The organism is Jannaschia seohaensis (assembly GCF_900116765.1).
GTDB lineage: Bacteria > Pseudomonadota > Alphaproteobacteria > Rhodobacterales > Rhodobacteraceae > Jannaschia > Jannaschia seohaensis.
Map to the genome: position 1 here is coordinate 671797 of NZ_UETC01000001.1, position 224148 is coordinate 895944.

Here is a 224148-nt window from a genome sequence, read left to right on the forward strand (position 1 = left end):
TCAACGGCGTGCGCGACCGCCTGCGCGTGCTGCTGGTCAGCGGGGAGCCGCATCCGGGTCAGCGCACCTGGCGCAACCTGCTCAAGGCGGACAGCTCGGTCGATCTCGTCCACTTCACCATCCTGCGCCCGCCCGGCAAGCAGGACGGCGTGCCGGTGACGGAACTGTCGCTGATCGCCTTCCCCACGCGGGAGCTGTTCTTCGACAAGATCGACGAATTCGACCTCATCATCTTCGATCGCTACCAGCGGCGCGGCATCCTGCCCTCGATCTATCTGGAGAACGTGCGCAGCTATGTGGAACGCGGGGGGGCCCTTCTGGTCGCCGCCGGGCCCGATTTCGCGACGGCCGACTCGATTTTCCGCTCGCCGTTGGCGCCCATCCTGCCCGGTTCGCCGACGGCGATCGTGCTGGAGGATGGATTCACGCCGGCCATCTCCGAGATCGGAGAGAAGCATCCGGTCACGACCGGTCTGCCGGACGATTACGGCCTGGACGGCGCGCCCTGGGGGCGTTGGTTCCGTCAGGTGCAGCTGGCCGCGCTGCCCGAGACTGAGGTGGTGATGACCGGGCTAGAGGATGAGCCGCTCCTGCTGCTCGACCGGGTCAAGGCGGGGCGCGTGGCGCTGCTCGGCTCGGACCATGTCTGGCTGTGGGATCGCGGCTACGAGGGGGGCGGACCGCAGGCCGAGCTGCTGCGCCGTCTGGCCCACTGGCTGATGGGAGAGCCGGAGCTGGAGGAAGAGGCACTGACCGCCTCCGCCGTCGGCCAGGAAGTGACGGTCACGCGCCGGACCTTGGGCGACGCGCCCGAAGAGGTCACGGTGACCGCGCCCGACGGCACGATTCAGGTTCTGCCTCTGGAGGAAGAGGCCCCGGGCCGCTTCACCGCGCGCTTCGTGGGTGAGATGCAGGGACTTTACCGCCTGGAGCAGGGGGAGCAGACCGCCGTCATCGGGCTGGGCCCCGCCGCGCCCCGCGAGTTCGTGGAGACCATCGCGACCGGCGCGCCTTTGGCGGAGGCCGTGGCGGCCCGGCGCGGCGGATCTCTGGCGCTGGAGGACGGGATGCCCGACCTGCGCGCCGTGAGCGAGGGGCGCGCGGCCTCGGGACGCGGCTGGATCGGCTGGACCCCGCGCGAGGCTTATCTGACGGCGGATGTGCGGGTGCAGTCGCTGGTCCCGGCCTGGCTGTTCCTGCTCCTGGCAGCGGGGCTCGCGACTTGGGCCTGGCTGCGCGAGGGGCGGACCTGACCCCGACGGGACCGCTCATCATAGACAAAGCCGACCGCGCGGACGGCTAATTCCCTTTGCATCGTCTGTCCGGTTGTGCTTCGCTTCCCCTGGAGGAGGGGGCGCGAGACCCCGCCCGTCATTCAGGGAGGATGACCACATGACGACCCGCAGAACCTTCGCGGCCCTTCTGGGCGCGACGGCCCTTGCCGTGACCGCGCTGCCCGCCGCGGCGCAGGAGGTCACGCTCAAGCTGCACCAATTCCTGCCCGCGCAGGCGAATGTGCCGAAGCTGATCCTCGACGTCTGGGCGGACAATGTGGAGGAAAGCTCCGGCGGCCGCATCGAGGTGGAGCGGTATCCGTCCATGCAGCTTGGCGGCTCCCCGCCGCAGCTGATCGACCAAGCCATCGATGGCGTCGCGGATGTGGTCTGGACGGTGGTCGGCTACACGCCCGGCCGTTTCCCCTCGACCGAAGTGTTCGAACTGCCCTTCATGGTGACCGATGCCCGCGCTGGCTCCGCCGCCTATTGGCAGATGTTCGAAGAGCATATGCAGGACGAGTTCGCGGACGTGAAGATCCTGGGCACCTGGATCCACGGGCCGGGTATGATCCATTCCGACGTGCCGGTCTCGACCCCCGACGACATGAAGGGCCTCAAGATCCGCGGCGCGACCCGGCAGGTGAACGCGCTGCTCCAGGCGCTGGGCGCGGAGCCCGTGGGCATGCCCGTCCCCGCGATCCCCGAGGCGCTTAGCAAGGGCGTGATCGACGGCACGACCATCCCCTGGGAGGTGACGCCGGCGCTAAAGCTTACGGAGCTGGTCGAGAACCATACCGAGTTCGAGGGCGCACATCTCTATAACGTGACCTTCGTGCTGGCGATGAACAAGGACCGCTACGAGAGCCTGCCCGACGACCTGAAGGCGGCCATCGACGAGAATTCCGGTCTGGAGTTCAGCATCTTCGCCGGCGGCACGCAGTCCGATGCGGACGGTCCCTCGCGCGAGGTGGCGCTGGATGCGGGCAACACCATCATCACCGTCAGTGAGGAAGAGGCCGAAGCCTGGCGCGAAGCCGCGCAGCCGGTCTACGACACCTGGCTCGCCGAGATGGAGGAGCGCGGGATCGACGGCCAGGCCCTCATCGACCAGGCGCGCCAGCTGATGGCGGATTACGAAGGCGGAAGCTGAGGCTCGGCCTTCGGGGAAGCACGAACGGGGCCGATCTCGACCCGAGGTCGGCCCCGATTGCGTCCGGTGGGACATGAGTATTTGTGAACCCGTGATGGAGGCAGGGGCGTCCATCCGGATGGGGCGGCCCCGATCCGCCCCCGAGCAGGGGAGCCCGGCATGCTGGGACGGATCGTCGAGGCGCTCGCACGGTTGATGGCGGTGCTGGGGGGGCTGGTGCTGACCGGCCTGATCCTGATGACATGCCTGTCGATCCTGGGGCGGTCGGCGAGCGGCGTGCTGAACGCCGACTGGATGCCGGAGGGGCTCGGCGCGGCCTTGCTGGGGCTGGGGATCGGGCCGATCCGCGGAGATTTCGAACTGGTCGAGGCGGGCATGGCCTTTGTCATCTTCGCTTTCCTGCCGATCACCCAGTTGAAGGGCGGCCATGCCTCGGTCGATATTTTCACCAATATGCTGGGGCTTCGGGCCAACCGCGTGCTGACCTTGCTCTGGGCGCTGCTTTTCGCGGCCGCGATGGTGCTGATCGCGTGGCAGCTTTGGCAGGGCACCCAGGACAAGATGCGCAACGGGGAGACGTCGTTCCTGATCCAATTCCCGATCTGGTGGGCCTATGCGGCCTCGCTGGTGGGGGCGGTGGCGGCGGCGGCGACCTCCGTCTACATCGCGCTGGTGCGGCTGGCGGAGTTGGCCACCGGCGACGCGATCCTGACCGGTGAGGGGGCGGAGCATTGAGCGATCTGGCCATCGGGCTCGTCTCCTTCCCGGCGCTGCTGGTCCTGATCTTTCTGCGCGTGCCCATCGGGCTGGCGATGTTCACGACCGGCTTCGTCGGGCTCTGGCTGGTGACCGACGGGACGCTGGTGGGGCTGAGCCGGCTCAAGAACGAGACCTATTCGACCTTTTCCTCCTACTCGCTATCCATCGTGCCGATGTTCCTTCTGATGGGGCATTGCGCGACGCTGGGGGGCATGAGCCAGGCGCTGTTCCGGGCGTCCGAAGGGTTTCTGGGGCACCGCAAGGGCGGCGTGGCCATGGCCGCGATCGGCGCCTGCGCGGGGTTCGGGGCGATCTGCGGCTCGTCGCTGGCCACGGCGGCCACGATGGGGCGCGTCGCCCTGCCGGAGCTGCGCCGCTATGGCTACGATGGCGGGTTCTCGACGGCGACGCTGGCCGCCGGGGGGACGCTGGGCATCCTGATCCCGCCCTCGGTCGTCCTGGTGATCTATGCGATCCTGACCGAGCAGAACATCGCCAAGCTGTTCCTGGCGGCCTTCATTCCGGGCGTGCTGGCGGCGCTGGGCTATATCATAGCCGTGCGCATCTATGTCTGGCGGAACCCCGATCTGGCCGGCACGCGGGAGGCGATCCCGATGGGGCAGCGGTTCCGGCAACTCGGGGCGGTCTGGCCGGTGCTGGTCGTGTTCCTGGCCGTGGTCGGTGGGATCTATGGCGGCATCTTCACGCCCACCGAGGCGGCGGCGGTGGGGGCGCTGGGCACGGGACTGATCGCGCTGGTGAATGGCGGGCTGACCGGAAAGACCCTGATCGAGAGCTTTCTGGTCACCGCGAAATCCTCGGCGATGATCTTCTTCATCGTGCTGGGCGCGGCCTTCTATAACGGGTTTCTGGCGCTGACCCAGGTGCCGCAGGAGATGGCGGACTGGGTCGTGACCCAAGGCTTCGCGCCGATCACGGTGCTGATCGTGATCCTGGCCTTCTATCTGATCTTCGGCTGCCTGATGGATTCGCTGTCGATGATCCTCCTGACGATCCCGATCTTCTTTCCGGTGATCTCGGCGCTCGATTTCGGGCTGGTCGACCTGATCGCGATGCAGCACGAGGCGGCGCTGGCCGCTTTGGCCTCGGGCGCGGAGATCGCGGCGGAGGTGCGCGCGGAGGTCGAGGCGCTGATCGCCGCCGGGCTGGAGATCCCACGGGAGTTGCAGCGCGAGATCGACATCCGGGTGACTCAGGGGATGGCGGACCGCATCGCGGCGGAGCGCACGGCGATCTGGTTCGGCATTCTGGTGCTGATCGTGGTCGAGGTCGGGCTGATCACGCCGCCGGTGGGGATGAACCTGTTCGTGCTGAACGCGATGGACAGGGCGACGCCGATCCTGCGGACCTATCGGGCGGTGGTCTATTTCGTGGGGACCGATCTGGTGCGCGTGGCGATCCTGGTGGCATTCCCTGCGATTACGTTGTTCCTGATCTGAGGGCGCCGGGGGGCCAGCCCCCCGGACCCCCCGGGATATTTATGCAGGGAAGAAGGAGGGGCCCGATGTTTTCATCCGACGAGTTGGAAGCCGCCGCCGCGCTGGTCCACAACCAGGTACCGCCGTCGCCGCAGCTGCGTTGGCCGCTGCTGGACGAGGCGACGGGGGCGCGGGTGGTGGTCAAGCACGAGAACCACAACCCCACCGGCGCGTTCAAGGTGCGGGGCGGGGTGACCTTCGTCGACTGGTTGCGGCGGACGCAGCCCGAGTCGCGTGGGATCATCACCGCAACGCGGGGCAATCACGGGCAGAGCCAGGCGCGCGCCGCCGTGGCCGCGGGGCTGCGCGCAGTTGTCTATGTGCCCGAGGGGAACTCGCCCGAGAAGAACGACGCCATGCGCGCCTGGGGGGCGGAGTTGCGCGTCCATGGGCAGGATTTCGACACCGCCCGGGAGGAGGCCTTTCGCGTGGCCGAGGCCGAGGGCTTGACCATCGTTCCGCCCTTCCACCGGGAACTGGTGCGCGGCGTTGCGACCTATGCCTGGGAGCTATTGAGCGCAGAGCCGGGGATCGAGACGCTTTACGTCCCGATCGGCTGCGGCTCGGGCATCTGCGGCTGCATCGCGGCGCGGGACGCGCTGGGCCACCGGGCGGAGATCGTGGGCGTCGTGTCCGAGAACGCCCGCTGTGCCCAACTCTCGGTCGAGGCGGGGCGGCTGGTCGAGACGAACTCCGCGGCGACCTTCGCCGATGGGATGGCGGTGCGGGTGCCGGTGCAGGCGGCGCTCGACATCTATGGGCCCGGGGCCGCGCGGATCATCGATGTTTCCGACGATCTGATCGCCGAGGCGATTCGTCTGTTCTGGACCGCGACTCATAATGCCGCGGAGGGGGCCGGGGCCGCGCCGCTGGCGGGGCTCCTGAAGGAAAAGGAGCGGATGGCCGGGCGCGAGGTGGCCGTGATCCTGTGCGGTGGAAACATTGACGCGGGCAGGATGGTCACTGTGCTCAAGGGCGGGACGCCCCGGCCCTGATCCCGCGCATTCTCGTCGAATGCTCCGCGAGCGCCCGGCCTTCGGTCCGGTGCGGGCCGGGATTTCGCCATCATCCTTCGAACCTGTGCCTGGAACTATCCTGACCGCTCCGCACTCTCGCCCCGTTCCCTTGATCAGAAGGAGGGGCGGCGCCGAGGCCGCGAGACGGGACGGGAATCGCCGATGGAGCCTTCGAGCAAACATCTTCCTTTGCTGGGTCTGGCTCTGGTGGCTGCGTGGACGACAATTGGCGCGGGCGTCGAAGCGAACCAGCCGCAGGTCGATCGCGGCTTCCTGCCCCAGCGCGCGGTGGATGCCTTTGCCGATTACAGCCTGACTGCGGTCTTCGGTGCCATCCTGACGCTCACCGCGGTCACCCTGATCGTGCTGCGCCTGACCCGGGCGCAGCGGCGGGAATTGCGGCGCGAGGTGTTGGGCCTGCCCGAGGGGCCGCGGTTCAACGTGGTGGACGCGATGGTGCACTGCGTCTGGCGTGGCAACGAGATCGATGAAAAGCGGTTGGAGCGGGCGCTGCAAATCGCCCGGGCGACCACCGAGATGGACTATAGCGAGGCCCATATCCGCGAGGCGGCGCTGCGCGCCGACCGGCTGATCGGCCCGGGATCGTTCTGGCATCTGCGGGACGGCATGACCCGGGGCGAGCGGATGGTCGTGTTCAACGCCGCGCTGTCGGTGTTGCTGGAGGACGGGCCGCTCACGCCGGGCGACCGGTCCATGCTGAAGTCGCTGTCGCGCGGATTGCGGCTGGGCCGGGAAGACCTGCGCTATCTTGGAAAGTTGATCCCGCAATGATGCAGACGAACCCGTTTGCCGCGATGGCCGCGGCTCTGCTGCTGCTTCCGACCTCGCCCGCGCCGACGCTCCTGTCCGACCGGGTCACGACCGAGCTGCGCGAGGTGGTGCATCTATCGGAGGTGCCTGACCTGTCGCTGTGCCGGGTCGTCGAGACGCGGCGGATCGGCCTGGTGCCCTACCGCAGGGCGGCGCTTGGCTATGCTCTGTCGGATACGCGCTGCGAAGGCGGGCAGAGCTGGGCCCTGACCGTGCCCGTGGCAACTCTGCGAGCCGAGGGGCATGTGGAGGCCTGGGTGCCCGATGCGCCCCGGCTCTCGCTCGGCGAGACGGTTCGGGGTCATCTGGGCCTGTTGGCCCTGTTGGCCGTCTGTCTCGCCTCGGTGGGGCTCGCCGTGATGCGCTGGCGAATCCGGCTGGTGCGGATGGAGATCCTGGGGCTGCGCGACGGCCCGGTCTTTCGGATGATCGACGCGATGTGCCATGCCGCGGCCGCGAGCGACAGGTCCGGCCCCGATGCCGTGGAGCATATCCGCGACCTCGCGTGCGAGTTGACGGGGATGGACTATACGACGGCTCATATCGAGGCCGTGATCGCGCGCGCGGACCGGCTGCAAAAGGCGGGGGATCACCACCGATTCGGCGTCGGGCTCTCGGCGCGGCAGAAGACGATGCTGCTGGAGGGCGTCTTGAGCGTCGTGATGGCCGACGGGCGGCTCAGCATGGCGGAGAGCCGGTTTTGTGCCGATCTGGCGCGGGGGCTCGGTCTGGCGCGGGCCGAGGCCTGGGCCGCGCGGTCCCGTGTGCTCAGGCGGCGAGCAGGCGTAGCCCCTGCGTGACATCCGCGCGCAGCGCGACCCGCAGCCCCGGCTCGTCCCCGGCCCGCAGCGCGGCGACGATCAAGCGATGGTTGCGGGGGACGCCGGTGCGCCCCAGCCGGCCGTAGAGGCTGCGCATGGTGGGACCGAGTTGAAGCCAGACCGTCTCGGCCATCGCCAGCATCGCCGGAGCCTGGGCGCGCAGGTAGAGCGTGCGGTGGAACTCCAGATTGGTGCGGATGTAGCCGGAGGCGTCCTGCTTGGCGACCTGCTCGGCGATGGCGATGTTGATCTTCTCCATCCGTTCGATCAGCGCGAAATGGGCGCGGGGCAGGGCACGCACGGCAAGTTCCGGCTCCAGCAGGGAGCGGAGCGCGGCCAGTTCCTCGATGCGCTCATTGGAGAGCAGCGGCGTGGTGATGCGCCCCGACGCCGAGAGGGAGAGCGCGCCTTCGGCGACCAGCCGCCGCAGCGCCTCGCGCACGGGCGTGACCGAGACGCCGTAGTCGCGGCCGATGCCGCGGAGGGTCAGCGGCGTGCCGGGCGGCAGCTCCCCGTGCATGATGCGGGTCCGGAGCGAGCGGTAGAGCCGGTCATGGGCGGCGCCGGCGCCGTCAGGGAGGGGGTTGAGCAACATGGACGCAGTTTGGCCGGCGCGGAGGCGGGGTCAAGCGGGGGCGTCGTCGGCCCGACTCGGGCCTGCTCCGCCCGGCCCCGCATCGAAGCGAATCGCGTGCAGCGCCGCCCCCTCGCGCCGTAGCCAGTCGCGCCGCGGCTTCCAGTCGGGGAAGAGGATAGAGACCTGCGCCCAGAAGCGCGGCGAGTGGTCCATATGCGCGAGATGCGCGACCTCATGGGCGGCGACGTAATCAAGCACATCCGGTGGCGCCATGATCAGCCGCCAGGAAAACATCAGATCCCCGCGCGACGTGCAGGAGCCCCAGCGGGAGCGGGTGTCGCGCAGCGTAATACGGCCCGGCGCCCGGCCTAGGGCGGAGGCATGGCGATCGACCGCCTCGGTCAGGTGGGTGCGCGCCATCTCGCGCAGCAGGGCCTGGATCCGGATGCCGGCGCGCGCATCGTCGGGCACTCGGACCCCTGCCCCGGTCCAGCGCGCGGCGCGGCCCGGCCCCGCCTCGACTGGAACCTCGCGCCCCATCACCGGCAGCGTCGCGCCCACGCGCGCCCGGCGCGCCGTGGGGGCGGCGGCGACCTGGCGGGCGATCCAGCCGGCTTGGGTCTCGGCGAAGGCCCGCCCCTCCGCCATCGGCGTGCGCGCGGGCAGGGTCAATGTCACCGCCCCATCCGTGCGTCCGACCTTCAGCGACAGCCGCCGCGCCCGGGCCGAACGGCGCACGGCGATGGCGGGCAGACCGGGCAGGTCGATGGAGTGGGTCATGGACGGGTCTCCGCCGTGGCTGCACGCGCCGGGGTTGCCAGGGCCAGGGGGCTGTGGCATGGCAGCCTATTCCCCCGACCGGCGTAGTCCGCCGGACCGATACGAAGGATGCGACATGCCCAAGGAAGAATGGGGCGTCAAGCGGGTCTGTCCGACGACCGGCAAGCGCTTCTACGACCTCAACCGAGATCCCATCATCAGCCCCTATACCGGGGAGGTCGTCACCGTCGACACGGGTGCCAAGACCCGCGTTCTGGTGGCCGATAAGGACGACGTGGACGCTAAGAAGGCCGATGCCGACGAGGACGATCTGCTGCTCGACGACGACGACATCGATGACGATGACGCCGCCGATACCGATGACGACGTGCTCGACGATGACGAGGACGACACCGTCTCGCTGGAAGACATCGCCGATGTCGATGGCGAGAAAGACGACGACTGATTTCCAGGGCGCGCGGGCGGGTTTTTCCGCTTGCGCCCCCTCGGTTGCCGGATTAGGAGGCAGCCCACGGAAGGGGCCTTAGCTCAGTTGGTAGAGCGCTTGCATGGCATGCAAGAGGTCAGGGGTTCGACTCCCCTAGGCTCCACCAAATTTCCCTCATTTCGATTAGTGAACGCGAGTCGCGGGTCGTAACGCGAAGGGCAGTGGCTGTTGTCCCAAGGCGTCGCGCGGGTGCCCGATAGCCGTCCCAGGTAACTGACGCCGGAGCCGGCCGACGCGATCAACACACGCAAAATCCCGTAGTTTTTCGTAAAACCGAGGGGGAGGGGAGCCACCTACGCTCCGGAGAACGCGCTGGCCATGACCGAGATCCGGTCCTGGTGTCGTGAAAAAAGATCGGCCGTCGTGCGACCTTCGACCGGAGCCTCGTCGAGGACAAAGGCCAGCAAACGCGCCTGAAATGGGGAGGCAAGTCAGGCCCGCTCAACCTCTCTGAGCCAGCGAAGATGCGCCGCGGGAAAGGATCGACTGGAGCTGCCCTCCATCGGTCCGGCGCGGGCCGCGAATCGTCTCGGCCCAGGAGGCAGGGGTCCGGGCCGCCCCTTGGAACGGCCCGGACGGTTCTCATGGCGTCGGGTCAGACGAAGTCGAAGCTGTCCGCGTCGGTCGCCCAGGTGGTCGTGATCCCGTTGCAGGTCAGCCCACCCGTGTTGTTGTACTCGTCGAGCCAGTCATGAAGCTGCGCGGCGGCATGCTCGATTCCGGGCTGAGGCGCCTGCCACTCATCCGAGGACATCGCGACCGGCGCGTGCATGAGGGCCTTGGCATCCTGCTTGCTGACAATGCCGTCCCCGTCGAACGCGCCCACGGCATCCAGATTGTTGAAGAGCCAAGTGACTGCCTCGTCGAGGATGTCGACCGGCTCGTCGTCACAGGGATCGTTCGGATCGTCGTCGTTCGTCAGCGACCCGCCTGGGTTTCCAGCCAGGAAGTTGAGCGTAGTGGCGACCGCGTCCCGGCCGAGCAGCCAGTTGCCGTCCTGAACCTGCTTGTTGTTCGCGTCGATCAGCAGCTTGGCGAGCTCCAGTTCGAGTGCGATCTGGGTGCCGCCCGGTACGCCGAGCACGAGGATCTCTTCGCTGAGAAGCTCGCCATCGGGGGTGTTTTCCTTGTCGGCATGCCGCTCGTTGTCCTGGATAGCGTCCCAGAACTGCGAGCCCCATTTCGATCCCCAGTAGCCCGGTGTGCGAACGCCCGGCGCATCGCCGTCCCAGTTGCCGAAGTTCAGCACCTCGGTCTGCTCGAAGCGGCCCTCGAAGCTTGCCCCGCTCTCGCCGACGACGGTCGTGCTGCCGTCATAGGTGTTGGTCCAGCCCTCCCGCTGCACCTCCTCGATGGTATAGGTGCCCGGCATCAGGTCGGTGAAGCTGTAGGAGCCGTCAGCGCCGGTCTGCTGCGAAACGGTGTTGCCGTCCTCGTCGGTGAGCGTGATCGTCCAGCCCAGGATCCCCGGTTCACCGCCGTTCCAGACCCCGTCTCCGTTGAGATCGTTCCACTTATGGCCCGAGATGTCGAAGAGCTCAAAATTGGCGAAGTCGAGGTTGGCATTGTCGTTGCCGGAGGTCGGATCGATCACGTAGCCGTCCAGACCGCCGGTCTGGAGCCAGCCTCCCTCTGACACTTCCTGGACATAGTACTTCTCGCCCGCATCCAGCGGACCGACCGCGGCCGACCAGTTTCCGTTGGCCGGGTCGGTGGACGCCTCGGCAACCGCGGTCAACTCGCCCGCGTCCACCAAGCCGTCCCCGTTGCCGGACGCGTCGTCCCAAGCATAGATCCCGATGGAGAAGCTCTGGCTCGATCCGGCCGTCCAGTCGGCCATGTCGCCATTGCCGTAGCGGTCGGTGAACTTGATGCCCGACAGGTTGAGGAGCCGGAAGTTGGCGAAGTCGTTGTTGGTATCCTCGCCGCCGGAGCCGGGGTTGTCGACGGTGTTGACGGTTCCGGTTGTCTCGGTGGTGCCGTCGGGTAGGATTTCCAGAATGTCGGCGTCCACGGCGTCGAGGCCGACCCCGGAGATCGACCAGCTGCCGTCATTGCCGACCGTGGTCGAGTAACCGTCGTCATTATCGCCGTTGCCGTTGACGTCGATGAAGATAGTGACCGCGCCGAGCGCGGAGGCGTCCCAGGCCACATCGTCGCCGCCGCCGAGGCCGTCGCCGTTCACGTCGTCATACTTGGTGCCCGAGATCGAGAAGTCGCGGAAGTTGGCGAAGTCGTTGCCGCTGTCGGTGCCGCCGGAGCCGGGGTTGTCGACGGTGTTGACGAGGCCGGTGGTCTCGGTGGTGCCGTCGGGCAAGATCTCGAAGATCTCGGCGCCCACGGCGTCGAGGCCGAGGCCGGAGATGGACCAGGTGCCGTCATTGCCCACATCGGCGCTGACGTCGCCCGCGGTGAGCCCCTCCACGTCGTCGAGTTCGACGTAGATAGTGACCGCGCCGAGCGCGGAGGCGTCCCAGGCCACATCGTCGCCGCCGAGGCCGTCGCCGTCGATGTCCTCGTACTTGGTGCCGGAGATCGAGAACTCCTGGAAGTTCTCGAAATCGTTGCCCGTGCTGGACCCGCCGCTGGTGGCGGCGATGGGTCCGGAGACCGGGCCGGTCACGACCTCCCAGCCGTCCTTGTCCTCTTCGGTCACGAAATAGGTGCCCGGCCCGAGGTTCTCGAAGCTGTAGGCGCCGCCGGCGACCGTCAGGGTCGAGCCCTCGTTCGAGTCCTCGTTGGCCTCGAAGACGCCGTCGCCGTCATCCTTCCACAGCGTCATGCTCCAGCCCGCGACGCCGTCGGTATAGTTGCCGTCCCCGTCCAGATCCGTGAACTTCGCCCCCGAGATCGAGAAGTCGCGGAAGTTGGCGAAGTCGTTGCCGCTGTCGGTGCCGCCGGAGCCGGGGTTGTCGACGGTGTTGACGAGGCCGGTGGTCTCGGTGGTGCCGTCGGGCAAGATCTCGAAGATCTCGGCGCCCACGGCGTCGAGGCCGAGGCCGGAGATGGACCAGGTGCCGTCATTGCCCACATCGGCGCTGACGTCGCCCGCGGTGAGCCCCTCCACGTCGTCGAGTTCGACGTAGATAGTGACCGCGCCGAGCGCGGAGGCGTCCCAGGCCACATCGTCGCCGCCGAGGCCGTCGCCGTCGATGTCCTCGTACTTGGTGCCGGAGATCGAGAACTCCTGGAAGTTCTCGAAATCGTTGCCCGTGCTGGACCCGCCGCTGGTGGCGGCGATGGGTCCGGAGACCGGGCCGGTCACGACCTCCCAGCCGTCCTTGTCCTCTTCGGTCACGAAATAGGTGCCCGGCCCGAGGTTCTCGAAGCTGTAGGCGCCGCCGGCGACCGTCAGGGTCGAGCCCTCGTTCGAGTCCTCGTTGGCCTCGAAGACGCCGTCGCCGTCATCCTTCCACAGCGTCATGCTCCAGCCCGCGACGCCGTCGGTATAGTTGCCGTCCCCGTCCAGATCCGTGAACTTCGCCCCCGAGATCGAGAAGAACGCGAAATTGGCGAAGTTAAGTCCGCTCTGGTCAGTGCCGTCCAGGTCGTAGCCGGCTCCGCCTACGGTCTGGGTGTAGCCGCTCGGCAGCATCTCGAAGACCCGCACGTTCGGATCGGAGAAGTCGTAATCCTCATCGGTGAGGGTGAAGGACCAGTCTCCGTTTGCGTCGGTCACGGTGGAGCGTTCGCCGGCGTCCAGGGTGCCGTCGCCATCCTCGTCGATGAAGATCGTGACACCGTCGAGCGTGCCATCGTTCCCGTCGATGCCGTCGCCGGTGATGTCCTCGTACTTGGTGCCGGAGATGGTGATGATATCGGGCGAGACCCCGATCTGCTTGAAGGATCCGCCGCCGTCACCGTCGCCATCGCCGTCCGTGTCGGGGCCGACCGACCGAATGCGGACGCCGAAATAGGAATCCGCAAAATCCTCGAGTGTCAGGGCGCGGTCGCTGCTGCTGATGACGAAGCTGAGCGTGCCATAGTCGTCTTCGCCCTCACTGTCGGGCGGGGCGGAGGTGACGAGAAAGCCGTAGTCGAAGCCGTCATCGTCGCCATAGCCGACACCGCTCAGGTTGGCCGAGATGTTGCCGTCGGTGAGGTCCGTGACGCTGTCATCGCCATACTCGGGAACGGAGATGTCCGGGGTGAAACCGGCGCTGGTTGCCTCCGGCGTGATGGTGAGCGATCCGATGAGTGACTCGTCCGCCACGTCAAACCAGAAGGCCTGATAGTCGCCGAGGTCTGTGCCGTTCGTTGCGAATTGCTTGAACGTTATCAGGATCTCGCCGTTGGCGAGTTCCGTGAGCGTAATTTCCGTTCCGACGGGGTTGCCGGTGGAGGCCCCATCGAGCGTGAAAGTGATGGTATCCAAGGTTCGCCCTCCTGCAACGGGACCGGCTCGGTCCCGATTGAAATCAAGTGAGCTCGTCTGGATTCCTTAACCGTTGCGGGGATCCCGGGTACTCGTTCAAACGCAAGACTCTTGGGGAGACCCTCTGACCTGCCAAACCAAAATGTGTCAAAACTTTAACACATCGTTAACCTTCATGTTTTTGTGGCGGATGTCCACTTCTTTGTACAATTTTCGTGCAAGAGAATGTTGCGGTCAAAAAAACCTTTCTATGCATAGTTTTAAAGGTGGTGGCCCGAAGGTGGCCTGCGCCATGCTGGCTTTGGGGGCTGATTCGCCTCGCTCTGGATTATAGTATTGTATGCAAGGGCGAAACAATCGGAGGCCGGAACCACCCGATCGGTTGGAAACGCGAGGCGCTCGCGTCCGCTGACGGTGCGCGCTGCGGGACAGGCAAAGGTTAACGAAGGGACCCCTTTCGAGCGCAGTTGACGACCGACGCGCCGTGGCGCGAGGCGGTGCGCCTACTCGGCTCGGCTTGGCCTCGAGCGCGGCGGTGGCACCGGTGGCCGCAGTTCCGGGAAGAGGGCCGGAAGCGGGGAATGATCGGGCGCCATCCGTCTGACCTGTGCAAGATTTTCCGCCGTTTCGAGAGGGATCCGCCAGAGGGCCGTCGTAATGAGGCGGGCCAATCCGAATCCGTGGATCGATCTCGGAAGGGGTGGTCGTTGCTTACCCGTCCCGGGCGGGAGACGCCGGCGTCTTTGCCTTCCGGCGCTCGCAGGCCCGCTCCATGCCCGGACAAGATCGTGCGGCACGGAAGCGGCCCGTTGGCCCGCGCCGTCAGGGAGATCGGTTCGACCTCGGCGGCGGGGAATGCGGTGCGCGATGACGCCGCGTCTGGTCCTGCGGGCGCGTGGGTAGACCGTCCGCGCGCCCCACGGCTCTTAGCGGAGCGGCATCCCGTTGGCGGTGATCGCGCCGGAGGGCGTGAATTCGATCACGCTGCGGAGCTGGTCTTCGCCCACGGTCTCGGCCACCATGCCGGCCATGCCCTTGGCCATGGCGGCCTGCTGCGGCGGCACAAAGCCCAAGGCCACGAGACGGTCGACCAAAGCCAGCCCGCCATTGAGCGCCAGGGTGACTGTGCCCACGGGCTGCGGGATCGGGCCCGGATTGGGGAATTCCAGGGCCCCCGCTCCGGTCAATTCGGCCCCGGCGAGCGAGACCAGGAGCTCCGCAAGCTCCATCGACTTTAGCTCGCCCGGAGGGCCGGACAGGCCCGCCATCGCCTCGGGGTCGCCGAAGATATCGGTGCTCATCACCGCCGTCCCTTCGAGGTCCAACGCCACCGTGGCCGGCTCGCGCGGCAGTTGCCCGGTCGGATCGAAGAGGCCCCAGATGGCATCGTCCACCACCAGATCGCGCAGCGTCAGCGCGAGGCCGAACGGCTTCGGTGTCTCCGACACGCCGACCGGCAAGCGGAAGCCCGTGGACAATTCAGCTAGGCTGCCCTGGATCGGGACAGGAAAGGCCGCGGGCTGGACGCTCACCGTCGCCTCGGTCGAGGAGATCTCGTATCCGATACTGTCCGCGCCTAGGCTAAAGCCGAACCGCCCGGCAGCGGAGGTTCCGGTCAAGGCGAACGGTCCGGTGTCGCTCGATTCGACGTCCAGGGACAGCGTGCTGCCCGAGTGGGTCGCGGCGCCGGTGAAATCGAGTCCCATCTCCGAAAGCGATGTGGATTGCGGCGCGGCGCTCAGGTCGATCGTCCCGGTCACGTCCATCGCCAGCCCGGTCAGCGCATAGGACATGTCGAATACGTCGCCGGTTCCTTCGGCGCCGCTGACGGCGAGCGTCATCTCGGAGGCGGAGACATCCTGGTCGAGGTTCAACAGATCGCCGACCGTGGTGCTCGTATAGAGGCTCTCGGTTCCGGTCATCGTCACGACGGCGGTAACGGGCATTTCGCCGCTGTCGTCGGAAAAGCTGTAGACGAGCCGCGCGGCGTCGATGTCGTAGACGCGCGCCGGGCCGTCCTCGCGGATGAAAGCGTCGAGCCCCTCGCTCTCCATCACGACGGTCTGGATCTGGGGGGCGCCCAATCCGGTCGTTTCGGTCACGATCTCCAGTCGCGCCGGAATATCGAGCCGCAGCGTGCCGTCCGACTGCTCGATCAGCGTGATCGTGCCGTAGCTGCTAATGGTCTCGAACCCGCCGACCGTTCCGGTGGTGGTGACGCCGGTCAGGGTCAGGCGGCCATCGGCATAGTCCTCGCTCTCGGCCGAGAGGGTGCTGCCCATCGCGTTGTAGACGCGCTGCCAGTCGTTCCAGACGCCCTGGGCCGTCAACTCGGCGGCGGCGGGGCCCGCGCAGAGCGCCAATGCCGCTCCGGCCGCAATCGCATGTTTCGGCATGGTGCACCTTTCTGTATCGAATGCTCGATCGCACCATCCCCGCCCCTGGAGGCGGGGTCAACCGGAGGGACTCATGACCGACATGACCGCCAAGACCGTGCTCATCACCGGGGCTTCCCGCGGGATCGGCGCGGCCGCCGCCCGGACGTTTGCCGCCGCGGGGGCGAATGTGGTGCTGGTGGCGCGCTCTACGCTGGAGATCGCCGATATCGCGGGCGAGATCGGGGATCGGGCCCTGGCCATCCCCTGCGACGTGGCCGGTTGGTCCGAGATGGCGCGCGCGGTGCAAGCGACGCTGGACACGTTCGGCCGCCTCGACGTGCTGATCGGCAACGCGGGCATCATCGAGCCGATCGGCGATATCGCCGAGACCGATCCGGCAGGCTGGACCCGCGTGATCGATGTGAACCTCAAAGGCGTCTACCACGGGATGCGCGCCGCGATCCCGGTGATGGAGGCGCAGGGCGGCGGCACCATCATCACGATCTCCTCGGGCGCCGCCCATCGCCCCCTGCCGGGATGGTCGGCCTATTGCACCTCCAAGGCCGCAGCCAAGATGCTGACCGACTCCGCCCATGCGGAGCATGGCGAGACCTTGCGCATCATGGGCCTGTCGCCGGGGACCGTCGCCACGCAGATGCAGCGCGACATCAAGGCGTCCGGCGTGGGCCCGGTGGCGCAACTCGACTGGGAGGATCACATCCCGCCCGAATGGCCTGCCAAGGCGCTCCTCTGGATGTGCTCCCCCGAGGCGGACGACCTGCGCGGCTCCGAACTCAGCCTGCGCGACGAGGGGTTGCGCGCCCGGATCGGCCTGACGGCATGATCCGCGCCGACCGCGACGGGGCGGTGACCGTCCTCACCATCGATCGGCCCGACAAGGCCAACTCGCTGACCGGCGAGATGCTGGAGACCTTGGGCGACCACGTGCTGGGCCTCGGCCCCGAAACCGGCCTGCTGATCCTGACCGGAGCGGGGGACAAGGTCTTCAGCGCCGGCGCCGACCTGGAAGAGGCCCGCGCCGGTCTCGCCACCTCCCCGCTCTGGGAGCGGCTCTCGGGTGCCATCGCCGCGACGCCGTGCCTGACGGTGGCGGCGCTGAACGGAACGCTGGCCGGGGGCGCCTTCGGGATGGCGCTGGCCTGCGATATCCGCCTGGCCGTGCCGCAGGCCAGCTTCTTCTACCCGGTGGCTAAGCTGGGCTTCCTGCCGCAGCCTTCGGACCCTGCGCGCCTTGCCGCGCTGATCGGCCCGGCCCGCGCCAAGCTGATCCTGGCGGCGGGCGCCCGGCTCGATGCATCCGAGGCGCTGGCCTACGGCCTAATCGAGCGCATTGTGCCCGACCCGCTGGCCGCTGCCCGCGCCCTGGCCGTCGGCGCCCCGGAGCACGTCGCGGCCATCAAGGCCATGGTGCCCTGACCGAGAAAGGCCGGTCCTTCTTCTGGCCGGAAATACTCCGGGGGGAGTCGGCCTCCGGCCGACGGGGGGCAGCGCCCCCCGCCCCCTCACCGCCGGGCGCAGGTCACTCCGACAGGCCGCGCCGCTGCATCTCCAGCGGGATGTTGAACAGGCCCGAGGCCAGCGACGCGTCCGCCTCCATATCGCCCAGGATCACGGTCGTCTGCGTGCCGGTGTCATCGGTGATGACCCATTGCCGCAGCGTCGTGGGCGAGGGCGTGAAGATCAGTTGAATGTTGCCGTATTGCGGGTTCTCCGGGTCCTGGAGCGTGATCGCCGTCTGGGTCGCGTCGCCTCCGTGGCGGACCACCATGTCGGAGTTCAGGTCCACCTGCTCCGCCAGGATCAGCGACAGCGGCGTCTGGGACAGGGGATATTGTTCGGGCGGGGTATTGGAGACCGGATCGAACACGGCGACCTGCCCGCCGCCGGCGATGACCAGCGACTTGTTGGGCGCGTCGTAGTCGAACCGCGCCCGCCCGGGCCGGCGCAGCGAGAGGTCGCCGGTCGAGATCGTGCCGTCCGAATTGACCTGGGTGAAGGCGGCCTGCGCGGTGCGGAAGCTGTTGAGATAGCGGGCGATCTCGCTGATCGGGATCTCTGCCTGCACGGGCGAGGCCAGGGTCGCGAGGGCGAGGAAAAGAGAGGCGAGGATGCGCATGGGGGCTCCTGTCTGGTGTGGCGTCCATATAGGGGTGGCATGGCCCGATGTCCCGTCGTCATGCGATGACGGCCGCGTGACGGCCGATGGCGTGGGGCGGCGCTGCTCGGTCAGCGGTCCGTTCCGAAGCCAAGACGCCGCGAGAGAACGTAAGGAACCCCCCATGATATCGCCCGCCCCGTTCCCCGATGCGGCGCCCCTAGCCTTTGGCACGATGCGTTTGGCCGGCGCCCCCCCGGCGCAAGTGCGTGCGCTGCTGGAGGCCACGTTGGAGGCGGGGCTGACCTTGGTCGATACAGCGCCGATCTATGGCGCGTGCGGTCCGGGCTTTGGCGATGTCGAGTCGCGCTTGGGCGCGGCCTTCGCCGAGGCGCCCGGCATGCGCGACCGGATCGTGCTTGTGACCAAGGCGGGGATCGAGCCGGGGATGCCCTACGACTCGTCGGCCGGAGCCCTGCGCGCCTCCTGCGAGGCGTCGCTGCGGCGGATGGGCACGGACCGGATCGACTTGTTCCTGATCCATCGCCCCGACGTTTTGACCGGCCCGGCCGAAGTGGCCGAGGCACTGGACCGGCTGGTCGCGGACGGCCTGGTGGGGGCGGTCGGGGTTTCGAACCACACGCCCGCCCAGGTCTCGGCCCTCGCGCACCACATGGAAGCGCCCCTTGTCGCCAATCAGGTGGAGGTCTCGCCCCTTGCGATTGGCGCCCTGTTCGATGGCACGCTCGATCAGTGCCAGGAGCGGGAGATCGTGCCGATGGCCTAGTCGCCTTTGGGCGGCGGGGCGCTGTTGACGCCGACGGAGGCGCGGGGCGCCGCGGTGGCGACCGCTTTGGATGCGATCGGGGCCGAGGCCGGTCTGCCCCGCGAGGTGGCCGCACTGGCCTGGCTGCGGGCGCATCCGGCGGGGATCGTCCCGATGCTCGGCACCGGCAGGGTGGAGCGGGTCGCGGCGGCGGCGCGCGCGCTGGACCTCACGGTGCCCCGCCCGCTCTGGTATGCGGTGCTGGAGGCCGCGCGCGGCGCGCCCATGCCCTGAACGGCTGGCCCCGCGCGGCCCGGTCTGGCAAAAGCGGGCGACCCCGACCCGGAGCCGCCATGCCCTTCACTCTCGCCACCTGGAACATCAACTCCGTCCGCCTGCGCGAGGCGCTGGTGCGGCGCCTGCTGGAGGAGGCGGCCCCCGACATCCTGTGCCTTCAGGAATGCAAGGCGCCGGTCGACCTGATCCCGCGGGAGGGGTTCGACGCGCTCGGCTACCGCCACATGGTAGCGCGCGGGCAGAAGGGCTATAACGGCGTCGCCATCCTGTCGAAGCTCCCGCTGGAGGAGGCGGGGTCCGACGACCATGCCGGGCTGGGCCATGCCCGCCACGTCGCCGCGCGGCTGGAGGATGGAACGGTAATCCATAACTTCTACGTGCCGGCCGGCGGCGATGTGCCCGACCGGGAGGTGAACGAGAAGTTCGGGCAGAAGCTCGATTACCTCGCCTCCATGCGCGACGCCTTCCACGCCGACCCGCCCAAGCGGTCGATCCTGGTCGGCGATCTCAACATCGCGCCCAGGGAGGACGACGTCTGGTCGCACAAGCAACTGCTCAAGGTCGTCTCCCATACGCCGGTCGAGGTCGCGGCCCTGGGCGAGACGCAGGAGGCGGGCGGCTGGGTGGATGTCACCCGCAAGGACATCCCCGAGGGGCAGCTCTATTCCTGGTGGTCCTACCGGGCGAAGGACTGGTCGGCTGCCGACAAGGGCCGCCGCCTGGACCATGTCTGGGCCACGCCGGATATCGCCAACGCGGCCCATTCCAGCCGCGTGCTGCGCGATGTGCGCGGCTGGGAGAAGCCCTCGGACCACGCGCCGGTGATGGCGACCTTCGACCTGTGAGCCGGGCTGGCGCGCCTTTCGCAGACGGCCCGATCCGGGCGGGCACGCCCTGCGGAGAGGGGCGGTGCCGTCCCTAAACGTTGACTCAGGGTCAGTCACCGCCGCATAGTTCAGTCGGCGCCGACCGGCCCACCCCCGCTCCCCGCGACGCGCCTGCGAGACAGGGACGTCACCATGCCTTATGAGCCCGCTGAAATCGTCACCAGCGAAGCACAACTCCGGTCGATCGTGCCGAAGCCGCCGAGCGGCACGCAGGACGTAAAGATCATCGACCATATCGACCGGCATTGCCGGGTCTGGATCGAGCGCTCTCCGTTTCTTGTCATGACCACCTCCGATGCGGACGGGCGGCTGGACTGTTCGCCCAAGGGCGATCCGGCCGGGTTCGTGAAGGTGATCGACGAGAAGACGCTCGCGATCCCGGACCGGCCCGGCAACCGCCGGTTCGACGGCTTTCTCAACATCATGCAGACGGGCCGGATCGGGCTGTTGTTCTTCGTGCCCAATCGCAACGAGACGGTGCGGGTGAACGGCACCGCGCGCGTCGTTCGGGATCTCGCCCTGCGCGAGCGGATGGCGATCAAGGGCCGGGTTCCGGAACTGGCCGTCCTCGTCGGCGTGGAAGAGGCCTTCTACCATTGCGGCAAGGCGATCATCCGCTCGGGGCTCTGGGCGCCCGAAAAGGCCGTCTCGACCGATGGTCTGCCGACCTATGCCGAGGCGAATGTCGACCATACCGGGCGGGACTACTCGCTCGAACAGGTCACGAAATGGTTCGAGGACAACGAGAAGTATCGGCTCTACGACGATTGACCGCCGGGCGCGTTGCGACACGGGCCAGGGACGGAAAGAGCGGAGCCGTCGCCGGGGCCGGTCTTGCTGCCGGGGCTCCGCCGCCTACCATTCGAGAATGCGCTGGATCGCCGCCCTTCTTCTGATCCCCGGACCGGCCCTCGCCTGGGAGTTCTCGCCTTTGCCGGTCTGCACGCTCCGCCATGCGGGCGAGGCGGCGGAGGTCGTCGTGACCTACGATCCCAGCCTGCCCGAATACGCGATCTCGGTGACCCTGGCGGAGGGGACCTGGCCGGCCGCGCCACTCTTCGCCATCGCCTTTCAGGGCGGGGCGGCCTTGACGATCACCACCGACCGCCATGTGCGCTCGCCCGATGGCCGCACGCTCACGGTGACGGATCGGGGCTTCGGCAACGTGCTGAACGGCCTCGAATTCAACGGCGTGGCGCAGGCCATGTCCGGGGGGCGGACCGTGCCCGTCGCGCTGGACGGCGCGGCCGCGCCCGTTCGGGCGTTCCGCGGCTGCCCATCGCTCGCAACATCGTAGTCGGGGCGGGGGCGCCTGACCGCTCGGCACGGAAGGAGGGGCGGAACCCGCCGCGCGCTCTCAGTCCAGCCGTCGGGCTTCGTCGATCAGCATGATCGGGATGCCGCCCCGGATGGGATAGGCCAGGCCCGCCGATTTCGAGACCAGTTCGTGCCGCTCCGCGTCCCAGGTCAGAGGGCCGTGGGTCTGGGGGCAGACCAGCGCCTCCAGCATTCGGCGGTCATGCTCGCGCTCGGGTGTCTGGGTCATTGCAGCTTGTCCTCGCCCGCGCCGCCGCGCAGCGCGATCTCCATCAGGGTCACGACGGTCTCGCGCCGGGTCGCGAGGCTGGGCGCTTCGAGCAGGGCCTGCTTTTCCTCCTGCTCGAAGGGGCAGAGCATCGACAGCGAGTTGAGCAACAGCTCTTCGTCGGCGTCGCGCAGGCTGTCCCAGTCGGTGGAGAGATGCTGGCTCTCGAAATAGCGGCTGAGCAGGTCGAGGAAGGCGGGCCGGTCGAAGCCCTCGTCCACCTCGGGTTTGCCCAGATCCCGTTCGAACCCGTCCCAGGACACGTCGGCCTTGAGATAGGGGGTGAAGCCCGAGATTTCGCGCGTGATCCGGTAGCGCGACACGCCCGCGAGCGTGATCATGTAGCGCCCGTCCTCGGTCTCCGAGAGCTGCGTGAGCCGCCCGGCGCAGCCGATGGTCTGAAGCGTTCGCCCATCCTTCCCGGCCTGAGCGCGAGGCTGCACCATGCCGATCAGCCGATGCTCGGTCTTGAGGCAATCGTCGATCATCTGCAGGTAGCGCGGCTCGAAGATGTGGAGCGGCAACCGGGCGCGTGGCAGCAGCAACGCGCCCGGCAACGGAAAGACGGGGATCGTCGCGGGGAGGTCGGTCGGTCGCATCATAAGGTGCACCTAGGGCGCGACGCCCACGCGCAAAGGTTGATTCGCGCGATCGGTCATCCGCGCCTCAGGCGAAGATCATGGAGGACAGGCGCCGCCGGCCCGTCAGCACCGCCGGGTCCTTGGGACCGGCCGCGTCGAAGATGGTGAACAGCTGCGCGCGGGCCGCGCCGTCGTTCCACTCCCGGTCGCGGCGGAACAGCTCCAGCAGGTGATCGATGGCGCCCGCGGTGTCCCCGGTGGCGTGCAGCGCCTGCGCCAGGTCGAACCGCGCCTGATGGTCGTCCGGGTTGGCCTCGACGGCGGCGGTCAGATCGGCGACGGGCCCCGCATCGGCGGCTTGGCGGGCCAGGGCCAGCTTGGCCCGGGCGGCCTCGATCTCGGGGGCGTCCGCCATCGCGCCGGAGACGCCGTCGAGCAAAGCCTGCGCCTGATCCAGCTCCTCCAGGACGATATGGGCCCGGACGAGGCCGCCCAGCGCGGCGGCGTTGTCGGGCGCTTCGCCCAGGATGGCGGCGAAGGTCTGGGCCGCGTCCACGGCCGCACCCTGCTCCAGCATCTCGTCGGCGGCGGCCACCGCCTCGGCCAGCGCATCCGCCTCGGAGGTGTTGAGCGCGGCGATGCGGTTCACGAAGTCCTGCACCTCGCCCTGGCTGATCGCGCCCTGGAAGCCGTCGACGGGCTGGCCCTGCCAGAAGGCGTAGACGGTCGGGATCGACTGGATGCGCAGCTGCGCCGCGATCTGCTGGTTCCGGTCGACATCCATCTTGGCCATCTTGACCTTGCCGCCCTGCGCCTGGACGGCGGCTTCCAGCTGCGGACCCAGCGTCTTGCAGGGGCCGCACCAGGGCGCCCAGAAGTCGACGATGACCGGCGTGGTCTTGGACGTCTCGACGACGTCCTGCATGAAGGTCGCCTCCTCGACGTCGAAGACGTGGCTGTCGGCGGGGGCGGCTTGGGTCTGTCCGAATTCGAGCATGGCGGAGGCTCCGGGATGGGCGGGAAATGATGCGCGTTGAGCGCGATCTAAGGGCCCCGCCCGCCCATCGCAAGCAACCGGGCTCAGACGAAGAGCGCGTCCCGAGGCGTGAGGTCCGATTGCGCGACGCCCCACAGCGTCAGGCTGTCGCCTTCGCCGAAGTCGATCAGGACGTCCTCGCCGACCTGTCGGATCTCGGCCGTCCGGATGAGCTGCCGCACGCCGCCGATGCCGTCGAAGTCGAACTCGACACGGTCGCTGCCGGGGGTGAAGTCGACGATCACGTCGGCACCACGGCCTCGCGCGAAGACGAAGACGTCGTCGCCCGCGTCCCCCCTCAGCGTGTCGTCGCCCCGTCCGCCATCGATCCGGTCGTCCCCGCCGAGCCCTGCGATCCGCCCGCCGCCCGCGCCGGCGACGAGGATGTCGTCGCCTTCGGTCGGACCGGTGATGCCGCGGACGGGGTCGGAGGCGATCCGCTCCAGATCGCCATAGGCGTCAAAGAAGCTGACCTCGACGAAGATGTCCGAGCCTACATCCTCCGCGGTCACGCGATAGTCGGGCGTGAAGGCGCCCTCGATGACCGCGCCGTCGCGATACCACTGGTAGGTGAAGGCGCCCTCGGGGATGCCGTCGGTGTCCGTGATCTCGGGGAGGGCCCGCAGTACCCGTCCCTCCCAGGGCGTGCCCGCGATGGGGATCGTCCCCTCGGCCGGATCGGGGACGTTCTCGATCGTGCCGCGTCTGAAACGGGACGTTTCGAACCATTCTTCAACGACGATGCTCTGGTTCTCGCCGGCCTCTACCGCGGCGCGCACAAAAATGTACTTGTCCACCTCCTCGGGCCCGGTGACGAACCGGAGCCCCGTCGCGCCTTCGATCGCCTCGGCACCTTCGCGATGCGCATCGCTACGGAACCATTGCAAGTCCACGGACTCGATCGGACGGTTCGTATCGACGCGACCTTGCAGGCGGAGCGTCGATCCCTCGGCCGGATTTCCGATAATCTCGCCATAGGCCCGCAGGTAGGGACGCTCGATCAGGGAGAACGCGCCCTCCGCCAATGTGGGGACGGGGACGGTGCGCGCCATGACTTCGGTGTCGCCCTCTACCCTATCCTGCCAAGTGAATAGTATCTCGTCATTCGAGACCGCAGCGACGGAGGGGCTGGGCGCGACCGCTTCGGTCCGGGCAACCACGAAGTTGTCGCCGCGATGACCGCCTGCGCCGTCGAACAACTGCGCGCGGACGACGCCGTCGATCGACCAGGTGACGACGAACCCGCCATCGGGCAGCATGCCGAGATCGTAGCCGTCGATGCCCGACACGCGCACGTCCTCGACGATGGAGATTGGTGTGTCGTCACCCAGCAAGCTCACATGGAGTGGCGAATAACTGGGAGACGGCGGCCTGTCGTACTCGAAGAGCACGGTTTCGATCCCGCGCCCGTTCTCGAGCCGCGTTGTCTGACGGTCCCAACCGAGGCTGAGGTCGATGTCATATTCCGCCCCGTAATATATAGCCGGAAGGTTGGCTCCGTCGTAGCGGAGATCGTAGGTCCCCCGATCGTTGCCTCCCGGCACGAGGACATCGTTTGCCTCGAACTCGGTCCATTTCACGTTCCCCGACTCGGTCAGGGCCGCGACACCGAACCCGCCTTCCGGATCCACCTCGACGCGATAGTCCTCGAACTGACGCGCCTCGCGTACGAGACGGGAGTCGAGCGCGATCACCGGCGACAGCGGCACGCCGGACTCGCTCAACAGTTGGCCCAGGACGTTGCTTTTTGGGCCGGGGTCGCTCTCTGTGCGCCCCAGCCACGTCAGCAGCAGCGTCCCGTCGCTCAGGGTCGCGACCTCGGCGTTGCGGGCGCGGGTCCAGTCGCCCGCGGGGCGATACTCCGGCCCGAGCGTCCCGTCCGCCTCGCGCAGGCGCAGGACGATGTCAAAGACGTCGCCCTCGGCGGGGCGGGACTGGTAGGCGAAGACCGCACGGCCCCCCGAAAGCGTGGTTACTGCGGGGTTTCCATCCACCCCGGGATTGGGGGCGTTGACGATTGTGCGGGTCATTGCAGGACTCTGTCTTGAGCTTCGATGCCCAAGTTATGAGCAAGCGGAAAAGGGCCGCAATCCCAGGTACCCCGAGGTCAACCTATTAATTAGAAAAGACTTCTCTGCCTTTGGCTGACCTCTCGCGCCCTCACCCCTGCATCAGCCGCGGAACGTCGCCTGCAAGCCCCGCGGCCTGCCGGATGAAGGCGCGGCGGGCCATCGGCGTGGCCGAGATCAGGCCCATCCCGAGGTCGCGACCCAGCCGCAGCACCGGGTTGTCGTTGGAGAAGAGCCGGTTCACCGCATCCGTCGCCACCCCCATCGACACCGTGTCGAAGCGGCGCCAGCGCTGATAGCGGGCCAGGACATCGGGCGCGGCGATGTCCTCGCCGCGGCGGCGGGCCTCCCGCAGGACATCCGCCAGGGCGGCGATGTCCTTGAAGCCCAGATTGAGCCCCTGGCCCGCGATGGGGTGGATGCCGTGGGCGGCGTCGCCGACCAGCGCCACGCGGGGGGCCACGAAGTCCTGCGCCAGGGTCAGCGACAAGGGATAGCTGTAGCGCGCTCCGGCCAGGGCGATCTCGCCCAGGAAATCGCCCACGCGCCGTTGCAGGATCTCCAGATAGGCGGCGTCGGGCAGGGCGTTGATCTCCGCCGCGGTCTCGGTGGTCTCGGTCCAGACGATGCTGGAGCGGTTGCCGCGCAGCGGCAGCATGGCGAGCGGCCCCGCCGGCATGAAGAACTGATGCGCCACCCCGTGATGCGGCCGCGTATGCGAGATCGCGCAGACCAGCGCCGTCTGGTCGTAGCTGGCGCCGACCCGCCCGATGCCCGCGCGCCGCGCCACCTCCGAGCCGCGCCCGTCGCAGCCCAGCAGAAGGCGTCCCGAGAGGGAGGTGCCATCCTCCAGCGTGATCGTGACGGCGCTCGCCGTCGCTTCCTGTGCCGTGACGCGGGCGCTATAGCGCATCTCGATGCGCGGCTCGGCGGCGCAGGCGTCCAGCAGGGCCGGGCGCAGATGCCGGTCCTCGACCATCTGGCCCATATAGGGCGCGCCGATCTCCGCGGCGTCGAAGGCGAGATGCAGCGGCGAGGCGCCCTCGCCCGCGCGCCCGTCCGAGGCGCGGATGCCGGTGATCGGCTGCGCCTCCGCCTCCAGCGCGTCCCACAGGCCCAGGGCCTGCACCATCCGAACCGAGCCCAGCGCCACCGCATAGCTGCGGCCGTCGAAGCTGCCGTCGAAATCGCTGCGCGGGCGCGCGTCCACGATCAGGCAGCGCAACCCCTCGCGGGCGAGCGCCAGCGCCGCGAGGGGGCCGTTCAGCCCGCCGCCGACGATCAAAACATCCGTATCCATGGCGCAGATATGCCCACCGACGCGGCATTGTCCAACCGCCCCGCGCGGCCTAGCCTGCGGGCAAAAGTCACGGAGGCGAAGATGGACGACTGGCTGACCGCAAGCGGTGCCGATCTGGGGCGCGGAATCGCGCGGGGCGAGATCGATCCGGAGGCGCTCTGCGAAGCGCATCTGGCGGCCATCGCCGCCCATCCCCATCGCGACAGCATCTTCACGGTCGTCACCGAGGATCGTGCGCGCGCCGAGGCGGCTGCCGCGGCGGAGCGCGCCCGGCTGGGCCTCCGGCGCGGGCCGCTGGACGGCGTGCCGGTCAGTTGGAAGGATCTGTTCGACAGCGCCGGCGTGGCGACCGAAGCGGGCAGCAAGCTGCTGGCCGGGCGGGTGCCGCAAACGGATGCCGCGGTGCTCGCCAACGCGACCCATGGCGGCAGCGTCTGCCTGGGCAAGACCCATATGTCCGAACTGGCCTTCAGCGGCCTCGGGCTGAATCCGTCCACGGCGACGCCGCCCAACGTGAACGACGCGGGTCTGGTGCCCGGGGGGTCGTCCTCGGGGGCGGCGGCTTCGGTCGCTTTCGGGCTGGCGCCGATCGCCATCGGCTCGGATACCGGCGGCTCGGTGCGCAACCCGGCCGCCTGGAACGATCTGGTGGGGCTCAAGACGACGCTGCACCGGGTGGACGTGACCGGCACCGTGCCCCTGGTCGAGAGCATGGACACGATCGGCCCGCTCTGCCGCACGGTGGAGGATGCGGCCCTGGCGCTGGCCCTGCTGGAAGGCGGCACCCCCGCCGACCTGCGCGGCGCCAATTTGGAGCGCCGCCGCCTTCTGGTGCTGGAGGATTACACGGAGACCAGCCGCGACGCCCCGCGCGCCGCCTTCGAGGCCGCGGTGACGCGGCTGGCCGAGGCGGGGGCGCGGATCGAGCGCGCCGTCTCCGCGCCGGCGAATCGGGCGATGGCGCTGACGCCGCATCTGTTCTCGCCCGAAGCCTACGCGATCTGGCGCGACACCATCGAGGCGGCCCCGGACAAGATGTATCCCCGCATCCTGGATCGCTTTCGGACCGGTAAGGATGCCGACGCCGCCGACGTCCTGGCCGCTTATCGCGCGCGGGCGGCGGCGGAGGCCGACTTCCTGGCCGAGACCGCCGGATTCGACGCGGTCCTGCTGCCCAGCTCGGCGATTCTCCCGCCCGAGACGCAACGCCTGCTCGATGACGACGAGTATTACGTCACCGAGAATCTCATGGCGCTGCGCAACACCCGGGTCGGGAACGTTTTGGGGCTCTGCGGGCTGACGCTGCCGACGGGGGTGCCCTCCTGCGGGCTGATGGCGCTGGCCCCGCCCATGGCGGAGGAGCGTCTGCTGCGGCTGGGCGCGGCGATGGAGGCGGCGCTCGCCTGAAGGGGCCAGGGCGGAGTTTTCACGAAAACTCCAGACAAAGTCTTCACGAAGACTTTGATCCCGACCGGAAAGCCACACACGCCGTTCGGTCGTGTCGGTAGGATTGGACCAAGCGGGCCCGTTCCGTCTATCCTGGCGACCGGACGGGGCCGGCAGAGCATCCGCATGAGGCATCAGGCATGAAATCACCGAAGCGGTTCTCGGAACTGCCCGAATACGCGTTTCCCAGGCTGCGCCGCCTGCTGGGCGACCGCGCGCCGGGATCGAACGCGCCCGTCGAGATGACCATCGGAGACCCGCGCCACGACCCGCCCGCCTTCGTGGCCGAGGTCATCGCGGAGCATGCCGAGGGCTTCCGTGGCTACCCGCCCAATGATGGCGCGCCCGAACTGCTGACGGCCTGCGCCGACTGGCTGCACCGGCGCTATGGCTATGCCGCCGATCCGGCGACGGACATCCTGGTGCTGAACGGCACGCGCGAAGGGCTCTACAACACCACCATGGCGCTCTGCCCCGAGCAGAAGAACGGCCAGACCCCCGCGATCCTGACGCCGAACCCGTTCTATCAGGTCTATGCCGTGGCCGCGCTCTCGGTCGGGGCCGAGCCGGTCTATGTGAACGCGACCGCCGCGACGGGCCACCTCCCGGATTTCGGGGCGCTCGATCCGGGGCTGCTGGACCGCACCGCCGAGGTCTATATCTGCTCGCCCGCCAACCCGCAGGGCGCGGTGGCGTCGATGGGCTATTGGTCGGACCTGCTGGCCCTGGCCGAGAAGCACGATTTCAAGATCCTCGCCGACGAGTGCTACGCCGAGATCTATCGCGACACGCCGCCCACCGGCATCCTGGAGGCCGTCCGCGCCACCGGCGCCGATCCGGAGCGGGTCGTGGCCTTCCATTCCCTCTCGAAGCGGTCGAACCTGGCCGGTCTGCGCTCGGGCTTCGCCGTCTCCGGGCCGGGCAATATCGCCCTCATGAAGCAGCTTCGGAACTATTCCGGCGCCCCGCTGCCTCTGCCGCTCCAGATGGCCGCCGCCGCCGTCTGGGCCGACGAGGCCCATGTCGAGGAGAACCGCGCCCTCTACCGTGCCAAGTTCGACGCGGCCGAGCGGATCCTGGGCGACCTGCCCGGCGTGGAAATCCCCGAGGCGGGCTTTTTCCTTTGGCTGCCGGTTCCCGGTGGCGACGGAGAAGCCGCCGCCCTGCGCCTCTGGGAGGAGGCGGGGGTCAAGGTGCTGCCCGGCGCCTATCTCGCCCGCGACACGGCGGACGGAAATCCCGGCACCCCCTTCGTGCGCGCCGCTCTCGTGGCGCCGCTCGATCAGGTGGAGGCCGGGCTGACCCGCCTGCGCGCCCATCTCACCCCCTGACGGAGTCCCCATGGCCTACCAGACGCGACAGCGCGACCCGCTCCTGGACACGACGCTTCAGATCACCCTCGCCCGCCGTGGGCGCGAGGGGCTTGGCGTGGTCATGGCGCTGGCTGGGATCGTGCTGGCGCTGATGCTCTGGACCTCCCATCCGGAGGATCCGAACTGGTTGGCGGCGACCGATGCGACGCCACAGAACTGGTTCGGGCTGCTCGGGGCGTCGGTGGCGGCGACGCTCTATTTCGGTTTGGGCTACGGCGCTTACGCGCTCGCCGCCGGGCTGATCGTCTGGGGCGTGCGCTTCGCCTGCCATTGGGGGGCGGAGCGGGCCCTGCCGCGCGCGCTCTTCGTGGCGGGCTGGGCGCTGGTCGTGTCGCTGTTCTGCACCTCGATGACGCCGATCCCGGGCTGGAGCTACGATTTCGGCATGGGCGGCCTGTTCGGCGAGACGCTGACCGGGGCGCTGCTGACCATCCTGCCGATCCATGCGGCGGTCGGCCTGAAGCTGTTCACGCTGATGCTGTCGGCGGCGGTCGTCGGCGTCGGGGCCTGGGTGCTGGGCTTTACGCGCGAGGATCTGGGGCGGGCGGTCGTCTTTCTGCTCAACGGCTTCGGCTCGGCCTGGTATCTCCTTCGCATCCTGACCGGGGCCGCGGCGCGGGGGGCGGCGACGCAGACCGTGCGCACCGCCGGGAGCCTGCGCGACCGACGTGCCGCGCGGGCCGCCGAAGCCGATCCCGCGCCGGACCCCGCGCCGCGCCGCGGCCTGTCCTCTTGGCTGCCGCGCCGCGCGCCTGCGCCGAAGGGCGAGATCGACGCGGGCGAGCCGGAAACCGATGACGACCGTGTGCGCGCGCGCATCGCCTCGGCCGTGCGCAGCCGCGTCCGCCACGCGGCGCCCGAGACGGCGGAAGATGCGACGCCCGCCCGCGCCGAGCCGGTCCTGACCGCGCTCAGCGCGGCCGCCGAGCGGCGTGTGGAGCCGGTGCTGCACGCGCCCGACGCGCCGTCCAGCTTCGTCCCGCCCGTCCCGGAGGAGCCCGCCCTGACCGCGCCCCGCGCGCGGCCGGAGGGAGAGGAGGACGCGCTGTTCGAGGCCCCGGACCCCGTGCCAGCGCCCAAGGCGACCCGCGCCCCGATCTCGCGCAAGGTGGTGCAGCCCGCCGCCAAGCCGCCCGCGCCGTCCCGGCAGGCCAAGGCCGAGGCGCAGCCCGGTCTGCCCTTCGATGGCCCGTCGGACGACTACGAGATGCCGCCGCTGAGCCTGCTGGCCGATCCCGCCACGGTGGAGCGTCACGTCCTCTCGGACGAGGCGCTGGAAGAAAACGCGCGGATGCTGGAGACCGTGCTCGACGACTATGGCGTCAAGGGCGAGATCACCCAGGTCCGGCCCGGCCCGGTCGTCACCATGTACGAGCTGGAGCCCGCTCCGGGTCTCAAGGCCAGCCGCGTGATCGGCCTCGCCGACGACATCGCGCGCTCCATGTCGGCCCTCTCGGCCCGCGTCTCGACCGTGCCCGGACGCTCTGTCATCGGCATCGAACTGCCCAATGAGCGGCGCGAGAAGGTCGTCCTGCGCGAGATCCTCTCGGCCCGCGACTATGGCGACAGCACCCAGGCGCTGCCGCTGGCCTTGGGCAAGGATATCGGCGGCGCGCCCATCGTCGCCAACCTCGCCAAGATGCCCCACCTGCTGATCGCGGGCACCACCGGCTCGGGCAAGTCGGTCGCGATCAACACCATGATCCTGAGCCTGCTCTACAAGCTGCGCCCCGAAGAGTGCCGGATGATCATGATCGACCCGAAGATGCTGGAACTCAGCGTCTATGACGGCATCCCGCACCTGCTGTCGCCGGTCGTCACCGACCCGAAGAAGGCCGTCGTCGCGCTCAAATGGGTCGTGGGCGAGATGGAGGAGCGCTACCGCAAGATGAGCCGCATGGGCGTGCGCAACATCGACGGCTATAACGGGCGCGTCGCGGACCTGCTGGCCAAGGGCGAGATGATCACGCGCACGATCCAGACCGGCTTCGACGAGGAGACGGGCGACCCGGTCTTCGAGACCGAGGAAGAGACGCCCGAGAAGATGCCCTATATCGTCGTCATCGTCGACGAGATGGCCGACCTGATGATGGTCGCGGGCAAGGAAATCGAGGCCTGCATCCAGCGTCTCGCGCAGATGGCGCGGGCCTCCGGCATCCACCTCGTGATGGCGACGCAGCGCCCCTCGGTCGATGTCATCACCGGCACGATCAAGGCGAACTTCCCGACCCGGATCAGCTTCCACGTCACCTCCAAGATCGACTCGCGGACGATCCTGGGCGAGATGGGGGCCGAGCAGCTGCTGGGCATGGGCGACATGCTCTATATGGCGGGCGGGTCGAAGATCACCCGCATCCACGGCCCGTTCTGCTCCGACGAGGAGGTGGAGGAGATCGTCAATCACCTCAAGAGCTTCGGGCCGCCGGACTACGCGGCCTCCGTGCTGGACGGCCCGGACGAGGACAAGTCCTCCGATATCGACGCGGTGCTGGGGCTCGGCGGCAATACCGGCAGCGAGGACGCGCTCTACGATCAGGCCGTGGCGATCGTTGCGAAGGACCGCAAGTGCTCGACCTCCTACATCCAGCGCAAGCTGGGCATCGGCTACAACAAGGCCGCGCGCTTGGTGGAGCAGATGGAGGACAATGGCGTCGTCGGGGCCTCCAACCAGGTCGGCAAGCGCGAGATCCTGGTGCCGGAGATCGGTGGGTGATCTAGCGTCGGCCGGTCACCACGTTCACGGCATCGGGATAGCGGAGCCGCCCGTTCCGAATCCGGTCGGCCAACCTTGACGTCACCTCGTCGGCGATGGCTGCGCGTGCGGCGTAGGGAAGGGCCGCGACCGCCCCGGCGATGGGCATCGAGGCGATGTGAAGAGGGACGAATTCAGCCGGCTCGGGGACGTCGATCTCCAATTCCTGACGATGGACGGCGATCTCGCGGAACCCCGCGGCATCTAGCAGCGCGCTCAGGACGTCCGGTGCAGGTGTCTCCCGTTGGCTGCGCTGCTTGGCGACGGTCTCGGGGGAGAGGTGCGGTTCCAGCGCGCGACAGAGCGCCTCAGTATAAGGGCTGTGCCCGACCCAGATCGAGTGTGCGGTTCGCCCCCCGGGGACCAGCAGGCGCCGGATCTCCCCCAGTGCGGCAGCCGGCTCGGGGAAGTAATGCAGACCGTGCTGGGAGATGACAGCATCGAAGCTGGCGTCGGCCAGAGAAATCTCCGCCACGTCGCTCTCCAGCCAGTCGATATCGGAGCCGGGGGCGAGGGTGCGGGCCTGCGCCAGCATGCCGGCGTTGATGTCGAGCCCGGTGACACGGCCGGTCGGGCCGACGCGGTCCCGAAGCGAGCGCGTCGTGATCCCGGTTCCACAAGCCAAGTCGAGGATGCGCTCTCCCGGGGCCGGGGCCACCAGATCCAGCAAGGCTTCGGCCCAGCGTCCGAACCACAGGGGCACCATGACCGTCTCATAGATTTCCGGCCCGCGCCCGGTGAGTTGGAATGACATCGGTCCCCCTTTGCACGACGTTAGGAGGGCAAGAGCGGCCCCGTCAACGCATCGCCTGCCCCTACGGAAACTCTTGTTGACGAGGATCGCCCCGACCCTGCTACGCTGACGTCAGCTTCAGGGGGATGCGTGATGAACACGGGGTGGCAGCTTTCGGGTGGGGCGGCGGAGCGCTACGAGGCGTATCTTGTCCCCGTCATCTTCGCGCCCTGGGCGCAGGATCTCTTGGACCGGGCCGGGGTCGGCCGGGGCGACCGCGGTCTCGACCTCGCCTGCGGCACCGGCATCGTCGCGCGCCTGGCCGCAGCGCGGGGGGGCGAACCCACGGGGCTCGACGTCAACGAGGGCATGCTGGCCGCCGCGCGGGCCCATCCGCAGGGGCAGGGGCTGCGCTTCGTGGTAGGAGATGCCGGGGGCCTGCCGCTGGAGGACGCGGCCTTCGACCACGTCATCTGCCAGCAGGGCTTTCAGTTCTTTCCCGACCGGGACGCGGCGCTGCGCGAGTGCCACCGCGTTCTGAGGCCCGGAGGGCGCGCGATCTTCTGCACCGCGCGGGGGCTCGACGAAAACCCTCTGATGCAGGCGCAGGTCACCGCGCTGTCCGCCCAGTTCGGCCCCGAGGCCGCTGGCCCGATCCGTGCCGTCTGCGGCTTCCCGGACGCCGAGGCGACCGGCGCCGCCTTCGAAAATGCCGGGTTCGAGACCGATATCGAGACCGTCGTCCTGATGCTCGAAGCGCCCGACGGCCCGGCCTTCGTCGAGGGGCTTCTGAAATCCACTCCCGTGGCCGAGCGGATCGCCGCGCTGAACCCGCCCGCCCGCACCGCGCTGCGAGATGCGGTGCTCGACGCTTTTGGCGCCTGCTACGACGGCAGGTCCCTGCGCTTCCCGCATAGCGCCAACGTGGTCTCCGCCGCCCGGCCCTGATCCGGGAAAAATGCTTCCCCGAATGGTCGTCGCAGGTCTAGGCTGGCCACCTGTACGGGAGGACAGACATGCTAGACACCACGCTTGCCGATCAGACACAGGCGTTTCTCGACAGCTTCGGACGCGCCCTGGAGGAGGGCGATGTGGCCGCCGCGACCGAGATGTTCAATGAGGATTGCTATTGGCGCGACCTCGTCAGCTTTACGTGGAACATCAAGACAATGGAGGGGCGCGACCAAGTCCGCGACATGCTGGAGCACCAGCTTGCCACGGTCAAGCCGACGGGCTGGAGCCTGGCCGAGGGCGAGGTGCCGACGGAAGATGGCGGGATCGTCACCGCCTGGATCTCTTTCGAGACCGACGTCGCGCGCGGCTACGGCCTGATCCGCCTCAAGGAGGGCAAGATCTGGACCCTGCTGACCACCATGGTCGAGATCAAGGGCCATGAGGAGCCCCATGGCGAAAACCGGCCGCTCGGCGCCAAGCACGGGGCGGGCAAGCATCGGACCACCTGGCTGGAGGAGCGGGAGGCCGAGGCCAAGACCCTGGGTTACGAGACCCAGCCCTATTGCGTCATCATCGGCGGCGGCCAGGGCGGCATCGCGCTGGGCGCGCGGCTCAGGCAACTGGGCGTGCCCACGATCATCGTCGAGAAGAACGACCGCCCCGGGGACAGCTGGCGCAAGCGCTACAAGTCGCTCTGCCTGCATGACCCGGTCTGGTACGACCACCTGCCTTACATCAAGTTCCCGGACAACTGGCCCGTCTTCGCGCCCAAGGACAAGATCGGCGACTGGCTGGAGATGTACACCAAGGTCATGGAGCTGAACTACTGGTCCAAGACCACCGCCAAATCCGCCTCCTTCGACGAGGCCACTGGCGAATGGACCGTCGTCGTCGACCGCGACGGAGAAGAGGTCACGCTGCACCCCAAACAGCTGGTCATGGCGACCGGCATGTCCGGCAAGAAGCGAATGCCCGACTTCCCCGGCATGGAGAAGTTCAAGGGCGTCCAGCAGCACAGCTCGGAGCATGACGGGCCGGACAAGTGGGCGGGCAAGAAGGTGGTCGTGGTCGGCTCCAACAACTCTGCCCACGACATCTGCGCCGCGCTTTGGGAGAACGACGCGGATGTCACCATGGTGCAGCGCAGCTCAACCCATATCGTGCGCTCGGACACGCTGATGGAGATCGGGTTGGGCGATCTCTATTCCGAGCGGGCGGTCAAGTCGGGCGTCACCACCGAGAAGGCCGACCTGATCTTCGCCTCGCTGCCCTACGCCATCCTGCACGAGTTCCAGATCCCCGCCTATGCGGCGATGAAGGAGAAGGACGCGGCCTTCTACGAGGGGCTGGAGAAGGCCGGGTTCTGGCTGGATTGGGGGGACGACGACTCGGGCCTGTTCATGAAATATCTGCGCCGGGGCTCGGGCTATTACATCGATGTGGGCGCCTCGCAGCTCATCATCGACGGCAAGATCAAGCTCAAGCGCGGGCAGGTGGTCGAGGTCGACGAGACCGGCGTGATCCTCGATGACGGCACCCATCTCGACGCGGACCTGATCGTCTACGCGACCGGCTACAACTCCATGAACGGCTGGGTCGCCGACCTCATGGGGCAGGAGACGGCGGACCGTCTGGGCAAGGTCTGGGGCCTCGGCTCGGACACGACCAAGGATCCGGGGCCTTGGGAAGGCGAGCAGCGCAACATGTGGAAGCCGACCCAGGTGCCCAATCTCTGGATGCATGGCGGCAACCTGCATCAGTCGCGGCACTACTCGCAGTTCCTGGCGCTGCAACTGAAGGCCCGGATGGAGGGGGTCGATACGCCCGTCTACGGCCTTCAGGAGGTCTATCACACCTCCTGAGCCCTCCTTGGGCGCCGCGCTTCGGCGCGGTGCCCCGCGCGGCGGTACCTCCGCCGTCGTCAATCGGGCCGGAGCGCGGGGAGGTGGCGCGGCCCGTGGCCTCCGCTTGATCGGTATCAAGGTCTCTGGCCGGCCCTTCTGGCACAGAACCGTGGCACATCCAGCCCGGAGGCCACCATGAACGAACAGACCCCTGTGACCGGTGGCACGCCCGCCCGCGACGCGGCCCGGACCGAGAGCGCGCATTATCCCTACAGCCGTCGCCTGGGCCGTGCGCCCTATGAGCGCGAGAAAGCCGCGCTCCAGGTCGAGCTTTTGAAGGTGCAGCAGTGGTTCCAGGCGACGGGCCAGCGCTGCGTGATGCTGTTCGAGGGGCGGGACGCGGCCGGCAAGGGCGGCACGATCAAGCGCTTCACCGAGCATCTGAACCCCCGGGCGGCACGCGTCGTGGCGCTCAACAAGCCCACCGAGGAAGAGCGCGGGCAGTGGTTTTTCCAGCGTTATGTCAAGCACTTGCCGACGAGCGGCGAGATCGTTCTCTACGACCGCTCCTGGTACAATCGCGCGGGCGTCGAGCGGGTCATGCGCTTTTGCGAGCCGACCGAGTATCTGGAATTCATGCGCCAGACGCCGGAATTCGAGCGGATGCTGACCCGGTCGGGCATCCGTCTCTACAAATACTGGTTCTCGGTCACCCAACGCGAGCAGCGCCGCCGCTTCACCTCGCGGGAGACCGACCCGCTCAAGCAGTGGAAACTGTCGCCCATCGACCGGGCCTCCTTGGACAAATGGGACGCCTATACCGAGGCGAAGGAGGCGATGTTCTTCTACACCGACACCGCCGACGCGCCGTGGACGGTGATCCGTTCCGACGACAAGAAGCGGGCGCGGCTGGCCTGTATGAAGCATTTCCTCTCGACCCTCGACTACCCTGGGAAGAACCCGGAGGTGGCCACGCCGCCCGACCCGCTGCTGGTCAAGCGGCCGGGCCACGAAATCCACGGGGCGGAGCACGTGCTGTCGGCGCCGCTGGCCGATTAGGCGGCGGAGCGGCCACCGCCTCTATGCGCGCCGGAGGCCGGTGGCCGGATCTGTGGCCCGGGTTCGGGATTTGAGTATTTTTGGCCAGAAGAAGGAGGAGGGGGGCTCTCGAATTGGGGGAGGTCACGAATGCGTGGGGGCGGTTTCTTCCGCTAGGCCGGAGGGCTAGGTTTTCCCGCGACCGTGACCGCGCGCGCCCGGCGTGGCGCTTTGTAGGAGAGATTGCCATGATCTCCCTTCGCCGACGCACCGTTCTTGCCACGGGCGCGGCCGCTCTCGCGGCGCCCGCGCTGATCCTGCCGGCCCGGGCAGAGGGTCTGGCCCCGACGCCCACGATGCGGGGCGGGGCGAACAATTGCCGCCCCGGCGCCCCTCTCGTGGATCGGATCGGCGGGGGCGGCTTTCTGATGACCGGCTCGGTGCGGCGGGCGGGCGACGGCGCGCCGCTGCCCGGGCGTCGCATTCAGATCTGGGCCCATACCACCGAGGGGCATGAGCGCGACGCCCGCTCCCATGGGGCGACGCTGACGGATGCGGAGGGGCACTTCGCCCTGGACATGCCGCAGATCGTCCCCGCCTTCGGGCAGCCGCACGGGCATCTGGCCTATGACGCGGATTACGATGACGGCGGGTTCCGGACCGTGTTCCTGAGGCCGATCATGGGGTCGGCCCGTGACCGGACGCTGGACGTGGCCTTCGTGCTGGAGCCGGCCTGATCCGAGCGGTCCTTACCTGGGCCGCCTTGGGCCTGGCCCTCGGGGTGCCGCTGGCGGCGTCGTCGTCCAGCCCACTGCTGGCTTGGCGCGAGCCGGTCTATATCGTCGCGGGCTTTGCCGGGGTCGTGGCGCTTGGGTTGCTGCTGGTGCAGCCATTGCTGGTCGGAGGGCACCTGCCCGGTCCGCGCGGCCGTGTGGCGCATCGCTGGGTCGGCGCGGGGCTGGTCGCTGCGATCGTGGTCCATGTGGCGGGCCTCTGGATCACCAGCCCCCCGGACGTGATCGACGCGCTGACCTTCACCTCGCCGACGCCGTTCTCCGGCTGGGGCGTGGTGGCGATGTGGGCGGCCTTCGGCGCGGCCGGGCTGGCGGCGATCCGGCGGCGGATGCGCCCGCGCCTCTGGCGGCCCGCGCATTCGGCGCTGGTCGCGGTCGTCGTGATCGGCACGGTGGTCCATGCGCTGCTGATTCAGGGGACGATGGGGACCGTCTCCAAGGCGGTGCTCTGCGCCTGCGTGCTAGCGGCGGCGGGGGCGGTGATGTCGCGCCTGCGCGCCTGGGCGCCTTTGCTGCGCCGCTAGTCCAGTCGGAGCCGCCGCGCCGCGAGCGCAAGTGCGACCAGGGCGACGAGGCCCGCGATGGCATAGGCGCCCAGCACCGCGCGCAGATCGGCTTCGGGCATCTGGCCGATCTCCGTCGTCGAAGCCGCGGCGACCCAGAGCGTCGCCGCGAAGAGCAGCCGCGCGATCAGGCTCTGCATCGACAGCACCGTCGCGCGGGCGTCCTTGGGCAGGAGCGGCTGCACCCGCGCCAGAAGGAAGGGCCGCGCCAGCGCGTCGGGCACCATGCGCGTCAGCAGGAGCAGCACCGCCAGCGGCCCGGTCGCGAGGGCCAGCGCGCCGGGCAGGGCCACTTGCAGGGCGAAGGCGGCCAGCAGCATCGCTGTCAGCCCGACAGCGGCCCGCAACCGTGGCGCGAAGAGGGACACCGCCAGCGAGACTGTCATCATCGCCGCTGTGACCGCGCCGGAGACGACCGGCGCCTCTGCGGCCAGCGCCGTGTCCGCGAGGGTGGTCAGGATGAAGGGCTGGCCGAAGACGAACGGCACATGGCTGAAGCCATACATCAGGATCAGCAGCGCCAGCAGCCAGAGCAGCGCAGGCTGCCGCAGGGCCTTCGCGATCTGGGCGAGTGGGGGCGCCGCTTCCGGCAGGCGGGCCGCGCGCGGCGGCTCCCGCAGGAGAAGCGTGATCAGGGTCAGCCCCGCGAAGGCGAGCGCGGAGGCCCAATAGGCCCAGCTCAGATCCATCCGCGCCAGCGCCCCGCCCACCAGTGCCGATAGGGCGAGCCCGGCAAAGCCCGCGCGCCAGCCGATCAGTTCGTGACGCTCGATCTCGGCCTCCCGCCCTTCGGCAGCGAGCGACTCATAGAGCAGGGCGCTGTCGGTGCCCGAGGCGAAGGCCGCATGCGCCCCGAGCAGGAGTTGCGCCAGGGCGAACCACCAGAACGGCCCGCCCGCGCCCTGCATGACCGCCGCCGCAAGGGCCGCCGCACCCGACAGGATCAGGGTCGGCCGTCGGCCCCAGCGATCCGAGAGCCAGCCGGAGGGCACTTCTAGCAGCGTCGTGGTGATGTCGTAGATCGCATACATCGCGATGGCTTCGGCCGCCGAGAGCTCTGCCTGGATGTAGAGAAACCAGATGGCTTGCCAGAAGATCAGCTCGCGCAGGAAGCGATACCAGGGCCAGAGGCGGAGGTTGCGCGTCATGTGGGACGCGTCGTCGGCACCGGCGGTCACAGGCGCTCGGCCAGGAATCGGCGAAACGGCATCAGGAGTTCGAACCGCTCGGTCAACGCGGCGACGACGCCCTCGCCGCTTTCGCGCCATCCCTCTGCCAATGGCAGGCCGAGCGCCAGGGACTTTCGCCTGAGCAGGTCGCCATGGATGTGGTCCGGGTCGTAAGGCTTGGGCACGCGCTTGAGCGGCTCCGGCCCGATCTCGGCCAGATGCCCGCCCGAGGCGTCGATAATCTCGGTGAGCCGGTCGCCCCAGCGATCAACCATGGCCCGGTAGCGGGTGAGACCCTCCTTGTCGAAGCCGGGCGTGCCGCAGCCGACGAAGGTCCGGTCCGGCTCGATCCCGAAATAGAAGGCCGGCGCGAGTGAGTCGGCATCGCCGGACGACCAGAGCATCGCCAGCATCGTCTTGTAGGGCGACTTGTCCTTGGAGAACCGCACGTCGCGGTTGATGCGAAAGACCTTGCCGGTATGGGCATCGCCGGTCAGGCGCGACAGCTCTTCGGCCATGATTTCGGCCAACAGCTTGGCGGGCGCCTCGATGTCACGCTTCCACGCCTCTTTGCGCGGCTCGAACCAGTCCTTGGAGTTGTTGCGCGCCAGATCGCCATAGAACGCCTGCGCCCGGTCGAGCATCTCGGTAAAGCCATCCGACATCCTTGTCCCCTCGCCAGCCGCGCAGCGTAGGATGGCGGCGGAGACGCGCATTTCCAACTGAAATGGTGGACACGGCCGCGCGCTGCGCTTTGCCGCAGGCTCGGGCATTGGGGAGAGGCGTTCCCTTGCCCGCTGGCGTGTTGCTGCTTTGGGGCAGGTGCGGCGCGTCTGATCTGGCCGGTTCAGGTCAGCCCTTTGCCTCGGAAAAAAGAGGCCGGACGCGAAGTCCGGCCCAGTCCAACAGGGAGGTTGCGTCCGATAGACCGCGGACGCCGCGGTATCTTTCGAGTATAACTATAACGCCCGGGTTCCCCTAACGTCAATTTGCGCTAACTGGAGAATCCCCCGCCGATGTGTTTCCCTCGTCACGCCATCAGACGGTAACCGCCGCTCTCGGTGACCAACAAACGGGCGTTGGAGGGATCGGGTTCGATCTTCTGGCGGAGGCGGTAGATGTGGGTTTCCAGCGTGTGAGTCGTGACACCGGCATTATAGCCCCAGACCTCGTGCAGCAGCACGTCGCGGGCCACGGTGCCGTCCCCCGCGCGGTAGAGGAACTTGAGGATATTCGTCTCTTTCTCGGTCAGGCGAATCCTCTTGTCGTCCTCGGTGATGAGCGTCTTCATCGACGGCTTGAAAGTGTACGGCCCGAGCTGGAAAACGGCGTCCTCCGATTGCTCATGGGTGCGGAGCTGGGCGCGAATCCGGGCCAGAAGGACGGGGAATTTGAAGGGCTTGGCGATATAGTCGTTGGCGCCCGCATCCAGGCCGAGGATCGTGTCCGCATCGGTGTCGTGGCCGGTCAGCATGACGATCGGGCACTTCACGCCGGACTTGCGCATCAGACGGCACAGCTCCCGCCCATCCGTGTCGGGCAGGCCCACATCCAGCACCACGAGGTCGTAGATCTGCTCCTTGGCGCGGGACATGGCGCTGGCGCCCGAGTCGGCTTCGAACACGTCGAATTCTTCGGTCATCACCAGCTGCTCCGCCAAAGCGTCGCGCAGGTCGTCGTCGTCATCCACCAGAAGGATCTTCTTGAGGTTAGCCATCCCGGGTCTCCAGTCTTCGGTTGCCATAGTCGTGCCGCATGCGGAGGCCGTCGCCAAGCGCCGGGGCGCGGGTCTCACGGCTGCTTCACGGGCACGTGTCGCCAAGCCGGGATTTGTTTCATATGCAGGCCGGGGCGCGCCTAAGCTGCGTCCCATTGTTACAGGATCTGACATGCCAGGGGGTGCCATGCTGGGCCCGACCGCTACGGAACGCGCCGCGCGCGCCCGCACCGACCTGCGGCTCGGTCTGCCGATCGCGGTGGGGCCGCTCGTGCTGGCCGCGGCCGAGACGCTACGGGGCGAGCGGCTGGAGGCGCTGCGCGCGCTGGGGCCGCTCACGATCGCGCTGACGGGGCGGCGTGCGGCGACGCTGAAGGCGCGCGCCTATGACGGCGACATCGCGCGGGTGCGCGTGCCGGAGGGGGCGGATATGACCTGGCTGCGGGCGCTGGCGGATCCGGCCTTCGATCTGCGCGTCCCGATGAAGGGCCCGCTCACCACGCTGCGCGCGGGCGACCCGACCCCCTGGCGGACGGGGATCGCGCTGGCCAAGGCGGCCCAGGTTCTGCCCGCCGTGATCGGGGTCGAGGCGGAGGCGCCCGAAGGGCTCACGCGGCTGCCCGCGACGCTGCCCTATGCGGAGGTGCCCCCCACCGAAGTGGCCGCGGCCCGCCTGCCGATGCTGGCCGGCGCGGGCCGCCTGCACGTCTTCCGCGAGGGCCGGGGCGGGGAGGAACATTACGCCGTCGAGATCGGCGCCGTCGACCGTGCGGAGCCCGTGCTGGTGCGGCTCCATTCGGCCTGCTTCACCGGCGACGTGCTGGGGTCGCTCAAATGCGATTGCGGGCCGCAGCTGCACGGGGCGCTGGACGCCATGGGGGCCGCGTCGGGCGTGCTGCTTTATCTCAACCAGGAGGGGCGGGGGATCGGGCTGGCCAACAAGATGCGCGCCTACGATCTGCAGGACCAGGGCTTCGACACGGTGGAGGCGAACCATCGGCTGGGCTTCGAGGATGACGAGCGGGATTTCCGTCTGGGCGCGGCGCTGCTGCGGCGCATGGGGATCACGCGCATCCGGCTGATGACGAACAATCCGCGCAAGATCGCGATGATGGAAGGGCAGGGCATCGAGGTGGTGGAGCGAGTGCCTCTGCATGTCGGGCGGCGGGCGGAGAACGCGGCCTATCTGGACGTCAAGCGGACCAAGTCGGGGCATCTGGAATGACGCCCGAGGATATCGTCGTCACCCCCACCGGCGCGCGGTTCCGGGGGCGCCGCTTTCCCTGCACGGTTGGGCGTGGCGGCATCGTCGCGGAGAAGCGCGAGGGGGATGGCGGGACGCCAGTGGGGGTGCATCGGATCGTGGGGATGCTCTGGCGGCCCGACCGCATGGCGCGGCCCGCTGATTGGGCGGTGCCGATTCGGCCCGGCGACCTGTGGTGCGACGACCCCCGGCACGAGGACTACAACCTGATGGTCCGCGCGCCCTTCCCGGCCTCGGCAGAGGTGCTGCGCCGGGCCGATCCGCTCTACGATCTGGTGATCCTCACGGATTGGAACTGGCCGCAGGCCGAAGCGGGCCGGGGTTCGGCGATCTTTCTGCATCGCTGGCGCCGGCCGGGCTTTCCGACCGAGGGCTGCGTGGCCTTCGCCCCCGCGCATCTGCGCTGGATCGCCGGGCGGATCGGGTTCGAGACGCGGCTGGTGGTGCGGGCGGCGGGCTGAACCCCGCCCTACAGGGCGCCAGGTAGGGCGGGGGTTACCCCGCCGTCTCCCGCGCGCCGAAGATCGCGGAGCCCACGCGGATATGGGTCGCGCCCTTGGCGATCGCGGTCTCGAAATCGGCGCTCATGCCCATCGACAGGCCCGAGAGGCCGTTGCGCGCCGCCATGTCGGCGAGCATGTCGAAATGCGGGCCGGGATCGGCGTCGGCGGGCGGGATGCACATCAGTCCGGCGACCGGCAGGTCCAGGGCGCGCACGTCGCGCACGAAGGCATCGACCTCGTCCGGCGCGACGCCCGCCTTTTGCGGTTCGGCCCCGGTATTGACCTGGAGGAACAGATCCGGCGTGCGCCCGACCTCCTGACCGATATCGGCGATGCGTCGGGCGAGTTTGAGCCGGTCGACGGAGTGGATGGCGTGGAACAGCTCCACCGCGGGCCGGACCTTGTTGGATTGAAGCGGGCCGAGCAGGTGGAGTTCGACGCCCGCATAGGTCTCCATCCAGGCGGGCCATTTTCCCTGCGCCTCTTGGACGCGGTTCTCGCCGAAGATCCGGTGGCCTGCATCCAGGACGGCGGTGACCCGGTCGGCGGGCTGCACCTTGGAGACGGCGATCAGCGTGATCTCGGCCGGTGATCGGCCAGCGGCGGCGCAGGCGGCGTCGATGCGGGATTGGATGGCGGCGAGCGACATGGGGGCCTCCGGCGACAAGCGGGCCTCCTATGTCGGATACGAAAAGGGCGGGCACAAGGCCCGCCCTTCCGTGAACATGATCCTGGTGGATCAGAAGCTCATCGCAACACCCAGCGAGTAGGTGTCGAAGCTGTCGGCACCGTCCGGGTCGTTGTAGCCGTAGCCGAACTGGATGACGGCGCCGCCGCCCAGGTCGTAACCGGCGGTCAGGCCGAAGCCCTCGTCGTCGCCACCGCCATCGTAGTCGTACACGCCGTAGTTAGCGTGCAGCGAGATCGCGCCCGTGGTGTAGCCGACGCCGATGCCGACGTGATCGTAGTCACCGGCGCCGCCGCCGTCGACGTCGAAGTTCATGTAGGACAGGCCGGCGGTGAAGCCGCCACCGAAGGAGCCATTGGCCGACAGCGCGAGCACGTCAGCGATGTCCGAACCCTGGTAGCCGAGGCCGAGGTTGATGGACGAACCACCGAGGTCGAGGCCATAACGGAAGCCGATGCCGAAGGCGGTGTCGTCGCCGGCGTCAGCGCCAACGCCCGGGATCTGCTCGGCCGACACGGCGACGCCGAAGTCACCGAACGAGTAGTCGTAGCGCAGAACCTGGCCGTCGGAGTTGCCCAGCGAGCCATCGTGACCGGCGTTGCCGTTGTAGCCGATGTGCTCTTCGTTGTCGACGATCGAGCCGGAGTTGAACAGAACCTCGGTGACGGCCCAGTCCAGAGCGCCGTCGGTGTCGCCCATCGTGATGGTGCCGAAGTTGCCCGACAGGAAGATGGTCTCACCGCCCTGGGTGTCGCCGTCGAAGGCGGGCGACGGATCGCCGTCGGACTCGTCGAGGTCGATCGACGCGCCGAAGGTCAGGCCGTTGTCGGTCTCACCGGACATGGTGAACGTGACGTCGATGTCGGTGTGGAACTGGGTGTCCACATCGGTCGCGCCGAAGAAGCCCATTTCGGCGAAGCCGCTGACGGCCACGCCCTGCGCCGCGGCGGCGCCGGTGAAGGCAACCAGGGCGGTCGAGGCGAAGAGGATGGATTTCATTTTGATCCCTCAAGTGTTCGAAGTCGTCCCCATCACGTGAATCGCGCTGGGCGTGACGGTGGTTTGGACCCATCGCCCGGCGCCTTCAAGAAAGGCCCGCAAGCCCCCCCGGTTTCGCCGCCCCACCGGTGCAGTCTTGCCACAGTGCGGCCCCCGGCCCAGCGAGGATTGGGGCCCGCGACTGCCCAGACCCTATAAATAGGCGTGTTCCAGAGCCTTGTGAGCCCTGCCCGCCATAGGCTAGGCAGGACGCAAGAGAGCAGGGTTGCGAGGGCGGCATGGCGGCTATGACTGGCGCGGGACTGAGGCGCGGCGCGCGGGGAATCGCGGCGACCTGCGCCCTGCTGATTCTGGCCTCCTGCGGGGGCGGCACGTTCTTCGGTCAGACCCGGGAAGAGCGGATCGCCAATCAGGAGAACCCCGCCACCCTCGCCCGGGACGCGCGCCGCAACCGCACCCAGTCCTCGGTCTTCGACCTGTTCAGCAATTCCGACGATCCGAACACCACAATCGAGGTGAACAAGTATCTCTGGGCGGCTTCGCTCGACGTGCTGTCCTTCATGCCGGTGCAGAACGCCGATCCGTTCTCCGGGATCATCCAATTCGGCTTTGCCGCGCCGCCGGGCGGCGGGCGCGCCTATCAGGCGACGGTCTATGTGCGAGACCCCGCGCTCGATGCCCGGTCGCTCAACGTCGCGCTGCGGACCCGGAGCGGGGCCGCCCCGCGCGAGACGCAGCGGGCCATCGAGGACGCCATCCTGACCCGCGCGCGTCAGCTCCGTATCCAGGACAGCCGCCTGTAATTCAGATTTCGCCGTCCGGACCCCTGGGCGGCCCAGACGCCCGAGGACTCCGAAGAATGGACCGCTACGACGCCGCCGCCACCGAACCGAAGTGGCAAGCCGAATGGGACGGCGCGGACCTGTTCCGTGCCACCCGCGACGAACGCCCCAAGTATTATGTGTTGGAGATGTTCCCCTACCCGTCGGGGCGCATCCATATCGGCCATGTCCGCAACTACACCATGGGCGACGTAATCGCCCGTTATAAGATGTCCTGCGGGTTCAGCGTTCTGCACCCGATGGGCTGGGACGCGTTCGGGATGCCCGCCGAGAACGCGGCAATGGCGTCGGGGGGGCACCCCAAGGATTGGACCTACCAGAATATCGACGTGATGCGGGGGCAGATGAAGCCGCTGGGTCTCTCGATCGACTGGAGCCGGGAATTCGCGACTTGCGACCCCGAATATTACGGTCAGCAGCAGGCGCTGTTCCTCGACATGCTGGAGGCGGGGCTGGTTTATCGCAAGCCGGCGGTCGTGAACTGGGACCCGGTCGACATGACCGTGCTCGCCAACGAGCAGGTGATCGACGGGAAGGGCTGGCGTTCGGGCGCGGAGGTCGAGCGCAAGGAACTGGTGCAATGGGCCTTCGCGATCTCGTCGATGGCCGAAGATCTGCTCGAGTCGCTGGGCCGGCTGGACGACTGGCCCGAAAAGGTCCGGTTGATGCAGGAGAACTGGATCGGCAAGTCGCGCGGCCTGGAGATGACCTTCAAGCTGACCGAACCGGCCCATGGCCATGCCGGCATCGACATCTATACGACCCGGCCCGACACGCTGCGGGGCGCTTCCTTCATCGCCATCGCGCCCGAGCATCCGCTGGCCAAGGCCCTGGCCGCCGAGGATGCCGATCTGGCGGCCTTCTCGACCGAGGTCCGCAAGGGCGGAACCACCGAGGAAGCCTTGGAAAAGGCGGAGAAACGCGGCTACGATACCGGCCTGACCGTGGACAATCCGCTGGGCGGGACGCTGCCCGTCTGGGTCGCGAATTTCGTGCTGATGGATTACGGGACGGGTGCGATTTTCGGCTGCCCCGCGCATGACCAGCGCGACCTGGATTTCGCGCGCAAGTATGGACTGCCCGTCATCGACACCTTCGTCGCGATGGACGACGATTCCCGGGTCGAGACCGAGGCCTTCGTGCCGCCCAAGACCGAAAAGGTCCGCTGGATCGACCAGCCCGCCGGCGTGGAGGTCGCCACCGGGCAGGAAGCCATCGACGCGACCATCGACTGGGCCGAGCGCGAGGGGCTGGGCCGCGGCCGGACCCAATTCCGCCTGCGCGACTGGGGCCTCTCGCGGCAACGCTACTGGGGCTGCCCGATTCCGGTCGTGCATTGCGACGCCTGCGGGGTGGTGCCCGAGAAGAAAGAGAACCTGCCCGTCCGCCTGCCCGACGACGTGACCTTCGACGTGCCGGGCAACCCGCTGGACCGCCACCCGACCTGGCGTGACGTGGCGTGCCCCTCCTGCGGCAAGCCGGCCAAGCGCGAGACGGACACGATGGACACCTTCGTCGATTCGTCCTGGTATTTCGCCCGCTTCACTGCGCCGCATGCCAAGACGCCGACGAATCTCGACGACGCCGCCTATTGGATGAATGTCGACCAGTATATCGGCGGGGTGGAGCACGCGATCCTGCACCTGCTCTACTCGCGCTTCTTCGCCCGCGCGATGGTCCGCACCGGCCACCTGCCCAAGGGCACCGAGGAGCCGTTCGACGCGCTTTTCACCCAAGGGATGGTCACCCATCCGGCTTATGTGACCAAGGGCGACAAGGGGCAGCCGGTCTACCATCTGCCGGAAGAGGTCGATATCTCGGCCAAGACGGTCAAGGCGACCGGCGAGACCATCGAAATCGTGCCCGCGATCAAGATGTCCAAGTCCAAGAAGAACGTCGTCGATCCGATGGACATCATCGCTCAATACGGTGCCGACACCGCCCGCTGGTTCGTGATCTCCGATTCGCCGCCGGAGCGGGACTTCGAATGGACGCCCGAAGGGGCCGAGGCCGTGGCCAAGCATCTGGCGCGCGTCCACCGCCTGGCCTCGGACATCCTCCGCGCCGACCGGCCTGCGAATGATGCCGACAAGGAGTTGGAGAAGCAGACGGCGCGGGCCATCCACGAGGTCACCCAGGGCATCGAGGGCTTCGCCTTCAACAAGGCGGTGGCCAAGCTCTATGAATTCACCAACACCCTGCACCGTTCGGACGCGGGCGCCGAGGCGCGGCGGACCGCGATGAAGGTGCTGGCGCAGCTGATGGCGCCGATGGTTCCTCATCTGGCCGAGGAAATCTGGTCGATGCTGGGCGGTGAGGGCTTCGTCGTGACCGCGCCCTGGCCCGTGGCCGATCCGGCGCTGCTGGTGGACGACACGGTGACGCTGCCGATCCAGATCAACGGCAAGCGGCGCTCCGAGCTGGTCGTGGCCAAGGACGCGCCCAAATCCGAGGTCGAGGCGCTGGCGCTCGCCGATCCGGCGGTGGTGCGGGCGCTGGACGGGGCGCAGCCCAAGAAGCTGATCGTGGTGCCCGGACGGATCGTGAATGTCGTGGTCTAGGCGGACGCTCGTCGCCTCCGCCCTCTGGGCGTCGCTCCTCGCCGGGTGCGGCTTCGCTCCGGTCTACGGGCCCGGCGGCGGTGCGCGCGCCTTGCGGGGGGCGATTCGCGTGGCCGATCCGGAGACCGAGTTCGGCTTCGACTTCGTCACCCGCTTCGAGGAGCGGATCGGGCGGCCCGACGCGGCGCGCTTCGCGCTGGACTGGACCCTCTCGGTGAAGGAGCGGGAACTGGCCATCGACGATGAGAACACGATCACGCGCTTCAACCTGGAGGGGACGCTGGCCTGGCGGCTGACGCCGCTCGGGGCGGAAGACCCGGTGCTGACGGGGCGCGAATCGAGCTTTACGAGCTATTCGGCCACCGGCTCGACGATTTCGACGCTGGAATCGCAGCAGGATGCGGAGCAGCGGCTGGCCGTGATCCTGGCCGACGCCGTGGTGGCGCGGTTGCTGGCCTCGGATCTGACGTGAAGGCGGTGTCATGAACCTGCGCGGCGCGCAGGCCGCGCGCTTCTTCGCCAAGCCCGACCCGGGGACGGCGGGCGCGCTGATCTACGGCGCTGACGCCATGCGGGTCTCCCTGCGCCGTCAGGAGCTGATCGCCGCCCTGGCCGGGCCGGACGCCGAGGCCGAGATGCGCCTGACCCGGATGAGCGGCGCTGAGGCCAAATCCGACCCGGCCTCTGTCACCGATGCGGTCAAGGCGGTGGGCTTCTTCCCCGGACCGCGCGTGGTGCTGGTCGATGGGGTGACGGAGCTTCAGGCCCAGCCGGTGCTCGCGGCGCTGTCGGATTGGGCGGTGGGTGACGCGGCACTCGTGGTGACGGCGGGGGCGCTGAAGAAGACGTCGAAGCTGCGCAAGGCGTTCGAGTCCCATCCCTCCGCGGTCGCCGTCGGGCTTTATGACGACCCCATGAGCGCGGAGGAGGTCGCGGCGGCCATCGCCGCCGAGGGGATCGACGTCACGCCCGAGGGACGCAGGGGGATCGAGGCTCTCGCGGCCACGCTGGATCCGGGCGACTTCCGTCAGGTGCTCACCAAGATCGCGCTCTATGCGGGCGAGGAAGAGGTCGGACCCGAGGCGGTGCGACTGATGGCGCCGGCGACGCTGGAGGCGGGGGCCGATGAGGTCATCGCCGCCGCCGCCGATGGGCGCGCCGCGGCGATCGGCCCGCTGATGACCCGGCTCGCGGGGCAGGGGGTGACGCCGGTGACGCTGGTGATCCAGGCGACGCGGCATTTCCAGCAGCTGCACATGGCGGCGGTCTCAGGCGGCGTCGGGGCGCTCCGCCCCCCGGTCTACGGCGCTCGTCGCGACGCGATGGAGCGGCAGGTCCGCGACTGGGGCGCGCGGCGCCTGGAGGCGGCCTTGGCGCTGCTGATGGAGACGGATCTGACACTGCGGTCCTCTTCGCGCGCCCCCGCGATGGCGGTGATGGAGCGCGCCTTGATCAAGCTGTCGATGATGGGGCGGGGCTAGAGGCGCGCCGTCCCACACCGCCGCGCCTGGGGGCGCGGGCGGGATTTGAGTATTTCTGGCCAGAAGAAGGAGCGCGGGGCGCGCGATCAGGCCAGGGCCTCGCTGCGATCGACGAGATGGAGCAGCGGCTCGCCCGCCTCGCCGCGGCGGATGTTCTCGGCCAGGGTGCGGGCCGCGCTGGCGGGCCGCGTGGTCGAGGCGATATGCGGCGTGACCGTCACCTTAGGGTGCGACCAATAGGGGGCGTCCTCGGGGAGGGGTTCGACCCGGAAGGCGTCGAGGGTCGCATGGCCCAGCCGCGGCAGGGCCGCCAGCAGCGCCGCATCGTCAATCAGCGCGCCGCGTCCGGGGTTCAAGAGAACCGCGCCGTCCCGCATCAAGGAGAGCCGTTCCGCGTTCATGAGGTTCTCGGTCGAGCGCGTATGCGGGGTCAGCAGCACGACGATATCGGCGCCCTCCAGTGCGACGCGCAGCCCGTCCTCGTCGGTCAGCGACCGCACGCCGGGCACATCCTTGACGCTGCGCGACCAGCCGGTGACCGGGAAGCCCAGATCCCGCAACGCCTTGGCGCAGGCAGTGCCGAGCACGCCCATGCCCAGCATCGCCACCGGCCGGTCGCGGGTGAGCGGCGGCGGCGTCGGATCCCACGGCGCCCCATGGATATGCGCGTCCATTCCCAGATGGTGGCGCAGCACATGGCCCGTGACCCATTCGACCATGCCTTGGGTCAGGTCCGGGTCGACCATGCGGGCGAGGGGGGCGGTCAGGGTCCGGTTGCCCTCCACGTTCTCGACGCCGGCCCAGAGGTTCAGGACGCCCTTGAGCCTGGTGTAGGGCGTGAAGTCCTGGAGCGGGGAGGAGGGCGCGTAGATCACCCAATCCACCGTCGCCGGGTCGGGGGCGTCGGAAAGCTGGAGGATCTCGTGGTCGACCCCGGCCGCCTCCAGGGCGGCGGGCAGAACCTGGGCGTAGTTTTCCCAGCTCTCGGAACTGGCGGCGAAGAGGATACGGGTGGTCATGCGCCCGGTTTAGGCGCTCCCGCGGGGGAGGGGAACCGGCTTGCGAACCGGCGGGGTGCTGTCACAGCAGGCGGGGCTGGCGCTGCGCCCCTTCGAGTTCGAGCAGCGCGCGCTTGATCTCGGGCGGGCCGGAGAAGCCGCCGAGTCTATCGGCGGCGACGACTCGGTGGCAGGGGATCAGGATTGGCAGCGGGTTGGCTCCATTGGCGCGGCCGACCGCGCGGGTCGCGCCCGGCTGGCCGATGGCGGTGGCGATGTCCTTGTAGGTCGCCGTCTCGCCCATCGGGATCGCTTGGAGCGCGGCCCAGACCCGGCGCTGGAACGGGGTGCCCTCGGGGGCGAGGGGCAGATCGAAGCGCGTGAGGTCTCCCGCGAAATAGGCGCGGAGCTGGGCGCGGGCCTCGGGGAAGGCATCGGAATCGCTCCGCCAGGTGGGATCGGGCGCGTCTCCGGGAAAGCGCAGGTGGGTCAGCGCCGCCTCGCCCGCCAAAAGCAAGGGGCCGAGGGGCGAAGCGACCGAGACGACGCGGGTCACACGGGGTTTGGTGGGGCGCGGCCCTCGGCTATGGCGATGGCGTTGTCGAGCGCCATGCGGCCCATGGCCTCCCGGACTTCCAGCGTCGCGGTGCCCAGGTGGGGCAGCAGCGTGACCGTATCGAGCCGGCGCAGCGCCTCGGGCACATGCGGCTCGTGCTCGTAGACGTCGAGCCCGGCCCCGCCGATCCGGCCCGCCTGGAGCGCGTCGATCAGGGCCGCCTCGTCGATGATGTCGCCGCGCGCGATGTTGACGAGAATCGCATGGGGCCGAATCGCCGCCAGCGCCTCGGCGGCGATCAGGTGGCGGGTCTCGGGGGTGGCGGCCAGCGCGATGCAGACGATGTCGGCGGTGGCACAGACCTCGGCCACGCTGCCGAGTTGCCGCGCGCCGGGGATCTCCTTTTCGGAGCGGTTGTAGAACACCACCTCCATCCCGAACCCCGCGTGGCAGCGATGGGCGATCGCCTGACCGATTCGGCCCATGCCGATGACACCGAGGGTCTTTCCGGTCACGTGCAGGCCCAGCATCTGGGTCGGGTGCCAGCCGGACCAGTCGCCCGCGCGAACGAGACGCTCGCCTTCGGCGGCACGGCGCGCCGTCATCAGGATCAGGGTCATCGCGATGTCGGCGGTGGCGTCGGTGACGGCGCCGGGCGTGTTGGTGACGACCAGGCCCGCAGCGCGGGCGGCGGCGACGTCGATATGGTTGTAGCCCACCCCGAAATTGGCGAGCCCCTTGGCGCGGATCTCGCCGCTGAAGGCCTCGGCGCCCAGCGCGTCGCCGAGCGTGGGCAGCAGCACGTCATGGGTGGCGAGTGCGGCGCGGATCTCGTCCAGATCCATCGGCTGCGTGCTGTCGCGGGTGGTGACGTCGAAATGGGCGCGGGCCGCGTCCATGACGCTGTCGGGCAAAATGCGGGAGACGTGGAGTTTCAATGCATCCGCCCTCCTTCGGGCACGGGCTGATCTGGGGAGAGGAGTACGACCTCGCCATCGGCATCGGGCAGGCCGAGCACGAGAACCTCGGACATGAAGGGACCGATCTGGCGGTGCGGGAAGTTGACCACGGCCAGGACTTGGCGGCCGACGAGCGACTCGGGGGTGTAGTGCCGGGTCACCTGGGCGGAGGTCTTGCGCTCGCCCAACTCGCCGAAATCGATCCACATCTTGATGGCGGGCTTGCGTGCCTCGGGGAAGGGTTCGGCCCGGGTGACGCGGCCGACGCGGATATCGACCTTGAGGAAGTCGTCGAAGGAGATCACCCGCGCAGCTCCCGGGAGCGCTCGGCGGCGGCGGCCACGGTGCGGGCCAGGAGGTCGGGCAGTTCCGGCATCAGCACTTCGAGCCCCGCCTGGGTGGTGCCGTTGGGCGAGGTGACGTTGCGGCGGAGCTCTTCCGGGCTCTCGCCCGTCATCGCCAGCTGGCCGGCGCCTGCGACCGTGGCGCGGGCCAGCCGGAGGGCGAGATCGGGTGCAAGGCCCTGGGCGATCCCGGCCTGGGTCATCGCTTCGATGAGGTGGAAGACGTAGGCCGGGCCGGACCCGGACAGGCCGGTGACGGCATCCATCTGGTCCTCGTGGTCGAGGCGCACGACCTCGCCCACCGCCGACAGGAAGGTCTCGGCCAAGTCGAGATCGGCGGGCGTGGCGGCGGCGTTTCCGACAATCGCCGTGATGCCCTGGCCGATGGCGGCGGGCGTGTTGGGCATGGCGCGGATCAGTCGGATCTGGCCCAGCGCCGCCTCATAGGCGGAGATCGGCGTGCCCGCGGCCACGGTAACGAAGAGCGTGTCGGAGAGGCCGCGCAGGGCGGGCAGGGCCTCCTGCATCATCTGCGGCTTGACCGCGACGACGGTGATCGCAGGGGCGGGGGGCAGCTCAGTGTTGAGGTGCACCCCGGTGCCGCGCAGCCAGTCCGAGGGCGCCGGATCGATCACCGTCACGGCGCCGGGAGACAGTCCCCGGTCGAGCCAGCCCGAGAGCATCGCCGATCCCATCTTGCCGCAGCCCAAAAGCACGACGCCGCGCGCGTTCGTCTCGGTGAAATCCATGGGTCCCTCCCTGTTGCGCCGGTTCTAGGCCGCGGGGCGCGCGGCGTGCAAGCGGGGGGCGCGCCATGCTGCGGCGGGGGGGCGGTGCTGGGAGGGGAGAGGGGGCTCTGCCCCCGCCTTCGGCTCCCCCGGGATATTTGGGCAGGGAAGAAGAGGGGGTTGGGGCTTGGGGCGGAGCGGGAGGGGCCTGGCGTGCTCGGCTAGAGGCGGGCGAAGGCCTTGGCCATGTGGTCGAGCACGGCATTGACGAGGCCGCCTTCCTTGCCCTCGGGGAAGAAGGCGCGGGCGATCTCAACATATTCCGTGATGATGACCTTGGGCGGCGTGTCGCTGATCAGGAGCTCGGCGCCGGCCGCGCGGAAGAGCGCGCGCAGCGTGGGGTCGATGCGTCCCAACGGCCAGCGGTCGACGAGGGCCGCATCGGTGGCGCGGTCGACGCGCACCTGCTCATCGACGGCACCCTCGAGCAGTTTGCGGAACAGGTCGACATCGCCTTCGGAGAGCTGCCCCATCTCCGTGGTCATGCCGAAGCGGTGATCCTCGAACTCCCGGCGCACGCGGTCGGCCCCCTGTCCGGACGCTTCCATCTGGAACAGCGCCTGCACGGCATAGAGGCGGGCGGCGGATCGCATGCGGCGGCGGAGCGCGCGCTTCTCGTCTGGAGAGGGCTCGGACATGGAGCGCGGGTTATGGGGCGCGGCGGGCGGGGTCAAGCGGCGGCACGCTGCTGCGCGCCTGGATGCGGGCCATGCCGATGTGTGCGATCGCATGCGGACTCTGCGACGGATCGACCCTTGGGGCCTTCCTGGGGTTGCCTGACCCCCGCTGCTATGATTTCAGACGGCGAGTTTCAGCGGAGAGTCCTCTCTTCGCGGATCCTGTGCAGCTAGGATGACCGGAATGACCGTCAAGACCCTCCGCGCCGCGCTCGGCGCCGCCACCGCTTCTTTCGCCGCCCTGCCCGCCATGGCGCAGAGCTTCGACTTCGGCGAGCTTCCCATCATCGGCGAGCCGCAGCCCGGTGGCGTCGGCTTCCAGCCGGCGGTGACCTCGCTGGCCCGCGACATCCATTGGCTGGACAGCTTTCTGCTGGTGATCATCACGATCATCGCGCTGTTCGTGACCGCGCTGCTGGCCTGGGTGATCGTGCGCTACAATGCCAAGGCGAACGCGGATCCGGCGCGCTTTACCCATAACTCTCCGCTGGAGGTGACCTGGACGGTCGTGCCGATCCTGATCCTGGTGGGAATCGGCGCCTTCTCCCTCCCGGTGCTCTTCGATCAGCAGCGCATCCCCGAGGGGGACGTGGTGGTGAAGGTCTCGGGCTTTCAGTGGGCCTGGGAATACGAATATCCCGACGAGGACATCTCTTTCCAGAGCTACATGATCGGCGCCGATGCCGGGAACATGCTGACCCCGGAGGTTTCGGCGCAGCTGCAAGAGGCGGGCTATAGCGACGATCAGTTCCGTCTGGCCACCGACACCTCGGTCGTGGTGCCCGTGGGCAAGACCGTCGTGATGCAGGTGACCGCCACCGACGTGATCCACTCCTGGACGATCCCCGCCTTCGGCGTGAAGCAGGACGGCATTCCCGGCCGTCTGGCGCAGCTCTGGTTCGTCGCCGAGGAGGAGGGTGTCTATTTCGGCCAGTGCTCCGAGCTTTGCGGCATCGCGCATGCCTATATGCCGATTACGGTGAAGGCCGTCTCGGAAGAGAAATACGCCGAATGGCTGGAGGCCATGAAGACCGGCGATCTCGTGACCTGGTGATCCGTTGACCGACGCCTCGCTTCATATCCCGACACGCAGCGTCCCCGCCGATCAGGCGGGGCTCGGCGACTACTGGCAGCTGCTCAAGCCGCGGCTGATGTCGCTGTCGGTGTTCACGGCGCTGGTCGGCCTGCTGGTCGCGCCGGGGACGCCGCATCCGATCCTCGGCGCGGCGTCCATCCTTTGGATCGCGCTGGGGGCGGGGGCGTCGGGCGCGCTCAACATGTGGTTCGACGCCGATATCGACCGGGTGATGAAGCGGACGCGCAAGCGGCCCATCCCGGCTGGGCGTGTGGCGCCGGGCGATGCGTTGGCGCTGGGCCTGTTCCTGACGGGCGTGTCGGTCGTGATGCTGGGGCTGACGGCGAACTGGGTCGCGGCCGGGTGGCTGGCCTTCACGATCTTCTTCTACGCCGTGATCTACTCGATGTGGCTCAAGCGGACGACGTCCTGGAACACGGTGATCGGCGGGCTGGCCGGCGCGTTCCCTCCGATGATCGGCTGGGCGGCCGCGACAGGCGCGACGCCGCTGGAGGCGTGGCTCCTGGTCGGGCTGATCTTCATGTGGACGCCGCCGCATTTCTGGGCGCTCGCACTCTTCGTCAAGCTCGACTACCACGAGGCCCGCATCCCGATGCTGACCGTGACCCATGGGCGCGAAGAGACCCGGCGTCAGGCGCTGCTCTACTCGGTCGGTCTGGCCATCGTGTCGATCTGGGTCGCCACGACCTCGATCGGAGGGCCGCTGACGCTGGCGGTGGCGGTCGTTCTGAACGCCGTCTTCGTCAAGCGCGCCTGGGACATGTTCCGCCGCAGCGACGCCGCGAGCGAGGCGGACGGCCATGCCGTCGAGAAGGGGCTGTTCAAATGGTCCCTGTTCTATCTCTTCGCGCATTTCTCGGTCTTCGTGATCGAGGCGGCGCTGGGCCCCTGGGGAGGCTGGTGATGTATAAGGACTCCGCGACCCATATCGAACGCCGAGGACGCAATTTCGGCATTCTGGCGGTTCTGCTGGCCTTCATCGTGATCGTGTTCGGAATCACGGTTGCCAAGATCCAGACCGGCGGCTTCTCCGAAGGCTTCGACCATGTGGCGCGCCCGGCTCTCATCCCGCAGGAGGAGGCGTCCCAATGATCGGTCCATTCCGCAATCTCAGCCCTAACGGCCGGGTCATCGCCATGACCACGTCGACGGTGATCGCCTTTGGCGCGCTCGGCTGGGCGGCGGTGCCGCTCTATGACCTGTTCTGCCGGGTCACGGGCTATGGCGGGACGACGGGGCAGGCGGAGGTCGCCCCCGCTCAGATCCTGGAAGAGACGCGACTCGTGCGGTTCGACGCCTCGCGGGAGCGGGACTTCCCCTGGGAGTTCAAGCCGGTGCAGCGCCAAATGCGGGTCAATATCGGCGCGACCAATATCGCCTTCTACGAGGCGCATAACCCGACGGACCGCCCGGTGGCCGGCACGGCCAGCTACAACGTCGCGCCCTTCGCGACCGGGGCGCATTTCGTGAAGATCGACTGCTTCTGCTTCGAGGAGCAGATCTTGATGCCCGGTGAGACGGTGTCGATGCCGGTGACCTTCTTCATCGATCCGTCGATCCTCGACGACCCCGAGGCGAAGCACATGCCCGAGATCACGCTGTCCTACACGTTCCACGCGATGGACTTGCCCGAAGAATTCGCCGCGCTGGACACGCGCGCGACCCAGACGACCAACTAGGGGACGACCCATGGCCCACGCCAAGAACCACGACTACCACATCCTGCCACCGTCGATTTGGCCGTTCGTCGGCGCCGTCTGCGGTTTCTTCATGCTTATCGGCGCCGTCATCTGGATGTCGCCCAACGTCTCCAACAACCACCCCTGGCTGTTCCTGGCGGGCTTCATCGGCGTGCTCGGCGTGATGGTCGCCTGGTGGACCGATGTGGTGAAGGAGTCGAATGTGGGCGATCACACGCCCGTCGTGCGTATCGGCCTGCGCTACGGCTTCATCTTCTTCATCATGTCCGAGGTGATGTTCTTCGCGGCGTGGTTCTGGTCGTTCTTCAAGCACGCGATCTATCCGATGGGCCCCCAGAGCCCGGCGGTGGACGGCGTCTGGCCGCCGGTCGGGATCGAGACCTTCGACCCCTGGCACCTGCCCCTGATCAACACGCTGATCCTGCTTTGCTCCGGTGCCGCCGCGACCTGGGCGCACCACGCCCTGGTGCATGAGAACAATCGGGAAGACATGAAGTGGGGTCTGATCCTGGCCATCGCGCTGGGCGTGCTCTTCACCGGCTTCCAGATCTACGAATATAGCCACGCGGCCTTCGGCTTTGCCGGGAACATCTACGGCGCCAACTTCTTCATGGCGACCGGCTTCCACGGCGTGCATGTCGTGATCGGGACGATCTTCCTGGCGGTCTGCCTGCTGCGGCTGCAGCAGGGGCATTTCACCCCGGAGAAGCATATCGGCTTCGAGGCGGCGGCCTGGTACTGGCACTTCGTCGACGTGGTCTGGCTGTTCCTCTTCGCGGCGATCTACGTCTGGGGCGCCTGACGGTTCGGTCTGCCGGTTTCTTCCAGGAAACCGGCCAAACCCTTCAAGGGATTTGGGCGGCGCGGTCTTCGCGCCGTTCTCCTTTTTCGAGGTCACATGCGCGTTCTCGTTCCCCTTCTCTTCGGCCTCGTCGGCTTTGCCGTCCTCGTCTCGCTGGGTGTCTGGCAGCTACAGCGCCTGGAGTGGAAGGAGGGCGTGATCGCCCGCATCGAGTCGCGCATCGGCGCGGACCCGGTCCCGCTGCCCGCGGCGCCCACGCCCGAGGCGGATGACTTCCTGCCGGTGACGCTGGAGGGCACGGTCTCGGGGGCACCGCTTCGCGTGCTGGGCGCTTGGCGCGGTGGCACCGGCTATCGGATTGTCGCCCCGGTCGAGACCAGCGGGCGGCGCGTGCTGGTCGATTTGGGTATTGTCCCGTTGGAGACGGGCGCGCTCGACCTCGGTGGCACGGCCCTGACGATCGAGGGGAATCTCGCCTGGCCGGATGAGACGAACTCCTCGACGCCGGTGCCCGACGGGGAGACGTGGTTCGCGCGCGACGTCCCGGCCATGGCGGAGGCCCTGGACACCGCGCCGATTCTGGTCGTCGCCCGGACAGTCACGCCCAATGTCGCTCCCACGCCGTCACCTGTCGGCACCGATGGCATCCCCAATTCGCATCTGGGTTATGCCATCCAATGGTTCGGTCTGGCGCTTGTCTGGGCGGGGATGACAGTGTTCCTGCTGTGGCGTATCACGCGCCGCACCGTTTGAGGGAGTTCCATGCGCTACGTCTCGACCCGCGGCCAGGCGCCGAGCCTTGGTTTCGAGGACACCATGCTGACCGGGCTCGCCCGGGATGGCGGTCTCTACGTGCCCGAGACGGTGCCGGTCCTCTCCGAGGGCGACATCGCCACGCTCGCCGGCTTGTCCTATGAGGAGGTCGCGCAGCGGATCATGTGGCCCTTCGTCTCCGAAGCCTTCGCCGAGGACGAGTTCGCCGAGATGATCGCCCGCGCCTATGCGGGCTTCGGGCACGCCGCCCGCGCCCCGCTCGTGCAGCTGGGGCCGAACCATCACCTGCTGGAGCTGTTCCACGGCCCGACCCTGGCCTTCAAGGACTTCGCGATGCAGCTCATCGGCCAGATGTTCGAGCATGTGCTGACCCGGCGCGGCGACCGCGTGACCATCGTCGGCGCCACCTCGGGCGACACCGGCTCGGCGGCCATCGAGGCCTTCCGCGGTCTCGACGCGGTCGACGTGTTCATCCTCTATCCGCATGGCCGCGTGTCCGAGGTGCAGCGCCGCCAGATGACCACCCCGTCCGAGGCAAACGTCCATGCCCTAGCCCTCACCGGCCATTTCGACGACTGTCAGGCCCGCGTGAAGGACATGTTCAACGACTTCCCCTTCCGCGACCGGGTGGGGCTGGCCGGGGTGAACTCGATCAACTTCGCCCGGGTGTTGGCGCAGGTCGTCTATTACTTCACGTCCGCCGTTTCGCTGGGCGCGCCGCATCGGCCGGTCTCCTTCACCGTGCCCACCGGCAATTTCGGCGATGTCTTCGCGGGGCATATCGCCAAGCGCATGGGCCTGCCGATCGAGAAGCTGGTCGTCGCGACGAACCAGAACGACATCCTGCACCGCTGCCTGACCACCGGGGAATATCGCCCGGGGACGGTCACGCCCTCGATCTCGCCGTCGATGGACATCCAGGTCTCGTCCAACTTCGAGCGCGCGCTGCACCTCGCCTATGGGGGCGACGGCGCTGCCATCGCGCAGCTCATGGACGAGCTGAAAGGCGGCGGGTTCACCGTGTCGCAAGGCGCGCTCCAGGCGCTGCGGGAGGTCTATGTTTCGGGCCGCGTCTCCGAGGAGGAAACCTCCGAGACGATCCAGACCGCGCTGGCCCAGACCGGCGAGCTGCTCTGCCCCCATTCCGCCGTCGGCGTAAAGGTCGCCGAGGCGCTTCTGGGCGCGACCCCCATGGTCACGCTCGCCACCGCCCATCCGGCCAAGTTCCCCGACGCGGTCGAGGCGGCGACCGGTGTCCGGCCCGCCCTGCCGCCCCGGATGGCCGACCTGTTCGAGCGCGACGAGCGCATCACCCGCGTCGAGAACGACCTCGCCGCGGTCGAGGCCGTCATCGATGAAAGGCGCGCCGCATGAGCGTCGAGATCACCCGCCTGTCCAACGGCTTCCGGGTCGTGACCGAGAGAATGCCGTCGATGGAATCGGCGGCCATCGGCATCTGGGTCGGCGCGGGTGGCCGGCACGAAGCCCCCGAGCAGAACGGGATCGCCCATTTTCTGGAGCACATGGCCTTCAAGGGCACCGCCCGGCGCAGCGCGCTCCAGATCGCCGAGGAGATCGAGGATGTGGGCGGCTATATCAACGCCTATACCTCGCGCGAAGTGACGGCCTACTACGCCCGGGTTCTCAGGGGCGACGTGCCGCTGGCGGTCGATCTGATTTCGGACATCGTGCTCAACCCGGTCTTCGACGCGCGCGAGATCGAAGTGGAGCGCGGCGTCATCCTGCAGGAGATCGGGCAGGCGCTCGACACGCCCGACGACATCATCTTCGACTGGTTGCAGGAAGCGGCCTATCCGGAGCAGTCGATGGGCCGCACGATCCTCGGCCCGAGCGAGCGGGTCTCGGCCTTCTCCCGTGCGGATCTGACCCAGTTCGTGAGCCAGCACTACGGGCCCGGCCAGATGATCCTGTCGGCCGCCGGGGCCGTCGATCACGACGCCATCGTCCGGCAGGCGGAGAAGATCTTCGGCGGCCTCCCCGCGATCGCGCAATCCACCCCGGAGGTCAGCCGTTTCCTGGGGGGCGAGGCCCGGCGGGTCAAGGATCTGGAGCAGGCGCATCTCGCTCTGGGCTTCGCCCAGCCCGGCTATCGCGACGAGGGGATCTATACCGCGCAGATCTTCGCCTCCGCCTTAGGCGGGGGCATGTCGTCCCGCCTCTTCCAGGAGGCGCGGGAGAAGCGCGGCCTGTGCTACTCGATCTTCGCCTCGGTCGGCGCCTATTCCGATACCGGGCTGCTGACGATCTATGCGGGCACTGCGGGCGCGGATGTGGGCGATCTGGCGCGCCTGACGATGGACGAGTTGGGCCGCGCGGCCGAGGACATGTCCGAGGCCGAGGTCGCCCGCGCCCGGGCGCAGATGAAGTCGGGGATGCTCATGGGCCTCGAATCGCCGTCCAGCCGGGCGGAGCGGCTGGCCCGCGTCCTGGCCGTCTGGGATCGGGTGCCCCCGCTCTCCGAGGTGGTCGAAAAGATCGACGCCGTCGACGCCGCCGCCGTGCGCGCCCATGCCGCCCGGCTGGCCGGGGCGGCGCCCGCGCTGGCGCTCTACGGCCCCGTGCAGGGCGCGCCGGACGTAGACTCCTTGCGCGCCCGGCTCGCCGCGTGATGCTCGGGCCCCTGCGCAAGACCCGGATCGAGACCGAGCGCATGACGCTGCGCCTGCCGCAGCACGGCGATTACCGCGCCTGGGTCGCGCTGCGGGAAGGCTCCATGGCCTTCCTCCAACCCTGGGAGCCGGAATGGGCCGCAGACCACCTGTCGCGCAAGTCATTCACCAACCGTGTCTATTGGGCGCAGCGCAGCCATAGCCAAGGCACCGCCCTGGCCCTGTTCCTGACGCGCAAGCCCGATGGCGCGCTGCTGGGGGCGATCACGCTCGACAATGTGCGCCGTGGTCCCGCGCAATCGGCGACCATGGGCTATTGGATCGGCCAGCCCCATGCGCGGCAGGGCTACATGGCCGAGGCGATCGAGGCATTGTCTCACCACGCTTTCCGCCGCCTGGATCTGAGCCGTCTGGAGGCCGCCTGCCTGGAGGAGAACGCCGCCTCCCGCGGGCTGCTCGAAAAGTCGGGCTTCAAATACGAGGGCGTCGCCCAGTCCTACCTCCAGATCGCGGGGCGCTGGCGCAATCACGTGCTCTACGCGATGCTCCGGATGGACCGGCGGGGCCGGGTCTAGGTCTCCGAACAGGCCCAAGGCCGCCGCCGCAGGGGCCTATGCGCGCCGCGCCCCCCTCTTCTTCCCTGTTTAAATATCCCGGGGGTCCGGGGGCTGGCCCCCGGTCCCGCCCGCCCGGCAAGCCCTTCCGGCCCAGACGGTGCGACACGCGTTGCCACGAGCCGCCCGGCGCCTATCCTCAGGGAACGCAAGACCGGAGGGCCGATGTCGCCAGTAATCGGAATCGTCGGAGGCTCGGGCCTCTACGGAGTGGACGGGCTCGAAGGGGCCGAATGGCGCGCGGTGGACACGCCCTGGGGGGCGCCCTCGGACGCACTTCTGCATGGGACGCTGGACGGCACGCGGATGGTCTTCCTGCCCCGCCACGGGCGCGGCCATGTCCATACGCCGACCACCGTGCCTTACCGAGCCAATGTCGCCGCGATCAAGGCGGCGGGGGTCACGCATCTCGTCTCCATCTCCGCCGTTGGATCCTTCCGAGAGGAGATGGCGCCCGGCCACATGGTAATCGTCGACCAATTCGTCGACCGGACCGTGGCGCGAGCGGCCAGCTTTTTCGATGCCGGGTTGGTGGCCCATGTCTCGATGGCCGCTCCGGTCTGCGCGACGCTGGCGCAGGCCTGTGCCCGGGCCGCCCGCGCGGCGGGGGCCACCGTCCACGAGGGCGGGACCTATCTGGCGATGGAGGGGCCGCAATTCTCTTCCATGGCCGAGTCGCGCCTCTATCGCGGCTGGGGCTGCGACGTGATCGGCATGACCAACCTGCCCGAGGCGCGTCTCGCCCGCGAGGCGGAACTGCACTACGCGACGGTCGCGATGGTCACGGATTACGACAGCTGGCACGCGGATCACGGCGCCGTCGCCGTCTCGGACGTGATCGCGACGCTGCGCGCCAATGTGGCGACCGCTGCTGCCTTGGTGGCCGCGCTGCCGCAGGAGGTGGGCGGCGGCTGCGGGACCGGCTGCGCCACCGCGCTGGATCACGCCGTGATGACCGCGCCGGAGAAGCGGGATCCGGCCATGGTGGAGCGGCTTTCCGTCATCGCGGGCCGCGTCTTGTGAGGCTGGCTGCCCTGGCGCTGCTCGCGACGCCGCTGGCGGCGCAGGAGTTCGTCGAGGTGCCGGGACGTTTGAGCGACGAGGCATTCTACCGCGCCGTCGCCTGCGGTGCCCCGCCCGAGGGCGCCTGCCGCAAGCCATTCCTGCTCTGGCCCGAAGAGATGCGCGCGGATCTGACCGTGGGGCTCGCCAGCGCACCGGACGACCTGCCCCCGTTTCGCCGCCGGCTCTTCGAGACCGGGGTCGAGGGTGCCATCGCCGAGATCAACGGGCTGGGCGCCGGGCTGCGGTTGCGGCGGGACGATATCGCGCCCGCGATCGAGATTCACATTGTCGACACCCCGCCTTGGGGCGTCATGACCCGCACGGGCGTTCCCCTGCTGGATGGCGCGCTCCTGCCGCTTGCCCTCGTCGTGCTGCGCCCGCGGGAGGGGGCCATCGGCGAGGCTTTGATCGCCATCTCCGCCGAGGCCCGGCGGCGGGAGATCGCATCTGTCCTGCTGGAGGAGATCACCCAGTCCCTGGGCCTGATGACGGATATCGCAGGGCCGGCCTACGACCGCTCGCTATTCTCGGAGACGGGCAATTCCGTCACCCGTCTGACGGGCCAGGACGCGATGGCGGTGCGCCGCCACTATCCCCCTTTCGACGATTGAGGCCGCCTGCGCCTCCGGGCGGCTTGCGCCCCGCCGCGTCATGCGCTTTGCCTCAATCGGCGGCGCCCGCAGTGACCAGAGGATGAGCGATGCAGAAGAAGACCGTTCGCGACTACATCCGCACGATCCCGGACTTCCCCCATGAGGGGATCATGTTCCGGGACGTGTCGACCCTCTTCGCGGATGCGCGCGGGATGCGGCTCTGCGTCGATCAGTTGCTCGCCCCCTTCGCGGGCGAGAAAATCGACGCCGTTGCCGGCCTGGAGGCGCGGGGATTCATCCTGGGCGGGGCGGTGGCGCATCAGTTGGGCACGGGCTTCGTGCCGATCCGCAAGAAGGGCAAGCTGCCCGGCCCGACCTATTCCCAGGACTATGCGCTCGAATACGGGCAGGCCACGGTCGAGGTGCACAAGGATGCCTTGCCTGCGGGATCCAGAGTGCTGCTGGTCGACGATCTGCTGGCCACGGGCGGCACCGCGCAGGCGGGGATCGCGCTGCTGGAGCGGTTGGGCTGCGATGTGATCGGTTGCGCCTTCGTCGTGGACTTGCCGGAGCTCGGGGGGCGGGCCTTGCTGGATCGGATGGGGATGCCGGTCCATGCGCTCTGCGAGTTCGAAGGGATGTAAGAAAATCCGCCGCGCGCCCTCCACGTTAGCTTTTTGGTAAGTTTTATTCGCCATCCTCTGTCTCGTGGCTTCGGCAGACAGCCACTTACTTCCCCCCCCGGCGCCCCGTCTTTCCCCCAGGACGGGGCGCATTCTTTTGGCCTCAGAGTCGCAGAACCGCCCCGGGATTGAAGATGCCCGCCGGGTCCAGCGCGGCCTTGATCGCCCGCATCGCGGCCAGCTTGGTCGGATCGCCATAGCGCTCCAGATCGCCCACCTTGAACCGCCCGATCCCGTGCTCGGCGCTGACCGATCCGCCATGGGCATGGACGAGATCGTGGATGGTGCGGGTGATCTCCGCGGCGCGATCGGCATGGGCCGCGCGGCTGTCGCCCGGCGGGGGGAACACGTTGTAATGCAGGTTTCCGTCGCCGACATGGCCGAAGCAGTTGATCCGGAACGCGCCCAGCTCGGCGAGGGCCGCGCGGCCCTCGTCGATGAAGCGCGGCAGGGCCGAGAGCGGCAGGGAGATGTCGTGGCTGGCAATGGCGCCGATCCGGCGATTTGCGGCCGGGATCGATTCGCGCACCGTCCAGAAATCGGCTCGCTGCGCCTCGGACTGCGCGATCACGCCATCGGTGACGAGTTCCGCCTCCGCCGCCGCCTCGAAGAGACCCATCAGCGCCTCTTCGGGATCGCCGTCGTCGCCCAGGCCCAGATCGATCAACACAGACCAGTCTGGCTGCCCGATCGGCAGCCGCACCTCGGGCATCGTCTCCGCCAGGAAGGTCAGGCCCATTCCGCCGATCAGTTCGAAGGCCGAGACCCCCTCGCCGATCCGGTCGCGGGCCAGGTTCAGAAGCTCCAGCGCCGCGGCCGCGTCCCGCAGCACCATCATCGCCGCGCCTGTGCGGGCGGGCCGGGGCAGCAGCTTGAGCGTCGCCGCCGTGATGATGCCCAAGGTCCCCTCCGCGCCGATCAGCAGGTGGCGCAGATCGTAGCCCGTGTTGTTCTTGCGCAGAGGGGACAGTCCGTGCAGCACCGAGCCGTCGGGCATCACCGCCTCGAGCCCCAGGCACAGATCGCGCGCATTGCCATAGCGCAGCACGTTCACGCCGCCTGCATTCGTCGCCAGGATGCCGCCGATCCGGGCCGATCCCTGCGACGCGATCGAGAGAGGGAAAAGCCGGTCCACCGCTTCCGCCGCCTCCTGCACGGTTTGCAGGATCACCCCGGCTTCCACGGTCATCGCATTCTCCGCCGGATCGACTGAGCGGACCCGGTTCATCCGGTCCAGCGACAGGATTACCGGCGCGTCCAGCGCGTCCGAGACCTGGCCACCGACCAGCCCGGTGCCCCCGCCATAGGGCAGGATGGGCACGCAGGCGGCCGCGCAAGCCTGGACGATGGCCGCGACCTCCCCGGTCGAGCCCGGCGCCAGCAGCAGGCCGCCCGTGCCCCTCCACCGTCCGCGCGGCTCCTCCAGGAAGCGGGGCTCCATCTCGCGGAAGGCGGCGTTGGGCAGAACGGCGTGCAAGCCTTCCGCAAAGGCGTCGGTCGCGGGAGAGAGGGTCATTCCGGGTCGACCAGATAACGGGGTCGCAGCACCACCACGGTCGGTTGCCGGGGCAGTGTGGCCAGCGAGACCTCCAGGTGGTTGGCATCGCGCCGGTCGATTTCGAACGTGCCCTCCATACCGGTGAGGAAGCGTTGCAGCGCGCCTTCTCCGAACCAGTGCATCGGGATCACAACCGAGGAGCGCAGCCGCGTCAGCACCCGGATCATCGTTTCGATATCCAGGGTGAGGCCGCCATCGACGGGCGCCATGACCACATCCAGCCGGCCGAGCGCGGCATATTGCTCGGGCGAGGGTTCGTGATGGAGGTGGCCCAGATGGCCGATGCAGAGCCCGCCGACCTCGAAGACGAAGATCGAGTTGCCGTTCCGCTCCACGCCCCCGTCGAACCGCGACCGGATGTCGGTGGAAACGGATCGGACCAGCATCTCGCCCAGATCCAGGTAATGGCCCGCGGGCTCGCCCACGGTGTCGGACCAGCCGCGCAGCACATGGTCGATCTCGGGGTCCGGGTCCGGGTCCCAATGGGAGATATGCGCGCGGTTCATCGTCACCACGTCCGGCGCCTCGGTCGAGCCGATGAAGCCCACGAAATCGGTGACGGCACGCAGGCCGCCCGGTGTCTCGAGCATGAACATCGCATGGTCGATATAGTTGAGCCGCACGGTGTAGTCGTCGGGCAGCGGCGCACGGTAGCTGGCCTTGTGGACATAGTCCAACCCCGGCGCCTGGGCGACGGCGATGCAATGGCTCGGGCGGCGGTCCTGCGCCAGCGCGGCGGCGGGCAGGATGAGCAGGCAGGCGAGAAGTCTGAGCATGGCGGTCCCTCCTGTGGTCCACAATAGCGCATCGCGCGCCCGCGTCCCGTCCGATCCAGGGATTGTCGGGCCGTGCGCGCATGTTGCCAGGAGAGGGCGTGCTCGGACAGGTCAAAGGTGGTCGCGGGGTGCGGGGCGACGGGGCTCGCGCCACTCTCCGGATCTACCTTGCGGCCCGTCGGTCGCCACAGGGGGCAAGGGATCGCCGCCGACCCAATGCAGCCCCGGGTCCAGGCCCTCGGAGCCGGAATCGGAGCCGGCAGCGGCGGCGATGGCGATCTCCCGCAGGCCGCAGGGGCCTGTTCGGCGCCCTTTGGGAATGCGCGTCGGCGCGGGCCCAGTTCTCCGGGCTGCGCCGAGCGCGGGGTTGTGCCGAAGGGCGGATAGAGGGTAGGGCGCGGGCGACCCCATATATCCGATCCGAAAGTGCGCCCGATGAGCACCTCACCGCTGGCGAGCCTCGCCGCCGTATTCGACCGAACCGACCTGCGTGTCGCCCCCACCGCCCCGCTGACGCCCTCCCGCCTGCGCGTCGAGATCCTGGCCGGCCTGACCGTCGCGCTGGCGCTCGTGCCTGAGGCCGTGGCCTTTGCCTTCGTCGCGGGGGTGAACCCGCTGGTGGGTCTCTATGCGGCGTTCCTGGTGGGGCTCATCACGGCGCTGATCGGGGGGCGGCCCGGGATGATCTCTGGCGCGACGGGCGCGCTGGCCGTGGTCATGGTCAGCCTCGTGGCGCAGCACGGGGTGGAGTATCTCTTCGCGACGGTCGTTCTGATGGGGCTGCTCCAGATCTTCGCGGGCGCGATGCGTTGGGGCAAGTTCATCCGGTTGGTGCCGCACCCGGTGATGCTGGGCTTCGTCAATGGGCTGGCCATCGTGATCTTCCTGGCGCAGCTGACGCAATTCCGCACCGCCGAGGGTACCTGGCTGCCGCCCGCGGATATTGCGCTGATGCTGGGGCTGGTCGCGGTGACCATGGCGGTGATCTGGGGCCTTCCCAAGATCACCAGCATCGTTCCGGCCCCGCTGGCCGGGATCGCCGTGACCGCCGCTGTCGTGATCGCCTTCGGCCTGCCCACGCCGACGGTGGGGGACATGGCCTCGATCTCGGGCGGGTTGCCGCAATTCCATATCCCGATGGTGCCGCTGAACCTGGAGACCTTGCAGATCATCCTGCCCTACGCGCTGATCCTGGCCGCGATCGGCCTGATCGAGTCGCTGCTGACGCTGAACCTCGTGGGCGAGATCACCGGCCAGCGGGGCGGCGCCTCGCAGGAGTGTATCGCCCAGGGCGCCGCCAATACTGTCACCGGCTTTTTCGGCGGCATGGGCGGCTGCGCCATGATCGGGCAGTCGATGATCAACGTGAAGTCGGGCGGGCGCACCCGCGTCTCGGGCATCTCGGCGGCCCTGTTCCTGCTGGCCTTCATTCTGGTCGCCGCGCCGCTGATCGAGCGCATCCCGCTCGCGGCCCTGGTGGGCGTGATGTTCATGGTCGTGATCGGGACCTTCGCCTGGAACTCGATCCGTATCCTGGCCAAGGTGCCGCGCATCGATGCCGTGGTGATCGTGCTGGTCACGATTGTGACCGTGCTGACGGACCTCGCCATCGCGGTGATCGTGGGCGTGATCGTCTCGGCCCTGGCCTATGCTTGGCAGAATGCGACGCGCATCCGCGCCAGCGTCTACGAGACCCCGGAAGGCGCCAAGGTCTACCAGGTCAAGGGCCCGCTGTTCTTCGGCTCGGCCACCGGTTTCGTCGAGATGTTCGACCCGGCCGCAGACCCGTCCCGCGTGATCGTGGACTTCGCCGAGAGCCGGGTCGCGGATCAGTCCGCGCTCCAGGCCATCGAGGCGGTCGCTGCCAAGTACGAAGAGGCCGGAAAGGAGATCCAGCTGCGCCATCTCAGCCGGGATTGCCATCGGCTGCTCAAGAAGGCCGGACACTTGATGGTCGATAGCGACGACGATCCCGATTACGCCATCGCGGCGAATTACGGGGTGCGGACGGGCATCCTGGGCGGGCATTGACCCGCCCGGACGACGGCGGCTGTTACGGGCAGCCCGGGCCCTCGCAGGCGTAATCCGCGATTGGCACGCGAAGTTCGCCGAAGCCTACCACCTCGAGCACGTAGATACCGTCCTCGACCGCCAGCATGGTCCCTTCGATGGACATGCCGTTGCCGATGATCCGCGCGGGACCGCCGGGTCTGGGGGCCGAGGCCGAGGCCGGCGTCATGCAGGCGCTGCCTTCGCAGCGAACCATCATGGCCGGCACGTGCATCTCCCCGATATTCGTGGCCAGGACATAGGTCTCGTCCACATACTTGAGCAGGTCGCCACGGATCACCGAGGTCCCGTCATGGGAGGTCAGCACCAATTCAGCCGACGTGATCTCCGGCGCCGATGCGACCTCCGGCGCCGTGCCCGGGGGGCAGGCGTCGCCGATGCAGGAGACGCCCTCCACCGGGATGGCCACGAGGCCGATGGGCGAGTCGAGCAGGAAGCGGTCGCCGTCGAACTCGGTCAGCGTCCCCGACAAGCTCTCGCTGCCCAGGCCGTTATCGAAGACCAGCGTCACGGGGCCCAGACCCTGCGCCGCGGCGCCGCCCCCGAGCAGCGCTGCGGTCAGCAGCACGCCCAGGGCTCGGCCTCTGTTGGGATTTTCGGATGCAAACAGTCTCATCATTCACCTCACTCCAAGCGTTCCCGCTCAGTTCATTACAGTCGCCTGAACCTGTTCCCGGACGATGCTGAACCATTCGCCCGACAGGCGTAGTTCCGCGAGACCCTCGTTCAGCGTTTCGAGATAGGCGACCGAAGCCGGGTCGTTCTTCGGCACGAAGACATGCATCGTGGTGGCGCCCTTCAGGTCGCTCAATTCCGCGATCTGCCCGTCCAGTCCCAACTCGCGCATATCCTCTTTGGCGACCTGCGTGTCATAGGTGATCACGTCGACCTCGCCGGCCTGCATCTTGGACCAGCAATCCAGCTGGTTGCCGGGCCAGAGCAGGGACACGTTCGGCTCGGTCAGGCCGCGCCCCTCCAAGTCGAAGGAGAACCAGCCATCGGGCCGGCAGATCGTGGCGCCATACAGTTCTTCAGGCGTGGTGGCCCCGACATAGGGGCTGCCGGCCAGCGTGTAGTAGCTTACGCCTTCCTGATAGAGCGGGTCGGAATGGGCGAAATCTGTGCAGCGCCGGGCATTGGCGGGCGAGAGCAGTTCGACCTTGTCGCAATCGGGCAGCGACCAGGGGAAGCCCATGTCGAAGGCCGCCGTCGGCAAGAGGTCGCCCAGATGCGCGCCCCAGTCGTTCACGAAGATGACCTTGAACTCCCGATCCGGGTCGGCCAGCTCCAACGCGCGCTTGACCATCTGGGTGATCGCGCCGCCTTCGGGCAGGCCCTCATCGGTGAAGGGCGCAAAGCCGGAGCCGGTCAGGAAAACGATCGGTTCGTCGGCGGAGAGTTCGGGCTCCGGCTCGGCGGCGGCCGGGGTGGCGATCTGCACGACCGCGGTCTCGGCGGACGCCGGAGCCCGCGCGCCCTCGGGGCAGGGAATCGTCAGCACTTGTCCGACTTCCATCATATGCGGGCTGTAGAGCACGTCTCTGTTGGCCCGGTAGAGCGCGCGGTAGCCGCCGGGAACCTGGGCGCGGTCGGCGATCTTGCCCAGCGTGTCGCCGCGGGCCACCACGTAGCGGGAGCAGAGCTCCTGCGCCTGCGCGTCCGAGGTCGACAGCGCCACTCCACCGAGCGCAGCAAAGACGCCCGTGGCCAGCATCGTCCCCGTCGTCAGCTTCGCCTTCGTGCAGGCAATCACACCACCATTCGCCATCGGACCATTCCCGCAGATTGTTTCCGTCCTCACAGCCAAAGCGTGACGAGGAGACGAAAATGGGGCGAATCCGGGATAATCTCTGAAATTCACGTCTCGGACGGTCCGCCAATGCCATTATTGCATCGGTCTTTCCCTTCGACGCGCGCTATGGGCAACGGGAGAGGCCCCCGATCTCCGCGTTCGTCCGACGCCGGGGGATCAGAGATTCCGGGCGATCTGCTCCGCGAGAATCAGCCAGGCCGCCTCATGCGCGGCGATGATCGTGACGTAATCAGCTGTCGCGACCGGGACGTCGATGGCGAAGGTCTCGACCTGGCCCGCGGCCTCTTCGCGTCGGATCGCGTAGCTGCCGGTGAAGCGTAGCGCACCGGAGGAGAGAACGATCATGTCCTCGACGAAGACCGAGACCTCGACCTCTGGAAAGCCGCCCAGCGGCCAGGGCTCCACCGCGACTTGCGCGTCGGTGATCGTGTTGAGATGGCGCATCAGCGCGCCGGCCAGCGCCCGGTCCGGCAGATCCGCCCAAAGCTGGTCCGTATCCGTCGTCAGCGAGCCGTCGGGCTGCTGGATCGGGATCTCCTGGTTGATCGCGTATTCCGGGATTGACGCCTCGTTGATCATCACCGTGTCGGGGCGGACGTTCAGCCGCAGCTCCGATTGGCTCGGCAGAGGGGCGTAGAACTGGGTCTGGCCGCAGGCGGCCAGCGCCAGGACGAGGGGGAGGGCAAGGCGCATGGTCTATCTTCCCAGCAACAGTGAGTTCGGATTGCGTTCGATGGTCCGCGACAGCGAGGACACGTCCTCGGCGGCGCGGGTGGCGGCGCGCAGCGCGGCGTAGAGCTCCTGATTGACGCGGGAGCCGTCCGAGTAGCTTTCGAGCAGGGTGCCGGCCTGCGCGGTGAGCGTCGAGAGGCGGCGGACCAGCGCGGGCAACTCGCCCGTGGTCTGGGCCACGCTGTCGGCGGCATCGCCCGCCGAGAGCAGCGTGCGGTTCAGGTTGTCCAACGTGCCGCCGGTGCGGATCGTCTCGACGGTCCGGCGCAGCTCTTCCAGCGTGTTCGACAGGACGACCGGCACATCGCCGGCCTCATCCGAGGACAGGAAGGCGTCCGCCGTGGTCATCAGATCGGTCGTGGCCGTCACGAGTTCCTCCAGGGCGAGGCTCTCGGCCTTGACGGCGAGGCGGTTGAGCCCGGCGCCCAGTTCCTCGGCCTGGGCCAGCACGCGTTCGGCAGAGGCCGAGAGGCTGGGCAGATCCCGGGTGCCTTCGGCCACGGTGAGCGCGGCCTGCTCGGCGGCCTCCAGCGCGCCCGTCAGCCGCGCGGCGGCCTCCTCGGCGGCGAGCTGCGCGGTGATGCTGCGAATGTCCGTCGCCGTGGCCGTCAGCTCGGAGATGAGCGTTCGGATTTCCGGCGAGGCGACCAGCTCCCTGCCGTCCTCGATCAGACCCAGCGTGGCGCCGGGCAGGGCCTGCACCTCTTGTGAGGCGAGCAGCCGGTCGGCGGAGGCCACGACCCGGTCCACGCCCTGCGCGATCGTGTCCAGGCCGACCGTCGCGTCCGCCAGGTTCCGCGCGGCCTCGGCCCCGGCGGTGACGGCCTCGTTGATGCGGGGGGCGAGCGTGGCCGCGCCCAGATCGCCGACGATATCGTTGATCGTCGCGGTCGCGGCGGCGGCATCGTCCAGGATGGCGGCGATCTGGCCACCCGTCACCAGCGCGCGGCTGTCGGCGATCAGGCCGCGCCCCTCTTCCAGCGTGGCCAGGGCAGAGCCCGGCAGGGCCTGGACAGCTTCGTCGTTGAGAAGGGTCGTGGCGGCGTCGGCCGCCTCGGAGAGCGCAGCGGTCAGGGCGTCCAGTTCCGCCGTGCCGCGGGCGATATTGGCGGCGGCCGCGTCGGCCGTCTCAAGCGTGGCCGTCGCCTGGGTCACGAGGCCGGCCTCGACCAACTCCTGCGAGATGGCGGCCAAGTCGCCGGTCAGCGCTTCGATGTCGTTCAGCACCGCCGTCACCTGCGGCGAAGTCAGGATGGCGCGGCCGTCGGCCACCAGCCCCCGCCCGTCTTCCACCGCGGCCAGCGCGGCGCCGGGGATCGCGGCCGTGGCCGGATCGTCGAGAATGGCGCGCGCCGTTGCGGTGGCCACGGTCAGCTCGTCCACCAGTGCGTCCAGATCGGCCGTCGCGCGCGCGATATTGTCCGAGGCCGCGCCGGCGGCGGTGAGCGTGTCGGAGAGACGGGCCGCGACCTGCTGCTCCACCAGGGCCTCCGACAGGGCGGCGATATCGGCGGTGGCTGCGTCGAGCGCGCTGAGCGCCCGGGCGATCTCCGGTGCGGAGACGACGGTGCGGCCCTCGGCGATCAGGCCCTCGCCTTCCTCCAGCACCGAGAGCGCCGCGCCGGGGATCGCCCGGGTCGCGTCGTCGGCGGCGATGCGGTTGAGGTTGTTCAACAGGTCCGTGGCGGAAGTCAGCAGATCCTCGACCGGCAGGGCCGCGAGCCGGTCGAGCATCCCCGAGGCGCTGGCCGCCAGGCTCGATTCCTCGGCCGGTGCGCTGGGCAGAAGGGGTGTATCCGTCACACCGATCTCGATTCGGGCGGGCGGGGCGCCCGGCAACTCGACCAGCTCCACCGCGAGACTGCCGCCGAAGAGGCCGGTCGCCGCCGGTCGGATGCGCAAGCCGTCGCGCACGAGATCGGTCAGGAAATCGATGCCCTGCAGCTCGCTCTGCATGTCCTCGAGGCCCATCTTGGCCGGTTGCAGCGAGAGAACCGCCAGAAGCTGCACCACCCCCGTCGGATCGTCGGGGCGCACGAAACCGGTGATCGACGCCACGCTGCCAACGCGCGCGCCCTGATAGCGCACCGGGGCCCCCGCGCTCAGCCCCTGGGTCGAGGACGGGAACAGCACCGAGACCAGGACGGAGCGTTGATCGGGCGACTCGAAGGTGGAGGCACGCGCAGCCTCCAGATCCGAGAAGATGGCGTAGACATGGCCCGGCCCGACCTCGGTCCCGCCTGAAATCAGCGTATCGAAGTTGAGCCCGCCCTCCACCAGCGTGGCGAGGGAGCCGATATTCAGCTCCACCCCGCCCGCGCCGACATCCACCGAAACGCCCGACGCGTCCCAGAAGCGGGTCGCGGTGGACAACTGCCGATCATAGGGCGCGCGCACGAAGGCGTCGATCCGGATCTCGGAGCCGTCGGGCGACAGGCGCGGTTGCGCGACCTCTCCGACCTCAATGCCGCGGTAGAGGATGGGCGCTCCGGGGCCAAGGCGCGAGCTTTCGCGCGTGGTCAGCACGATGGCGGTGCCTTCGACGTCGGGCGGCACGATCGGCGCACGTTCGTCGCCCAGGAAGGCGGTTTGTGGCGTCCCGATCTCGCTGTCCCAGGTGCCCTGGATATAGGTGCCCGACAGGATGGTGTTCAGCCCCTCGACCCCGCGGGTCGTTACTTCGGGCTGGACGACCCAAAAGGACGCGCTCTCGTCGAGATAGGGGGCGATGTTGCGGGAGACGCGGACATAGACGTTGACCTGGCTCAGGTCCGAGGAAAACCCGACATCCTCGACCACGCCCACCGTCACCTCGCGGAAGCGAAGCGTGGTCTGCCCGATCTCGACCCCGCTTGCATCCGGGAAGGCGATGGCCACCAGCACGCCGCGATTGGCATAGGACTGATAGGCGATGGCGAGGGCGATGATCACCGCCACGATCGGCACCAGCCACACGGCCGAGACCATGCCGCGCCGACGGCGCGGGCGTTCGTAGTCGGGAGGCGGCGGCCGGGAGGCGTCCGCGGGCGGAGGCGTGTCAGTCATTCGAAAGCGTCTTGATCCGGTCCCAGATGGCGCGGCTGTCGAAGCTGAGCGCAGACAGCATCGTGAAGACAACCGAAAGCGCAAAGCAAACCGCCGCGATCCCTGGATTGATCGTAGCGATGAGGTCGAACTGCACCAATGCGACCAAAATAGCCACTACGAAGACGTCGATCATCGACCAGCGGCCGATCCACTCCACGAATTCGAACAGATGCAGCAGATGCTTGGGCTTGGTGCGGTGCCCGCGCTGCACCAGGATGGCGAGATAAGCGATGGCCACGAACTTGCCCACGGGGATCATCACCGAGGCGAAGAACACGATACCGGCCACCCCGTAGGAGCCGTAATGCAGAAGTTCGATCACCCCGCCGACGATCGTCGCCTCGGAGGCGCGGCCCACGGTCGAGGTGATCAGCATCGGGTAGGTGTTGGCCGGGATGAAAAGCAATGCACCCGCCAGCCACCACGCCCAGACCCGTTGCAGCGCGCCCGGGTCGCGGCTGCTGAGCCGCGCGCCGCAGCGCGGGCAGCGCTCGTCCGCCGCCTCGCAGACACGGGTGCACTGGCGGCAGCCGACCAGCCCCGCCTCGCGTGCCGTGAGCGTCGGCGCGCTCAGCGCCGCGTCGCCGTGTCCAGGGCCGTCCATACCGAATGCTTGCTCATTTGCGTGTCCTTCAGCGCGGTTATGATGACGATCGCGGCGAAGGACCAGAAGGCCGGTCCCATCGAAAGCGTCGCGAGATCGGCGAGTTTCACCAAAGCCACGGCCACGCCGACCATGAAGATCTCGGCCATCGCCCACGGCTTGAGGATTTCGGCATAGCGCAAGGCCCGCGCCGCCCCCGGCCAGGGCGTGCGGTCGACCGACAGCGGCCCAAGCGCCCAGATCAGCAGCCCGAGCCGCGCCACCGGCAGCACGATGACAAAGGCGGCGACCGCGATGGACAGGGGAGCCATGATCCCCTGGCTGAAACTCATCACCGTCTCGAAGACCGAGGCGCGGCTGTCGAAGACGCCGGTGCGGAGTTCGAGGAATGGATAGAAAACGACGATGGTCATCAGCACCAGCGCGGTCGAGGCCAGAACGACGATATGCAGGATCGCCTGGGGCTTGCCGTTGGCGATGACCGTGCCGCAGCGGATGCAACGGGCTTTCTCGCCCGTGGCCGGTTCTCTCGTGAGGTGATGGAGCGCGTCGCAGACGGGGCAACAGACCATATCTGGCGACGCGCGCATCAGTAATCCCGCTCGAAGAAGACACCCAGGCTGCTCTCGCTCGTGGCGCCGGTTGTGCCGCGCAGGGTGAGGCTGGGCGTCAGGTCGACGTTGAGCGAGATCTCCGCCTCCCCTTTTTGGTCGACCTGCACCGAGGTGTAGACGTTGTCGGAGATATACTTACCCGCGCGCACTGCGGTGTTGCCCTCCGAGTCCGTCGTCACGTCGAGATCGTCCAGGCCCGCGCCGCCGCGCAGCCGCTCCAAGAGACCGCCGCTGCCCCGCCCGGCCAGCACCGCGACGGAGTCGGCCAGTTGCAGCGCCTGAAGGGCAGACAATTCGCTCAGATCGCGTCCGAAGAAGACCTGCGCCAGGATTTCCTCCTGCGGGGCTTCGGGGGAGGAGAGGAAACTGACCGAGATATCGTCGGCCGGCCCCTCGACCACGATGGAGGCCGTCAGTGTCTCCGCTTCGGTGATGGCGACGAGACGGATGAACGGCACGAAGTCGCCCTGGAAGGTGATGGCGCCTTCGTCCAGGTTGAAGCGTTGCTGGAGGATGTCGAGCCGTCCGCGCACCAGCTCGAACCCGCCCGAGGTCACGATATTGGCCGTCGTCCCCGTGATGCGCAGATCCCCCCCCAGTTCGGCATCGAGGCCCCGGCCCCGCACGAAAATCCTGCCGGGGGCTCGGACGGCCACGTTCAATCCATAGACCGGACCGCTCGCGGCGGCGGCGGTGGCCTCCGCGCGCGATGCGGCATCCTGTCCGGCCCGGACCAGCGTGCGCTGCACGGGGCGGGTGGTGCCGAGATGGTCGATAGGCGGCAACTCCCCGACCGAGGTGATGCCCGAGGACGGAACCGCGATCTCCGCCTCGGGGATCAGGATGTCGCCGGTGATCGTGGCGCCGCCGGTCAGCGGGCCGGCCACCCCGATCTCGGCGGTGATCCGCGCCGTATAAAGGCTGGGATCGGCGATGGTGCCGTCGAACCGCACGGCCAGATCGGCGGCGAAGGGCGGCGCGAGGCCCACCGGACCGGAGATCGTCAGGTCTCCGCCGGTCTCCACATCGGCCCGAAGGTCGATCACCGCCTGCGCGCCGGTCAGCCGGATGGTGGCGGTGATCCCGTCGAGGCTGTTGCGCAGGGTCGGAAGGACGAGGTTGGACCCTTCGGTCGTGATCGTGCCCGTGACCGAACTCAGCGCCGGCGGGCCGGCGATGGCGAGGTCGAAGCGGGCCGTCCCCGACAGGCGCTGCGGCGCCACGAACGGGTTGGCGAGGCCCAGGGGCGCGGTTCCAGCCACGGTCAGGTCCAGCGCCCCGCCGGTCGAGACCAGCCCCGCGACATCGGCCCGCGTTCCGCCGGGGCCGCCCACATCCAGGTCGAGCCGGTAATCCGCGCCGACCTGGCTCACCTGACCGCGCGCGCTGACCGGACCCGAGATGTCGGGCACGATGCGCGAGATTTCGGGCATCAGGAGGTTCACCTCCACATCCACCGGCGCCCCGGCCACGACGCCCGAGATGTCGATGGCTCCTCCGAGCGGCCCGCTCGAGACGATGGCGGCCCGCCAGACGCCATCCCGCTGGGTGGCCTCGATCTGCGCGTTGACTGGCCCGGCCAGTTGCGGCGCCACGCGGGAACTATCGGGCAGGCGGATGCTGGCCTCGATGTCGGCGCTCTCGGCGCCCAGCGTGGCGTCGGCCGAGATCGTGCCGCCGAACGGCCCCTGGCTGTCGAGATCGACCGTCCAGGTTCCCGCCACCTGACGCGCGACGATATCGGCGTCGAGCGGGCCGTTGAGTTGCGGCGCGATGACGGAGCTGTCGGGCAGGCGCAGGCGCAGATTGGCCTCGGCATCCTGCCCGTCCAGGCGGGCCGTGCCCACGGCGGTGCCGTTGAAGGGCAGGTCGGCGTCGAAATCCACGGACCAGACGCCGCCGGTCTGCGCGGCGTCCAGATCGGCTGTTAGCGGCCCGGAGAGGCGCGGCGACAGCACCGAGGAATCGGGGATGCGCACATCGGCGACCATCTGGGCCCCGTCTTCGGGCAGGCGCGCCGTCGCAACGACGCTTGCCCCCAACGGACCGGCCGCATCGAGATCGGCCTCCCACACGCCCGCGACCTGGCGCGCGTCGAGATCGACGGTCAAAGGACCGGAGAGGCGCGGGTCGATCGCGCCCACATTCGGCACGCGGACATCCGCCGTCACCTGGGCGCCGTTTGCGGGCAGGCTGGCGCGCGCGGTGACGGTCGCGCCGAACGGGCCGAAGGCGTCGAGATCGGCGGACCACACCCCGTCTCGCTGGCGCGCCTGCGCCTCCACCGTCAATGGGCCCTCCAACTGGCCCGCGATGGCGGATGCGTCGGGGATGCGGATCGTGGCATCGACCTCGGGGCCCGCTTCGGGCAGGCGGGCCATGACGTTTAGCGCGGCCGCGTAGGGGCCGGTGCCGGTCACATCGACCTGCCAGCCCTCGGGCGCCTGCACTGCCATGCCGGAGATATCGAGCCCGCCCGGAACGGCGGCCACCACTTGAGACAGGTCGGGCAGGGTCAGCGCGAAGTCGATGGCCAACGGCGTGTCGGTCAGCACCGTCTCGACGGTGGCCACGGCGTCGTAGGGGCCCGACGCGCGCATCTCCGCCTGCCAGTCGCCGCCGATCTGCGCCACACTGCCGTCGAGCGAGAGCGTGCCCTCGACCTGCGGGGCAAAGGCCTCGACCCGGGGCACGGTGACGGCGATATCCAGCCGGGGCGCGTTGCCGGTCAGCGGGCCGCTGGCCCGGATCACGACATCCTCGGGGCCATCGATGCGGGTGTCGGTCGACCAGACCGCGCCCCTTTGGCGAACGGTTCCCGACAACTCCACCGGCGCGGCAAGCGCGGGAAGGGCGGCCAGCGCCGGAACCGGGGCGGTCGGGTCGGGCAGGTGGGCGGAGTAGGAGATCTCGGGCGTCTCGCCGGTGACGACCCCCTCGACCCGGGCGGTCACGGCCCAAGGCCCCGCCGCATCGGCGCGGATGTTCCAGAGCCCGCCATCGTCCACGAAGGCCCGGCCCTCGGCCGTGACGCCACCGGGAATGCCGGGGGCGAAGGGGGCAATCTCGGGGACGGTCAGCGCGAAGGTCATATCCGCCAGCGGCCCGGTCAGCGTGCCGGCAGCCTCGGCGCGCACGCCCTGCGGCGCGGTGATCGTCGCGTTGCCCTGCCAGGCTCCGGTGTCGCCTTGGCCCAGGGCCAGGATCGCCCGCGTCTCGCCGGCAAGCCGGGGGTCGATGACCGCGCCATCGGCCAGAACGACCTCAAGATCGACCTCGCTGAGCAACAGGGTGCCGGCCTCGCGCGCTGCGTTGGGGTCGTAAATCGCCAAATCGCCGGTGACCGTGACCTGCGCATTGGCGAGGTCGAGCGTTTCGAGAAACAGCCCGGTCGCATCCCGTCTCGCCTCGGCCGAAATCTGCGTGCGGCCTTCGAGCAGGCCGTCGGCCTGTGCGATCCCGGTGCGGAGGCCCTCCGCGGCGCCGGCGATCGCAAGGTCGAACGCACCGCCCACGGAGACGGCACCGTCCACGGAAAGCTCCGCCGCGCCGGCCAGAGCCTCCAACCCGGCCAGTTCGGCCACGCGGGTCATGTCGGGAACCCGGGCGGTCAGGTCCAGATCGAAGGGCAACTCGGCAGCCAGATCTACGGCGATGGCGCCACCGGCCTCCAGCGCTGGCCCCGTGAAGGTCAGGTCGGCGATCCGCAGCGGCGCGTCCTGGCGCCAATCGAGTTCGGCCGAGACCGCGATGCGGTCGCCCACGGCCTGCTGCAGGGCGGCATCGACAAAGGCCAGCCCCGCCGCTTCGACCGACAACCGGCCGGTCGCTGCCGTGACGACACCCTCCGCGCGCGAGATCCGTCCACGCGCCGCGATCTGAGCCGCGGTCAGCGCCACTTCGGGCTGATCGATCCCATCGACCGTCAGGTCGAGCGCCCAGTCCTCCGAAACGGTTTGGTCGTATTGCAGAACGAACCGGGCCCCGGCGACGCTGAGCGGCGTGGCGCTTGGCAGCAGCACGGGGCTGCCGTCCTGCGAGGCCAGCCGCCCCTCCATGTCGAGCAGGGAAGGCCAGCCATCGGCACCGAACGCGGCCGTGCCATCGAGCGTCAAGGCCCGGGTGCGCAAGGACAATTCGTTCAGGTCGGTGCCCCCTGACTCACGCAGCAATCCGGCGGCGCGCAGGCTCACATCGTCGCCGAAAAAGGGCCGGTAGCGGGGGGCGAAAAGCGCGGTCACATCGCCGCCGATATCGACATCGAAGGCGCGTCCCTCGGCCGTGCCGCTCAGGGTGACGGCGCCGGCGAGGCGGTCCACCCCGTCGGAGGCCACCGCGATATCGGCCGAAAAATCGTCGAGCGGGCCGGCGCCCTGCACCGTCAATTCGATGGCGGGCGCCCCCGGGAGTTGCAGCAGGCTTGCCGCGATGCCCCCACGGGCCTCGTTCACATCCAGGTCGACGGCAAGCAGCTCCGCTTCGGCCTCGAAGGAGGCATCGAGCGCGATCACGCCCTCGACCCCGTCCAGACGCCGCCCCTCCAGGCTGATCGCGCCGGAGCCTTCGACCAGCTGCGCGGACGCTTGCAGCGTCATCGCGAGGTCCTGGCCCAGCAGCGGGGCGCCAAGCTCGATCCGGTCGGCGCGGATGGACTGGATCTGCACCGAAACCGGCAAGTCCGGCAGAGAGAAGCGGGACGCGCCCGGCTCCGGCAGCGCTTCGACACCTTCGGCGGGAAGGGGCGCGCGGTTGACCTGAATCAGCTCGGCCGTCAGCGCCTCCACCTCCAGCCGCCCCCGGAGCAGTGCCGAGCGTTTCCAGTCTAGCACCACGGATTCGAGCCGCAGCCAGGGCCCCTCGTCGTCCGAGATCGTGAGCGCCTCGAGCGTCGCCTCGGAGGAGAGCGCGCCCTCGAAGCCATCGAGCCGGACCGACAGGCCGGGCGCCGACAGATTGTCTTCGATCAACCCGACGATGAAGCCGCGGTCGCGCTCTTCCTCGGCGTCCTGAGCAAAGGCGGGCGCGGCCAGAAGGGCCAGTGGAATGAGATATTTACGCATCAGAAAGCCTGCCCGATCCCGATATAGAGCTCAAAGCCGGAATTGTCGTCGGGGCCCGCGACCGGCACGGCGAGATCGACGCGGATCGGGCCGATTCCGGTGTCGTAGCGCACGCCGAGCCCCGCGCCCGCATGACTTTCTCCGCCCGACCAACTGGAGCTTTCACTGATCTGGCCCCAATCGACGAATCCGACGACGCCAATATTCTCGGTCACCTTCTGCCGGATCTCGGCCGCCACCCCCACGAAGGAACGGCCGCCCACCTCGCGCCCACTGGGCAGCTCCAGACTGAGCGACTGGAAGGGCTGGCCCCGAACGGTGCCGCCGCCGCCGGAGAAGAACAGATCGCCCGTGGGCGCGTCTTCCAGATCCGGCCCGACCAGCGTGCCCAGTTGCAGCCGCGCGGCCAGCACCGTGTTCCGTTCGGCGCCAAAGCCCTGATATCCCCTGAGATCCGCGTTCAAGAGGACCCCGGGCCCCGCCGTCTCGAAGCCATAGAACGGGTCGATCCTGGCGTCGATGTAGTAGCCGTCGGTCGGGTTCAGGGGGTCGTCGCGCCGGTCGTATTGCGCCTCCAGCGGGATGGAAGCGATCAGGAATTCCCGGTCGCCGAAGCCGTCCGTGACGTCGGAATATTCAAGCGAAAGGCCATAGCTGTATTGGAACTCGTCGCTGACGATGCGCCGCGCGCCAACGAACACCTCGGCCCGGTCGGAAGAGAATTCCTGCTCGTCCAGGCTCTCGATCTCGGCGCCCACGAAGAGGTCCGTCTCGGGGTTGAAGGTGGCGGGGCGGGTGTAGAGGGCGCCCAGGCGGTAATCCTCGCCGCCCGACTCGCCGCCGATGCTGCGGATCTCGGCTTCCGCGCGGAAGCTGTCGGCGAAGCCCGTCAGGTTCCGGTGCAGCCAGAACGCCGAGAGCGCGGCGCCCTCGGTCGTCCCGATCTCGGCGCCGAAGCCGATGCGGCGGGGCAGCCGCTCCACCACCTGGATCGTCATGGGTAGGGTCGCGTCCGGCAGCGCCTCGGCCGCCTCGACGATCGAAACCGACCGGAAAGCGCCGGTCCGCTGAAGCCGCCGGGCGGAGTCCCGGATCTCCTCGGGGTCGAAGACGTCGCCCGGATCGAGGTCCGCGATGCGGTCGATCTGGCGGCTGCGCACCGCCTCGTTGCCTTCGATCAGGATCGCGCCATAGCGCAGCCGGGGCCCCGGAGCGAGGGAGAGGCGCGCGTCGACCCGCCGATCCGGATGGTTGGCGGTGATCTGCTGGCCGCCCAATTCCGCCTTGGCATGGCCGATGGCCCGCCACGCCTCGACTCCCTCGGAGGTCGCCTGCCGCAGGATGCTCGTGCCCGCCCGGGCCCCTGTCTCGAAGCCGGGGGGCGGGCGGATCCCCTCGGGCAGGGGGGCGATTTCGGCTTGGCCGAAGACGAAAAGAGGGCCTGGCTCGACTGCGATCACCACCTGGCCGACCGGCTCCTCGGAGCCGATCACCGGCAGGTCGGTCGCCTCCACCCCATCGACTTCGATGGAGATGACCGGCCCGAAATAGCCCTGTTCATAGAGAGCGGCGAGCAGGCGCGCGTAGTCGGCCTGCGCGGCGGCGACGATGTCGCGCCGGGGAAGGGCGCCGTCCTCGGCGTCGCGCAGGGTGCCGGCAACGAGAGAGGTCGCTTCGAGCGTTCCGCCCAGGCCTTTGTCGCCGCCCGCGAGCCGGAACTCCAGTTCGGCTGCCGCGGCGCCGGTCGCGCCCAAAAGCGCGGCGGCCAACAGGCCGGTCCTCATTGTCATGCCGTCGCTCCCCACTCGCCAGTTACGGCGCAGCCAACCGCACCGGATCAGGCCGGGGGTCGGAAGACCACGGGTCTCGTGCTAACATCGGCGGCCTGAGTGTGAAAGCCGCGCAATGCCGCAGCTTCCGGTTGTGCCGATCGTGATGCTGTGAAACCGACCCGAGCGACAGCTCCCTTACCGTTCGAGCCACGCCATGGCGCCTCCGGCCGACCCCGTTCCACGCCGCTCGACGCGCCTCCTGGTGACCGCTGCCGAGGCCTTTCCCGCCTTCGAGGAGGCTGTTCTGGACGCGCGGGAGGAGATCGTCGCGGGCTTTCGCATCTTTGATCTGGCGACGCCCTTGCGCAGCCCCCGGGCCCGGGCGGTGGGGCGGGACTGGTTCGATCTGCTGCTGCATGTGATCTCCCGCGGGGTGCGGTTCCGGCTGGTCCTGTCGGATTTCGACCCGCTGGTCGGGGAGGCGCTGCACGCGGCAACGTGGCGCAGCTTGCGCCTTGCCGCCGCCCTGCGGGAGTTGGCGCCGGACGATGCGGAGTTCGAGGTCCAGGCCGCGCTTCACCCGGCGCGGCTCGCTTGGCTGGCCCGTCTGGCTCTCTGGCCCCGGGTTCAGAACATGCTGACCCGGCGGGTCGCGGAACTTTCCGAGCAACCCCCCGACGCCCGGGAGGCCCTGCTGCGCGACCGCCCCGGGCTGAAGCGGATGGTCGTTCGGGATCGCGAGAGCCTGCGGCCGCGCCGTCTGCGCCTGCCGGAACTGGTCCCGGTGACGCATCATCAGAAGGTCGCGGTGATCGACCGCCGCTTGATCTATTGCGGGGGCCTCGATCTGGACCAGCGCCGCTATGACGATTGGGGCCACGCCCAGCCCGCCGAGCAGACCTGGCACGATGTCCAGGTGATCTGCGAGGATCCCGAGGCGGCGGAGGCGGCCCGCGCCCATTTGGACGGCTTTGTCGCGGTGACCCATCGCGCGGCGAAGCCGACACCGCGCCGGGCCGGAATGCTGCGCACGCTGTCGTCGCGGGCGGCCGGGGGGTATCGTCTGTTCGCGCCGCGCAAGGTGCTGACCGAGCTGGAGCAAGAGGTGCTGGAGGGCATCGCGGCGGCGCGCCGTCTCATCTATATCGAGACACAGTTTCTGAGAGATCGCCGCGTGGCGGGGGCCCTGGCGCGCGCGGCGCGGGCGCGACCGGATCTCGAACTCTTCCTGGTGCTGCCCGGGGCGCCCGATGATGTGGCCTTCCTTGGCTCGCGGCGGGCCGATGCGCGGTTCGGCGAGTTTCTCCAGGCTCGCGCGGTCCGCAGGCTGCGCAGGGCGTATGGCCAAAGGCTGTTTCTGGGGGCACCGGCGCAGCGGCGCGCCGCTGATGGGACAGGGCGTGACACGTTGCACGGCGCGCCCCTGATTTACGTCCACGCAAAGGTCTGTCTTTTCGACGATTCGCGCGGTGTCGTCAGCAGCGCCAATCTCAACGGGCGAAGCCTGCGCTGGGACACGGAGTTCGGCGTCCCCTTGCGCGGCGCGGAGGAGGTGGCGGCCAGCCGGGCGCGGTTGCTGGAGCATTGGCTGGGGGAGGATGACGCGGATTCGTCCCTGATCGCGGGCGAGACCTGCGTGCGGGCTTGGCGCGCGCTGGCCGGTCGCAATGCCGGGTGCCGGCCGGAGGAGCGCCGCGGTTTGCTCTTGCCGTATCCGAGCGGGCCGGCCCGGAGGTTTGGCCGGGATCTCCCGGTCGTTCCCGAGGAAATGGTCTGAGCCAAGCCCGGTCAGAGCGTGCCGGTATCGCGCCGCTCTTGATTTTCGATGCGGTCGAGCAGCTGGTTGACGCCTCGGGCCAGGGCCGCACCATGCGCGTCGAGCCCCAGCACGTCGACACGCCGATCCGTCGCGCCGCTGTCTATGGCGGCGAAGACGCGGTCGAGATCCTCACCGACGCTGCTGCGCAAAGCTTCGGCTGCCTCCAGCAAGACCCGCCGCTCGAAGAGCGCGCGACGGATCAGGTCGAGCGCCCGCGCGATCTGGTCCAGGTCGCGCTGCGAACAGCCGGGCACCGGCACTGGCGTCGTCTCCTGCGAGAGCCGGCGGGCGGTTCGGATCAACTCGTGGATCGACCGGTCGACCCGCCGCATGATCGCGAAGGCGAGCGCGCCGAACCCGACAAGGAGCAGCGCGAAGAGCGTGATATCGCTGGCCATGTCGTGGCGGGCGGCGCGGAGTTCGCCTGCGAGCAGGGTCGCGATGCGGTCCGTTTCGCCGATCTCGACGGCCCGCAGGTCGTCGATCACCTGATCCGCGCGCGCGACCCAGTCTTCCAGGGCGATGCCTTCGGCACCGCCGATCTCGGTCTCCGTCAAGACCTCCGTCCGCGCGGTGGCGAAGCGGCCATAGGCGCGGGATCGCTCCCACAACTCGAGGAAGCTGCGGGCGTCGTCACCGGCCACGAGCCGGTAGCTGTGCAGCCATGTTTCCGTGATGGGGATCTGGCGCTGGAATTCCGCAATGTCGGCGGACCGGCTCGCACTATTTACCTGCGCCAGGGCGAGGATCGAGGCGCCGCTCGCGCGCTCCTGCCCGATGGCGTCCTTGGCGGCCATGAGCGACGCCAGATTGTTCGTCGAGAGCGCCACCTGCCCGGAATTCGCGGTGGCCGCGCTTCGTGCGACGGCCCAAATCAGCCGTTGGGTCTCGGCCGACATGGCGTCGCGATAGGGGCCCGCCGCGATCGACCGCGCGTCGACCAGAGCCCGCAGCGCCGCAAGCCGGTCGGCAAGATTTGGGGCGTGGAGCGCTTGGACCCCTAAGGCGTTTGGGACATGCGGGCCCGCGCGCGTCAGCACCGCATCGGTGCGCCCCCGTTGCGTCGTGACCGGGGCCGTCAGCGCGTCTAGAGGCGCGCGCAGCCAAGCCAGGGTCAGGGCGCGCTCGCGCTGAAGTTCATGCATGACGGCGCCGATCGTCGCATTGGACTCGACCAAATCCTGATCCCGCCCCAGGGCCCGACGGTCGGCGAGGTCGGCCAGCAAGGAGGCGGAGGCGAAGACGACCGCCACCGAGAGTCCGGCGCAGAAGATCAGCGCCATCGACTGGCGGACCGTCAATCGCCTAAATGATCCCATGCCGCAATCTCCTGCCATGTGCCGGACTTATGGGCGCTGCGATCTTTCCAAATCGTTACGAACCGATTGGATTGGTGAGTGCCATTGCCTTCTGGGACGTGCCGCGCGAAGTTGCCCCCATGAATTCGGACCCCCTCTTCGATGAGATGCACTATCCCGATGGCACGCCCCGGGCCGCCTATGCGGAGTTCGCCCGGTGGTTCGACGGGGAAGACCCAAAGCGCCTGCGTGCCAAGGCGCGCGAGGCCGAGGACGCCTTTCGGCTGACGGGCATCACCTTCAACGTCTATGGGGATCCTGACGCGAATGAGCGGCTGATTCCCTTCGATATCGTGCCCCGCATCATCGCGGCGCGCGAATGGGCCAAGCTGTCCAAGGGGATCGAGCAGCGGGTGCGCGCGCTCAATGCCTTCCTGCACGACATCTACCACCGCCAGGAGATCGTGCGGGCCGGCGTCCTGCCCGTCGAGATGATCGCCCGGAACGAGGCGTTCCTGCCGCAGATGATCGGCGTCGACCCGCCCGGCGACATCTACACTCATATCGTCGGAATCGACCTCGTCCGCACCGGGCCAGACCAGTTCTACGTGCTCGAAGACAACGCCCGCACCCCCTCCGGCGTGAGCTACATGCTGGAAAACCGCGAGACGATGCTGGCCGTCTTCCCGGAGCTCTTCACCTCCAACCGGGTGCAGCGCGTCTCGACCTATCCGCGCAACCTGCATGCCTCGCTTTCGGCCTGCGCGCCGCCCGCCTGCGAGGGGACGCCCACGGTGGCGGTTCTGACGCCGGGTATCCACAACTCCGCCTATTTCGAGCATTCCTTTCTGGCCGACCAGATGGGCGCCGAACTGGTGGAGGGGCACGACCTGCGCGTGGTTGATGGCCGCGTCGCGATGCGGACGACCCGTGGCTACAAGCCCATCGACGTCCTCTATCGCCGGGTGGACGACGACTATCTCGACCCGCTCACCTTCAACCCGGACTCGATGCTGGGCGTGCCGGGCATCTTCGATATTTTCCGCGCGGGCGGCATCACCATCGCCAACGCCCCGGGCACCGGCGTCTCGGACGACAAGGCGATCTACAGCTACATGCCCGAGATCGTGCGTTTCTATACGGGCGAGAACGCCCAGCTCGAGAACGTGCCGACCTGGCGCTGCTCCGAAAAGGAGGCGCTGGCCTATGTGCTCGACAATCTGGAGGAGCTCGTCGTCAAGGAGGTCCATGGCTCGGGCGGCTACGGGATGCTGATCGGGCCGACCGCCTCGAAGAAGGACATCAAGGCGTTCCGCGCGAAGCTGGAAGCGAAGCCGGGCAACTATATCGCCCAACCCACCTTGTCGCTTTCGACGGTTCCGATCTTCGCCAACAAGGGACTCGCGCCGCGCCATGTGGATCTGCGCCCCTTCGTGCTGGTCTCGCCCAACGGGATCGAGATCACGCCCGGCGGTCTGACGCGGGTCGCGCTCAAGAAGGGCTCGCTGGTGGTGAACTCGTCACAGGGCGGCGGGACCAAGGACACCTGGGTGCTGGAGGACGAATGAGCGGGCTTCGGACGGAGATTCGGCGGCCCGCCGAGCGGGCGCTGCCCCATGGCGAAGAAGGCGCGCAGCGACGGATGAGCCGTTTGGGGGCCCCATGCTAGGAAAGACCGCCGGTGGCCTCTTTTGGATGTTCCGCTACCTCGAGCGGGCGGAAAATATCGCTCGCCTGGTCGAGACCGGAGAGCGGATGGCGCTGACCCGGCCCGACGGCGCGGATGGGGAATGGAGCTCGATTCTGACCACGGCCGGAACCCATGCGGCCTATGACGCCCATCACGACGACGTCTCGGGCGAGGCCGTGATCGACTGGTTGCTGCGCTCCTCCGACAACCCTTCCTCGGTCATGTCCTGCATGGAGGCGGCGCGGATGAACGCCCGCACCGTCCGCACGGCCCTGACCCGCGAGGTCTGGGAGGCGGTCAACGAGTGTTGGATGACGCTCCGCGACCTGCTCGCGCGCAAGGTGCAGACCCGCGACCTGCCCAAGGCCCTGGCCACGATCCGGGCACGCTCCGCCTTTGTGCGGGGCGCGTTGCATGGCACGATGCTGCGCGACGAGATGTACGATTTCGCGCGGCTGGGCACGTTCATTGAGCGCGCGGACGCAACCGCCCGTCTGCTCGACGTCAAATATTATGTCCTGCTGCCCTCGATTGCGGGTGTCGGCTCGCGGTTGGACAATGTTCAGTGGGAGATGATCCTGCGCGTCGTCTCGGCCGAAGGTCCGTTCCGTCATGTGCACGGCAACACGCGCGGGGCTTCCAACATCGCCCAGTTTCTGATCCTCGACGGGCGGATGCCGCGCTCCCTCGCTTTCTGCTACAAGAAGATCGGCGACAATCTCGACTATCTCTACCGCGATCACGGGATCCGGAAACCCTGTCACGATCTTGCCGACGAGATCTGCCATCGCCTCTCGGAGATGACAATCGAGGACATCTTCGAAGAGGGCCTGCACCAGTTCCTGCAGGACTTCCTGGCACGCAATACGGCGTTGAGCCATCAGATCGAGCAGGATTTCAGGTTCTACCGATGACCCAGACGCTCCATATCCGCCACGTCACGACCTATGCCTATGACGAGCCCGTCTATTACGGGCTCCAGCAGCTCCGGCTGACGCCCAAGGGGCGCGCCGGGCAGCATGTCATCGATTGGAAGACCACCGTGACCGGCGGCCGGATCGAGGTCGCGTTTGACGACAGCCATGCCAACCGGGTGCAACTCGTCTCGCTCCAGGAGGGGGCGGAACGGGTGGAGATCGTGGCCGAAGGCACGGTCGAGATTTCCGACGAGACCGGGGTGATCGGGGCGCAGGGGGGCTATATGCCGCTCTGGATGTTTCTGCGGCCCACGGACCTTACCCGGCGCGGCTCGGCCACGCAGGCCTTCGCCCGCGAGGTGCGCGGGATCGACGACCAGCTCGAACAGATGCACGCCCTCTCGCAGGTCGTGCGCGAGGCCGTCGCCTATGACACCGGCGGCATGGATGTCGCGCGCACGGCCGAGGAGGCGGCGAGCCAGGGCCACGGCGTCTGTCAGGACCACGCGCATATCTTCTGCACGGCGGCGCGGCTGCTCGACCGCCCGGCGCGCTATGTCTCCGGCTATCTCAAGATGAACGACCGGGAGCATCAAGAGGCGACCCATGCCTGGGCCGAGGCGTATATCGACGGGCTGGGCTGGGTCGGCTTCGACGTCTCCAACGGCTATTCGCCCGATACCCGCTATTGCCGGGTCGCGACCGGGCTGGACTACACCGATGCGGCGCCGATCTCGGGCATCCGGCAGGGCGCGGGGACGGAGACGATGAAGGTCGAGCTGCGCGTGGCGCAGGCGGACCAATTGCAGTCGCAGAGCCAGGCGCAGCAGTCGCAGTCCTAGCGGCCCCCCGCCATTGTGACATCCGCCGACGCTCCGCTTCGAGCCTTCCGTCCCAGATCGTGCGGCACAGCTGAACACCCGCTGCCCTTGTTCGATTGATCGCGATCAACGGGCCGTGCCCGGCTACGGTCTATAAGCAAGCGCACCTGGAGGATCTTTTCAACCAACGAGCCGCAGCGGGTATTGGACATGGCCGACACTGAAAGGACGGGCTGGGACGTCATCGTCATCGGGTCCGGCATGGGCGGTATGGCGGCGGCGGCGGCGTTGTCAAAGGTCGGGCACAAGGTGCTTCTGCTGGAGCGGTACCAGACACTTGGCGGCCTCTCCCACAGCTTCTCCATCGAGGGGTTCTCCTGGGATGCGGGCATCCATTACCTCAACTGCGTCGCCCCGGAAGATCGCGAACGCCATATTCTCGACTGGCTGTCGGACACGCCGATCGAGTTCGCCTCGATGGGTGCCGTCTATGACACTCTGCATATCGGCGACGCCGCCCCGCTGGCTCTGTCCCGCCCCTACGAGGCGCAGGCGCGCGATTTCAAGGACCGGTTCCCGGACGGCGCGGACGCCATCGACGCGTGGATCGCCGCGCTGAAGGAGGGCCGGGAGGCGCTTCTGAAGGTCACCATGACGCGTGCGATGCCCGAGATCTTCGGCGCGGCGGTGAAATGGTGGCACAGCCACGCCATCGACCGCTGGTGCAAGCGAACCACGCAGGAGGTAATCGACGAGATCACCGACAACCCCGAGCTGGCCGCCGCCTTCGCCGCGCAGTGGTTCGACCACGGCGGCAGGCCCAGCAAGGCAAGCTTCGCAATGCACGCCCTGATTACCGGGGCCTATCTGGAAAGCGGCGCCTGGTATCCCAAGGGCGGCGGTGCGGCCTTTGCCGAGCACATTCTGCCGACGATCACGAAGGCGGGCGGCGAAGCGCGCGCGGATACCGAGGTCGAGAGGCTTCTGATTGAGGGCGACCGGGTCGTCGGCGTGCGGACGGCTGCGGGCGAAGAGTTCCGCGCCGATGCGGTGATCTCGGATATCGGGGCGCGAGAGACGGTCAACCATCTGCTTCCGGCCGATTGTGGATACCAGGACTGGATCGACGCAATCCGCGCCTTGCCGCATTCCGTCGCCCATTTCAGCCTGTTCCTGGGCTTCGAGGGCGATATCGAGCGCGCCGGGGCGACCCGCGCGAACCACTGGATCTACCCTGGCGGACAGGTCGATGTCGTCTGGACGGACGCGCCTGAAACCCCTCCGCCCGGCATGTTCGTGTCCTTCGCCTCTTTGAAGGATCCACAACATGATCCCGGGCCGTCGCAACGATACGCCGGCGAAATCGTCGCCTGGGCCGACTGGTCGGTGGTGGAGCCATGGGCCGGCCTGGCGCCGGGCGCGCGAGGCGAGGACTACCAGGCCTTCAAGACCCGGGTCGGGGACGCGATGTTCGCGCAGTTCGAGGCCCACTTCCCCGAATTGGCCAAGCTGGTCGTGTTCCGCAATCTGTCGACGCCACTGACGACCCGCGCGATCACGGGGCATCACAAGGGCGCGTTCTACGGCATCGATACGACGCCTGACCGATTGATGAGCGAGGCGCTGCAAACTCGGACGCGTGTGCCGGGTCTGTTCCTTGCCGGTCAGGATGTCCTGAGCCCCGGAATCCCCGGGGCGCTCTGGGGCGGCGTGCTGGCCGCGGCGACCGTCGACCCGAGAGTGTTCCGGCAGCTTCCAGGATAGCAGCCGACCGTTCCCGCGCCCTGACCGTCACCGCATCGCGTGAGCCGACCGTCAGCCCACTGCTTCACATGCCCGCTTCGCCGGCCAGGCAGTCTGTCAGCTATCCCATCGCCCCAACGCGGCCTCGTCTTTCTCCGCCGCCGCGACCCACTCGGCCCCGTCCTCGGTCACTTCCTTCTTCCAGAAGGGCGCGCGGGACTTCAGGTAGTCCATCAGGAAGGCCGCCGCCTCGAAGGCCGCCTCGCGATGCCGCGACGCGGTCGCGACCATCATGATGCGATCGCCGGGGGCCAGCCGCCCGTGCCGATGGATCACCGTGACGCCGGAGAGGGGCCAGCGATCGGTGGCCTCGCGCGCGATCCCCTCCAGCGCGCGTTCGGTCATGCCGGGATAGTGCTCGATCTCCATCCAGCGGAGCCCGCCCGCCACGTCGCGCACCCGGCCGGTGAAAGTGACCACGGCGCCGGTCTCCGGCCCGGCCTCCAGGGCGGCGGCCTCCGCGCCCAGATCGAACGGCGCGTCGGAGACGACAACGCGGATCGGGACGGCGCTCATCCGCCTGTCATCGGCGGAAAGAACGCCACCTCGCGCGCCCCCGAGAGCGGCGTCTCCAGCGGCACCAACTCCTGATCGACGGCGGCGCGGATCGTGGCCATGTCTGCGAAGGCTGCCGCGTATCGCTCCTCGCGGGCGCGCAATTCGGCGACCAGATCCACGACCGTGGCGGCCTCCGTCTCGATCGTCTCGCGGCCCAGTCCGATCCGCTCCCGGAGCCAGGCGAAGTAGAGAACCTGAATCGTCATGGTTTGGGGTCCACCAGATATGGGCGCGCCTTGCTGAAATAGTCCCACCCCGTGATCGCCGTCAGCAGGGCCGCCACCCAAAGCAGCACCGTGCCCGCGAAGAAGGTCGCGTCTTGCAGCCAGAGCAGCCAGTTCAGCGAGAGTTCGTCCGGCACCTCGCCGTCGAGGATCGCGCCGATCGTCTCGATATCCATGCCATGCACCCGCTCGGCGAAGTGGTGCTCGAAGATGCCGGTGGAGAATAGAACCGCGATGGCCACCATCTGCGCGGTGGTCTTCCATTTGGCGAGCTTGGTGACCTTCAGGGTCGACGATGTGGCGCCCAGGAACTCCCTCAGGCCGCTGACGAAGACCTCGCGGAACAGGATGATCGTCGCCGGCAGCAGGATCCAGGGGTTCATGCCCGAAAAGCCGGTGATGACCAGCAGCGCGATCACCACCATCGCCTTATCCGCGATCGGATCGAGCATCGCGCCGAAGCGGCTCGCCTGATTATATTCCCGCGCGATATAGCCGTCGAACCAGTCGGTAATCGCGGCGACGACGAACAGCACCAGCGCGAACCAATCCGCCCAAGGCCGGGCGAAGAAGAGAAACATCACCGCCACACCCGGCGCCGCGAAGAGCCGGATAACTGTCAGGATGTTGGGCACCGTCCATCTCATTGCCTCCGTCTAGCGACTGTCGACGAAGGGGGCCAGACCCCGCCGGCGCGTGCCGGAGCGGGGGGGGGCTGGTTATCCCGTTTCATGGAAGTGCCGGTGGATCGTCTCGGCCAGCGCATCGCTGATGCCGTCCACGGCTTTCAGATCCTTCAGGCCCGCGCGGCTCACGGCCTTGGCGCTGCCGAAATGCGCAAGCAGAGCCCGCTTGCGGCCCGGACCCACGCCGGGCACCTCGTCGAGCGGGTTCGCCACCAGGGCCTTGGCGCGCTTGGCCCGATGGGTGCCGATGGCGAAGCGGTGGGCCTCGTCGCGAATCCGCTGGATGAAGTAGAGGACCGGATCGTTGCGGGGCAGGGCCATGGGCCGCGCGCCGGTGCGGTGGAACTCCTCCTTGCCGTGATCGCGGTCGATGCCCTTGGCGACGCCGACCATGGCGATGTCCTCGACCCCCATCTCGCGCATGATCTGGCGCACCGCGCTGACCTGGCCCGCGCCCCCGTCGATCAAGAGCAGGTCCGGCCAGAGGCCGGACGCCCGCTCGGGGTCTTCCTTCAGCAGGCGCTTGAACCGGCGGGTCAGCACCTCCTTCATCATGCCGAAATCGTCGCCGGGGGTCAGCTCGGACCCCTTGATATTGAACTTGCGATATTGGGACTTCTCGAACCCCTCCGGCCCGCTGACGATCATCGCGCCGACCGCGTGGGAGCCCTGGATATGGGAGTTGTCGTAGACCTCGATCCGCTTGGGCGGCGCGGGCAGGTCGAAGGCCTCGGCGATGCCGCGCAGCAGCTTCGCCTGCGTCGCGCTCTCGGACAACTTGCGGCCCAGGGATTCGCGCGCATTGCGCACCGCGCCCTGCACCAGCTCCGCTTTTTCGCCGCGCTGGGGATGGAGCAGCTGCACCTTGCGCCCGGCCTTCTCGGACAGGGCGTCGATCATTAGGTCGCCATCCTCGATCCCGTGGCTCAGCAGCACCATGCGCGGGGGCTGCTTGCCGTCATAGAACTGGCCGAGGAACGCTTCCATAACCTCCGCCGGGCTCATGTCCTCCGAGACCTTGGGATAGAAGTCGCTATTGCCCCAGTTCTGCCCGGCCCGGATGAAGAACACCTGAACACAGGCCTGGCCGCCCTCCATATGCAGGCCGATCACATCCGCCTCGGGCACGCCCTGGGGGTTCACGCCTTGGGTGGATTGCACATTCGTCAGGGCCTTGATCCGATCGCGCAGCGCGGCGGCCCGCTCGAACTCCATCTCGGCGGCGGCGGCCTCCATGTCCTGGGCCAGCTTCTCCTGGATTTCGGTGGTCTCGCCGCGCAGGAACCGTTCGGCATCCCGCACCGACTCGGCATAGGCGCTTTGGCTGATGAAGCCCACGCAGGGCGCGGAGCAGCGCTTGATCTGATAGTTGAGGCAAGGCCGGGTCCGCGTCTCGAAATCGCTGTCGGAGCAGTTGCGCAGCAGGAAGACGCGTTGCAACTGATTGAGCACCCGGTTGACGGCCCCCGCGCTGGCGAAGGGGCCGAAATAGGTGCCCTTGCCCTTCGCCCCGCGATGCTTGCGGATCTGGGGGAAGGCGTGGCCGCTGGTGACCTCGATATTCGGGAACGACTTGTCGTCGCGCAGCAGCACATTGTAGCGCGGCTTGAGCTGCTTGATGAGGTTCTGTTCGAGCAGCAGCGCCTCAAGCTCGGTCCTGGTGGTCAAGACCATCATCGAGGCCGTCTCGGAGATCATGCGCCGGATGCGGGGGGAATGCCCGCTGAAACGGGCGTAATTGGACACCCGGTTCTTCAGGTTTCGGGCCTTGCCGACATAGAGCACCCGGCTCTCGGCATCGAGCATCCGATAGACGCCGGGCGATCCGTCCAGCGTCCGCAGGAAGCTCTTGATGACCTCTGGTCCCGTAAGGGTTGTCTCGTCTGCCATGGCTCACTCGATTCTCTGGCGCTGCCCCGGCAGCGGGCTTAGCGCAAGGGCTCATTCGGCGTGAAGAACTGGTCTCAAGATGTGGATAAGTCTGGGGGCAGTCCCGCACCGGCCTTTGGAGTCAACGGCTTCGTTTGAAGAGTGTGACATTGAGGTGACGGCCAGAAATTTTACAAACATCTGGTATTTAACGATTAATTTTCCGACGCTCTTTTTGGCTGCCGGTCTGAGCTTGCATTTTTGCCCTTGTGTCGTGACGTGCCGGGAAGGTGGACAATTGTTGCGCGTCCGGAGCCGGCGCGACTCACTCGACGCCCAGAACGTCCGGCGTTTGCCAGGCCAGATGCTGGCCTCCATCGACGCAGATCAGCTGCCCGGTGATGGCGGGGGCCTCCAGCAGATAGCGCATAGCGCGCAGGATGTCGTCCGGCGCCGCGCCCCGTTCCAGGAGCGTGGCGGCTCGCTGTGCGTCGAAGTGCTGCGCCGATTGGCGGACCCCCTGCATGGTTGGCCCCGGGCCGATTCCGTTGACGCGGATGGCGGGCGCCAGGGCCTGTGCCGCCGTCTGTGTCAGGGTCCAAAGCGCGGACTTGGCCAGGGAGTAAGTCATGAACTCCGGCGTCAGCTTCCGCACCCGCTGGTCGATCATGTTGATGATCGCGGCCGATGCCAGCGGCAGCCCGTCCGACCTGGCCTCCGGCGCCTGCGCGGCGAAGGCCTGGGTGAGGATGAAGGGCGCGCGCAGGTTCGAGCCGATATGCCGGTCCCAGCTCTCGTGGGTGGCGGTGCGGATGTCGTCATGCTCGAAGATCGAGGCGTTGTTGATGAGCACCGTCAGCGGGCCGCCCAAAGCCTGGGCGGCGCGCGGCACAAGCGCGTCGCAGGCCTCCAGGTCCAACAGATCCGCCTGCAGGGTCACCGCGCGCCGCCCGAAGCCCTCGATTTCCTCGGCCACGGCCTGGGCCCCGTCTGCGGAGCTGGCATAGTGCAGCGCCACGTCATAGCCCAAGCGCCCCAATTCCCGCGCCATCGCCGCGCCCAGCCGGCCGCCCGCGCCTGTGACCAGCGCCTTCATGCGAGCACCAGCACGAGATAGGCGGCATAGAGACCGAAAAGCCCGACGCCCCAGCTCCGCGTGATGTCGCGGCCCATGAAAACGAAAGGTATCAAGATCAGCGTCGCTCCCAGCATGATCCAAAGGTCCAGAACGAGAAAGGATCGCTCCACCGGGATCGGGTCGACAAACACGGCGACGCCGATAATACCCAGCAGGTTGAACAGGTTCGATCCGATCACATTGCCCAGCGCGACATCCGCGTGACGCCGGATCGCCGCCATGACGGTGGTCGCAAGCTCCGGCAGGGAGGTCCCGATCGCGACCAGGGTCAGTCCGATCACTGTCTCGGTCACCCCAAAGGCCCGCGCGATGGAGGTCGCCCCGTCCACCAGCAGGTTCGCCCCGAGCGGCAGGCCGATCAGTCCGAGTCCCAAAAAGGCGGTGAGCTTCCACCCCGGCAAGCCGGGTTCGGCGCCCTCGACCTCCACCTCGTCCCCGCGCGACGACAAGAACGTCGCCGCCAGGACGGCGATCAGCGCGGCCAGTAGGATCAGCCCATGCCACCAGACCAGCGTACCGGTCAGGCAGAGGCCGATGAACAATACGCTCGCGCCCAGCATGTAGAGATAGTCGCGGCGGGTGTCGTGCCCCGACGTGTGCATCCTCGCGATCAGCGCGGGAATGCCCAGCACCAGCAACACATTGGCCGTGTTCGACCCCACGACATTGCCCAAGGCAAGGCCCGGGACGCCGTCCAGGATGGCCTGCACGCTGACCAGAAGTTCGGGCGCGGATGTGCCGAAGGCGACGACGGTCAGACTGACCACCAGCGCGGGCAGACCAAGCCGCAGGGCCAGGTTCACCGCGCCCTTCACCAGAGCATCCCCCGCGAAGATCAGGATCACGAGGCCCAGGGTCACGTTTGCGATATCGAGCATCATCCGCGCGGAACTTTCCGGCAAGGGCATGGGCCGCGCCCGACCAAAGGTGCCCCGCAATTGGAACAGGTGGTCTGCTTCCGCAGGCGTGGGCGCGGCAGGCGCAGTCGACCGAACATGGCCAGAACGGCCATTCCGATCAGGAATAGGGTGACGATCTTGACGAGCATCTAGATCCCGTAACGGGCCCAGAGCGCCCGGGCCTCCAACGCGGAGGCCGTCTCGTCCAGCACGGAGGGAATCAGCCGTTGCAGGAAGGGCCGCCGGGGCGCGAGGCGAGAAAACGTGACATGCTCGCCGTAACGCTCCCGCAGGACAGGGACCAGATGTCCGATCCCATCGACCAGCCCGGCTTCGACCGCCTCCTCGCCGACGAAGATATCGCCCGTGAAGAGGTCGCGGTCTTCGGCCAGCTTGTCGCCGCGCCGCGCCTTCACATGGGCGATGAAGCTGTCATGGATTCGAGCCTGGATGGTCTTGAGCCGAGCGATATCGGAGTCGCGCTCGGGCCGGAACGGATCGAGCAGCGACTTGTCTTCCCCCGCCGTATGGACGCGCCGCTCGATCCCCCAGCGCCCGATCAGTTCGTGAAAGCCAAAGCCGGCGGAGATCACGCCGATGCTTCCGGTGATCGATGAGGGGTCGACATGAATGTCGTCCGCCGCCGCCGCCAGCCAGTATCCGCCCGACGCGGCGACATCTTCGACGAAAGCGTGGATCGGGATCTTCAGTTCATCGCCCAGGCGGCGAATATGGGCCCCGATCAGGGCGGATTGCACCGGCGAGCCTCCGGGGGAGTTAATCTGAAGCGCGACGGCCTTGGGCTTTCCCTTGCGGAACGCGCGCTCGATCAGCGGGGAGAGCGTGGCGTGGGAGAGCGCGCCGCGCCCGCCGCCCGCCGCGATCACACCTTGAAGACGGAGAACGGCGACGCGAGGCGTCTTTGGGCCGAAGGGATACGGGGCTCTGAAAGACATGGGCGGGATGTAGAGCCGTGACTTCGGTGGAACAAGGCGGGGCGCGATGCATTCCGATCTCTGTCACGGTTGCGGCACTCGCAGGACCATCCATACGGACCCGTTTGATCGTCGAAGGACTGCCCCGGAACGGAGCGCGGGCGCGACGCGCATCGAAGCTGCACGCCTCCGGGAGTGGCGCCTGTCCATTGTCCATGCTTGCCCTGCGTCTGCTAGGCAAGGGCCTGTTTTGCCTCGTCGAGGGCGCGATCCCGACGGATCGCCCCGAAATATCGCGGAGGCCGTGTCTCCCCCGCCTGGGCCGAAGGTGGCGCCGCCAAATGGCGCCGTCCGAGCCCTGTGCGCTCTCTGCGACATTCGGCGGGGGGGGGGGGCACATGCCGCGCATCTTTCATCCGGACACATCCGGGGGAAGATCGTTAACCGCAACGCATCGGTCAGGGCTGGATCCTGGACTTTAGCGCACGACGAACTCGGCGTGGAGTGCCCCTGCCGCTTTGATGCTCTTGAGAATGTCGATCATGTCGCGGGCCGAGACGCCCAGGGCGTTGAGGCCGGCAATCACATCCGAGAGCGAGGTGCCCCCCTCAACCAGGGCCAAGGCCGGGCCCGGTTCTTCGTCCAGGCCGACGGCGGTCCGGGGGACGATCACCGTCTGGCCATCGGAGAAGGGGTTGGGCTGACTGACCAGTGGCGCCTCTTGCACGCGCAAGGTCAGGTTGTTCTGGGAGACAGCGACCTCGGAAATGCGCACATCCCGCCCCATCACGATCGTGCCGGAGGCCTGATCGACGACCACGCGCGCGCGATGCTCGGGTTCGACGGCGATGTTCTCGATGTTGCTGATGAGATGCGCTGGGGAATGCGCCTTGCCGGAGTCCAGGTCCAGCAGGACCGTGCCGGCATCGAGCATGCGCGCATGGCTGCCACCGAGCGCGTCGTTAATCGCCCGCTCGACCCGTGCGGCGGTGGTGAAGTCCGGCTCCCGCAGGGCGAGCCGGATCTGCGTGAGTTGGCTGAAATCGAAATCGACCTCTCGTTCTACCCGCGCGCCGGAGGGGATGACCCCTGCAGTCGGCACCCCTTGGACCAATTCCGCCGCCTCGCCGCGCACGGCTACGCCGGCAGCGATGATTGTGCCTTGGGCCACGGCATAGACATCGCCGTCGGCAGCCGTCAGGGGCGTCATGACCAGTGTGCCGCCAAGCAGGCTGTCGGCGTCGCCGATCGCCGAGACGGTGATGTCGATCCGGCCGCCCGCCCGCGCGAATGGCGGCAGCGTGGCCGTCACGATGACCGAGGCAACGTTGCGTGGCCGGAATTGCTCTCCGTCGACATTGACGCCGAGCCGTTCCAGAATGTTGGTCATGATTTCTTCAGTGTAGGGTGCGTTGCGCAGGCCGTCACCGGTGCCATCGAGGCCCACGACCAGGCCGTAGCCGACCAGATCGTTGCCGCGTACGCCGTCGAACTCCACCAGGTCCTTGATCCGCACCGATTGCGCGACTGCGGAAGACGCGAATCCGAGCGCGAGGATCAGAGCAAAGACCCAGCGAAAGCGCGCCCTCACAGTCATAGGTAATCCGTCAATCGAAGCTGAGCACGCCGGGCGGTGATCGCGTAGAGGGATTCGAGGCGCGCCATCTCGTTCTGGAGTGCGGATGCGGCCTCGAAGCGGTCGATGCCGATCGTCTCGCCTAGCGCGATCTCGGTCTCGGAGCGGCGGTCGTCGAGTGAGCTGGCCATGTCGCTCACCCGCTCCTCCACGGCGCCGATCCGGCCGCGGAGGTCGGGCAACGCGGCCGTTGCTGAAAGCATGCGGCTTTGGATGTCGATTGCGGCGGTCGATCCGGGGGCAAGCGCGAAGCCGCGGTCGTCGAGACCGGCTGCCAGCGCAGCCTGCTTCACCGCTTGGATCAATTCGGAACTGCCCGCATCGACTTCGAAAGAGACGGTGCGGCCGTCGCCCACCGGGAAGACGACCGGTTCGTTTGCGCCGATCGTCAGGCGGGTCGTCTCGAACGGGCCGCCCGGGGCGAAATACGCATCGACATCGGCCGCATAGGTTTCGTAATCCACGGCACCGGCGGCCAAGCCACGAACATCCGAAAGCACGGCATCGATATCCTGGATCGGGTGATCCCCCGCACCGTTGCCGAAGAGCGCCCGGTCGTTCGCCGTCCCGTTCAGGAAGGCGGCGATGTCACGCAAGGCGCCTTCGGCCACGTCCGGCACGATCCCTGGGGTGGATGCTGAGAAGAGGCCGGTCGCGAGGCCTTGTGCGAGATCCGCCAGAGAGGTCTCCACGCCCGCGAGCGAAAGCTGCAAGCCCTCGCCCCAGGTCTCCGCGCGCGACAGGCTGATCTTCATCGCGTCGAGATGGGCCATCTGATGCGTCAAGCGCGACACCTCGGAGAAGTCGCTGCGCAGCGCCCGTCCAAGGTCTGAACTCCGGCCCGATGCGACCTCTTGTGACAGGATGTCCACCCGGTCGCGTGTGTCGCGGGTGATGTCGTTAGGGCCGAGGAGAGGCCGGGCCAGGCCGATTTCAGGTCGCATCTCAGATCTCCGTGATTCGATCCATCATCTGACCGACCGCTTGGATCAGCCGCGCATTGGCCGCATAGGCCTGCTCCACCTGCAAAAGGCGTTGCATTTCGGTATCGATGTCGACGGCAGCCCCGTCCCGCAGCGCGACGAGCCGGTCAGTCGCAACGCGGGTCGACTCGACGGCATCGTCCGCCCTGAGTCTTTCCAACGCGATGGCGGAGCGGAGACGGCCGCCCAGGCCCGACAGATCCGTGGGCGCATCGCCCAGAACCGCAGAGGCCGGCACGCGTCGCGCGGCCATCGCGTCGGAGAAGCGCAGCAGCTGCGCATTGGATGTCACCGGCTCGCCCGGATTGCTGCCCAGGCCTTGGCGTAGTCGTTCCGGCCCATCGGTCGCGATCAGATCGTTGAGACTTAGTCGTCCGGCGAGGCCCGGGACCGGCGCGGCGCCGACCGTTGCGCCCGCATCGGTGAAGAGGCCGGGCTCGCCTGCGGCGAGGCTCGGGTCTGTGGTCGCCTCCTGAAAGCGCGTGGCGAGGTCTTGGGCGAAGGCGTCGAGGCGCGCCATGGCCTGAGGCGCCGCCTCGTCTCGCAGGGTGAAGAGCGCACCCAGCGTGCCACCTGCCAGCCCGTCGCCGGGCTGGCCCGTTCCGAGGTCCAGACCCTTTACGGACAGGCCAGAAAGATCGGCAGGGTAGGTGAAACCCGGCTCGATGGCCGGGCGGGCCGTGAAATCGACCTCTGCGGCAGAGCTATCGACCAGGATGACCCCGCCTTTCGAGATGAGTGCGATGGCCCCATTGTCCCGCTGCATCTGGCGGACCGGGACCGTCTCGGCGATGTGGTCGACCAGAACGGCGCGTCGATCCTCCAGGTCAGACGGATCTTGCCCCAGCGCCTCCATCCGCCGGATATCCACGTTCAAGTGCGCGACTTGGGAGAGGTCGGAATTGAGCTGCGCGACCGTGCTCGCGATGTCGTCTTCCGCCTTTTGGCGCGCCTGCGTCACGCTTTCGGCGAGCCCGGTGATCCCATCGACCAAATTGGCCGCTGCATCCGCCGCCGCGATCAGGGTCGTGGGCGCGGTCGGGTCGGAGGCCGCGACGGTCATCGCGGCGTCCAGTTTGGCCAGCAGAGATTGCAGGCTGCCGGTCTGATCCGGGTCGCCGATCAATTCGTCGAGATTGGCCGCGAAGCCCTGAGCGACAGACGCCTTGGCCGTGTCGCTGCTGGCGTCGCGGCGCATCTGCTGCAGGCCGAGATCGATTCCGCGAACGACGCCAACGGAGCGGACGGTGCCATCGGAGCTGAGCTCCCGCCGGGCATAGCCCGGCACGTCGGCCGAAGCGACGTTGCTGGACAGAACCGCGGCGCGCTTGCTCTGCAGGGTGAGGCCGGCGATGGCCATGTTGAGGGATGCGGTCAGGCTCATTCCGGCCTCCTATGGCGCGCGTCAGCGCTTGATATTGGTGGTCTCCTGCCACATCTCGTCGACGGTCTGGATGACCTTCGCGTTCGAGTTGTAGGCGCGCTGCGTCTGAATGAGCTGCGTCAGTTCCTGCGCCACATCGACGGCGCTTTCCTCGCGCGTGAAGGAGGCCATGTCGCCGACGGGGCCGGATCCTGCATCCCAGAGGTAGAACCTGCCGCTTTCGTCGGAGACCTGGAATGTCTGGTTCGACAGCGCCTCCAGCCCGTTCAGGTTGCGCACATCCGCGACCGGGATCTGATAGAGCCGCTTGGAGAAACCATTGTCGTAACTTGCAATCAGGTTCCCGCCCTCATCGACTTCGACCCCTGCGAGATTGCCGACAGGTGAGCCGTTCTTGGTGACGGCCAGCGGGGCGAAGGTGTCTGAGAGCTGTGTCAGCGGGCCAGGCACGCCGATTTGCCCGATCTGAAGGCTGATCGGCAGGCCGGCACCGGTGGTATTCGCCTCGTCGATGGCTACGATCTGGATCGACCCGGTTGCCGGATCGTAGGTCGAGGAAGCGGGATTGGCGGGGCCGGTCGTCCCGTCCGCAATGGCAAGCAGGTTGCCTGCATTGGTCGGGGTCACATCGAAGTCGATCGTATAGGCTGCGACGACCGCGTTCGTCTGGGCGCCGTCGGTAATAACGAGTTCCCAGCGATAGGGGTTGGCCGCGTCGCTGGCATTGGTGAAGGTCATGGTCAGGTCCTGCGACTGTCCGAAACTGTCGAAATATTCGACGGTCAAGGCACGCTCGTCGCCTGCCGTATCGGTCGCGGGCAAGTTGAGGCCCAGTGTGATCTCGCTGGTCGCATTCGCTTCGAGCGAACTGCTGTCGATGATGACCGGCTCAAGGTCGGCCACGCTGTCGCGGGCCTTGACGCCGATCTCGCCGTTCTCGTCCGCGGCCCAGCCGAGCAGCACGAGCCCGCTATCGGTGCGTAGAACGCCGTTGGCATCGGGTCGGAACGACCCTGTCGTCGTCAGCTGGAGCGGCAGCGTGCCGTCCTGACCGATGGAGGTGAAGGGGGTGACCGGCAGCATACCGCGACCGCTGATGGCAAGGTCGGTCGAGTTGTTGGTGGAGATGAGCGTGCCCCTTTGATCGACCTCCCGCCCCGTGGTCACCCGCACGCCGCCTGCGGCGTATCGGCCGGGCGTCTGCTCCATCACGAGGGCTTGGAAATCCGCCGTCGCGCGTTTGTAGCCATAGGTGGCCGAATTCGCGATGTTGTCGGAAATCGTGCCCAGCTTGCTCGCGTTCACGCTGAGACCGGCCACACCCGCGCTGAGAGAAGAGGAGATCGTCATTCGAGGCCCTTTCGCCGCTTCGCCATCCGGGCGCTTCGCCCGACTCGGGATGACCCTAAGGCGAGGTCGTTGATCGCGCGTTAACGCCCGTGATCTTTCAGAGGCAGGGTTAACGCGGCTTCGTCTCTCAGGGCGCAGCATGCCGCGGCAGCCCCATGGGGCTGTTCTCGATCCTGGCAACGGGCGGACCGCGGTGGGGCGTCAGCGCACGGCGCTCGATCGAAGCAATACGATTTCGACCCGGTTGTTGCGTTCGGCCAAGGGGTTGGGCACGGCGGGGCGGCGGTCGGCATGGCCGGTGACGCGGACAACGCGGGCCTCGTCCAAGGCAAGATCGATCAATGCCAGGCGCAGGGCCAGCCCCCGCTCCGCCGAGCGGTCCCAGGCGCGCTTGTCGCGCGTGACGATCGGCTCGGCCGCAGTGAAGGCCGACAGGGCCAGACCATTCGGCTCCGCGCGAAGCAGCGGCGCGATGTCTTCAAGCAGGCCCATCAACACCGCCGTCGGGGTGGATCCGTCGAAGAGTGGACTGTCCGGCAGGTCGAAAAGCTCGACCACGAGCCCCTCGTCCGTCAGCCGCACGGAGACGTGGCGCAGTTCCTCCCGGTCGAGCAAGCTTTCGCCGCCTTGGCCGAGCACGGCCGCCGCGATCGCCTCCATCCGGCCCTCCTCCTCGGAGGAGCCGTGGGTCTCGGAGGGGGTGATGCCGCCGCGTCCAGTCAGCACCTGGGTGGTGTCGGCGCTGATCGTGTTGCCGCCCAGCGCCCCGTCGCCGCCACCGGAGACGCGGCTGAGCGCGACGGTGGGTGTGAAGTAGTCGGCCAAGCCCCGCCGCTGCATTTCGGTCGTGGCGTTGAGCAGCCACATCAGCATGAAGAAGGCCATCATCGCGGTCACGAAATCCGCATAGGCGACCTTCCATGCGCCGCCGTGATGGTGCGCGCGGCCGCCCGTCACCCTGGGCCGCTTGATGATGATGGGGCGCTGGTTGTCGTCGGCCATGGCGCGAGATTTAGCGTGCCAGGAATGAACAAACCGTTAGGGCGCGACCCAGCGCCCGGTCAGGTCAGGCCCGTCGAACACCGCCCGACGGTGCGGATCATGGGCGAGCGAGACGGCGTCCATGCGCGTGACCTCTCCTGGCAAGGCGGCGAATCGGGCGATGTCGGGGGTGCGGCGCAGATCCTCCGGTTCGGAAAGCGGTGTGCCGGGTGCCGGGTCGGTCCCGTAGTTGAGCCGGGCGGCCTCGGGCACCTTTGCCCAGCGGTCCTCGGGGGCGAACGCGATTTCGAACTGGACCGAGAGGCGCAACTGTTCCTGCGTATCCGGATCCCAGAACAGCAGCGCGCCGCGCGGGTCGCGCCGCAGGGCCGCGATCTTGGCGGTACGCGGGTCGGTATGGATCTCGACGATTCGCGCGGCGGCGGAGGCGCGTCGCAGGCCGACCATGCGCGCTTCCGCCCCGTCGGCTCCGCTGGTCGCAAGGGCGACAAAGCGGAACGGGTCGCGCGGCTCGGCCGCGCCCCGGGCGAGGCGCATCCAGAGATGGGCGCGCAGGCGTTCGAGTTCTGTCCAGGGGTCACTCATAGCCGGTCATCTCCAGATATCCCTCGGCCGCGTGGCTTCCGACCGCCGTCACCGGGCCTTCCCAATAGGGGAAAAGGGTCGATTGCCAACTGTCCGGGTTGACGGCGGTAACCTCCAGATCGACGCCCCGGTCGGGCAGGCGCAGGCGCCACCGGGTCGGCACCTCGCGCCCAGCGACGGGGCTGGTGGCCAGGGGCTCCAACTCCAGCACGCCATTGGGATAGGGCGTCAGGGTCCCGTCCGGTTCGATCCAGGCGGCATAGGAATAAGGACTGCCGCCGCGCATTTGCGAGGCCATCAGCCGGTGCCCGTCCTCCAGATGCAGCGAGAACCAGTCCCAGCCCTCCTGGTCGTCCTCCAGCGGCTGGGACGACCATTCCCGGTCGAGCCAGCCGCGCCCTGTCACCTCGACCGGGCCAGAGGGCAGGTCGAGCGTACCCGCGACCTCGTAGAACGGTTGCGAGTAGTAGTAGCTGGCCTGGCCCGAGGTGGATTTGACGCTGAACCCGTCCTCCCCGTGGAAGACCAGTGGACCGGTCGCCGTGAAGGACAGGTCATAGCCGGCCTCCGCCGTCGCCGCGCGCAGGGAGAGCGTATCGAGATCCGGTCCCGCCAGCACCCAGTCGTCGATCCAGGCCTCGAACGGAGCGGGCACGACGCCCGCCTGCCCGATCCCGCCCCGCGCCAGCTTCTCGCCGGTGTAATGGGCGTCCGGGGTGGTGACGCCGAGATGGCCCATCCAGATCTGCGGTCCCTCGGCGGCCAGCGCCGAGCGGAACAGCGTCCACTGGATGCCGTAGCGCGTGCCCTCGGCGTCCTGCAGGGACGCCGTCAGATACCACCACTCGATGCGATAGTCGGGATGGGCGCCGTGATCGGCGGGGAAGGTGAAGACCGGATCGGGTGTGGGCAGCGCGAATCCCTCTCCGCCCTGTCCGAGCCCGGCAAAGCCCTGGGCGGGCGCCGGGACCGGCAGCAGCGCCAGGAAGGCCGTGAGCCCCAGCAGCATCGGCTGGAGCCCGCGGGCCAGACGGGCCGGAATGCGGTCATCTCTCATGGGCGAACACCTTCACCATCTCCGCCGGCGGCATCCGCCACAGGCGCAGCGCCGGAAGCGCCGCCGCAAGCGCCGAGGCGATCAGCGTCCAGCCGCCCAGCGCAACCCAGCCCCCGGGGTCGGGCAGCAATGGCAGGCGCCAGCCGAAAGCCTGGACATTGACCACGGCCAGCAGAACCCAGGCCAGCGCGATGCCGACCGGAACCGCGACCAGCGCCGTCAACAGGCCCAGCAGCACCGCGCGCCCCAGATCGGCCAGTGCCAGCTCTGCGCGGGTCAGGCCCAGCGCCCAGACCGGCGCGACCTGCGGCAGCCGCATCGTGCCCAGCGTCGTCAGCGACGCCCAGAGCGCGAACCCAGCCACCCCCAGCGTCAGCACGTTCAGCGCCGCCGTCACCGCGAAGGTCCGTTCGAACACGTCGAGCGAGAATTGCTTGATCGTGGCCTGAGGAACGACCTGCTCCGCGCTCAGATCGAAGCGGTCGGCCAGGATATCGGCCAGGGCGTCGGCTTCGCCCGGGGCGATCCGGACGCCGAAGCGCAGACGCCGCGCCTCCGGGTAGGCCGCTTCGAAGGTCGCGAGCCCCAGGATCGCCTGGCCCCGCGTGTTGCCGTAATCGGAATAGACTCCGAGTACCGGCAGCGGGCCAGTCGCCGCCAGGGTCAGGCGCGTCCCCGGCCAAAGATCTTCCCGCCGGGCCAATTGCTCATTGACCAGCACGCCCTCGCCGGCGGCCAGCCGGTCCCAGACCTGCGGCAGGGCGTCCAGCAGGGGCCAGTTCTCGCGATAGGTGGAGTGGTCGGCGACGCCATAGACCTCGCCCGGCGCGCCCGCCAGATCGGCCTCTGCGGAGACGATGGGCAGGACGGCCTCGGTCCGGGGGGCGAGAAAGGCGGCGATCTCGTCGGCCTGCGCCTCGGATCTGGCCGTGACATAGAGCTCGGAGGCGAGGCGCTGGTCCAGCCAGCCTTCGAAGGTGGCGCGGAAGCTGCCCACCATCGTCCCCACACCGATATTGGCCGCCAGCGCCAGCAGCAGGGCCATCAGCGCCAGGCTCAGCCCCGGCACCTGCTGCCGCGTATCGGCCCAGAGCCATTGCGCGACCGCGCCCTTCGCGAGGGCGGTCCCGGCGTCCAGCACCGCCAGCAGCACGGGTGGCAACAGCAGCGCCGCCCCCAGGAGCAGCGCGCCCAACGTCGCGAACCCCGCGATCAGCCCGTCCCCGAGCGCTGCGATGAAGGCCGAGACGGCGAGCAGGCCCAGCCCGGCCCAGCCCTGCCGCGCGACCGTGCGGCGCTGCGCCCGCGCCCAGGCACGGGGCATGGCGGGCGCCAGGATCGGGAGGGTCGCGAGGCGGCGCAGGCTGGCCGCGCCCGCGACGGCCATCCCGAGCCCCGCCATGGCGAAGCCCGACAGCCACCAGAGCGGCGACAGCGTCAGCGACCCCGCCACCCCCGCGCCATAGAGCCCCGACAGCGTTGCCGCCACGCCGGGCAGGAGCGCGGCGGCGACGGCATAGCCCAGAACGACACCCAGCGTGCCCGAAACCAGCGTGAAGGCCAGCAACTCTCCGGCCAGCAGCCAGCCCAGCCGCCGCTGCGGCAGGCCCAGCGCGCGCAGCGTCCGGAACAGCGTGCGGCGCTGCTCGAAGGCGAGGCCGATCGTGGCGTGGACGATGAACAGGCCGACCACGAAGGCCAGAAGGCCGAAGGCGGTCAGGTTCAGGTGGAAGCTGTCGGTCAGGCGGGCGAGGTCGCCATCGCTCTCGGGCCGCTCGACCCGGGCGCCGAGCGTCTCGGCCAGGGCCTCGGGCGTCCCCGGACCGCCATCGAAGAGCAGGCGGGTGATGCCCTCCGCACCCAGCCAGCGACGGGCCGCCGTCAGGTCCGCCATGACGAGACCGGGGGCCAGCCCCTCCAGCACGCGCCCCTCGGGCAGCGTGTCGGGCACGCGGGGCAGAGTGGCGGCGGCGGCGAACACGAGCTCTCCGGCCAGGAAGGCGCGCAGCACGCCCGGATCGGACAGGTCGGGCATCACGCCGCCCGGCGTGGGCGGCAAGGTGAAGGGATCGATGCCATAGAGCGTGAGGCCCGTGCCCGGCAGCCGGTCCTCCAGCACCGGCGAGACGATCCAGCCCCCCCGCCGGGCGGCGGCGAAATCGGCCAGGGTCAGATCGCCCTCCAGCCGTGGCAGCCGGTCCTGGCCCAGCGTCGCGGCGGCCTGATCGTAGCTCAGCCGCGCCTGCGCGTTGATCGCCTGCACCCCGGTCCAGAGTCCGGTGGCGAGCGCCAGCCCCACCACCAGCGTCAGCAGCTGCAAGGGATGCCGCCGCCAATGGGACCAGAGCGCCTGGAGCGCCGCGCGGGTCATTCCACCTGCCCGGCGCGCAGATGCAGCCGCGCGTCGAGCCGGGCCGCCAGCCGCTCCGAATGGGTGACCATCAGAAACGCCGCCCCGCTCTCGGCCACCAACTCCAGCATCAGGTCCAGGACGGCCGCGCCGGTCGCCTCGTCGAGATTGCCGGTCGGCTCGTCGGCCAGGATCAGGTGGGGCCGCGCGGCCAGGACGCGGCCGATGGCAACGCGCTGCTGCTGCCCGCCGGAGAGCTGCTCGGGGAACTTGGCGAGATGCGCGGCGAGGCCCAGACGCTCCGCCAGCGCCGCGTCGCGGTCGGGATCGTCGCGGCCGGCGAGGCGGGCGTGGAAGGACAGGTTGTCGGCGACTGAAAGCGAGGGGATCAGGTTGAACTGCTGGAAGACGAGGCCCACCGTGTCCCGACGCATGGCCGCGCGGCCCGCATCGCTCTGCGCCGCGATGTCGCGGCCCTCGATCACGATCCGGCCCGCATCTGGCGCGTCGAGCCCGGCGCAGAGATGCAGCAGCGTCGACTTGCCCGATCCGCTCTCCCCGGTGAGGGCCAGCGTGCGTCCCGCCGCCAAGGAGAAAGAGACGCCGCGCAGCACCGGCACGGGGCCGTCTGCGGACGGGAAAGACTTCTGTAGGTTTTCGACGGTGAGCAGCATCCCCGGCCTAGCTAGGGGCGCATCGCGGGATGACCAGCGCGACGCGACGCCTCTGGCCGGTCGCTGCCCGCCCCAGGCTCAGAGCGTGACGTCCGGCAGCGAGTGGAACGCCTGCCGCAGCGCGTCCGACCAGAGGTCCGAGATCATGCGCCAATCGGGGTCGCTTTCTTGGATGCGGCGGCTGAAGCCCAGGCGCAGCGCGTCCTTCTCGATGATCTGCAGGTCGAGCGGCGTGCCGACGGAGAGGTTCGCGCGGATGGTCGAGTCGAAGCTGACCATCAGCAGCTTGACCGCCGTGGCGAAATCCATCGTCGGATCGTAGGCCCGGACCAGGATCGGCCGCCCGTATTTCGTCTCGCCGATCTGGAAGAAAGGCGTGTCTTCCTGCGCTTCCACGAAATTGCCTTCGGGGTAGATCATGAAGAGGCGGGGCGCGCTCGTGCCGATCTGACCGCCCAGGATGAGCGTCGCGCCGAAGGTCTTGGGCGTGCCGTCGACCAATTCCTGGTGCGATTCCGCGATGACGCCCTTGAGCGTATCGCCCACCATCTTGGCGGCCTGGAACATCGAAGGAACCGTCAGTAGCGACGGCTCCCGCTCGGTCGCCGCGAGATTGCGCTCGTTGAGCAGGGACACGACGGCCTGGGTCGTCGCGAGGTTGCCCGCGGTCATCAGGCACAGCACCCGCTCGCCCGGTTCTTCCCAGGTAAAGAGCTTGCGATAGGTGGAGATATTGTCGACCCCGGCATTGGTGCGGGTGTCGGACAGGAAGACGAGGCCGCGATCGAGTTGCAGGCCGACGCAATAGGTCATGGAGCGTGTCCGAGTGGTTCTACACTGTCCGTCACGTGAAGCCGCCGACATGTCAAGCAAGGACCGCCGGACGCCAGGACCGGAGCGCGGGACCGGTTGCACCGCCGTCGCGGTTCCCTGCCCCTGTCCGAGGGGCGCTGCGATGGCCCGCCATCCGCCTGCCCGCGTGCCGGCCGAAGCGCTGACGGTCCGTCCCGCTCCGGCGGCGCGTCCCAGGCCGCCGGAGCGGATCGGCCAGGGGGCATGATTGGACACGCCGCCTGCGGCTTTGCTCCGATGGGCGCGGACGCCGGACCCGGCGGGCCATCGCGGCGGATCAGCGGCGGCCGCCCTCCGAACCGGCGCCCAGGCCCAGCCGGGCCAGCTCCGCCGAGGACGGCTCGACCCCCGGGTGGGGGGCGCTGGCGCCGGGGCGTTGCCGGGCGGTCAAGTCGGCCGCCAGATCCTCGCCCAGGCCGGCGAGCACCTCGGGCGTGACCAACAAGCTCTCGGCCGGGATGCCCTCGGCATAGATGATCTCGTGGGCGTCGAAGAGCAGATGGAAATAATCGACATGGCCGCCGGCCGCGCGCCGGATGCCCGCGGCGTCCACCAGGTCGCGCGCGCGGACGAGAAGCTCGCCCTCGCGACCGCGATAGAGAAAGAGGCGGTGATCGGGCGACAGGACGAGATCCGCCTCGTTGCCCAGCGCCCCCTTGGCGATCACCACGGGCGCCAGCAGCCCTTCGGCCCGGACGGTCTGCCGCTCGATCCAGCGGATCGGCTGCGGGCCGTGGTCGCGGGTGAGGATGCGGTCGCCCTCGGCCAACTCCTCGACCGGGCGTTGCAGGCCCGATGCCAGGGTGATGCGCGTCCCCCGCGCGAAGCTGACGGAGGCGACCGAGGCCAGCTCGCCCGCGACGGGCTCCGACGCGATGAGGGTGTAGTCCTCCGTGGCGCAGAACGGGCCCAGCGGCAGCGCCAGCCGCAGCCCGCCGGTGGCCAGCACCAGCACCTCGACCGGCACGCCCCGCTCGCTCATCAGGCGGTGACGGGCCAGCGGGGTCACGGCCTTGCCCGGCTGGCCCAGCATGGAGCCCGGCGCGACCGTCACGCGGCCAGAGGCGCGCGACAGGATCAGCTCCGCCGCGCGGGCGTCCGGCTCCAGGCGGTAGACGTCGCCCGCCGCTACCTCCGTCAGGTCGCCGATCGCGTCCCCCATCAGCGCCCCGGTCTCGACCGTGAGCGCGGCGGCAGGGAACACCTGACATCGGCTGAGCGCGGAGAGCGGCGTGTCGGGACGGAGAGAACTCATGAGACGAACGGTTCGACGAAAAGGGGGGCGGCCCGGACTGTCGCATGGTCTTTGGCCGGAATCGCGGCAGGTGTGGGGCGGTGCTGGACTTTAGCCTGCGGAATGGTAGCGAAAGCCCGACGAAAAGGGGAGGACCGAGATGGATCTGGGAATTTCGGGAAAGCGTGCGCTGGTCTGCGCCTCGTCCAAGGGGCTGGGCCTGGGTTGTGCGGAGGCGCTGGCGGCCGCGGGCGTGCATCTGGTGATGAACGCGCGGGGCGCCGAGGCGCTGGAGGCCGCCGCGCAGGACATCCGCGGCCGCTACGGGGTCGAGGTCGCCACCGTCGCCTGCGACGTGACCACGCCCGAGGGGCAGGCGCAGGTGCTGGAGGCCGCGTCGGAGCCGGACATCCTGGTGACCAATGCGGGCGGCCCGCCGCCGGGGCTCTGGTCCGACTGGGACCGCGAGGACTTCATCGCCGCGCTCGACGCCAACATGCTGACGCCCATCGCGCTTATGAAGGCCTGCCTGCCTGCTATGCAGGCGCGCGGCTGGGGCCGCGTGGTCAACATCACCTCCCAGTCGGTCAAGGCGCCGATCCCGGCCCTGGGCCTCAGCAACGCGGCGCGGACGGGGCTCACGGGCTATGTCGCGGGCACCTCGCGGCAGGTCGCGCCCCAGGGCGTGACGATCAACAACCTGCTGCCCGGCATCCATGATACCGACCGGGCGGCCGCGCTCGACGGCGGTGTCAGCCGCCAGCAGAACATCTCGGTCGACGCGGCCCGCGCGCAGCGCGAGGCCACGATCCCCGCCCGCCGCTATGGCACGCGCGAGGAGTTCGGGGCGGCCTGCGCCTTCCTCTGCTCGGTCCATGCGGGCTTCATCGTCGGGCAGAACTTGCTGGTGGATGGCGGCGCGACCAACGCGACGATCTGAGCGCTACCCGGCCCGGCGCTCGCGCCGGGCCACCCACAGCGTCAGCGCCGCGACGCCAAGCGCGGCGGCGGCGGCGAAGAAGCCCACCGGCGCCGCTCCGTTCTGCACAACGACCGCCACCAACGCCCAGACCACCGCCGCGCCATAGGCGGGCGAGGGCGCGCGCAGCGACACCGGGACCGCGATGGCGAGGCCCAGGCAGAGCGCCGCGATGGCCCAGCCCTCGGGCCCGAAGGGCGGCACGCCCCAGCCCGCCGCGACCAGCCCGATCGAGACCGCCGAGGCCGCCGTCAGCCAGCCGGCATAAAGCCCCAGCGCTTCACGCAGCCAAAGCCGATCCGCACGCGGACTGCGCAGCAGGGCCCAGACCGCCCCGCCCAGCATGATCCAGATCAGCCCCGTCGCCCAGAGCGGCGAGGCCAGCGCCACCGGCAGCCAGACCGCGCCCACGGCGAGGCTGACCAGAAGCGCCCCGCGCGTCGCGTCCCAGGCCGAATCCCCGGCCCGGCGCCAGAGGCCATAGCCCGCCGACAGGATCAGCCACAGATAGATGACGCCCCAGATCGAGAAGGCATAACCCGCCGGCTGCACCGGCGGTTCTTCCATCGGTACGGGAAACTGGGAGGGCTCGTAGCCGCCAAAGCCCGGCACCAGCAGGGGCGAGGCGGCGAAGGCCAGGGTGGCGATCAGGATCAGGAGGGCGCGCAGCCGCATGGTCGGGGCCTTTCGTGAGAGGGCGGAGAGGTGGGCCGGATGCGGGCGGCGTCAATGGCGAGACGGCTGCGAGAGGGGGCGCGCGGCCGCTTGGCGCCGCGCCTCGGCCTTCCGCCCCGCCCCGGCCTTCCGTCCCGAGGCCCGCACGATGGCTGGCCGGCACCGGCACGGCTTCGTGTCGCGGGGATTGGCCCCGGCAATCGCTGGCATTGGCGGCATGGCGACACCAGCCGGTCCGAGGAAGCGTCCCTGAGCGGGATGGCGGCCGACGCAAGACCGAGCCGGGCGACCTGCCGCCGTGGCGCGCGGGCGTCTTGCGGCGCCGCGATGGGGAACGCGGCGCCGCCCGAGCGTCACTGGGTCCAGCTCACCCCGGTCAGGTCGTTGGCCTGGGTCGGCGCGTTCTCCCAGAGGCCCTCGATCCGGGCATCGGCGACGCCGGTCTTGGCCAGCTGGAAGAGATACGCGTTGACATAGTCGTCCGCGATCATGCGCTGGGCGTCCTTCAGCAGCTCCGAGCGCATCACCGGATCTGCCGTCGCCCCGATCTGGGTCATCAGCGCCTGGAACTCCGCATCGTCATACTGGAAGTAGTAATCCGGCCGGGCGTAGATGTTGATGTCCGCGGGCTCGGTATGGCTGACGATGGTCAGATCGTAATCCTTGCCGCGGAACACCTGCTCCAGCCATTGCGCCCATTCCAGGTTCGAGATCTCGGTCTCGATGCCCACCTCGCGCAGCTGGCTCGCCACGATCTCGCCGCCGCGGCGCGCATAGGCCGGGGGCGGCAGCATAAGGCGCAGCGTCAGGTCGGTCGCGCCCGCTTCCTCCAGCAGGGCGCGGGCGCGTTCGGGATCGTAGGCGGACTTGCCGGTCAGGTCGACATAGTCGGGGTTGTGGGGAGCGAAGTGGCTGCCGATGGGCGTGCCATAGCCGAACATGGCGCCGTCGATGATCGCCTGCCGGTCGATGGCGTGGCTGATCGCCTGCCGCACCTTCGGGTCGGTCAGCTCGGCATTGTTTATCGCGAGGATCGTCTCGCCCTCGGTTGAGCCGACGATGACGCTGAAGCGCGGGTCGGCCTCGAAGCTCGACAGCGTCTCGGGGGCGGGGAAGTTCGGGAAGGCGTCGATATCCCCCGCCATCATCGCCGCGAAGGCCGCGTTCGGGTCGGAGATGAACTTGAACGTCGCGCGCTCCAACGCGGGTGTCGCGCCCCAATAGTCGGGATAGGCCGCCAGCTCGACCCGATCGCCCTGCACCCAGTTGGTGACGGTGAAGGGGCCGGTGCCGACCGGCGCCGTGGCGTTGGTCTCGGCCGATTCCGGCGCGACGATGACCGCATCGCCCCAGGCGAGGTTGAAGCCCAGATTGCCGTTGGGCGCCGAGAGCGTGATGCGGACGGTCGTCGGGTCGACGGCCTCGACGCTGTCGATGCCCGAGAAGAGGGCCTTTTGGGCGTTGGTCGAATCCTCGGACCGCGCCCGGTCGAGCGTGAAGACCACGTCATCGGCATCCATCGTCGTGCCGTCATGGAAGGTGACGCCGTCACGCAGCGAGAAGGTCCAGACGGTGCCGTCCTCGGAGACGTCCCAGCTCTCGGCCAGGGCGGGCTGCACCGAGCCGTCGGGGCCGAAGCGGGTCAGGCCCTCGAAGACATTGGCATAGACGACCTCGTCGATGGCGGCGGCGGCGCCGCCGGTCGGGTCGAGATTGGGCGGCTCCAGCTGCATGCCGATGGTGATGTCGGTCTGCTGCGCCAGGGCGGGACCGCTGACGAGTGCGAGGATCGCGGTGAGGCGTGCGAACATGTGTGTGACTCTCCCCTGTGTCCGGGAAAGCGTAAGCGGCGGTGCGGAATGGGGCAAGCCGTCCGGGCGCGGATGCGTCGACCCGAGACGGAGCGCGCGGCCGTCCTGAATGCCCTCGGGCGGGTCTCTGGCCAGGGGGCGCTGCCTTTTGTCCCGCCTTCCAGGCGCGCGTCGCCGGTGGGGGCCTGCGCCCCGCGGCCCCGGCTCCATGGGATACGCAACGCAAAGAGCCAGGCGCGATCCGCGCCGCTCCAGTAGCGGCGCGGCCGCGGGTCAGTCGCGGATCTCGTCCGGGGCCACGCCCCAGAGCCGCGAGGTCTCGGCCCAGCCCTCGGCGTCCTGCACCTCCAGCAGGCACCAGCCATCCGCGCACTCGCCCAGCCAAGCGACGACTCCGGCCTCCAGCCGCGCGGAGACCGGCGCGTCCGAGCGCGGCCGGCGGTGCAGCAGCGTCTCGCCCTGGGTCAGCACCGTCCGGTTCCCGGAAAGCAGCGAGTAATGCATCCAGCCGCCCGCGCCCTCCTGATCCTGGACCCGGCGCCAATGGCCGTATTCCCCGACGACCCGCAGCGGCATGTGGCGATGGACGAAGACCCAGTCGATCCGGTGTGTGCCCGAGGGGCCGCGCCGCGCGTAGCCCTCTGACGCTTTCATCGAAACGTAACGCGGAATCGGCAGGTTCGTTACCGGCCCCTTTTCCTGCGCCGCGGCGCTCCAGGCGACAACCGCCATCAGCGCCGCAAGTCCGATCCTCGATCGCATGCTTGCCCTTTCTGCCCGTCCACCTCCGCGCGGGGTCTGACGCCCCTTGCGCGTGGCGATGACCATGCCATCCTGTGCGGGACCGCGCCTAGGGGGAGGGTCCGCCAAATGCCATCGCGCCGTTTGAGTGTTGTCGTCACGCGACGCCTGCCCGAACCGGTCGAGACCCGCATGCGGGAGCTGTTCGACGTCCGGCTGTCCGAAAGCGAGGCGCCCATGCCGCGCGAGGCGCTGGCCGAGGCGATGCGGGAGGCCGACATCCTGGTGCCGACGCTGACCGACGTGATCGACGCGCCGCTGCTGGCGGGCGCGGGCGACCGGCTGAAGTTGATCGCGAATTACGGGATGGGCGTGGACCATATCGACGTGGCGACGGCGCGGCAGCGGGGGATCCTGGTGTCGAACACACCCGGCGTGCTGACCGAGGACACCGCCGACATGGCGATGGCGCTGATCCTGGCGGTGGCGCGCCGCGTGCCCGAGGGCATGGCCAAGATGCAGGAAGGCGACTGGCCCGGCTGGGCGCCCGAGGCGCTCCTGGGGATGCGGCTGCGCGGCAAGCGGCTGGGGATCCTGGGCATGGGCCGGATCGGGCAGGCCCTGGCACGGCGCGCCCGCGCCTTCGGTCTGTCGGTCCATTACCACAACCGCCGCCGCCTGCATGAAGGTCTGGAGGACCCGCTGGAGGCCACCTATTGGGAGAGCCTCGACCAGATGCTGGCCCGCATCGACGTGCTCTCGGTCAATGCGCCGCATACGCCCGCGACCTTCCATCTGCTGAATGCGCGGCGACTCAAGCTGCTGAAGCCCTCCGCGGTGATCGTGAACACGTCCCGCGGCGAGGTGATCGACGAGAACGCCCTGACCCGGATGCTGCGCGCGGGCGAGTTGGCGGGCGCGGGCCTCGATGTCTATGAGCGCGGCCGCGGCGTGAACCCCCGCCTGCGGGAGCTGCCCAACGTGCTGCTGCTGCCGCATATGGGCTCCGCCACCCGCGAAGCGCGGCTGGAGATGGGCGAGCGGGTGCTGGTCAACATGCAGACCTTCGCCGACGGGCACCGCCCGCCGGATCAGGTGGTTCCGTCGATGCTCTGACATCCGGGTTTGATCCGAATCCGCTTCTTCCCTAGCCTTCCCGGAATTTGATCGGGAGGGAATTATGGAACGCATCACCGAGGATCTTGTCGCGGTCTTCCAGGGCCTGACCGGAGCGTCGAACACGAAGCTCTTCGGGATCACCCCGGATGGCGGCGTCATCGAGCTCTTCGAACCGAGTTCGATCATCTCCGGCGGAGACCAGCGCCTCGGTTCGATGGGGCTGACTGGTCAGTCGCTGCGTGTCGTGGACGACGATCTCTATTTCCAGACCTTCGTCACGATCTATGGCGCGTCCACCGGCAATTTCGCGCAGGGGTTCCTGACCGATATCAATCGCCTCAACGGCGACGGCACCTTTGAGCTGCTGCACAGCTTCAGCAATGCGGGCAGTGTTTCCAACCCGCCGAGCATCACGACCGAGTTCGACGGGGCTTATGTCACCGCCATCGGCGTGAATTCCGGACAGCTCGGCGTGTCGCCATCAGACATCTGGCGGATCGAGCCAGAGGGCGGCGCGACCGAACTCAGCGCGCTCACGCGCTATGGCGCCTTCGTCACTGGCGACATGGATGTTCTCGGCGATACGCTATTCTACGCGGCCGACGAGCGCTCCCCGTTCAACACGGGCTTCAACCGCGATGTCGAGCTCTGGCGGCGCGGGCCGGACGGAACGAACGATTTCGTCTACGTCCCGCCCGCGGGGCATTCCGTCTACGACGTGGTGACCTTCGGCGAGAGGGTTTTCTTCTCTGTCGCCGCCGACTCGAACTACAGCCCGTCCAGCCTCTACACGATCACCGAGGCAGGCGACCCGCAGGAGATCGACCTCTCGGCGCTCGAGGACACGCAATGGGGCTTTTTTCCCAATCTCGACCGGGCGGGGGACCGGCTATTCTTCTACGACACCTATGACACGCTGCTCGAGTTGAATACCGACGGCACCTTCGAGACCCTGCTGAGGAGGACGAGCGGCGGCACGAGAGACGTGCAAAACGTCTGGGATGTAGAGATCTGGAACGGGGCCGCACATGCGCTCGTCACTCCGCTCGGCGGCTCCTCCAACGCGCTCTGGCGCTTCGACGAGACGGGTGCCTATAGCGACGTCACGCCGGACGGTCTGGTCGATATCGAACGCGAGATGCGCGTCGTGGGCGACACACTCTATTTCGAGGCGGATGTCCTGGTCGATGACGGCTTCGGCGGGGAGGAAGTGGAGCCGGATGCGCTCTTCTCCCTCACCCCCGACGGCACGCTCACCCAACTCACCGGACGGGAGGGTCTCGTCCCCGCGATCCGCGGCGTCGGCCCGGTGGTCGCCTTCGACCTCGCGCCGCCGCCTGGCCCGACCCCGGAGGATGACGATCTGAGCGGCAGCGAGGGCGCGCAGACGATCGACCTGCTCGCGGGCAACGATCGCTACGCGGCGTTTGGAGGCAACGACACGGTGCTTGGCAATGCGGGCCGCGACAGGATCGATGGCGGCGAAGGGGACGACTCGCTGGAGGGGCAGGACGGCAACGACCTGCTGATAGACGGTCCGGGGAACGACACGGTGCGCGGGGGGGCGGGGAACGACACGATCCGCAACGAGGGGGGCTCCGATCTCTTCGACGGGGGCGCGGGCCGCGACCTGCTTGTGACGGACGTCACCGAGATCCCGTCCGAGGGCTTCGTGCTGCTTGCCGACCTCAAGGAAGGGCGCCACGGCCGCCGGGACAGCGATATCGGCCAGGATCAACTCGTCGCCATCGAGGACTTCAGGACGATCGGCAGCTGGAACGCGGAGATCGTGGGCTCGGACGCGGCCAATCTGCTCGTGGCGGATGCGGGGTCCGACACGCTTTCCGGCAATGGCGGAAACGACACGATCCATGGCGGTGCCGGGAACGATACGCTCAACGGAGGTGCGGGCCAGGATCTGATGATCGGCGGACAGGGCTCGGACTACTATGTCGTCGACGACGCCCGCGACCGGGTGATCGAAAACCACGGCTGGGAGGGCCGCGACACCGTCGTCAGCAGCGTCGACTTCCTCACCGGCCGCGCCCAGGTCGAGGAGATCGTGCTCACCGGCACGGCCCGGATCGCCGTCGGCAACCCGCTGGATCAGCGCATCGAGGGCAATGCCGTCGACAACGTCCTCAATGGGGAACGCGGCAACGACACGCTGATCGGCGGCGAGGGCAACGATCGCTACCTCGTCCGCGCGCCTGGCGACAATGTGGTCGAGCGGGCGGGGGAGGGAACCGACGCGGTTTTCGCGACCCGCTCCTACAAGCTCGACGCCCATGTGGAGAACCTGTTCCTGCTGCCCGTGCGCCGCCCCGATGGCAGCGGGGTGGACGGGGTGAACGGGATCGGCAACGCGGCGGATAACGTGATCGTCGGCAACCCCTTCAACAACCTCATCGGCGGGCGCGAGGGCGAGGATACGCTCCGTGGCGACGGGGGCGCCGACCGCTTCCTGTTCGACCGCGCGCCGGGCCGGGGCAATGTCGACCGCGTCGTCGATTTCGACGCCACCGAGGGCGACCGGCTGCTCTTCGCTCAGAACGCCTTCGGCGGCATCCGCAAGGGCGGGCTGGCCGAGGCGCTCTTCCGCGAGGGGAACCGGGCGCTCGACTCCAATGACAGGTTCCTCTGGGAGGAAGGGACGGGCCGGCTGTTCTTCGACGGAAACGGCGACGCGGCCGGCGGGCAGCGCCTGGTCGCGATCTTCGACTCCGGGACCAGCCTGGAGGCGAGCGATATCTTCCTCGTCTGAGCGCGCCTATTCCGACAGGAAGGCATGCACCGCGTGCAGGTCGATCTCCCGCACCGGCATCTTGTTCGACGGATCGTCGATATCGTAGCCGAAGAGGTCGAAGTCGCGCTTATACATCTCGCGCACGAGATGCATGGACAGGTCGTCGAAATAGGCTTCGACCGGGTGCGCGCGCTTGGGCCCATGCCCCGCGCTCTCGTTGAAGCGGGGCACGGCGGCCAGATCCACCGGCACCGGCGTCTCGATGGCGTCGAGCACGGTCCGCATCCCCGCGCCGAAGGTCTCGGTGTGAACGATGTGATCCAGCCGCCCGCCATTGCCCACGAAGGTGCCGATATGGCCCGACATGGCGGACCAGTGGATATCCGGGTCCATCGGCCGCCGAAACCGGACCGTATCGCGCGCAAACAGCAGAAACCGCCGAAAGGACGCGATCTGATCGAAGGCGAATCCGTCCTCGGGCGATCCCACGTCGACGCCGTAGGTCCGCGCCAACTTGGGCACCATGTTCCCGCGATAGCGCTTTCCGTTGCGCTGAATGCCCGCGATCTTGTCGAAGAACGAACTGAGGATGCGCGCGTAGGGGTTGCGCACGCAGGTGAAGGCATAGGCGCGCCGCTCCCGCGCCGCCGCCTCGATCACGGGCTGGCTCTCGTCCTGGTTCCACTTGTGCAGGCCCTCGCGCGCGTCGTGGATATCGCCGTCGTAGAAGTGCCCGTGATCGGAATAGTAGAGGATCTGCCCGATGGTCGAGCAGGCGCATTTGGGCACGACGCGGTAGATCACGCTCTCGCTTTGGGTCATCCAGGTGCCGGGAAAGCCCATCTTCATCTCCGTCGTCATGGCCCCGATTGCGCGGGCCGGTTCCGGCGCGTAACCCAAGGGAACGACCGGGTTGTGGCCGAACGGAGGCGCCCTGCCAAGAGATGGCGAGATTTGCGTTCCTTCTGCTGTGCCACCGCGATCCGGTCGGCGTGATCGCCCAGGTCCGGGCGCTGACGGCGGCCGGGGATGTCGTCGCGATCCATTTCGACGCGCGGGGGGCGGCGGCCGATTACGCGCAGATCGAGGCGGCGTTTCGCGGCGACGGTTCCGTTACGCTGGCCCGCCGCGTCCGCTGCGGTTGGGGGGAGTGGTCGCTGGTCCAGGCCACGCTGAACGCGGCCGAGGCCGCGCTGGCCGCCTTTCCCGACGCGACGCATCTCTACATGGTCTCGGGCGATTGCCGTCCGATCAAATCCGCCGTCCAGGCCCGCGCGATCTTGGCGGAGCGGGATGTCGACCGCATCGAGACCGTCGATTTCTTCACCTCCGGCTGGATCCGCACCGGGTTGGCGGAAGAGCGGCTGATCTATCGTCACTGGTTCAACGAACGCCGCAGAAAACGTCTGTTCTACTGGTCGCTGGCGGTGCAGCAACGTCTGCGCCTGCGCCGCGCCATCCCCGAGGGGCTGGGCATGCGGATCGGCTCGCAATGGTGGTGCTTGCGACGTGCGACGGTCGAGGCGGTGCTGGCCTTGTGCCGAGCGCGTCCGGACGTGGTCCGTTTCTTTCGGACGACCTGGATCCCGGACGAAACCTTTTTCCAGACCCTTGTCGCCCATCTCGTGCCCCGGGCTCAGATCGACCCGCGCCCGCCAACCTTCGTGACCTTCACCGATTACGGGATGCCGACGACCTTCCACGACGACCATCACGATTTTCTGGTTGGCCAGCCGGAGCTTTTCGCCCGCAAGATCTCGCCCGAGGCGACACGCCTCCGGGCGCGGCTCGACGCGCTCTGGGCCTCGGACGCGGCCCGGCCGCCTTCGGGGGCCGACGGGCGGGCGGTGGTGTCCTTCGTCACGAGCCGGGGGCGCGTGGGGCGCCGCTTCGGCCGGCGCGCCTGGGAGGCGGCGGCGGAGATGGGGCCGGAGCGCTGCGTCGTTGCGCTCATCAGCCGCGACCGCGCGCGGACGCGCGCCCTGGCCGAGGCGATCCGGGCGGAGGGGCTGATGCCTGCCTTCGGCTATATCTTCCACGAGGAGGCGGATGCCCTGCCCGATCTGGGCGGGGTCGAGACCAGCCTCGCCAAACGGACCCGGCACCGGCGGGCGGTGCTGCACCTGCTCTTCGAGGCGTCGCGCGCGGCGCGGCTCGCGGTCTGCATGGAGCCCGCAGATCTGGGCCCGCTGCGCGACATCTTGGCGGGGAAAGGCGCGCTGCGTGTGCTCTCCCTGGAGACGGTGCCGTCCGACGCGCTCCTGCGCCGCATCGCGCTGGCGGAGGGTCTCTTGGGCGCGGGCTCGACCGAAGAAGAGGCGGCGCAGGTGCTGCCCGTCCTCGCCGGACGCCTCGCCGAGGAAGATCGACGGCTGCGGGAGGCGGATCTTCCCGTCAATGTGCCGGTGGCCCCGGATGCGGCGGAAGCGGAGACCTGCGCCGCGCTTCAGGCGGTGCTGGGCTGCGATAAGGAGACAGCGCGCGCGCTGGCCGCAGCAGACGCCGGCCGCCCCTGACCCGGTTTCAGTCGGGCAGCTTCCCGCCCAGCTCGTCCTCGATATGGACCCGAATGATCTCGTCCATCCCGCTCTCGGCCTCGAAGCCCAGGGCGCGGGCGCGGACGGGATCGAAGCCTTTCGGCCAGCCCGCGACGATGGCGGCCACGGCGGGGTCCTCGGCCCGCTCGATCCGCGCCACCGCCGCTTCGCCCGCGACCCGGCCCAGGGCCGCGATTTCGTCGCCCACGGTCGCGTCCACCCCCGGCAGGTTCAGGGACCGGTCCTGGCCCAGCGGGCCCGTGTCCATCTCCGCCGCGTGGATCAGGAACCCCACGGCGGCGCGGGGGCTCGCGAACCAGTGGCGGGTGTCCTCGGACACCGGCAGGGTGGCGGTCTGGCCCGAGAGCGGCTCCCGCAGGATCGAGGAATAGAAGCCCGAGGCGGCGGCGTTCGGCTTGCCCGGCCGGATGCAGATCGTCGGCAGGCGCAGCGACACGCCATCCAGCAGACCCTTGCGGCTCAGGTCGTCGATCATCAGCTCCGCCATCCGCTTCTGCGTCCCGTAGGAGGTCAGCGGGCGGGGAGGCTGGTCGTCGGGGATCACGTCCGGCAGCGGCACGCCGAACACCGCGATGGAGGAGGTATGCACCAGGCGCGGGCAATAGTCGTCCTGCGCCACGATCGCCTCGCATAGAGCCATCGTGCCGCCCAGGTTCACGGCATAGCCCTTGGCGGTATCCGCTTCGGCCTCGCCCGAGACGATGGCGGCGAGGTGAAAGATCACGTCCGGCCGCTGCTCGATCAGCGCGGGCGCCGAGGCCGGGTCCGACAGGTCGGCGGCCAGCGCGGCGGCCGGGAGGCCGACCGGCGGCGTGGGCGCGTTCACATCGACCAGGGTCAGCCCCGTGATCTCTTGGCCGCGCAGGGTGCGGCGCGCGATCAGCGCCTGCGTCAGCTTGCTGCCGATCATGCCGGCCGCGCCGGTGATGAGGATGTGCATGAGGGCCTCCCTGGTGTCGCGGCCCAGGCTAGGGGAGGGGTGGGACGGTGACCAGATGTCCCTGTCATCGCATGACAGCGCCCGCCGATGTTAGATGTCGTCGCGCCACGCGTCGGTCCTGAGTCTTTGTTGGAGATGTCCCATGCGCTTGCCCTTCGTTCTGGTCCTGCTGGGCGGATTTGCCGGTTGCGCGGAACTGACGGAATTCAGCTGCGCTCATACCGACCCGGTCGCGCGGGGCGAGCGGCTGGCGCGCCAGGGGCAGCCCGAATCGGCCCTCGCCCGGGAGGTCGCGCGCTGCGCGGCCACGCCCACCCCGCTCAGCGCCGAGCTTCTGGCGGAGGGATATGCGCGCGGCCGCGCGATCCACTGCACGCCGGCAGGGGCCTTCGATGCGGGACATGACGGCTACCGGCTGGGCGATTTCTGCCCGGAGGCGGCAGTCCCGGAGCTGGAGCGGGCGAACCGCCGCGGTTTTCTCTTGCGCGAGGTCGAGGCGGAGATCCGGTCCCTGCGCCATGAGCGCTTCGCCCTGGTCGCGCAGCTCAGGGGGCTGGACGCGGACGATCCCGACTACACGTCGCGGCGGTCCCGGCTCTGGCGCCTGGATTGGCGGCTCAACCAGCTCGACCAGCGGCGGTTCCTGCTGAGGGCGGCCTATTGAGCCGGGCTCAGGCCAGTCCCTCGGCGCGGAACAGCGCCATCACGTCCTCGGCGGGGCGGGGGCCGACATGGCCGATCACCTCGCGGGCGCAGACCACGCCCATCTTCGCCGACGTCTCCAGGTCTCTCCCCGAGGCGAGCCCGTAGAGGAACCCCGCCGCCCATTGGTCCCCCGCCCCGGTGGCATCGACCACCTTGGCCGGCGTGACCGGCGCGGTGATCGTCTCGCCGCCTGCGCGGATCCAGACATCCGCGCCGGAGCGGGTGCAGGCCACGATCTCGCAGACCGAAGCGGCTCGGTCCAGCGCCGCCTCCAGGTCGTCGGTCTCGTAGAGCGTCGTCCATTCGGCGGCATTCCCGATGGCGATGTCCATGTCCTCGGCGATCAGGCGCTGGAAATCGGCACGGTGCCGGTCGGCGCAGAACGGGTCCGAGATGGTGATGGCCGAGCGCCCGCCCGCCGCCTTCATCCGGGCCGCGGCCTCGGAGAAGGCGGTCTTTCCCTTGTCCTTGTCGAAGAGGTAGCCCTCCAGGAACAGGATTCCGCCGCCCTCGAAAACGTCCGGCACATCCGACGAAGAGATGTCGGCCCCCGCGCCCAGATAGGTGTTCATCGACCGCTCCCCGTCGGGGCTGACGAAGATCATCGAGCGCGAGGTCGGCGCCTCGACGGCTTGCGGCGGGTTCGGAAAGGCGGTTCCCGAGGCCTCCATGGCCTCGGCATAGAACCGGCCCAGCGCGTCGTTCTTGACCTTGCCGATAAAGACCGTGGGCAGGCCCAGCGCGCCGATCCCGGCAATCGTGTTGGCGACCGACCCGCCGGGGGCCTCGGTCCTGTCCTGCATCGCGGCGTAGAGCAGCTCCGCCCGCTCCCGTTCCACGAGCTGCATAATGCCCTTCTCGATGCCCATCTGGTCGAGGAAGGTGTCGGTCCCGTGGGAGATGACATCGACGATGGCGTTGCCGATGCCGATTACCTTGGTGGTCATGGTCGTGCCTTTCGGATTTCGCCCCGCATTCGCGGGGCGACCCGCCGGGGGCTCCGCCCCCGGACCCCCGGAGTATTTCCGGCCAGAAGAAGAGCGTGGAGTTTCCCGTCTCCTGCCGTGAGAGGAGGCCGGGATCAAGGTCGGCGGAGGGGTGCGGGCGGCTGCTTCTTCTGGCGAAAAATACTCCACGGGGGTCCGGGGGTGTGAAACCCCCGGCGCCGCGGGTTCAAGCCGGTGCCGTCTTCTCCACATAGGGGCAGAGATCGGCGATGAGGCAGGCGCCGCATTTCGGCTTGCGAGCGACGCAGGTGTAGCGGCCGTGCAGGATGAGCCAGTGATGGGCGTGCAGCTGGTATTCGACGGGAACGTTGTCTTCGATGGCGCGCTCGACGGCATCGACATCCTTGCCGGGCGCGATGCGGGTGCGGTTGCCGACGCGGAAGATATGGGTGTCGACCGCCTGCGCCGGGAAATGCCACCACATGTTGAGCACCACATTGGCCGTCTTGCGCCCGACCCCCGGCAGGGCCTGGAGCGCCGCGCGGCTGGAGGGGACCTCGCCGCCATGTTCCTCGACAAGGATGCGTGAGAGCTTCATCACGTTCTTGGCCTTGTTGCGATAGAGGCCGATGGTCTTGATGTGCTCGATCAGCCCTTCTTCGCCCAGGGCCAGCATCTTCTCCGGTGTGTCGGCGATCTGGAACAGCGCGCGGGTTGCCTTGTTGACGCCCGCATCGGTGGCCTGGGCCGATAGGGCGACGGCGACGACCAGGGTATAGGCGTTGACATGCTCCAGCTCGCCCTTGGGCTCGGGCTCGGCGGCGTGGAACCGGGCGAAGATCTCGCGCTGGGTAGCGTAGGGCAGGGGGGCGGGCAGCTTGGGCATGGGCGCTTGTCGCGCGGGGCGCGCGGCAGGGCAAGCGCGGAGACAGCAGGTTCCGGGTCGCGGCGCAGGCGCCGGGCGCCTAGGTTCTGCCGTGAAGGAGGCCTCGCCATGACGGACCCTGCCGCGCCCGAGGGCGCTTACCATTACGGCATCATGCGCCGGGCGATCGAGCTGATCGACGCGCGTGCCGACGCGCCGCCCTCGCTGGAGAAGCTGGCCGCCGAGATGCGTATGTCCCCCGCCCATTTCCAGCGCGTGTTCAGCGCCTGGGCCGGGGTCAGCCCCAAGCGGGTGCAGCAATATCTGGCGCTGGGCCATGCCAAGGCGCTGCTGGCGGAGCGCGCGACGGTGCTGGACGCGGCGGCCTCGGCCGGGCTCAGCGGGACCGGGCGGCTGCACGACCTGTTCCTCCGGTGGGAGGCGATGTCGCCCGGCGACTACGCGCGCGGCGGTGCGGGGCTGACGATCCGCTATGGCTGGTTCGACAGCCCGTTCGGCGAGATGCTGGTGATGGCAACGGAGCGGGGGATCTGCGGGCTGGCCTTCGCCGCCGAGACCGGGCGCGACGCCGCCCTGGCGGACATGCGGGGGCGCTGGCCCGCCGCCGACTACCGGGAGGACCGCGCGGCGGTCGCGCCGCTGGTGACGGGGCTCTTCTTAGGCGGCGAGGCGAAGCTGCACCTGATCGGCGCGCCCTTTCAGATCAAGGTCTGGGAAGCGCTGATGTCGATCCCCTCGGGCCAGGTGACGACCTATTCCGACATCGCCGCCCATATCGGCCGCCCCCGGGCCGTGCGCGCCGTGGGGACGGCGGTGGGCCGCAACCCGGTGAGCTGGCTGATCCCGTGCCACCGTGCGCTGCGCAAGTCCGGGGGGCTGGGCGGCTACCATTGGGGGCTGCCGGTCAAGCGCGCGATGCTGGCCTGGGAGGCGGGGCGGGCCGAGGCGGGGTGAACTGCCTCCGCGGACCGCGCCCTGCCGAACGGTCGGAGGGGGCTCTGCCCCCGCCCTTCGGGCCCCCCGAGGTATTTTGGGCAAGATGAGGGGGGGCGGCGGCAGGTCAGCGGCCCGGAGTGCGGGCCTTGAGCGCCTCCATCAGCTCCGTCAGCGTCTTCCGGTAGTGCTCGCTGGTCAGCCGGCCCTCGGCGTCGAACTCCTTTCCGGCGCCGGCCAGCAGCATCTCGGGGCCGGGCACGATTTCGGGGCGGAAGGGCATCAGCGCGAGGCGCAGGGACCATTGGGTCCGCTCGCCCCCGGCGCGCCCGGCGGTGGCCGACATGATGGCCACGGGCTTGCCCGCCCAGGGCTTGCCGGGCGTGCGGCTGACCCAGTCCAGCGCGTTCTTGAGCACCCCCGACAGCAGCTTGTTGTATTCTGGTGTCGAGATGATCACCGCGTCCGCCTCGGCGATCTGAGCGGCCAGGCGCGCGACCGGCTCGGGGATGCCCTCGGCCTCCTCGAGGTCGCCGTCATAGAGCGGCAGGCGCAGATCGCCCATTGTGAGCGCCCCCCCGTGGAGGCGCGCCGCCTCATGGACGAGCTTGAGATTATGGCTTCCTTTGCGGAGGGAGCCGCAGAGGCCGAGGAGTGTAGACATGGGCAAGGCTTTCCTGTTGACGTGCAGCGCAACCTAAGTGCGGGGCGGAAAATGACGAGACATGGCGGACGTATCCTGGCCGACCAATTGGCGATTCAGGGCGTCGAGCGGGTCTTTTCGGTTCCGGGCGAGAGCTTCCTGGCCGCTCTCGACGGGCTGCATTCCCAGGGCATCGCCAACGTCGTCTGCCGCCAAGAGGGGGGCGCGGCGATGATGGCCGAGGCCCATGGCAAGCTGACGGGCAAGCCGGGCATCCTCTTCGTCACCCGCGGGCCCGGCGCGTCGAATGCCAGCGCGGGGCTGCACGTGGCGATGCAGGATTCGACGCCGATGATCTGCTTCGTGGGCCAGATCGCGCGCGGTCATCGCGACCGCGAGGCCTTCCAGGAGGTCGATTATCGCGCCATGTTCGGCCCGCTGGTGAAATGGGCGGCCGAGGTCGACCAGACCGAGCGGCTGCCGGAATACATCGCCCGCGCCTTCTCGGTGGCGCAGGCCGGGCGGCCCGGGCCCGTGGTGCTGGCCTTGCCGGAGGACATGCTATCGGCCGAGGCGGCGGCGCTCGATCGTCCGCCGGTGGTGGTGCCGCGCGCCGCCGTTCCCGACCTCGCCCCCCTGATCGCCCGGCTGGCCGAGGCGGAGCGGCCGCTCGTGGTGGTCGGCGGCTCGGGCTGGTCGCAGGCGGCGGCGGAGGCGTTGCAGGTCTGGGCGGAACGGCACGGCCTACCGGTGGCGGTCTCCTTCCGGCGGCAGGACTATATCGACAACCGCTCGCCGGCCTATGTCGGAGATCTCAATGTCGGGCCGAACCCCGACTTGATGCAGCGTCTGGGCCGGGCGGATCTGATCCTGGCTCTGGGGACGCGGTTGGGCGATATCGAGACCCGCGGCTTCGAGGCGCTGGACCCCGCGCGGGACGCGCCCGCCCTGATCCATGTCCATCCCGGCGCGGAGGAGATCAACGCGATCTGGTCCGCCGAGATCGCCATCCAGGCTCGCGCGGCCGATGTCGCGCAGGCGCTCGCTGCGCGCGACGACACGCTCGACGGCTGGGAGCCGGTGCAGGCCCGCGCGCGCCAGAGCTATCTCGACTGGACCCAGCCGCGCGAGACCCCCGGGGCCGTCAAGCTGGAACGGGTGATCGCGCATCTGAACGACGCCCTGCCCGATGACGCCATCCTCACCAACGGGGCGGGCAATTACGCGGCCTTCCTGCATCGCTACTACCGCTGGACGCAGTTCGGCACGCAGCTCGCGCCGACCTCCGGATCGATGGGCTATGGGTTCCCGGCGGCGGTGGCCGCCTCGCTGCATCATCCGGGGCGCACGGTCGTCTGCCTGGCGGGGGACGGCTGCATCCAGATGACGCTCAACGAGATGTCCACGGCCGTGCAGCATGGCGCGACCCCGGTGGTGATCGTCTGCAATAACGGCCGCTATGGCACCATCCGCATGCATCAGGAGCGGCACTATCCCGGCCGTGTCTCGGGCACGGATCTCGCCAACCCGGATTATGCCGCGCTCGCGCGCGCCTATGGCGGCGAAGGCTGGCGGGTGGAGGCCCAGGCCGAGTTCGCCCCCGCGCTTTCGGCCGCGCTGGCCTCCGGCCGGCTGGCCGTCATCGAACTGATGCTGGACCGGTCGATGCTGTCGCCCTCCGCTTCCCTGCCGGACCCCGCCTGAGGTCTTTCCCGTCTCGGCCAAGCCGCTTGCGTGACCCGTCTGGGCCCGACGCAAGGGCAAGGCGGGGCGCTCCAGAGACCAGCACCTCGCGCGCTTTCGCTCCGGCTCTCTGATGTCCGGGGCAGAACGGAGATTCCCCGGCTTCCATGCTGGGATCCCGATCCAAGCGAAGCGCGCAGAGCCGCATGATGGCAGACACCGACCGCGCCGTGATCGGAGCGGGATGGGCCGGACGTGGCGTAAGTTTCGCTCTCGGTGGGACCGGTCTGCGTCATGTCGTTCTGGAGCGAGGCCGGATCGGAGGAACCTCGTGGTGCCAGCGCTGGGCGTCGGTTCGACTGGCAGGAACGGCCGGATCCCGCGGCGCTACCGGGGCCGGGACATCTTCCTCTGGATGGATGAAAGCGGACTGAACCGGGCCCCGCGCCCCCCCGGGCGCGGCAGGGCGCGCCCTTGTGGGAAGGCGGCGGACGATCGGCCTGCAATCCCTGAGCGCTCGTGGGGCCGTCCTGGCCGGACGGGTCCGGGACGTGTCCGCATCCGGGGCCATCTTCTTCGACGAGTCTCTGGCCGAAAGCGCGGCCTATGCGGACCAGACGTCCGAGGGCCTGAAATCGAGGATCGACGCCTATATCGCGCGCGAAGGCATAGATGCTCCGGCCGCGCGACCGGACCCGGAAGACACCGTGAGGGGTCGATTTCCCGATCCGACGCTTCTCGAACTGGACCTGCTGGAGAACGGAATTGGCACGGTGATCTCGGCTACGGGCGTGACGGGCGATTTTTCCTGGCTCAAGGTTCCGGACGCCCTCGACGCGGATGGCCTGCCGGTTCAGGAGGCGTCCGTCTCGGTCCCGGGTGTGTTCTTCGCCGGGCTCGACAGCAAGGCTGCGCAGCGGGCCGGCACTGTCCTGAGCGCCGCTTTCGAGGCCGACCGCGTTGCGGGCTATCTGACAGCGGCTCCCGGCTCAAGGACCGCAAAGGCTCGGCCCGCCGGGATCAGGGCTCTGGACAGCCGCTGCCGCGCTGCGGACGGCCCCCTCGGCACGGCTCGGCCGACGACATATCCGGTCAAGGGATCGCTCCGCGACACCAGGCCCCTTTCCGCCCCCCGGTCGGCGGTATATCTGCACCCGGACACTGATTAGGGCCGATCCAGATGACCGACCTCTCGCGCATCCGCAATTTCTCCATCGTGGCCCATATCGACCACGGTAAGTCCACCCTGGCCGATCGCCTCATCCAGGAGACGAACACCGTCGCCGAGCGCGACATGAAGGAGCAGATGCTCGACGCGATGGATATCGAGCGCGAGCGCGGGATCACCATCAAGGCCAACACGGTGCGGATCGATTGGACCGCCGCCGACGGCAAGGACTACGTGTTGAACCTCATCGACACGCCCGGCCATGTCGACTTCGCCTACGAGGTGTCGCGGTCGATGCGCGCGGTCGAGGGCTCGCTGCTGGTGGTCGACAGCACCCAGGGCGTCGAGGCGCAGACCCTGGCGAATGTCTACCAGGCCATCGACGCCGATCACGAGATCGTCCCCGTCCTCAACAAGATCGACCTGCCCGCCTCCGAGCCGGCCCGCGTGGCCGAGCAGATCGAGGACGTGATCGGCATCGACGCGTCGAACGCGCTTCTGGTCTCGGCCAAGACCGGGCAGGGCATCACCGAGACCTTGCAAGCCATCGTCGACCACCTGCCCGCGCCCAAGGGCGATGCCGACGCGCCGCTCAAGGCGATGCTGGTGGACAGCTGGTATGACAGCTATCTCGGCGTCATCGTCCTGGTCCGCATCATCGACGGCAAGCTGCGCAAGGGCGACCGGGTCCGCTTCATGGGCACCGGCACGGTCCACCATGTGGATCGCATCGGCGTGTTCCGCCCCGCCATGACCGTCGTGGACGAGCTCGGCCCGGGCGAAATCGGCTTTCTCACGGCGTCGATCAAGCAGGTCCGCGACACCAAGGTCGGCGACACGATCACGCATGAGAAGCGCCCCTGCGACAAGCCGCTGCCGGGCTTCAAGCCCTCCGTCCCGGTGGTGTTCTGCGGCCTCTTCCCCGTGGATGCGAACGATTTCGAGGATCTGCGCGACGCCGTCGACAAGCTCGCGCTCAACGATGCCAGCTTCTCCCACGAGGTCGAATCCTCGGCCGCGCTCGGCTTCGGCTTCCGCTGCGGCTTCCTTGGCCTTCTGCACCTGGAGGTCGTCCGCGACCGGTTGGAGCGGGAATATGACATCGACCTCATCACCACCGCGCCCTCGGTGGTCTACCACGTCCACATGAAGGACGGCGAGGTGATGGAGCTGCACAACCCCGCCGACATGCCCGACGTGACCCTGGTCGACCATGTGGAGGAACCGCGGATCAAGGCGACCATCCTCGTGCCCGACGAGTATCTCGGCGACGTGCTCAAGCTCTGCCAGGACCGCCGCGGCATCCAGCTGGACCTGACCTATGCGGGCGCGCGGGCGATGGTGGTCTACGACCTGCCGCTGAACGAGGTGGTGTTCGACTTCTACGACCGGCTGAAATCGGTGACGAAGGGCTATGCCAGCTTCGACTACCAGATGATCGGCTACCGGCAGGACAACCTCGTGAAGATGCAGGTGCTGGTCAACGAGGAGCCGGTGGACGCGCTCTCGATGATGGTCCACCGCGACCGCGCCGAAATGCGCGGCCGCGCCATGGTCGAAAAGCTCAAGGAGCTGATCCCCCGCCACATGTTCAAGATCCCGATCCAGGCGGCCATCGGCGGCAAGGTCATCGCCCGCGAGACCTTGAGCGCGATGCGCAAGGACGTGACCGCCAAGTGCTACGGCGGCGACGCCACGCGGAAGAAGAAGCTCCTGGAGAAGCAGAAGGCGGGTAAGAAGAAGATGCGCCAGTTCGGCAAGGTGGAGATCCCGCAGTCGGCGTTCATCAACGCGTTGAAGATGGATTCCTGATGCCGACCGTCCTGCGCGAGGACGGCTACCGCTTCTTCTTCTACTCCAACGAGGGCGACCCGCTGGAGCCTCCGCACATCCACGTCATGAAGGCTGGTGCGGAGGCCAAGTTCTGGCTCGGCCCACCCGCGGAACTCGCCCGCTCTTCCGGTTTCGATGCCCGCGCCTTGCGCGACATCGCCGCCGGGTGACACTGCACCTCGCCCCGCATCGAGGAGGCCTGCTATGACCATTTCGGCTGAAAGCGTCCGGTTCGACGAAGACAACCTTTGGGTCGCCCTCTCCGACGGCCGCACCATCGGAGCCCCCCTCGCCTGGTTCCCCCGCCTGCTAGCCGCGTCTCCCGCCGAGCGTGCCGCGGTCGAGATCAGCCCCTTCGGGTTGCACTGGGAGGCCCTGGACGAGGACATCTCGGTCGAGGGGTTGCTGGCCGGGCGCGGGGATGGGACCGGGGCGCGGGGGGCGGCGGCTTGAGGGGGCAAAATTGCGAAGAAATATTGAATTTTCTTCAAGAGTTGCCGGATTCACAATCGGCGTCGATAGTCCTGATGAGAGTTGAGGGCTAAAGCAAGCGTAGGGTGGGTGAGAACCCACCACTCCCGCACTAATGAGACCCGGTAACGGTGGGTTTTCACCCACCCTACGCGATCATCAGACCGGGCTGACCCACAACAACCCAGATCCGGCATAGTATAAACCACGGCGCATCCCGCGGAGGGTCGCCGAACAAGTCCAAACCCGTGAAGCGCAGGCCGCCCCACAGGCCACCAGCGTCCGCCAATCAGCTCAGTGCCGAAACAACCCCACAGCTCGCCCTACCGGGCCGCTTCCTCGATCTCCCGGCCGAGGGTTTGGACGTCCTTGCCGATCCCCTTGGCCGTCTCGCAGGCCGTCAGCAGCGTCATCGCCGCCGCGCAAATGATCCAAAGCCGCATGTCGCCCTCCGTGAAACCTGTCGCGGCGGAACATATCCCCTCCCGTGCGGCGTCTCCAGGTCCGGCGGGTGCAGGGCGGGGAAAACCCGGGCCGACTGTGCCGGACCCGCCGCACCGGGAGGGCCGGCGTAGGGTGGGTGAAAACCCACCGCTGCCGCGCCGCGGACACTCGGTGACGGGGAGGCCCCCGGCCATTCCAGCAACTCCAGCGCCCAAGCCGCCCCCCCAACTTGACCAAAATCAACGCCCGCACCCCCAACCCCCATCATGCTCCCAAAAAACGGAGCCTCCCATGACCGACGCCAAGACCCGTCTGCTCGCCCGACGCCAGGAACTCACCGGCGATCTCGCCCGGATCGAGGACCAACTCGACGATCCCGCCCCGAAGGATTGGGAGGACGCCGCCTCCGAGCGTCAGGGCGACGAGGTGCTGGAAGCGCTCGGGGAACACGACCGGAGAGAGCTGCGCGCCATCGACGCGGCCCTCGCGCGCATCGCGGACGGCACCTATGGCACCTGCGCGAAATGCGGCGGCGAGATCACGCCGGAGCGGCTCGAAGCCGTCCCGACCGCCGTGTTCTGCCGCACCTGCGCGGCCTGACCTCCGCCCCGAGCCCGCGCCGCGCCTCCCAAGCAGCGCGGGATCACCGAGCGGATGGCGGGGCCGGCGCCCTCGGAACCGGCCCCCACCCCCTGCGCGTTCTCCGGATGACTGCAATGAACGGAGGCGCACATGACCCCGCAAGAGCTCGAACAGAAATTCTGGTCGCATCTCGAAAGCGACCGGACCGTCTTCCTCGCCACCGAGGGGGCCAAGCCCCGGCCCATGCACGCCGCCTTCGAAGGCAAAGCCGCGCCCATCTGGTTCTTCACCAGCTACGACACCGAACTGGGCGAAGTGCTCAAGCAGGGGCCCCGCGAGGCTACCATGACCTTCGCAGCCAAGGGCCACGACTTCTGGGCCTCCGCCTCGGGGCAGCTGACGCTCGACAACGACAAGGCCGTCATCGACCGGTTGTGGAGCCCGTTCGTCGCCGCCTGGTACGATGGCAAGACGGACCCGAAGCTGGCCCTCGCCCGCTACGATATCCGCGAGGCGCATCTCTGGGAGGACGGCTCCTCCCTGGTCGCCGGCATCCAGAGCCTGCTCGGCCGTGACCCGAAAGAGAGCGCCGAGGACAAGACGGGCCATATCCGCATGGCGGGCTGACGGACAGGCACGCGGGCCGAGGACGGTCACGACCGCCGTCACGACCCGCGTCACGACCGATATCACGACCTGCCGCGCCCCCGGTCTCCCGGGGGCGTCCTGCGGTCAGACCCGGCCGTTGATCTCGATGAGGTTGCCCTCCGGGTCCTCCAGATAGACATGGCGCAGGCCCGGAATGGCGAACTCCCCCGTCACCGAATGCGCGATCCCCGCGGCCCGCAGCCGCCCGATCACCGCGTCGAGGTCATCCACCTGAAACGCCACATGCCCGCCCACCGACGGGTTGAAGGCCAGATCGTTCCGCTTGGCGAATTCCTTGTCCGGCGCAATGAGATGCAGGCCCGAATGCCCGTCCCGGCCATCGCCCAGAAGCGCCAGCTTGTCCGGGTCGCCGGGCAGGTAGCCGCGGGATTTCGGGAAGGCCCAGGGCGTCTCGCGCATGCCCAGGATCTCGGTGTAGAAGGCCGCCGCGCGTCGCACGTCCTTCGCCTCCAGATTGACGTGATGAATGCTCCAAGCCATGTGATCCTCCCGCTGGCAGTCCTCTCGCGCCCACCCTACATCCCCCGCAAAGGAGATGCCCATGACCAACCCCCTTCTCGCCCCCTGGACCACGCCGTTCGAGATGCCGCCCTTCGGCGGTATGTCCGACGAGGATTTCGGCCCGGCCTTGGAGCAGGGGATGGAGGAGGGGCGCGCCGCCTACGCCGCCATCGCCGCCAATCCGGAGCCGCCGAGCTTCGACAATACGATCGAGGCGATGGAGCGCGCGGATGCCACGCTCGACCGGGTGGCGGGCGTCTTCTACAACCTCGCCGGCGCCGACAGCACGCCCGCGCGGGAGGCCTTGCAGCGCGAGATGGCGCCGAAACTGTCGGCCTATTCCTCCGAGATCACCAACAACAAGGCGCTGTTTTCACGCATTGAAACAATTTGGAATCAAAGGGATAACTTAGACCTCACCGAAGAGCAGCAGCGCGTGCTGATGCTGACCCGGCGCGGCTTCGTCCGCGCGGGGGCCGCGCTGGAAGGTGCTGCGGCGGAGCGTTTGACCGAGGTGAAATCCCGCCTTGCCACGCTGGGCACCCAGTTCGCCCAGAACCTGCTGGCCGATGAGCGCAATTGGTTCATGGACCTCTCCGAGGCGGACATGGAGGGCTTGCCGGACTTCGTGAAGGACACGGCCCGCGCCGCCGGCAAGGAGCGGGACCGTCCCGGCGCGGTCGTGACGCTCAACCGCTCCCTCATCGTGCCCTTCCTCCAGTTCTCCCCTCGTCGCGACCTGCGCGAGAAAGCCTATGAGGCCTGGACCGCACGTGGGGCCAATGGCGGCGAGACGGACAATCGCGATATCGCGACCGAGATCCTCAAGCTGCGGGAAGAGCGGGCAAATCTGCTCGGCTATGACAGTTTCGCGGCCTATAAGTTGGAGCCCGAGATGGCGGGCACGCCCGAAGCCGTGCGCGACCTGCTGATGAAGGTTTGGGAGCCGGCGAAAACCGCCGCCTTGGCCGATGCCGAACATCTTTCCCGCATGGCCACCGCCGACGGCATTACCGGCCCGCTGGAGCCGTGGGACTGGCGCTACTACGCCGAAAAGCGGCGCGTCGAACTGCATGATCTGGACGAGACGGAGCTCAAGCCCTTCTTCCAGCTCGACCGCATGATCGAGGCGCAGTTCGCCTGCGCCAACCGTCTGTTCGGGCTGGAATTCGCGCCGCTCGACATCGAGGTCTATCACCCCGACGTGCGCGCCTGGGAAGTCACGCGCGACGGCAAGCACCTGGCCGTCTTCCTGGGCGACTACTTCGCCCGCTCGTCCAAACGCTCCGGCGCGTGGTGCAGCGCGATGCGGTCGCAATCGGCGCTCGACGGGGAGGTCCGTCCCATCGTCGTCAATGTCTGCAACTTCGCGAAGGGCGACCCCGCGCTGCTGAGCTATGACGACGCCCGGACCCTCTTCCACGAATTCGGCCACGCGCTGCATCAGATGCTGTCGGACGTGACCTACCAGTCGATCAGCGGAACCTCGGTGGCGCGCGATTTCGTCGAACTGCCGTCGCAGCTTTACGAACACTGGCTGGAAGTGCCCGAAGTGCTGGCCGAATTCGCGACCCATGCCGAGACCGGGGAGGCGATGCCCGAAGCTCTGCGCGACCGGCTGCTGCGGGCCGCGACCTACGACATGGGCTTCGCGACGGTCGAGTACGTCGCCTCCGCCCTGGTCGATCTGGCCTTCCATGACGGGCCCGCGCCGGCCGATCCGATGCAACGCCAGGCCGAAGTGCTGGAAACCATCGAGATGCCGCGCGCCATCCGCATGCGCCACGCCACGCCGCATTTCGCCCATGTCTTTGCGGGGGACGGCTATTCCTCGGGTTACTACAGCTACATGTGGTCCGAGGTGATGGACGCGGACGCTTTTGCCGCCTTCGAGGAAAAGGGCGACCCGTTCGATGCGGAACTGGCGAGGAAGCTGGAGGAGAGCATTCTCAGCACCGGCGGCTCTCGGGATGCCGCCGAACTCTACACCGCGTTTCGCGGGCGGCTGCCCGGGGTGGAGGCGCTGCTTAAGGGGCGGGGGCTCGACGACGCGGCCTGAGGCGTTGGCCTCAGCGGCGGCTGTCGGCTTGGGGAGTTTCCTGCGCCTCGTCCTTGGAGCGTTCCCGCATGTTCTGGGCCAGGATCTCGACCAAAGCGTCGAGGTCCAGGTTCCGGGGCAGGGCGGTTTTCTTCATGGCAATCTTCCTCTTGAAATGACGTCAGGGTAAGCCGGGCGGGACCGGCGCCCCTAGTCCGGTTTTCGACCCGGAGCGTTTATGCCAATTTCCGCCGACCAGGCCGCCGCCCTTACCGATGCCGTCCGCGCCGTCGCGCGGGCCGAGATCGTCCCCCGCTTCCGTGCCTTGAGCGCCGGAGAGATCGACGAGAAATCCAGCTTCGACGACCTCGTGACCGTGGCCGACCGGGCGGCGGAGGCCGCGCTGACGGCCAAGGTTGGCGCTATCCTCCCCGGCGACACCGTCATCGGAGAAGAGGCCGTGTCCGAGGACCGCTCCCTTCTCGATCGGGTGGGCGAGGGCCGCGTGACGGTGATCGACCCGATCGACGGGACGTGGAATTTCGCCCATGGCAACGCGAATTACGGCGTCATCGTCGCCGTCGTGGAGGGCGGGGAGACGGTCTGGGGGCTGCTCTACGATCCCTCCTTCGACGATTGGATCGAGGCGCATCGCGGGGGCGGTGCGGTCTATATGCGAGACGGACGGCGGACGCCGCTCCGGCTCCCGACCACGGAGGACCCGCCGGCGCGGCTGCGCGGCAATGTGGGCTTCTACATGTTCCCCGAGGCCGACCGCCCCGGCCTGGCCGCCACCACGCACCTGTTCCGCCGCGCGACGTCGCTCGGCGCAAGTCTGCACGAATACCGCTCTCAGGCGCAGGGCCACACGGATTTCTGCCTCAACGGAATGCTCAACGTCTGGGATCATGCGGCGGGCGCGCTGATCCTGCGGGAGGCGGGCGGCGTCGCCCGGCTGCTGGATGGGCGCGACTACGCGCCCACCCTGCACGCGGGGCGGCTGCTGACCGCCCGGACCGAGGCGATGTGGGAGCATCTGGCTGGGATCTTCAACGACGCGCTCACCTAGCGATAGCTGACCATCTCGATCTCGATCCCCTCCGGGCCGTCGAAATAGAACCGGCGGCCCGGCTCGTAATCGGCATGGTTGTGGGGGGTGTAGCCCGCGGCCTTCACCCGTGCCTCGGCGGCGTCCAGGTCGTCGGTGACGACGCCGAGATGGTTCACGGCGGCATGAGTTACATAGCTGCTGCCCGCATCCGCGACGGTTCCCTTCGGTGCATAGAGCGCAACGTAGGAGTCATCGTCGCCGACATGGACGCTGTAGCCGCCGTCCTTGGCCGGCCCCGACCACCGCACATGCCAGTCCAATAGGTCACTGAGCACGTCGGCGGTGGCATCCGGGTCGCGGACGGTCAGGTTCACATGTTCAAGTTGCATCTGGTTGTCCTTTCCTCTTGACGGCGGCCTTGTCGGCCCTCGACCAAGGTCGAGGTCAAGAGGAAAAATGCCATGCCCGCGCGCGAGCTCACCATCGGCCAGATCGCCGAGCGATCCGGCCTGACGATCAGCCAGATCCGGTTCTACGAGAAGAAGGGCCTGATCTCACCGCCCCGCAATCGCGGCGGCCAGCGCCGCTTCCCCCGAGCGGAACTGCGGCGCCTGGCCTTCATCCGCGCGGCCCAGCGGCTGGGGCTGTCGCTCCAGCGCATCGCGGAGGCGCTCGGCCCCCCATCGGAGCGCCCGCCAACGCCCGCGGAATGGGCCGCCATCGCGGAAGGCATTCGGGGCGAGCTCGATGACCGGATCGCGCGCCTGACGCGCCTGCGCGACCGGCTCGACGGCTGCATCGGCTGCGGTTGCCTCTCGATGGAGACCTGTGCGCTCTATAACCCCGACGACAGGCTGGGCGGGCCGGGGCCGGCGCTGGTCGAGGGCCGCCGAGCCCGATGACCCGTCAGCCGGGTGAGCGCTCCGCCCAGCCGGCGAAGATCTTCTCCAGCGCGACGACCACGTAGAACAGCGCGATGCCCAGCACGGCCAGCGCGATCAGCACCGCGAACATCAGCGGGTAGTCGGCATTCGTGCGCCCCGAGTCGAACAGCGCGCCCAGGCCGCGCCCATGGGGAGAGACGATCTCCATCAGGTTGGTGCCGATGAAGGCCAGCGTGACGGCCACCTTCAGCGCGCCGAAGAACTCCGGCAGGGTCTTGGGCAGCGCGATCTTCCAGAAGATCGTGGCCTGCGATGCGCCGAGCGCCCGGAGGATGTCGCGATATTCGGGCTCCAAGGTCGACAGCCCGATGGAGACCGAAACGGCGATGGGAAAGAACGAGATCATGAAGGCCAGCATGACCGTGTTGAAGTCGTGCTGACCCACGAAGAGCAGCGCCAGGATCGGCACCACGGTCGCCTTGGGGATGGCGTTGAAGCCCACCAGCAGGGGATAGAGCGCCTCACGCGCGAGCTTCGAGAAGCCCATGACCATGCCGAGCAGCGTCCCGAACACCACGGCGATCAGCAGGCCCGCCACTGTGCGCCACAGCGTCTGCCAGCCCCCCGTGAGGAACAGCTCCCAATAGCGCGCATAGGCGGGCGGCAGGTCCGAGGGGGAGGCCATGACGAAGTTGGGCCAGCCATTGGCCCAGACCAGCAATTCCCACAGGATCAGGAAGACGATCATGGCGCCGCCGGGCACGGCGATCTGGCGCAGCGTGGCGTTCATAGCGCGGCCTCCGCCGGTTCGCGGCCCTGGGCGATCTGGATCTCCTTGCGCAGGATGGCGAGCAGTTCCACCGCGCGGGGCGCGTAGAGATCGTCCAAGGTCCGGTTTTCGCCCATATCGATCTCGACGACGCGCTGCGCCCGGGCGGGGCGGGCGCTGAAGACGACGGTGTGGTCCGAGAGGAACACGCTCTCGCGCAGGTCGTGGGTGATCAGGACGCAGGTGAACCGCTCGGCCCGGCGCAGCTCATGCATGGTCTGCCACAGGTCCTCGCGGGTGAAGGCGTCGAGCGCGCCGAAGGGCTCGTCGAGGATCAGGACTTCGGGACGGTGGACGATGGAGCGGCAGAGCGAGGCGCGCTGTCGCATGCCGCCGGACAGCTCCGAGGGGCGCTTGTCCTCGAACCCCTCCAGGCCGACCAGAGCGAGCAATTCCCGCGCCCGGTCCTCGCGCTGGGTCTTGTTCATCCCGGTCGAGACGATCTCCAAAGGCAGCATGACGTTCTGAAGGATATTGCGCCATTCCAGCAGGACCGGGTTCTGGAAGGCCATCCCCACGGTCGAGCGCGGCCCCGTCACCGGCTTGCCGCCCAGTTTCACCACGCCCTGATCCGGCTTCATCAATCCCGCCACCAGCCGCGTCAGCGTGGACTTGCCGCAGCCGGACGGGCCGACCACGGCGGTAAAGCTGCCCTCGGGCATGTCGAGCGTCAGGTCGTCGAGAACTGGCAGCGGGCCCGCTTGGGTCCGGTAGGCATGAGTGACGTGATCGAGGGAGATGGGCAGAGACATGGACACCGGCGCGGCGGCGTTCACCGCCCGTTAAGGTTAACGCCCCTTCTTCTGGCCCGAAATACTCCGGGGTCCGGGGCAGAGCCCCGGTCCGACGGATCGAACCGGGGCCGGAGTTTGGCAGCGAGGCGCCGCAGGGCTTACTGAAGCATCCGCTCCGAGGCGTCGGGCAGGTAGCTGTCGTCGAAGATAACCGACATGTCGGGCGCGTTCTGGAACTCGTAGACCAGCTTGGTCTGTTCCAGCGCCGAGGCCATCCGCTCGGGGTCGATGCCGCCGATCCCGTTCTCCATGACGTAGGGCGTCAGCACGTTGGCATCGATCGCCAGTTGCAGGCGGCGCTGCTCCAGCGCGGCATCGGCGGCCGGGTTACGCTCGATGACGGCCTGCGCGCCCATGGCGGGGTCGGCGATCACGTCGGCCCAGCCCTTGGCCACGGCGGTCAGGAAGCCGGTGACGAGTTCCGGGTTGGCCTCGGCGAAGTCGGTGTTGACGATGATCGCGTTGCCGTAGAGGTCGACGCCGTGATCGGCCATCAGGATGGTGGTCAGGTCATCCTCGGGCACGCCCAGGCGCACCAGGTTGAGGTAGGACGAAAAGCTGAAGCCGGTGACCGAATCGACCTCGCCGCTGGCCAGCATCGGCTCCCGGGTGGGGAAGCCCACGGGCTCCACGGTGATCGTGCTCACGTCGATATCGTTGGCGGCGGCGAAGATCGGGAACTGCGCCCAGGCGCCATCGGGCGGCGGCGCGCCCAGCACCGAGCCTTCCAGGTCCGCGACGCTGGAGATGCCCTGGGACTTGCGGCCGACCACGGCGAAGGGCGGCTTGTCGTAGATCATCATCACGGCCTTGACCGGCGCGCCGGGGTTTTGGTCGAGGAACTTGATGAGCGAGTTGATGTCGGCGAAGCCCAGCGGGAACGCGCCGGTCGCGACCTTCGGAATGGCGTCGAGCGAGCCCTGGCCGGCCGAGACCTCGACCGTGAGACCCTCGGCTTCGAAATGGCCGTTGTCGATGGCGGCGAAATAGGCGGCGGAGGGGCCCTCGAACTTCCAGTCGAGAGCGAACGGCACCTCGGTCTGCGCCATGGCGGGCGCAGCCAGGAAGAGTGCGGCGGCGAGGCCGGCAAAACGGTCGAACATGATAACTCCCCTGTCTATCTGGCCCCTGATCTGCCCGGTCGCGCGGGGCAAGGGCCAGATAGGGGGGCCTTGGCCCGCGACTGTAGCAACGCGGAGCGGGGACGAAAGCCGATTCGTAGGCGTATTGCCTGATTATTGGGCGGCGCCTGTCAGCTCAGTCCAGATGCGGCCCCATCCAGCGCCAGGCGGCGGCCGAAATCGCCTCTCCGGTCTCGTAGAACCAGTGATTGTGCCCGTCGAGGCGGATCAGATCCGTGGGATGGCCAGCTTGGGCCAGGATCTGCGCGCTCTCCCGGGCTGGAGCGAAAGGGAAAACGCGGTCGACCGAGCCCAGAAAATGGGCGATCGGCACGCCCTCCGCCACGCGCTGAACGACGCTTGGCGAGAGGGTTCCCGCATGGGCCGCCGCGGCCTTCCAGGGGCCGTCGAGCCGATTGACCCAGAGTTGCGCCGCCTGCCCGCCGCGGGAATGGCCGAAGATCGCGATGCGCTCCATATCGACGGGATAGAGCGTCGCCGCATGGGCCAGCGCTTCGAAAGCCGCGCGGGGGTCATAAATGTAAGGCGTGTCCGCGTTGTCCGGGAAGTCCGGCGCGACCAGCACCAGGCCCTCGGCCAGGGCCACCTCATGCCACATATCGACCATGCTATGTCCCGTCTGCCCAGCGTCATGCAGCAGCAGGATCGCCGGGCGGGACGCCCCGCCTTCGGGGCCGCCCCCCCACCAGACCACGCCGGTCTCGGTGCGGTGGCGCGTGCCTTGGGTCGGGTCGGGCGCGTAGGCGTCCTCGGTCGAATAGTTCGTCAGATCCGCCCGAGACGTCTCGGTCAGGCGCGCGGGGCGCGCAGTCGCCGGCGCGTCCAGCGTCACCAGCGCCACGTTGCCCAATTGCGGGCCGGGTCGGGGCAGGCGCTCGCCCAGAGGGCCGTGCCAGAGGGCGTAGACAAGGATTGAAAAGGTCACTGCGATCAGCGCTATGCGTAGAGGTGTGGGCATCGGGGAACTCGTGACAGTGAAACCGAAAGGTCAGGGCGTGGTGCGTTGGGTCATCTTTCCTTCCATCCAACGCCAGGCGTCTTCGGCGATCCTGGCGCCATGGACGGTGAGGTCGTTGTCATGGCCGCGCAGCCGGATGAATTCGTAGGGGTGGCCGGCACGGGCCATGGCGGTCGCGCTGGCCAGGGCCTGCGCTAGCGGACGTTCGGTGTCGTCGGCGCCCAGGTAATGGCGGACCGGAACGCCGTCGCCGACAAGCCTGGGAGCGTCGAAGTCGACGATCCCCGCATGCGCGGCCACCGCGCGCCAGGGCCCGGCAAAGCGGTTGGCCCAGATCTGCGCGGTCTCCGCGCCGCGCCCATGGCCGAAGACCGCGATCCGGGTCTCGTCCACCGCGTAGAGCTGCATCGCCTGGGCCACCGCCTCGACGGCCCTGCGCGCGTCGTATGGGGCGCCATCCTCGGGCACCTGGAAGTCGGGCGCGATCAGGACCAGGCCCTCGCGCTCCGCCAGGCCGTGCCATATCGCGATCATGTCCCGCCCGTCCTGATCCGCGTCATGGACCAGAAGGATCGCGGGCAGGGGGTCGCCCTGCTGGGGACCGGACCCCCACCAGCGCAGGCCGACAAGGGTGACATGAGAGGTGCCAGCGTCCCGGACCTCGGGCGCGGCCGGGGCTGGCGCGTCGGGCGAGGTGAGATCGGCGCGGACACGTTCGATCAGGCGCGCCGGCGCGGGACGCACCCCCTCGGTCATCACCAAGGGTTGGATGTCGGACAGGGTCGGCGCCAGAAAGGACGCCATCAACATACGGCCCTGCGCCGTCCCCCGGCCGAGCGACATGAGCAACAGCGCGAAGGTGATCGCGATGAGGGCAAGGCGCAGGGGGGTGGACATCGGCGTGTCTCCGGGCGGTCGACCTCCGACCTTGTCGGCCCTCTGCGGCCAGGATGTGACGGCGCCTTGACGAAACCCGGTCGAAACCGCATCGCGCCCCCTGGTTGGCGAAACGATCCGTGCGTAAGGCGGGGGATCGTCGTGCGAACGAGGGGGAATGAATGCGGATTGCGGAAACAGTGACCTTCGGCGGGGGCGGTCTGGATCGCGCGGAGGATCTGCGCCGCCACCCCGAGCTTCTGGCGCAATTGCCCGTGCGCACCCTGCCGCTCTGGCGCGGCAAGCCGCTGCTCGCCGCGGGCCGCGAGGGTCTGGCCGTGATGGAGGGCCATGCCTTCGCCGAGCACGGGCATCCGGTGCTGGTGGGCAAGATCGACGGCGCCGCGCTGTTTGCGCGCGACGTGTCCGGGCTGGAGGTCGCGGGCGTGGGGGAGGGGCTCGGCGCCTTCCTCGATCCGACCGAGCAGACCCATCCCGACCTGCCCGCGGGCACCGCCTTCGCCGAGCTGCGCGCCGTGATGACCCGGCTGAGCCCGCTCGATGCCGAGATCGCGGCCACCGCCAAGGGCGTGCTGGAATGGCACCGCGGGCATGGCTTCTGCGCCAATTGCGGCGGGCCGACGCAGCCGGGCAAGGCGGGCTGGATGCGGGCCTGCCCTTCCTGCGGACGGGCGCATTTTCCGCGCACCGATCCGGTGGTCATCATGCTGGTGACCTATGGCGACAGGGTGCTGCTGGGCCGCTCGCCCGCTTGGCCCGAGGGGTTCTTCAGCTGTCTCGCGGGCTTCATGGAGCCGGGCGAGACGATGGAGGCCGCCGTGCGCCGCGAAACCTGGGAGGAGACCGGCGTGCGGGTCGGCCCTGTCCGCTATCTGGCGAGCCAGCCCTGGCCCTTCCCCGGCTCGCTGATGCTGGGCGCCCATGGCGAGGCGTTGGACGACCGGATCGAGATCGACCCCGAAGAGATCGCCGAGGCGCTGTGGCTCGATCGGACCGAACTGATGGACGTGTTCGCGGGGTCGCATCCGCGCATCTCCCCGGCACGGGCGGGCGCGATCGCGCGGTTCCTCCTGGAGAACTGGCTGGCCGACCGGCTGGACTGACGGCGGCCGGGGATTGATCGCGCCGGTCGGCGCCGCCATCTAGGCCCGAACGCAAAGGAGCCCGCGCCATGCAGTTCACCGCCACCGAAGAGATCGCCGCCCCCATCGACGCCGTCTGGGCGCGGGTGACGGATTTCGACGGGTTCGCCGCCGCCATCCGCAAGCGCGGCGGCAAGGTCGAGCGCAAAGGCGACGCCGCCTATGGGCCGGGCGCGGCCTGGACCGGCGCGGCCGAGGTCTTGGGCAAGGTTAGGAAGGTCGAGGTCCAGGTGACCCGGATGGACGTGCCCGAGCGGCTCAAGCTGGCCGCCCAGGCCGAGGGGCTGGATATCGACCTCACCGTGAAACTGGAGGCGCTGTCCGAGGCGCGCACGCGGCTGACGATCTCCAGCACGGCGACGGCCCGCTCGGTGCGGGCCAAGGTGGTGTTGCAGCCGATCAAGCTTGCCCAGGGCAAGCTGGCGGAGCGCTTCGCGGGCCGCGTGGCCGGGTTCGCGCGCCGCATCGAGGCGGAGAGCGCGGCCTGAGAGCAGCCCGCGCCCCGGCGCGTCAGTCCGCGCCGCCGTCGAAATGGTCCGGATCGGCCGGATAGACCCCGAGAATGTCCAGCTTCGTCGTGAAGTAGCGTAGCTCCTCCAGGGCGCGGGCGACGGGCGGATCCTCCGGATGGCCCTCGATATCGGCGTAGAACTGCGTCGCGGTGAAGCGCCCGTCGATCATGTAGCTTTCGAGCTTGGTCATGTTCACGCCGTTGGTCGCGAAGCCCCCCATCGCCTTGTAGAGCGCGGCGGGGATGTTGCGGACCTGGAACACGAAGGTCGTCTTGACCGGCCCCGCGCCCGGCGGGGGCACTTGCGGCTCCCGCGCCATCACCAGGAAGCGGGTGGTGTTGTGGCCATGATCCTCGATATCGCGGGCCAGAACCTCCAGCCCGTGGATCGAAGCTGCGAGTTCGGAGGCGAGCACGCCCTCGTCGGTCAACTCCGAGCGGGCGAGTTCCGAGGCGGCGCCCGCGCTGTCGGCGGCGGGTTCGCCCTGGATGCCGTGTTCCCGCAGGAAGGCCGCGCATTGCGGCAGCAGCACGAGATGCGCCCGCACCCGCTTGATGTCCTCCAGCCGCACGCCCGCCCGGGCCATGAGCGCGATGCGCACCCGCACGAAGGCTTCGCCCACGATCCGGAGCCCCGAATGGGGCAGCAGCCGGTGCACATCCGCGACCCGTCCATAGGTCGAGTTCTCGATCGCGATCATGCCCAGATCGGCGCGCCCCTCGCGCACGGCGGCCAGCGCGTCCTCGAAGGTCGTGCAGGGCACGGGCGCGTGGTCGGGAAAGGCCTCCACGCTCGCCTGGTGGGAGTAGGAACCCAGGTCTCCCTGGAACGCGATGGTCGAGCTCATGCGGCACCTGCGAATTTTTGGTCGTTTCGTCGCAAGCGCGACGTCTTGCGTCCACGGGTCCATGTCACATAGATACCCGCGACCCAAGACACGACTTGTCACTAGCAAGAGGCCCCCCATGGACACGATGACGATCACCAAAGCTGGCGGCGCGTTCTGCGGCGCATTGCTGATCTTCCTGCTGGGCGCCTGGGCCTCCGAGGGCCTCTATCACGTTGGCGGCGGGCACGGGGAAGACCACGCGATGGGCTATGCCATCGAGGTCGAGGACGCCTCCGCCGTGGCCGAGGCCGACGCCGAACCGGAAGTCCCGTTCGAGGAAGTCTACGTCAACGCCTCCGCCGCCGATGGCGAGCGTCTGTGGCGGCAATGCGCCTCCTGCCACAACCTCGAAGGCTCGAACGCGACGGGCCCCTATCTCAACGGCGTGGTCGGCCGGGACAAGGGCAGTGTCGACGGCTACGCCTATTCCGACGCGCTGATGGGCACCGGCGAAGCCTGGACGCCGGAGAACCTGTCGGGCTTCCTGCTGAACCCGAAGGAATACGCGCCGGGCACCAAGATGGCCTATCGCGGCATGGGCGACATCGAGGACCGCGCCAACCTGATCGCCTACCTGGCCACCACCGAGTAAGCGGCCTCCGGGCCGCGGCCCGCACAAGACCCGTTCGGCCGCCTTCGGGCGGCCGTTTCGATTCGGGGCGCGGGCTTTTCGCGTGTCTCGGCTGCGCTACCTCTGGTCACGGGTGTGTCAGAGCCCTTGCGCTCTGCGCCGCGCGCTCATTACCTGATTCCTCGAACCGGATCGCAGGGAGACCCGAATGCTGGACCGTATCGTCACGACCCTCGCCCTGTCCGCCGCCCTGGCGCTGCCGGCGGCCGCGCAGGAGCTGAACGTCAGTCACGGCTACTCCAATTTCGGCGAACTCAAATACGGCCCGGACGAGTCCTTCTCCTATGTCAATCTCGACGCGCCGAAGGGCGGGGAGATCAGCCTCTACGCCCTGGGAAATTACGACAGCTTCAACAACTACACCCGCAACGGCAACGTGGCCGTGGGCACCGCGATCCTCTATGAGGACATCTTCGTCTCGGCCGCCGACGATCCCTACGGCCTCTACTGCTATCTCTGCGAGACGATCGAATATCCCGACGATCTGTCCTTCGTGCTGGTCAATCTGCGGGACGACGTGACCTTCTCCGACGGCTCGCCGATGACCGCCGAGGATGTCGTCTTCACCGTCGACCTCTTCCTGGAGCAGGGCCTGCCTGAGTTCCGCAACGCCATCGACGGCTATTTCAAGTCGATCACCCAGACCGGCCCCCTCCAGGTCCGCTTCGAGTTCGAGGACGATGTCCAGAAGCGGGAGCGGATGGGCCTCGTGGGCATCTGGAATCCCTTCTCCAAGGCGTGGTTCGAGGAAACCGGCGCGCGCATCGACGAGTCGACCCTCGTGCCTTTCATGGGCACCGGGCCCTATATCGTCGGGGAGTTCGACACCGGCCGCTCCCTGACCTACACCCGCAACCCCAACTGGTGGGGCACGGATCATCCCTACAACCAGGGCCGCCACAACTTCGACGCCATCCGCTACGAGTATTTCGGCGACAGCTCGGCCGCGTTGCAGGCCTTCTTCGCCGGGGAATACACCTTCCGCGTCGAATCGACCTCCCGCGATTGGGCCACGGGCTATGATGTGCCGCCGGTGGAGCGGGGCGACGTGGTCAAGAAGACCCTGCCGGACGGGTCGATCTCGACCGCGCAGGGCTTCGTCTTCAACCTCAAGAAGGACAAATGGTCCGATCCCCGCGTGCGCGACGCCGTGCGGATGATGTTCAACTTCGAGTGGTCCAACGAGACGCTGTTCTACGGCCTCTATTCCAGGCCCGCGAGCTTCTGGGGCGGGTCCGACCTCGCTGCCGAGGGCGTGCCGACACCGGGAGAGCTGGCCCTTCTGGAGCCGCTGGTGGAAGAGGGGCTGCTGGCAGCCTCGATCCTCACCGAGGAGGCGGTGATGCCGCCGGAGAACGACGCGGCGAGCAACACCCCCGACCGCCGCACCCGCCGCGCCGCCATCCGCCTGATGAACGAAGCGGGCTATGAGGCCGGCGCCGACGGGATGCTGCGCGACGCGAACGGCAACACGCTGGAGTTGGTCATCATCCAGTTCAATCCCGGCTTCGACCGCATCGTGAACCCCTATGTGGAGAACCTCCGCGAGATCGGGATCGACGCCCGGTTGGAGCGGATCGACCGCGCCCAGTATATCGAGCGCCGCCGTTCGGGCGACTGGGACCTCACCAACCAGTCCCTGGGCCAGGGCTTCGAGCCCTCGGGGGGCTTGCGCCAATGGTTCGGATCGGAAACGGCCGAGGACAGCTCCCGCAATCTGATGGCGCTGGCCGACCCGGCGGTGGACCGGCTGATCGACGCGGTCGTCGCGGCCGAAGACCTGGCGACGCTGCGGGACCGCACCCGCGCCCTGGACCGCGTGTTGCGCGCCTACGGCTTCTGGGTGCCGCAATGGGGCAATAGCGAGCATTGGGTCGCCTATTGGGACCAGTATCGCCACCCCGAGGACATCCCGCCCCTGGCGCTCGGCGTGCTCGACTTCTGGTGGTTCGACGCGGAGGCCGCCGCGGCTCTGGAAGCCTCCGGAGCCCTCTGAATGGGAGCTTACATCCTCCGCCGGCTGCTGTTGATCATCCCGACCCTGCTCGGGATCATGGTCATCAACTTCTCGCTCGTGCAGTTCGTGCCGGGCGGGCCGGTGGAGCAGATCCTGGCGCAGCTCGAAGGGGGCGGCGACGCCTTCGACAGCTTCTCGGGCGGCGCCACCGAGATCCAGGATCGCGGCAACGACAGCGGCTATACCGGTGCCCAAGGCCTGCCGCAGGAATTCATCGACGAGCTGGAGGCGCAGTTCGGCTTCGACAAGCCGCCGCTCGAACGCTTTCTGCTGATGATGTGGGACTATATCCGCTTCGATTTCGGCGAGAGCTATTTCCGCTCCATCTCCGTCGTGGACCTCGTGCTCGAAAAGATGCCGGTCTCGATCACGCTGGGCCTCTGGACGACCCTGCTGGCCTACCTGATCTCCATCCCGCTGGGCATCAAGAAGGCCGTCCGCGACGGGACCAGCTTCGACACCTGGACCAGCGCCGTGGTCATCGTGGCCTACGCGATCCCCGGTTTCCTCTTCGCGATCCTCCTGCTCGTGCTCTTCGCCGGTGGCACGTATTTCAGCATCTTCCCGCTGCGCGGTCTGACCTCTCCGGGCTGGGAGGATCTCAGTTGGCCGATGAAGATCCTCGACTACCTGTGGCACATCACCCTGCCGGTCCTGGCCTCCACCATCGCGGCCTTCGCGGGTCTGACGCTGCTGACCAAGAACTCCTTCCTGGACGAGATCCGAAAGCAATATGTGATCACGGCCAAAGCCAAGGGCCTCAGCGAGGGCCGCGTTCTGTACGGCCATGTCTTCCGCAACGCGATGCTGATCGTGATCTCCGGCTTCCCGGCCGTGTTCGTCAGCGTCTTCTTCGGCGGCTCGCTCATCATCGAGACGATCTTCTCGCTCGACGGGCTGGGACGGCTGGGCTTCGAGGCGGTGGTCAACCGCGACTACCCGGTGATGTTCGGCACGCTCTTCGCGTTTTCGCTGATCGGGCTGGTCGTGGGCCTCCTGACGGACCTCACCTATATTTGGGTCGATCCGCGCATCGACTTCGAGAGCCGGGAGACCTGACATGGCCGAACGGATCACAAACCTGCCGGAGCCGGAGGAGGACGCGCCGACGCGGACGCCCCCGCCCGAGCCGCCCCAGGGCAAGCGCCCCTGGCTGTCGCCCCTCAACCAGCGCCGCCTGCGCAACTTCAAGCGCAACAGGCGGGCCTATTGGTCGTTCTGGATCTTCTTCGTCCTCTTCGGCATCTCCCTCTTCGCGGAGTTCCTGGCCAACGAGAAGCCGATCCTGGTGAGCTACCGGGGCGAGCTCCGGATGCCGATCTTCCAGTTCTACCCCGAGACGGCCTATGGCGGCGATTTCCGCACCGAGGCCGCCTATCGCGACATCGAGGTGCAATGCCTGATCGTCGCCGGCGGGCTGGAGGACTGCTTCGACTTCCCCGAGGAGGTCATCGCGGCCGTGCAGGAAACCGGCGCCTATGACGGGCAGGAGGTCGAGGCCGGCTGGCTGCTCTGGCCGCCGATCCGCTACTACTACACGACCAATTCCGACGCGCCGGGTGCCGCGCCGCATCCACCGTCCTCCGAGCACATCCTGGGCACGGACGACACCGCGCGAGACGTGGCGGCGCGGGTGATCTACGGCTTCCGCCTGTCGGTGGCCTTCGCGCTGATCGTGACGCTGCTGACCTCGGTGATCGGCATCGCGGCGGGGGCGGTGCAGGGCTTTTTCGGCGGCCTCACCGACCTCTTCATGCAGCGCATCATCGAGGTCTGGGGCTCGATACCGTCGCTCTACATCATCATCATCGTGGCCGCGATCATCCCGATGAACTTCTGGCTGCTCGTGGGGCTGATGACGCTCTTCGGCTGGACGGCTCTGGTGGGCGTGGTTCGGGCCGAATTCCTGCGCGCCCGCAACTTCGAGTACGTCCGCGCGGCCCGCGCGCTCGGCGTGTCGAACACCACGATCATGTTCCGCCACGTCCTGCCCAACGCCATGGTTGCGACCCTGACCCTGCTGCCCTTCATCGTGACGGGGATGATCGGAGGCCTCGCCTCGCTCGACTTCCTGGGCTTTGGTCTGCCCTCCTCGGCGCCCTCGCTGGGCGAAATGACGCTCCAGGCCAAACAGAACCTCCAGGCCCCCTGGCTCGGCTTCACCGCCTTCATCACCTTCGCGGTGATGCTGTCGCTGCTGGTGTTCATCTTCGAGGGCGTCCGGGACGCCTTCGACCCGCGGAAGACCTTCGCATGATCGTCGCACCGCTCCCCGTCTCGTCCCCCCAGCAACGGTCCGTTAAGGTTAACTGCGCGCCCCCTTCTTCCCTGCTTAAATATCCCGGGGGTCCGGGGGCTGGCCCCCGGCCCGGCCCGTGCCGCAGGCGCGCCCCTCTGGCCCGGACGGGAGCGCCCGCATGAGCCTGCTGCACGTCAAAGACCTCCACATCGCCTTCAGCCAGGACGGCAAAACGACCGAGGCCGTGAAGGGGGTGTCCTTCCATGTCGAGAAGGGTGAGACCTTGGCTCTCGTGGGCGAGTCCGGCTCCGGCAAGTCGATCACCGCGCTCTCGACCGTCTCCCTTCTCCCGGACAGCGCCACGGTCACCGGCTCTATCACCTATGACGGGGCCGAGATGGTCGGCGTACCCGAGAAGGAGCTGATGCGCGTGCGCGGCAACGACATCAGCTTCATCTTCCAGGAGCCGATGACCTCGCTCAACCCGCTGCACACCATCGAAAAGCAGCTGAGCGAGTCGCTCCTCCTCCATCAGGGGCTGAGCGGCGCCAAGGCGCGCGCCCGCATCCTGGACCTCTTGAACAAGGTCGGCATCCGCGACGCCGAGAGCCGTCTGACCGCCTATCCGCACGAGCTGTCGGGCGGGCAGCGCCAGCGCGTGATGATCGCCATGGCGCTGGCCAACGGGCCGGACCTGCTGATCGCGGACGAGCCGACCACGGCGCTCGACGTCACCATCCAGGCCCAGATCCTGGAGCTGCTCGCGGAGCTCAAGGAGCGCGAGCGCATGTCGATGCTCTTCATCACCCACGATCTGGGCATCGTGCGCCGCTTCGCGGATCGGGTCTGCGTGATGCAGCATGGCGAAATCGTCGAGACCGGCCCGGTGGCCGAGATTTTCGACCGCCCGCAGCACCCCTATACCCGAAAGCTGCTCGCCGCCGAGCCCAAGGGCGTGCCGGACCCCGTGCCCCGGACCGCCCGCGAGGTGGTGGCGACCGACCATCTCAGGGTCTGGTTCCCGATCCGGAAGGGGCTGCTCAAGCGGACGGCCGGCTATGTGAAAGCGGTCAACGACGCCACGCTGGCCGTGCGCGCCGGCGAGACGGTGGGGATCGTGGGCGAGTCCGGCTCAGGCAAGACGACGATGGCCCTGGCGATCATGCGGCTGATCTCGTCCGAGGGAGCCATTACCCTGGAACGGCAGCGGATCGACGGGCTGCGCTCCCGCGATATGCGGCCGCTGCGCCAGGCGATGCAGGTCGTGTTCCAGGACCCTTATGGCAGCCTCAGCCCGCGCATGACCGTGGCCGAGATCGTGGCCGAGGGGCTGAAGCTCCACAACACCGGAGATGCGCGCCCGCACCGGGATCAGGTGGCCGAGATCCTGGCCGAGACCGGCATCGACCCGGCTTCGATGGACCGCTACCCGCATGAGTTCTCCGGCGGCCAGCGCCAGCGCATCGCCATCGCCCGCGCGATGATCCTGCGGCCGAAGCTGGTCGTGTTGGACGAGCCGACCTCGGCGCTGGATCAGACGGTGCAGGTGCAGATCGTGGAATTGCTTCGCGACCTCCAGAAGCGCTACGGTTTGGCATATCTCTTCATCAGCCACGACCTCCGGGTCGTGCGCGCGCTGAGCCACAAGGTCATGGTGATGAAGCGCGGTGATGTGGTCGAGGCGGGAGACGCCGCCCGTATCTTCGACAGCCCGTCCGACCCTTATACCCGCGCCCTGATGGCGGCGGCGTTCGATCTGAAGACCTCGGACGCGGTGGCTGTCTGACGGGGCGGCAGACGTCGCCCCGGCCGGGGCGCGGCAGATGCAGACTGGCGGGGTCGGCGGGATCGCGTGACGGGGACGTGCGCCTCCGGCGGGAGTATTTCCGGCCAGAAGAAGGAAATGCGCGGGCAGCGGCACTCGCTGCCCGCGCCCTCGTTCGGTATCAGCTGCCCAGCATCACGTCGCAGGCGACGTCGCGGGCCCGGAGACGGGTGCAGGCGCGGTTGGCTTCTCGTTCGCTCAAGCCGACGAAGCTGGGATCGTAGCCGCCGCCCGCGGCCTCGACCCGGCGCAGCGCTTCGTCGAGCGCGTCGAGTTCTTGCAGCGCGGTGCGCAGCAGGAGCTTGTCGGCCGCGGAGCGGGAGGGCTGCCGGCGCAGCGTGATGGCCCAGTCCCGGGCGCCGCCGAGATCGGCGGTCACGACCTCACGGGTGACGACCGGCTCGGGACGGGGTGTGGGTTCGGTCTGGCCCAGAGCGCTGGCGACGGCGGCCTCGATGGCCGCGCCCGAGGGGGCGGCGGCGGCGACGAGGATCGCATCCAGATTTCCCGATCCGCCGCGCGGGATCGGCCGCATGGAGACGGCAGGCGTCGAGGGACCCGGCAGCGTCGCGCCGCCATAGGTGGGCAGGGCGGGCTTGCGGATGGTCGCCCGGCTGGGCGCGCGGGCGAAGCCCAGATCCAGAAGCTCCGCGATGCGGGCATTGCGTGTGGCGGTGGAGCGGCCGCCGAAGACGGTGGCGATGATCCGCGTCTGACCGCGCTCGGCCGAGGCCACGAGGTTGAACCCGGCGGCGCGGGTGAAGCCCGTCTTGATCCCATCCGCGCCGGGATAGGCGTCGAGCAGGCGGCGGTTGGTGTTGCGCACCGAGGTCACGCCCGCATCGGTCGTCCGACGGGAGAACAGATTGTAATATTGCGGGTAATCGAAGAACAGCCGCCGCCCCATCACCGACATGTCCCGCGCGGTCGACAGGTGTCCCGACTGGGTCAGGCCATGGGCGTTGTGGAAGGTGGTCGAGTTCATCCCCAGGGCAAGCGCGGTCCGGTTCATGCGGGCGGCGAAGGCCTCCTCGGAGCCGGAGATCGCCTCTCCGATGGCGGTGGCCGCGTCATTGGCCGACTTCACCGCCGCCGCGCGGATCAGGTAGCGGAAGGCGATCTTCTGCCCCGCGCGCAGTCCCAGCTTGGACGGCGGCTCGTTCGCCGCGTGGCGGGAGATGCGGACCTCGGTGTCCAGGGTGATCTCGCCGCGCCGCACCGCCTCGAAGGCGATGTAGAGGGTCATCATCTTGGTCAGGGAGGCGGGATGCAGCCGCGTGTCGGCATTGCGCGCGCGCAGCACCTCTCCGGTCCGCGCGTCCATCACCAGCTCCGCGTAGGGGGCCGCCTTTGCCGCCGGCGACGCCAGCGCGAGGGCTAGCGTCAGGACAAGGGGCATCAGGGCGCTCAGCGCCCACTTCGCTCTGTCTGTCATCTGTACCTGCTCGGTCTGCCGGGCGACCCGATCTTGCGCCGGTGCCGCTCTTGTTGATTGTTCTCAAATAGTAGCCAATGACAGGGGGCGAATCTACCCTGGCGCTGCGCTGCCCGAAAAATACCTCAATTCGGTGTGGAGTTGATCCATATCTAGAGTGACCCGGCCCCATGCCCTACAAGGGGCGGAAGAAATAGCGGCGGGATCGCCACAGATGCCGCCCAACCCCGAGGAATTCAGGATGCTGGACAGGGCCGAAGAGACGATGCTGGAGAACGCAGAGGAGAGGAAGGCCGACGCCGCCGCCTGGTTCCGGAGCCTGCGCGACAGTATTTGCGAGGCGTTCGAGGCGCTGGAGGATGTGGGCGCGCCCGGCCCGTTCTCGGCGCTTGCGCCGGGCCGCTTCGAGGTGACGCCGACCGAGCGGGATGGCGGCGGCGGCGGCCTGATGTCGGTGATGCGGGGCGGCCGCGTCTTCGAGAAGGTCGGTGTCAACTGGTCCGAGGTCCACGGCACCCTGGCCCCGCCCGCCCAGGCGGCGATGGCCGCCCGTGGCGTGCCGGGCATCGCGGAGGATCCGCGCTTCTGGGCGTCGGGCATCAGCCTGGTGGCCCATATGCGCAACCCGCATTGCCCGGCCGTGCATATGAACACGCGGATGTTCTGGACGCCCAATGCCTGGTGGTTCGGCGGCGGCGCCGATCTGAACCCCTGCCTGCCCCACGAGGAGGACACGGCCCATTTCCACGCCGAGATGAAGGCCGCCTGCGACCCGCATGGCCCGCTGGAGGGCGAGGACCGCTACGAGAAGCTAAAGGCCTGGGCGGACGAGTATTTCTTCATCCCGCATCGGGGCCGGGCGCGGGGCGTGGGCGGCATCTTCTACGACGATCTGAATACCGGCGATTGGGACGCGGATTTCGCCTTCACCCGCGATGTGGGCGCGCATTTCCTCCCCGCCTTCCTGCCCGTGACGGAGCGGCGCCGGGCGCAGCCCTGGACCGAGGAAGACAAGGAGGCGCAGCTGATCCATCGCGGCCTCTATGCCGAGTACAATCTCGTCTATGACCGGGGGACGAAGTTTGGGCTGGCGACGGGGCACAACCCGGATGCCGTTCTGATGTCGCTGCCGCCCGAGGCGAAGTGGCACTGACCTGACCGGGGCGGCGCCAGCCGTCACTCAGCCGGGAGTGCGGCCCCCTCCCGATCATGCGCGGCATGCAGCAGCGCGGCGTCCCGACCGGGAAGGAAGATCACCGCGTGGGCGAAGATGAGGGGGGGGTGTCTGGAAGGACACCGTCCGGTCCGACCCCGAAGCAGCGTCTACGGGCGGTAAAGTTCGCGGTATGGCGGTAAGCGTTGCTCCGGGCGCTGAGGACCGCGCGAGGCTCCGGTTAGGCCCAGACGGCGCGGAAATCCTGCGCGTAGCCCTCCCCGGCCAGCCCCGCGCCCGTCGCCACCAGCGCGCCCAGCCGTCCCAGCTCGTCCCCGCATTTCGCCGCCGCGCCATTGCCGCCGCACAGCACCGTGACCCCCGGTCCGGCGGGGGCGATATAGGGGAAACCGGTGTCGGACCAGACCACAGCGCAAGGCTCGGTATGGGTCGCCTCCGCGTCGAGCCCCGGCAGCACACGCCGCATCTCCGCCAGGAGCCGGGCACCGACCTCGGCGTCGCCGGAGCCGTGGAACCAGGCGTCCATCTCCTCCGCCGACCCGATCCTGGGCGAATCGACCTGCCCGCCGATCTTCAGATAGAGCCGCCCGTCCGGATAGCGGACCGGGGGCAGCATATAGAGCTCATACGCCCACCCCTCCGGCACCCAGATCGCCGAGGGCAGCCCGGCCAGCCGCGTGCCTTCCGCCTCCGACAGGCGCGCGAAGGCGATCGTGCGGGCCCAGACCTTCAGCTTGGGCCGTGCGGGCAGGAGGCCGTCCGATGCCGCATGCGGCCCGGTGGCGACGATGACATGGCCGCCCGACAGGCGTGTGCCGTCGGCAAGCGTCACTTCGGTCCCATCGCGCCCGATAGCCGGGGCGGCGAAGCGCGTCGCCCCCGCCGCCTCGGCCAGCCGCCATTGCGCGGCACGCATCGCGCGCGGGTCCATCCAGCCGCCCTGGTCCGTCTCATGGGTCGCCCGCGACCCTGCGGGTAGGGCCAGGCCGGTCCGTGCGCGGATCGCCTCGGCGTCCAGGATGGCGGGGGGCGCGTCGAGCCCCCGCGCGACCGCAAGGAAGCGCGAGGTGAAGCCAGCCATGGGTCCGACCTCCGGCCCCGCCATGACCGCGCCCGTCTCGTGGAAGATGCGGAGGCCCGACCGCGCCTCCAGATCGGCATAGCGCGCGATGGCGCGGCGGGTCGCGAGCGACCAGTCCGGGTCGCTCGCGACCCGGCGCGTGATCCGCGCGGCGTCGAAATGGCTGCCCCAGGGGCCGGTGGCGCCGGGGGCGGGCTCGGGCGCGGCGATAAGCGCGACGCTATGCCCGGCCAGGGCTAGGTATCGCGCGCAAGGGCCGCCCATCATGCCGCCGCCAATGACGATGAAATCGACCCTGCTGACCATCCGCTCTCACCTTGCGATCGACGCCGTGCGCGCCTTTTCTTCCCTGTGAAAATATCCCACGGGGGTCCGGGGGCGTGAAGCCCCCGGCGCCTGCGGCCGGGCGCGCGGTCAGGCGGGCACGCGCTCCCGCAGGGTCTCGATCATCAGCGCGACATTGTCGGGGTCGGCGTCGGGCGTGATGCCGTGGCCCAGGTTGAAGATATGCGGCCCGCCCGAGAGCGCGTCGCGGATGCGGCGCACTTCGTCGATCAGGGCCTGGCCGCCGGTCACCATATGCGAGGATTTGAGGTTGCCCTGCACGCAGCCCGCGGGCTGCACGTTCGCCGCGACCCATTCCGCCGAGACCGAATCGTCGACCGCCACGCAATCGGCCCCCGTGGCCGCGTGGAAGCCGACATAGCCTTGGCCCGCCTCCCGCGGGAAGGCGATGACCGGCAGGCCCGGATGCCGGCGCTTCAGCTCCGCGATGATGCGTGCGGCGGGCGCCACGGCATAGTCCTGGAAATCCTGGCCCTTCAGCGATCCGGCCCAGCTATCGAACAGCTTCACCGTCTCGGCCCCAGCCTGCACCTGCATGTCCAGATACTCGATCGTGGCCGCTTCGATCCGTGCCATGAGCGCGTCGAAGACAGGGCGGTTGTCGTCCTTCAGGGCATGGGCCGGTCCCTGGTCCGGCGTCCCGCGCCCGGCGACCATGTAGGTGGCCACCGTCCAGGGCGCGCCGGCGAAGCCGATCAGCGCCGTCTCGGCGGGCAGGGCGGAGGAGAGGTTGCGCACCGTCTGGTAGATCGGCGCCAGCGTCTCGTGGATGTCGTCCTTGCCCTTCAGCGCATCGACCCCGGCCTGATCGGTGATCGTCGACAGGCGCGGCCCCTCCCCGGTGACGAACCACAGATCGGCCCCCAGCGCCTGCGGCACCAGCAGGATATCGGCGAAGAGGATCGCCGCGTCGAAGCCGAACCGGCGGATCGGCTGCAGCGTCACCTCGGTGGCCAGATCGGAATTGTAGCACAGCGACAGGAAGTCCCCGGCCTGGGCCCGGGTGGCGCGGTATTCCGGCAGATAGCGCCCGGCCTGGCGCATCATCCAGATCGGCGGAACGGGCAGCGTTTCGCCCGCAAGCGCGCGCATCAGGGTCTTCATCTCGGGCCTCCGGGCGGTCTGGGTCTGGACAGCGTGTCGCAAGATGGTGTCATGGTGTCAAACAAACGTGACGTGTCAAGTAAAGCTGACACATGCGCCCGCCCGCTGTCACGGACGTGAAGACAGACGAAAGACCGACCGATGCCGACTGATTTCTCTCCCGCCCGCCCGCTCCGGATCGGAACCCGCGGGTCGCCGCTTGCTCTGGCCCAGGCCTACGAGACGCGGGGGCGACTGATGGCATCGATGGATCTGCCCGAGGCGGCGTTCGAGATCGTCGTCATCAAGACGACCGGCGATCGCGTGCTGGACCGGCCCCTCAAGGAGATCGGCGGCAAGGGTCTGTTCACCCGAGAGATCGAGGAGCAGTTGCTCGACGGCTCGATCGACATTGCGGTGCACTCGATGAAGGACATGCCCACGGAGCAGCCCGAGGGCCTGCTGCTGGACACCTATCTCCCGCGGGAGGATGTGCGCGACGCCTTCGTGTCGCTCGATGGCGGGCGAATCGCCGATCTCGCCGAGGGGGCTGTGGTCGGGACCTCGTCGCTACGGCGGCGTGCGCAACTGGCGCATCGCCGCCCCGATCTGACCCTGGTCGAGTTCCGCGGCAATGTGCAGACTCGGATGGGCAAGCTGCGGGACGGTGTGGCGGCGGCGACCTTCCTGGCCATGGCCGGCCTGAACCGGCTGGGCATGGACGAGGTGCCGCGCACGGCGATGGACACCGATGAGATGCTGCCCGCGGTGGCGCAGGGCGCCATCGGGATCGAGCGACGCGCCGGGGACGGTGCGATGGGCGATATCCTGTCGGCGATCCATGACCGGGACACTGGGCTCAGGCTGGCGGCGGAGCGGGCCTTTCTGAAGACGCTGGACGGCTCCTGCGAGACGCCCATCGCCGGGCTGGCGGAGTTGGAGGGCGGCACGCTGCGCCTGCGCGGAGAGATCTTGCGGCCCGATGGCTCCGATATCCTGGTCGAGGCGGGCGAGGCGCCCCTGGAGGATGGGGCGGCCTTGGGCGCCGCGCTGGGCCGGGCCTTGCTGGAGCGCGCACCGGACGGCTTCTTCGACTGGCGGGCGGCCGGGTAACAAAGTCTTCAGCGAAGACTTTGTCTGAATTTTTCGAGAAAAATTCGCCCCCGGGGCTCAGCCTTTCGCCCAAGGGCCGTGCTGGCCGGTCTTGCCGTTGACGTGTTCGAAGCCGTGCAGCCCGAAGAAGTCCCGCTGGCCCTGGATCACGTTCGCCGTCCCGCGCCCTGTGCGCATCGTGTCGAAATAGGCCAGCCCCGAGGAGAGCGCGGGCACCGGATGGCCGTTGAGCGACGCTTGCGCCACGACCTGCCGCAGCGCGCCGTGGCTGCCCTTCAGCAGCGCGGCGAAATGCGGCGTGCGCATCAGGTTCTCGCCGGGGTGGTCGGCCAGCGCGGCGGCCATGTCGTCCAGCATGGCGGAGCGGATGATGCAGCCTTCCCGCCAGATCCGGGCGACCTGCGGCAGATCGATCTCCCAGCCCTTCGCCTCGCGGGTGGCCGCGATCATGACGAAACCTTGGGCATAGCAGAGCACCTTGCCCGCGATCAGCGCCCGTTCCAGCAGGCCCTGGTCGATCTCGAAGGGTTGGGGCGCCGCGCCGAAGATCGCCTCGCCCGCCGCGCGCTCCTCCCGGCGGGAGGAGAGATTGCGCGCGACCACCGCCGCTTCGATCGCCGGGACGGGCGTCAGCAGGTGCTGGCTCTCGATCGCGGTCCAGCGCCCGGTCCCCTTCTGCCCCGCCGCGTCCACGATGACCGAAAGCAGCGGTGCGCCGCTCTCCGCGTCCCGCGCGCGTGAGACCTTTGCGGTGATCTCGATCAAGTAGCTCTTGAGCGGCCCTTCGTCCCAGGCGGCGAAGACGTCGCCGATGGCCTCCGCCTCCATCCCCGCGCCATCGCGCAGGAGGCCGTAGATCTCGGCGATCATCTGCATGTCGGCATATTCGATGCCGTTATGGACCATCTTGACGAAATGGCCCGCCCCGCCGGGGCCCATCAGCGCCGCGCAGGGCTCGCCCTCATGCTTGGCCGAAATCGCCAGCATGATGTCCTCGACCCGGTCCCAAAGCTCCGGCCCGCCGCCGCCCATGATCGAGGGCCCGTGGCGCGCGCCTTCCTCCCCGCCGGAGACGCCCACGCCCAGGAAGGGCTGGCCGCATTCCGCCGCGCGCCGGTCGGTGTCGTGGAACAGGGCGTTGCCGCAATCGATGATCAGGTCGTCCGGGTCGAGCAGGGGCTTGAGCGCCGCGATCTGCTGATCCACCGCGTCGCCCGCGGGCACCATCAGGATGATCGCGCGGGGCGTCGCGAGGGCGGCTACGAAGGCCTCCAGCGTCTCGGTCGGCGTGATCTTTGGCGCGAGTTCCCCGGCCCCGGCGGCGAAATCCCGCGTCACTTGCGTGGTGCGGTTGAAGACCGCGATGTCGAAGCCTTTCTCCGCGATGTTGGACGCCAGCGCCGCCCCCATCGTTCCCAGCCCGATCAACCCGATCCGTGCATCGCCCATGTGGTCCTCCCTGAATATCGTCGCCTCACCAAGCCCCGGTTCGCGTCGAAAGGCAATGCTGCGGCATCCCGGCCGCTTGATCGGAACGGGAAGGGAACGTAAGCCGAACGCATGGGAAAGATGAGCATTCGCGACAAGCTGGCGCTCTTGTCGGACGCGGCCAAGTACGATGCGTCCTGCGCGTCATCGGGCACGTCCAAGCGGGGCTCGCGGGACGGCAAGGGCCTGGGCTCGACCACTGGGTCGGGGATCTGCCACGCCTATGCGCCGGACGGGCGCTGCATCTCGCTGTTGAAGATCCTGATGACGAATTACTGCGTCTACGACTGTGCCTATTGCGTGAACCGGGTGTCGTCCAACGTGCCCCGGGCACGGTTCACCGTCGATGAGGTCGTCTGGCTGACCACCGAATTCTACCGCCGCAACTATATCGAGGGGCTGTTCCTCAGCTCGGGCATCATCCGCTCCTCGGATTACACGATGGAGCAGATGGTGCTGATCGCGGAGAAGCTGCGGGCCGGCGGCTTTCGCGGCTATGTCCACCTCAAGACCATCCCCGAGGCCAGCCCGGAGCTGATCGAGCGCGCGGGGCTCGCCGCCGACCGGCTGTCGATCAATATCGAACTGCCGACCGATGCCTCGATCAAGGCCTTCGCGCCGGAAAAGGATCCGGCGGGCATCCGCGGCGCGATGGGCAAGGTGCGGCTGACCAAGGAAGATTACGGGGACCGGAGCTATACCGGCCGCCGCCGCGGCAGGTTCGCCCCCGCCGGCCAGTCCACCCAGATGATCGTCGGGGCGGACAAGGCGGACGACCGCGACATTTTGGGCAACGCGACCCGGCTCTACGGCGCCTATGGGCTCAAGCGGGTCTACTACTCCGCCTTCTCGCCCATTCCCGACGCTTCCGCCGTCTTACCGCTGGTCGATCCGCCCCTGATGCGGGAGCATCGGCTCTATCAGGCGGACTGGCTCTTGCGGTTCTACGACTTCTCGCTGGACGAGATCGTGACGCGGGACGCGGGCGGCATGCTCGACCTGGATGTCGATCCAAAGCTCGCCTGGGCGCTTCAGAACCGCGACCGCTTTCCGGTAGACGTGAACCGGGCCGCGAAGGAGATGCTGCTGCGGGTGCCCGGCTTCGGCGCCAAGATCGTGCAGCGGATCCTGAAGGCCCGGCGGCATGGCGCGCTCAGCCTGGACGACATTCGCCGCATGGGCGGGCGGGTGAAGGCGGCGACGCCTTTCGTGATCGCGCGCGGCCATCATCCCGGCGGGCGGCTCGACGCGGCGGACCTGCGGGCACGCTTCGTCAAGCCGCAGCAGATGGAGCTGTTCTGAGATGTTCGCGCCGCGCCTGCCGCGCTTGGGCACCGAGATCGCCTGGCGCGACGCCGCCCGGCGGCTGGCCCATGTGCCTCCGTCCGAGATCGACTGGGGCTGGGAAGATGCCGGGGCGTCGATGTTCGACGCCCCCCTGCCGGAGCCGCGCGCGCTGACGGTGCCGAAACCCTTCGCCGCGCTTGCCCGTCTGCTTATGGCGGAACGGACGGGCCGTGGCTTCACGCTCGCCCACGCGCTGCTGCACCGTCTGCCGGCGGAACGCGGCCTGCTCGCCAACCGCGCCGATCCCCAGGTCGCCGAGGCCGAGCGCATCGCCAAGGAGATCCGCCGCGACCTCCACAAGATGCACGCCTTCGTCCGTTTCCGTGAGATGCCGGGGCAGGGGGCGCGCCGCCGCTTCGCCGCTTGGTTCGAGCCCGACCACCGCATCGAGGAGGCCGTGGCGGACTTCTTCGTCAACCGGTTCGGCGACATGGACTGGGCGATCGTCACGCCCGAAGTCACGATCCGCTACGAGGGCCGCCGGGTCGACCTTGCCGCCGTCGCCTCCACGCGCCCGGCCGAGGGCGACCCGCTGGAAGAGCTCTGGACCACGTACTATTCCAACATCTTCAACCCCGCGCGGCTGAAGGTCGATGCGATGCGGGCGGAGATGCCGCAGAAATACTGGCGCAACCTCCCCGAGGCGCGGGCGATCCCTGCGCTGATCGCCGGAGCGCGCGGCCGGGTCCCGGCCATGCAGGCCGCCGCCCCGCGCCCCGCCCGTCCTCCGGCGGAGGCCGCCCAGACGGTCGAGACCCGGGTCGCCCGCCCCGACACGCTGGAGGCCCTCCGCATGGCGGCCCGCGGCTGCACGTTGTGTCCGCTCCACGCCCAGGCGACGCAGACGGTGTTCGGCGAAGGGCCGCCCGACGCGCCGGTCGTGATCGTGGGCGAGCAGCCGGGCGACACGGAGGATCTTGCCGGACGCCCCTTCGCAGGCCCCGCGGGCCAACTCTTCGACGCGGTCGCCGCGGAGGCGGGTCTGGATCGCAGCGCCTGCTACGTGACCAACGCCGTCAAGCACTTCAAATTCGTGCAGAAGGGCAAGCGCCGCCTTCACCAACGGCCCGGGACCACCGAGATCCGCGCCTGCGCGCCCTGGCTGGAGCGGGAATTGGCCCTGATCGATCCCCGCCTCGTCGTCGCCATGGGCGCCACCGCGCTCCAGGCCCTGACGGGCGCGGGCGAGGGCCTGCTTGCGCGCCGCGGCACCGTGGAGCGGACCCGGGACGGGCACCCGCTGCTGATCACCGTCCATCCCTCCTATCTGCTGCGCTTGCCTAACCCCGCCGCGCGCGCCCGCGAGACGGACCGCTTCCGCGCGGATCTGGCCCGCGTCTCAGATCTGCTCGTTTCCTAGGCTCCGGGCGGCGCCTGCGGGCAATCGCGGGCAGAGCGGGGCCGCACGGCCCGAATGTCGACGGGATCGTGGAACGATCGCACCCGGCCGACGTTGAGATAGTCAAGTGTCAGAGCGTGCGCGGCACATCGCTTCATCGGACGGCGCCTTCGAGACCCATCTTGGTTTCGGCGAGGATCCTCGCCATCCTGTCCGTCGCGCCCCGCGCCTGGCTTTCATCCGGGACAGGCCGGGTGCGGAACGAGGGGAGAAAAATGCTCTACTATCAGATGACGGGCTTCATGGAGGGCGACCGACCCGAGCCGGATTACGCGCTGCGCCTGCCCGCGCCGGAAGATGCCGCGCTGTTTCTCGACTTCGACGGCACGTTGCTAGACATCGCGGCGACCCCGGATGAGATCATCGTCCCCGAAGATCTGCCCGCGCTCCTGACCCGGGCGATGGACCGTCTGGACGGACGGGTCGCGCTGGTCACGGGACGCAATGTGGCCGGGCTGGAACACTTCCTGCCCAGCTTCGACGGCGCGGTGATCGCCGCCCATGGCGCGGAACTCCGGGTCGACGGAAAGACCTTCCAGGCCGGCGATTACGACACGGACACGATCGCGGGGTTGCAGCGGGTTGTGGCCGAATTCGCCAAGCTCCAACCTGCCTTTCTGGTCGAGAACAAGCCCACCGGCGTCGTGCTCCACTACCGTCAGGCGCAGGAGCAGGGGGCGCTGGCGCTGCATTTCATGGACAGCCTCGCCCAGGCCGCGCCGGGCTTTCGCCTTCAACCCGCGCTCTGCGCCTATGAGATCAAGCCCGACAGCGTCGCCAAGGACCTGGCTCTGGCCGACATGATGGCGCGGGCGCCGTTCAAGGGAAAGCTGCCGATCTATGCGGGCGACGACCTGACCGACGAACCGGCGCTGAGCTGGGCCGACGCGGCGGGCGGTGTCGCGATCAAGGTCGGCGGCGCCGATACCGTCGCGCCCCACTGGCTGGCCGATCCGACCGCGCTCCGCGCCCTGCTGGCTCGGTGGCTGGCCTGACGGCGGGACGGTCTGGGGGGGAGACGATTCTGGCATCCCCCGGACTCGCATCTAGGAGGCCGCCCGTCGGCATGGTCTCTTGTCGTCTTGGCAAGGAGATCGCTCCCCGGCCCCGGCTCAAAGTCGCCGATGCGACCCCATTCCGTCGCCTGTCGGGATACGCCGGGTCACGGCGACACCCCAACTCCCGTCACGTGGGCCGGCCACGGGCCCGCAGGCGTCATTTGGGGGAGGGGTGGTGGCGGTACAGGGACTCGAACCCCGGACACAAGGATTATGATTCCTCTGCTCTAACCAACTGAGCTATACCGCCGATGGACGCGCAGATACGGCGCTGGCGCAGGGGCGTCAATAGCTCCCGCGCGCCAATTTTTCGTGCCGCTTCCCCCCCGCGCCGCGCCGTGGCAGATGGGGGCCATGACCGATGCCATCTCCGAGCTGCGCGCCGCATTGGGCGCGTCGAATGTCCTGACCGGAACCGATACCGAGCGCTTCTCGCGCGACTGGACCGGCAAGTGGCGCGCGTCTCCCTGCGCGGTGCTGCGGCCGGGCTCGACGGCGGAGGTTGCCGAATGCGTCCGCATCGCTGCGCGCCACGGCCTCGCCATCGTGCCGGTGGGGGGCAATACCGGCTTGGTCGGCGGCACGGCGAACGAAGGCGCGCTGATGATCTCGCTGGAGCGGATGGCCGCCATCCGCGAGATCCGGCCCGAAGCCGGTTTGGCCATCGTCGAGGCGGGCGCGATTCTGTCGGATGTCCACGACGCGGTGGCGGCGCATGACCTGATGTTCCCGCTCACGCTGGGCGCGCGGGGCTCGGCGCGGATCGGAGGGCTGCTCTCGACCAATGCGGGGGGCTCCAACGTGGTGCGCTACGGGCCCACGCGCGGCCTCGTGCTGGGCCTGGAAGTGGTGCTGGCCGATGGGCGCGTGCTGGACCTGATGAGCGAACTTCGGAAGGACAATTCGGGCTACGATCTGCGCGACCTCTTCATTGGCGCTGAGGGCACGCTGGGCGTGATCACCGCCGCCGTGCTCCGCCTGACCCCGGCCCCCCGCTATCACGCCGCCGCGCTCGCCGCCGTGACCAGCCTGCCCGCATCGCTCCGGCTTCTGCGTCGCTTGCAGCAGGCGACCGATGGCGCCGTCGAGGCGTTCGAATACATGCCGCGGACCTATATGCAGGCCCTCGCCACCCACCGGCCCGACCTGCGCCAGCCCTTCGAAATCCATGACCATGCGATCATGATCGATCTCGGCGGCCTGTCGCGCCCCCTGGGCGATACCTTGGAGGAGGTGCTGGCCGAGGCCGTCGAGGCGGGCGATGTCCTGGACGCCATGGTCGCCCAGAACGAAGCCCAGCGCGCCCATATCTGGGAGATGCGGGAAACCGCGGCCGAGGTCACCTTCACCCGCCTGCCGATCGTCGATTGCGACGTCGCCCTGCCGCTCGATGGGGTGGAGACCTTCATCGACCGGATGCATCAGCGTCTGGCGGCGATCGACGCGGCGGCGGACACGCTGATCGTCGCGCATCTGGGCGACGGCAATATTCACCTGACGGTCTATCCCAGCAACGACGCGGCGGATCATCTCGACGGGATTCGGGAGATGATCGATGCCATCGTCGTCGATCTCGGGGGATCGGTCAGCGCCGAGCACGGGATCGGGCTGTCCAAGCTGGCCTCCATGTCGCGCCACAAGGACGCGGTCGCGCTGGATGTCATGCGGGCCATCAAGGGCGCGCTGGACCCGGAGAATCGGATGAATCCCGGCAAGGTGGTGCCCGCGGCGAAATAATCCTTCCTTCGGCGTAGATTTCCGACTAAAATGATAAGAAATTTACGCCGGATCGGAGAAACCATGGCCGCCCCGCGTCTTGCGCCCGACATCGCTTGCGATCGGCAGCCGCCGCTGATCGCGCTGCTCCGCTTCGCCGCGCTGGAGTGCCGCACCGCGCCCCGGGCGGATCTGCCGCCTGGCGAGGCGATGCGCGACGCGGCGGTCGAGGAAATGGCCGTCCTGCTGGCACGGATGCTGCCGACCCTCCTCCAGCGGCGCCCGGTGATCCGGCGCCCCGGCGCGGCGGATCTCAGCTTCGACGAATCCTGGCTGCTGGCCCTGGCCCGCGCGCTCTCGGGTGGCGATGCCGCGTCCGCCCGGTTCCTGCTCGCCCGCCGCGCCCGTCCCGAAGGGGCGGCGGTGCTGCGCATGCTGGTCGGGGACCTGGCCGCCAGACTGGACTTTTCTTAGAATAATTCTAAATAAGGGATCAAAGGGAAGCCGATCCCGAACCGCATACCCGACCGATAAAGGAGCCGACCATGGCCCATGCCACCACCGACCTTTCCCCCGACGCCACCGCCGAGATCGCCGCTGGCCTGAACCAAGCCGTCGCCGAGACCGTGGTCACGACGATGCTGGCGCAGAACTTCCACTGGAACGTGACCGGCATGGCCTTCGGCCCGCTTCACGCGCTGTTCCAGGAGATCTACGAGGACCACTTCGTTGGTCAGGACGACCTGGCGGAGCGCATCCGCGCCATCGGCCACATCGCCGATGGCAAACTCGCCACCCATCTGGCCCGCTCCAAGGTAGAGGAGGGCGACGAACAGGCCTCCGACCGCGACATGATCCGTCACCTCGCCGAGGCCCAGGAGACGATCTCCGCGACCCTGGCCGGTCTGGGCGAAGTCGCCGCCCGTCATGGGGACGTGCGCACCGAAGACCTCGCCATCGCGCGCGGCCAGATCCACGACAAGTTCGCCTGGATGCTCCGCGCGCATATTCGCTGAGCCCGCCCCTGCGTGCATGGCACGCGGGGCAAGTTCAGCCTCTCTATAGGGAAACACCGGCGGTCGCGGGCCGCGAGGCCCGCGACCGCCCCTTGCCCCCTCCTGGGGATGTCGATCAACGTCCCGTCCAAGTCCGCGTCACAGCCTCCGCCGGCGCATCGCCGCGGCGTTGGAGTCAGGATCCCAAGCCATCCACATCGCACCGGCCAGGGCTGGGCCAGCCTTCGGCGCAAGGGCCGATCCCGGCCATGGGCGAGCCATCCTGCCCGCGGCCTCCGGAGCGAAGCGGGAGACCGGCGTCACAGACATCCGCGGTCGCCGCCACCTGAGGAAGCAGGCCAGCGCGCCGGTCCAGCAGGCGATCAGGCCGGCATCGCGCGCCGCAGCATCAAGAAGCGGCGCCGCCCTCGATCATCTCGACGCGCGTGGCATGGCGGCCGCCTTCGAACGGGGTGTCGAGGAAAGCGTCCACCAGCTCCAGCGCGAGCCCCGTGCCCACCACGCGCGCGCCCATCGCCAGCATGTTGGCGTCGTTATGGGCGCGGATCATCTTGGCCGAGAAGGTATCGGCGCAGACCCCGCAGCGGATGCCGGGCACCTTGTTGGCCGCCATCATGATGCCCTGACCGGTCCCGCATAGCACGATGCCGAGCGCGCAGTCGCCCGACGCCACCTGCCGCGCGGCCGCTGCGCCCTGGGCGGGGTAGGGGATGCTCTCGGGGGTGTCGGGCCCGAGATCGACCACCTCCCAGCCGCGCGCGGCGACATGTTGGGCGACGGCGCGGCGGAGGTCGATGGCGGCATGGTCGCTGGCGAGGACGAGGCGGGATGGGGTCATGAGGCGCTCCGAAGCTATCTGACCGGGCTCTGTCACCGCCCCGCCAGCTGCGTCAAGGCCAGACCCACCGCCATCGTCGCCAGCCCCAGCACCCGCATCGGCGAGAGCACCACGGCCTTCGCCCCGAACAGGCCGAACTGATCGATCAATGCCGCCGAGACCAGTTGCCCCAGCAGCACGAAGAACACCGCGTTGCCGACGCCGAATGCCGGCGCGATCCAGGTGACCGACAGCACGTAGAAGGCGATGAGCAACCCCGCGCCGAACAGATGCCACGGCTGCCCGACCACCCGCGCCAGCGCCGCCGGTCCCGTGAGGGCGGTGGCGGCCCCGGCCACGACCAGCGCCACGGTGAACAGCACCAGGGCCGCCGCCGCCGGCCCGCCGATATTGGCGCCGAGCCGGGCGTTCAGGGCGGCCAGGATCGGGATGCCGACCCCCGCCGCGAACATGATGAGCGCGTGATGCGTCATCCGTCCGTAGGGTGGGCATCACCATGCCCACCTTCCCCCGCATCCACCGCCCGCAACCACTCCGTCAGCGCCGCGTCGACCGCCTCCGGCTGCTCCAGGGTGGGCAGATGTCCGGCGCCCGCGATGACGACCAGCCGGCTGTCCGGGATCAGCTCGTGCATCAGCGTATGGCGCTTGAGCGGGCAGAGCGCGTCATCCTCGCCGCACAGAACCAGCGAGGGGACGGCGACACCCCGCAGCGTCTCGCACCTGTCCAAACGGGTCTGGAGCGCGCGGGATTGCGCGACAAAGACCTCCGGCCCCAGCCCCTCGGCCATGGTCATGCACAAATCCAGGATCGCCCCGCGATTCGGCCCGTCCGCCAGGTAGTTCGGCTTCATCTCGTCGCGCATCACCGCGCGCAGCCCACCCGCCTGCACCGACTCGATCTGCGGCGCGCGCCGGGCGGCGACCGCCTCGGTCTCGGCCAAGGGGTTCGTGTCCATCAGGCACAGCCCCGCGATCCGCTCGGGCGCCTGCGCCATCATCTCCATGGCCACGATCCCGCCCATGCTGAGCCCGGCCAGGGCAAAGCGGGCGGGCGCCGCGGCAAGAACCTCCTCGGCGATCCCGGGCACGCTGTCGGCGCCCGCGACGGTGCCCAGCGTCACCGACCGATTTGCCAGTCCCGCCATCTGCGGCGCGAAAAGCCGGGCGTCGCACATCATCCCCGGCAGCAGAACCAGGGGCGTCCTGTTGGTCATCTCGACTCCTTTTCGCACACCACGGCATGCCGAATTTGACCGAAGCCGGTCCCCTGCGCTAGCCTGCGGCAGGTTTCGTTTTGGGAGGAACGGATGACCGACATCCTGATTCTGATCGTCGCGGTGATTGCCGCGGTCGCGTTCGTCAAACTGCTGACCGCGGCCTGGCAGGAGCGCCGCGAAGAGGACGAGCGGACGCTCTGACGATCACGCAGCTCCCTAGGGGGCTGCCGGGCGTCGTCCCGTCGCGACCGCGCCTTCCGAAACCTCAGCCGCCCAGGTGCCGCCCGCCCCGGGCGCGCGCCAATTCGATCTGCCGCATCCGTTCCCGGAAGCGCTCCCGGTCGGCTTCGTCATACGTGCCGATGCACCGGCGGCAGGAGACGCCCTCCTCCCAATCCGGCCGCTCCCGGTCCGCCGGCGCCAGCGGCCTGCGGCAGGCGTGGCACAGCACATGCCCAGCGGGAGTCAGCCCATGGCCCACGCTCACCCGGTCGTCGAAGACAAAGCACCCGCCCCGCCAGAGACTCTCCGTCTCGGGCACCTCTTCCAGGTATTTCAGGATGCCGCCCCGCAGGTGGACCACATCCGCCACCCCCTCCGCGCGCAGGAGCGCCGTCGACTTCTCGCAGCGGATGCCGCCGGTGCAGAACATCGCGATGCGCTTGCCCGCAAGCCGCGCCCGGTTCTCCGCCCACCAGTCCGGGAAATCGCCGAAAGCCGCCGTTCCGGGATCGACCGCGCCCGCAAAACTGCCGATGGCGACCTCGTAATCGTTGCGCACGTCGATGGCGACCGTGTCCGGGTCGCGCAACACGTCGTTCCAATCGGCCGGGTCGACATAGTCCCCCACCGCGTCCCCCGGGGCCAGCGGCCGCCCCATCGTGACGATCTCCCGCTTGAGCCGCACCTTCAGCTTGCCGAAGGGCATCGCGTCGGCGTGGCTGACCTTGGCCGACAGAGCCTCCAGCCCCGGCTCCTCGCGCAGCCGGTCCAGCACCGCCTCGACCGCCGCCGCCTCTCCGGCGATGGTGCCGTTCACCCCCTCGGGCGCGAGCAGGATCGATCCCTTGACCCCCCGCCCGCAGGCCAGCCGTGCGAGCGGCCCGCGCAGCGCGGCCGGATCGGGCAGGGGGGCAAATCGGTAGAAAGCGGCGATCGTGATCATGGAGGCGGCATAGACCCGGTCGACCCGCCCGTGAACCTCTGATTAAGGTCGAGCCGTCCCCTTCTTCTTCCCTGCGGAAATATCCCGGGGAGCGCGAGGGGCTGGCCCCTCGCTTCTGGCGGGGGGCGAATGCAGACCGGCCCGAAGCGGAGCACGCCCATGTCCACCGCCCTCCTTGTGATCGACGTTCAGAACGGCTTCTGCCCCGGCGGCAACCTCGCCGTGCCCGATGGCGATGCCATCGTCCCCGGCATCAACGCGCTGATGTCCGACTTCGCCCATGTGATCCTGACCCAGGACTGGCACCCGGCGGGCCATTCCTCCTTCGCGTCCTCCCACCCGGGCAAGCAGCCCTATAACGTGATCGAGATGCCCTATGGCGCGCAGGTGCTCTGGCCCGACCATTGCGTGCAGGGCAGCGCGGATGCCGCCTTCCACTCCGATCTTGCGACGGATCGGGCCCGCGCGATCATCCGCAAGGGGATGAACCCGAAGGTCGACAGCTACTCCGCCTTTTTCGAGAACGACCGCAGCACGCCGACGGGGTTGGAGGGCCTGCTCCGCACGCTGGGGGTGCGCGACGTGACGATGGTCGGGCTCGCCACGGATTTCTGCGTCACCTACTCGGCCCTGGACGCGGCGCGCCTGGGCTTCTCGGTGACCCTCCGCGAAGACCTGACCCGCGCGATCGACCTGAACGGGTCGCTGGACGCGGCGCGGACGGAGATGCGCGAAGCGGGCGTCGCATTCGCCTGATACCGGGGGCGTCGTTGCAATTCGGGTCGGCGCGCAGACGCGGGGCTTCGGCGTCGATCAGGTCGTCCGGGGCCTGACCCACATCGCCCGCACCGTCGTCTTCCTCGGTCCCTTCGAATACCTGCAGGCACTCCCATTGGCGCCGTAGCAGGGCCGGGGCCGGTCTCCTCCCAGGCCTGGAGGAGCGCCTTCGTCCGGTTTGCCCGGGCCGGCGGCCCGGCCATCGACCTGCAACTGGCCGACATTGCCGAAGCGGGCATCTTCAACGCGCGCCGCCGGGAGAAGATCGGCCTGCCGACCGCCCATGCCGTGATCCCGGCTTGCGAGGTCTCGCCCGCCGGATGATCCCGCAGACCATTGTCCGGCAAAAGCAGCGCCCTCCCGCGCCCCTTTCATCTTTTCTCCGACCGGGGCCGGTGATTTAACCCGCGAACGCCGATGCTGTCTCCGGAGCCGTCATGCCCCGATCCGCCCGTGCCGCCCGCCGTGCCGCCCGTCCCTCGGGGGTGCCGACCGACCGGCCGACGCTGCGCGCCGCGCTGGCCGCCGCGCGCTTGTCCGGCCATCCGCCCGCGGTGACCGACCAGGCCCGCGGCCTGCTGCTCGCCTGGTTCGACGCTTCGCCGGAGCCGTTCGACGCCCTCTTGCGCCAGCTCTCCGACGGGACGGCGGCCTCCCGGATCGGCGAGGCGCTGCTGGCGCGGTCCCCCGCGCCCGAGGGCCTTGCCTGTGCCTCCGGCTGCGCCTTCTGCTGCATTCTGTCGGGGGAGGACGGGGGCACGATCACCCGCGCCGATGCGGCGCGCCTGCACGCCGCGCTCCCCGCCGGGGAGGACGCGGAGCCCTGGCATCCGGACGCCTGTCCGGCCCTCGACCCCGCCACCCGGCTCTGCCGCGCCTATGAGGCCCGCCCCCTGATCTGCCGCACCTATGTCAGCCGCGACGTCTCCGCCTGCGAGGCCATCGCCGGCGGCGATGCGCGCCCCGGCACCGGCACCTTGCCCGCGCAGGTGATCTCGATCACCGCCCATGCCCTGGTCCGCGCCGCCCTGGGCCGCGGCGCGCCCACCTATTCGCTGCGCAAGGTGGCCGCCGGCGCCCGCGCGGGCCGCGACCTCGCCGACACCCTCTCCGAGGCGCGCCAATCCCCGCGCGATCTCGACGCCGAACGCCGCCGCCTCGCCCGCCCCCTGCGCCGCTGATCCCGGCGGCGCTTTCCATCCTCGCGCCCATTTGGTCTAACCGCACGGGGGAGGCCGCCTCATGCAAGACATCGCGACCCGCGTCTGGAACCATAAGTGGAAGATCGACCCGATCGTCCGCTCCCTGATCGACACGGATTTCTACAAGCTGCTGATGTGTCAGTCGGTCTTTCGCAACAAGCCCGACACGACCGTCACCTTCAGCCTCATCAACCGGACCCAGTCCGTCCCGCTGGCCAAGCTGATCGACGAGGGCGAGCTGCGCGAGCAGCTCGACCACATCCGCACCCTGACCCTCCGGCGCGGCGAAAGCACCTGGCTCCGGGGCAACACCTTCTACGGCCAGCGCCAGATGTTCACGCCCGCCTTCATGGACTGGTTCGAGGCGCTCCGCCTGCCGCCCTACCACCTGGAGCGCGTGGGCGACCAATACGAGCTGACCTTCGAGGGCGCCTGGCCCGAGGTCATGCTCTGGGAGATCCCGGCCCTCGCCGTCATCATGGAACTCCGCTCCCGCGCCGTCCTCAAGGATCTCGGCCGGTTCGAGCTCCAGGTTCTCTACGCCCGCGCCATGACCCGCGTCTGGGAGAAGGTCGAGCGCCTGAAAAGCCTCCCCGACCTCCGCCTCGCCGATTTCGGCACGCGGCGCCGCCACTCCTTCCTCTGGCAGGACTGGTGCGTGCAGGCCCTGACCGAGGGGCTGGGCGGCAGCTTCACCGGCACCTCCAACTGCCTCATCGCCAAGAACCGCGACCTGGAGGCGATCGGCACCAACGCCCACGAACTGCCCATGGTCTATGCCGCGCTGACCCGGGACGACGCCGCGCTGGCCCGCGCCCCCTATGACGTGCTGGCCGACTGGCATGAGGAGCATTCGGGCAACCTGCGCATCATCCTGCCCGACACCTACGGCACCGAGGGCTTCCTGGAGCGCGCGCCGGACTGGCTGGCGGGCTGGACCGGCATTCGCATCGATTCGGGCGACCCCGCGACGGGGGCCGAGACGGCGATCCGCTGGTGGAAGGCGCGGGGCGAGGATCCGACCGAGAAGCTGGTGATCTTCTCGGACGGGCTGGACGTGGAGAAGATCGAACAGCTCCACGCGCAGTTTGCGGGCCGCGTGCGGGTGTCCTTCGGCTGGGGGACGCTCCTGACCAACGACTTCCGCGGTCTGGTCGGAGACCGCCTCAACCCGTTCTCCCTGGTCTGCAAAGCCGTCGCGGCGGACGGCCGCCCCACGGTCAAGCTCTCCGACAACCCCCGCAAGGCGATGGGGCCTGCGGCGGAGGTGGAGCGCTACAAGCGGGTGTTCGGGGTGGGGGAGCAGGTAGAGAGGGAGGTGGTGGTTTAGTCTCTCCGAGTCAATCGGTTGACTAGCCCCTCTGCCTCTTCGTAGGAGGGCGGCGGGATCTCATTCTTGGGATCAGCTCCATCGCCAGTGAAGGAATCCAGATTCTCGACTTCTTGCGCAGCTCCGTTCCAATTTGGGACGTACTGATTCGTGTAGTAACTTGGTGGCTCGACGGAAGGATCTTCTGGTCGAACCTTAAGCATAGGCTCTTCGACTTCGTGCAGTCTAATGAATTCCTTCAAATACCTCCTGAGTGTTGCGTCGTTTGTATCTCCGCCTCCGAGAAGCTCGCTCTCGAGTCGCCGTAGCTCGCCCCAGTCATCATCACGATCGATCGGTATGCCAAGCACCGGGTATCTAGTTCCGCCTAAAACCCCCTTCAATGAGATAGGCTCGCGCAGTACAAAATTTACGCTCAAAGCTCCATAGTCTTCATTTACGTTTGCGCGCACAAGTATATTTGCTAGACCCGGCGACAGTGCGAAAAATGTTGTGTCGCTGTTCGAAGCGATGCGAAATCCGTAGTCTAATCCTTTGCCAAGAAATTCGTGTCTGTTTGGATGTTCGTCCGCAGCAGCTTCGGTGTGTTCGTTTTCGGGGAGGTCATCATTGCTGCCTTCCTCGTCTAGCGTAGGAACGGCAATGGTGACGTTCGGATGAGGGAAAGATGCAACCCAGGCTGAGCCCTTTACTCCTAGGGTCTTACGGTCGCCATCGGAACGAAGTCTCGCATTGTACTCCTGCAGGGCAGCGGCAAACGCCTTGACCAATAGAGATACTTCGAAGCATGAGTCTACACGATTTACAAAAATGATCTCATCGCCAACCGTCTTCCAGAGCTTGGGCTTTCGGTCCTTGAGCGAGTCAACGTTGTGGTCCAGTGCTTCGATCTGAAATATGTGTTTTCGTCGAAAGAGACTCGAAAAATCACCGTAGAAATCGCGAAACGTCGGCACCCACTGATGTGGTGCGCGAGAACTTTTATAGGAGGTCGAATTGGATAGATCCGCTGAGAGAAAAAGTCTTACTCGATAGCGGGGGCATTCATTCTTCCAGTCAGGGGATTCCAAGTGTTTTCTTCCGCACGTCAATAGCAGCTCCGCTTACGTTGAAGTATGTTGCAAGCGAAGCGTTAGTATACTTCTTTGCGGCTTCGGCGAATTTGTCTCGCGGCATCAAAAAGCCAGCTGCAAACCAGTTTGCTTCCCATTCACAGCGTTCATGGTCGGCGTCGAGAGAAGTCTTATCACGTGTCGCCCGCATAATCACTTTTCCATGGGCCTCAAGCACGGGTTGGTAATGGAGTGCCAAGTGCCCGAGCTCGTGGGCAATGGTAAAACGATCACGCTTGCCTGACGTAAGATTCGACAGCGTGATTGTGAAATCGTCAAAGGCTCTGACGACAATTGCGCCGCCTTCGTACTCATCCGAATACTGAGGACCGTACACTATCTGCCCCCCCATGCTCTCGACCAAGCTAGAGAGGTCGGCTCCAGGCGTGACCCCCAACTGTTCGGCAACTCTGCCGCCAATGTCATCGACAAATGCCTTCGGCCAGCGAGTCGGAATCGGGGGGTGATAGGCTTGAGTCATACCGGAGATAAGAACATTTAGGGAACGTGGAGTTAGGAGATTTAAGGTTCTGTGTCAAGATGGAAGATGCACCGGTGCGTCTGACAAATCAACTACCCCCTACATCCACCCCACCCCTGAGCGCCTTCACCTCCCCCCGCCGCTTCTTCGCCTCTAGCCGCTTGCGCTTCTGATTGGCCGAGACCTTCGTCTTCACCCGCTTCTTCGGCTTCACCGCCGCCGCCCGCACCAGTTCCGCCAGCCGCTCCCGCGCGACCTCGCGGTTGCGGGCCTGCGACCGCTCCTCGGAGACCTGGAGCACCAGCGCCCCGTCCTTGGTCCAGCGCCGCCCCGCCAGCCGCCGGAGCCGCGCCTTCACCGGCCCCGGCAGGTTGGGCGACCGCTCCGCCTCGAAGCGCAGCTCCACCGCGCTCGACACCTTGTTGACGTTCTGCCCGCCGGGGCCGGAGGCGCGGACGAACTGCTCCGTCATCTCCCAGTCCTCCAGGGTGATGCGTTCGTCGATCTTGAGCGGCATGGCGGCCCTCCGCGCGTCATGACCATGATCATGACCGTCGTCACGACCGATATCACGACACCGATTGAAGACGTAAGAAGGCCGCCCCGCGTCATCGGGACGGCCTTCCGAAAGTTCAGGAGGCTGGATCGGTTAGACGAATCCACCCCGCAGATACGTGCCCAAGGGCTGCCTCAGGCGCGGACCTCCGAAGCTGTCCCGATCGCATTCTCCAGGTTCTTTCTAGACACTAGAGCACCTCCTTTCTTTGATTGACGATGCAAGGAGGTTGGCACGGATATGGTATGGGTCAACCCCTAATGCGCTACGGATTGTGCGAAACCCCGGGTGATGAGCCGGAATGGCACCAAAGCGAGCAGAGCGACCGAAATCTTGACACACCAGTCCGCCAGCGCCAGCCCGACCCAGAGCGGACCCACCGCCGTCGCCTCCTGCGCCCAGGAGACGTCGCCCCAGGCCGCCGGGAAGGCGAGGAAGCCCGCGAAGGCCAGGGTGAAGAACAGCGCCGTGTCGACCACGCTCCCCACGATCGACGACGTCAGCGGCGCCACGAACCACCGCCGCTCTCGCAGCGCCGAGAACACGCCCAGATCGATCATCTGCGCCGCGAGGAACGCCGTGGCCGAGGCCAGCGCGATGCGCAGCGTGACCAGCGGGCCGAACTCGCCCATGATCTGCGTGCCGATGAGCGAGCAGACGAGGCCCACGGCGAAGCCGGCCAGCACGACGGTGCGCGCCTTCTCCGGGCCGTAGAGGCGGTTGGTGACATCCGTCACAAGGAAGGCCAGCGGATAGGTGAAGGCGCCCCAGGTCAGCCAGCCGTCGGCGATGAGGAATTGGACGCCGATATTGGAGGCGACGACGACGGCCCCCATGGCGAGGATAGCGAGGATCATGTTGGGTTCCGTTTTTGACATGGTGGTCGGAGACATGGCCCCGAACGGGGCAGGAAAGCCGTCTAGTCGGGTGCGGGGGCGGGCGCAAGAGTTGCGGTGGAGAAGGCCTCTGGGATCGCGTCGCGGCCGTCGAGGATCAGCGCGGCCATGGTCTCGGCGACCTTTGGCGCCATGCCGAAGCCGATCTTGAAGCCGCCATTCGCGATGAAATGGCCGGGGCGTCCCGGCCACGGCCCCAGCAGCGGCGCGCGGGAGCGAGCCCTGGGCCGCACCCCGGCCCAGCGGGCGAGGAGGGGGGGCTCGGCCAAGTCCGGCACGGCGGCGCGGGCGCGGACCAGCAGCTCGTCGAGCTGGGCGTCGGTCGTATCGGGGGCGTCGAACGCGCGCTCGGAGGTGGAGCCGATGGCAGTGGTGCCGTCGGCATGGGGCACGATGTGCAGGCCATCGACATAGAGTTGCGGCGCGTCACGGCGGTCGAGCGCGAGCAGGGCGGCCTGGCCTTTGACCCCGGTTCCGGCCGGGCGGTCCTTGGCATCGCCGATCTCGGCGAGGCCGCGCCAGCCGGTGGCGTGGAGGACGGGGCCGGCGTCGGCGCCCTCGGGAACGATCTCGGTGCCCAGGGCGCGGAGTGCGGCGGCGAGGGCGGCGCAGGCCCGGGCCGGGTGAAGGCGGGCCGAGAGGGTGTCGTGGATGACGCGGCCGGTGGGCGAGGGCGGGGCCCAGCCCTGCGGGGCCGGAATGACGCGCCAGGTCACGCGGTCGGGCCAGAGCGTCATCGCGTGCTGCGCGCGCCCTTCCGCCCGGGCCAGGGCGGCCGCGTCCGGAATGGGTTGCAGGCGGCCGCTGCGGGCGTAACCGGGATCGCCGCCGCCGATCTCGGCGATGGCGGCCCACCAGTCCTCGGCCATCAGCAGGCTGTCGAGTTGGAACGCTTTCTTTTCGTTCCAGGTCTCGGGAACATGCGGGGCGAGGGCGCCGACCACCCCGCCCGACGCGCCCGCGCCAACGCCCTGCGGGTCGACGACCCGCACGCGCGCGCCCCGTCGGGCCATGGCCCAGGCGCAGCCGAGACCGAAGATTCCCGCCCCGCGCACCGTCACGTCGATTGCCACAGCCGCCCCCTTCGTCCATTCCACCGGTCATGGGCATAGGGCACGATGATGGGGGCGAAAAGCGCCCCGCGCTGAGTTGGCGAGACGGCGTGCCGGTCGCCGAGGCGTTCGGGGATCCCTATTACGCGCTGTCGGACGGCTTGGCGGAGACGCGGCATGTCTTTCTTGCGGGGAATGGCTTGCCGGAGCGTCTGACGGCCGGGTTTCAGGTGGCAGAGCTGGGATTCGGAACCGGGCTGAATGCCTTGGCGCTGGCGGCGGCGTGGCAGGGGCCGGGGCGGATCGCGATGACCTCCTTCGAGGCCTTCCCGATGGATCGGGACGACATGGCCCGGGCGCTGGCCGCCTTTCCGATGCTGGCTGGCCTTGGCGCGGCGCTGCTCGATGCCTGGCCTGCCCGGCGGATCGCTTTGGGCGCTGTCGATCTGGAGATCGTCGTGGGGGATGCGCGGCAAACGCTGCCCGCCTGGGAGGGCAGGGCCGACGCGTGGTTTCTCGACGGCTTCGCCCCGGCGCGGAACCCCGAACTCTGGGAGGTCGGGCTGCTGGCGGAGGTCGTGCGGCACACCGCGCCGGGCGGCACCTTCGCGACCTACACGGCGGCGGGGCATGTCCGGCGCGCCCTGGCCGCGGCGGGGTTCACGGTCGCGCGGGTGCCTGGCTATGGCCGCAAGCGGCACATGACGCGCGGCATCCTCACGGGGGCGGCCGAGACCCCCTCCGGGGGCGCGGGGCCTGTCCGTTCTTCCCTGTAGAAATATCCACGCCGCGTCCGGTCCACGGGCGCAGCGCCGATCCGGGGCGCCTCGACCTGGCCCCGGACCCCGCGCTCAGCCCCCTTGGGCCCGCAACTCGTCATAGCCCTCACGCAGCCAGTGGGTCAGGCGCACGTCGCCTGGGTCGCCGGTCAGCCGGGCGCGATAGGGCAGCAGGCTCTCGGAAACGCGCATGATGTAGTTGCGGGTCTCGGAGAAAGGCACGTCCTCGATCCAGTCCACCAGATCGGCGGCGGGGTCGGAGGGGTCTCCGAACCGTTCCACCCATTCCCGCGCGCGCGACGGACCCGCATTATAGGCGGCGGGCACCAGGATGGCTGAGGGGCCAAACTCTGCCTCCAACTCCATGATGTAGGCGGTGCCGAGGGTCGCGTTGAAAAGCGGATCCGTGGTCAGCTGCCCGAGGCGATAGGGCAGCTCCAGGTCGCGGGCCATCTCCTCGGCGGTGCCGGGCATCAGCTGCATCAGGCCGCGGGCGCCGGCTGGGGAGACGACCACCGGGTCGAACTCCGACTCGCGCCGGGCGATGGCAAGGGTCAGCTCGGGCGTGACGGGGCTGTCGATGGCCGCTAGCTCCGTGACCGGAAAATAGCCGCGATGCAGCTCGAAGCCGCGCTGTGCCGCGCGCTTGGCGGTGATGAGCGCGATATGCGGCTCGCCCCGCCTCAGGATCTCGTCGATCAGCGTGCCGATCTCGGCCCGGGGCAACGTCTCGGCCATATGCGCGAAGAAGCGCTCCGCCAGACCGTCCTCCCCGATGGCGTGCAGGGCCACCGCCGCCCGCATGATGGGCGTGCCCGCCATCGCGGAGGTGGCGAACGGCGGGAAGACCTCCTCGCCGGTCAGCAGCGGATCGGCGGGCAGACCCGCGCGCTCGGCCGCGAGTTGGCCGTAGAAGCTGGTCTGATAGCGGCCGCCCGCGCGCCAGGCGGCCAGGGCCCCCTCGGCGTCGCCCGTCGCTTCCAGCGCGCGGCCAAGCCAGTAGAAGGCGCGGCCCTTGGAGATCGGAGAGCCGACATTGGCCTCGAAGCGGCGGAAATGGGCGACCGCGGCGGCGGGATCGTCGAGGAAGCGCAGGGCGATATAGCCCGCCAGCCATTCCAGCTGCGGCACCTCCTCGGCGCCGTCGGCCAGGTGGTGGCGCGCCGCCACCCGGTAGCCGTCGGCGGGGCGGCCGTCCTGCTTGAGGCCACGGGCGAGACGCAGGCGGTGGGAGGCCCAGGCGGCGGGATTGCCGAGGGCGTCGGCGCTTTGGTCATAGGCGAAGAGCAACTCCAGCGCGTCGTCGCGCCGGCCCCGGGCCAGCCGCCAGCGGAAGCGCTCATAGGCGAGGGCCTGATGGTTGCGCCAATTCTCGGGCACGGCCTCGATCAGTGCGTCGACGCCGGGGCGGCCATCGCGCAGGGCGATACGGGCCAGAGCCAGTGTCGCCTCCGGTCCATCGGGGACGAGGGGCAGCATCCGCTCGGCCGAGCCGACCTCTCCGGCCCAGGCCAGCGCGTCCATCCGGGCCGCGTGATAGGGGGCCAGTATATCGCCGAAGAGCTCGATGAAGCCCGCATGGGACGAGACGGGCATCGGCTGGGTCAGCCACCAGTCGATGACCAGCGCCTCCGCCTCCTTGCCGCGGCCGGCCGCGCGCAAGGAAATGGCATACATCAGCGCCCCGCGCGACGTGTTGGGCGGGTAGGTCTCGAAATGAGCGATCAATGCGGCGGGAGGGGTGGTCGCGGGCAGGACCGACTCGACCCGGGACAGCAGCAGAGGCTCGCCGGGCCAGTTCGGGTTGCGCGCCAGAAAGGCCGTCGCCTCCTCGAAATCGCCCTGCCGATTGCGCAGCAGGTGCCACATCAGGACATCCGCCACGGCCGGGTCGTCGATCCGGGCCATCGCGGCCCGTGTCGCCTGCCAGTCGCCGGCGCGGATCTGCGCGAGGCCCGCGGCGAGATTCGGATCGGCCCGCAGGGGCAATGTCATCAGCGCAAGCAGCGCCCAGGTCGCGACGGCATATCTCAACATCGAAGGGGGCCTCCGGTCATGCGCTTACGTTTTTGCGGCATGACGATCCGTGGGATCGCCTTGCCGCGCCTCTGGGCTGCGGCTAGGTGTCGCTCGAATTCCCCGCTCAAGATAGGAGGTCGCACCGATGTTCAAAGGCTCCATGGTTGCCCTGGTGACGCCCTTCAAGGGAAACGAGGTGGATTTCGACGCGCTGGACGCCCTGGTCGATTGGCAGATCGCCGAAGGCACGCAGGGTCTGGTCCCCGTCGGAACCACCGGCGAAAGCCCGACCCTGACCCACGAAGAGCACGACGCCGTCGTCGCCCGGGTCGTGCAGCGCGCGGCGGGCCGCGCCACCGTGATCGCGGGCGCCGGCTCCAACAACACGGCCGAGGCGCGCCGCCTGGTCGAGCACGCCAAGGTGGCAGGGGCCGACGCCGCCCTGGTGGTCACGCCCTACTACAACAAGCCGACCCAGGCGGGGCTGATCGCGCATTTCACCGCCATGGCCGAGGTCGGCCTGCCGATCGTGATCTACAACATTCCCGGCCGCTCGGTCGTGGACATGTCCCCGGAGACCATGGGGGAGCTGGCCAAGCTGCCCGAAATCGTCGGCGTCAAGGACGCGACCGGCGATCTGGCCCGCGTCAGCGCGCAGCGGATCACCTGCGGGCCTGACTTCGCCCAGCTTTCGGGGGAGGACGCGACCGCTCACGGGTTCAACGCCCAGGGCGGGGTGGGCTGCATCTCGGTCACCTGCAATGTCGCGCCGCGACTCTTGCGCGAGATGCACGATGCTTGCGCGGCCAACGACTACGCGACGGCGCTGGCCGTGCAGGACCGGCTGATGCCTCTGCATCAGGCGATCTTCGCCGAGCCCGGGCTGGTCGGCGCGAAATACGCGCTGTCCCTGCTAGGGCATTGCGCGGAGGATGTGCGCCTGCCGCTGGTGCCCGCGACGGACGGAACCAAGGCGCGAATCGCGGAGGCGATGCGCCATGCGGGTCTCTTGAATTGACCAGCGCGTGAGCGGCCTGCCGCGCGGGCTGCTCCCGGTCCTGGCGGGGGCGAACTTCGTCATCGGAGCCGGCGCGTTCCTGGTGATCGGCGCGCTTGCCCCGATCTCCCGCGATCTGGGCCTTACGCCGGCACAGGCCGGCTGGATCCTGACAACCTATGCGCTGGCCTATGCGGTGCTCTCGCCGCTCCTGGTGTCGCTGACCGGCGGGATCGGGCGGCGGCGGGTCATGACGCTGGGGATGGTGCTGTTCGGACTGGGGGCGCTGGGCTCGGCCCTCGCGCCGTCGGCCGGAGGGTTGCTGGCGGCCCGCGTGGTGGCGGCCGCCGGTGCCGGCCTGACGACCCCGGTCACGGCGGCCGTGGCGGCCCTCCTGTCCGCGCCCGAGATGCGGGGGAAGGTCTTGGCCTATGTCTTCATGGGCATCACACTGGCGGGGGTGATCGGCGTGCCCGGAGGCAGTTGGATCGCCTACACCTATGGTTGGCGGACGGCGTTCTGGGCGGTGGCCGTGCTCTCGGCGGTCTTCGCGGTCGTCTTGTGGCTGCGCGTGCCGGCCGGTTTGCGGTTTCAGCCGGTGCGGCTGCGGGATTTGGGCGGCGTTCTCGGCGATTGGAAGCTGATGCTGGCCATCGGCTTCACCGCCGTATTCCTCGCTGCGATCTACGTCCCCTTCACCTATCTCGCCCCGCTGCTGGAGGCGCGGATGGGCTTGGGCCGGGACGGCGTGACCGTTGCGCTGCTGATCGCGGGGCTGGGCGGGGTAGCGGGCAATCTCGTGGGGGGCTGGCTGTCGGACCGGCTCGGCCCCTATGCGACGCTGCTGTGGCTCTGTGGGGCCCAGGCGGCGCTGATGCCGCTGCTCTCGCTGCTGCCGATCCCCCTGGGCTTGGCGTTCCTGCTGCTGCTGGCGTGGAACGCCGCCGGGTTCGCCTTCAATTCCAGTCAGCAGATCCGCGTTGTGGTGCTGGCGGGGGCCCGGGCGCCGGTGGCGCTCGCCCTGAACGCGGCCTGCATCTATGTCGGCGCGGCGATCGGGTCGGCGCTTGGTGCGGGGGTGATCGATGGCTTCGGGCTGAGCGCCTTGGGCGTCGCGGGCGGGATCACGGTGCTGGCGGCCGTCGCCGCGCTGGTCCTGTCGCAACGGCTGACCCCCGTGGACAGGGGCGCGTCGGGCGCTTAGATGCGCGGGATGGCCAAGAAGGACGAAAACAAGAACTACAAGGTGATCGCCGAGAACCGGCGCGCACGCTTCGACTATGCCATCGAGGACGACCTGGAATGCGGGATCGTGCTGGAAGGCTCCGAGGTCAAGTCGCTGCGCGAGGGCGGGGCCAATGTCGCCGAGAGCTATGCCGAGGTGGCGGATGGCGAGCTATGGCTGGTCAATAGCTACATCGCGCCCTACGCTCAGGCCAAGACGTTCGGGCATGAGGAGAAGCGGCGGCGCAAGCTTCTGGTGTCCAAGCGGGAGCTGTCGAAGCTCTGGAACGCGACCGCGCGCGAGGGCTACACAATCGTCCCGCTGGTGCTCTACTTCAACCATCGCGGCGTGGCGAAGTTGAAGGTCGGGATCGCCAAGGGCAAGAAGGTGGCCGACAAGCGCGAGGCGACGGCCAAGCGCGACTGGCAGCGCCAGAAGGCCCGCCTGCTCAAGGAACACGGATGAGCCACGCGCCACGATCTCCCGAGATCGTGGCCGGCTTCTTCGACGAAGCCGGCGCGTGACCTGCGATGCCCCGCTACGCCCTCCGCGTCGAATATGACGGCCGCCCCTTCGCGGGCTGGCAGCGCCAGGACGGTCCCGCCTCCGTGCAGCAGACGCTGGAGGAAGCCTTGCGCGCCTTGGAGCCCGACATGCCCTCCGTCGCCGCGGCGGGCCGCACCGATGCCGGGGTGCATGCGACGGGGCAGGTGGCGCAGTGCGACATGGCCAAGGACTGGGATCCGTTCCGGCTGTCCGAAGCGGTCAACTGGCACTTGAAGCCCGCGCCGGTCGCCATCACGGCCTGCGCGCGGGTTGCTGACGACTGGCATGCCCGTTTTTCGGCCATCGAGCGGCGCTATACGTTCCGCATCGTCGCCCGCCGCGCCCCGCTGACGCTGCAGGCCGGGCAGGCGTGGCGGGTGATCGGGCCACTCGACGCCGACCTGATCCGCGAGGGCGCCCGGCATCTGATCGGTCGGCACGATTTCACGACCTTCCGGGCCTCCATCTGTCAGGCGAAATCGCCGGTGAAGACCCTGGACGAGATCACGGTGGAAGAGCGGCCCTATCCCGGCGGCCAGGAGATCCGTCTGCATCTGCGCGCGCGCAGCTTCCTGCACAATCAGGTCCGGTCCATCGCCGGCACGCTGGAGCGGGTGGGGGCCGGGGCCTGGCCGCCCGCGCGCGTCGCCGAGGCGCTCGCGGCCCGGGACCGCGCCGCTTGCGGCCCGGTCGCGCCGCCGGACGGGCTGTGCCTGACCGGCGTCGGCTATCCGGAAGATCCCTTCGGATCGCGATAGGCGTCGAGGAACACCCGCAATTCGGTCAACCGTTCCAGCAGGGCGGCGCGGTCTTCGGGCGTGGTCGCCGCGTTGACCTCGGCAAGGTCCGGCGCGAGCGCCGCGATGGCCTCCTTGCGAAAGGCGCGCCCGGCCTCGGTCAGCCAGACCGTCTTGGAGCGTCCGTCGGTCGGGTGCGGCTTCAGTACGACCCAGCCATGCTTGACCGCGCCCGAGATCGTATGGGTCATCGTGTTCTTGGGCACCTGGAACGCGCGGGCCAGGGCGAGCGGCGTCTGCCCGTCGCGGACGCGGGTCAGGTGGTTGACCAGCGAGAAATGCGGCACGCCCGCCCCGTCGGGCAGGCGGGCTTCGAACATCGTGCGGCTGAGCTGCGCGACGATCGCCACCTCGTTGAAGATGGCGAAGGTCTGGCGCAGCTCGGCCTCGCGGGAGGTCTGGTCGTCGGGCAAGTCAACTCCTCAGCCGGGTCTCGAGCGACCAGCGCGGGGTGCGGGCCGTGCGGGTTCCGTAGCCCAGCAGGCCCAGCATTTGAACCGTTCCGCCTTGGGGCGCGGCGAGGCGGTGGACCTCGGCGTAATAGGGCGCGACCTCGGGATATTCCTGCAAAGCCTGGCTCACGGGGCGCAGGGCCAGCCCGGCGCCGGTCGCGGCCAGGTTCAGTCGCAGCCAGCGGCGGCCCGCCTCGATCTGGTCGGCGCGGCCGTTGCCCTCGGTCACGATCGTGACCATGGCGGAGGCCGCGTAGATCGCTTCGATCGTCGCCTCGGTCGCCCCTTTCACGCCGGGATGGTCCACATCCATCGCGATCTCGCGCGAGAACAGGCCGGAGAGCTTGAGCGCGTCGAACATCGGGCCGCCCAGGTCGATGCCGTCCGGGTTCGCTTCGATCTCGGCGCGGCCGATGCGGAAGAGGTCGATACTTTCCTTATAGGCGTCGGGGGTGTTGATCTCAGTGACCCAGGCATCGGCGGCGGCATCGCGCAGGCCCTCCAGGACGGGGCCGTCGCGATGGATTGCCGCTATCGCGTCGAGCGCGGCGGCCTCGGGGCCAAGGGGGCGCGCCTCGAAGGCCTCCTTGTGCGACCGCCGTTCCAGCGCATGGGCAAAGAGGGGGTCGGGGGTGCCGCCGGGCGCGAGCGTCATCACCGCCACCGGGCCGTCCTCGCCTTCGGGGAACAGCATCGTCTCCGCGGCCAGCCATTCCTGCGCGGCGGCCATGCGGGTGAGTTCCAGAAAGCAGCCCATCCCGATGGTCAGTTGCCGGGCAAACGGATCGGTCACCGGCAGATCCCGCGCCGGATCGCGCCAGATGGCGATCATGTCCTCGCCTCTAAGTTCCGCTTCCCAAGGCTGCCGATTGTGGGGATTGGGCGCCAGCAGACCCCAGCTGAGCGCGCGCAGGCGCGGGTCGGCATAGGTGCCGGCCGCCTCCCAGGGCGCCAGGGCGGCATGTGGGGTGCGCGTGGTGAGAAAGGCGGCCGAGGCGGCGCTGGCGGCGAAGACCGTGCCGCCGCCAATCAGGGCGAGGGTCTTGCGGCGGGAGAGATCGGGCATGACAGGCTCCTAAAGTTCAATGTCGAACAATATGGTTCGATATAGAACCAAAGGCAAGAGCGAATGCGCCGCATTGCGCGAACGATGTGAATTGGTTAGGACTTCTTACCAATTCCAGCGACGCCGAGGACGCCCATGCCCGTCATCACCAATATCGACGATCTGCACGCCATTTACCGGCGCCGCGTGCCCAAGATGTTCTACGATTACTGCCAGTCGGGCAGCTGGACCGAGCAGACCTTCCGCGAGAACGAGACCGATTTCGACAAGATCCGTCTGCGCCAACGGGTCGCCGTCGACATGGAGGGACGCTCGCTCAAGACGACGATGGTGGGCCGCGAGGTCTCGATGCCGGTCGCTCTGGCCCCGGTCGGTCTGACCGGAATGCAGCACGCGGATGGAGAGATCCTGGCCGCCCAGGCCGCCGAGGATTTCGGCGTGCCCTTCACGCTCTCGACCATGTCGATCTGTTCCATCGAGGACGTCGCCCGCAAGACGCAGGCGCCGTTCTGGTTCCAGCTCTATGTGATGCGCGACGAGGAATTCGTCGACAACCTGATCGGCCGGGCCGAGGCGGCGGGCTGCGACACGCTGGTCATCACGCTCGACCTTCAGATCCTCGGCCAGCGCCACAAGGACCTGAAGAACGGTCTGTCGGCCCCACCCAAGCTGACCCCGGCGACCATCGCCAACCTCGCCACCAAGGTGAGCTGGGGGCTGGAGATGATGGGCACGCCGCGCCGCCAGTTCGGCAACATCGTGGGCCATGCCAAGGGCGTGACCGACACCTCATCGCTGTCGTCCTGGACGGCGGAGCAGTTCGACCCCCGGCTCGACTGGGGCAAGATCCGCAAGCTTCGGGACAAGTGGAAGGGCAAGGTCATCCTTAAGGGCATCCTCGACCCGGAGGATGCGCGTCAGGCGCTAGAAATGGGCGCGGACGCGATCGTCGTGTCGAACCATGGCGGGCGGCAGTTGGACGGGGCGCTCAGTTCCATTCGGATGCTGCCCGAGATCGTCGAGGCGGTGGGCGACAAGATCGAGATCCACATGGATGGCGGCATCCGCTCCGGCCAGGACGTACTCAAGGCCGTCGCGCTGGGCGCCCGCGCCACCTATATCGGGCGCGCCTTCATCTACGGCCTGGGCGCCATGGGCAAAAAGGGCGTCACCCACGCGTTGGAGGTCATCCGTAAGGAGCTGGACACCACCATGGCGCTGTGCGGCGAGAAGGACATCCACGATGTCGGGCCGCATGTCACCCTTGTGCCCAAGGGCTTTAGGGGCGAGTGGGAGCGACCTGCCTCGAATAGCTGAGCGGCCAGTTCACCGCCAGCAGCAGTGCTACGCCCGCGAAGGCCCAGCGGAGGCCGAACGCCTCCGCCCCCAGCCCCATCAGGGCGGGGGCCAGGAAGAACCCGGTGAAGCCGATGATGGCGACCCGCGCGATCACCGCCGTCCGCTTATGCGCGGGCGAGAGCCGCCCGGCCAGCGCCAGCCCCATCGGCCCGATCACCGAGACGCCCAGGCCCTGCAAGCCAAAGCCAAAATAGGCCCAGATCGGGCTGGGCGCCGCTGCCGCAATCAGCACGCCCGCCACCGCGAAGCCGGTCGCGATGCGTATCACCGTCAGTTCCGACAGCCGCGCCGCGACCGCCTGACCCGAGAACCGGCCCACCGCCATTGTGATGCCCAGCATCGCGGGCCCGAACGCGCCCTCCGCCGCGCCGCCGCCCAGGGTGCGCTCGATATGCAGGGCGGACCAAGCCTCGACCGTGGCCTCGCCCATGAAGGCGATGAGGACCATCGTGCCGCAAATCGCCACCAGCGGCAGCGGCAGCCGGACATCCCCCGTCTCGTGCTCCGGCGGCGGGGGCGCGACCTCGGTCTTTTGGAAGGGCACGGTCGCGAGGATCATCAGGCCCGTGACCGCAAAGATCGCCTCGGGGGCCAGTCCCGCTTCGCGCATCGCGCCCGTCACCAGAGCCGAAATCGCATAAGCCACAGAAAACATGGCGTGGTTGACGTTCATCAGGCTCAGCCCGGTGCGCGCCTCGACTTCCGAGACGCGGGCGTTCATCACGACGTCCAAGAGCCCGCTGAACCCGCCCAGCACCAGCAGCGACAGGAACAGCAGCGGCGCCGTCACCCCGGCCCAGCCCGGCAGCGTCGCCATCGCCGCCAGCAGCGCGGCGCCGAGGGGCAGGGCCCAGACCCCCATCGCCCGGTCGAAACGCGGCGCCGCGTAGAGCGTCGTCGTCAGACCCAGCGCCGTTCCCAACAGCAAGAGGCCGAAGATCGCGTCATCGACCCCGATCCGTGTCTTCAGCACCGGCGCCATGGCCGCGAAGCAGCCCCAGGTGAAGCCCACGGCCATGAAGGCGGCAACCGTCGCCCGGCTGACCATGAGGGCGGAGAGGATCGACATGCGGCGGGCTTTCCTGAGAGACCGGACCTGCGCCCCTCACCATGGCCCGCGGGAGGGGGCAAGACCCTCGCGATGCGCAGGCGGGATTGCGACGATCCCTCATTCTGTCCCGCGCCGTCATTCGCCGGCCCTTCGCCCCGGTCGCCGCCTGGTCATGAATGCCCGAAGACCCGCGCGACCGGTTCCGCAACGCTTTCGTCAAGATCCGGCTGGCGCTGCGCGAGGCGGGGGTGGATTTCGACGCTTTCGACGAGACCCGCCGCATCTCCCTGTCCGAGCCCTGGCCGGCCGGGACCGCGGTCGAGGTCGCGGGCCTCCGCAGTCAGGGCGCGGTGGCCGAAATCCGAGTGATCGCCGCGACCTGGGCCTGACCCGTCTCCCGGCGGATCGGCCCCGCATCACGGGTTTACCAATACTCAAATCCCGTATCGGCCCGGCCGCCCCGTGCCGCGCGGAGGCCCGCCCGGCTTCCCCTTTGCCGCTGGCTTTCCTATCTCCCGGGGAACGGAGACGGAGCGCGATATGGTGATCGGACGGGTGGCGGATGCGGTGACGCGCGGGATCGGGGACGTGACGGCGAGTGTGACCGACGTGTTCGACCCGACCGTGCGCCTGGGCGTCACCGGGCTCAGCCGGGCCGGCAAGACCGTGTTCATCACTTCGCTCGTCGCGAACCTGATGGACCGGGGCCGGATGTCGGCGTTCACCCCGTCTTCGCGGATCGAGACGGCGTTTCTTCAGCCGCAGCCCGACGACACCGTGCCACGCTTCGACTTCGAGCGGCACCTCGCCGCGCTCACCTCGCGGGAGCCGCGCTGGCCCGATGGCACCCGCGCCGTGTCGGAGTTGCGCCTGTCGCTCAAGATCCAGCCCCGGGGCCTGCTGGGCGGCATGCGCGGCGCCCGGGTCGTGCATCTCGATATCGTCGACTATCCGGGCGAGTGGCTTCTCGACCTCGGCCTGATCGGCAAGAGTTATTCGGACTGGTCCGAGCGCGCCCTGCGCCGCCTGCGCGAATGGGGCGCGACGAGCTATCTGGCCGAGATGGAGTCGGCCGACCCCACCGCCCGGCTGTCTGAGCCGCAGGCCCAGGCCCTCGCCGCCGCCTATACCGCCGCTCTGCGGGAGGCGCGGGCGGCGGGCGCCTACGACCTGACGCCGGGGCGGTTCCTGCTGCCTGGCGATCTGGAGGGCTCGCCCGTCCTGACCTTCGCGCCGCTGCCACCCGGAGAGACGCCGCGTGGCTCGCTGCGGCGGGAGATGGAACGGCGCTTCGAGGCTTATAAATCCAAGGTCGTGCTGCCCTTCTTTCGGGAGCACTTCTCTCGCCTCGACCGTCAGGTCGTGCTGCTCGACGTGCTGGGCGCGATCCGCCGGGGACCTCGCGCGGTCGAGGAAATGCGCGCCGCCATCGCCGACATCCTGGAGGCGTTCAAGCCCGGCGCGCTGAACTGGCTGTTGGGCCTGCTGGGCGCCAAGCGGGTCGACCGCGTCCTCTTCGCCGCGACCAAGGCCGACCATCTGCACCACACCCAGCACGCCCGCCTGACCGACATCCTGGACGCGATGGTGTCCGATGCCCGCCGCCGCGCCGATTTCGCGGGGGCGCGGACCGAGGTGCTGGCGCTGGCCGCGCTGCGGGCCACGGTCGAGGAGACGCGGGTACACAACGGCGAGACGCTGCCCGTCGTGCGCGGTCGCCTGCTGGAGACCGGCCGCGAGGCGGCGCTCTATCCCGGTGAACTGCCGCCTGACGCCTCCCATATCCTGACCCCCGCGCTGGAGGGGGCGGAGGAATGGCTGGGCGCCGATTACGACATCATGGATTTCGCCCCCGCGCCCCTGACCCTGCGCCCGAACGAGGGGCCGCCCTTCATCCGCCTGGACCGTGCCGCCGAGTTCCTGCTGGCCGACAGGCTCTGAGCGCGGGGGGCACAGTCCGCGATTGTAACCGACCACGCCGATCATACCTAAGCGGAGGCTTCACGGAGGCGCGCATGGCGACAGACCCGAAGAACACCAAGCGCCGGGCCGGCGTCCTGTTCGAGATCGAGGAGACGCCCGCCTCCAAGCGCGCGGCCCGCGCCACGGAGTTGCCGCCCGAGCGCGAGCCCGGCCCGGGTCCGTTCGACCCGGCCTCCGCCCCGCCCGTCCCAGATGACGAAGTTGCGCCGAGCCCCTCGGGGCGCGCCATGCAGACCGTCGCGCTGCTCGCCGCGCGCAAGGAGCGCTCACTGGCCAAATGGGTCTGGTCGACGTTGGGCGCCGTCCTGACCTTCGTCCTCTCGATCGCGGCCTGGGAATTCGTGACGGGGCTTTTGGCCTCCAACCCGATCCTCGGCTGGATCGCGACCCTGCTCTTCGCGGCTTTCCTCGTCGCTTGCGGCGCGGTGATCCTGCGGGAACTCAGCGCGCTGTCCCGGCTCGACCGGATCGACGGCATAAGGCGTGAGGCCGCAGCCGTCACCGACCTCACCTCCGCGCGCAAGCTGTCGGACCGGCTGGTGAGCTTCTACGCGGGCCGCCCCGACACGCGCTGGGGCCGCGAGGCGCTGGAGGGCCGCCGCGACGAGATCCGCGACGCGCCCGCCCTGATCGCCGAGATCGAGCGGGACCTGCTGGCCCCGCTCGACGCCGCCGCCGCCAAGGAGGTCGAGGCCGCCGCCCGCCAAGTGGCCCTGGTCACGGCGGTGGTCCCGCTGGCGATGGCTGATGTCGTGGCCGCACTCACGTCCAACCTGCGCATGATCCGGCGGATCGCGCTGATCTACGGGGGCAGGGGCGGCACGCTGGGATCGTGGCGGCTGGCGCGGACCGTGCTGACGCATCTGGCGGCGACCGGCGCGGTGGCGGTCGGGGACGACCTCATCCACTCGGTCGCGGGCGGCGGCGTGCTGGCCCGTGTCTCCCGCCGCTTCGGCGAGGGGCTGGTCAACGGCGCACTGACCGCGCGCGTGGGGCTCGCCGCGATGGAGGTCTGCCGCCCGCTCCCCTTCACCCATGCGCACCCGCCGCGCATCACCGAGCTTATCCGCCGTTCGCTGACCGGCCTCTTTGACCGGAAGGACACCTGATCGAAAGCCGTGCCGCCGGGCTGCGCATCATGGCGTGCAGCCCGCTCTCCGAGGCCCCTGTCGCGTGCATCCGCAAAATCGGGTGCGAGGAAGACGCGCAGCCATGCGAGAGGCCGATGGCGCTCGGCCCTCCGATGGACCATTTCATCTGGATGGGCGGCTTCATCTGAGTGCTGGAGAGCGAACTCGAGGCGGTCGATCCGGTCACCGTCGGCCGCTGTGGCGACGGCGCCAGGTTGGGGGCGAGGCCATTCCCCGGCGAGATCGCCTTTCCAACCGGGGTCGCGTCGCTGCCGCCGATCCGCATGCTTCGGCCTTCCGGCTTTTGGTGGGTGTGGGCGGGCCGCCGCTCCGGCTGATGCAGTAGATACTCGACATCGTCGATCGGGGCGAAGCGGGCGAGGTCGCGGTGCTCTGCGCGCGCGATCTGGAGTTCGACGCCGACGAGACTCACGACCTGCGGAGCCTGGGGGCGGTCCATGCGGGGGCTGAGGGACTCTCGGCCCGAGCGGTCGAGGAGGCGACCATCGGCGGGCAGGCAGGCGCGACCAGTTGGGTCGAGACCGAAAAGGGGCTTTCCGAACGGCAGGTCGGGCACCGATCCACGCGAGTGGGGCGAGGTTCAGGCGACGAAGTTTGGCGCGGGTCTCGCCGCACCGCGCGGGGCCCACCGGGAACGCCAGGCGCGACGACGGCCGCTTTCGCGTCACGCTCGACGACGGGACCGAGACTTGTGCCCGCGCGCGTCATCGTCACTGGCGCGCAATGCTGTCGCCTGTGGCTTGACCGGCCGGAGCGGTTGGAGGGTGCCGGCATTTCCCGTGCCGCGACCGAGATGGAGGCGCGGATCTGCCGGAACAGGGATGTCCCGATCATCGGGGGCGGCAACTCGGCGGGGCAGGCGGCGATGCTCCTGTCATGCCACGCGCGATGCGTGCACCTGCTGGTAAACGGAGGCAGCCTGGCGGCGTCCATCTCTTCCCATTTGCCCTCGCGGCTGGACGCCGATCCAGCCATCCGCATCCGCTGCCACACGGGGCTGCCACGCTGCATGGGGACGCGCATCCGGAGGCGGTCACGCTCAGGGGCGACGGGGTCGTGCCGGGGGGGGCGACCGGACGGAAGCCCGCGGCTTGTTCGTCATGGTTGGTGCCGCGTCGAATATCGGATGGCTCGGCGGGGCGGTGGCGTGCGGCGGGAGCGGCTATCAGGCGAAGCGGGACGCGGTGGGGCAAGGCGCCCCTATGCCACCTCCACGGAGGGCATTTTCGCCGGGGGCGATGTGCGGGCGGACTCGGTGACGCCGGTCGCCAGCGCGGTGAGCGAAGGCCCCGTCGTCAACTCCAAGGCTTGGGAGCACGTCTCGCGGCAGCGAGATGCGGCGGGCTTGGTCGCCCGATCGTGCGCCCAGAGCGGTCGCCCCCCTCCCGCATGCGCGCCGGAGGCGTTCACCAGCCGCGCAGCGCCCGGACCCCATCGTCCGGGCGCGCGTGGTCTGGTCAGTCTGTGCGAATCCGCTTTTGCCGTGGCGACGGCAGCAAGGCGGGGAAAAGCGCGATGATGGTTGTGCCGAACAAGGCGAGAGCAACGGTCGTAGCCATTTTTCTGCTCCTCCGATTGTCCTTGGATGCTGGCACCGGAAGGTGAAGTTTCCGTCAAGGGATCCGATCGGGAACGGGACGGCCCTGCCAAGTCAGGCCCTGGGGCGTTGTCATCGGGTCTGCCTGTCGCCCAGCGCTCTCACGTCGCAACGCGCAATGGACCGGTGGCCACCATCGGTCCGCCGACCAGGGCGGACCAGGGGCGAGCAGCAGCGTAAGGAGCTTGCTATCGGCCTGGTATAGGGGGTCTGAACGCGCGCCCCATCGCCGAGTGGGCTGCGACATGGGCCCGGCGCGGTCCACAGCCGCCTCCGCCAGCCACCGGTCCTGGAGCGCCAGCCGCGGGGTCGGTGCATCTGGCAGAGCCATGTTCGCGCCCTGGTCCAGCTGCGGCGAAGTTCGGGGCCACGCGTGGCCCATATGCACGATGCCTTCGGCCAAGGGGCGCCGCAGCGGCCCGTTCGACTGACGCGCCATCCTCATCTGGCCATGCGCCGTGATCCCCTGCCAGGGAGGGCGCGACCGCGGGGCCAGAGCCCTTCGGCCGCGGCCTTCCACTCCGCCAGAGGGCGTGTGCCGCGCGTGCCCCTGGGTAGAAACCAGAACAGCGCCGCCGGTCGTCCCATGGGCCGCACGCCGGGGATTCGGCCCCCGCGTATCCACGATCAGATCGAACGGCTCGGGTGCCCCGGTCTCGGTGGGCAGCCGCCCTCAGCCGGAAGACGGTTCTGGCCCGCGTGGCTGCCGCCATACGGGGGGGGCAAGCCGCCGCGGCCTTGGCCCTCGGGGCCAAGGCTCACGTCCAGCCCGCCGCGCGCCTCGTGCTCGCACAGACGCGTGGTGCCGGGGCCCTTGGGCTGGGGCTCCGTCCGCAGCCGGTCGAGCCCCGCCAGCCCCACCCGCCGATCCCCGCACCGGCAATTCCGATCCTGGCCACGCGGCTCCTCCTTGCCGTTCCCACCAGGGCCTGACTATAAGGCGCGCGATGATGGGACGAGCGGTCATATCGACGCGAATTATCCCCCCGGCGCCCTGAGATCGGGGCGGCCGGGCAAAGGTGCCGCGAGACGCGCACCGCCATTCCCCAGTGCATTCCGAAGGACCGCCCGAGATGACCTCCGAGGCCCCCGACTACAAGTCGACCCTGAACCTGCCCAAGACCGATTTCCCCATGCGCGCGGGGCTCCCCAAACGCGAGCCCGGATGGCTGGAGCGATGGGAGAAGATCGGCGTCTACGACCGTCTGCGCGAAAAGGAGGGGCGGGAGCCCTTTACCCTCCATGACGGCCCCCCCTATGCCAATGGCAACCTCCATATCGGCCACGCGCTCAACAAGACGCTGAAAGATATGGTGGTGCGGTCGCGCCAGATGATGGGCTTCGATGCGCGCTATGTCCCCGGCTGGGACTGTCATGGCCTGCCGATCGAGTGGAAGATCGAGGAAAAGTACCGCAAGAAGGGCCGCGACAAGGACGCGGTCGACGTCGTCGAATTCCGCCAGGAATGCCGTGAGTTCGCCGCCGGCTGGGTCGACGTGCAGCGCGAGGAGTTCAAGCGCCTGGGCGTGACGGGCAACTGGGCCGACCCCTACCTGACCATGGCCCACCACGCCGAGGCCGTGATCGCGGCGGAGTTCCAGACCTTCCTGATGAACGGGCTGGTCTATCAGGGCTCCAAGCCGGTGATGTGGTCGCCGGTGGAGAAGACCGCGCTGGCCGAGGCCGAGGTCGAGTATCACGACCGGCAGACGGACGCGATCTGGGTGGCGTTCCCGGTCTCGACAAAAATGGACGTGAAGATCGATGGTCTGCGAATCGACGGATATTCGCATATGGAACTTGGCGACCTCGCTGGTGCTCAGGTCGTCGCCTGGACCACGACCCCCTGGACCATCCCGCAGAACCGCGCGATCTGCTTCGGGCCGGGCATCGAATACGGCCTCTATGAGGTCATCGACACGCCCGAAGAATGCTGGGCCCAAAAGGGCGACCGCTATCTCATCGCCGACGCCCTCGCGTCCCAGGCGATGAAAGCCGCCAGGCTTGAAGAGCACATGTATCGCCGTCTCCGCGACGTCAGCGCCGACGATCTTGCCGCGCTGACCTGCGCCCACCCCCTGCGTGGGGCCGAGGGCGCAAACGGCGAGTGGGACTACGACGTGCCCCTCTTCCCCGGCGACCACGTCACCGATGACGCGGGCACGGGCTTCGTCCACACCGCGCCCAGCCATGGCGACGACGACTACCAGATCGGGCTCAAGCACGGCCTCGCGATGACCCATAACGTCGAGGCCGACGGCTCCTTCCGCGCCGACCTGCCGCTCTTCGGCGGGCAATACATCCTGTCTCGCGACGGCAAGAAGCCCGGCGGCGCCAACAAGGCGGTGATCGACGCGCTGGTCGCGGCGGGCACGCTGCTGGCCCGCGCCCGCATCACCATCTCCGACGCCCATTCCTGGCGCTCCAAGGCGCCGGTCATCCGCCTCAACCGTCCGCAATGGTTCGCCGCCATCGACAAGCCGGTGGGAGATGGCCAGGACACCTATGGCGAGACGGTCCGCACCCGCGCCCTGACCTCGATCGACACGCTGGTGGAGTGGACGCCCAAGACCGGCCGCAACCGCCTCTATTCGATGATCGAGAACCGCCCCGACTGGGTGCTCTCGCGCCAGCGCGCCTGGGGCGTGCCGCTCACCTGCTTCACCAAGAAGGGCGCCAAGCCGGACGACCCGGACTTCCTGCTGAAGGACCCGGCCGTCAACGCCCGTATCATCGAGGCCTTCGAGGAAGAGGGCGCAGATGCCTGGTACAAGCCGGGCGCAAAGGAACGGTTCCTGGCGGACGACCACGACCCCGAGGCCTACGATCAGGTCATGGACATCCTCGACGTCTGGTTCGACTCAGGCTCGACCCATGCCTTCGTCCTGCGCGACCGCCCGGACGGCACCAAGGATGGCATCGCCGATGTCTATCTGGAGGGCACGGACCAGCATCGCGGCTGGTTCCATTCCTCGATGCTCCAGGGCTGCGGGACCCTGGGCCGCGCGCCCTACCGCGCCGTCGTCACCCACGGCTTCACGATGGACGAGAAGGGCATGAAGATGTCCAAGTCCATCGGCAACACCATCGCGCCCCAGGACATCGTCGACCAATATGGCGCCGACATCTTGCGGCTCTGGGTGGCGCAGGTCGACTATACCGCCGACCACCGCATCGGGCCCGAGATTCTGAAGGGCGTGGCCGACGGCTATCGCCGCCTGCGCAACACGCTGCGCTTCATGCTGGGCTCGCTCTCGGACTGGACCCCGGCGGACGAGGCCGACCCGCTGGAGATGCCGGAGCTGGAGCGCTGGGTCCTCCACCGCCTGTCGGAACTCGACGACCAGGTGCGCGACGCCTATCGCCGCTACGACTTCGCCGAGGTCCATCAGTTGATCTTCCAATTCGCGACCGTGGACCTGTCGGCTTTCTACTTCGACATCCGCAAGGACGCGCTCTATTGCGACGGCAACACCCTGCGCCGCCGCTCGGCGCGGACCGTGTTGCGGATCCTGCACGAGCGGCTGACGACCTGGCTGGCTCCGATCCTGCCCTTCACCATGGAGGAGGTCTGGCTGGAGGTGCATCCGGGCGAGGACTCCTCGGTCCATCTCCAGGACTTCCCCGCTCCGAACCCCGGCTGGAGAGACGACGCGCTCGCTCAGAAATGGGCCAAGATCCGCCGCGTCCGCCGCGCCGTGACCGGCGCTTTGGAGGTCGCGCGCCGCGACAAGGTGATCGGCTCCTCGCTGGAGGCCGCGCCCGTGGTCCATGTCGATGCGCCGACCGCGGAGATCCTGCGGGACGCCCATTTCGACGACATCTGCATCACCTCCGACATCGTGGTCACGACCGACCCGGCCCCCGACGGCGCCTTCCGCCCCGAGGGCGAGGAGGGCGTCGCCGTCGTCTTCGCCCATGCCGAGGGCGGCAAGTGTCAGCGCTGCTGGAAGGTGCTCCCGGATGTGGGCCATCACGGCCATGACGGCGTCTGCGGGCGCTGCGACGCCGCCCTCTCCTGAGAGCGGGTATGGCTGGCCTACCCCGCGCCGATTGACTCGGGGCAGGCCCATTGCAAGACTTTTCCTGCACAAACCGTAGGAAATTGTCTCATGTTCAGTGCGGGTAGACTTGCCGTGGGCGCGATCTGTTCCGGCCTTCTGCTCACGGGATGCGTCGAGACCGACGGCACTTCCACGGCGACCACCGCCGGCGCGGTGATCGATCAGCGGCTCGTCAGCGACCAGGGAGACATCTTTCTGATCCGCTCCGACGGCACTGTCGGTGGCTCGCTGCGCGGGGAGCCCACCGTCGGAACCTTCACGACGGACGGGCGGGAGATCTGCAGCACCTACACCTCTCCGCCCAGCCTGACGGGGCGGGAATTTTGCAGCGTTCCCGAAATCGACGGGAACCGGGTCATCTTCAACCGCCGCGACGGCAGCCAGTCCCAGCCCTATACGATCGAGGGCTGACCTTCCGATGGCGCGCGTGTCCGATGCCGAGATCGCGCGCGTCATCCGAACGCAGGCCACGGAGCGCGCGCCCCGCACGCTCTGCCCCTCCGAGGTCGCGCGGGCGCTCGCCGTCGACTGGCGCCCGCTCATGCCCCGCGTGCGCGCGGTCGCAGCGACCCTGCCGGAGATCGTCGCCACCCAGAAAGGCGACCCGGTCGACCCGGTGGCGGCGAAAGGTCCGATCCGCCTCGCCCGCACCGCCGGGCCGTGACGCCTCGCCAGAGGCGGCGGGATTCCCGTCTTCCGGCGGCAAATCCTCCGGGGGGCAGGCGCGGCACAGCGATCTGCGCCAGTCCGGCAGAGCCACGGTCGCCCCGACGGGTGCGCCTTAGGCTCCGGACCCATTAACCCTCTGGCGCCGTCAGTCTGTTCGTGATTCATGGTGCCCATTCTAGAGGGGGTGGCCATGTCTGAGACCCTGTTCTGGCTGAGCGAGGCGCAGATGGATCGGCTGCGGCCCCATCTACCCGACAAGGTCCGCGGCGTGCCGCGCGTGGATGATCGGCGGGTGATCTCCGGGATCATCCATGTCCTGAAGTCCGGATGCCGGTGGGTGGATGCGCCTGCCGTCTACGGCCCGCGCAAGACGCTCTACAACCGCTGGCGTCGGTGGGCAGAGAAGGGCCATTGGGTCCGGATCTTCGAGGCCCTGGCCGATGCCGGCGGCCCGCCCGCGCAGGTCCTCATCGACAGCTCGGCCGTCTCGGCGCATCGCTCGGCCAGCGGTGGAAAGGGGGGGAGGTCGCGCAGGGGATCGGCCGGTCGCGGGGCGGGAGGACGACGAAAGTCCACGCGCTCGCAGACCGCTGGTGCCGCCCGGTCCGGCTGATGCTGACGGGAGGCAACGTCGCAGACTGCATCGCGGCCGAGACCCTGCTGAAGCGCCTGCCGCCGGATGCGCTCGTTGTCGTCGGCGACAAGGGCTACGACAGCAACGCGGTGCGCACCCAGGTGAAGGGCCTCGGCGCATTCCCGAACATTCCACCGAGGAAGAACCGAAAGCGCCGCATCTTCTGGTGCCGGGACTTCTACCAAAACCGCAACGCCATCGAGCGCATGTTCGGCCGCCTCAAGGACTTCCGCCGCATCGCCACACGATATGACCGAAGGGCAGACGTCTTCCTCTCCGCCGTCGCCCTCGCCGCTACCGTCTGCTACTGGTTATGAGTCCGGAGCCTAGAACTCCACACCCGGCTGCGCTTTCACGCCCGACCGGAACGGATGCTTGATCAGCTCCATCTCGGTGGCGAGATCGGCCAACTCCAGCACTTCCTCCTTGGCATTACGCCCGGTCAGCACGACATGGGTCATCGGCGGCTTGTTGGCCTTCAGCCAGGCCACCACCTTGCCCGCATCGACATAGTCGTAGCGCAGCGCGATGTTGATCTCGTCGAGCAGGACCATGCGGTTGCGCTCATCCGCGATGAGCTCCTTCGCCTTGGCCCAGGCGGCCTGGGCCATCTCGACGTCGCGGGACTTGTCCTGCGTCTCCCAGGTGAAGCCCTCGCCCATCGTGTGGAACTCGCACAGATCGCTGAAATGCGCCTGGATCAGATCGCGCTCGCCGGTGCCCATGCCGCCCTTGATGAACTGCACGACGGCGCAGGGCATGCCATGGGCGATACATCGGAAGATCATGCCGAAGGCGCTGGAACTCTTCCCCTTGCCCTTCCCGGTATGGACGATGACGAGGCCGCGTTCCTCGGTCTTGGTCGCCATGATCTTGTCGCGCGCGGCCTTCTTCTTGGCCATCTTGGCGTTGTGGCGGTCGGTGTCGTCGCTCATTCTGGGCCTCCTGCTCTGGGGCGGACTGTCCTGGCGCGCGCAGGGGAGGTCAAGCCGGGCGATTAACCGTCGGTTAACCTTGAGCGGGCGAGACTGGCCGCATGTGGCGCCTGTTTCCCCTCCTTCTCGCGGCCTGTGGCATGCCCCATCCGATGGATGGGCTGGCCTTCAGCGGCAGCGCCGAGGCCAATGGCCACAGCTACCGCATCAACTGGAACCGCAGCGATGCCCAGGCGACGCGCACCAATCCCGTCTGGCGTCCAGGCCTGGCCGATGTGACCCGCGGCGCGATCCTCGCCACCGAGGAGGTGACAGGCTGCACCGTGGTTCCGGGAACCGCGGTGGGCGACGTCGCGCTGCTGCGGATGCGGCTGGATTGCGGTTGAGCGCGCTCAGCCCGCGTCTTCCTCGAAAATCGCGCGCGGAGCCCCGTCCTCGTCGAGCGCGACGAACACGAAATCCGCCGAGGTGACCGGGGCCCCATCCTTCGCGAAGCGTGAGCGGGCCCAGGCATCGACATGGATGCGCATCGAGGTCCGGCCCACCCGTCGCAGCGTCGCGTAGAGCGTGACCTCGTCCCCGACCTTGACGGGGCGCAGGAACTTCATCCCTTCCACCGCGACCGTCGCGCAGCGGCCCAGCGCCACCCGCGCCGCCATGTTCCCCGCCGCCAGATCCATCTGCGACATCAGCCAGCCGCCGAAGATGTCGCCCGCGGGGTTGGTGTCGGCTGGCATCGCGATGGTCCGGATGAGCAGCACGCCCTCCCGCTGCTGCCGCCCATGGGCGGCCCGGGCCACGCCGAGCGCGAGATGGCGGTCCTGATCCTCGGTCATCGTCGTCTCCCTATTCGCGCACCCACAAGACCCGTGATCCCAGCACATGTCGAGACGGCGCGACCGCAAGTCGGCCCCGCTGCCGTCCCGAACACGCAAAGGACCGCCCGGTAGCCGCCCCCCTGTCACGCCCGCACCATCAGCCGCCGACAGCCTCCATCCCTCCTTCTTCCCTGCCAAAATATCCCGGGGGTCCGGGGGCTGGCCCCCGGTCCCGCCCGCCCCAAAAGCGCCACCCCCAAGAGACTGAGAAACAGCCCCAAGCCGGGGCCGAACGCAGGCGCGTCGCGTCCGAGACAGACGCGGGCGTCGCACGACCGGCTGGCCGGTCAGCTCCGCCGCAGCCGGTCCAAGAGCCCCCGCGCCGAGTTGGAGCGCGGCGTCCAGAGACCGCGCGCAATCGCCTCCGACAGCCGATCGGCGATGTCCGCCAGGGCGGGCGCGTTGACCTCGCCGATCCAGTCGCGGACTGCGTCGTCCTCCAGCACCGCGGCGGCGACCAGGTCGAAATGATGATCGCGGACGGCGCCGGTCGTCGCGGCGAAGGCGAAGAGGTAATCCACCGTCGCGGCGATTTCGAAGGCGCCCTTGTAGCCGTGGCGCTGCACCCCCGCGATCCATTTCGGGTTCACCACGCGGGAGCGGACGACGCGCCCGATTTCCTCTTCCAGCGTGCGAATGACCGGGCGCTCGGGCCGGGAGTGGTCGTTGTGGTAGACGGGTCGTCCGGCGCCTTGCAGCATCTCGACCGCGGCTGCGGCGCCGCCCTCGAACTGATAGTAATCGTCCGAGTCGAGCAGGTCGTGCTCGCGATTGTCCTGGTTCTGGACGATGGCCTCGATCTGGCCCAGCCGCTGTCGAAGGCCGGCATGGTCGGGCCTGCCCTCGCCCGTGCCGTAGGCGTAGCCGCCCCAGTCGATATAGGCCGCGCCCAGATCGGCGGCGCTGTCCCAGAGCCGCTCGTCGATCATCGCCTGGAGGCCCGCGCCATAGGCCCCTGGCTTCGATCCGTAGACCCGCGCGGCGCCTTCGCCCGCCCGTGCCCGGGCGGCGGCGGGGTTGACCTCTTCGGGCTCCTCCAGCGCCTGCACCGCGCGCGCGGCGCCGTCGACCAGGGCCATCTGCTGCGGGAAAGCGTCGCGGAAGAAGCCCGAGACCCGCAAGGTCACGTCCACGCGCGGGCGGCCCAGGGCGGTGTGGGGGATGATCTCCCAGCCGACCACGCGGCGATTGGCGCTGTCCCAGCGGGGTTTCACCCCCATCAGCGCCAGCGCCTGGGCGATGTCGTCGCCGCCCGTGCGCATGTTCGCCGTGCCCCAGGCGGTCAGCAGCATTGTGCGGGGCCAATCCCCATGGTCCTGCAAGTGCCGCTCGATCAGCAGGTTGGCGCTCTTCCAGCCGAGCTTCCAGGCGGTGGGCGTCGGCACCGCGCGGCTGTCGACCGAGAAGAAGTTGCGCCCCGTGGGAAGGACGTCCGGACGGCCCCGTGTGGGGGCGCCGGATGGCGCAGGGGCGACGAAGTGCCCTGAAAGGGCGGTGAGGAGGCCCTCCCCCTCCGCCGGGCCGCAGCGCCGCAACGCGGGGAGGATCTCGCCATGGATCGCCTCCAGCACCGGGGCCGTCCGGGTGAAGGGCTTCGGGGTTTCGCGCCATTGCACCGCCTGCACCGCCAGCGCCTCCAGCCGCTCCACCGTGTCGCCGTTGCTGCGCCAGGTCTCGGTCCCCATGGCGCGCAAGAATTTGTGGCGCGGACCGTCATAGGAGGCGGCCATGTCGCAATCGAGCGGGTCGATCCCGACGCCGCAATCCTCCGCCAGCGCCCGGATCAGCGAGGCTTGCCCCGGCCCGTCGCCGCGCGGCAGCCGGACCAGCGCGATCAGCAGGTCGCGCTCCAGGTCGCCCTCGGGCGATTGCCCGAAGACATGCAACCCGTCGCGGATTTGCGCCTCCTTCAACTCGCAGAGATAGGCGTCGAGCTTGGCGAGGTCGTCCGCGCCGTCGAAGCCCGCATCCACGTCGAGTCCCGTGACCGAGGCCAGCGACAGGATCTGCTCCCGCAGCGTGTCGATCCGGCGGGGGTCGAGGCCGGCGGCCTCGTAATACTCATCGACCAACGCCTCCAGATCGCGCATCGGCCCGTAGCTCTCTGCTCGGGTGAGCGGCGGCGTGAGGTGGTCGACGATGACGGCCTGGGCGCGGCGCTTGGCTTGGGTGCCCTCTCCGGGATCGTTGACGATGAAGGGATAGACGTGCGGCATCGGGCCGAGGGCGATCTCGGGCCAGTCCTCGGCGCCCAGAGCCAGAGCGCGGCCGGGCAGCCATTCGAGATTGCCATGCTTGCCCATATGGACGATCGCGTCGGAATTGGCCCGCAGCCAGGCGTAGAAGGCGAGATAGCCATGGGGCGGGATCAGGTCGGGCGAGTGGTAGCTGTCGGTCGGGTCCACATTGTAGCCGCGGGCCGGTTGCAGCCCGACCGTCGCGTTGCCGAAGCGGTGGATCGAAAGGGCGAAACCGCCCCGTTCCGCATCGAAGAAGGGGTCGTCCTCCGGCGCGCCCCAACGCTCGGCCAGGGCGGTGCGGGCGGCAAACGGCAGGCCGTCGTGGAAGGCACGATAGGTATCGAGCGGCAGGATCTCGCCGCCCGCCCGCTCGGCCCGGTCGGTCAGCCAGTTGGTCGGGCCCGCCAGCAACCGCTCCATCAGGGCAGCCGAGTCGTCGGGCAGGTCGTCCACCGCATAGCCCGCCTCGGCCAGCAGGCGCAGGACATGGACCGTCGCGGCGGGCGTATCTAGCCCGACACCATTTGCCAGCCGCCCGTCGCGGTTGGGATAGTTGGCCAGGATCAGGGCCACGCGGCGCCCGGACGGCGCGAGACGCCGCAGCCGACACCACGCGGCCAGAAGCTCGGCGGTGAAGGCGATCCGGTCGCCATGAGCCTTCCAGGTCGCGATCGGGCACTGGGTCGCCTCGTCGAAGAAGGCCTCGCCCTTGAAGCCCAGGGCACGGGTCAGGACGCGGCCGTCGAGTTCCGGGAGGGCGACATTCATGGCGATGTCGCGGGCCGAGAGCCCGGTCGTGCCCTCCTCCCAGGCCTGTTCCGTGCCGCCCGACAGCACGCCTTGGAAGACCGGCGCGCCATTCGCGAAAGCTTGGGCCAGCGGGTTGGCCTCGGGGTCGCCCACGGCGAAGCTGGTCAGGTTCAGGATCGCGTCGGGCGGGGCGTCGCGGAACAGCGCCTCCAAGGTCGCCGCCGAGACCGGATCCTTCAGCGAGGCGACGAAGACCGGCATCGGGTTCAGCCCCGCGCGCAGCAGCGCCCGCACCAGCCGGTTGACCGGATTCAGCCCGGCCCCCTGCAACAGCGCGCGATAGAAGATCACCGGCACGACCGCCGCGCCTTCGGTCCAGGCTGCGCGGAGATCGGCCATCGAGGCCTCCTGCGCGCCGGGCCAATAGAGGCCCGCGCGCAGGAGCGGCCGGGCAGGCGCGGGGCGCGGCGCGTCGTCGAGCATCGCCTTGGCATGGGCGAGGAAGGTCGCGGCATTGGCCGGGCCGCCCTCGATGAGGCAGGCCCAGAGCGCGTCGTAATCCTCGGCGGAGACGGTCGACAGCTCCCTGAGCTCCGCGTCCGGCTTGTCGTCCCCTGGCAGCGCGGCGAAGGGCACGCCCGCCTCGTGCAGGCGGGCGGCGTATTGCTCCAGCCCATAGGTCCAGTAGCCGCGCCCGCCCAGCACCCGCGCCACCACGAGGCGGGAGCGGGTGGCGCAGGCGTCCAGATGCAGGTCCACCGACATCGGGTGGCGCAGATGCATCAGGCTCGCCAGCCGCAGGGAGGGCGCGTCCTCCATCTCGGCCCGGGCCGCGGACAGCATCGCCAACTCCGTGTCGGCGGCGGAGATGACCACGAGGTCGGCGGGGGTCTGGCCGAGATCGACGGGCTCTCCGTCGTCCACGGCGCCGGGTTGGGCGGCGAGAAGATGCATAAAACGGGGTTTGCGGGAGGCGCCGGAAGGGTGCAAGAGGGCGCCCTCAGGAGGAGCGCCCATGGCCCGCAGGATCCAGCCCCAGATGACCGACGAGGTTGCCACCGCCCTGGCGCAAGGGCGCCCCGTGGTGGCGCTTGAAAGCACCATCATCAGCCATGGCATGCCCTGGCCGCGCAACGCCGAGGTCGCCTTGGAGGTCGAGGCGGCGGTGCGGGCCGAAGGCGCGGTGCCCGCGACGATCGCGGTGATCGACGGCGTGCTCTGCGCCGGGCTCGGCGCCGCTCAAGTGGAGCGGCTGGGGCGTGACACGAAGGTGGTCAAGGCTGCCTCCCGCGATCTGGGGGCCTGCATCGCCAAGGGCCGGACGGCGGGCACGACCGTCAGCGCGACGATGCGGATCGCGGCCCTGGCGGGGATCGGCGTCTTCGCCACCGGCGGCATCGGCGGTGTGCATCGCGGTGACGGCATGGATGTGAGCGCCGACCTGACAGAGCTCGCGGAAACTGACGTACTGGTGGTCTGCGCCGGGGTGAAATCGATCCTCGACATCCCACGCACGCTGGAGATGCTGGAGACCCTGCGCGTGCCGGTGGCGGTGTTCGGGGCCGATGCCTTCCCGGCCTTCTACACGCGCGACTCGGGGCTGGTGGCTGGCGAGCGGTTCGACGATCCGGCGCAGATCGCCGCGGCCCGGGCGGCGAACGCGGCGGTGGGGTTGGGCACGGGCATGCTGGTCGCCAATCCGATCCCCGAGGCGGCGGCGTTGGACGCGGCCGGGATCGGCGCCACGATCGACGCGGCCCTGGCCGAGGCGGAGGCGCGGGGGATCACTGGCCAGGCCGTGACGCCCTTCCTGCTCGGGCGCCTGAACGAGAGCACCGACGGCACCGCGCTGGCGGCCAATATCGCGCTGGTGCTGAACAATGCGCGGCTGGCGGCGCGGATCGCGGTGGCGGAGGCGGGCGCGGGCGTCTGGGTCTGACGGGGGGCGGTGGGCAAAATTCTTCGCTGAAGAATTTTGTGGTTGCACCAAGCGTCAGGCGGGGGCGCCCCGCTCGAAGAACAGCGAATGCGGCCCGGCCTCATAGGCACCGAAGGGGCCGCGGGGCACGAAGCCGTGGCGGGCATAGAGCCGATGGGCCGCATCGAGGCCGCGCCCCGTCTCCAGGCGCAGGACGTCTAGCCCCTCCGACGCGGCGGTCTCGATCAGCGCGCTCAGGATGGCGTCGCCGATGCCCTGGGCGCGGGCTTCGGGGGCGGTGAACATCGACTTGATCTCGCCATAGCCGTCGCGGAGCGCGAGCGCCCCCACCCCGCGCAGCGAGCCGCTCTCCCGCGCCGAGAGGAACCGGATATCGGGCCCGGCCAGAGCGTCGACCTCCAAGAAGTGGTTCGCCTCGGCCGGAAAGAGCGACTGCATCAGCGCATGATGCTGCCCCAGGAGCGCGACGCAATCCGGCGCGCGTGGATCGTCCGGCCCGATCCGGATCACGTCAGCGCGGCCGTGATCGCGGCGCGGTCGAGCCCGGCCTGCCCGATCACCACCAGCCGGGCGCCCCGGGGATCCGCGCCCAGGGGACGGTCGAAATAATGATCCACGCGCGGGCCCACCGCCTGCACGGTCAGCCGCATCGGCTTGCCCGCGACCGAGGCGAAGCCCTTGAGCCGCAGGATGTCGTGATCGCGGATCACCTCGGACAGACGGCCGGCGAAGGCGGCCGGGTCTGAGACCTCGCCGGTCTCCACCACGAAGCTCTCGAACGCGTCATGTCCGTGGTCGTGATCATGGTCATGATCATGGTCGTGACCGTCGTCGTGGTGGTCGTCGTCGTGGTGATGGTGATGATGGTGCAGCTCATGGCGGGCCGAGATGTCGTCCTCCGCCCCCTGCGCCCGGCCCAGCAGCACCTCTATGGGCAGCGCGCCATGGGCGGCGGGGACGACCTGGACCCCGGCCCGGGCCTCCCCGCGCAGGCGGGTGACCAGCGGTCCGGCATCCGCCATCAGGTCGGTCTTGTTGACGACGATCATGTCGGCACAGGCGACCTGATCGGCATAGAGCTCGCTGAGCGGCGTCTCGTGGTCGAGCCCGTCATCGGCCGCGCGCTGGCGGTCGACGGCGGCGGTGTCGGCGGCGAAGGTCCCGGCCTCGACGGCGGGGCCATCCAGAACGGTGACGACGCCGTCCACCGTCACGCGGGTCTTGAGCCCCGGCCAGGCAAAGGCGCGCAGCAGCGGCTGCGGCAGGGCGAGGCCCGAGGTCTCGATCACGATGTGGTCGGGCGGCGTCTCCCGGGCCAGCAGCGCCTCCATCGCCGGCACGAAATCGTCGGCAACGGTGCAGCAGATGCATCCATTCGACAGTTCGACCACGTCGTCGTCGGAACAGTTTTCGATGCCGCAGCCCTTGAGGATGCCGCCATCGACGCCGAGATCGCCGAACTCGTTGACGATCAGCGCGATGCGGCGGCCTTCGGCGTTTTGCAGCAGATGGCGGATCAGGGTCGTCTTGCCGGCGCCGAGGAAGCCGGTGACGATAGTGGCGGGAATCTTCACGTGGTGTCTCCTGCTGTCCCGTCACACCCGACGGGAGGTCGTTGTCGCCTGCAAGGCTGGTCTCCTGGCTCGCGGGTCGTCGGTCGGGGCGGCCTTCCCGGGGGGCTCCCAGTGGCATGTCGCCCGTCCCTCTCCGCTCACAGTCGCGGGGGCGGCTGCGGCCTCGGACCCCGGTTTGGGTCGCCCGTTCCGCATTCCCAGTTCGTCCCCTACGCCACATGCGCATCGGGGAACCTTGCGGGATCGGTATGGGCGGGCGGCGCGGAGGGGGCAAGTGCGAAGGCGGCACGCGGCGCCCTATCCGCGACACCCCAGGGGGTCGTGCGGCCGGGCCGCCGGTCCAGGGGTGGCCATCAAAGCATGCCATCGAGCCGTCAGCGAAAAGGTAGGCTTTCCCGTTTCAAGACGCTCGCGACTCGTCCCGCATCGTCTCCAGCCGTCACCTCGCCGAGGGGGGAGGCGTGGCAGATCTCCGAGTTGGAGTTCGGGCATCATCGCTTTCCACGCCCGCTCGCGCTGGATGGTGAAATGCATGGCAGCCGCCGGGCGGGAGCTGTCGCCGCTGGCGGTCCTGCTCCTGCACAACGTCCACCATCAGGCACGGGACAAGGGCCTGACCGACATTTGCTTTCTGCTCGATATCGAGGAAACGCATACCGTGAACTACGCGCTCAGGAAGCTGCTCAAGGCGGGGCCGCTGGTCTCCGAGACGCGGGGGAAGAGGTGTTCTGCGCGACCTCCGAGACGGGGCGGGCGCTTTGCGACGCGGGTCGCGAGGCCTGGGAGCGGTACCGGCTCGGGAGCCTGTCGCAGGTCGATCTGAGGGGTGAGCAGATGCGGGAGATTGCCGTCCTTCTTGTGCGCGCTTGCGGGGCATTACAATCAGGCGAGCCGGGCTGCGGCGTCGCTCTAGCGACCTTGAAGGCAGGCTCGGCGGCTGCGCTGCCTGTCCATAAGGTTCTGTCGGAAAGCCCCGAGCGCAATGCCGACGCCACCGTCCATGATCGGCGCGGTGGAGATGGCGACCACCGTCGCCACCAACGCTCTGCCGGAGCGGCGCGGCGCCCCGACCGTTCCGTGCATCACAAGCGGCTTCGGTGATCCGCTGCAGATCGGCACCGAGGCGCGCCCGCGTCTCTTCGATCTGAATATCCGTCTGCCGGATCTGCGCTCTGGCGACGTCCTGGAAGTCGACGCGCGGGTCTCGGCCGAAGGCGAGAGGCAGCGCCCGCTCGGCGAGGGCGCTGTCGCCGATCCAAACCCCGCCGCCTACTGCCGGGGTGGCCCTCTGACCGTGACCGATTGCAGCATGCTGCTGGACAAGCTGCGGCCCGACGCCTTCCCGCCGGTCTCCGGCTCGAATGCGGATCAATTGCTCGACCACGACGCGGTGGTGGCGAGGCTCGCGGCCCTGCGGGACGAGAGCGACCCGGCCCGCTCGGTGGAGGAGATCGCCCAGGGCTTCCTGCGCATCGCGGTGGAGAACATGACCAACGCGATCAGGAAGATCTTGGTGCAGCGCGGCTATGACGTCACCGGCTACAGGATGAACTGCTTTGGCGGGGGGCAGGCCGCATGTCCGCCTGGTCGCCGACATGTTGGGGATACGGGAGGTACTGATCCATCCCTTTGCGGGGCGGCTCTCGGCCTTCGGCATGGGGCTCGCCGATATCCGCGCGTTGCGCGAGGGGCAGATCTCGGCGCCGCTCAGGGAGGCCGAGGCGGGCCGCGTCGTGCTGGACCGGATCGCAAAAGCGGCGCGGGCGGAGGTCGCCGCGCAGGGGATTGCGCCGCCCGATATCCGCGTCGAGGCCACCGCCCATTCCGTGAACGTCAGGGAGTGACTGGACGTCTCCTGCGCGATCTCCGTCGCCGCCGGCGACCCTGGTGGCCAACGCGCCGGATGTGCCCGCCCATATCGACGAGCAGGCCGTGCCGATCGGGAACTTCCGCCTCCTGCGCGAAGGCGTGTTGCGGGAGGAAGCGGCCCGCGCGTTGCCCGCCTCGGGGCGCTCGCCCTGCGGCAAGGTCGATCAGGACAGGGCTGACCTCCCCGCCCAGATCGTCGCCAACGTCACCGGCGTGGCCCAGATGAGCCGGATCGCCGCGCCATACGGGGCCGATGTGGTCGCGGCCTATATGCGCCATGTCCAGGACAATGCCGCCGAGAGGGGCCGTCGCGTGCTCGACATGCAGTCGTAAGGGTGGCTCTCCTATCTGCTCGACCGAGAGGCCCGCGAGGCGGCGATCGACTTCACCGGCACGTCGCCGCAGGGCGCGCTGAACGACAACGCGCCGCGGGCGATCTGCCGGGCGGTCGTGCTCTATGTCTTCCGCAGCCGCGTGGGGCCGACATTCCGATGGACGAAGGCTCGATGACCGACCCGCGTCCACTCGCCGCTGTGATCTCGGGCAATACCGAGGTCAGCCAGGCCATCGCCGGCGTGCTCTATGGGGCGCGGGGGGGCCGCGGGCGCGCAGGGGACGATGACACTTTCGTCTGGCGCAATGCGGTGCACCAGAACGACGAGACGAGCTGCGGGGGGCACCTGCGCTTCCTTGAGCCGATGACCGATGAAGGCGACGGTCCTGACTTCCCATCGCGTGACCCCTCCCCATGGCGCAGGCGCCGCGCGCCGGGCGCCTCGGGCCGGAACGGGGTGGAACGGGGGCGGACGGAACGCGCATCGTGCTGGCGGGCAACGACATGGCGGAGCTTGGCGCGGGGGATGTCTTCGTAACGGAGACGCCCGGCGGCGGCGGGTGCGGCGCGCCGGGCTGAGCGGCGCCGATCAGGTCACGCGGCGCGCGTAGACGTCGCCCGAATTGGCCGAAGCGGGCAGGGCGCGAAGCTCCGCGCGCATCTCCGACGGGGTCCGCCAGGGGCCGAGAGCATGGCTCTCCCCCAGGCTGAGCGCATAGTCGTAGCGGCCCAGCCGCTCCATCCGGTCGAGGCAGGCGACCGCGACGTCGCGCTGGATGGTGGTGATCTCGAAGGACAGGGCCGGGAGCGGGGTGCTCAGGCCCGACAGGACCTCGGCCTCGTGGCCCTCCACGTCGATCTTGACGAAATCCGGCAGGCCATGTGCCGCGATCAGCGCGTCGAGCGTCGTGACCGGGACGGTCAGCCGCCGGTCCCAGACCTCGCCGCGCCAGCCCTCGGCGTCGCGGGCGGCGGCGACTAGGGCCGGGGAGGCGGTCGAGACGGTCGGGTTGGCGCTGTTGACCAGCAGGTCGATTTCCCCGGGCCGTGCTCCCGCCGCGGCCTGGATCAGCGTCGCGCCCGGCTTGCGCCCATGCAGCAGGCGCAGGGCGCGGAAGAGACGGGGCTGCGGCTCCAGCGCGACGACGCTTGCGCCGAGGCGGAGGAAGCTGTCGGTGCGGTCGCCCAGATGCGCGCCGATGTCGAAGGCGAGACCGCCGGACCGGACGAAGCGCGCGTTCAGCAGGTCCATCCGAGCGGTGCGCGCGCGGTCGCGGTAGTAGATGTCGAGCGAGCGGCCGAGCGGCGTATCAGAGCCCATCCAGCACCTCGCCCGCGATCCGCGCGGTGTCGTCCCAGCCGGGCAGGGCAGCGCCCGCGGCGGCGGCGCGGGCGGCCATCGCGTCGCGGGCCGGGAGATCCGTCAGCAGCTCCGTGACGGCCTGCGCCAGCGCGCCGGGATCGTCCGGCGGGACCAGCCGCCCGGTGCCCTCGGGCACGGTCTGCGGCACGGCTCCGGTGGCGCAGGCGACGATGGGAAGCCCCCAGGTGAGCGCCTCGTCGAAGACCATGCCGTAGCCCTCGTAGCGGGTCGCGAGCGTGAAGAGCGTGGCCTCGGCATAGAGCGCGTCCAGCTCCGCATTCGGAACCCGGCCCGCCAGGTGCACGCGGGCGCCGAGATCCAACTCCTCCACCATGCGCGCCAGTAGGGCCGCGTGCTCCGGGTCGTGGGCGGACCCGGCGATGACGGCGCGCCAGGGCAGATGCGTCAGCCGCGCCAGCGCGCGCAGCAGCACGTCATGCCCCTTGCGTGGATGCTGGAGGCCCACGGACAGGATCAGCGGCGGGTCGATCGGGTGCCGCCGGCGCGGCCGCGCGTCGGTGCCCGGAGGCGCGATGGTGATCCGGGAGCGCGGTGTCGCGTAATCGCCCGCGAGGATATCGGCCGTGTGCGGGCTGGGCACCAGAACATGGCGCGCGAGCCGGAGGTTGTCGCGCTCGGTGCGGAAGAGATGGGCGTGGCGGGCCGCGCTGAGCCCCGTCTCCAGGGCGAGCGGGTGGTGGATCATCGCGACGATGGGCGCGCGGACGCGGGCAAGGCCCGCCGTGTCGATGGCGCCGAAGACGAGCCCGTCGAGGATCAGCGCGCGCTCGGGCGGCAGATCGGCCAGCGCGTCGATGGCCGCGGCCATGTCGGCGGCTGAGGGATCGGGGAAGGCGGCGGCGAGTTGCAGGTGCTGCACGTCCCTCCCCTGGTCGCGCAGGCCCATCAGCAGGCGGCGCTCGTAGATATAGCCGCCGGTGACGGTGTTGATGTCGCCCGGAATGGCGAAGGCCGCGGGCCTCATGCGAGCTGCTCGGGCGCGTAGACGCGCAGCACGCGCCGCTCCAGGAGGCCGACTGCGCCGTAGCCCAGCACGCTGAGCAGGGCGGTGACGGCCACCGCGCTCCAGAGCAGGTCGTAATCCGAAAGCGAGGCCGAGAGCGCCATGACGCTGCCGATGCCCTGGCCGGTGGCGAGCCACTCAACCACCGTGACGGCCAGCACCGAGGCGGGGACGTTCATGCGCGCGGCGGCGAAGAAGGCGGGGAGCATGGCGGGGATGCGGACGCGGATCAGTTGTTGCAGGGGGCCGGCGGCGTAGCTCTCCATCACGTCGAGGATGCGGCCCGGCGCTTGGCGCAGGCCGTGCAGGCATGCGATGAGGGTGGGGAAGAACACCATGATCGCCACCAGCGTCACCGTCCCCAGCGCGCCGCGCCCCAGCAGCAGAACCACCAGCGGCGCTGTCGTGATGATCGGCACGGAGCGCAGCGCGACCGCGACCGGAATCACCGCGCCCGAGGCCGCCGGGACGAGGACGATCAGCATCGCGAGCCCCGCCCCCGCCGCCAGCCCCGCCGCATAGCCCGGCAACAGGAAGACCGCCGTCTCCAACAACGCCTCGCCCAGCGCGGCGCGGTTGGCGGCGGCGTCGCTCGACGTCGTGAGCGCCTGGGCCACGTCGAGCGGGCCCTTGGCGAAGAAGCTGCTCAGCCCCAGCAGGCGCAGCCCCCCGGCCCAGATCAGCATCGCGGCAGCCGCCACCAGCAGGACCGTCCAAGGCCCGCCGCCTCGCCGCGCCGGGGGGGCGGCGAGCATCACCGAAGGTGCCTCCGATAGGGCCCGCGCGGCCAGGGCGCCCACGGCGAGGTAGCCCAGCATCGCGATGGCGGTGGCGACGGTGGCCAGCGCCCAGGTCATCTCCACGTCCATCGCCCGCATCGCCCGCAGCGTCAGCACGCCCATGCCGCGCTCGGCCCCGGTGAACTCCCCGACCATCGCGCCGAGGAAGGCGGCGGGCGCGGCGATCTGGAGGCCGGCCACGAGATAGGGCAGCGCGGCGCGGGCGCGGACCCGGATCAGCGCCTGGAGCGGTCCGCGCCCATAGCTGCGCACCAGATCGAGCCACGCCTCCGGCACGGCGCGCAGGCCGACCAGCAGCGGGATCAGCGTGGTGTAATAGACCGCCAGGGCGGCCAGCGCGACCTGCGGGCCGTCGCCCGGGCCGAAGACGACGCGCAGGATCGGCCCGGTCGCCACCAGCGGCAGGCAAAACACCAGGAGCGCCAGGCCCCGGATCATCGCCTCGCTGCGCGCCCAGGCCAGGGCCAGTCCCGCCAGCGCTACCGCCGCGCCGTTTCCGATGACATAGCCCAGCGCCGCGTTCCACAGCGTCTCGCCCAGGGCGCGCGCCATCAGTCCGGCATTCTGCCAGAGCCAGAGCGCGATGGCGCTGGGTGGGGCCAGGACATAGGCCTCGGCCAGCCCCCTGCCCGCGGCCTCCCAGAGCGCCAAGGCCAGGAGGATGCCCAGCGCCGACCGGGTCATTGCGCGGCGCGGGGCCGGGTCTCGGCCATCCCCGAGGAGAGCGCGGCCACCACCTCGTCCATGAGCGCGGCGCAGACTGGGTTGCGCTCCAGCCCCGGGGCGCGGGGGCGGGGGAGGTCGATGGCGATGTCGGCCACGACGTGGGCGGGGCGCGGAGAGAAGACGATCACGCGGTCCGACAGGGTCACGGCCTCGGCCACCGAATGGGTGACGAGCAGGGTCGTGGTGTTCCGCGCCTCCCAGAGGGCGGGCAGATCTTGCGCCAGTTGCTGCCGGGTCAGGGCGTCGACGGCGCCGAAGGGCTCGTCCAGCAGCAGCAGACGGGGCGCGGTCGCCAGCGCCCGCGCGATGGCGGCGCGCTGCCGCATGCCGCCGGAGAGGGCGGCGGGCCGCGTGTCGCCGAAGCCCTCCAGCCCGACGAGACGGATCAGGTCGTCGATCTCCCGCCGCCGCAAGGGGCGGCCCGCAAGGCCCAGAACAAGCTCGATATTCTGGCGCACCGTCCGCCAGGGCAGCAGCGACGGATCCTGAAAGGCCAGGGCCAGGTCGCCGCGCCGGGTCGTCTCTGACGGAGGAGCGCCGTCGATGGCGGCGGAGCCGCCGCTCGGCACCTCCAGCCCCGCAATCAGCCGCAGCACCGTGGACTTTCCGCAGCCCGACGGGCCGACCAGCGCCGTGGTCCGGCCCGCCGCGAACTCCATATCGAGCGGGCGCACCGCCTCGACGCCGCCGGGATAGGTCTTGGCCAGGGCGTGCAGCGTGACGGGGACCGACACTGCGCCGTCAGGCTCCGTGGACTTCCTCCAGGATCGAGCGATCCCAGAGGTCCGCGGTCACCTCCCGGCCGAGCAGCGCGAGCGTCTCGATATTCGCCGCGACGGTCTCGTCGGTCCACCAGCCGAACCCGTTCGCGTCGGTCAGCTCCGAGAACATCAGCGGCACCTGACGCTCGGCCTGCAAAAGCTGCGCCTCGGGGTCGAGGCCGGCATCGGGGAACATTTCCAGCGTCAGCGCGGTGGCGGCGGCGGTGTCGACGCGGTAAGCCTCCCAGCCCGCCACCTCGCCGGCCATCAGCGCGACGATCTCGGCGCGGCGCTCGGCCAGGCTCTCTTCGGTGACGATGTAGGTCTGAGAATGCACGGCATAGCCGTGATCGGCCATCAGCATAGTCTCGTTCTCGACCCCCTGGACGGTCATGGCTACCGGCAGGTCCGTGGCCCAGCAGAGCAGGCAGTCGACCTCTCCGGCCAGGAGCGGCTGGGGCGAGTATTGGGTCGGCACGACCTCGATCGCGCTCGCATCGACGCCGTTGAGCTGGCACAGCGCCTCCAGCACCGGCGTATTGGCCAGCGACATGCCGATGCGCTTGCCGGGCAGGTCGGCGGGGCTGCGGACGGGGTTGGCGGGCAGGGAGGCGATGGCGAAGGGATTGTTCTGCATCGCCACGCCGATGATGCGGAAGGGCGCGCCCTGGGCGACGGCGGCGGCGGTGTAGTCGGCGGCCGAGATGCCGACCAGCGCCGTGCCGGAGACGACCGGCGGCTCGACCGGGGCGTTCGGCCCGCCTTGCAGCAGCGTCACGTCGAGCCCCTCGTAGAAGCCGCGCTGTTTGGCGATGTAGCTGCCTGCGAATTGCGTCGAATGCAGCCAGGAGAGCTGGAGGCTGACAGGGATATTGGCGCGGGCGGGGCGGCCCAGTGCGGCGAGGCCCATGGCGGCGGCGCCCGCGCCGAGCAGGCCGCGGCGGGTCAGGGAAGCTGTCGTTCGCATGATGTCTCTCTCTTTTTCCAGGATGAGGGTGAGCGCCGCGCCGCAGGGGGTCAAGGCTCCGGCCCCGCAGGCGCGTTTGGTCGCAGGAGGGGGATCGCCAGCCCAGGGAGGGATGTGGCGAGGAACACCAGGCCGAAGGCGACGCTGGCGGCGAGCCCCTCCGCCGCCGTCGCGCCGAAGGCTGGAAAGAGCAGGGCGGCCGCGCCTTCGCGCAGGCCCCAGCCCGCGATGGAAAGCGGCAGCAGCATCGCGAAGAGGATCAGCGGGAGCACGGCGATCACGGCCAGAGTGGGGAGCGGGACGCCCAGACCGCGGGCGCAGAGCGCGAACGCGCCCACATTGCAGAGCGCCGTGCCGAGGCTGAGCCCGACCTGCCGCGCCCATATGCCGCGCGCGAAAACCGTCTGGCCGAAGGCGCGGGCCGCGCGGCGCAATGGCGCCGCCGCGGCGGTGGCGGCCGCGACGAGCGTGGCCACGCCCGCCCCGGTCAGGAGCGCAAGACCCAGCCAGTCCGGCCAAGTCAGCCCGGGCAGGGCGACGCTAAGCGCCAGCCCGGCGCAGAGCAGCGCCAAGAGGCCGAGCTGCCCTGCCAGACGCTCGAAGACGACGGCCTGCGCGGCGACGCGCAGGCCCGCCCCCGCCCGGGACCGAACGGCGCGTCCCGCATCGCCCAGAACGCCGCCGGGCAGCGACTGATTGACCACCTGGGCCAGGTAATATTCCCGCAGGGCCGTCCAGAACGGCAGCGTCAGGCCCAGCCCCGCCGCAGTCAGGCGCCAGCGCTGCGCCGAAAGCACGGTCTGAAGCGCCAGCAGCGCGCCTGCCGCCAGCAGCCATCCCGGCTCCGCCTGGGCGAGCCGGGCCAAGGCGGCCTCGCCATCGGCGACGCGCCACAGCAGCACCGCCAGCGCGACCACGGCGGCCACCCGCAGCGCGACGGAGAGGCGCGCCCGCGTCATCGCCGCGCGGCGCGGGCGCCGCTCGAATAGACCGTCAGGATGGCGTCGCGCAGGTCGGTCATGGGACGCACCGCTCCCTCCCGCGGCAGAAGGCCGGGATCCGGGGCGAGCGGGGCCAAGGCGTCCACCAGGGCGGTCGGGCCGAGGACGTGGATCGGCACGTCGGGCCGGTCGTCGAGGGCCACGAACTCCGCCGCCTGGTGGTCGCCGATCACCAGGATCAGGGGCGGCGCGTCGGAATGGAGCAGGGCGTATTCGAACACGGCGGAGAGCGCGTAGTCGATGGCCTCGCGATATTGGGCCCGCACCCGGTCACGGTCGCGCCAGACGACCTCCGGCGGGTCGCCTGAGGTCGCGACGGCGTTGTAGACCGTGCCGTCGCCGATATCGTCCCAGGGCAGAATCTCGGGGATGGGCACCCAGGGCGCGTGAGAACTCGCCAGCGCGACCTGCACGAAATCGCGGCGGGGATCGCCGTCCTCGCGCACCAGGCGGTCGAGCGCCGCCAGGGTGAACTGGTCGGGCATCGTCACCCAGTTGAATGGCTCCCCAGCATAGCCGAGATCGGCGGCGGGCAGGATGTCCTCGAAGCCCATCCGCAGCGCCTCGGGCCAGTCCAGCGTGATTTGCGGCATCACCGCGGCCGTGCGGAAGCCCGCGCGCGCGGCATGATGAAAGAGCGTCTCGCGGCCGCTCGCCAGGACCGCGCCATAGCTCGCCTGATTGTCGACCCAGAGCCCGTTGGCCACGGTCGCGTGGGACAGCCAGCTCTGCCCGCCCCGTGTGGGCGCCGCCAGCAGGCCGGAGCGCATCGCAACGCCGGCGGCCGCCAGCCGCGCCTCGTAGCGGGCAAGGGTCGCGCGGTGGATCTCGGCGTGGAACGGCGTGTCTAGGCTGGCGCGGCCATAGCTCTCGACGAAGAGGATCAGCACGTCGCGGTCGATCCGGTCCAGCAGCCCGTCTGCGCCGGCGAACGGGTCGCGGTGGGCGGCGGCCTTGAAGTCGCGCAGCTCGTCCAGGGTGCGTCGGGCGAGGCCCACCCGTTCCACGCCCACGCGCGCGGTAAAGGCGGCCCCGGGTGGCTGGACCGGCAGGCTCCAGCGGCCCATGGCCTGCCCGATCTCGCCGACGGCCACCGCGCCGAGGGCCAAGGCGGGCAGGGCCAGCCACGCCCCGCGCCCGCGCGGCCAGGACAGCCGCGCCCATTGCGCCAGCGCCCACCAGAGCGCCCAGGCCAGCAGCGCCGCCGCCAGCACCGCAGCGACTGCCGCCGCCCCCGCGAGAACCGGACCCACCGCGCCCGCGAGCAGGCGCAGGAACGCATCCACCAGCGCGATATCGGCCACCGGATTGAACCCCCGCGTGAGCGCGGTGAAGCTGACGTAATCCGCGAGCTTGAGCGCTGCGATCACGGTGAGCGCCGCTGCCAGGCCCCCGCGCAAAAGCCGCCCCGCCGCGCCGTCGCCCGCCGCCATCACCGCGAGCAGGATCACCGGCAATTCCAGCGGGAACAGCAGCAGTGCCGCCCAGGTCATCGCCGCCGGATGGTTCGGCTGGATCAGGACCAGGAATAGCAGCGCCGTCGCGGCGGCGAGCCGCAGCATCATCCTTGCCTCAGATGGCGGATATCCACCCAGAACGACCAGGCCAGCGCGCCCGCCGCGGCCAGGACCAGCGCGTCGGCGGCCTCCCTCGGCAGGCCTGGGATCAGCACCGCGATCAAGACGCCGATCTGAAACACGCAGACGGCCTTGCGGCTGAACCGCTCGGGCAGGGGGCCCCTGAGCCAGGGCCAGACCTGCTGCGCGGCGCCGAACAGATAGCGCGGCAGGCCGAGCAGGAGGATGGCCGGATGGACCGCGCCGGCCAGCGCCCCATGGGCGGCCAGCGTCAGGGCGAGCGCCGCATCGACCTCCATGTCGAACCTTGCGCCGAACGCGGAGGCGAGGCCCTGCCGCCGCGCCAGCCAGCCATCCACCCCGTCCAGCGCCAGGGCGACCCCGGCCACGGCCAGCACCGCCACGCCCGCCGGAGCGTCCAGCGCGGGCACGAGACAAGCGACGAGCCCGAGGCGCCCCAGCGTGACCGCGTTCGCCCAGCCGATCCGATCATGGGGATAGCGGCGCATACCCCGCAGCGCCACCGCGACGCCCGCCATGTAGACGGCGAGGGCGATGGCCAGTCCCGCCAGCCCGGCCCCCAGGGCCGCCGCCAGCGCGGCGACGGCCGGCAGCCCCGCCGCGCCAATCCAGGCGAAGCGCGCCGTGACCGAGAGCGGAAAGGCGACGTGATTTGCCTCTTCGGCGCCTGGGGCTCTAGGGTCGTAGGTCATGGCTGTCTCGGTGACTCGGGTTCGGCGGGATGCGGGTCAGTGGCCCTACAATGCGAGGCAGGTAGATCGGATGCAGTCTCAGGCACATACATATAAGCCGGCCGCCCGGTTCCTTCACTGGTCGATGGCCCTGTTGGTGCTGGCCACGATCCCGGCGGGCGCGATTATGATTCAGGATGGTATCAGCAGGTCGCTTCAGAACACGCTTTTCATCTTTCACAAAAACGTGGGCGTGCTGCTTTTGCTCCTGATCGTGGTGCGACTTGCCTATCGTTTACGCAATCCGCCCCCGCCGGAACCCGCGCATCTGGCCGAGTGGCAGGTCACGGTCGCGGGGGCGGTGCATTGGGCGCTCTATGGGCTGCTCTTCCTGATGCCGCTTTCGGGCTATGTGCGGGTCCGGGCCGGCGGCTTTCCGATTGAGGCGCTGGACGCGCTGGGGGTGCCGGCGCTTGTGCCGCGCTCGGACGCGCTGGCGAATTTCGCGAAGGCTACGCATTTCTGGTGCAGTTGGGCTATCGCGGCGCTGGTCGCGCTGCATATCGCCGCCGCCTTGCAACACGCGGTCCTCAAGAAAGACGGCGTGTTCCAGAGGATGTGGCCGGGCCGAGCCTGACGCGGGCCCGGAGCGGGCGGTGATCCGACGCCCGGCGGATGGCCGGACCGTCGAGCACCTCCAACCTCTCGACCGCGCCCGGCGGCTCGGTCAGGACGCGGTCGAGGGGGAGCAGCGGACGCCGCGTGGGAAAGCTGGCGCGCGCCGGCCCCGCCAGGCGCCGCCCGACGATGGCGGCCGACAGCGCCAGACCGCCCCAGGGGCGCCACTCGTTGAGATCTCCGCAGAGGATGACTGGGCGCGGATCGCTGCGGGCGATGTGCTGCCCGAGAGTGCGCATCTGCACCGCCCGCAGCCATTGCGCGAGCGAGAGATGCGTCAGGACGATGCGGAACGGCGCGCCCCCGCGCGCGGCATCGATCACGACCGCTCCGCGGGGAACACGGCCGGGCAGGTCGATCAGGCGCATCCCCTCCACCTCGATGTCCGGCGCCGCATAGGCAACGAGTCCGAGGAAGCCGTGGCTCTCATCGGTCAGCCGCCGCTCTCGCCCGGCATGGAGGTGGCGGAGACCGGTCAGCGCCTCGACCCGCCCCGGGTCCAACACTCCGTGATGGGGCGGGGGATCCACATCCGCTTCTTGCAACAGCAAAAGGTCCGGGGGCGGCGCGCAGATCTCCCGCTCCAGCGCGGCGAAAAAGGGCGCGCAATCGCGCCGCCCGCCATTGCTGATGCCGCGATGCAGGTTCCAACTGGCCAGGGTCAGGCGCATCGCGGGCTCCGTGAGGGGGTGGCGCGCAGCATCCGGCAGCGGCGCGGCCGCGTCAAACGAACCGCTTGCGCTTGACCTCGCCTCGCGAGTCGCGAAAGTCGCGTCATGCGGTTCACGCGCCTCCGTCTCAACGGCTTCAAGAGCTTTGTCGACCCGACCGATCTGGTGATCGCGGACGGGCTGACCGGCGTCGTGGGGCCCAATGGCTGCGGCAAGTCCAACCTGCTGGAGGCGCTGCGCTGGGTGATGGGCGAGAACCGGCCCACCGCGATGCGGGGCGGCGGGATGGAGGACGTGATCTTCGCCGGCGCGGCTTCGCGCCCCGCGCGCAACTTCGCCGAAGTGACCCTGGCGCTCGACAACACGGAGCGGACGGCGCCGGCGGCCTTCAACGATTCCGATGCGCTGGACGTGGTGCGGAGGATCACGCGGGATGCGGGCTCGGCCTATAAGCTCAACGGCAAGGACGTTCGGGCGCGGGACGTGCAGATGCTGTTCGCCGATGCTTCGACCGGGGCGCATTCGCCGGCCTTGGTGCGGCAGGGGCAGATCAGCGAGTTGATCAACGCCAAGCCGCAGCGGCGACGGCGCGTGCTGGAAGAGGCGGCGGGGATCTCGGGCCTGTATCAGCGGCGGCACGAGGCGGAGCTGAAGCTGAACGCGACCGAAGGGAACCTGACCCGCGTCGACGACGCCGTCGAGCAACTGGCTGCGCAGCTAGCGACGCTGGCGCGGCAGGCCCGGCAGGCGGCGCGCTACCGCGAGATCGGGGCGGCCTTGCGCCGGGCCGAGGGGATGCTGCTCTGGCGGCGCTGGCGCGAGGCCGAGGAGGGGCGCGGCGCGGCCGATGGCGCGCTGCGTCAGGCGGCGACGGCCGCCGCCGGGGCCGAGCGCGCCGCTTCCGCCGCCGAGCGCGCGCGCCTCGCGGCCGAGGAAGCGGTGCCGCCGCTGCGGGAGGAGGAGGCCGTCGCCGGCGCCATCCTGCAACGGCTGGAGGTGAGCCGCGACACGCTGGCGGAGCGGGAGCGGACCGCCCGCGCCACCGTCGAGCGCCTGACCGCCGCGCTCGACCGCCTCGCCCGCGACGCGGAGCGGGAGGCGGGGCTGAACGCCGACGCCCAGGCCAATCTGGACCGGCTGCGGGCCGAGGCCGCGGAACTGGCGGAGGCGGCGACCGGCCAGGAGGAGGCCGTGGCCGAGGCCCGCCGCGATGCCGAAGAGGCCGCCCGCGTGTTGACCGAGCGCGAGGCGGAGCTGTCGGTCCTGACCGAGGATCTCGCCCGGCTCTCGGCCCGCCATCAGTCGGTCACGCGCCTGACGGAAGAGGTGAAGACCCGGCTGTCGAAGGCCGGCGATGCGGTGGACGCCGCCAAGCGCCAGGGCGCGGGCACCCGGGCGGCCCTGGCCGAGGCGGAGAGCGTGCAGGCGGAGATGCGCGCCGATCTGACCCGCGCCCAGGACGCCGCCGAGGCCGCCGAGGCGGCGCTGGCCGAAGCCGAGAGCGCCCGCGAGGCGGCGCAGGACCGCGAGGCCGCCGCCCGGCAGGAGCGGGCCGAGGCCGAAGGCGCGGCGGGAACGCTCAGCGCCGAGGTCTCCGCCCTGGCTCGGCTGCTGGCGCGGGACTCGGGCGACGGCGCGCCGCTGCTCGACCGGCTGACCGTCACGCCGGGCTATGAGGCGGCGCTGGGCGCGGCCTTCGGCGAGGATCTGCGGCTGGGCGAAGAAGACGGCGAAGCGGGCTGGGTCGTGCTCGCCGCCTATCCGGAGGGGCCCGACTGGCCTGCCGGGGTGGAGCCGCTGGCCGATCACGTGACCGCCCCCGCCGTCCTGGCCCGGGGCTTGTCGCGGGTCGGGGTCGTGGCGGATGGCGCGCCGTTGCAGGCCGGTCTGGCGCCGGGCCAGGTGCTGGTCTCGCGGGAGGGCGACCTGTGGCGCTGGGACGGTTTTCGCGCCTCGGCCGAGGCGGCGCCGTCGGCGGCGGCGCTGCGCCTGCAACAGGTCAACCGGCTCGCCTCGCTGCGCCAGGATCTGGAGGAGGCGGAGCAGCGGGCCGAGGGCACGCGCGCGGCTCATGAGGCGCTCGGGAAGGCCTTGGCGGTCGCCAAGCAGGCCGAGGCGGAGGCGCGTGACGCCCGCCGCACCGCCGACCGCGCCCAGACCGAGGCGGGCCGCCGCGTCACCCAGGCCGAAGGGGCGCAGGGGCTCGCCGCCTCGCGGCTGGAGGCCGCGCAGCTTGCGGTCGCCCGCCACGAGGCGGAGATGCTGGAAGCCCGCGCCGCCCTGGGCGAGGCGGAGGCCGCGCGCCGCGACCTCGCCCCGCTGGACCGGGCGCGGGCGGCCTTGGAAACCATCCGCACGACCGTCGAGGCCGCCCGGATGGCGATGATGGCCCGCCGGGCTCAGGCCGACGAGCTGGTGCGGGACGTCGCCGCGCGGGAAAAGCGCCGCGCGGCGGTCGACAAGGAATTGGCGAGCTGGAGCAGCCGGTTGGACGGCGCGGGTGCGCAGATGGCGGAGATCGCTCGGCGGCGCGAGGCGGCAGAGGCGGAGCTGGGCGCGGCCGCCTCCTTTCCGGCCGAGCTGGCGCAGCAGCGGGAGGATCTGGCGCGCGAGATCGACAAGGCCGAGGCGCGACGCCGCAAGGCGGCCGATGCGCTGGCCGAGGGCGAAGGCGCGTCGCGGGCCGCCACCGCCGCCGCCCGCGACGCGGACCGGGCGGCCGGCGAGGCGCGCGAGGCTCGCGCCCGCGCCGAGGCCCGGCTGGACGCCGCGCGCGAGGCGGTCGAGGCGGCCGAGGCCCGGATCATGGAGGCGTTGGAGACCACGCCCGCGGCGCTGCTCAAGACGCTCGATGCCGACCCCGAGACCATCCCCGCCGCCGAGCCGTTGGAGACCGAGATCGCCCGCCTGCGCCGCCAGCGCGACGCGCTGGGCGCCGTGAACCTGCGCGCCGAGGAGGACGCCCGCGAGGTACAGGCCGAGCACGACCTCCTGGTCGCCGAAAAGGCCGATCTGGAGGCCGCCGTGGCCGAGCTGCGGACTGGCATCGCCTCGCTGAACCGCGAGGGGCGGCAGCGCCTGCTGGATGCGTTCGAGACCGTGAACACCAATTTCGCCATGCTCTTCACGCATCTGTTCCAGGGCGGCGAGGCGCGGCTGGAACTGGTCGAGAGCGACGACCCGCTCGAAGCCGGCCTGGAGATCCTGTGCCAGCCGCCTGGCAAGAAGCTGAGCACACTCAGTCTTCTGTCGGGGGGCGAGCAGACGCTGACGGCGCTAGCGCTGATCTTTGCCGTCTTCCTGGCCAATCCCGCGCCGATCTGCGTGCTGGACGAGGTCGATGCACCGCTGGACGACGCGAACGTCACCCGCTTCTGCGACATGCTGGACGAGATGACCCGGCGGACCGAGACGCGGTTCCTGATCATCACGCATCATGCCGTGACGATGGCGCGGATGGACCGGCTGTTCGGGGTGACCATGGTCGAACAGGGGGTCTCGCAGCTGGTCTCCGTCGATCTCAACGTGGCGGAGGCGATGGTCGCATGACGGCGGACGGAACCGGACCGGCGCGCGGACGTCTCTGCCGATGACCGTCGAGATCGAAACCAAGCTGTCTTACCGGCTCGACGCGCCCTCAGACCTGCTGTTGCAGATCGAGGTGGCGCGGATCTCCGGGCAGACCGTGTTGAAGGATGCGCTGTTCACGACGCCGGTTGAGGATTTTTCTCGAATTCCGGCCGACGCGGCGCTCGGCACGCGCGCCTGGATGCGGGCGGAAGGGCTGCTGGAGCTGACCTATACCGCGACGGTGGACGTGGACCGACCCGATCCCGATCTCGCGACGCTGCCGGGGGCCGCGCCGCGGACGCTGACCGGGGAGGCGACGCCTTTCGTGATGCCGTCGCGCTACTGCCCCTCGGACGAGTTTCAGGCCTTCGTCGCGGCGGAGTTCGAGGGCTTGGCTGGCGGGGCCCTCATCGCCGCGCTGCGGGACTGGATCGAGGAGCATTTCTCCTATGTGCCGGGGTCGAGCGGGCCGGATACTTCGGCGCGGGACACGTTCGTGCAGCGCCGGGGCGTCTGCCGGGACTATGCCCATGTGCTCATCGCGCTGGCCCGGGCGGGCGGCGTGCCCGCGCGGATGGCGAGCGTCTATGCGCCCCCGGTCGACCCGCCCGATTTCCATGCGGTGGCGGAAGTCTGGCTGGACGGGGCGTGGCATCTGGTGGACCCGTCCGGCATGGCGAAACCCTCTGAGATGGCGGTGATTGGGGTCGGGCGCGATGCGGCGGACGTGTCTTTCCTGACGGTCTTCGGGCGCGCCGAGCTGTGGATGCAGACGGTGCGCTGCATGGCGGTCTGAGGGGCGCTCATCCGCCCTGCCGGGCGTCTTCGCCCCAGGGTCGGTGCGCGTCGAGCCGGGCGCGGGGCGGAATGGAATCCGCAGGCATGCCGGGCCGCCGCGGCCCTGGTGGAGGGTCCGCGCGGCCCTCATCGCGTCGGTCGTGCCGAAGCGCGGATTGCGCGTCGTCAAGCCATCGGCGCGCCCGGCCGCGAGCGGGCGATCGGTGTCGAGACCCGAGAGCGACCCGTCGGGCGTGAGCGGCAGACGCCGCCGTTACGCGGCCAGGTGCCGATATCGCGCGCCGCCGCAGGTCTGGGCGGCGACGGGGCTCGCAACGACGGTGATACGACGGGTCAGAGCGCGCGATTGGGGGGCGGTCACGGGGCGCGGGAGGCACCCGCGCTCGTCCCAGATGGAAGAAAGGCGCAAGCAACGTCCTTGAGCTCTCTCTTCCAAGCTCTCCCGGCACGCTCGACGCCCCGGGTCTTCCCTAGCGGAAGTCCGGGAAAGGCTCATGAGCGAAGAGCCTCCGGCCCGGTCAGCCGTCCAGATAGGCGCGAAGCGCGCCGCGGACCCCGACCGTGTCGATCCGCGCCATCTGCGCGGCGAAGGCCTCGGCGAAGCGAGGCGCATCCGCAAGATCGCCGTAGATGCCGCGCTGGGAGAGCCATGCGCCGGGATCGTCTACTGCCGCTTGGGCCGCCACGGTGAGCGTATCCCAGTTCGGATCGTTCGGGGCGATCTCGGACCCGTCCTCGCGCTTGCCCAGACACATTCGGGCCCACATCGCGTCGGCCAGCGCCAAGCCATCGATCGGCGTTCCCGCCGCGAGCCCGTCCCGCAGGGAGCCATGAAGCTGGCTCGCGCGTTTCGACGAGCCGTCGAAGGCCACGCGGCGCGTCGTGTCGACGATGCGCGGGTTCGAGAAACGCCGGTCGATCAGGTCCACATATTCCAGCGGCGTCATGCCGGGCACCGGGTGGACATGCGGCACGATCTCGGTCGACGCGACCTTGCGGAAGAACGCGCCGATTTCCGGGTCGGACATGCAGTCGGAGATCGTCCGGACCGACAGCAACTCACCCGGGTTCCCGATAAGCTGGTGGCCGCCATTGAGGATGCGCAGCTTCATGGTTTCGTAGTCATGCACGAGATCGGTGATCGTGACCCCCACCTCTTCCCAGGGCGGGCGCCCCGCGCAGAACTTGTCCTCGATTACCCACTGTCGGAAGTTCTCATGGGTCACAGGGGCCGCATCCCCGACCCCGATGGAGCGGACGAGTTCACGCTCCGCGTCACCGGTGGCCGGGACGATGCAATCGACCATCGCATTGGGGAAGCTGCAGCTTTCGTCGATCCAACTGGCAAGATCCGGGTCGGAGAGCCGCGCGAGGCCGACCACGGTCTGGCGCATCACGTCGCCGTTGCCCTGGAGGTTGTCGCAGCATTGCAGGGTGAAAGGGCCCGTGCCGTCCGCCCGGCGCTGCCGAAGCGCGGCGACGATCGCGCCAAACGCGGTCCGGGGCCGGTCGGGATTGGTCGCATCGTGCACGATGTCAGGATGCTGCACGTCGAATGCGTTGGTGCCGGTATTGAGGTAGTAGCCGCCTTCGGTAACGGTCATCGACACGATCCGGATCGCCGGATCGGCCATCTGCTCGATGAGGGCGCCGTTGCCCTCCTCAATCGGCACGTAGCCGATCATCGATCCCACGACCTCGGTGGCGCTGCCGGCCGGATCGAGCTCGATCAGAGTCGTGAGATAGTCCTGCGCGGCCAGCCGGTCCCGCATGGCGGCATCGGCGGGACGCACCCCGGCGCCAATGATCGCCCAGTCGAGAGCAAGGCCCTGCTGCATCAGCCGATGCAAATACCATGCCTGGTGGGCGCGATGGAAATTCCCGAGGCCGATATGCACGATCCCCGGCGTCAGCGCGGACCGGTCATATCGCGGCACCTCGACAGAAGACGGCAGGTCTCTCAGCGTCGCCTGCCGCAATGGCACTGCATTTTCAGACTTCAGCTCATCCATTGTCCGCCATCCACGTTGTAGGTTTGTGCCACGATGTATTCGGCCTCGTCGGAGGCGAGAAATACGGCCATGCCGGTCAGGTCCTCGGCCCGGCCCATGCGGCCATAGGGCACGGCGTCACCGACTTCCTTCTTTTTCTGACCGGGCGCCTTGCCTTCGTATTTCGCGAAGAAGGCATCGACGCCGTCCCAGTGCTCGCCATCGACCACCCCCGGCGAGATCGCGTTCACGTTGATCCCGTGCTGGATCAGGTTCAGCCCAGCCGACTGCGTCAAGCTGATGACCGCCGCCTTGGTCGCACAATAGACCGCAACGAGAGGTTCGCCCCGGCGACCGGCCTGGCTCGCCATGTTGATTATGCGCCCGCCCTTGCCGCGGGCGATCATGTGCCGCGCGACGGCCTGTAGGGTGAAGAGTGTGCCGCCCACGTTGATGTCGAAGACACGCTGATAATCGGCGCGCTCGATCTCGACGATGGGCGCGGCGGTGAAGAGCGCGGCGTTGTTGATGAGGATGTCGATCCCGCCGAAGGCGTCGGCGGTCGCCGCGACCGCCCGGTCGATGCTGGCCTGGTCGGTCACGTCCATTTCGACGGCAAGCGCGCCCACACCCAACTCTTCGGCCGTTTCCCGGGCGCGGGCGATGTCGATGTCGCCGATCGCGACCCGCGCGCCTTCCCGGAGGTAGGCCTCCGCGAAGGCGCGGCCGATCCCCCGGGCGGCGCCGGTGATCAGTGCGCCCTTGCCGTCGAGGCGTCCCGTCATTCGATCCGCAGTCCTTGTGCGTCGAACTTGTGAATGCGGTCGGCGATGGGGGTCAGGCCAACCTTGTCGCCATGGCGCAGCGGAACTTCGCCGTCGGCGCGCACGGTGATCGACTCGGTCAGGCCGGTGTCATGGACGTGCAGGAACGTATCGGAGCCGAGATGCTCCGAAAGACCCACAGTGCCCGACCAGGGAGAGGTCTCCGGGTCGCCCGTGGCGATATGCTCGGGACGCACGCCGATGGTGGCTGCGCCGTGCTTCTGCGCCTCCGCGCCTTCGATCAGGTTCATGGTTGGCGAGCCGATGAAGCCCGCCACGAACAGGTTGCGGGGGCTGCGATAGAGCTCCAGCGGGGAGCCGACCTGTTCGATCACGCCCGCGCGCAGGACGACGATCTTGTCGGCCATCGTCATCGCTTCGACCTGATCGTGGGTCACGTAGATCATCGTGGTGGCCAGCGATTGGTGCAACTCGCCGATCTCCATCCGCATCCCGTGGCGCAGGGCCGCGTCGAGGTTCGAGAGCGGCTCGTCGAAGAGAAAGGCCGCTGGCTCCCGCACGATGGCGCGGCCGATGGCGACGCGCTGGCGCTGACCGCCCGAGAGCTGGCCGGGCCGCCGGTCGAGATAGTCGG

Annotated in this window: 204 protein-coding genes, 2 tRNA genes, 3 pseudogenes and 1 riboswitch (2 of these 210 cut by a window edge); of the genes and pseudogenes, 104 read left to right on the plus strand and 105 right to left on the minus strand. The window is 68.9% G+C overall.

Going from position 1 to position 224148, the window contains the following annotated elements; genetic code table 11:
- From DTQ71_RS03165 to DTQ71_RS03195, 7 genes are all read left to right on the plus strand, one after another.
- A protein-coding gene (locus DTQ71_RS03165) for a hypothetical protein (protein ID WP_109562816.1) crosses the window boundary here: on the plus strand, positions 1 to 1253 show its 3' portion. The gene continues 808 nt to the left of window position 1, outside the view; only the last 1253 of its 2061 coding nucleotides appear in the window; its start codon lies off the left edge, out of view; its stop codon occupies positions 1251 to 1253.
- Positions 1254 to 1392: 139 nt separating this feature from the next.
- Positions 1393 to 2427, plus strand: coding sequence for a TRAP transporter substrate-binding protein (locus tag DTQ71_RS03170; RefSeq protein ID WP_109562817.1), 1035 nt, complete (start codon positions 1393 to 1395; stop codon positions 2425 to 2427).
- A 159-nt stretch (positions 2428 to 2586) separates the two neighbouring features.
- A complete protein-coding gene (locus DTQ71_RS03175; protein WP_109562818.1) occupies positions 2587 to 3162 on the plus strand; it encodes a TRAP transporter small permease in 576 nt (191 codons plus the stop codon).
- Positions 3159 to 4646, plus strand: a complete 1488-nt coding sequence (locus DTQ71_RS03180) for a TRAP transporter large permease (protein ID WP_109562819.1) — start codon at positions 3159 to 3161, stop codon at positions 4644 to 4646. Before DTQ71_RS03175 ends, DTQ71_RS03180 begins: the two co-directional genes overlap by 4 nt.
- Before the next feature lie 65 nt (positions 4647 to 4711).
- Positions 4712 to 5680: a threonine dehydratase gene (locus DTQ71_RS03185; protein ID WP_109562820.1), complete on the plus strand. Its 969-nt coding sequence runs from the start codon at positions 4712 to 4714 to the stop codon at positions 5678 to 5680.
- A 228-nt stretch (positions 5681 to 5908) separates the two neighbouring features.
- Positions 5909 to 6493, plus strand: a complete 585-nt coding sequence (locus DTQ71_RS03190) for a hypothetical protein (protein WP_146204792.1) — start codon at positions 5909 to 5911, stop codon at positions 6491 to 6493.
- Positions 6490 to 7332, plus strand: coding sequence for a TerB family tellurite resistance protein (locus tag DTQ71_RS03195; protein ID WP_109562822.1), 843 nt, complete (start codon positions 6490 to 6492; stop codon positions 7330 to 7332). Before DTQ71_RS03190 ends, DTQ71_RS03195 begins: the two co-directional genes overlap by 4 nt.
- Here DTQ71_RS03195 and DTQ71_RS03200 read toward each other — a convergent pair.
- Both DTQ71_RS03200 and DTQ71_RS03205 read right to left on the minus strand, forming a co-directional pair.
- Positions 7301 to 7948 carry a GntR family transcriptional regulator gene (locus DTQ71_RS03200; RefSeq protein ID WP_109562823.1) on the minus strand — a complete coding sequence of 216 codons (648 nt, stop codon included), beginning with the start codon at positions 7946 to 7948 and terminating at the stop codon, positions 7301 to 7303. The genes DTQ71_RS03195 and DTQ71_RS03200 overlap by 32 nt on opposite strands.
- A 30-nt stretch (positions 7949 to 7978) precedes the next feature.
- Positions 7979 to 8710 carry a M48 family metallopeptidase gene (locus tag DTQ71_RS03205; protein WP_109562824.1) on the minus strand — a complete coding sequence of 244 codons (732 nt, stop codon included), beginning with the start codon at positions 8708 to 8710 and terminating at the stop codon, positions 7979 to 7981.
- Between the two features lie 115 nt (positions 8711 to 8825).
- On the opposite strand from DTQ71_RS03205, the gene DTQ71_RS03210 reads away from it, so the two are divergent.
- Positions 8826 to 9155 carry a TIGR02300 family protein gene (locus DTQ71_RS03210; protein WP_109562825.1) on the plus strand — a complete coding sequence of 110 codons (330 nt, stop codon included), beginning with the start codon at positions 8826 to 8828 and terminating at the stop codon, positions 9153 to 9155.
- Positions 9156 to 9227: 72 nt separating this feature from the next.
- Positions 9228 to 9303: transfer RNA gene (locus tag DTQ71_RS03215), tRNA-Ala, on the plus strand.
- Between the two features lie 489 nt (positions 9304 to 9792).
- Here DTQ71_RS03215 and DTQ71_RS03220 read toward each other — a convergent pair.
- Together DTQ71_RS03220 and DTQ71_RS03225 are read right to left on the minus strand one after the other, a co-directional pair.
- On the minus strand, positions 9793 to 13572 hold the full coding sequence (locus DTQ71_RS03220) for an SdrD B-like domain-containing protein (RefSeq protein WP_109562826.1): 3780 nt from the start codon (positions 13570 to 13572) through the stop codon (positions 9793 to 9795).
- Positions 13573 to 14498: 926 nt separating this feature from the next.
- Entirely contained in the window at positions 14499 to 15968 is a 1470-nt protein-coding gene (locus DTQ71_RS03225) for a DUF2125 domain-containing protein (protein ID WP_109562827.1), read from the minus strand.
- 73 nt (positions 15969 to 16041) lie between these two features.
- Between DTQ71_RS03225 and DTQ71_RS03230 the strand changes: the two genes are divergently transcribed.
- Both DTQ71_RS03230 and DTQ71_RS03235 read left to right on the plus strand, forming a co-directional pair.
- Positions 16042 to 16794: an SDR family oxidoreductase gene (locus tag DTQ71_RS03230; protein WP_109562828.1), complete on the plus strand. Its 753-nt coding sequence runs from the start codon at positions 16042 to 16044 to the stop codon at positions 16792 to 16794.
- Positions 16791 to 17387 (plus strand): enoyl-CoA hydratase/isomerase family protein, encoded by a 597-nt coding sequence (locus tag DTQ71_RS03235; RefSeq protein WP_109562829.1) that lies wholly within the window; start codon positions 16791 to 16793, stop codon positions 17385 to 17387. The genes DTQ71_RS03230 and DTQ71_RS03235 overlap by 4 nt, the downstream gene beginning before the upstream one ends.
- Before the next feature lie 103 nt (positions 17388 to 17490).
- Here the strand turns inward: DTQ71_RS03235 and DTQ71_RS03240 are convergent, their stop codons facing one another.
- On the minus strand, positions 17491 to 18087 hold the full coding sequence (locus DTQ71_RS03240) for a LolA family protein (protein ID WP_109562830.1): 597 nt from the start codon (positions 18085 to 18087) through the stop codon (positions 17491 to 17493).
- Between the two features lie 163 nt (positions 18088 to 18250).
- Here DTQ71_RS03240 and DTQ71_RS03245 point away from each other — a divergent pair, with 163 nt between their 5' ends.
- From DTQ71_RS03245 to DTQ71_RS03260, 5 genes are all read left to right on the plus strand, one after another.
- The gene (locus tag DTQ71_RS03245) at positions 18251 to 18853 is read left to right on the plus strand and encodes an aldo/keto reductase (protein WP_211317098.1); all 603 of its coding nucleotides are present in this window, start codon (positions 18251 to 18253) and stop codon (positions 18851 to 18853) included.
- A 54-nt stretch (positions 18854 to 18907) separates the two neighbouring features.
- Positions 18908 to 19126, plus strand: coding sequence for an aldo-keto reductase family protein (locus DTQ71_RS23810; RefSeq protein ID WP_211317099.1), 219 nt, complete (start codon positions 18908 to 18910; stop codon positions 19124 to 19126).
- A gap of 59 nt (positions 19127 to 19185) precedes the next feature.
- Positions 19186 to 19974, plus strand: a complete 789-nt coding sequence (locus tag DTQ71_RS03250; RefSeq protein WP_109562831.1) for an exodeoxyribonuclease III — start codon at positions 19186 to 19188, stop codon at positions 19972 to 19974.
- Between the two features lie 174 nt (positions 19975 to 20148).
- Positions 20149 to 20787 (plus strand): pyridoxamine 5'-phosphate oxidase family protein, encoded by a 639-nt coding sequence (locus DTQ71_RS03255; protein ID WP_109562832.1) that lies wholly within the window; start codon positions 20149 to 20151, stop codon positions 20785 to 20787.
- A 97-nt stretch (positions 20788 to 20884) separates the two neighbouring features.
- Positions 20885 to 21313, plus strand: coding sequence for an excinuclease ABC subunit B (locus DTQ71_RS03260; RefSeq protein ID WP_109562833.1), 429 nt, complete (start codon positions 20885 to 20887; stop codon positions 21311 to 21313).
- Positions 21314 to 21373: 60 nt separating this feature from the next.
- On the opposite strand, the gene DTQ71_RS03265 is transcribed toward DTQ71_RS03260, so the two are convergent.
- The 5 genes from DTQ71_RS03265 to DTQ71_RS03285 form a co-directional block, all read right to left on the minus strand.
- Entirely contained in the window at positions 21374 to 21562 is a 189-nt protein-coding gene (locus tag DTQ71_RS03265) for a Trm112 family protein (RefSeq protein ID WP_109562834.1), read from the minus strand.
- Positions 21559 to 22203, minus strand: a complete 645-nt coding sequence (locus DTQ71_RS03270; protein WP_109562835.1) for an LON peptidase substrate-binding domain-containing protein — start codon at positions 22201 to 22203, stop codon at positions 21559 to 21561. Before DTQ71_RS03270 ends, DTQ71_RS03265 begins: the two co-directional genes overlap by 4 nt.
- Positions 22204 to 22267: 64 nt before the next feature.
- On the minus strand, positions 22268 to 23179 hold the full coding sequence (gene trxA, locus DTQ71_RS03275) for a thioredoxin (RefSeq protein WP_109562836.1): 912 nt from the start codon (positions 23177 to 23179) through the stop codon (positions 22268 to 22270).
- A gap of 83 nt (positions 23180 to 23262) precedes the next feature.
- Positions 23263 to 25248, minus strand: a complete 1986-nt coding sequence (locus DTQ71_RS24545) for a hypothetical protein (RefSeq protein WP_109562837.1) — start codon at positions 25246 to 25248, stop codon at positions 23263 to 23265.
- A gap of 130 nt (positions 25249 to 25378) precedes the next feature.
- Positions 25379 to 26587, minus strand: a complete 1209-nt coding sequence (locus tag DTQ71_RS03285) for an FAD-dependent monooxygenase (RefSeq protein ID WP_109562838.1) — start codon at positions 26585 to 26587, stop codon at positions 25379 to 25381.
- A gap of 81 nt (positions 26588 to 26668) precedes the next feature.
- Between DTQ71_RS03285 and DTQ71_RS03290 the strand changes: the two genes are divergently transcribed.
- The 3 genes from DTQ71_RS03290 (at position 26669) to DTQ71_RS03300 (ending at position 32119) form a co-directional block, all read left to right on the plus strand.
- Positions 26669 to 27994 (plus strand): amidase, encoded by a 1326-nt coding sequence (locus DTQ71_RS03290; RefSeq protein ID WP_109562839.1) that lies wholly within the window; start codon positions 26669 to 26671, stop codon positions 27992 to 27994.
- Positions 27995 to 28173: 179 nt separating this feature from the next.
- Positions 28174 to 29364 carry an aminotransferase class I/II-fold pyridoxal phosphate-dependent enzyme gene (locus DTQ71_RS03295; protein WP_109562840.1) on the plus strand — a complete coding sequence of 397 codons (1191 nt, stop codon included), beginning with the start codon at positions 28174 to 28176 and terminating at the stop codon, positions 29362 to 29364.
- Between the two features lie 10 nt (positions 29365 to 29374).
- Positions 29375 to 32119, plus strand: a complete 2745-nt coding sequence (locus DTQ71_RS03300) for a DNA translocase FtsK (protein ID WP_109562841.1) — start codon at positions 29375 to 29377, stop codon at positions 32117 to 32119.
- Between the two features lies 1 nt (position 32120).
- Here DTQ71_RS03300 and DTQ71_RS03305 read toward each other — a convergent pair whose 3' ends face one another.
- Positions 32121 to 32912: a class I SAM-dependent methyltransferase gene (locus tag DTQ71_RS03305; RefSeq protein WP_109562842.1), complete on the minus strand. Its 792-nt coding sequence runs from the start codon at positions 32910 to 32912 to the stop codon at positions 32121 to 32123.
- Between the two features lie 132 nt (positions 32913 to 33044).
- Between DTQ71_RS03305 and DTQ71_RS03310 the strand changes: the two genes are divergently transcribed.
- The 5 genes from DTQ71_RS03310 (at position 33045) to DTQ71_RS03330 (ending at position 38045) form a co-directional block, all read left to right on the plus strand.
- Positions 33045 to 33839, plus strand: coding sequence for a class I SAM-dependent methyltransferase (locus DTQ71_RS03310; protein ID WP_109562843.1), 795 nt, complete (start codon positions 33045 to 33047; stop codon positions 33837 to 33839).
- 68 nt (positions 33840 to 33907) lie between these two features.
- Positions 33908 to 35707 (plus strand): NAD(P)/FAD-dependent oxidoreductase, encoded by a 1800-nt coding sequence (locus DTQ71_RS03315; protein ID WP_109562844.1) that lies wholly within the window; start codon positions 33908 to 33910, stop codon positions 35705 to 35707.
- Between the two features lie 177 nt (positions 35708 to 35884).
- Entirely contained in the window at positions 35885 to 36748 is an 864-nt protein-coding gene (ppk2, locus tag DTQ71_RS03320) for a polyphosphate kinase 2 (RefSeq protein ID WP_109562845.1), read from the plus strand.
- 227 nt (positions 36749 to 36975) lie between these two features.
- Complete coding sequence (locus DTQ71_RS03325) at positions 36976 to 37464, plus strand: twin-arginine translocation pathway signal (protein ID WP_109562846.1); 489 nt, start codon at positions 36976 to 36978, stop codon at positions 37462 to 37464.
- Positions 37465 to 37490: 26 nt separating this feature from the next.
- Complete coding sequence (locus DTQ71_RS03330) at positions 37491 to 38045, plus strand: ferric reductase-like transmembrane domain-containing protein (protein ID WP_245947174.1); 555 nt, start codon at positions 37491 to 37493, stop codon at positions 38043 to 38045.
- Here DTQ71_RS03330 and DTQ71_RS03335 read toward each other — a convergent pair.
- From DTQ71_RS03335 to DTQ71_RS03345, 3 genes are all read right to left on the minus strand, one after another.
- On the minus strand, positions 38042 to 39232 hold the full coding sequence (locus DTQ71_RS03335) for an MFS transporter (protein WP_109563130.1): 1191 nt from the start codon (positions 39230 to 39232) through the stop codon (positions 38042 to 38044). The genes DTQ71_RS03330 and DTQ71_RS03335 overlap by 4 nt on opposite strands.
- 26 nt (positions 39233 to 39258) lie before the next feature.
- Positions 39259 to 39918, minus strand: a complete 660-nt coding sequence (locus DTQ71_RS03340; protein ID WP_170125279.1) for a DUF2461 domain-containing protein — start codon at positions 39916 to 39918, stop codon at positions 39259 to 39261.
- Positions 39919 to 40283: 365 nt separating this feature from the next.
- On the minus strand, positions 40284 to 40970 hold the full coding sequence (locus DTQ71_RS03345; protein WP_109562849.1) for a response regulator transcription factor: 687 nt from the start codon (positions 40968 to 40970) through the stop codon (positions 40284 to 40286).
- A gap of 187 nt (positions 40971 to 41157) precedes the next feature.
- Between DTQ71_RS03345 and ribA the strand changes: the two genes are divergently transcribed.
- Both ribA and DTQ71_RS03355 read left to right on the plus strand, forming a co-directional pair.
- Positions 41158 to 42195, plus strand: coding sequence for a GTP cyclohydrolase II (ribA, locus tag DTQ71_RS03350; RefSeq protein ID WP_109562850.1), 1038 nt, complete (start codon positions 41158 to 41160; stop codon positions 42193 to 42195).
- On the plus strand, positions 42192 to 42695 hold the full coding sequence (locus DTQ71_RS03355) for a L,D-transpeptidase family protein (protein WP_109562851.1): 504 nt from the start codon (positions 42192 to 42194) through the stop codon (positions 42693 to 42695). Before ribA ends, DTQ71_RS03355 begins: the two co-directional genes overlap by 4 nt.
- 34 nt (positions 42696 to 42729) lie before the next feature.
- Here DTQ71_RS03355 and DTQ71_RS03360 read toward each other — a convergent pair whose 3' ends face one another.
- Together DTQ71_RS03360 and DTQ71_RS03365 are read right to left on the minus strand one after the other, a co-directional pair.
- Positions 42730 to 43386: a YggS family pyridoxal phosphate-dependent enzyme gene (locus tag DTQ71_RS03360; protein ID WP_109562852.1), complete on the minus strand. Its 657-nt coding sequence runs from the start codon at positions 43384 to 43386 to the stop codon at positions 42730 to 42732.
- 90 nt (positions 43387 to 43476) lie between these two features.
- On the minus strand, positions 43477 to 44424 hold the full coding sequence (locus tag DTQ71_RS03365) for a porin (RefSeq protein ID WP_109562853.1): 948 nt from the start codon (positions 44422 to 44424) through the stop codon (positions 43477 to 43479).
- Positions 44425 to 44711: 287 nt separating this feature from the next.
- Here DTQ71_RS03365 and DTQ71_RS03370 point away from each other — a divergent pair, with 287 nt between their 5' ends.
- The 4 genes from DTQ71_RS03370 to holA are packed head-to-tail and all read left to right on the plus strand — an operon-like array spanning position 44712 to position 49308.
- Positions 44712 to 45227, plus strand: coding sequence for a DUF3576 domain-containing protein (locus DTQ71_RS03370; RefSeq protein WP_407066390.1), 516 nt, complete (start codon positions 44712 to 44714; stop codon positions 45225 to 45227).
- A 56-nt stretch (positions 45228 to 45283) separates the two neighbouring features.
- The gene (gene leuS / locus DTQ71_RS03375) at positions 45284 to 47827 is read left to right on the plus strand and encodes a leucine--tRNA ligase (RefSeq protein WP_109562855.1); all 2544 of its coding nucleotides are present in this window, start codon (positions 45284 to 45286) and stop codon (positions 47825 to 47827) included.
- Complete coding sequence (gene lptE / locus DTQ71_RS03380) at positions 47814 to 48299, plus strand: LPS assembly lipoprotein LptE (protein WP_109562856.1); 486 nt, start codon at positions 47814 to 47816, stop codon at positions 48297 to 48299. The genes leuS and lptE overlap by 14 nt, the downstream gene beginning before the upstream one ends.
- A gap of 10 nt (positions 48300 to 48309) precedes the next feature.
- A complete protein-coding gene (gene holA, locus DTQ71_RS03385; protein WP_109562857.1) occupies positions 48310 to 49308 on the plus strand; it encodes a DNA polymerase III subunit delta in 999 nt (332 codons plus the stop codon).
- 86 nt (positions 49309 to 49394) lie between these two features.
- Here the strand turns inward: holA and DTQ71_RS03390 are convergent, their stop codons facing one another.
- The 6 genes from DTQ71_RS03390 to nusB all read right to left on the minus strand — a co-directional run bounded on the left by DTQ71_RS03390 (position 49395) and on the right by nusB (position 53591).
- The gene (locus DTQ71_RS03390; RefSeq protein WP_109562858.1) at positions 49395 to 50327 is read right to left on the minus strand and encodes a 2-hydroxyacid dehydrogenase; all 933 of its coding nucleotides are present in this window, start codon (positions 50325 to 50327) and stop codon (positions 49395 to 49397) included.
- A 61-nt stretch (positions 50328 to 50388) separates the two neighbouring features.
- Positions 50389 to 50862, minus strand: a complete 474-nt coding sequence (locus DTQ71_RS03395) for a methylated-DNA--[protein]-cysteine S-methyltransferase (protein WP_109562859.1) — start codon at positions 50860 to 50862, stop codon at positions 50389 to 50391.
- Complete coding sequence (locus DTQ71_RS03400) at positions 50859 to 51800, minus strand: 2-hydroxyacid dehydrogenase (RefSeq protein WP_109562860.1); 942 nt, start codon at positions 51798 to 51800, stop codon at positions 50859 to 50861. Before DTQ71_RS03400 ends, DTQ71_RS03395 begins: the two co-directional genes overlap by 4 nt.
- Positions 51797 to 52126 (minus strand): tRNA-binding protein, encoded by a 330-nt coding sequence (locus DTQ71_RS03405; protein ID WP_109562861.1) that lies wholly within the window; start codon positions 52124 to 52126, stop codon positions 51797 to 51799. The genes DTQ71_RS03400 and DTQ71_RS03405 overlap by 4 nt, the downstream gene beginning before the upstream one ends.
- Positions 52123 to 52914 carry a pyrroline-5-carboxylate reductase gene (gene proC, locus DTQ71_RS03410; protein WP_109562862.1) on the minus strand — a complete coding sequence of 264 codons (792 nt, stop codon included), beginning with the start codon at positions 52912 to 52914 and terminating at the stop codon, positions 52123 to 52125. Before proC ends, DTQ71_RS03405 begins: the two co-directional genes overlap by 4 nt.
- A 200-nt stretch (positions 52915 to 53114) precedes the next feature.
- Complete coding sequence (gene nusB, locus DTQ71_RS03415) at positions 53115 to 53591, minus strand: transcription antitermination factor NusB (RefSeq protein WP_109562863.1); 477 nt, start codon at positions 53589 to 53591, stop codon at positions 53115 to 53117.
- 223 nt (positions 53592 to 53814) lie between these two features.
- Here nusB and coxB point away from each other — a divergent pair, with 223 nt between their 5' ends.
- From coxB to DTQ71_RS03475, 12 genes are all read left to right on the plus strand, one after another.
- Complete coding sequence (coxB, locus tag DTQ71_RS03420; RefSeq protein ID WP_109562864.1) at positions 53815 to 54684, plus strand: cytochrome c oxidase subunit II; 870 nt, start codon at positions 53815 to 53817, stop codon at positions 54682 to 54684.
- 4 nt (positions 54685 to 54688) lie between these two features.
- Positions 54689 to 55630, plus strand: a complete 942-nt coding sequence (gene cyoE, locus DTQ71_RS03425) for a heme o synthase (RefSeq protein WP_109562865.1) — start codon at positions 54689 to 54691, stop codon at positions 55628 to 55630.
- Positions 55630 to 55818 (plus strand): hypothetical protein, encoded by a 189-nt coding sequence (locus tag DTQ71_RS03430; protein ID WP_109562866.1) that lies wholly within the window; start codon positions 55630 to 55632, stop codon positions 55816 to 55818. Before cyoE ends, DTQ71_RS03430 begins: the two co-directional genes overlap by 1 nt.
- Positions 55815 to 56405, plus strand: coding sequence for a cytochrome c oxidase assembly protein (locus tag DTQ71_RS03435; protein ID WP_109562867.1), 591 nt, complete (start codon positions 55815 to 55817; stop codon positions 56403 to 56405). The genes DTQ71_RS03430 and DTQ71_RS03435 overlap by 4 nt, the downstream gene beginning before the upstream one ends.
- Positions 56406 to 56415: 10 nt before the next feature.
- Positions 56416 to 57228, plus strand: coding sequence for a cytochrome c oxidase subunit 3 (locus tag DTQ71_RS03440; RefSeq protein WP_109562868.1), 813 nt, complete (start codon positions 56416 to 56418; stop codon positions 57226 to 57228).
- 96 nt (positions 57229 to 57324) lie between these two features.
- On the plus strand, positions 57325 to 57981 hold the full coding sequence (locus DTQ71_RS03445; RefSeq protein WP_109562869.1) for an SURF1 family protein: 657 nt from the start codon (positions 57325 to 57327) through the stop codon (positions 57979 to 57981).
- 9 nt (positions 57982 to 57990) lie between these two features.
- On the plus strand, positions 57991 to 59376 hold the full coding sequence (gene thrC, locus DTQ71_RS03450; RefSeq protein WP_109562870.1) for a threonine synthase: 1386 nt from the start codon (positions 57991 to 57993) through the stop codon (positions 59374 to 59376).
- The gene (locus DTQ71_RS03455; RefSeq protein WP_109562871.1) at positions 59373 to 60632 is read left to right on the plus strand and encodes a M16 family metallopeptidase; all 1260 of its coding nucleotides are present in this window, start codon (positions 59373 to 59375) and stop codon (positions 60630 to 60632) included. Before thrC ends, DTQ71_RS03455 begins: the two co-directional genes overlap by 4 nt.
- Complete coding sequence (locus DTQ71_RS03460) at positions 60632 to 61207, plus strand: GNAT family N-acetyltransferase (RefSeq protein ID WP_109562872.1); 576 nt, start codon at positions 60632 to 60634, stop codon at positions 61205 to 61207. The genes DTQ71_RS03455 and DTQ71_RS03460 overlap by 1 nt, the downstream gene beginning before the upstream one ends.
- Before the next feature lie 204 nt (positions 61208 to 61411).
- Positions 61412 to 62269, plus strand: coding sequence for an S-methyl-5'-thioadenosine phosphorylase (locus DTQ71_RS03465; RefSeq protein ID WP_109562873.1), 858 nt, complete (start codon positions 61412 to 61414; stop codon positions 62267 to 62269).
- Complete coding sequence (locus tag DTQ71_RS03470) at positions 62266 to 62922, plus strand: DUF2927 domain-containing protein (protein ID WP_109562874.1); 657 nt, start codon at positions 62266 to 62268, stop codon at positions 62920 to 62922. Before DTQ71_RS03465 ends, DTQ71_RS03470 begins: the two co-directional genes overlap by 4 nt.
- 89 nt (positions 62923 to 63011) lie before the next feature.
- Positions 63012 to 63548, plus strand: coding sequence for an adenine phosphoribosyltransferase (locus DTQ71_RS03475; protein ID WP_109562875.1), 537 nt, complete (start codon positions 63012 to 63014; stop codon positions 63546 to 63548).
- Positions 63549 to 63690: 142 nt separating this feature from the next.
- On the opposite strand, the gene DTQ71_RS03480 is transcribed toward DTQ71_RS03475, so the two are convergent.
- Both DTQ71_RS03480 and DTQ71_RS03485 read right to left on the minus strand, forming a co-directional pair.
- Entirely contained in the window at positions 63691 to 65103 is a 1413-nt protein-coding gene (locus DTQ71_RS03480) for an FAD-binding oxidoreductase (RefSeq protein WP_109562876.1), read from the minus strand.
- Positions 65100 to 65921 (minus strand): MBL fold metallo-hydrolase, encoded by an 822-nt coding sequence (locus DTQ71_RS03485; protein ID WP_109562877.1) that lies wholly within the window; start codon positions 65919 to 65921, stop codon positions 65100 to 65102. Before DTQ71_RS03485 ends, DTQ71_RS03480 begins: the two co-directional genes overlap by 4 nt.
- Before the next feature lie 435 nt (positions 65922 to 66356).
- On the opposite strand from DTQ71_RS03485, the gene DTQ71_RS03490 reads away from it, so the two are divergent.
- A complete protein-coding gene (locus DTQ71_RS03490; protein WP_109562878.1) occupies positions 66357 to 67952 on the plus strand; it encodes a SulP family inorganic anion transporter in 1596 nt (531 codons plus the stop codon).
- Positions 67953 to 67974: 22 nt separating this feature from the next.
- On the opposite strand, the gene DTQ71_RS03495 is transcribed toward DTQ71_RS03490, so the two are convergent.
- From DTQ71_RS03495 to DTQ71_RS03530, 8 genes are all read right to left on the minus strand, one after another.
- Positions 67975 to 68610 carry a hypothetical protein gene (locus DTQ71_RS03495; RefSeq protein ID WP_146204793.1) on the minus strand — a complete coding sequence of 212 codons (636 nt, stop codon included), beginning with the start codon at positions 68608 to 68610 and terminating at the stop codon, positions 67975 to 67977.
- Between the two features lie 24 nt (positions 68611 to 68634).
- A complete protein-coding gene (locus DTQ71_RS03500; RefSeq protein ID WP_109562880.1) occupies positions 68635 to 69759 on the minus strand; it encodes a LysM peptidoglycan-binding domain-containing protein in 1125 nt (374 codons plus the stop codon).
- 201 nt (positions 69760 to 69960) lie between these two features.
- Positions 69961 to 70497 (minus strand): PqiC family protein, encoded by a 537-nt coding sequence (locus tag DTQ71_RS03505; protein WP_109562881.1) that lies wholly within the window; start codon positions 70495 to 70497, stop codon positions 69961 to 69963.
- A 3-nt stretch (positions 70498 to 70500) separates the two neighbouring features.
- Entirely contained in the window at positions 70501 to 73581 is a 3081-nt protein-coding gene (locus tag DTQ71_RS03510; RefSeq protein ID WP_109562882.1) for an MlaD family protein, read from the minus strand.
- The gene (locus tag DTQ71_RS03515; RefSeq protein WP_109562883.1) at positions 73574 to 74227 is read right to left on the minus strand and encodes a paraquat-inducible protein A; all 654 of its coding nucleotides are present in this window, start codon (positions 74225 to 74227) and stop codon (positions 73574 to 73576) included. Before DTQ71_RS03515 ends, DTQ71_RS03510 begins: the two co-directional genes overlap by 8 nt.
- The gene (locus DTQ71_RS03520; protein WP_109562884.1) at positions 74194 to 74817 is read right to left on the minus strand and encodes a paraquat-inducible protein A; all 624 of its coding nucleotides are present in this window, start codon (positions 74815 to 74817) and stop codon (positions 74194 to 74196) included. Before DTQ71_RS03520 ends, DTQ71_RS03515 begins: the two co-directional genes overlap by 34 nt.
- Positions 74817 to 79901 (minus strand): translocation/assembly module TamB domain-containing protein, encoded by a 5085-nt coding sequence (locus DTQ71_RS03525; RefSeq protein ID WP_109562885.1) that lies wholly within the window; start codon positions 79899 to 79901, stop codon positions 74817 to 74819. The genes DTQ71_RS03520 and DTQ71_RS03525 overlap by 1 nt, the downstream gene beginning before the upstream one ends.
- Positions 79901 to 81691, minus strand: coding sequence for an autotransporter assembly complex protein TamA (locus DTQ71_RS03530; RefSeq protein ID WP_109562886.1), 1791 nt, complete (start codon positions 81689 to 81691; stop codon positions 79901 to 79903). The genes DTQ71_RS03525 and DTQ71_RS03530 overlap by 1 nt, the downstream gene beginning before the upstream one ends.
- A 244-nt stretch (positions 81692 to 81935) precedes the next feature.
- On the opposite strand from DTQ71_RS03530, the gene DTQ71_RS03535 reads away from it, so the two are divergent.
- A complete protein-coding gene (locus DTQ71_RS03535) occupies positions 81936 to 83450 on the plus strand; it encodes a phospholipase D-like domain-containing protein (protein ID WP_170125280.1) in 1515 nt (504 codons plus the stop codon).
- Positions 83451 to 83461: 11 nt separating this feature from the next.
- Here the strand turns inward: DTQ71_RS03535 and DTQ71_RS03540 are convergent, their stop codons facing one another.
- Positions 83462 to 84811, minus strand: a complete 1350-nt coding sequence (locus DTQ71_RS03540) for a nitrate- and nitrite sensing domain-containing protein (RefSeq protein WP_170125281.1) — start codon at positions 84809 to 84811, stop codon at positions 83462 to 83464.
- Positions 84812 to 84930: 119 nt separating this feature from the next.
- Between DTQ71_RS03540 and DTQ71_RS03545 the strand changes: the two genes are divergently transcribed.
- The 4 genes from DTQ71_RS03545 to DTQ71_RS03560 all read left to right on the plus strand — a co-directional run bounded on the left by DTQ71_RS03545 (position 84931) and on the right by DTQ71_RS03560 (position 89982).
- Positions 84931 to 86358: a circularly permuted type 2 ATP-grasp protein gene (locus DTQ71_RS03545; RefSeq protein ID WP_109562889.1), complete on the plus strand. Its 1428-nt coding sequence runs from the start codon at positions 84931 to 84933 to the stop codon at positions 86356 to 86358.
- 94 nt (positions 86359 to 86452) lie between these two features.
- Positions 86453 to 87394: an alpha-E domain-containing protein gene (locus tag DTQ71_RS03550; RefSeq protein ID WP_109562890.1), complete on the plus strand. Its 942-nt coding sequence runs from the start codon at positions 86453 to 86455 to the stop codon at positions 87392 to 87394.
- A complete protein-coding gene (locus DTQ71_RS03555; protein ID WP_109562891.1) occupies positions 87391 to 88239 on the plus strand; it encodes a transglutaminase family protein in 849 nt (282 codons plus the stop codon). Before DTQ71_RS03550 ends, DTQ71_RS03555 begins: the two co-directional genes overlap by 4 nt.
- Before the next feature lie 189 nt (positions 88240 to 88428).
- On the plus strand, positions 88429 to 89982 hold the full coding sequence (locus tag DTQ71_RS03560; protein WP_109563131.1) for a phytoene desaturase family protein: 1554 nt from the start codon (positions 88429 to 88431) through the stop codon (positions 89980 to 89982).
- Positions 89983 to 90078: 96 nt separating this feature from the next.
- Here DTQ71_RS03560 and DTQ71_RS03565 read toward each other — a convergent pair whose 3' ends face one another.
- From DTQ71_RS03565 to DTQ71_RS03650, 18 genes are all read right to left on the minus strand, one after another.
- Positions 90079 to 90522 (minus strand): molybdenum cofactor biosynthesis protein MoaE, encoded by a 444-nt coding sequence (locus DTQ71_RS03565; protein ID WP_109563132.1) that lies wholly within the window; start codon positions 90520 to 90522, stop codon positions 90079 to 90081.
- 11 nt (positions 90523 to 90533) lie between these two features.
- Positions 90534 to 90785 (minus strand): molybdopterin converting factor subunit 1, encoded by a 252-nt coding sequence (gene moaD / locus DTQ71_RS03570; protein WP_109562892.1) that lies wholly within the window; start codon positions 90783 to 90785, stop codon positions 90534 to 90536.
- Entirely contained in the window at positions 90782 to 91450 is a 669-nt protein-coding gene (gene pgsA, locus DTQ71_RS03575; RefSeq protein WP_109562893.1) for a CDP-diacylglycerol--glycerol-3-phosphate 3-phosphatidyltransferase, read from the minus strand. The genes moaD and pgsA overlap by 4 nt, the downstream gene beginning before the upstream one ends.
- 72 nt (positions 91451 to 91522) lie before the next feature.
- Positions 91523 to 93379, minus strand: a complete 1857-nt coding sequence (gene uvrC, locus DTQ71_RS03580) for an excinuclease ABC subunit UvrC (RefSeq protein ID WP_109562894.1) — start codon at positions 93377 to 93379, stop codon at positions 91523 to 91525.
- Positions 93380 to 93683: 304 nt separating this feature from the next.
- The gene (locus DTQ71_RS03585) at positions 93684 to 94454 is read right to left on the minus strand and encodes an SDR family oxidoreductase (RefSeq protein ID WP_109562895.1); all 771 of its coding nucleotides are present in this window, start codon (positions 94452 to 94454) and stop codon (positions 93684 to 93686) included.
- On the minus strand, positions 94451 to 95377 hold the full coding sequence (locus DTQ71_RS03590) for a calcium/sodium antiporter (protein WP_407066391.1): 927 nt from the start codon (positions 95375 to 95377) through the stop codon (positions 94451 to 94453). The genes DTQ71_RS03585 and DTQ71_RS03590 overlap by 4 nt, the downstream gene beginning before the upstream one ends.
- 167 nt (positions 95378 to 95544) lie before the next feature.
- Positions 95545 to 96351 carry a S49 family peptidase gene (locus DTQ71_RS03595; protein WP_109562896.1) on the minus strand — a complete coding sequence of 269 codons (807 nt, stop codon included), beginning with the start codon at positions 96349 to 96351 and terminating at the stop codon, positions 95545 to 95547.
- Positions 96352 to 96808: 457 nt separating this feature from the next.
- A complete protein-coding gene (locus tag DTQ71_RS03600; protein ID WP_109562897.1) occupies positions 96809 to 97927 on the minus strand; it encodes a flagellar basal body P-ring protein FlgI in 1119 nt (372 codons plus the stop codon).
- Complete coding sequence (locus DTQ71_RS03605) at positions 97924 to 98910, minus strand: hypothetical protein (protein WP_109562898.1); 987 nt, start codon at positions 98908 to 98910, stop codon at positions 97924 to 97926. The genes DTQ71_RS03600 and DTQ71_RS03605 overlap by 4 nt, the downstream gene beginning before the upstream one ends.
- A gap of 1 nt (position 98911) precedes the next feature.
- Positions 98912 to 100333, minus strand: a complete 1422-nt coding sequence (gene flgK / locus DTQ71_RS03610) for a flagellar hook-associated protein FlgK (RefSeq protein WP_109562899.1) — start codon at positions 100331 to 100333, stop codon at positions 98912 to 98914.
- Positions 100334 to 100354: 21 nt separating this feature from the next.
- The gene (locus tag DTQ71_RS03615; RefSeq protein ID WP_109562900.1) at positions 100355 to 101683 is read right to left on the minus strand and encodes a flagellar hook protein FlgE; all 1329 of its coding nucleotides are present in this window, start codon (positions 101681 to 101683) and stop codon (positions 100355 to 100357) included.
- Between the two features lie 201 nt (positions 101684 to 101884).
- Positions 101885 to 102685, minus strand: coding sequence for a flagellar motor protein MotB (locus DTQ71_RS03620; protein WP_109562901.1), 801 nt, complete (start codon positions 102683 to 102685; stop codon positions 101885 to 101887).
- A 36-nt stretch (positions 102686 to 102721) separates the two neighbouring features.
- Positions 102722 to 103270, minus strand: coding sequence for a PNPOx family protein (locus tag DTQ71_RS03625; RefSeq protein WP_109562902.1), 549 nt, complete (start codon positions 103268 to 103270; stop codon positions 102722 to 102724).
- Positions 103263 to 104279 (minus strand): lipocalin-like domain-containing protein, encoded by a 1017-nt coding sequence (locus DTQ71_RS03630; protein WP_109563134.1) that lies wholly within the window; start codon positions 104277 to 104279, stop codon positions 103263 to 103265. The genes DTQ71_RS03625 and DTQ71_RS03630 overlap by 8 nt, the downstream gene beginning before the upstream one ends.
- 37 nt (positions 104280 to 104316) lie before the next feature.
- Positions 104317 to 106698 carry an FtsX-like permease family protein gene (locus DTQ71_RS03635; protein ID WP_109562903.1) on the minus strand — a complete coding sequence of 794 codons (2382 nt, stop codon included), beginning with the start codon at positions 106696 to 106698 and terminating at the stop codon, positions 104317 to 104319.
- Positions 106695 to 107351, minus strand: coding sequence for an ABC transporter ATP-binding protein (locus DTQ71_RS03640; protein ID WP_109562904.1), 657 nt, complete (start codon positions 107349 to 107351; stop codon positions 106695 to 106697). The genes DTQ71_RS03635 and DTQ71_RS03640 overlap by 4 nt, the downstream gene beginning before the upstream one ends.
- A gap of 78 nt (positions 107352 to 107429) precedes the next feature.
- Positions 107430 to 108164 (minus strand): proteasome-type protease, encoded by a 735-nt coding sequence (locus DTQ71_RS03645; protein ID WP_109562905.1) that lies wholly within the window; start codon positions 108162 to 108164, stop codon positions 107430 to 107432.
- 316 nt (positions 108165 to 108480) lie between these two features.
- Positions 108481 to 109458: a Hint domain-containing protein gene (locus tag DTQ71_RS03650; protein ID WP_245947176.1), complete on the minus strand. Its 978-nt coding sequence runs from the start codon at positions 109456 to 109458 to the stop codon at positions 108481 to 108483.
- A 139-nt stretch (positions 109459 to 109597) separates the two neighbouring features.
- On the opposite strand from DTQ71_RS03650, the gene DTQ71_RS03655 reads away from it, so the two are divergent.
- Positions 109598 to 110377, plus strand: a complete 780-nt coding sequence (locus DTQ71_RS03655; RefSeq protein WP_109562906.1) for an SDR family oxidoreductase — start codon at positions 109598 to 109600, stop codon at positions 110375 to 110377.
- Positions 110378 to 110380: 3 nt separating this feature from the next.
- Here the strand turns inward: DTQ71_RS03655 and DTQ71_RS03660 are convergent, their stop codons facing one another.
- From DTQ71_RS03660 to DTQ71_RS03670, 3 genes are all read right to left on the minus strand, one after another.
- Positions 110381 to 111091, minus strand: coding sequence for a TspO/MBR family protein (locus DTQ71_RS03660; RefSeq protein ID WP_109562907.1), 711 nt, complete (start codon positions 111089 to 111091; stop codon positions 110381 to 110383).
- Between the two features lie 353 nt (positions 111092 to 111444).
- On the minus strand, positions 111445 to 112902 hold the full coding sequence (locus DTQ71_RS03665; RefSeq protein ID WP_109562908.1) for an ABC transporter substrate-binding protein: 1458 nt from the start codon (positions 112900 to 112902) through the stop codon (positions 111445 to 111447).
- A 273-nt stretch (positions 112903 to 113175) separates the two neighbouring features.
- Positions 113176 to 113664, minus strand: a complete 489-nt coding sequence (locus DTQ71_RS03670) for an SH3 domain-containing protein (RefSeq protein WP_109562909.1) — start codon at positions 113662 to 113664, stop codon at positions 113176 to 113178.
- Positions 113665 to 113772: 108 nt separating this feature from the next.
- Between DTQ71_RS03670 and DTQ71_RS03675 the strand changes: the two genes are divergently transcribed.
- Both DTQ71_RS03675 and DTQ71_RS03680 read left to right on the plus strand, forming a co-directional pair.
- Positions 113773 to 114759, plus strand: coding sequence for a 2-hydroxyacid dehydrogenase (locus DTQ71_RS03675; RefSeq protein ID WP_109562910.1), 987 nt, complete (start codon positions 113773 to 113775; stop codon positions 114757 to 114759).
- A gap of 64 nt (positions 114760 to 114823) precedes the next feature.
- Positions 114824 to 117526, plus strand: coding sequence for a calcium-binding protein (locus DTQ71_RS03680; RefSeq protein WP_109562911.1), 2703 nt, complete (start codon positions 114824 to 114826; stop codon positions 117524 to 117526).
- 6 nt (positions 117527 to 117532) lie between these two features.
- Here the strand turns inward: DTQ71_RS03680 and DTQ71_RS03685 are convergent, their stop codons facing one another.
- The gene (locus DTQ71_RS03685; RefSeq protein WP_109563136.1) at positions 117533 to 118351 is read right to left on the minus strand and encodes a sulfotransferase family protein; all 819 of its coding nucleotides are present in this window, start codon (positions 118349 to 118351) and stop codon (positions 117533 to 117535) included.
- Between the two features lie 101 nt (positions 118352 to 118452).
- Between DTQ71_RS03685 and DTQ71_RS03690 the strand changes: the two genes are divergently transcribed.
- Complete coding sequence (locus DTQ71_RS03690) at positions 118453 to 120024, plus strand: DUF5928 domain-containing protein (RefSeq protein ID WP_109562912.1); 1572 nt, start codon at positions 118453 to 118455, stop codon at positions 120022 to 120024.
- 7 nt (positions 120025 to 120031) lie between these two features.
- Here DTQ71_RS03690 and denD read toward each other — a convergent pair whose 3' ends face one another.
- Positions 120032 to 121006 (minus strand): D-erythronate dehydrogenase, encoded by a 975-nt coding sequence (gene denD, locus DTQ71_RS03695; RefSeq protein WP_109562913.1) that lies wholly within the window; start codon positions 121004 to 121006, stop codon positions 120032 to 120034.
- A gap of 142 nt (positions 121007 to 121148) precedes the next feature.
- On the opposite strand from denD, the gene DTQ71_RS03700 reads away from it, so the two are divergent.
- Positions 121149 to 121670 (plus strand): DUF2799 domain-containing protein, encoded by a 522-nt coding sequence (locus DTQ71_RS03700; protein WP_170125282.1) that lies wholly within the window; start codon positions 121149 to 121151, stop codon positions 121668 to 121670.
- Positions 121671 to 121677: 7 nt separating this feature from the next.
- On the opposite strand, the gene DTQ71_RS03705 is transcribed toward DTQ71_RS03700, so the two are convergent.
- The gene (locus DTQ71_RS03705; protein WP_109562915.1) at positions 121678 to 122658 is read right to left on the minus strand and encodes an adenosine kinase; all 981 of its coding nucleotides are present in this window, start codon (positions 122656 to 122658) and stop codon (positions 121678 to 121680) included.
- A gap of 226 nt (positions 122659 to 122884) precedes the next feature.
- Complete coding sequence (gene nth, locus DTQ71_RS03710) at positions 122885 to 123544, minus strand: endonuclease III (protein WP_109562916.1); 660 nt, start codon at positions 123542 to 123544, stop codon at positions 122885 to 122887.
- 108 nt (positions 123545 to 123652) lie between these two features.
- Between nth and DTQ71_RS03715 the strand changes: the two genes are divergently transcribed.
- The gene (locus tag DTQ71_RS03715; RefSeq protein WP_109562917.1) at positions 123653 to 124498 is read left to right on the plus strand and encodes a methylated-DNA--[protein]-cysteine S-methyltransferase; all 846 of its coding nucleotides are present in this window, start codon (positions 123653 to 123655) and stop codon (positions 124496 to 124498) included.
- A gap of 106 nt (positions 124499 to 124604) precedes the next feature.
- On the opposite strand, the gene DTQ71_RS03720 is transcribed toward DTQ71_RS03715, so the two are convergent.
- Entirely contained in the window at positions 124605 to 125141 is a 537-nt protein-coding gene (locus tag DTQ71_RS03720; RefSeq protein ID WP_109562918.1) for an NADPH-dependent FMN reductase, read from the minus strand.
- Positions 125142 to 125192: 51 nt separating this feature from the next.
- Here DTQ71_RS03720 and DTQ71_RS03725 point away from each other — a divergent pair, with 51 nt between their 5' ends.
- The 5 genes from DTQ71_RS03725 (at position 125193) to DTQ71_RS03750 (ending at position 130257) form a co-directional block, all read left to right on the plus strand.
- Positions 125193 to 126824: a thiamine pyrophosphate-binding protein gene (locus DTQ71_RS03725; protein ID WP_109562919.1), complete on the plus strand. Its 1632-nt coding sequence runs from the start codon at positions 125193 to 125195 to the stop codon at positions 126822 to 126824.
- 530 nt (positions 126825 to 127354) lie between these two features.
- A complete protein-coding gene (locus DTQ71_RS03735) occupies positions 127355 to 127972 on the plus strand; it encodes an NAD(P)/FAD-dependent oxidoreductase (protein ID WP_109562920.1) in 618 nt (205 codons plus the stop codon).
- An 11-nt stretch (positions 127973 to 127983) separates the two neighbouring features.
- Positions 127984 to 129783 carry a translation elongation factor 4 gene (lepA, locus tag DTQ71_RS03740; RefSeq protein ID WP_109562921.1) on the plus strand — a complete coding sequence of 600 codons (1800 nt, stop codon included), beginning with the start codon at positions 127984 to 127986 and terminating at the stop codon, positions 129781 to 129783.
- The gene (locus DTQ71_RS03745; protein ID WP_109562922.1) at positions 129783 to 129974 is read left to right on the plus strand and encodes a DUF4160 domain-containing protein; all 192 of its coding nucleotides are present in this window, start codon (positions 129783 to 129785) and stop codon (positions 129972 to 129974) included. Before lepA ends, DTQ71_RS03745 begins: the two co-directional genes overlap by 1 nt.
- Before the next feature lie 34 nt (positions 129975 to 130008).
- Positions 130009 to 130257, plus strand: a complete 249-nt coding sequence (locus DTQ71_RS03750) for a DUF2442 domain-containing protein (RefSeq protein WP_109562923.1) — start codon at positions 130009 to 130011, stop codon at positions 130255 to 130257.
- A 341-nt stretch (positions 130258 to 130598) separates the two neighbouring features.
- Here the strand turns inward: DTQ71_RS03750 and DTQ71_RS03755 are convergent, their stop codons facing one another.
- Positions 130599 to 130718 (minus strand): entericidin A/B family lipoprotein, encoded by a 120-nt coding sequence (locus tag DTQ71_RS03755; RefSeq protein WP_109562924.1) that lies wholly within the window; start codon positions 130716 to 130718, stop codon positions 130599 to 130601.
- Between the two features lie 292 nt (positions 130719 to 131010).
- On the opposite strand from DTQ71_RS03755, the gene DTQ71_RS03760 reads away from it, so the two are divergent.
- Positions 131011 to 131319 carry a TraR/DksA family transcriptional regulator gene (locus DTQ71_RS03760; protein ID WP_109562925.1) on the plus strand — a complete coding sequence of 103 codons (309 nt, stop codon included), beginning with the start codon at positions 131011 to 131013 and terminating at the stop codon, positions 131317 to 131319.
- A 132-nt stretch (positions 131320 to 131451) separates the two neighbouring features.
- Positions 131452 to 131928 (plus strand): pyridoxamine 5'-phosphate oxidase family protein, encoded by a 477-nt coding sequence (locus DTQ71_RS03765; RefSeq protein ID WP_109562926.1) that lies wholly within the window; start codon positions 131452 to 131454, stop codon positions 131926 to 131928.
- 105 nt (positions 131929 to 132033) lie between these two features.
- On the opposite strand, the gene DTQ71_RS03770 is transcribed toward DTQ71_RS03765, so the two are convergent.
- Positions 132034 to 132450: a VOC family protein gene (locus DTQ71_RS03770; RefSeq protein ID WP_170125283.1), complete on the minus strand. Its 417-nt coding sequence runs from the start codon at positions 132448 to 132450 to the stop codon at positions 132034 to 132036.
- A 61-nt stretch (positions 132451 to 132511) separates the two neighbouring features.
- Between DTQ71_RS03770 and DTQ71_RS03775 the strand changes: the two genes are divergently transcribed.
- Positions 132512 to 134530 carry a M3 family metallopeptidase gene (locus DTQ71_RS03775; protein ID WP_109562928.1) on the plus strand — a complete coding sequence of 673 codons (2019 nt, stop codon included), beginning with the start codon at positions 132512 to 132514 and terminating at the stop codon, positions 134528 to 134530.
- A 10-nt stretch (positions 134531 to 134540) separates the two neighbouring features.
- Here the strand turns inward: DTQ71_RS03775 and DTQ71_RS24550 are convergent, their stop codons facing one another.
- Positions 134541 to 134666, minus strand: coding sequence for a hypothetical protein (locus DTQ71_RS24550; RefSeq protein WP_281271216.1), 126 nt, complete (start codon positions 134664 to 134666; stop codon positions 134541 to 134543).
- Between the two features lie 81 nt (positions 134667 to 134747).
- On the opposite strand from DTQ71_RS24550, the gene DTQ71_RS03780 reads away from it, so the two are divergent.
- Positions 134748 to 135578: an inositol monophosphatase family protein gene (locus DTQ71_RS03780; RefSeq protein WP_109562929.1), complete on the plus strand. Its 831-nt coding sequence runs from the start codon at positions 134748 to 134750 to the stop codon at positions 135576 to 135578.
- Here the strand turns inward: DTQ71_RS03780 and DTQ71_RS03785 are convergent.
- Entirely contained in the window at positions 135575 to 135949 is a 375-nt protein-coding gene (locus tag DTQ71_RS03785; protein ID WP_109562930.1) for a VOC family protein, read from the minus strand. The genes DTQ71_RS03780 and DTQ71_RS03785 overlap by 4 nt on opposite strands.
- A gap of 72 nt (positions 135950 to 136021) precedes the next feature.
- Here DTQ71_RS03785 and soxR point away from each other — a divergent pair, with 72 nt between their 5' ends.
- Positions 136022 to 136462, plus strand: coding sequence for a redox-sensitive transcriptional activator SoxR (soxR, locus tag DTQ71_RS03790; protein WP_109562931.1), 441 nt, complete (start codon positions 136022 to 136024; stop codon positions 136460 to 136462).
- A gap of 4 nt (positions 136463 to 136466) precedes the next feature.
- On the opposite strand, the gene DTQ71_RS03795 is transcribed toward soxR, so the two are convergent.
- The 5 genes from DTQ71_RS03795 to DTQ71_RS03815 all read right to left on the minus strand — a co-directional run bounded on the left by DTQ71_RS03795 (position 136467) and on the right by DTQ71_RS03815 (position 141064).
- Positions 136467 to 137234 carry an ABC transporter permease gene (locus tag DTQ71_RS03795; RefSeq protein WP_109562932.1) on the minus strand — a complete coding sequence of 256 codons (768 nt, stop codon included), beginning with the start codon at positions 137232 to 137234 and terminating at the stop codon, positions 136467 to 136469.
- Positions 137231 to 138025, minus strand: a complete 795-nt coding sequence (locus DTQ71_RS03800) for an ABC transporter ATP-binding protein (RefSeq protein ID WP_109563137.1) — start codon at positions 138023 to 138025, stop codon at positions 137231 to 137233. The genes DTQ71_RS03795 and DTQ71_RS03800 overlap by 4 nt, the downstream gene beginning before the upstream one ends.
- Positions 138026 to 138165: 140 nt before the next feature.
- Positions 138166 to 139170: an ABC transporter substrate-binding protein gene (locus DTQ71_RS03805; RefSeq protein WP_109562933.1), complete on the minus strand. Its 1005-nt coding sequence runs from the start codon at positions 139168 to 139170 to the stop codon at positions 138166 to 138168.
- Between the two features lie 154 nt (positions 139171 to 139324).
- Positions 139325 to 140167 (minus strand): alpha/beta hydrolase family protein, encoded by an 843-nt coding sequence (locus DTQ71_RS03810; RefSeq protein ID WP_109562934.1) that lies wholly within the window; start codon positions 140165 to 140167, stop codon positions 139325 to 139327.
- Between the two features lie 30 nt (positions 140168 to 140197).
- Positions 140198 to 141064, minus strand: coding sequence for a dienelactone hydrolase family protein (locus DTQ71_RS03815; RefSeq protein WP_109562935.1), 867 nt, complete (start codon positions 141062 to 141064; stop codon positions 140198 to 140200).
- Between the two features lie 161 nt (positions 141065 to 141225).
- On the opposite strand from DTQ71_RS03815, the gene nudC reads away from it, so the two are divergent.
- Both nudC and DTQ71_RS03825 read left to right on the plus strand, forming a co-directional pair.
- On the plus strand, positions 141226 to 142167 hold the full coding sequence (nudC, locus tag DTQ71_RS03820) for an NAD(+) diphosphatase (RefSeq protein WP_109562936.1): 942 nt from the start codon (positions 141226 to 141228) through the stop codon (positions 142165 to 142167).
- Between the two features lie 68 nt (positions 142168 to 142235).
- Positions 142236 to 142694 carry an SRPBCC family protein gene (locus tag DTQ71_RS03825; RefSeq protein ID WP_109562937.1) on the plus strand — a complete coding sequence of 153 codons (459 nt, stop codon included), beginning with the start codon at positions 142236 to 142238 and terminating at the stop codon, positions 142692 to 142694.
- Between the two features lie 22 nt (positions 142695 to 142716).
- On the opposite strand, the gene DTQ71_RS03830 is transcribed toward DTQ71_RS03825, so the two are convergent.
- Positions 142717 to 143565 (minus strand): prephenate dehydratase, encoded by an 849-nt coding sequence (locus tag DTQ71_RS03830; protein ID WP_109562938.1) that lies wholly within the window; start codon positions 143563 to 143565, stop codon positions 142717 to 142719.
- A gap of 118 nt (positions 143566 to 143683) precedes the next feature.
- Here DTQ71_RS03830 and DTQ71_RS03835 point away from each other — a divergent pair, with 118 nt between their 5' ends.
- The 5 genes from DTQ71_RS03835 to DTQ71_RS03855 all read left to right on the plus strand — a co-directional run bounded on the left by DTQ71_RS03835 (position 143684) and on the right by DTQ71_RS03855 (position 150280).
- On the plus strand, positions 143684 to 144199 hold the full coding sequence (locus tag DTQ71_RS03835) for a c-type cytochrome (RefSeq protein WP_109562939.1): 516 nt from the start codon (positions 143684 to 143686) through the stop codon (positions 144197 to 144199).
- Between the two features lie 187 nt (positions 144200 to 144386).
- Positions 144387 to 146234, plus strand: a complete 1848-nt coding sequence (locus DTQ71_RS03840) for an extracellular solute-binding protein (RefSeq protein ID WP_109562940.1) — start codon at positions 144387 to 144389, stop codon at positions 146232 to 146234.
- Positions 146235 to 147314, plus strand: coding sequence for a microcin C ABC transporter permease YejB (locus DTQ71_RS03845; RefSeq protein ID WP_109562941.1), 1080 nt, complete (start codon positions 146235 to 146237; stop codon positions 147312 to 147314).
- A 1-nt stretch (position 147315) separates the two neighbouring features.
- Positions 147316 to 148512 (plus strand): ABC transporter permease, encoded by a 1197-nt coding sequence (locus DTQ71_RS03850; RefSeq protein WP_109562942.1) that lies wholly within the window; start codon positions 147316 to 147318, stop codon positions 148510 to 148512.
- A gap of 160 nt (positions 148513 to 148672) precedes the next feature.
- Positions 148673 to 150280, plus strand: coding sequence for an ABC transporter ATP-binding protein (locus DTQ71_RS03855; RefSeq protein ID WP_109562943.1), 1608 nt, complete (start codon positions 148673 to 148675; stop codon positions 150278 to 150280).
- 160 nt (positions 150281 to 150440) lie between these two features.
- Here the strand turns inward: DTQ71_RS03855 and DTQ71_RS03860 are convergent, their stop codons facing one another.
- Positions 150441 to 151754: a D-alanyl-D-alanine carboxypeptidase family protein gene (locus DTQ71_RS03860; protein WP_109562944.1), complete on the minus strand. Its 1314-nt coding sequence runs from the start codon at positions 151752 to 151754 to the stop codon at positions 150441 to 150443.
- A gap of 265 nt (positions 151755 to 152019) precedes the next feature.
- Between DTQ71_RS03860 and hemF the strand changes: the two genes are divergently transcribed.
- The gene (gene hemF / locus DTQ71_RS03865; protein WP_172500040.1) at positions 152020 to 152907 is read left to right on the plus strand and encodes an oxygen-dependent coproporphyrinogen oxidase; all 888 of its coding nucleotides are present in this window, start codon (positions 152020 to 152022) and stop codon (positions 152905 to 152907) included.
- Positions 152908 to 153148: 241 nt separating this feature from the next.
- On the opposite strand, the gene DTQ71_RS03870 is transcribed toward hemF, so the two are convergent.
- Both DTQ71_RS03870 and hemE read right to left on the minus strand, forming a co-directional pair.
- Complete coding sequence (locus tag DTQ71_RS03870; RefSeq protein WP_109562945.1) at positions 153149 to 154315, minus strand: FAD-dependent oxidoreductase; 1167 nt, start codon at positions 154313 to 154315, stop codon at positions 153149 to 153151.
- Positions 154316 to 154423: 108 nt separating this feature from the next.
- The gene (hemE, locus tag DTQ71_RS03875; RefSeq protein WP_109562946.1) at positions 154424 to 155458 is read right to left on the minus strand and encodes a uroporphyrinogen decarboxylase; all 1035 of its coding nucleotides are present in this window, start codon (positions 155456 to 155458) and stop codon (positions 154424 to 154426) included.
- Positions 155459 to 155599: 141 nt separating this feature from the next.
- Between hemE and hemC the strand changes: the two genes are divergently transcribed.
- Entirely contained in the window at positions 155600 to 156550 is a 951-nt protein-coding gene (gene hemC / locus DTQ71_RS03880) for a hydroxymethylbilane synthase (RefSeq protein ID WP_109562947.1), read from the plus strand.
- Positions 156551 to 156607: 57 nt separating this feature from the next.
- Here hemC and gndA read toward each other — a convergent pair whose 3' ends face one another.
- A complete protein-coding gene (gene gndA / locus DTQ71_RS03885) occupies positions 156608 to 157999 on the minus strand; it encodes an NADP-dependent phosphogluconate dehydrogenase (protein WP_109562948.1) in 1392 nt (463 codons plus the stop codon).
- Positions 158000 to 158110: 111 nt separating this feature from the next.
- Between gndA and DTQ71_RS03890 the strand changes: the two genes are divergently transcribed.
- From DTQ71_RS03890 to otsB, 3 genes are all read left to right on the plus strand, one after another.
- Positions 158111 to 159340 (plus strand): putative DNA modification/repair radical SAM protein, encoded by a 1230-nt coding sequence (locus DTQ71_RS03890; RefSeq protein ID WP_109562949.1) that lies wholly within the window; start codon positions 158111 to 158113, stop codon positions 159338 to 159340.
- Position 159341: 1 nt separating this feature from the next.
- Positions 159342 to 160745, plus strand: coding sequence for a UdgX family uracil-DNA binding protein (locus DTQ71_RS03895; protein WP_109562950.1), 1404 nt, complete (start codon positions 159342 to 159344; stop codon positions 160743 to 160745).
- Positions 160746 to 160999: 254 nt separating this feature from the next.
- On the plus strand, positions 161000 to 161779 hold the full coding sequence (gene otsB, locus DTQ71_RS03900) for a trehalose-phosphatase (RefSeq protein ID WP_109562951.1): 780 nt from the start codon (positions 161000 to 161002) through the stop codon (positions 161777 to 161779).
- Between the two features lie 236 nt (positions 161780 to 162015).
- Here otsB and DTQ71_RS03905 read toward each other — a convergent pair.
- Positions 162016 to 162092 (minus strand) — tRNA-Met (locus DTQ71_RS03905).
- Positions 162093 to 162196: 104 nt separating this feature from the next.
- Between DTQ71_RS03905 and DTQ71_RS03910 the strand changes: the two genes are divergently transcribed.
- From DTQ71_RS03910 to DTQ71_RS03920, 3 genes are all read left to right on the plus strand, one after another.
- Positions 162197 to 163579 carry an FAD-binding oxidoreductase gene (locus DTQ71_RS03910; RefSeq protein WP_109562952.1) on the plus strand — a complete coding sequence of 461 codons (1383 nt, stop codon included), beginning with the start codon at positions 162197 to 162199 and terminating at the stop codon, positions 163577 to 163579.
- A 63-nt stretch (positions 163580 to 163642) separates the two neighbouring features.
- On the plus strand, positions 163643 to 164032 hold the full coding sequence (locus DTQ71_RS03915; RefSeq protein WP_109562953.1) for a hypothetical protein: 390 nt from the start codon (positions 163643 to 163645) through the stop codon (positions 164030 to 164032).
- A gap of 71 nt (positions 164033 to 164103) precedes the next feature.
- Positions 164104 to 164574, plus strand: coding sequence for a Dps family protein (locus tag DTQ71_RS03920; RefSeq protein WP_109562954.1), 471 nt, complete (start codon positions 164104 to 164106; stop codon positions 164572 to 164574).
- Positions 164575 to 164962: 388 nt separating this feature from the next.
- Here DTQ71_RS03920 and rpiB read toward each other — a convergent pair whose 3' ends face one another.
- The 4 genes from rpiB to trhO form a co-directional block, all read right to left on the minus strand.
- A complete protein-coding gene (gene rpiB / locus DTQ71_RS03925; RefSeq protein WP_109562955.1) occupies positions 164963 to 165412 on the minus strand; it encodes a ribose 5-phosphate isomerase B in 450 nt (149 codons plus the stop codon).
- 32 nt (positions 165413 to 165444) lie between these two features.
- Complete coding sequence (locus tag DTQ71_RS03930) at positions 165445 to 165885, minus strand: DMT family transporter (protein WP_109562956.1); 441 nt, start codon at positions 165883 to 165885, stop codon at positions 165445 to 165447.
- Positions 165882 to 166628 (minus strand): alpha/beta fold hydrolase, encoded by a 747-nt coding sequence (locus DTQ71_RS03935; protein ID WP_109562957.1) that lies wholly within the window; start codon positions 166626 to 166628, stop codon positions 165882 to 165884. The genes DTQ71_RS03930 and DTQ71_RS03935 overlap by 4 nt, the downstream gene beginning before the upstream one ends.
- Before the next feature lie 268 nt (positions 166629 to 166896).
- The gene (gene trhO / locus DTQ71_RS03940) at positions 166897 to 167796 is read right to left on the minus strand and encodes an oxygen-dependent tRNA uridine(34) hydroxylase TrhO (protein WP_109562958.1); all 900 of its coding nucleotides are present in this window, start codon (positions 167794 to 167796) and stop codon (positions 166897 to 166899) included.
- A 159-nt stretch (positions 167797 to 167955) separates the two neighbouring features.
- Here trhO and pncA point away from each other — a divergent pair, with 159 nt between their 5' ends.
- From pncA to pncB, 3 genes are all read left to right on the plus strand, one after another.
- The gene (gene pncA / locus DTQ71_RS03945) at positions 167956 to 168552 is read left to right on the plus strand and encodes a bifunctional nicotinamidase/pyrazinamidase (RefSeq protein WP_109562959.1); all 597 of its coding nucleotides are present in this window, start codon (positions 167956 to 167958) and stop codon (positions 168550 to 168552) included.
- A gap of 458 nt (positions 168553 to 169010) precedes the next feature.
- Complete coding sequence (locus DTQ71_RS03950) at positions 169011 to 169754, plus strand: YkgJ family cysteine cluster protein (protein ID WP_109562960.1); 744 nt, start codon at positions 169011 to 169013, stop codon at positions 169752 to 169754.
- Positions 169755 to 169815: 61 nt separating this feature from the next.
- Positions 169816 to 171105, plus strand: coding sequence for a nicotinate phosphoribosyltransferase (gene pncB, locus DTQ71_RS03955; RefSeq protein WP_109562961.1), 1290 nt, complete (start codon positions 169816 to 169818; stop codon positions 171103 to 171105).
- Here the strand turns inward: pncB and DTQ71_RS23085 are convergent.
- The 5 genes from DTQ71_RS23085 to DTQ71_RS03975 form a co-directional block, all read right to left on the minus strand.
- Positions 171102 to 172061: a hypothetical protein gene (locus DTQ71_RS23085; RefSeq protein ID WP_146204794.1), complete on the minus strand. Its 960-nt coding sequence runs from the start codon at positions 172059 to 172061 to the stop codon at positions 171102 to 171104. The two genes, pncB and DTQ71_RS23085, sit on opposite strands and share 4 nt — an antisense overlap.
- Before the next feature lie 100 nt (positions 172062 to 172161).
- Positions 172162 to 172698 carry an ImmA/IrrE family metallo-endopeptidase gene (locus DTQ71_RS03960; RefSeq protein WP_109562962.1) on the minus strand — a complete coding sequence of 179 codons (537 nt, stop codon included), beginning with the start codon at positions 172696 to 172698 and terminating at the stop codon, positions 172162 to 172164.
- Positions 172699 to 172786: 88 nt separating this feature from the next.
- Positions 172787 to 173215 carry an alternative ribosome rescue aminoacyl-tRNA hydrolase ArfB gene (arfB, locus tag DTQ71_RS03965; protein WP_109562963.1) on the minus strand — a complete coding sequence of 143 codons (429 nt, stop codon included), beginning with the start codon at positions 173213 to 173215 and terminating at the stop codon, positions 172787 to 172789.
- Positions 173216 to 173511: 296 nt separating this feature from the next.
- Positions 173512 to 174111, minus strand: coding sequence for a queuosine precursor transporter (locus tag DTQ71_RS03970; RefSeq protein ID WP_245947178.1), 600 nt, complete (start codon positions 174109 to 174111; stop codon positions 173512 to 173514).
- 62 nt (positions 174112 to 174173) lie between these two features.
- Positions 174174 to 175163: an NAD(P)/FAD-dependent oxidoreductase gene (locus DTQ71_RS03975; RefSeq protein WP_245947217.1), complete on the minus strand. Its 990-nt coding sequence runs from the start codon at positions 175161 to 175163 to the stop codon at positions 174174 to 174176.
- 89 nt (positions 175164 to 175252) lie between these two features.
- Here DTQ71_RS03975 and mnmC2 point away from each other — a divergent pair, with 89 nt between their 5' ends.
- Positions 175253 to 175978, plus strand: a complete 726-nt coding sequence (gene mnmC2 / locus DTQ71_RS03980) for a tRNA (5-methylaminomethyl-2-thiouridine)(34)-methyltransferase MnmC2 (RefSeq protein ID WP_109562966.1) — start codon at positions 175253 to 175255, stop codon at positions 175976 to 175978.
- A 75-nt stretch (positions 175979 to 176053) separates the two neighbouring features.
- Here mnmC2 and DTQ71_RS03985 read toward each other — a convergent pair whose 3' ends face one another.
- Entirely contained in the window at positions 176054 to 178018 is a 1965-nt protein-coding gene (locus DTQ71_RS03985) for a lytic transglycosylase domain-containing protein (RefSeq protein ID WP_109562967.1), read from the minus strand.
- A 127-nt stretch (positions 178019 to 178145) separates the two neighbouring features.
- Here DTQ71_RS03985 and dapA point away from each other — a divergent pair, with 127 nt between their 5' ends.
- From dapA to truA, 4 genes are all read left to right on the plus strand, one after another.
- Positions 178146 to 179018, plus strand: a complete 873-nt coding sequence (gene dapA / locus DTQ71_RS03990) for a 4-hydroxy-tetrahydrodipicolinate synthase (RefSeq protein WP_109562968.1) — start codon at positions 178146 to 178148, stop codon at positions 179016 to 179018.
- Between the two features lie 7 nt (positions 179019 to 179025).
- Positions 179026 to 180201, plus strand: coding sequence for an MFS transporter (locus tag DTQ71_RS03995; protein ID WP_170125284.1), 1176 nt, complete (start codon positions 179026 to 179028; stop codon positions 180199 to 180201).
- 9 nt (positions 180202 to 180210) lie between these two features.
- Positions 180211 to 180687, plus strand: coding sequence for an SsrA-binding protein SmpB (gene smpB / locus DTQ71_RS04000; protein ID WP_109563139.1), 477 nt, complete (start codon positions 180211 to 180213; stop codon positions 180685 to 180687).
- A 65-nt stretch (positions 180688 to 180752) separates the two neighbouring features.
- The gene (gene truA / locus DTQ71_RS04005) at positions 180753 to 181526 is read left to right on the plus strand and encodes a tRNA pseudouridine(38-40) synthase TruA (RefSeq protein ID WP_109562970.1); all 774 of its coding nucleotides are present in this window, start codon (positions 180753 to 180755) and stop codon (positions 181524 to 181526) included.
- Here truA and DTQ71_RS04010 read toward each other — a convergent pair.
- Entirely contained in the window at positions 181496 to 181978 is a 483-nt protein-coding gene (locus DTQ71_RS04010) for a MarR family winged helix-turn-helix transcriptional regulator (RefSeq protein WP_245947180.1), read from the minus strand. The genes truA and DTQ71_RS04010 overlap by 31 nt on opposite strands.
- A gap of 1 nt (position 181979) precedes the next feature.
- Entirely contained in the window at positions 181980 to 183083 is a 1104-nt protein-coding gene (locus DTQ71_RS04015) for a nitroreductase family protein (protein ID WP_109562971.1), read from the minus strand.
- Positions 183084 to 183218: 135 nt separating this feature from the next.
- On the opposite strand from DTQ71_RS04015, the gene DTQ71_RS04020 reads away from it, so the two are divergent.
- Positions 183219 to 184400, plus strand: a complete 1182-nt coding sequence (locus DTQ71_RS04020) for an alpha-hydroxy acid oxidase (RefSeq protein WP_109562972.1) — start codon at positions 183219 to 183221, stop codon at positions 184398 to 184400.
- On the opposite strand, the gene DTQ71_RS04025 is transcribed toward DTQ71_RS04020, so the two are convergent.
- Complete coding sequence (locus DTQ71_RS04025; RefSeq protein ID WP_109562973.1) at positions 184363 to 185511, minus strand: MFS transporter; 1149 nt, start codon at positions 185509 to 185511, stop codon at positions 184363 to 184365. The genes DTQ71_RS04020 and DTQ71_RS04025 overlap by 38 nt on opposite strands.
- Before the next feature lie 158 nt (positions 185512 to 185669).
- Here DTQ71_RS04025 and DTQ71_RS04030 point away from each other — a divergent pair, with 158 nt between their 5' ends.
- The 3 genes from DTQ71_RS04030 (at position 185670) to DTQ71_RS04040 (ending at position 188585) form a co-directional block, all read left to right on the plus strand.
- A complete protein-coding gene (locus DTQ71_RS04030) occupies positions 185670 to 185882 on the plus strand; it encodes a RidA family protein (RefSeq protein ID WP_109562974.1) in 213 nt (70 codons plus the stop codon).
- Positions 185883 to 186033: 151 nt separating this feature from the next.
- Positions 186034 to 187434 (plus strand): YcjX family GTP-binding protein, encoded by a 1401-nt coding sequence (locus DTQ71_RS04035; RefSeq protein ID WP_109562975.1) that lies wholly within the window; start codon positions 186034 to 186036, stop codon positions 187432 to 187434.
- 74 nt (positions 187435 to 187508) lie between these two features.
- Positions 187509 to 188585, plus strand: coding sequence for a YcjF family protein (locus DTQ71_RS04040; protein ID WP_109562976.1), 1077 nt, complete (start codon positions 187509 to 187511; stop codon positions 188583 to 188585).
- On the opposite strand, the gene DTQ71_RS23090 is transcribed toward DTQ71_RS04040, so the two are convergent.
- Positions 188539 to 189066, minus strand: a complete 528-nt coding sequence (locus DTQ71_RS23090; RefSeq protein ID WP_146204795.1) for a hypothetical protein — start codon at positions 189064 to 189066, stop codon at positions 188539 to 188541. The two genes, DTQ71_RS04040 and DTQ71_RS23090, sit on opposite strands and share 47 nt — an antisense overlap.
- 2231 nt (positions 189067 to 191297) lie before the next feature.
- Between DTQ71_RS23090 and ileS the strand changes: the two genes are divergently transcribed.
- The 4 genes and pseudogenes from ileS (at position 191298) to DTQ71_RS04070 (ending at position 195908) form a co-directional block, all read left to right on the plus strand.
- On the plus strand, positions 191298 to 194246 hold the full coding sequence (gene ileS / locus DTQ71_RS04055) for an isoleucine--tRNA ligase (RefSeq protein ID WP_109562979.1): 2949 nt from the start codon (positions 191298 to 191300) through the stop codon (positions 194244 to 194246).
- A gap of 90 nt (positions 194247 to 194336) precedes the next feature.
- Entirely contained in the window at positions 194337 to 194699 is a 363-nt protein-coding gene (locus DTQ71_RS04060; RefSeq protein WP_146204796.1) for a hypothetical protein, read from the plus strand.
- A 7-nt stretch (positions 194700 to 194706) separates the two neighbouring features.
- Entirely contained in the window at positions 194707 to 194952 is a 246-nt protein-coding gene (locus DTQ71_RS04065; protein WP_109562981.1) for a DUF3253 domain-containing protein, read from the plus strand.
- Between the two features lie 231 nt (positions 194953 to 195183).
- Positions 195184 to 195908, plus strand: a pseudogene (locus tag DTQ71_RS04070) (IS5 family transposase).
- A gap of 9 nt (positions 195909 to 195917) precedes the next feature.
- Here the strand turns inward: DTQ71_RS04070 and cobO are convergent.
- On the minus strand, positions 195918 to 196526 hold the full coding sequence (cobO, locus tag DTQ71_RS04075; RefSeq protein ID WP_109562983.1) for a cob(I)yrinic acid a,c-diamide adenosyltransferase: 609 nt from the start codon (positions 196524 to 196526) through the stop codon (positions 195918 to 195920).
- Between the two features lie 101 nt (positions 196527 to 196627).
- On the opposite strand from cobO, the gene DTQ71_RS04080 reads away from it, so the two are divergent.
- Complete coding sequence (locus tag DTQ71_RS04080; RefSeq protein WP_109562984.1) at positions 196628 to 196912, plus strand: hypothetical protein; 285 nt, start codon at positions 196628 to 196630, stop codon at positions 196910 to 196912.
- Positions 196913 to 196918: 6 nt separating this feature from the next.
- On the opposite strand, the gene DTQ71_RS04085 is transcribed toward DTQ71_RS04080, so the two are convergent.
- Together DTQ71_RS04085 and cobN are read right to left on the minus strand one after the other, a co-directional pair.
- Positions 196919 to 197263: an acyl-CoA thioesterase gene (locus DTQ71_RS04085; RefSeq protein WP_245947219.1), complete on the minus strand. Its 345-nt coding sequence runs from the start codon at positions 197261 to 197263 to the stop codon at positions 196919 to 196921.
- A gap of 428 nt (positions 197264 to 197691) precedes the next feature.
- Positions 197692 to 201348: a cobaltochelatase subunit CobN gene (cobN, locus tag DTQ71_RS04090; protein WP_109562986.1), complete on the minus strand. Its 3657-nt coding sequence runs from the start codon at positions 201346 to 201348 to the stop codon at positions 197692 to 197694.
- A 61-nt stretch (positions 201349 to 201409) separates the two neighbouring features.
- Between cobN and DTQ71_RS04095 the strand changes: the two genes are divergently transcribed.
- The gene (locus DTQ71_RS04095) at positions 201410 to 202333 is read left to right on the plus strand and encodes a pseudouridine-5'-phosphate glycosidase (RefSeq protein ID WP_109562987.1); all 924 of its coding nucleotides are present in this window, start codon (positions 201410 to 201412) and stop codon (positions 202331 to 202333) included.
- 54 nt (positions 202334 to 202387) lie between these two features.
- Here DTQ71_RS04095 and DTQ71_RS04100 read toward each other — a convergent pair whose 3' ends face one another.
- Together DTQ71_RS04100 and cobW are read right to left on the minus strand one after the other, a co-directional pair.
- Positions 202388 to 202843, minus strand: a complete 456-nt coding sequence (locus tag DTQ71_RS04100) for a GNAT family N-acetyltransferase (protein WP_245947182.1) — start codon at positions 202841 to 202843, stop codon at positions 202388 to 202390.
- Complete coding sequence (gene cobW / locus DTQ71_RS04105) at positions 202840 to 203907, minus strand: cobalamin biosynthesis protein CobW (protein WP_109562988.1); 1068 nt, start codon at positions 203905 to 203907, stop codon at positions 202840 to 202842. The genes DTQ71_RS04100 and cobW overlap by 4 nt, the downstream gene beginning before the upstream one ends.
- Before the next feature lie 37 nt (positions 203908 to 203944).
- Positions 203945 to 204158: riboswitch (cobalamin riboswitch) on the minus strand.
- Between the two features lie 281 nt (positions 204159 to 204439).
- Here cobW and DTQ71_RS24755 point away from each other — a divergent pair.
- The 4 genes and pseudogenes from DTQ71_RS24755 to DTQ71_RS24015 all read left to right on the plus strand — a co-directional run bounded on the left by DTQ71_RS24755 (position 204440) and on the right by DTQ71_RS24015 (position 206689).
- Positions 204440 to 204730 carry a winged helix DNA-binding protein gene (locus DTQ71_RS24755; protein ID WP_342768102.1) on the plus strand — a complete coding sequence of 97 codons (291 nt, stop codon included), beginning with the start codon at positions 204440 to 204442 and terminating at the stop codon, positions 204728 to 204730.
- A gap of 195 nt (positions 204731 to 204925) precedes the next feature.
- A pseudogene (locus DTQ71_RS24005) lies at positions 204926 to 205751 on the plus strand (hydantoinase/oxoprolinase family protein).
- A gap of 124 nt (positions 205752 to 205875) precedes the next feature.
- Positions 205876 to 206286 (plus strand): annotated as a pseudogene (locus DTQ71_RS24010) (hydantoinase B/oxoprolinase family protein).
- A gap of 238 nt (positions 206287 to 206524) precedes the next feature.
- Positions 206525 to 206689 carry a hypothetical protein gene (locus DTQ71_RS24015; protein ID WP_245947184.1) on the plus strand — a complete coding sequence of 55 codons (165 nt, stop codon included), beginning with the start codon at positions 206525 to 206527 and terminating at the stop codon, positions 206687 to 206689.
- Positions 206690 to 206699: 10 nt separating this feature from the next.
- On the opposite strand, the gene DTQ71_RS04120 is transcribed toward DTQ71_RS24015, so the two are convergent.
- The 8 genes from DTQ71_RS04120 to DTQ71_RS04155 are packed head-to-tail and all read right to left on the minus strand — an operon-like array spanning position 206700 to position 215042.
- The gene (locus DTQ71_RS04120) at positions 206700 to 207431 is read right to left on the minus strand and encodes an FkbM family methyltransferase (RefSeq protein WP_109562989.1); all 732 of its coding nucleotides are present in this window, start codon (positions 207429 to 207431) and stop codon (positions 206700 to 206702) included.
- Positions 207421 to 208458 carry a glycosyltransferase family 4 protein gene (locus DTQ71_RS04125; RefSeq protein WP_109562990.1) on the minus strand — a complete coding sequence of 346 codons (1038 nt, stop codon included), beginning with the start codon at positions 208456 to 208458 and terminating at the stop codon, positions 207421 to 207423. Before DTQ71_RS04125 ends, DTQ71_RS04120 begins: the two co-directional genes overlap by 11 nt.
- A complete protein-coding gene (locus DTQ71_RS04130; RefSeq protein WP_109562991.1) occupies positions 208455 to 209981 on the minus strand; it encodes an ABC transporter permease in 1527 nt (508 codons plus the stop codon). Before DTQ71_RS04130 ends, DTQ71_RS04125 begins: the two co-directional genes overlap by 4 nt.
- Positions 209978 to 210757: an ABC transporter ATP-binding protein gene (locus DTQ71_RS04135; protein ID WP_245947186.1), complete on the minus strand. Its 780-nt coding sequence runs from the start codon at positions 210755 to 210757 to the stop codon at positions 209978 to 209980. Before DTQ71_RS04135 ends, DTQ71_RS04130 begins: the two co-directional genes overlap by 4 nt.
- Positions 210758 to 210764: 7 nt before the next feature.
- Positions 210765 to 211751 (minus strand): ABC transporter substrate-binding protein, encoded by a 987-nt coding sequence (locus tag DTQ71_RS04140; protein WP_245947188.1) that lies wholly within the window; start codon positions 211749 to 211751, stop codon positions 210765 to 210767.
- Between the two features lie 50 nt (positions 211752 to 211801).
- Positions 211802 to 212710 (minus strand): lysylphosphatidylglycerol synthase transmembrane domain-containing protein, encoded by a 909-nt coding sequence (locus tag DTQ71_RS04145; protein WP_109562992.1) that lies wholly within the window; start codon positions 212708 to 212710, stop codon positions 211802 to 211804.
- Positions 212707 to 214317 (minus strand): alkaline phosphatase family protein, encoded by a 1611-nt coding sequence (locus DTQ71_RS04150; protein WP_109562993.1) that lies wholly within the window; start codon positions 214315 to 214317, stop codon positions 212707 to 212709. Before DTQ71_RS04150 ends, DTQ71_RS04145 begins: the two co-directional genes overlap by 4 nt.
- On the minus strand, positions 214314 to 215042 hold the full coding sequence (locus tag DTQ71_RS04155; RefSeq protein ID WP_109562994.1) for a CDP-alcohol phosphatidyltransferase family protein: 729 nt from the start codon (positions 215040 to 215042) through the stop codon (positions 214314 to 214316). Before DTQ71_RS04155 ends, DTQ71_RS04150 begins: the two co-directional genes overlap by 4 nt.
- Before the next feature lie 124 nt (positions 215043 to 215166).
- On the opposite strand from DTQ71_RS04155, the gene DTQ71_RS04160 reads away from it, so the two are divergent.
- Positions 215167 to 215658, plus strand: coding sequence for a cytochrome b (locus DTQ71_RS04160; RefSeq protein WP_245947190.1), 492 nt, complete (start codon positions 215167 to 215169; stop codon positions 215656 to 215658).
- Here the strand turns inward: DTQ71_RS04160 and DTQ71_RS04165 are convergent.
- Positions 215612 to 216370, minus strand: a complete 759-nt coding sequence (locus tag DTQ71_RS04165; RefSeq protein ID WP_109562996.1) for an endonuclease/exonuclease/phosphatase family protein — start codon at positions 216368 to 216370, stop codon at positions 215612 to 215614. The genes DTQ71_RS04160 and DTQ71_RS04165 overlap by 47 nt on opposite strands.
- 105 nt (positions 216371 to 216475) lie before the next feature.
- On the opposite strand from DTQ71_RS04165, the gene DTQ71_RS04170 reads away from it, so the two are divergent.
- Complete coding sequence (locus tag DTQ71_RS04170; RefSeq protein ID WP_109562997.1) at positions 216476 to 219919, plus strand: AAA family ATPase; 3444 nt, start codon at positions 216476 to 216478, stop codon at positions 219917 to 219919.
- A 40-nt stretch (positions 219920 to 219959) separates the two neighbouring features.
- Complete coding sequence (locus DTQ71_RS04175) at positions 219960 to 220736, plus strand: transglutaminase-like domain-containing protein (RefSeq protein WP_109562998.1); 777 nt, start codon at positions 219960 to 219962, stop codon at positions 220734 to 220736.
- Between the two features lie 520 nt (positions 220737 to 221256).
- Here the strand turns inward: DTQ71_RS04175 and DTQ71_RS04180 are convergent.
- The 3 genes in view from DTQ71_RS04180 to DTQ71_RS04190 are tightly spaced (each overlapping or abutting the next) and all read right to left on the minus strand, a layout consistent with a single transcriptional unit that may run on beyond the window.
- Positions 221257 to 222750 (minus strand): mannitol dehydrogenase family protein, encoded by a 1494-nt coding sequence (locus tag DTQ71_RS04180; RefSeq protein WP_109562999.1) that lies wholly within the window; start codon positions 222748 to 222750, stop codon positions 221257 to 221259.
- Positions 222738 to 223514 (minus strand): L-iditol 2-dehydrogenase, encoded by a 777-nt coding sequence (locus tag DTQ71_RS04185; protein WP_109563000.1) that lies wholly within the window; start codon positions 223512 to 223514, stop codon positions 222738 to 222740. Before DTQ71_RS04185 ends, DTQ71_RS04180 begins: the two co-directional genes overlap by 13 nt.
- A protein-coding gene (locus tag DTQ71_RS04190) for an ABC transporter ATP-binding protein (protein WP_109563001.1) crosses the window boundary here: on the minus strand, positions 223511 to 224148 show its 3' portion. Its footprint extends 370 nt past the window's final position; the window shows 638 of its 1008 coding nt (coding positions 371–1008); the start codon falls outside the window, past its right edge; the stop codon is at positions 223511 to 223513. Before DTQ71_RS04190 ends, DTQ71_RS04185 begins: the two co-directional genes overlap by 4 nt.

Bases quoted from the DNA above. Each gene is read 5' to 3' on its own strand.
- DTQ71_RS03170 (WP_109562817.1), top strand. From the start codon at position 1,393: ATGACGACCCGCAGAACCTTCGCGGCCCTTCTGGGCGCGACGGCCCTT.
- DTQ71_RS03175 (WP_109562818.1), top strand. From the start codon at position 2,587: ATGCTGGGACGGATCGTCGAGGCGCTCGCACGGTTGATGGCGGTGCTG.
- DTQ71_RS03185 (WP_109562820.1), top strand. From the start codon at position 4,712: ATGTTTTCATCCGACGAGTTGGAAGCCGCCGCCGCGCTGGTCCACAAC.
- DTQ71_RS03195 (WP_109562822.1), top strand. From the start codon at position 6,490: ATGATGCAGACGAACCCGTTTGCCGCGATGGCCGCGGCTCTGCTGCTG.
- DTQ71_RS03200 (WP_109562823.1), bottom strand. From the start codon at position 7,948: ATGTTGCTCAACCCCCTCCCTGACGGCGCCGGCGCCGCCCATGACCGG.
- DTQ71_RS03205 (WP_109562824.1), bottom strand. From the start codon at position 8,710: ATGACCCACTCCATCGACCTGCCCGGTCTGCCCGCCATCGCCGTGCGC.
- DTQ71_RS03210 (WP_109562825.1), top strand. From the start codon at position 8,826: ATGCCCAAGGAAGAATGGGGCGTCAAGCGGGTCTGTCCGACGACCGGC.
- DTQ71_RS03225 (WP_109562827.1), bottom strand. From the start codon at position 15,968: ATGCCGAAACATGCGATTGCGGCCGGAGCGGCATTGGCGCTCTGCGCG.
- DTQ71_RS03230 (WP_109562828.1), top strand. From the start codon at position 16,042: ATGACCGACATGACCGCCAAGACCGTGCTCATCACCGGGGCTTCCCGC.
- DTQ71_RS03235 (WP_109562829.1), top strand. From the start codon at position 16,791: ATGATCCGCGCCGACCGCGACGGGGCGGTGACCGTCCTCACCATCGAT.
- DTQ71_RS03240 (WP_109562830.1), bottom strand. From the start codon at position 18,087: ATGCGCATCCTCGCCTCTCTTTTCCTCGCCCTCGCGACCCTGGCCTCG.
- DTQ71_RS03245 (WP_211317098.1), top strand. From the start codon at position 18,251: ATGATATCGCCCGCCCCGTTCCCCGATGCGGCGCCCCTAGCCTTTGGC.
- DTQ71_RS03250 (WP_109562831.1), top strand. From the start codon at position 19,186: ATGCCCTTCACTCTCGCCACCTGGAACATCAACTCCGTCCGCCTGCGC.
- DTQ71_RS03255 (WP_109562832.1), top strand. From the start codon at position 20,149: ATGCCTTATGAGCCCGCTGAAATCGTCACCAGCGAAGCACAACTCCGG.
- DTQ71_RS03260 (WP_109562833.1), top strand. From the start codon at position 20,885: ATGCGCTGGATCGCCGCCCTTCTTCTGATCCCCGGACCGGCCCTCGCC.
- DTQ71_RS03265 (WP_109562834.1), bottom strand. From the start codon at position 21,562: ATGACCCAGACACCCGAGCGCGAGCATGACCGCCGAATGCTGGAGGCG.
- DTQ71_RS03270 (WP_109562835.1), bottom strand. From the start codon at position 22,203: ATGATGCGACCGACCGACCTCCCCGCGACGATCCCCGTCTTTCCGTTG.
- trxA (WP_109562836.1), bottom strand. From the start codon at position 23,179: ATGCTCGAATTCGGACAGACCCAAGCCGCCCCCGCCGACAGCCACGTC.
- DTQ71_RS24545 (WP_109562837.1), bottom strand. From the start codon at position 25,248: ATGACCCGCACAATCGTCAACGCCCCCAATCCCGGGGTGGATGGAAAC.
- DTQ71_RS03285 (WP_109562838.1), bottom strand. From the start codon at position 26,587: ATGGATACGGATGTTTTGATCGTCGGCGGCGGGCTGAACGGCCCCCTC.
- DTQ71_RS03290 (WP_109562839.1), top strand. From the start codon at position 26,669: ATGGACGACTGGCTGACCGCAAGCGGTGCCGATCTGGGGCGCGGAATC.
- DTQ71_RS03295 (WP_109562840.1), top strand. From the start codon at position 28,174: ATGAAATCACCGAAGCGGTTCTCGGAACTGCCCGAATACGCGTTTCCC.
- DTQ71_RS03300 (WP_109562841.1), top strand. From the start codon at position 29,375: ATGGCCTACCAGACGCGACAGCGCGACCCGCTCCTGGACACGACGCTT.
- DTQ71_RS03305 (WP_109562842.1), bottom strand. From the start codon at position 32,912: ATGTCATTCCAACTCACCGGGCGCGGGCCGGAAATCTATGAGACGGTC.
- DTQ71_RS03310 (WP_109562843.1), top strand. From the start codon at position 33,045: ATGAACACGGGGTGGCAGCTTTCGGGTGGGGCGGCGGAGCGCTACGAG.
- DTQ71_RS03315 (WP_109562844.1), top strand. From the start codon at position 33,908: ATGCTAGACACCACGCTTGCCGATCAGACACAGGCGTTTCTCGACAGC.
- ppk2 (WP_109562845.1), top strand. From the start codon at position 35,885: ATGAACGAACAGACCCCTGTGACCGGTGGCACGCCCGCCCGCGACGCG.
- DTQ71_RS03325 (WP_109562846.1), top strand. From the start codon at position 36,976: ATGATCTCCCTTCGCCGACGCACCGTTCTTGCCACGGGCGCGGCCGCT.
- DTQ71_RS03335 (WP_109563130.1), bottom strand. From the start codon at position 39,232: ATGACGCGCAACCTCCGCCTCTGGCCCTGGTATCGCTTCCTGCGCGAG.
- DTQ71_RS03340 (WP_170125279.1), bottom strand. From the start codon at position 39,918: ATGTCGGATGGCTTTACCGAGATGCTCGACCGGGCGCAGGCGTTCTAT.
- DTQ71_RS03345 (WP_109562849.1), bottom strand. From the start codon at position 40,970: ATGGCTAACCTCAAGAAGATCCTTCTGGTGGATGACGACGACGACCTG.
- ribA (WP_109562850.1), top strand. From the start codon at position 41,158: ATGCTGGGCCCGACCGCTACGGAACGCGCCGCGCGCGCCCGCACCGAC.
- DTQ71_RS03355 (WP_109562851.1), top strand. From the start codon at position 42,192: ATGACGCCCGAGGATATCGTCGTCACCCCCACCGGCGCGCGGTTCCGG.
- DTQ71_RS03360 (WP_109562852.1), bottom strand. From the start codon at position 43,386: ATGTCGCTCGCCGCCATCCAATCCCGCATCGACGCCGCCTGCGCCGCC.
- DTQ71_RS03365 (WP_109562853.1), bottom strand. From the start codon at position 44,424: ATGAAATCCATCCTCTTCGCCTCGACCGCCCTGGTTGCCTTCACCGGC.
- DTQ71_RS03370 (WP_407066390.1), top strand. From the start codon at position 44,712: ATGACTGGCGCGGGACTGAGGCGCGGCGCGCGGGGAATCGCGGCGACC.
- leuS (WP_109562855.1), top strand. From the start codon at position 45,284: ATGGACCGCTACGACGCCGCCGCCACCGAACCGAAGTGGCAAGCCGAA.
- lptE (WP_109562856.1), top strand. From the start codon at position 47,814: ATGTCGTGGTCTAGGCGGACGCTCGTCGCCTCCGCCCTCTGGGCGTCG.
- holA (WP_109562857.1), top strand. From the start codon at position 48,310: ATGAACCTGCGCGGCGCGCAGGCCGCGCGCTTCTTCGCCAAGCCCGAC.
- DTQ71_RS03390 (WP_109562858.1), bottom strand. From the start codon at position 50,327: ATGACCACCCGTATCCTCTTCGCCGCCAGTTCCGAGAGCTGGGAAAAC.
- proC (WP_109562862.1), bottom strand. From the start codon at position 52,914: ATGGATTTCACCGAGACGAACGCGCGCGGCGTCGTGCTTTTGGGCTGC.
- nusB (WP_109562863.1), bottom strand. From the start codon at position 53,591: ATGTCCGAGCCCTCTCCAGACGAGAAGCGCGCGCTCCGCCGCCGCATG.
- coxB (WP_109562864.1), top strand. From the start codon at position 53,815: ATGACCGTCAAGACCCTCCGCGCCGCGCTCGGCGCCGCCACCGCTTCT.
- DTQ71_RS03430 (WP_109562866.1), top strand. From the start codon at position 55,630: ATGTATAAGGACTCCGCGACCCATATCGAACGCCGAGGACGCAATTTC.
- DTQ71_RS03435 (WP_109562867.1), top strand. From the start codon at position 55,815: ATGATCGGTCCATTCCGCAATCTCAGCCCTAACGGCCGGGTCATCGCC.
- DTQ71_RS03440 (WP_109562868.1), top strand. From the start codon at position 56,416: ATGGCCCACGCCAAGAACCACGACTACCACATCCTGCCACCGTCGATT.
- DTQ71_RS03445 (WP_109562869.1), top strand. From the start codon at position 57,325: ATGCGCGTTCTCGTTCCCCTTCTCTTCGGCCTCGTCGGCTTTGCCGTC.
- thrC (WP_109562870.1), top strand. From the start codon at position 57,991: ATGCGCTACGTCTCGACCCGCGGCCAGGCGCCGAGCCTTGGTTTCGAG.
- DTQ71_RS03455 (WP_109562871.1), top strand. From the start codon at position 59,373: ATGAGCGTCGAGATCACCCGCCTGTCCAACGGCTTCCGGGTCGTGACC.
- DTQ71_RS03460 (WP_109562872.1), top strand. From the start codon at position 60,632: ATGCTCGGGCCCCTGCGCAAGACCCGGATCGAGACCGAGCGCATGACG.
- DTQ71_RS03465 (WP_109562873.1), top strand. From the start codon at position 61,412: ATGTCGCCAGTAATCGGAATCGTCGGAGGCTCGGGCCTCTACGGAGTG.
- DTQ71_RS03475 (WP_109562875.1), top strand. From the start codon at position 63,012: ATGCAGAAGAAGACCGTTCGCGACTACATCCGCACGATCCCGGACTTC.
- DTQ71_RS03480 (WP_109562876.1), bottom strand. From the start codon at position 65,103: ATGACCCTCTCTCCCGCGACCGACGCCTTTGCGGAAGGCTTGCACGCC.
- DTQ71_RS03485 (WP_109562877.1), bottom strand. From the start codon at position 65,921: ATGCTCAGACTTCTCGCCTGCCTGCTCATCCTGCCCGCCGCCGCGCTG.
- DTQ71_RS03490 (WP_109562878.1), top strand. From the start codon at position 66,357: ATGAGCACCTCACCGCTGGCGAGCCTCGCCGCCGTATTCGACCGAACC.
- DTQ71_RS03495 (WP_146204793.1), bottom strand. From the start codon at position 68,610: ATGATGAGACTGTTTGCATCCGAAAATCCCAACAGAGGCCGAGCCCTG.
- DTQ71_RS03500 (WP_109562880.1), bottom strand. From the start codon at position 69,759: ATGGCGAATGGTGGTGTGATTGCCTGCACGAAGGCGAAGCTGACGACG.
- DTQ71_RS03505 (WP_109562881.1), bottom strand. From the start codon at position 70,497: ATGCGCCTTGCCCTCCCCCTCGTCCTGGCGCTGGCCGCCTGCGGCCAG.
- DTQ71_RS03510 (WP_109562882.1), bottom strand. From the start codon at position 73,581: ATGACTGACACGCCTCCGCCCGCGGACGCCTCCCGGCCGCCGCCTCCC.
- DTQ71_RS03515 (WP_109562883.1), bottom strand. From the start codon at position 74,227: ATGGACGGCCCTGGACACGGCGACGCGGCGCTGAGCGCGCCGACGCTC.
- DTQ71_RS03520 (WP_109562884.1), bottom strand. From the start codon at position 74,817: ATGCGCGCGTCGCCAGATATGGTCTGTTGCCCCGTCTGCGACGCGCTC.
- DTQ71_RS03525 (WP_109562885.1), bottom strand. From the start codon at position 79,901: ATGCGTAAATATCTCATTCCACTGGCCCTTCTGGCCGCGCCCGCCTTT.
- DTQ71_RS03530 (WP_109562886.1), bottom strand. From the start codon at position 81,691: ATGACAATGAGGACCGGCCTGTTGGCCGCCGCGCTTTTGGGCGCGACC.
- DTQ71_RS03540 (WP_170125281.1), bottom strand. From the start codon at position 84,811: ATGGGATCATTTAGGCGATTGACGGTCCGCCAGTCGATGGCGCTGATC.
- DTQ71_RS03545 (WP_109562889.1), top strand. From the start codon at position 84,931: ATGAATTCGGACCCCCTCTTCGATGAGATGCACTATCCCGATGGCACG.
- DTQ71_RS03550 (WP_109562890.1), top strand. From the start codon at position 86,453: ATGCTAGGAAAGACCGCCGGTGGCCTCTTTTGGATGTTCCGCTACCTC.
- DTQ71_RS03555 (WP_109562891.1), top strand. From the start codon at position 87,391: ATGACCCAGACGCTCCATATCCGCCACGTCACGACCTATGCCTATGAC.
- DTQ71_RS03560 (WP_109563131.1), top strand. From the start codon at position 88,429: ATGGCCGACACTGAAAGGACGGGCTGGGACGTCATCGTCATCGGGTCC.
- moaD (WP_109562892.1), bottom strand. From the start codon at position 90,785: ATGACGATTCAGGTTCTCTACTTCGCCTGGCTCCGGGAGCGGATCGGA.
- pgsA (WP_109562893.1), bottom strand. From the start codon at position 91,450: ATGAGATGGACGGTGCCCAACATCCTGACAGTTATCCGGCTCTTCGCG.
- uvrC (WP_109562894.1), bottom strand. From the start codon at position 93,379: ATGGCAGACGAGACAACCCTTACGGGACCAGAGGTCATCAAGAGCTTC.
- DTQ71_RS03585 (WP_109562895.1), bottom strand. From the start codon at position 94,454: ATGAAGGCGCTGGTCACAGGCGCGGGCGGCCGGCTGGGCGCGGCGATG.
- DTQ71_RS03590 (WP_407066391.1), bottom strand. From the start codon at position 95,377: ATGATGCTCGATATCGCAAACGTGACCCTGGGCCTCGTGATCCTGATC.
- DTQ71_RS03595 (WP_109562896.1), bottom strand. From the start codon at position 96,351: ATGTCTTTCAGAGCCCCGTATCCCTTCGGCCCAAAGACGCCTCGCGTC.
- DTQ71_RS03600 (WP_109562897.1), bottom strand. From the start codon at position 97,927: ATGACTGTGAGGGCGCGCTTTCGCTGGGTCTTTGCTCTGATCCTCGCG.
- DTQ71_RS03605 (WP_109562898.1), bottom strand. From the start codon at position 98,910: ATGCGACCTGAAATCGGCCTGGCCCGGCCTCTCCTCGGCCCTAACGAC.
- flgK (WP_109562899.1), bottom strand. From the start codon at position 100,333: ATGAGCCTGACCGCATCCCTCAACATGGCCATCGCCGGCCTCACCCTG.
- DTQ71_RS03615 (WP_109562900.1), bottom strand. From the start codon at position 101,683: ATGACGATCTCCTCTTCTCTCAGCGCGGGTGTGGCCGGTCTCAGCGTG.
- DTQ71_RS03620 (WP_109562901.1), bottom strand. From the start codon at position 102,685: ATGGCCGACGACAACCAGCGCCCCATCATCATCAAGCGGCCCAGGGTG.
- DTQ71_RS03625 (WP_109562902.1), bottom strand. From the start codon at position 103,270: ATGAGTGACCCCTGGACAGAACTCGAACGCCTGCGCGCCCATCTCTGG.
- DTQ71_RS03630 (WP_109563134.1), bottom strand. From the start codon at position 104,279: ATGCTGCTGGGGCTCACGGCCTTCCTGGCGCTGCTGCCGGTCCCGGCG.
- DTQ71_RS03635 (WP_109562903.1), bottom strand. From the start codon at position 106,698: ATGACCCGCGCGGCGCTCCAGGCGCTCTGGTCCCATTGGCGGCGGCAT.
- DTQ71_RS03640 (WP_109562904.1), bottom strand. From the start codon at position 107,351: ATGCTGCTCACCGTCGAAAACCTACAGAAGTCTTTCCCGTCCGCAGAC.
- DTQ71_RS03645 (WP_109562905.1), bottom strand. From the start codon at position 108,164: ATGACCTATTGCGTCGGCCTGCAACTCGATCGCGGCCTCGTCTTCCTG.
- DTQ71_RS03650 (WP_245947176.1), bottom strand. From the start codon at position 109,458: ATGAGTTCTCTCCGTCCCGACACGCCGCTCTCCGCGCTCAGCCGATGT.
- DTQ71_RS03655 (WP_109562906.1), top strand. From the start codon at position 109,598: ATGGATCTGGGAATTTCGGGAAAGCGTGCGCTGGTCTGCGCCTCGTCC.
- DTQ71_RS03660 (WP_109562907.1), bottom strand. From the start codon at position 111,091: ATGCGGCTGCGCGCCCTCCTGATCCTGATCGCCACCCTGGCCTTCGCC.
- DTQ71_RS03665 (WP_109562908.1), bottom strand. From the start codon at position 112,902: ATGTTCGCACGCCTCACCGCGATCCTCGCACTCGTCAGCGGTCCCGCC.
- DTQ71_RS03670 (WP_109562909.1), bottom strand. From the start codon at position 113,664: ATGCGATCGAGGATCGGACTTGCGGCGCTGATGGCGGTTGTCGCCTGG.
- DTQ71_RS03675 (WP_109562910.1), top strand. From the start codon at position 113,773: ATGCCATCGCGCCGTTTGAGTGTTGTCGTCACGCGACGCCTGCCCGAA.
- DTQ71_RS03680 (WP_109562911.1), top strand. From the start codon at position 114,824: ATGGAACGCATCACCGAGGATCTTGTCGCGGTCTTCCAGGGCCTGACC.
- DTQ71_RS03685 (WP_109563136.1), bottom strand. From the start codon at position 118,351: ATGGGCTTTCCCGGCACCTGGATGACCCAAAGCGAGAGCGTGATCTAC.
- DTQ71_RS03690 (WP_109562912.1), top strand. From the start codon at position 118,453: ATGGCGAGATTTGCGTTCCTTCTGCTGTGCCACCGCGATCCGGTCGGC.
- denD (WP_109562913.1), bottom strand. From the start codon at position 121,006: ATGCACATCCTCATCACCGGCGCGGCCGGCATGATCGGCAGCAAGCTG.
- DTQ71_RS03700 (WP_170125282.1), top strand. From the start codon at position 121,149: ATGCGCTTGCCCTTCGTTCTGGTCCTGCTGGGCGGATTTGCCGGTTGC.
- DTQ71_RS03705 (WP_109562915.1), bottom strand. From the start codon at position 122,658: ATGACCACCAAGGTAATCGGCATCGGCAACGCCATCGTCGATGTCATC.
- nth (WP_109562916.1), bottom strand. From the start codon at position 123,544: ATGCCCAAGCTGCCCGCCCCCCTGCCCTACGCTACCCAGCGCGAGATC.
- DTQ71_RS03715 (WP_109562917.1), top strand. From the start codon at position 123,653: ATGACGGACCCTGCCGCGCCCGAGGGCGCTTACCATTACGGCATCATG.
- DTQ71_RS03720 (WP_109562918.1), bottom strand. From the start codon at position 125,141: ATGTCTACACTCCTCGGCCTCTGCGGCTCCCTCCGCAAAGGAAGCCAT.
- DTQ71_RS03725 (WP_109562919.1), top strand. From the start codon at position 125,193: ATGACGAGACATGGCGGACGTATCCTGGCCGACCAATTGGCGATTCAG.
- lepA (WP_109562921.1), top strand. From the start codon at position 127,984: ATGACCGACCTCTCGCGCATCCGCAATTTCTCCATCGTGGCCCATATC.
- DTQ71_RS03745 (WP_109562922.1), top strand. From the start codon at position 129,783: ATGCCGACCGTCCTGCGCGAGGACGGCTACCGCTTCTTCTTCTACTCC.
- DTQ71_RS03750 (WP_109562923.1), top strand. From the start codon at position 130,009: ATGACCATTTCGGCTGAAAGCGTCCGGTTCGACGAAGACAACCTTTGG.
- DTQ71_RS03755 (WP_109562924.1), bottom strand. From the start codon at position 130,718: ATGCGGCTTTGGATCATTTGCGCGGCGGCGATGACGCTGCTGACGGCC.
- DTQ71_RS03760 (WP_109562925.1), top strand. From the start codon at position 131,011: ATGACCGACGCCAAGACCCGTCTGCTCGCCCGACGCCAGGAACTCACC.
- DTQ71_RS03765 (WP_109562926.1), top strand. From the start codon at position 131,452: ATGACCCCGCAAGAGCTCGAACAGAAATTCTGGTCGCATCTCGAAAGC.
- DTQ71_RS03770 (WP_170125283.1), bottom strand. From the start codon at position 132,450: ATGGCTTGGAGCATTCATCACGTCAATCTGGAGGCGAAGGACGTGCGA.
- DTQ71_RS03775 (WP_109562928.1), top strand. From the start codon at position 132,512: ATGACCAACCCCCTTCTCGCCCCCTGGACCACGCCGTTCGAGATGCCG.
- DTQ71_RS24550 (WP_281271216.1), bottom strand. From the start codon at position 134,666: ATGAAGAAAACCGCCCTGCCCCGGAACCTGGACCTCGACGCTTTGGTC.
- DTQ71_RS03780 (WP_109562929.1), top strand. From the start codon at position 134,748: ATGCCAATTTCCGCCGACCAGGCCGCCGCCCTTACCGATGCCGTCCGC.
- DTQ71_RS03785 (WP_109562930.1), bottom strand. From the start codon at position 135,949: ATGCAACTTGAACATGTGAACCTGACCGTCCGCGACCCGGATGCCACC.
- soxR (WP_109562931.1), top strand. From the start codon at position 136,022: ATGCCCGCGCGCGAGCTCACCATCGGCCAGATCGCCGAGCGATCCGGC.
- DTQ71_RS03795 (WP_109562932.1), bottom strand. From the start codon at position 137,234: ATGAACGCCACGCTGCGCCAGATCGCCGTGCCCGGCGGCGCCATGATC.
- DTQ71_RS03800 (WP_109563137.1), bottom strand. From the start codon at position 138,025: ATGTCTCTGCCCATCTCCCTCGATCACGTCACTCATGCCTACCGGACC.
- DTQ71_RS03805 (WP_109562933.1), bottom strand. From the start codon at position 139,170: ATGTTCGACCGTTTTGCCGGCCTCGCCGCCGCACTCTTCCTGGCTGCG.
- DTQ71_RS03810 (WP_109562934.1), bottom strand. From the start codon at position 140,167: ATGCCCACACCTCTACGCATAGCGCTGATCGCAGTGACCTTTTCAATC.
- DTQ71_RS03815 (WP_109562935.1), bottom strand. From the start codon at position 141,064: ATGTCCACCCCCCTGCGCCTTGCCCTCATCGCGATCACCTTCGCGCTG.
- nudC (WP_109562936.1), top strand. From the start codon at position 141,226: ATGCGGATTGCGGAAACAGTGACCTTCGGCGGGGGCGGTCTGGATCGC.
- DTQ71_RS03825 (WP_109562937.1), top strand. From the start codon at position 142,236: ATGCAGTTCACCGCCACCGAAGAGATCGCCGCCCCCATCGACGCCGTC.
- DTQ71_RS03830 (WP_109562938.1), bottom strand. From the start codon at position 143,565: ATGAGCTCGACCATCGCGTTCCAGGGAGACCTGGGTTCCTACTCCCAC.
- DTQ71_RS03835 (WP_109562939.1), top strand. From the start codon at position 143,684: ATGGACACGATGACGATCACCAAAGCTGGCGGCGCGTTCTGCGGCGCA.
- DTQ71_RS03840 (WP_109562940.1), top strand. From the start codon at position 144,387: ATGCTGGACCGTATCGTCACGACCCTCGCCCTGTCCGCCGCCCTGGCG.
- DTQ71_RS03845 (WP_109562941.1), top strand. From the start codon at position 146,235: ATGGGAGCTTACATCCTCCGCCGGCTGCTGTTGATCATCCCGACCCTG.
- DTQ71_RS03850 (WP_109562942.1), top strand. From the start codon at position 147,316: ATGGCCGAACGGATCACAAACCTGCCGGAGCCGGAGGAGGACGCGCCG.
- DTQ71_RS03855 (WP_109562943.1), top strand. From the start codon at position 148,673: ATGAGCCTGCTGCACGTCAAAGACCTCCACATCGCCTTCAGCCAGGAC.
- DTQ71_RS03860 (WP_109562944.1), bottom strand. From the start codon at position 151,754: ATGACAGACAGAGCGAAGTGGGCGCTGAGCGCCCTGATGCCCCTTGTC.
- hemF (WP_172500040.1), top strand. From the start codon at position 152,020: ATGCTGGAGAACGCAGAGGAGAGGAAGGCCGACGCCGCCGCCTGGTTC.
- DTQ71_RS03870 (WP_109562945.1), bottom strand. From the start codon at position 154,315: ATGGTCAGCAGGGTCGATTTCATCGTCATTGGCGGCGGCATGATGGGC.
- hemE (WP_109562946.1), bottom strand. From the start codon at position 155,458: ATGAAGACCCTGATGCGCGCGCTTGCGGGCGAAACGCTGCCCGTTCCG.
- hemC (WP_109562947.1), top strand. From the start codon at position 155,600: ATGCCGACTGATTTCTCTCCCGCCCGCCCGCTCCGGATCGGAACCCGC.
- gndA (WP_109562948.1), bottom strand. From the start codon at position 157,999: ATGGGCGATGCACGGATCGGGTTGATCGGGCTGGGAACGATGGGGGCG.
- DTQ71_RS03890 (WP_109562949.1), top strand. From the start codon at position 158,111: ATGGGAAAGATGAGCATTCGCGACAAGCTGGCGCTCTTGTCGGACGCG.
- DTQ71_RS03895 (WP_109562950.1), top strand. From the start codon at position 159,342: ATGTTCGCGCCGCGCCTGCCGCGCTTGGGCACCGAGATCGCCTGGCGC.
- otsB (WP_109562951.1), top strand. From the start codon at position 161,000: ATGCTCTACTATCAGATGACGGGCTTCATGGAGGGCGACCGACCCGAG.
- DTQ71_RS03910 (WP_109562952.1), top strand. From the start codon at position 162,197: ATGACCGATGCCATCTCCGAGCTGCGCGCCGCATTGGGCGCGTCGAAT.
- DTQ71_RS03915 (WP_109562953.1), top strand. From the start codon at position 163,643: ATGGCCGCCCCGCGTCTTGCGCCCGACATCGCTTGCGATCGGCAGCCG.
- DTQ71_RS03920 (WP_109562954.1), top strand. From the start codon at position 164,104: ATGGCCCATGCCACCACCGACCTTTCCCCCGACGCCACCGCCGAGATC.
- rpiB (WP_109562955.1), bottom strand. From the start codon at position 165,412: ATGACCCCATCCCGCCTCGTCCTCGCCAGCGACCATGCCGCCATCGAC.
- DTQ71_RS03930 (WP_109562956.1), bottom strand. From the start codon at position 165,885: ATGACGCATCACGCGCTCATCATGTTCGCGGCGGGGGTCGGCATCCCG.
- DTQ71_RS03935 (WP_109562957.1), bottom strand. From the start codon at position 166,628: ATGACCAACAGGACGCCCCTGGTTCTGCTGCCGGGGATGATGTGCGAC.
- trhO (WP_109562958.1), bottom strand. From the start codon at position 167,796: ATGATCACGATCGCCGCTTTCTACCGATTTGCCCCCCTGCCCGATCCG.
- pncA (WP_109562959.1), top strand. From the start codon at position 167,956: ATGTCCACCGCCCTCCTTGTGATCGACGTTCAGAACGGCTTCTGCCCC.
- DTQ71_RS03950 (WP_109562960.1), top strand. From the start codon at position 169,011: ATGCCCCGATCCGCCCGTGCCGCCCGCCGTGCCGCCCGTCCCTCGGGG.
- pncB (WP_109562961.1), top strand. From the start codon at position 169,816: ATGCAAGACATCGCGACCCGCGTCTGGAACCATAAGTGGAAGATCGAC.
- DTQ71_RS03960 (WP_109562962.1), bottom strand. From the start codon at position 172,698: ATGACTCAAGCCTATCACCCCCCGATTCCGACTCGCTGGCCGAAGGCA.
- arfB (WP_109562963.1), bottom strand. From the start codon at position 173,215: ATGCCGCTCAAGATCGACGAACGCATCACCCTGGAGGACTGGGAGATG.
- DTQ71_RS03970 (WP_245947178.1), bottom strand. From the start codon at position 174,111: ATGATCCTCGCTATCCTCGCCATGGGGGCCGTCGTCGTCGCCTCCAAT.
- DTQ71_RS03975 (WP_245947217.1), bottom strand. From the start codon at position 175,163: ATGGCCCGACGGGGCGCGCGCGTGCGGGTCGTCGACCCGCAGGGCGTT.
- mnmC2 (WP_109562966.1), top strand. From the start codon at position 175,253: ATGGGCATAGGGCACGATGATGGGGGCGAAAAGCGCCCCGCGCTGAGT.
- DTQ71_RS03985 (WP_109562967.1), bottom strand. From the start codon at position 178,018: ATGTTGAGATATGCCGTCGCGACCTGGGCGCTGCTTGCGCTGATGACA.
- dapA (WP_109562968.1), top strand. From the start codon at position 178,146: ATGTTCAAAGGCTCCATGGTTGCCCTGGTGACGCCCTTCAAGGGAAAC.
- smpB (WP_109563139.1), top strand. From the start codon at position 180,211: ATGGCCAAGAAGGACGAAAACAAGAACTACAAGGTGATCGCCGAGAAC.
- truA (WP_109562970.1), top strand. From the start codon at position 180,753: ATGCCCCGCTACGCCCTCCGCGTCGAATATGACGGCCGCCCCTTCGCG.
- DTQ71_RS04015 (WP_109562971.1), bottom strand. From the start codon at position 183,083: ATGCCCGATCTCTCCCGCCGCAAGACCCTCGCCCTGATTGGCGGCGGC.
- DTQ71_RS04020 (WP_109562972.1), top strand. From the start codon at position 183,219: ATGCCCGTCATCACCAATATCGACGATCTGCACGCCATTTACCGGCGC.
- DTQ71_RS04025 (WP_109562973.1), bottom strand. From the start codon at position 185,511: ATGTCGATCCTCTCCGCCCTCATGGTCAGCCGGGCGACGGTTGCCGCC.
- DTQ71_RS04030 (WP_109562974.1), top strand. From the start codon at position 185,670: ATGCCCGAAGACCCGCGCGACCGGTTCCGCAACGCTTTCGTCAAGATC.
- DTQ71_RS04035 (WP_109562975.1), top strand. From the start codon at position 186,034: ATGGTGATCGGACGGGTGGCGGATGCGGTGACGCGCGGGATCGGGGAC.
- DTQ71_RS04040 (WP_109562976.1), top strand. From the start codon at position 187,509: ATGGCGACAGACCCGAAGAACACCAAGCGCCGGGCCGGCGTCCTGTTC.
- DTQ71_RS23090 (WP_146204795.1), bottom strand. From the start codon at position 189,066: ATGGACCGCCCCCAGGCTCCGCAGGTCGTGAGTCTCGTCGGCGTCGAA.
- ileS (WP_109562979.1), top strand. From the start codon at position 191,298: ATGACCTCCGAGGCCCCCGACTACAAGTCGACCCTGAACCTGCCCAAG.
- DTQ71_RS04060 (WP_146204796.1), top strand. From the start codon at position 194,337: ATGTTCAGTGCGGGTAGACTTGCCGTGGGCGCGATCTGTTCCGGCCTT.
- DTQ71_RS04065 (WP_109562981.1), top strand. From the start codon at position 194,707: ATGGCGCGCGTGTCCGATGCCGAGATCGCGCGCGTCATCCGAACGCAG.
- cobO (WP_109562983.1), bottom strand. From the start codon at position 196,526: ATGAGCGACGACACCGACCGCCACAACGCCAAGATGGCCAAGAAGAAG.
- DTQ71_RS04080 (WP_109562984.1), top strand. From the start codon at position 196,628: ATGTGGCGCCTGTTTCCCCTCCTTCTCGCGGCCTGTGGCATGCCCCAT.
- DTQ71_RS04085 (WP_245947219.1), bottom strand. From the start codon at position 197,263: ATGCCAGCCGACACCAACCCCGCGGGCGACATCTTCGGCGGCTGGCTG.
- cobN (WP_109562986.1), bottom strand. From the start codon at position 201,348: ATGCATCTTCTCGCCGCCCAACCCGGCGCCGTGGACGACGGAGAGCCC.
- DTQ71_RS04095 (WP_109562987.1), top strand. From the start codon at position 201,410: ATGGCCCGCAGGATCCAGCCCCAGATGACCGACGAGGTTGCCACCGCC.
- DTQ71_RS24755 (WP_342768102.1), top strand. From the start codon at position 204,440: ATGGCAGCCGCCGGGCGGGAGCTGTCGCCGCTGGCGGTCCTGCTCCTG.
- DTQ71_RS24015 (WP_245947184.1), top strand. From the start codon at position 206,525: ATGGCGCAGGCGCCGCGCGCCGGGCGCCTCGGGCCGGAACGGGGTGGA.
- DTQ71_RS04120 (WP_109562989.1), bottom strand. From the start codon at position 207,431: ATGGGCTCTGATACGCCGCTCGGCCGCTCGCTCGACATCTACTACCGC.
- DTQ71_RS04125 (WP_109562990.1), bottom strand. From the start codon at position 208,458: ATGAGGCCCGCGGCCTTCGCCATTCCGGGCGACATCAACACCGTCACC.
- DTQ71_RS04130 (WP_109562991.1), bottom strand. From the start codon at position 209,981: ATGACCCGGTCGGCGCTGGGCATCCTCCTGGCCTTGGCGCTCTGGGAG.
- DTQ71_RS04140 (WP_245947188.1), bottom strand. From the start codon at position 211,751: ATGCGAACGACAGCTTCCCTGACCCGCCGCGGCCTGCTCGGCGCGGGC.
- DTQ71_RS04145 (WP_109562992.1), bottom strand. From the start codon at position 212,710: ATGACGCGGGCGCGCCTCTCCGTCGCGCTGCGGGTGGCCGCCGTGGTC.
- DTQ71_RS04150 (WP_109562993.1), bottom strand. From the start codon at position 214,317: ATGATGCTGCGGCTCGCCGCCGCGACGGCGCTGCTATTCCTGGTCCTG.
- DTQ71_RS04155 (WP_109562994.1), bottom strand. From the start codon at position 215,042: ATGACCTACGACCCTAGAGCCCCAGGCGCCGAAGAGGCAAATCACGTC.
- DTQ71_RS04160 (WP_245947190.1), top strand. From the start codon at position 215,167: ATGGCCCTGTTGGTGCTGGCCACGATCCCGGCGGGCGCGATTATGATT.
- DTQ71_RS04165 (WP_109562996.1), bottom strand. From the start codon at position 216,370: ATGCGCCTGACCCTGGCCAGTTGGAACCTGCATCGCGGCATCAGCAAT.
- DTQ71_RS04170 (WP_109562997.1), top strand. From the start codon at position 216,476: ATGCGGTTCACGCGCCTCCGTCTCAACGGCTTCAAGAGCTTTGTCGAC.
- DTQ71_RS04175 (WP_109562998.1), top strand. From the start codon at position 219,960: ATGACCGTCGAGATCGAAACCAAGCTGTCTTACCGGCTCGACGCGCCC.
- DTQ71_RS04180 (WP_109562999.1), bottom strand. From the start codon at position 222,750: ATGGATGAGCTGAAGTCTGAAAATGCAGTGCCATTGCGGCAGGCGACG.
- DTQ71_RS04185 (WP_109563000.1), bottom strand. From the start codon at position 223,514: ATGACGGGACGCCTCGACGGCAAGGGCGCACTGATCACCGGCGCCGCC.